Source organism: Nocardia sp. NPDC046763 (assembly GCF_040645495.1).
Classification (GTDB): domain Bacteria; phylum Actinomycetota; class Actinomycetes; order Mycobacteriales; family Mycobacteriaceae; genus Nocardia.
This window is the reverse complement of record NZ_JBEYYI010000009.1, coordinates 115344-299814: the sequence shown is the minus strand read 5'-3', so window position 1 is coordinate 299814 and position 184471 is coordinate 115344. Positions and strand designations below refer to the sequence as shown.

At 67.8% G+C, this 184471-nt stretch carries 158 protein-coding genes and 5 pseudogenes (1 of these 163 running past the window's edge); 93 read left to right on the top strand and 70 right to left on the bottom strand.

The window, feature by feature from the left end; all coding sequences use genetic code 11:
- Positions 1 to 241 precede the first annotated feature (241 nt).
- Positions 242 to 1195 (bottom strand): hypothetical protein, encoded by a 954-nt coding sequence (locus ABZ909_RS17750; protein ID WP_357000529.1) that lies wholly within the window; start codon positions 1193 to 1195, stop codon positions 242 to 244.
- A 150-nt stretch (positions 1196 to 1345) separates the two neighbouring features.
- Here ABZ909_RS17750 and ABZ909_RS17745 point away from each other — a divergent pair.
- Both ABZ909_RS17745 and ABZ909_RS17740 read left to right on the top strand, forming a co-directional pair.
- Positions 1346 to 2089, top strand: a pseudogene (locus ABZ909_RS17745) (hypothetical protein); the annotation flags it as partial.
- 267 nt (positions 2090 to 2356) lie between these two features.
- On the top strand, positions 2357 to 3259 hold the full coding sequence (locus ABZ909_RS17740) for an HAD-IIA family hydrolase (protein ID WP_357000495.1): 903 nt from the start codon (positions 2357 to 2359) through the stop codon (positions 3257 to 3259).
- A 307-nt stretch (positions 3260 to 3566) separates the two neighbouring features.
- Here the strand turns inward: ABZ909_RS17740 and ABZ909_RS17735 are convergent.
- Positions 3567 to 3755: pseudogene (locus tag ABZ909_RS17735) on the bottom strand (SAM-dependent methyltransferase); the annotation flags it as partial.
- A gap of 169 nt (positions 3756 to 3924) precedes the next feature.
- On the opposite strand from ABZ909_RS17735, the gene ABZ909_RS17730 reads away from it, so the two are divergent.
- Genes ABZ909_RS17730 through recN form a run of 4 tightly spaced genes read left to right on the top strand, consistent with a single transcriptional unit; the run spans position 3925 to position 7924 of the window.
- Positions 3925 to 4236: a hypothetical protein gene (locus ABZ909_RS17730; RefSeq protein ID WP_357000492.1), complete on the top strand. Its 312-nt coding sequence runs from the start codon at positions 3925 to 3927 to the stop codon at positions 4234 to 4236.
- Position 4237: 1 nt separating this feature from the next.
- Complete coding sequence (locus ABZ909_RS17725; protein ID WP_357000489.1) at positions 4238 to 5128, top strand: TlyA family RNA methyltransferase; 891 nt, start codon at positions 4238 to 4240, stop codon at positions 5126 to 5128.
- On the top strand, positions 5125 to 6165 hold the full coding sequence (locus ABZ909_RS17720; protein WP_357000487.1) for an NAD kinase: 1041 nt from the start codon (positions 5125 to 5127) through the stop codon (positions 6163 to 6165). The genes ABZ909_RS17725 and ABZ909_RS17720 overlap by 4 nt, the downstream gene beginning before the upstream one ends.
- Complete coding sequence (gene recN, locus ABZ909_RS17715; protein WP_357000484.1) at positions 6143 to 7924, top strand: DNA repair protein RecN; 1782 nt, start codon at positions 6143 to 6145, stop codon at positions 7922 to 7924. Before ABZ909_RS17720 ends, recN begins: the two co-directional genes overlap by 23 nt.
- A 96-nt stretch (positions 7925 to 8020) precedes the next feature.
- On the opposite strand, the gene ABZ909_RS17710 is transcribed toward recN, so the two are convergent.
- Positions 8021 to 8440, bottom strand: coding sequence for an SRPBCC family protein (locus ABZ909_RS17710; RefSeq protein WP_354844850.1), 420 nt, complete (start codon positions 8438 to 8440; stop codon positions 8021 to 8023).
- A 174-nt stretch (positions 8441 to 8614) separates the two neighbouring features.
- Here ABZ909_RS17710 and steA point away from each other — a divergent pair, with 174 nt between their 5' ends.
- The 5 genes from steA (at position 8615) to xerD (ending at position 14405) form a co-directional block, all read left to right on the top strand.
- Positions 8615 to 9826, top strand: a complete 1212-nt coding sequence (steA, locus tag ABZ909_RS17705; protein ID WP_357000481.1) for a putative cytokinetic ring protein SteA — start codon at positions 8615 to 8617, stop codon at positions 9824 to 9826.
- Between the two features lie 6 nt (positions 9827 to 9832).
- Entirely contained in the window at positions 9833 to 10753 is a 921-nt protein-coding gene (locus ABZ909_RS17700; protein WP_357000478.1) for a copper transporter, read from the top strand.
- A gap of 152 nt (positions 10754 to 10905) precedes the next feature.
- Entirely contained in the window at positions 10906 to 12633 is a 1728-nt protein-coding gene (locus ABZ909_RS17695; protein WP_357000475.1) for a CTP synthase, read from the top strand.
- Positions 12634 to 12728: 95 nt separating this feature from the next.
- A complete protein-coding gene (locus ABZ909_RS17690; protein WP_357000472.1) occupies positions 12729 to 13382 on the top strand; it encodes an NUDIX hydrolase in 654 nt (217 codons plus the stop codon).
- Between the two features lie 102 nt (positions 13383 to 13484).
- Positions 13485 to 14405, top strand: coding sequence for a site-specific tyrosine recombinase XerD (xerD, locus tag ABZ909_RS17685; RefSeq protein ID WP_357000469.1), 921 nt, complete (start codon positions 13485 to 13487; stop codon positions 14403 to 14405).
- Between the two features lie 242 nt (positions 14406 to 14647).
- On the opposite strand, the gene ABZ909_RS17680 is transcribed toward xerD, so the two are convergent.
- Positions 14648 to 15220 (bottom strand): TetR/AcrR family transcriptional regulator, encoded by a 573-nt coding sequence (locus ABZ909_RS17680; RefSeq protein WP_357000467.1) that lies wholly within the window; start codon positions 15218 to 15220, stop codon positions 14648 to 14650.
- 251 nt (positions 15221 to 15471) lie between these two features.
- On the opposite strand from ABZ909_RS17680, the gene ABZ909_RS17675 reads away from it, so the two are divergent.
- Positions 15472 to 16116, top strand: a complete 645-nt coding sequence (locus tag ABZ909_RS17675) for a nitroreductase family deazaflavin-dependent oxidoreductase (RefSeq protein ID WP_357000465.1) — start codon at positions 15472 to 15474, stop codon at positions 16114 to 16116.
- A 75-nt stretch (positions 16117 to 16191) separates the two neighbouring features.
- On the opposite strand, the gene der is transcribed toward ABZ909_RS17675, so the two are convergent.
- From der to ABZ909_RS17645, 6 genes are all read right to left on the bottom strand, one after another.
- A complete protein-coding gene (der, locus tag ABZ909_RS17670; protein WP_357000463.1) occupies positions 16192 to 17607 on the bottom strand; it encodes a ribosome biogenesis GTPase Der in 1416 nt (471 codons plus the stop codon).
- Positions 17604 to 18272: a (d)CMP kinase gene (cmk, locus tag ABZ909_RS17665; RefSeq protein WP_357000526.1), complete on the bottom strand. Its 669-nt coding sequence runs from the start codon at positions 18270 to 18272 to the stop codon at positions 17604 to 17606. Before cmk ends, der begins: the two co-directional genes overlap by 4 nt.
- Before the next feature lie 65 nt (positions 18273 to 18337).
- Positions 18338 to 19390 (bottom strand): pseudouridine synthase, encoded by a 1053-nt coding sequence (locus ABZ909_RS17660; protein ID WP_357000524.1) that lies wholly within the window; start codon positions 19388 to 19390, stop codon positions 18338 to 18340.
- 584 nt (positions 19391 to 19974) lie between these two features.
- Entirely contained in the window at positions 19975 to 20793 is an 819-nt protein-coding gene (scpB, locus tag ABZ909_RS17655) for an SMC-Scp complex subunit ScpB (protein WP_357000521.1), read from the bottom strand.
- Positions 20794 to 21017: 224 nt separating this feature from the next.
- A complete protein-coding gene (locus ABZ909_RS17650) occupies positions 21018 to 21824 on the bottom strand; it encodes a segregation/condensation protein A (RefSeq protein ID WP_357000518.1) in 807 nt (268 codons plus the stop codon).
- A 155-nt stretch (positions 21825 to 21979) separates the two neighbouring features.
- Complete coding sequence (locus ABZ909_RS17645) at positions 21980 to 22876, bottom strand: ParA family protein (RefSeq protein WP_357000516.1); 897 nt, start codon at positions 22874 to 22876, stop codon at positions 21980 to 21982.
- Positions 22877 to 23555: 679 nt separating this feature from the next.
- On the opposite strand from ABZ909_RS17645, the gene ABZ909_RS17640 reads away from it, so the two are divergent.
- Positions 23556 to 25826: a bifunctional serine/threonine-protein kinase/ABC transporter substrate-binding protein gene (locus ABZ909_RS17640; protein ID WP_357000461.1), complete on the top strand. Its 2271-nt coding sequence runs from the start codon at positions 23556 to 23558 to the stop codon at positions 25824 to 25826.
- Here the strand turns inward: ABZ909_RS17640 and ABZ909_RS17635 are convergent.
- Positions 25823 to 27085 carry a hypothetical protein gene (locus ABZ909_RS17635; RefSeq protein WP_357000459.1) on the bottom strand — a complete coding sequence of 421 codons (1263 nt, stop codon included), beginning with the start codon at positions 27083 to 27085 and terminating at the stop codon, positions 25823 to 25825. The two genes, ABZ909_RS17640 and ABZ909_RS17635, sit on opposite strands and share 4 nt — an antisense overlap.
- Before the next feature lie 65 nt (positions 27086 to 27150).
- Positions 27151 to 28056 carry a LysR family transcriptional regulator gene (locus ABZ909_RS17630; RefSeq protein ID WP_357000456.1) on the bottom strand — a complete coding sequence of 302 codons (906 nt, stop codon included), beginning with the start codon at positions 28054 to 28056 and terminating at the stop codon, positions 27151 to 27153.
- A gap of 113 nt (positions 28057 to 28169) precedes the next feature.
- On the opposite strand from ABZ909_RS17630, the gene ABZ909_RS17625 reads away from it, so the two are divergent.
- A complete protein-coding gene (locus ABZ909_RS17625; RefSeq protein ID WP_357000453.1) occupies positions 28170 to 29516 on the top strand; it encodes an MFS transporter in 1347 nt (448 codons plus the stop codon).
- Here ABZ909_RS17625 and ABZ909_RS17620 read toward each other — a convergent pair.
- Positions 29482 to 29763 carry a hypothetical protein gene (locus ABZ909_RS17620; RefSeq protein WP_357000451.1) on the bottom strand — a complete coding sequence of 94 codons (282 nt, stop codon included), beginning with the start codon at positions 29761 to 29763 and terminating at the stop codon, positions 29482 to 29484. The two genes, ABZ909_RS17625 and ABZ909_RS17620, sit on opposite strands and share 35 nt — an antisense overlap.
- A 213-nt stretch (positions 29764 to 29976) precedes the next feature.
- Positions 29977 to 30708 (bottom strand): TetR/AcrR family transcriptional regulator, encoded by a 732-nt coding sequence (locus ABZ909_RS17615; protein WP_357000449.1) that lies wholly within the window; start codon positions 30706 to 30708, stop codon positions 29977 to 29979.
- 104 nt (positions 30709 to 30812) lie between these two features.
- Between ABZ909_RS17615 and ABZ909_RS17610 the strand changes: the two genes are divergently transcribed.
- Positions 30813 to 31763, top strand: a complete 951-nt coding sequence (locus tag ABZ909_RS17610; RefSeq protein ID WP_357000446.1) for an ATP-binding cassette domain-containing protein — start codon at positions 30813 to 30815, stop codon at positions 31761 to 31763.
- On the top strand, positions 31763 to 32530 hold the full coding sequence (locus ABZ909_RS17605; protein ID WP_357000443.1) for an ABC transporter permease: 768 nt from the start codon (positions 31763 to 31765) through the stop codon (positions 32528 to 32530). Before ABZ909_RS17610 ends, ABZ909_RS17605 begins: the two co-directional genes overlap by 1 nt.
- Positions 32531 to 32670: 140 nt before the next feature.
- Here ABZ909_RS17605 and ABZ909_RS17600 read toward each other — a convergent pair whose 3' ends face one another.
- Positions 32671 to 32838 carry a hypothetical protein gene (locus ABZ909_RS17600; RefSeq protein ID WP_357000440.1) on the bottom strand — a complete coding sequence of 56 codons (168 nt, stop codon included), beginning with the start codon at positions 32836 to 32838 and terminating at the stop codon, positions 32671 to 32673.
- Positions 32839 to 33234: 396 nt separating this feature from the next.
- On the opposite strand from ABZ909_RS17600, the gene ABZ909_RS17595 reads away from it, so the two are divergent.
- The 7 genes from ABZ909_RS17595 to ABZ909_RS17565 all read left to right on the top strand — a co-directional run bounded on the left by ABZ909_RS17595 (position 33235) and on the right by ABZ909_RS17565 (position 40045).
- The gene (locus tag ABZ909_RS17595; protein WP_357000438.1) at positions 33235 to 34083 is read left to right on the top strand and encodes a lysophospholipid acyltransferase family protein; all 849 of its coding nucleotides are present in this window, start codon (positions 33235 to 33237) and stop codon (positions 34081 to 34083) included.
- Positions 34084 to 34818: 735 nt separating this feature from the next.
- Positions 34819 to 35844 carry a polyprenyl synthetase family protein gene (locus tag ABZ909_RS17590; protein WP_357000435.1) on the top strand — a complete coding sequence of 342 codons (1026 nt, stop codon included), beginning with the start codon at positions 34819 to 34821 and terminating at the stop codon, positions 35842 to 35844.
- Positions 35845 to 35861: 17 nt separating this feature from the next.
- Positions 35862 to 35999 (top strand): hypothetical protein, encoded by a 138-nt coding sequence (locus ABZ909_RS17585; protein ID WP_357000433.1) that lies wholly within the window; start codon positions 35862 to 35864, stop codon positions 35997 to 35999.
- Positions 36000 to 36066: 67 nt separating this feature from the next.
- The gene (locus tag ABZ909_RS17580; RefSeq protein ID WP_357000431.1) at positions 36067 to 37143 is read left to right on the top strand and encodes a polyprenyl synthetase family protein; all 1077 of its coding nucleotides are present in this window, start codon (positions 36067 to 36069) and stop codon (positions 37141 to 37143) included.
- A 176-nt stretch (positions 37144 to 37319) separates the two neighbouring features.
- Positions 37320 to 37889: a hypothetical protein gene (locus ABZ909_RS17575; RefSeq protein ID WP_357000429.1), complete on the top strand. Its 570-nt coding sequence runs from the start codon at positions 37320 to 37322 to the stop codon at positions 37887 to 37889.
- A gap of 88 nt (positions 37890 to 37977) precedes the next feature.
- Positions 37978 to 39087 (top strand): PrsW family intramembrane metalloprotease, encoded by a 1110-nt coding sequence (locus ABZ909_RS17570; RefSeq protein WP_357000427.1) that lies wholly within the window; start codon positions 37978 to 37980, stop codon positions 39085 to 39087.
- A gap of 58 nt (positions 39088 to 39145) precedes the next feature.
- The gene (locus ABZ909_RS17565; RefSeq protein WP_357000425.1) at positions 39146 to 40045 is read left to right on the top strand and encodes a GNAT family N-acetyltransferase; all 900 of its coding nucleotides are present in this window, start codon (positions 39146 to 39148) and stop codon (positions 40043 to 40045) included.
- Positions 40046 to 40108: 63 nt separating this feature from the next.
- Here the strand turns inward: ABZ909_RS17565 and ABZ909_RS17560 are convergent, their stop codons facing one another.
- Positions 40109 to 41128 (bottom strand): alpha/beta hydrolase family protein, encoded by a 1020-nt coding sequence (locus ABZ909_RS17560; RefSeq protein ID WP_357000423.1) that lies wholly within the window; start codon positions 41126 to 41128, stop codon positions 40109 to 40111.
- A 198-nt stretch (positions 41129 to 41326) separates the two neighbouring features.
- Here ABZ909_RS17560 and ABZ909_RS17555 point away from each other — a divergent pair, with 198 nt between their 5' ends.
- From ABZ909_RS17555 to ABZ909_RS17540, 4 genes are all read left to right on the top strand, one after another.
- Positions 41327 to 41776 (top strand): helix-turn-helix transcriptional regulator, encoded by a 450-nt coding sequence (locus tag ABZ909_RS17555; RefSeq protein ID WP_357000421.1) that lies wholly within the window; start codon positions 41327 to 41329, stop codon positions 41774 to 41776.
- A 5-nt stretch (positions 41777 to 41781) separates the two neighbouring features.
- Positions 41782 to 42195, top strand: a complete 414-nt coding sequence (locus tag ABZ909_RS17550) for a VOC family protein (RefSeq protein WP_357000419.1) — start codon at positions 41782 to 41784, stop codon at positions 42193 to 42195.
- A 46-nt stretch (positions 42196 to 42241) separates the two neighbouring features.
- The gene (locus ABZ909_RS17545) at positions 42242 to 44623 is read left to right on the top strand and encodes an excinuclease ABC subunit UvrA (protein WP_357000416.1); all 2382 of its coding nucleotides are present in this window, start codon (positions 42242 to 42244) and stop codon (positions 44621 to 44623) included.
- Between the two features lie 92 nt (positions 44624 to 44715).
- Positions 44716 to 45927: a serine hydrolase domain-containing protein gene (locus ABZ909_RS17540; protein WP_357000414.1), complete on the top strand. Its 1212-nt coding sequence runs from the start codon at positions 44716 to 44718 to the stop codon at positions 45925 to 45927.
- Here ABZ909_RS17540 and trpS read toward each other — a convergent pair.
- Together trpS and ABZ909_RS17530 are read right to left on the bottom strand one after the other, a co-directional pair.
- Positions 45924 to 46976, bottom strand: coding sequence for a tryptophan--tRNA ligase (trpS, locus tag ABZ909_RS17535; RefSeq protein WP_357000412.1), 1053 nt, complete (start codon positions 46974 to 46976; stop codon positions 45924 to 45926). The genes ABZ909_RS17540 and trpS overlap by 4 nt on opposite strands.
- 173 nt (positions 46977 to 47149) lie before the next feature.
- A complete protein-coding gene (locus ABZ909_RS17530; protein WP_357000409.1) occupies positions 47150 to 48454 on the bottom strand; it encodes an MFS transporter in 1305 nt (434 codons plus the stop codon).
- Between the two features lie 224 nt (positions 48455 to 48678).
- On the opposite strand from ABZ909_RS17530, the pseudogene ABZ909_RS17525 reads away from it, so the two are divergent.
- Both ABZ909_RS17525 and car read left to right on the top strand, forming a co-directional pair.
- A pseudogene (locus ABZ909_RS17525) lies at positions 48679 to 48966 on the top strand (hypothetical protein); the annotation flags it as partial.
- A 119-nt stretch (positions 48967 to 49085) separates the two neighbouring features.
- Positions 49086 to 52616 carry a carboxylic acid reductase gene (gene car, locus ABZ909_RS17520; RefSeq protein ID WP_357000407.1) on the top strand — a complete coding sequence of 1177 codons (3531 nt, stop codon included), beginning with the start codon at positions 49086 to 49088 and terminating at the stop codon, positions 52614 to 52616.
- 3 nt (positions 52617 to 52619) lie between these two features.
- Here the strand turns inward: car and ABZ909_RS17515 are convergent, their stop codons facing one another.
- Positions 52620 to 53258, bottom strand: coding sequence for a TetR family transcriptional regulator (locus ABZ909_RS17515; protein ID WP_357000405.1), 639 nt, complete (start codon positions 53256 to 53258; stop codon positions 52620 to 52622).
- 119 nt (positions 53259 to 53377) lie between these two features.
- Between ABZ909_RS17515 and ABZ909_RS17510 the strand changes: the two genes are divergently transcribed.
- Complete coding sequence (locus tag ABZ909_RS17510; RefSeq protein WP_357000402.1) at positions 53378 to 54517, top strand: lipase family protein; 1140 nt, start codon at positions 53378 to 53380, stop codon at positions 54515 to 54517.
- 54 nt (positions 54518 to 54571) lie between these two features.
- On the opposite strand, the gene ABZ909_RS17505 is transcribed toward ABZ909_RS17510, so the two are convergent.
- Both ABZ909_RS17505 and ABZ909_RS17500 read right to left on the bottom strand, forming a co-directional pair.
- Complete coding sequence (locus ABZ909_RS17505) at positions 54572 to 55354, bottom strand: VOC family protein (protein WP_357000400.1); 783 nt, start codon at positions 55352 to 55354, stop codon at positions 54572 to 54574.
- Positions 55355 to 55520: 166 nt separating this feature from the next.
- Positions 55521 to 56312 carry an SDR family oxidoreductase gene (locus ABZ909_RS17500; RefSeq protein ID WP_357000398.1) on the bottom strand — a complete coding sequence of 264 codons (792 nt, stop codon included), beginning with the start codon at positions 56310 to 56312 and terminating at the stop codon, positions 55521 to 55523.
- Between the two features lie 125 nt (positions 56313 to 56437).
- Between ABZ909_RS17500 and ABZ909_RS17495 the strand changes: the two are divergent.
- A pseudogene (locus tag ABZ909_RS17495) lies at positions 56438 to 56629 on the top strand (hypothetical protein); the annotation flags it as partial.
- A 73-nt stretch (positions 56630 to 56702) separates the two neighbouring features.
- Here ABZ909_RS17495 and ABZ909_RS17490 read toward each other — a convergent pair.
- Positions 56703 to 58490, bottom strand: a complete 1788-nt coding sequence (locus tag ABZ909_RS17490) for an ABC transporter ATP-binding protein (RefSeq protein ID WP_357000396.1) — start codon at positions 58488 to 58490, stop codon at positions 56703 to 56705.
- Positions 58491 to 58575: 85 nt separating this feature from the next.
- Between ABZ909_RS17490 and ABZ909_RS17485 the strand changes: the two genes are divergently transcribed.
- The 12 genes from ABZ909_RS17485 (at position 58576) to ABZ909_RS17430 (ending at position 69851) form a co-directional block, all read left to right on the top strand.
- Entirely contained in the window at positions 58576 to 59088 is a 513-nt protein-coding gene (locus ABZ909_RS17485) for a MarR family transcriptional regulator (protein ID WP_357000394.1), read from the top strand.
- A 110-nt stretch (positions 59089 to 59198) separates the two neighbouring features.
- Positions 59199 to 59843, top strand: a complete 645-nt coding sequence (locus tag ABZ909_RS17480; protein WP_357000391.1) for a pentapeptide repeat-containing protein — start codon at positions 59199 to 59201, stop codon at positions 59841 to 59843.
- A 65-nt stretch (positions 59844 to 59908) separates the two neighbouring features.
- Positions 59909 to 62161 (top strand): molybdopterin-dependent oxidoreductase, encoded by a 2253-nt coding sequence (locus tag ABZ909_RS17475; RefSeq protein ID WP_357000389.1) that lies wholly within the window; start codon positions 59909 to 59911, stop codon positions 62159 to 62161.
- Complete coding sequence (locus ABZ909_RS17470; RefSeq protein ID WP_357000387.1) at positions 62158 to 62661, top strand: helix-turn-helix domain-containing protein; 504 nt, start codon at positions 62158 to 62160, stop codon at positions 62659 to 62661. Before ABZ909_RS17475 ends, ABZ909_RS17470 begins: the two co-directional genes overlap by 4 nt.
- 198 nt (positions 62662 to 62859) lie before the next feature.
- Positions 62860 to 63402: a YaeQ family protein gene (locus ABZ909_RS17465; protein ID WP_357000385.1), complete on the top strand. Its 543-nt coding sequence runs from the start codon at positions 62860 to 62862 to the stop codon at positions 63400 to 63402.
- A 187-nt stretch (positions 63403 to 63589) separates the two neighbouring features.
- The gene (locus ABZ909_RS17460; RefSeq protein WP_357000383.1) at positions 63590 to 64288 is read left to right on the top strand and encodes a L,D-transpeptidase family protein; all 699 of its coding nucleotides are present in this window, start codon (positions 63590 to 63592) and stop codon (positions 64286 to 64288) included.
- Between the two features lie 284 nt (positions 64289 to 64572).
- Positions 64573 to 65298, top strand: coding sequence for a response regulator transcription factor (locus tag ABZ909_RS17455; protein ID WP_357000514.1), 726 nt, complete (start codon positions 64573 to 64575; stop codon positions 65296 to 65298).
- Between the two features lie 105 nt (positions 65299 to 65403).
- The gene (gene ectA / locus ABZ909_RS17450; RefSeq protein ID WP_357000380.1) at positions 65404 to 65940 is read left to right on the top strand and encodes a diaminobutyrate acetyltransferase; all 537 of its coding nucleotides are present in this window, start codon (positions 65404 to 65406) and stop codon (positions 65938 to 65940) included.
- Positions 65937 to 67211: a diaminobutyrate--2-oxoglutarate transaminase gene (ectB, locus tag ABZ909_RS17445; protein WP_357000377.1), complete on the top strand. Its 1275-nt coding sequence runs from the start codon at positions 65937 to 65939 to the stop codon at positions 67209 to 67211. Before ectA ends, ectB begins: the two co-directional genes overlap by 4 nt.
- Position 67212: 1 nt before the next feature.
- On the top strand, positions 67213 to 67602 hold the full coding sequence (locus ABZ909_RS17440) for an ectoine synthase (RefSeq protein WP_357000374.1): 390 nt from the start codon (positions 67213 to 67215) through the stop codon (positions 67600 to 67602).
- 9 nt (positions 67603 to 67611) lie between these two features.
- Positions 67612 to 68496, top strand: coding sequence for an ectoine hydroxylase (thpD, locus tag ABZ909_RS17435; protein ID WP_357000371.1), 885 nt, complete (start codon positions 67612 to 67614; stop codon positions 68494 to 68496).
- Positions 68497 to 68771: 275 nt separating this feature from the next.
- Complete coding sequence (locus tag ABZ909_RS17430) at positions 68772 to 69851, top strand: ionic transporter y4hA (protein ID WP_357000511.1); 1080 nt, start codon at positions 68772 to 68774, stop codon at positions 69849 to 69851.
- Between the two features lie 6 nt (positions 69852 to 69857).
- Here ABZ909_RS17430 and ABZ909_RS17425 read toward each other — a convergent pair whose 3' ends face one another.
- Entirely contained in the window at positions 69858 to 70259 is a 402-nt protein-coding gene (locus ABZ909_RS17425; protein ID WP_357000369.1) for a hypothetical protein, read from the bottom strand.
- A 144-nt stretch (positions 70260 to 70403) separates the two neighbouring features.
- Here ABZ909_RS17425 and ABZ909_RS17420 point away from each other — a divergent pair, with 144 nt between their 5' ends.
- The 7 genes from ABZ909_RS17420 (at position 70404) to ABZ909_RS17390 (ending at position 76437) form a co-directional block, all read left to right on the top strand.
- Complete coding sequence (locus ABZ909_RS17420) at positions 70404 to 70559, top strand: hypothetical protein (RefSeq protein WP_357000366.1); 156 nt, start codon at positions 70404 to 70406, stop codon at positions 70557 to 70559.
- A 117-nt stretch (positions 70560 to 70676) separates the two neighbouring features.
- Positions 70677 to 70961, top strand: a complete 285-nt coding sequence (locus ABZ909_RS17415) for a hypothetical protein (protein WP_357000364.1) — start codon at positions 70677 to 70679, stop codon at positions 70959 to 70961.
- 157 nt (positions 70962 to 71118) lie between these two features.
- Positions 71119 to 72480: a cytochrome P450 gene (locus ABZ909_RS17410; RefSeq protein WP_357000361.1), complete on the top strand. Its 1362-nt coding sequence runs from the start codon at positions 71119 to 71121 to the stop codon at positions 72478 to 72480.
- A complete protein-coding gene (locus tag ABZ909_RS17405) occupies positions 72477 to 73379 on the top strand; it encodes an alpha/beta hydrolase (RefSeq protein WP_357000358.1) in 903 nt (300 codons plus the stop codon). The genes ABZ909_RS17410 and ABZ909_RS17405 overlap by 4 nt, the downstream gene beginning before the upstream one ends.
- The gene (locus ABZ909_RS17400) at positions 73363 to 74220 is read left to right on the top strand and encodes an SDR family oxidoreductase (protein WP_357000355.1); all 858 of its coding nucleotides are present in this window, start codon (positions 73363 to 73365) and stop codon (positions 74218 to 74220) included. Before ABZ909_RS17405 ends, ABZ909_RS17400 begins: the two co-directional genes overlap by 17 nt.
- Positions 74217 to 75713 (top strand): NAD(P)/FAD-dependent oxidoreductase, encoded by a 1497-nt coding sequence (locus ABZ909_RS17395; protein WP_357000353.1) that lies wholly within the window; start codon positions 74217 to 74219, stop codon positions 75711 to 75713. The genes ABZ909_RS17400 and ABZ909_RS17395 overlap by 4 nt, the downstream gene beginning before the upstream one ends.
- A 100-nt stretch (positions 75714 to 75813) precedes the next feature.
- Entirely contained in the window at positions 75814 to 76437 is a 624-nt protein-coding gene (locus ABZ909_RS17390; RefSeq protein WP_357000350.1) for a TetR/AcrR family transcriptional regulator, read from the top strand.
- Positions 76438 to 76464: 27 nt separating this feature from the next.
- Here ABZ909_RS17390 and ABZ909_RS17385 read toward each other — a convergent pair whose 3' ends face one another.
- Positions 76465 to 77049, bottom strand: a complete 585-nt coding sequence (locus ABZ909_RS17385; protein WP_357000347.1) for an XRE family transcriptional regulator — start codon at positions 77047 to 77049, stop codon at positions 76465 to 76467.
- 82 nt (positions 77050 to 77131) lie between these two features.
- Between ABZ909_RS17385 and ABZ909_RS17380 the strand changes: the two genes are divergently transcribed.
- From ABZ909_RS17380 to ABZ909_RS17370, 3 genes are all read left to right on the top strand, one after another.
- Positions 77132 to 78097, top strand: a complete 966-nt coding sequence (locus ABZ909_RS17380) for an NAD(P)/FAD-dependent oxidoreductase (protein WP_357000345.1) — start codon at positions 77132 to 77134, stop codon at positions 78095 to 78097.
- A 191-nt stretch (positions 78098 to 78288) separates the two neighbouring features.
- Positions 78289 to 79176, top strand: a complete 888-nt coding sequence (locus ABZ909_RS17375; RefSeq protein ID WP_357000343.1) for an alpha/beta hydrolase — start codon at positions 78289 to 78291, stop codon at positions 79174 to 79176.
- A gap of 319 nt (positions 79177 to 79495) precedes the next feature.
- Entirely contained in the window at positions 79496 to 79777 is a 282-nt protein-coding gene (locus tag ABZ909_RS17370; RefSeq protein WP_357000340.1) for a hypothetical protein, read from the top strand.
- Positions 79778 to 79968: 191 nt separating this feature from the next.
- Here the strand turns inward: ABZ909_RS17370 and ABZ909_RS17365 are convergent, their stop codons facing one another.
- The 5 genes from ABZ909_RS17365 to ABZ909_RS17345 form a co-directional block, all read right to left on the bottom strand.
- Positions 79969 to 80334 carry a hypothetical protein gene (locus ABZ909_RS17365; RefSeq protein WP_357000337.1) on the bottom strand — a complete coding sequence of 122 codons (366 nt, stop codon included), beginning with the start codon at positions 80332 to 80334 and terminating at the stop codon, positions 79969 to 79971.
- A gap of 34 nt (positions 80335 to 80368) precedes the next feature.
- Positions 80369 to 80920 carry a hypothetical protein gene (locus ABZ909_RS17360; protein WP_357000335.1) on the bottom strand — a complete coding sequence of 184 codons (552 nt, stop codon included), beginning with the start codon at positions 80918 to 80920 and terminating at the stop codon, positions 80369 to 80371.
- 225 nt (positions 80921 to 81145) lie between these two features.
- Positions 81146 to 82126, bottom strand: a complete 981-nt coding sequence (locus tag ABZ909_RS17355; protein WP_357000332.1) for an ABC transporter substrate-binding protein — start codon at positions 82124 to 82126, stop codon at positions 81146 to 81148.
- A 28-nt stretch (positions 82127 to 82154) separates the two neighbouring features.
- A complete protein-coding gene (locus ABZ909_RS17350) occupies positions 82155 to 83138 on the bottom strand; it encodes an ABC transporter permease (RefSeq protein WP_357000330.1) in 984 nt (327 codons plus the stop codon).
- A complete protein-coding gene (locus tag ABZ909_RS17345; protein ID WP_357000328.1) occupies positions 83135 to 83899 on the bottom strand; it encodes an ATP-binding cassette domain-containing protein in 765 nt (254 codons plus the stop codon). The genes ABZ909_RS17350 and ABZ909_RS17345 overlap by 4 nt, the downstream gene beginning before the upstream one ends.
- A gap of 112 nt (positions 83900 to 84011) precedes the next feature.
- Between ABZ909_RS17345 and ABZ909_RS17340 the strand changes: the two genes are divergently transcribed.
- A complete protein-coding gene (locus ABZ909_RS17340) occupies positions 84012 to 84545 on the top strand; it encodes a hypothetical protein (protein ID WP_357000326.1) in 534 nt (177 codons plus the stop codon).
- On the opposite strand, the gene ABZ909_RS17335 is transcribed toward ABZ909_RS17340, so the two are convergent.
- The 3 genes from ABZ909_RS17335 to ABZ909_RS17325 all read right to left on the bottom strand — a co-directional run bounded on the left by ABZ909_RS17335 (position 84518) and on the right by ABZ909_RS17325 (position 87861).
- Positions 84518 to 85366: a ParA family protein gene (locus ABZ909_RS17335; RefSeq protein ID WP_357000324.1), complete on the bottom strand. Its 849-nt coding sequence runs from the start codon at positions 85364 to 85366 to the stop codon at positions 84518 to 84520. The genes ABZ909_RS17340 and ABZ909_RS17335 overlap by 28 nt on opposite strands.
- Positions 85367 to 85604: 238 nt before the next feature.
- Entirely contained in the window at positions 85605 to 86672 is a 1068-nt protein-coding gene (locus ABZ909_RS17330) for an alcohol dehydrogenase catalytic domain-containing protein (RefSeq protein ID WP_357000321.1), read from the bottom strand.
- A gap of 4 nt (positions 86673 to 86676) precedes the next feature.
- Positions 86677 to 87861 (bottom strand): LLM class flavin-dependent oxidoreductase, encoded by a 1185-nt coding sequence (locus ABZ909_RS17325; RefSeq protein ID WP_357000318.1) that lies wholly within the window; start codon positions 87859 to 87861, stop codon positions 86677 to 86679.
- A 241-nt stretch (positions 87862 to 88102) separates the two neighbouring features.
- On the opposite strand from ABZ909_RS17325, the gene ABZ909_RS17320 reads away from it, so the two are divergent.
- The 4 genes from ABZ909_RS17320 (at position 88103) to ABZ909_RS17305 (ending at position 91016) form a co-directional block, all read left to right on the top strand.
- Entirely contained in the window at positions 88103 to 88750 is a 648-nt protein-coding gene (locus ABZ909_RS17320) for a TetR/AcrR family transcriptional regulator (protein WP_357000316.1), read from the top strand.
- A 69-nt stretch (positions 88751 to 88819) separates the two neighbouring features.
- A complete protein-coding gene (locus tag ABZ909_RS17315; RefSeq protein ID WP_357000313.1) occupies positions 88820 to 89032 on the top strand; it encodes a hypothetical protein in 213 nt (70 codons plus the stop codon).
- 187 nt (positions 89033 to 89219) lie between these two features.
- Positions 89220 to 89660, top strand: a complete 441-nt coding sequence (locus ABZ909_RS17310; RefSeq protein WP_357000311.1) for a hypothetical protein — start codon at positions 89220 to 89222, stop codon at positions 89658 to 89660.
- A 195-nt stretch (positions 89661 to 89855) separates the two neighbouring features.
- A complete protein-coding gene (locus ABZ909_RS17305) occupies positions 89856 to 91016 on the top strand; it encodes a lipase family protein (protein WP_357000508.1) in 1161 nt (386 codons plus the stop codon).
- A gap of 224 nt (positions 91017 to 91240) precedes the next feature.
- Here the strand turns inward: ABZ909_RS17305 and ABZ909_RS17300 are convergent, their stop codons facing one another.
- The 3 genes from ABZ909_RS17300 to ABZ909_RS17290 form a co-directional block, all read right to left on the bottom strand.
- On the bottom strand, positions 91241 to 91369 hold the full coding sequence (locus ABZ909_RS17300; protein WP_357000309.1) for a hypothetical protein: 129 nt from the start codon (positions 91367 to 91369) through the stop codon (positions 91241 to 91243).
- A complete protein-coding gene (gene ctaD, locus ABZ909_RS17295; protein WP_357000307.1) occupies positions 91366 to 93105 on the bottom strand; it encodes a cytochrome c oxidase subunit I in 1740 nt (579 codons plus the stop codon). Before ctaD ends, ABZ909_RS17300 begins: the two co-directional genes overlap by 4 nt.
- Positions 93106 to 93237: 132 nt before the next feature.
- On the bottom strand, positions 93238 to 94428 hold the full coding sequence (locus tag ABZ909_RS17290; protein WP_357000304.1) for a Rieske 2Fe-2S domain-containing protein: 1191 nt from the start codon (positions 94426 to 94428) through the stop codon (positions 93238 to 93240).
- 209 nt (positions 94429 to 94637) lie between these two features.
- On the opposite strand from ABZ909_RS17290, the gene hsaA reads away from it, so the two are divergent.
- The gene (gene hsaA / locus ABZ909_RS17285) at positions 94638 to 95801 is read left to right on the top strand and encodes a 3-hydroxy-9,10-secoandrosta-1,3,5(10)-triene-9,17-dione monooxygenase oxygenase subunit (protein ID WP_357000302.1); all 1164 of its coding nucleotides are present in this window, start codon (positions 94638 to 94640) and stop codon (positions 95799 to 95801) included.
- 28 nt (positions 95802 to 95829) lie between these two features.
- On the opposite strand, the gene ABZ909_RS17280 is transcribed toward hsaA, so the two are convergent.
- Together ABZ909_RS17280 and ABZ909_RS17275 are read right to left on the bottom strand one after the other, a co-directional pair.
- The gene (locus ABZ909_RS17280) at positions 95830 to 96150 is read right to left on the bottom strand and encodes a multidrug efflux SMR transporter (RefSeq protein WP_357000299.1); all 321 of its coding nucleotides are present in this window, start codon (positions 96148 to 96150) and stop codon (positions 95830 to 95832) included.
- Positions 96151 to 96197: 47 nt separating this feature from the next.
- Positions 96198 to 96566: a multidrug efflux SMR transporter gene (locus ABZ909_RS17275; protein ID WP_357000297.1), complete on the bottom strand. Its 369-nt coding sequence runs from the start codon at positions 96564 to 96566 to the stop codon at positions 96198 to 96200.
- Between the two features lie 131 nt (positions 96567 to 96697).
- Between ABZ909_RS17275 and ABZ909_RS17270 the strand changes: the two genes are divergently transcribed.
- Positions 96698 to 97147 (top strand): MarR family transcriptional regulator, encoded by a 450-nt coding sequence (locus tag ABZ909_RS17270; RefSeq protein ID WP_357000294.1) that lies wholly within the window; start codon positions 96698 to 96700, stop codon positions 97145 to 97147.
- A gap of 24 nt (positions 97148 to 97171) precedes the next feature.
- Here the strand turns inward: ABZ909_RS17270 and ABZ909_RS17265 are convergent, their stop codons facing one another.
- From ABZ909_RS17265 to ABZ909_RS17255, 3 genes are all read right to left on the bottom strand, one after another.
- Positions 97172 to 97546, bottom strand: coding sequence for a VOC family protein (locus ABZ909_RS17265; protein WP_354844602.1), 375 nt, complete (start codon positions 97544 to 97546; stop codon positions 97172 to 97174).
- A 381-nt stretch (positions 97547 to 97927) separates the two neighbouring features.
- On the bottom strand, positions 97928 to 98827 hold the full coding sequence (locus ABZ909_RS17260; RefSeq protein ID WP_357000291.1) for a hypothetical protein: 900 nt from the start codon (positions 98825 to 98827) through the stop codon (positions 97928 to 97930).
- A 15-nt stretch (positions 98828 to 98842) separates the two neighbouring features.
- Complete coding sequence (locus ABZ909_RS17255; protein WP_357000289.1) at positions 98843 to 99718, bottom strand: 3-hydroxyacyl-CoA dehydrogenase NAD-binding domain-containing protein; 876 nt, start codon at positions 99716 to 99718, stop codon at positions 98843 to 98845.
- Between the two features lie 584 nt (positions 99719 to 100302).
- On the opposite strand from ABZ909_RS17255, the gene ABZ909_RS17250 reads away from it, so the two are divergent.
- Positions 100303 to 100533, top strand: a complete 231-nt coding sequence (locus ABZ909_RS17250) for a hypothetical protein (RefSeq protein ID WP_357000286.1) — start codon at positions 100303 to 100305, stop codon at positions 100531 to 100533.
- 208 nt (positions 100534 to 100741) lie between these two features.
- On the top strand, positions 100742 to 101806 hold the full coding sequence (gene bioB / locus ABZ909_RS17245) for a biotin synthase BioB (RefSeq protein WP_357000283.1): 1065 nt from the start codon (positions 100742 to 100744) through the stop codon (positions 101804 to 101806).
- Positions 101807 to 101852: 46 nt separating this feature from the next.
- Here bioB and ABZ909_RS17240 read toward each other — a convergent pair whose 3' ends face one another.
- The 3 genes from ABZ909_RS17240 to ABZ909_RS17230 all read right to left on the bottom strand — a co-directional run bounded on the left by ABZ909_RS17240 (position 101853) and on the right by ABZ909_RS17230 (position 104681).
- Positions 101853 to 103052 (bottom strand): cytochrome P450, encoded by a 1200-nt coding sequence (locus ABZ909_RS17240; protein WP_357000280.1) that lies wholly within the window; start codon positions 103050 to 103052, stop codon positions 101853 to 101855.
- Between the two features lie 83 nt (positions 103053 to 103135).
- Positions 103136 to 103726 carry a TetR family transcriptional regulator gene (locus ABZ909_RS17235; protein WP_357000277.1) on the bottom strand — a complete coding sequence of 197 codons (591 nt, stop codon included), beginning with the start codon at positions 103724 to 103726 and terminating at the stop codon, positions 103136 to 103138.
- 100 nt (positions 103727 to 103826) lie between these two features.
- Positions 103827 to 104681 (bottom strand): hypothetical protein, encoded by an 855-nt coding sequence (locus ABZ909_RS17230; protein WP_357000274.1) that lies wholly within the window; start codon positions 104679 to 104681, stop codon positions 103827 to 103829.
- Between the two features lie 283 nt (positions 104682 to 104964).
- On the opposite strand from ABZ909_RS17230, the gene ABZ909_RS17225 reads away from it, so the two are divergent.
- Positions 104965 to 106110, top strand: a complete 1146-nt coding sequence (locus tag ABZ909_RS17225) for a class I SAM-dependent methyltransferase (RefSeq protein WP_357000271.1) — start codon at positions 104965 to 104967, stop codon at positions 106108 to 106110.
- A gap of 63 nt (positions 106111 to 106173) precedes the next feature.
- Here the strand turns inward: ABZ909_RS17225 and ABZ909_RS17220 are convergent, their stop codons facing one another.
- On the bottom strand, positions 106174 to 106401 hold the full coding sequence (locus ABZ909_RS17220) for a three-helix bundle dimerization domain-containing protein (RefSeq protein ID WP_357000268.1): 228 nt from the start codon (positions 106399 to 106401) through the stop codon (positions 106174 to 106176).
- 275 nt (positions 106402 to 106676) lie between these two features.
- A complete protein-coding gene (locus tag ABZ909_RS17215; RefSeq protein WP_357000265.1) occupies positions 106677 to 107246 on the bottom strand; it encodes a hypothetical protein in 570 nt (189 codons plus the stop codon).
- Positions 107247 to 107431: 185 nt separating this feature from the next.
- Between ABZ909_RS17215 and ABZ909_RS17210 the strand changes: the two genes are divergently transcribed.
- The 3 genes from ABZ909_RS17210 (at position 107432) to ABZ909_RS17200 (ending at position 110484) form a co-directional block, all read left to right on the top strand.
- Positions 107432 to 107755 (top strand): DUF2568 domain-containing protein, encoded by a 324-nt coding sequence (locus ABZ909_RS17210; RefSeq protein WP_357000262.1) that lies wholly within the window; start codon positions 107432 to 107434, stop codon positions 107753 to 107755.
- A 222-nt stretch (positions 107756 to 107977) separates the two neighbouring features.
- Positions 107978 to 109228 (top strand): family 1 glycosylhydrolase, encoded by a 1251-nt coding sequence (locus ABZ909_RS17205; RefSeq protein ID WP_357000505.1) that lies wholly within the window; start codon positions 107978 to 107980, stop codon positions 109226 to 109228.
- Positions 109229 to 109560: 332 nt separating this feature from the next.
- Positions 109561 to 110484, top strand: coding sequence for a universal stress protein (locus ABZ909_RS17200; protein WP_357000259.1), 924 nt, complete (start codon positions 109561 to 109563; stop codon positions 110482 to 110484).
- 66 nt (positions 110485 to 110550) lie between these two features.
- On the opposite strand, the gene ABZ909_RS17195 is transcribed toward ABZ909_RS17200, so the two are convergent.
- The 13 genes from ABZ909_RS17195 to ABZ909_RS17135 all read right to left on the bottom strand — a co-directional run bounded on the left by ABZ909_RS17195 (position 110551) and on the right by ABZ909_RS17135 (position 125174).
- Entirely contained in the window at positions 110551 to 112227 is a 1677-nt protein-coding gene (locus tag ABZ909_RS17195; protein ID WP_357000256.1) for a protein kinase, read from the bottom strand.
- On the bottom strand, positions 112220 to 112972 hold the full coding sequence (locus ABZ909_RS17190) for a protein phosphatase 2C domain-containing protein (protein WP_357000253.1): 753 nt from the start codon (positions 112970 to 112972) through the stop codon (positions 112220 to 112222). The genes ABZ909_RS17195 and ABZ909_RS17190 overlap by 8 nt, the downstream gene beginning before the upstream one ends.
- Complete coding sequence (locus tag ABZ909_RS17185) at positions 112972 to 113436, bottom strand: FHA domain-containing protein (protein ID WP_357000251.1); 465 nt, start codon at positions 113434 to 113436, stop codon at positions 112972 to 112974. Before ABZ909_RS17185 ends, ABZ909_RS17190 begins: the two co-directional genes overlap by 1 nt.
- 21 nt (positions 113437 to 113457) lie before the next feature.
- The gene (locus ABZ909_RS17180; protein WP_357000248.1) at positions 113458 to 114120 is read right to left on the bottom strand and encodes a 4Fe-4S single cluster domain-containing protein; all 663 of its coding nucleotides are present in this window, start codon (positions 114118 to 114120) and stop codon (positions 113458 to 113460) included.
- A complete protein-coding gene (locus ABZ909_RS17175; RefSeq protein WP_357000246.1) occupies positions 114117 to 115955 on the bottom strand; it encodes an AAA family ATPase in 1839 nt (612 codons plus the stop codon). The genes ABZ909_RS17180 and ABZ909_RS17175 overlap by 4 nt, the downstream gene beginning before the upstream one ends.
- The gene (locus ABZ909_RS17170) at positions 115952 to 117094 is read right to left on the bottom strand and encodes a hypothetical protein (RefSeq protein ID WP_357000244.1); all 1143 of its coding nucleotides are present in this window, start codon (positions 117092 to 117094) and stop codon (positions 115952 to 115954) included. Before ABZ909_RS17170 ends, ABZ909_RS17175 begins: the two co-directional genes overlap by 4 nt.
- 3 nt (positions 117095 to 117097) lie before the next feature.
- On the bottom strand, positions 117098 to 117670 hold the full coding sequence (locus tag ABZ909_RS17165; RefSeq protein WP_357000242.1) for a hypothetical protein: 573 nt from the start codon (positions 117668 to 117670) through the stop codon (positions 117098 to 117100).
- A 217-nt stretch (positions 117671 to 117887) separates the two neighbouring features.
- The gene (locus ABZ909_RS17160) at positions 117888 to 119297 is read right to left on the bottom strand and encodes a hypothetical protein (RefSeq protein WP_357000239.1); all 1410 of its coding nucleotides are present in this window, start codon (positions 119295 to 119297) and stop codon (positions 117888 to 117890) included.
- Positions 119294 to 120775: a hypothetical protein gene (locus ABZ909_RS17155; protein WP_357000237.1), complete on the bottom strand. Its 1482-nt coding sequence runs from the start codon at positions 120773 to 120775 to the stop codon at positions 119294 to 119296. Before ABZ909_RS17155 ends, ABZ909_RS17160 begins: the two co-directional genes overlap by 4 nt.
- Complete coding sequence (locus ABZ909_RS17150; protein WP_357000235.1) at positions 120772 to 122088, bottom strand: hypothetical protein; 1317 nt, start codon at positions 122086 to 122088, stop codon at positions 120772 to 120774. Before ABZ909_RS17150 ends, ABZ909_RS17155 begins: the two co-directional genes overlap by 4 nt.
- Positions 122085 to 124688: a tetratricopeptide repeat protein gene (locus tag ABZ909_RS17145; RefSeq protein WP_357000232.1), complete on the bottom strand. Its 2604-nt coding sequence runs from the start codon at positions 124686 to 124688 to the stop codon at positions 122085 to 122087. The genes ABZ909_RS17150 and ABZ909_RS17145 overlap by 4 nt, the downstream gene beginning before the upstream one ends.
- 24 nt (positions 124689 to 124712) lie before the next feature.
- Positions 124713 to 125009, bottom strand: a complete 297-nt coding sequence (locus ABZ909_RS17140; RefSeq protein ID WP_357000230.1) for a hypothetical protein — start codon at positions 125007 to 125009, stop codon at positions 124713 to 124715.
- Between the two features lie 9 nt (positions 125010 to 125018).
- Positions 125019 to 125174, bottom strand: a complete 156-nt coding sequence (locus ABZ909_RS17135) for a hypothetical protein (protein WP_357000227.1) — start codon at positions 125172 to 125174, stop codon at positions 125019 to 125021.
- A gap of 213 nt (positions 125175 to 125387) precedes the next feature.
- Between ABZ909_RS17135 and ABZ909_RS17130 the strand changes: the two genes are divergently transcribed.
- Complete coding sequence (locus ABZ909_RS17130) at positions 125388 to 125765, top strand: hypothetical protein (RefSeq protein ID WP_357000225.1); 378 nt, start codon at positions 125388 to 125390, stop codon at positions 125763 to 125765.
- 9 nt (positions 125766 to 125774) lie between these two features.
- On the opposite strand, the gene ABZ909_RS17125 is transcribed toward ABZ909_RS17130, so the two are convergent.
- Complete coding sequence (locus ABZ909_RS17125) at positions 125775 to 126062, bottom strand: LuxR C-terminal-related transcriptional regulator (protein ID WP_357000222.1); 288 nt, start codon at positions 126060 to 126062, stop codon at positions 125775 to 125777.
- A gap of 180 nt (positions 126063 to 126242) precedes the next feature.
- Between ABZ909_RS17125 and ABZ909_RS17120 the strand changes: the two genes are divergently transcribed.
- Entirely contained in the window at positions 126243 to 127538 is a 1296-nt protein-coding gene (locus ABZ909_RS17120; protein ID WP_357000220.1) for a TetR family transcriptional regulator, read from the top strand.
- A 15-nt stretch (positions 127539 to 127553) separates the two neighbouring features.
- Here ABZ909_RS17120 and ABZ909_RS17115 read toward each other — a convergent pair whose 3' ends face one another.
- The 3 genes from ABZ909_RS17115 to ABZ909_RS17105 form a co-directional block, all read right to left on the bottom strand.
- On the bottom strand, positions 127554 to 128687 hold the full coding sequence (locus ABZ909_RS17115; protein ID WP_357000217.1) for a ThiF family adenylyltransferase: 1134 nt from the start codon (positions 128685 to 128687) through the stop codon (positions 127554 to 127556).
- Positions 128684 to 130114, bottom strand: a complete 1431-nt coding sequence (locus tag ABZ909_RS17110) for a phenylacetate--CoA ligase family protein (protein ID WP_357000215.1) — start codon at positions 130112 to 130114, stop codon at positions 128684 to 128686. Before ABZ909_RS17110 ends, ABZ909_RS17115 begins: the two co-directional genes overlap by 4 nt.
- A gap of 192 nt (positions 130115 to 130306) precedes the next feature.
- Positions 130307 to 131050 carry a response regulator gene (locus tag ABZ909_RS17105; protein ID WP_357000213.1) on the bottom strand — a complete coding sequence of 248 codons (744 nt, stop codon included), beginning with the start codon at positions 131048 to 131050 and terminating at the stop codon, positions 130307 to 130309.
- A gap of 223 nt (positions 131051 to 131273) precedes the next feature.
- Between ABZ909_RS17105 and ABZ909_RS17100 the strand changes: the two genes are divergently transcribed.
- From ABZ909_RS17100 to dmpG, 12 genes and pseudogenes are all read left to right on the top strand, one after another.
- A complete protein-coding gene (locus ABZ909_RS17100) occupies positions 131274 to 131534 on the top strand; it encodes a helix-turn-helix transcriptional regulator (protein ID WP_357000211.1) in 261 nt (86 codons plus the stop codon).
- A 125-nt stretch (positions 131535 to 131659) separates the two neighbouring features.
- Positions 131660 to 132331, top strand: coding sequence for a VWA domain-containing protein (locus tag ABZ909_RS17095; RefSeq protein WP_357000209.1), 672 nt, complete (start codon positions 131660 to 131662; stop codon positions 132329 to 132331).
- Positions 132331 to 133347 (top strand): protein phosphatase 2C domain-containing protein, encoded by a 1017-nt coding sequence (locus ABZ909_RS17090; protein WP_357000207.1) that lies wholly within the window; start codon positions 132331 to 132333, stop codon positions 133345 to 133347. Before ABZ909_RS17095 ends, ABZ909_RS17090 begins: the two co-directional genes overlap by 1 nt.
- Before the next feature lie 11 nt (positions 133348 to 133358).
- The gene (locus tag ABZ909_RS17085; RefSeq protein WP_357000205.1) at positions 133359 to 135248 is read left to right on the top strand and encodes a hypothetical protein; all 1890 of its coding nucleotides are present in this window, start codon (positions 133359 to 133361) and stop codon (positions 135246 to 135248) included.
- Positions 135249 to 135371: 123 nt separating this feature from the next.
- A pseudogene (locus ABZ909_RS17080) lies at positions 135372 to 135591 on the top strand (hypothetical protein); the annotation flags it as partial.
- An 82-nt stretch (positions 135592 to 135673) separates the two neighbouring features.
- Positions 135674 to 137419 (top strand): hydrogenase maturation protein, encoded by a 1746-nt coding sequence (locus ABZ909_RS17075; protein WP_357000203.1) that lies wholly within the window; start codon positions 135674 to 135676, stop codon positions 137417 to 137419.
- A gap of 420 nt (positions 137420 to 137839) precedes the next feature.
- Entirely contained in the window at positions 137840 to 138703 is an 864-nt protein-coding gene (locus ABZ909_RS17070; RefSeq protein ID WP_357000201.1) for an alpha/beta hydrolase, read from the top strand.
- A gap of 2 nt (positions 138704 to 138705) precedes the next feature.
- A complete protein-coding gene (locus ABZ909_RS17065; RefSeq protein WP_357000198.1) occupies positions 138706 to 139734 on the top strand; it encodes a VOC family protein in 1029 nt (342 codons plus the stop codon).
- Positions 139731 to 141518, top strand: a complete 1788-nt coding sequence (locus tag ABZ909_RS17060; protein ID WP_357000196.1) for a bifunctional 3-(3-hydroxy-phenyl)propionate/3-hydroxycinnamic acid hydroxylase — start codon at positions 139731 to 139733, stop codon at positions 141516 to 141518. The genes ABZ909_RS17065 and ABZ909_RS17060 overlap by 4 nt, the downstream gene beginning before the upstream one ends.
- The gene (locus ABZ909_RS17055) at positions 141515 to 142333 is read left to right on the top strand and encodes a fumarylacetoacetate hydrolase family protein (protein WP_357000194.1); all 819 of its coding nucleotides are present in this window, start codon (positions 141515 to 141517) and stop codon (positions 142331 to 142333) included. Before ABZ909_RS17060 ends, ABZ909_RS17055 begins: the two co-directional genes overlap by 4 nt.
- Positions 142330 to 143277, top strand: coding sequence for an acetaldehyde dehydrogenase (acetylating) (locus tag ABZ909_RS17050; protein WP_357000192.1), 948 nt, complete (start codon positions 142330 to 142332; stop codon positions 143275 to 143277). The genes ABZ909_RS17055 and ABZ909_RS17050 overlap by 4 nt, the downstream gene beginning before the upstream one ends.
- Complete coding sequence (dmpG, locus tag ABZ909_RS17045) at positions 143274 to 144287, top strand: 4-hydroxy-2-oxovalerate aldolase (protein WP_357000189.1); 1014 nt, start codon at positions 143274 to 143276, stop codon at positions 144285 to 144287. Before ABZ909_RS17050 ends, dmpG begins: the two co-directional genes overlap by 4 nt.
- A gap of 2 nt (positions 144288 to 144289) precedes the next feature.
- Here the strand turns inward: dmpG and ABZ909_RS17040 are convergent, their stop codons facing one another.
- Positions 144290 to 144937 carry a helix-turn-helix domain-containing protein gene (locus tag ABZ909_RS17040; protein ID WP_357000187.1) on the bottom strand — a complete coding sequence of 216 codons (648 nt, stop codon included), beginning with the start codon at positions 144935 to 144937 and terminating at the stop codon, positions 144290 to 144292.
- A 98-nt stretch (positions 144938 to 145035) separates the two neighbouring features.
- Here ABZ909_RS17040 and ABZ909_RS17035 point away from each other — a divergent pair, with 98 nt between their 5' ends.
- Complete coding sequence (locus tag ABZ909_RS17035) at positions 145036 to 146184, top strand: amidohydrolase family protein (RefSeq protein WP_357000184.1); 1149 nt, start codon at positions 145036 to 145038, stop codon at positions 146182 to 146184.
- 389 nt (positions 146185 to 146573) lie between these two features.
- Positions 146574 to 148841 carry a serine/threonine-protein kinase gene (locus ABZ909_RS17030; protein ID WP_357000181.1) on the top strand — a complete coding sequence of 756 codons (2268 nt, stop codon included), beginning with the start codon at positions 146574 to 146576 and terminating at the stop codon, positions 148839 to 148841.
- Between the two features lie 19 nt (positions 148842 to 148860).
- Here the strand turns inward: ABZ909_RS17030 and ABZ909_RS17025 are convergent, their stop codons facing one another.
- Positions 148861 to 154329, bottom strand: coding sequence for a biotin carboxylase N-terminal domain-containing protein (locus ABZ909_RS17025; protein WP_357000178.1), 5469 nt, complete (start codon positions 154327 to 154329; stop codon positions 148861 to 148863).
- A 275-nt stretch (positions 154330 to 154604) separates the two neighbouring features.
- Here ABZ909_RS17025 and ABZ909_RS17020 point away from each other — a divergent pair, with 275 nt between their 5' ends.
- From ABZ909_RS17020 to ABZ909_RS16985, 8 genes are read left to right on the top strand one after another with little or no spacing between them, the layout of a single operon-like run.
- Positions 154605 to 155003 carry a TcmI family type II polyketide cyclase gene (locus ABZ909_RS17020; protein ID WP_357000175.1) on the top strand — a complete coding sequence of 133 codons (399 nt, stop codon included), beginning with the start codon at positions 154605 to 154607 and terminating at the stop codon, positions 155001 to 155003.
- Positions 155004 to 155261, top strand: a complete 258-nt coding sequence (locus ABZ909_RS17015) for an acyl carrier protein (protein WP_357000172.1) — start codon at positions 155004 to 155006, stop codon at positions 155259 to 155261.
- A complete protein-coding gene (locus tag ABZ909_RS17010) occupies positions 155261 to 156148 on the top strand; it encodes a cupin domain-containing protein (RefSeq protein ID WP_357000169.1) in 888 nt (295 codons plus the stop codon). Before ABZ909_RS17015 ends, ABZ909_RS17010 begins: the two co-directional genes overlap by 1 nt.
- Positions 156145 to 157407: a beta-ketoacyl-[acyl-carrier-protein] synthase family protein gene (locus tag ABZ909_RS17005; RefSeq protein WP_357000167.1), complete on the top strand. Its 1263-nt coding sequence runs from the start codon at positions 156145 to 156147 to the stop codon at positions 157405 to 157407. Before ABZ909_RS17010 ends, ABZ909_RS17005 begins: the two co-directional genes overlap by 4 nt.
- A complete protein-coding gene (locus tag ABZ909_RS17000) occupies positions 157404 to 158654 on the top strand; it encodes a beta-ketoacyl synthase N-terminal-like domain-containing protein (protein ID WP_357000164.1) in 1251 nt (416 codons plus the stop codon). The genes ABZ909_RS17005 and ABZ909_RS17000 overlap by 4 nt, the downstream gene beginning before the upstream one ends.
- Positions 158651 to 159073: an antibiotic biosynthesis monooxygenase family protein gene (locus tag ABZ909_RS16995; protein WP_357000161.1), complete on the top strand. Its 423-nt coding sequence runs from the start codon at positions 158651 to 158653 to the stop codon at positions 159071 to 159073. The genes ABZ909_RS17000 and ABZ909_RS16995 overlap by 4 nt, the downstream gene beginning before the upstream one ends.
- A gap of 5 nt (positions 159074 to 159078) precedes the next feature.
- Positions 159079 to 159999 (top strand): class I SAM-dependent methyltransferase, encoded by a 921-nt coding sequence (locus ABZ909_RS16990; protein ID WP_357000158.1) that lies wholly within the window; start codon positions 159079 to 159081, stop codon positions 159997 to 159999.
- A gap of 47 nt (positions 160000 to 160046) precedes the next feature.
- Positions 160047 to 161762, top strand: coding sequence for an MFS transporter (locus ABZ909_RS16985; protein WP_357000155.1), 1716 nt, complete (start codon positions 160047 to 160049; stop codon positions 161760 to 161762).
- Between the two features lie 83 nt (positions 161763 to 161845).
- On the opposite strand, the gene ABZ909_RS16980 is transcribed toward ABZ909_RS16985, so the two are convergent.
- The 6 genes from ABZ909_RS16980 to ABZ909_RS16955 all read right to left on the bottom strand — a co-directional run bounded on the left by ABZ909_RS16980 (position 161846) and on the right by ABZ909_RS16955 (position 172919).
- Positions 161846 to 164107, bottom strand: coding sequence for an MMPL family transporter (locus ABZ909_RS16980; RefSeq protein ID WP_357000154.1), 2262 nt, complete (start codon positions 164105 to 164107; stop codon positions 161846 to 161848).
- On the bottom strand, positions 164101 to 164859 hold the full coding sequence (locus ABZ909_RS16975; protein WP_357000151.1) for an alpha/beta fold hydrolase: 759 nt from the start codon (positions 164857 to 164859) through the stop codon (positions 164101 to 164103). The genes ABZ909_RS16980 and ABZ909_RS16975 overlap by 7 nt, the downstream gene beginning before the upstream one ends.
- On the bottom strand, positions 164856 to 169103 hold the full coding sequence (locus tag ABZ909_RS16970; protein WP_357000149.1) for an aminotransferase class I/II-fold pyridoxal phosphate-dependent enzyme: 4248 nt from the start codon (positions 169101 to 169103) through the stop codon (positions 164856 to 164858). The genes ABZ909_RS16975 and ABZ909_RS16970 overlap by 4 nt, the downstream gene beginning before the upstream one ends.
- A 221-nt stretch (positions 169104 to 169324) precedes the next feature.
- Entirely contained in the window at positions 169325 to 169606 is a 282-nt protein-coding gene (locus tag ABZ909_RS16965; RefSeq protein WP_357000147.1) for an acyl carrier protein, read from the bottom strand.
- A gap of 33 nt (positions 169607 to 169639) precedes the next feature.
- Positions 169640 to 171385 (bottom strand): fatty acyl-AMP ligase, encoded by a 1746-nt coding sequence (locus ABZ909_RS16960; RefSeq protein ID WP_357000144.1) that lies wholly within the window; start codon positions 171383 to 171385, stop codon positions 169640 to 169642.
- Positions 171386 to 171635: 250 nt separating this feature from the next.
- Entirely contained in the window at positions 171636 to 172919 is a 1284-nt protein-coding gene (locus ABZ909_RS16955; protein ID WP_357000142.1) for a cytochrome P450, read from the bottom strand.
- A 97-nt stretch (positions 172920 to 173016) separates the two neighbouring features.
- Between ABZ909_RS16955 and ABZ909_RS16950 the strand changes: the two genes are divergently transcribed.
- The 3 genes from ABZ909_RS16950 to ABZ909_RS16940 all read left to right on the top strand — a co-directional run.
- Positions 173017 to 174651 (top strand): GMC oxidoreductase, encoded by a 1635-nt coding sequence (locus tag ABZ909_RS16950; RefSeq protein WP_357000140.1) that lies wholly within the window; start codon positions 173017 to 173019, stop codon positions 174649 to 174651.
- 30 nt (positions 174652 to 174681) lie between these two features.
- A complete protein-coding gene (locus ABZ909_RS16945; RefSeq protein ID WP_357000138.1) occupies positions 174682 to 175551 on the top strand; it encodes an SDR family NAD(P)-dependent oxidoreductase in 870 nt (289 codons plus the stop codon).
- 378 nt (positions 175552 to 175929) lie between these two features.
- Positions 175930 to 184471, top strand: the start of a protein-coding gene (locus tag ABZ909_RS16940; protein ID WP_357000135.1) for an amino acid adenylation domain-containing protein. Its footprint extends 8639 nt past the window's final position; the window shows 8542 of its 17181 coding nt (coding positions 1–8542); it begins with the start codon at positions 175930 to 175932; its stop codon lies off the right edge, out of view.

Sequence of the window (184471 nt, the reverse complement as noted above, 5' to 3'; positions counted from 1 at the left end):
CATTCCGAACCCGGAAGCTAAGGCCACCTGCGCCGATGGTACTGCACTCGACAGGGTGTGGGAGAGTAGGACACCGCCGGAACATCCTTCGCGAAAGGGGACCCTCACTGGGTCCCCTTTCGGCGTTTGACCACCCGGTGCCGCGTTGACGCTCGAGAGCGGCGTGATTGAATTCATGGGTAGGTGGGATCGCCCACCGGCCCTCCTCACGCGCTCCAGCGCCGTGGCCGGGTACCGCAGGCTACAAGAACAGAGAGGGATCACCGTGGCGGAGCAGAACGACGGCCGCAAACCCTTCCGCCGCAATAGTGGTGGGACCGGACAGAGCGGCTACGGCCGGCGCGACGAAGGCGAACGCCGCGACCAGGGACGCTCGGCGGGTGGACCGCGCCGCGAGCGCGATGGCGGCCGTGAGGGCGGATTCAACCGTGGCGGTGGCGGATTCAACCGCGGTCGCGACAATGAGCGTGGCGGCTACCGTTCCGAGGGCGACCGCGATCGCGGCGGCTATCGGGGCGAGGGCGGCGGCCGCGGCGGGTCCGAGCGCGAAGGTGGCCGGGGCGGGTACAGCCGCGAAGGCGGATTCAACCGCGGCGAGCGTCGAGAGGGCGGTTTCCAGCGCGGCGGTGATCGTCGTGAGGGCGGCTTCGACCGTGGTGACCGTCGTGAAGGCGGTTTCAATCGCGACCGTCGTGAGGGTGGCTTCGATCGCGGCGGTGATCGTCGTGAGGGCGGGTTCAACCGTGGCGAGCGTCGCGAGGGCGGGTTCAACCGCGGAGAGCGTCGCGAGGGCGGCTTCAAGGGTGGCGATCGTGACGGTGGCTTCAATCGTGGCGACCGTCGCGAAGGTGGCTTCAAGGGTGGCGATCGTGACGGTGGCTTCAATCGCGGCGACCGTCGCGAAGGTGGCTTCAAGGGTGGCGACCGTGACGGTGGCTTCAACCGTGGCGACCGTCGTGAGGGTGGCTTCGACCGTGGTGATCGTCGTGAAGGCGGCTTCAACCGTGGCGACCGTCGTGAAGGCGGATTCAATCGCGACCGTCGTGAGGGTGGCTCCGATCGCGGCGGTGATCGTCGTGAGGGCGGGTTCAACCGTGGCGAGCGCCGCGACGGCGGCTTCAACCGGGGTGACCGTCGTGAGGGTGGCTTCGACCGTGGTGACCGTCGTGAAGGCGGGTTCAACCGTGGCGAACACCGTGGTGGAGGACGGGGATTCGACCGGGACCGTGGGGAGCGGGAGGAGCGGAAGGGCTTCGCGCGCAATGGGTTCGCGGATGAGCGTCCGGAGTACTCCGGGGCGGGGCAGGATGTCGAGCGGGCCGAGAAGGGTGCGGAGAGGTCGTTCGAGGGCGGGGAGCGTCGCCGTGGTGGCGAGGGCGCGCGGGTCAGCGGCGGCCGACCGGGGGAGCGGCGTTCGGGTCGGCCCGATGAGCCGAACCTGCCGGACGACGTGCAGGCCTCCGATCTCGAGCCGGCGGTGCGGCGCGATCTGCTGAGCCTGGACAAGGGCAATGCCGAGTCGGTGGCCCGGCACCTGGTCATGGTGGCGCAGCTGCTGGACGAGGATCCGGAGCTGGCGCTGGAGCACGCGCGCGCCGCCCGGCAGCGGGCCGGCCGCATCGCGGTGGTGCGCGAGACCGCCGGTGTCGCGGCCTATCACGCGGGCGAGTGGGCCGAGGCGCTGTCGGAGCTGCGGACCGCGCGCCGCATGTCCGGTGGCTCGGGTCTACTGGCCGTCATGGCCGACTGCGAGCGTGGTCTGGGTCGTCCCGAGCGCGCCATCGAGCTGGGCCGCAGCGATGAGGCCCGGGCCCTGCAGGGCGACGAGGCCACCGAGCTGCGCATCGTGGTCGCCGGCGCCCGGATGGATCTGGGGCAGTTCGACCAGGCGGTGGTCACCTTGCAGACCGCCGAGCTGGACCCGGCACGCACCGGTTCCGCGGCCGCGCGCCTGTTCTACGCCTATGCCGAGGCCCTGCTGGCCGCCGGTCGCGAAGACGAAGCGCTGACCTGGTTCATGAACGCCGCCTCCGCCGACCTGGACGGCGAGACCGACGCCGAGGATCGCGCCGCCGAACTCTCGGGCGATGGTGACGGCGGCGCGGACTGGACCGCGGCGTTCGACGAGGACGAGGACGAGGACGATGCGGATTCCGCTGCGGCGGAGGAGGATTCCGCCGCCGAGGACACCGCCGCCGAGTCGGAGCCGTCCGAGAAAGCCGAGGATGGTTCCGACAAGCCAGCGGACGGCTCCGAGAACTGAGGACCGGCAAGTGATTTCGACCGTGCGGCCGCGCAACAGCGCAGCCGCACGGTCGTTTTTATTTCTGTGAAGAGTGACGAGAGGGACGGCGTAATGCGACTGCGGGATCGGTTCGAGGCGTTGCTGTTGGATCTGGACGGAACGCTGTTCCGCGGCCACGAGCCGATTCCGGGTGCGTCGGAAGCACTTTCGGCGGGCGATCCGGGACAGCGCCTGATGTACGTCACCAACAATGCGAGCCGCTCGGCCGATGCGGTGGCCTTCCACCTGCGGGAGCTCGGTTTCGACGCCCACGAGGACGAAGTGGTGACCAGCGCGCAGGCGGCCGCGCGGCTGCTGGCGCAGCGGATCGCGCCGGGGTCGACGGTGCTGGTGGTCGGCACCGATGACCTGATGGCCGAGGTTGAGAATGTCGGCCTGCAGGCGGTCCGCCGATTCGACGGCCTGGCGCCGAGCGCTGTGGTGCAGGGCCATTCGATGCAGACCGCGTGGGCGGACCTGGCCGAGGCCGCCTACGCGCTCCGGGCCGGGGCGCTGTGGGTGGCCGCCAATACCGACGCCACGCTCCCCACCGAGCGTGGCCTGGCTCCCGGCAACGGCTCGATGGTCGCGGCGCTCCGGCAGGCGTCGGGCCTGGAGCCGATCGTCGCGGGCAAGCCGTACGCGCCGCTGATGGAGGATGCGCTCGAGCGGGCCGGTACCCGCGACGCCCTGGTGGTCGGCGACCGCCTCGACACCGATATCGACGGCGCGCACGCCACCGGCCTGGAGTCGCTGATGGTGCTCACCGGCGTGAGCACGCTCGAGGATCTGGGCACCCATCCCTCGGATCGCATGCCGACCTACCTCGCCGAATCCCTCGACGCGCTGAATCACCCTGTCGCCGACCTCGATCCGGTCGTGCCGGGCGCCGGAGACATCGCGAAGGAGATCACGGCCCGTCTGGACGCGGCCCCGGGCCGTGCCATCCGGGTCTCCTCGACGCCTCGGGTGTAGTCGAGGACTTGCCGCGGGTCCGGCTTCAGGTCGCGTCGTCGGAGAAGTTGTCCACGGTGACCTCCGCGACCGACAGGTCCGCGGTGAACTGGCCATGCATCGACCAGGACGCGGAATGTCCCACGGGCACTGCCGGGTTCGAGGGTGACCTCGTGCCCGGCGATGCGGAAGGCCACGCCGGAGAAGTTGGCGGCGTGCGGCTCCGCACCATTCTCTTGTGCTGTCATCGATCGGACCATCGCCCGGCGATCGATGACCTCGACAGCTCGTTATTGTTAAGTCTCACACCGGTTTTCGCGCCTCGAGCGGTTGCGGGATGACGGCCGGTCACCCGGTCGAAGGCAGCGCCGGCGAAGGGGAGCGGCGGTTCGTCCGGGTCGGCGACGACAACCGCGCCGCGCGGGGGCAGCAGCCGGGCCCCCTTCGCCGGATCGGGCGGCGACGATTCGGTGGCGACCGTGGTCGGTGGGAAGGTCGGGGCCTCGGCTGTCAGCTTCTCGAGGTCGCTGTCCATTTGCCTCATGCTGTCGGCCGCCCGTGAGCGGTTTTCCGGGACACGCGGGCGAGTGGGGCGGGGCAACGTGGCCGGGGCCGGTCGGCGGGTGGATCGGTAAGCAGTGGGGTACGTGTGTTCGAATGCGAGTTCGGGTAGCGTTGTCGCCACGATGACTATGCCCACGCCTCGCCCGCAGTTTCCCGCGCCGGGATCCCCTATCGGGACGCCGGGGCCCCGTCCCGGGGCGCCGTTGCCCGGGCAGCATCTGCCGGGTGCGAATCAGGAGTTCGCCGACCCGGAGCGGGTCAAGGCGGAGGTCGCCGCGCTGCTGGCCGAATTGTCGGCGGGCGCACCGAATCCGGGCTTCCCGGGCGCGCCTGGTGTGCACTCGGAGGGCACCGATATCGTGCGGCGGGCCAAGATTCTGGAGCAGGCGCACGAGGTGCTGGTTCAGGCCCTGGCCACGGTGGACAAGATCTGAGGTGGCCAGGCGCGCGCGGGTGGACGCGGAACTGGTTCGCCGCGGATTGGCGCGGTCGCGAGAACACGCGGTCGAGCTGATCAACGCGGGCCGCGTCCTGATCAATGGGTCGGTCGCCACCAAGGCGGCGACGGGAGTCCAGGCGGGCACGCCGCTGCTGGTGCGGGAGGAACCCGACGAGGTGCAGTGGGCCTCGCGCGGCGCGCACAAACTGCTGGGCGCGCTCGAGGCGTTCGAGCCGCAGGGCGTTTCCGTCGAGGGCAAGCGGTGCCTGGACGCGGGCGCGTCCACGGGTGGATTCACCGATGTGTTGCTGTCGCGCGGAGCCAAGGAGGTTGTGGCCGCCGATGTCGGATACGGCCAGCTGATCTGGCGGCTGCAGAGCGATGACCGCGTCCGCGTGCACGACCGCACCAATGTGCGGCAGCTGACGCCCGAACTCATCGGCGGCACCGTCGAATTGGTGGTCGCCGACCTGTCGTTCATCTCCCTCGGCCTGGTGCTTCCCGCACTGGCCGCCTGCTGTGCGCCGGGCGCGGATCTGCTGCCCATGGTGAAGCCGCAGTTCGAGGTGGGTAAGGATCGCGTGGGATCCGGTGGTGTGGTGCGGGATCCGGCCCTGCGCGCCGAGGCGGTGCGCGAAGTCGCCGCCGCGGCAGCGAAACTCGGGCTGCGTACGCGTGGCGTGACGGCCAGTCCGCTACCCGGTCCGTCCGGGAATGTCGAGTATTTCCTCTGGTTGCGCAAGGAGACCGGTGCGCCGGAGCGTCCGGAGACCGAGTCCGGTGCGACCGGTGAGGGCGCGGACGTCGGTGGGGGCGCATACGATGCAGACGAGGCGGCGCGTGTGGCGGCGCTGATCGAGCGTGCGGTGCAGGAGGGTCCACAGTGAACGTGGCTAGCCCGGCCAGGGAGGTTCTGCTGGTCGCGCATCCGGGACGGCCGGAGATCACCGATACCGCGCACCGGGTCGCGAAGATCCTGTGCGGGGCCGGGATGAGGCTGCGGGTGCTCGAGGACGAGGCGTACAGCACTCGGTTCGACATCGACGACGACGGTGCGGCCGACGGGTACCCGGTGCGGGTGATGGCGCACGATCTCGACGCGGCGGTGGGCACCGAGATGGTGCTGGCGCTCGGCGGTGACGGGACGTTCCTGCGGGCGGCCGAACTCGCCCGCAGTGCCTCGGTGCCGGTGCTCGGAATCAATCTGGGGCGCATCGGTTTTCTCACCGAGGCCGAGGCCGAGCACCTGGACGAGGCACTGTCCCAGGTGGTGCGGCGCGACTACACCCTCGAGGAGCGGATGACCATCGACGTCACCGTGCGCGTCGACGATGTGGTGGTGGAGCGCGGCTGGGCGCTGAACGAGGCCAGCATCGAGAACGCGGCGCGCATGGGCGTGCTGGAGGTGGTGCTCGAGGTGGACGGCCGGCCGGTGTCGGCCTTCGGCTGCGACGGTGTGCTGATCGCCACGCCGACCGGGTCCACCGCCTACGCCTTCTCTGCTGGCGGGCCGGTGGTGTGGCCGGAACTCGAAGCGCTGCTGGTGATTCCGTCCAATGCGCACGCCCTGTTCGCGCGGCCCCTGGTGACCAGCCCGAATTCGCTGATCGCGGTGGAAACCGTTGCGACAGGCCATGATGCGATCGTTTTCCTCGACGGCCGACGCACCCTCGCACTGCCGCGAGGCGGCCGGGTCGAGACGGTCCGCGGGACCGAACCGGTGCGGTGGGTTCGGCTCGATTCCGCGCCGTTCGCCGATCGGATGGTGCGCAAATTCCAGTTGCCCGTGACAGGCTGGCGTGGCCGCCGGTCTGCGCGGTCAGGCGCGGAGGCGGGAGCGCGCGTAACCACGGAGCGCCCGAGCGCAGGCGAGATCGAAGACCGCCGAACGGAGAGCACGAGTGCTGACAGAGATCAGGATTGACGGGCTGGGCGTAATTTCCACCGCCACCGCACAATTCCACGAGGGTTTGACCGTTCTGACCGGTGAGACCGGTGCGGGCAAGACCATGGTGGTGACGAGCCTGCACTTGCTCAGCGGTGCCCGCGCCGACGCGGGACGGGTGCGCCTCGGGGCGTCGCGGGCCGTGGTGGAGGGCCGGTTCACCGTGGACGAGGTGCACGACGGCGCCCTCGGCGAGGTCGAGGAGGTGCTGGAATCCACCGGCGCCGAACGCGATGACGACGGCAGCATCATCGCCGTCCGCACGGTCGGATCCGACGGCCGCTCCCGCGCCCACCTGGGTGGCCGCAGCGTCCCGGCCGCGGTGCTCGCGGACTTCACCACCCCGCTGCTCACCGTGCACGGGCAGAACGATCAGCTGCGGCTGCAGCGGCCCGACCAGCAGCTGCACGCGCTGGACCAGTTCGCCTCCGATGCGGTGGCGCCGCTGCTGGCCAAGTACCAGAAGGCCCGAAAGGCCTGGCTGGACAAGCGCAATCAGCTGCTCGAGCGGACCGCGCGCAGCCGGGAGCTGGCCCTGGAAGCCGACCATCTGACGCAGTCGCTGGCCGAGATCGACGCCGTCGCACCGGAACCCGGCGAGGACGACCACCTGGTGGCCGAGGTGCGCCGGCTGTCGGATCTGGATTCGCTGCGAGAGGCGGCCTCCACCGCGCACGACGCGCTGGCCGGTCCGGCCGATTCACCGGGTGAGGACGCGGGCGCCCTGGATCTGCTGGGTACCGCGCGCGCCCGCATCGAAGCCTCCGACGATCCGATCCTGACCGCGCTGGCTCCCCGTCTGGGCGAGGCGATTTCGGTGGTGGTGGATCTGACCACCGAGCTCAGCTCCTACCTGTCGGACCTGCCGTCCGATCCGGGCGCGCTGGAGTCCATGCTGACCCGCCAGGCCGAGCTGAAGACGCTGACCCGCAAGTACGCGCCGGATATCGACGGGGTCATCAAGTGGGCCGAGGAGGCGCGTACGCGCCTGGCTTCGCTGGACGTGTCGGAGGAGGCGCTGGCGGCGCTGGCGGCGGATGTCGAGACCGCGGCCGAGAAGGTGCGCGAAACGGCCAAGAAGCTGACCGCGGCCCGTAGCAAGGCCGCGGGGAAGCTGGCGTCGGCCGTGAGCACCGAGCTGGGCGGTCTGGCCATGGGTCGTGCCCGGCTCGAGGTCGGCGTCGGTCCCGTCCTTGCGGGCGTGCAGGATTCGGCCCCGCTGGTCATCGACGGCACGGAATTGCACGCCGGTTCCACCGGTGTGGACGAGGTGGAATTCCGCCTGGCCGCCCACTCCGGCGCGCATCCGCTGCCGCTGAGCAAGAGTGCCTCCGGCGGTGAGCTCTCCCGCATCATGCTCGCCCTGGAGGTGGTTCTCGCCAGCTCCGAACATGGCACCACCATGGTCTTCGACGAGGTCGATGCCGGTGTCGGCGGCCGCGCCGCCGTCGAAATCGGCCGCCGGCTGGCCCGGCTGGCGCGCACCCACCAGGTCATCGTCGTCACCCACCTGCCGCAGGTGGCCGCCTTCGCCGACACCCACCTGGTGGTCGACAAGCTCGACGACGGCAAGGCCGTCAAATCCGGCGTCAAGGCCCTCACTCAGGATGAACGCGTCATCGAACTCGCCCGCATGCTGGCGGGCATGGGCGACACCGAAACCGGCCGCGCTCACGCCTGGGAACTCCTCACCACCGCCGACGCCGAGAAGGTCGGTGCCGCCGTCTCGGGCGAGTAACCGCGCACAGAGACAGAAAACCGGCCGGGCCCGCGAAGGGTCCGGCCGGTTGTGCCGGTACCGCCGCGCCGACTCCGAAGGCGCGGTGGCCGAGCGTTACTTGATCGCTTTGCGCACTCCGCCGATGAGGGCATTGGTGAGGGCGCGGAGGCCGGGCTCGAGGATCTGGGCGGGGACGGGGAGGCTGGGCTCGGACTCCATGGTGTAGACGACCCGGGTGCCGCCCGGCGCGTCGGAGAAGCTGATGGTGCCGACGTGCCGCTTGACCGGGGCGCCCGCGATGACGCGGTAGACCATGCGCTCATTGGGGACGAGCTCGGTGGTCTCCTCGGTCGGGCCGATGCCGGCCAGGCCCAGGTGGTACTGCGCGCCGACGCCGGACGGGCTCCCGATGCCCGGCTTCTTCAGTGAAATCTGAATGGGCAGAAAGGCATTGAGGCTGTCGCGCTCGGTGAAGAGCTTGTAGACGACCTCACGCGGGGCGGGTAGGACGGTATCAACGGTGGTGCTGGCCATGACGGCATTGTCTCCTCTCGTGCCGGTGTCCGGAGCATATCCTTACCGCCCGGTAAGAAGATAGCTGCGAAAGGAACGACAGGATCCGCTCGTTCGGCATCACTGTGACGAATGGTGATCCTGACCGGCGCGCCTCCACCAATGGCTGAGAGTTTGCGGCAATCATCGATCGTTATGAAGATGCTGGCCCTGTTGTCGCGTAACACCGAAACGCTGCCGGGTCTGGCCGGGATGGCCCGGGTGGACCGCAATACCAGGCGTTTGCTCCAGCGCGTGGGGCCTGGCGACGTGGTGGTGCTCGATGAGATGGACCTGGATCGGCTCACTGCCGAACGGCTCGTCGAAGCTCAGGTGGCGGTGGTGGTGAACGCCTCGCCGTCGATCTCCGGGCGATATCCGAACCTTGGTCCGGAAGTGCTGGTGGCCAATGGCATACAGTTGCTGGACGCGGTCAGCTCGGACGTCTTCAAGAAGATCAAGGACGGTGCTCGGGTTCGCGTCGAGGAAGGTGTCGTCTACGCGGACAAGTCGGCGAAGAAGGAACCCGAGGCACTCGTCGAGGGCATCGAGCTCACCGAGGCCGCCATCGTCGAGCGCATGATCGAGGCGCGTAACGGGCTGGCAGACCATCTGGAAGCCTTCTCCGGCAACACCATCGAGTTCATCCGCACCGAATCCTCCTTGCTCATTGATGGAATCGGCGTGCCGGATGTCGAAGTCGACATGAAGAAGCGGCATGTCGTGGTGGTGGCCGACGGTCCCGAGCACATCGACGACCTCAAGCGCATCAAGCCGTTCATCAAGGAGTACGCGCCGATCCTGATCGGTGTCGGCCGGGGCGCGGACACCCTGACCCGCCACGGCTACCGGCCCGACCTCATCGTCGGCGACCCGGAGGAGATCACCGCCACCACGCTGAAGTCCGGCGCGGAGGTGATCCTGCCCGCCGATACCGACGGCCACGCCAAGGGTTTGGAGCGCATCCAGGATCTGGGCATCGGCGCGACCACCTTCCCGTCCTCGGGTGCGCCCGCGGATCTGGCGCTGTTGCTGGCGGATCACCATGGCGCGTCGCTGATCGTTACCGTCGGCGCGGCGGTCTCGCTGGACGACTTCTTCGACCGCGGCCGGCGCGATTCGAATCCGGCGACCTTCCTGACCCGCCTCAAAATGGGCACCAAGCTCATGGACGCGAAAGCCGTTGCCTCGCTGTACCACCACCGGGGCTCCGGCTGGGCGGTCGCGCTGGTGGTGCTCGCGGCGCTGGTGGCCCTGATGGTCGCGCTGCTGGCCACCCACCTGGGTGTCGAGGCGCTGACCTGGACCGCCAACACCTGGCATCGCGGATCGCACTGGGCACAGGGGCTATTGGACCGACACAGGTAGGGACCGATGATTTCGTTTCGCCACCACGCGATTTCGATCGCCGCGGTATTTCTGGCCCTGGCGGTCGGCGTGGTGCTGGGCACCCGCACGCAAGGCAACGGGTTGTTTCCCGGCTCGGGCGACCGGCAGCAGATCGACGATCTGCGTGCCGAGAACGGGCGTCTGAACGAACAGGTGAAGGCGGCCGACGCCTTCCTGTCGGGTTCGGCGGGCAAGCTGCTGGCGGGCGCGCTGGCCAACCGAGCGGTACTCGTCTTCACCACCCCCGACGCCGACAGCGGCGACGCCGACGCCGTCACTGCGGCCCTCACCACCGCGGGCGCCACGGTCACCGGCCGTATCGGCCTGACCGGCGCGTTCACCGACTCCTCCGAGGGCGACCGGCTCCGCACCGCACTGCTGAACGTGGTCCCCGCCGGCGCGCGGCTCGGGGTCGACGCCGTCGATCAGGGCAGCCTCGCGGGCGATCTGCTCGGCCAGGTGCTGCTCGACGATCCGGCCAACGGGCAGCCGCGCGGCACCCAGCAGGAGCGCGGCCTGGCCCTGGAGACACTGCGTGGCGGGGGCTTCCTGAGCTTCGCCGACGTGCAGCCCGCCCAGCTGGCCGTGGTGGTCACCGGCGACGGGGCGCGGGCCGACGAGAACAATCGCGGCACCATCATCGCCCGGTTCGCCGGGGGCCTGCGGTCCCACAGTGCCGGGGTGGTGCTGGCGGGTCGCTACGGGGCCGCCGAGGGGCCGGGAGCGATCGCTGTGACACGGTCCGAGGGCGGACTGTCGACCGTCACGACCGTCGACAATGTCGATCGTGAGATCGGGCGGATCACCACCGTGCTCGGGCTCACCGAGCAGTTGAACGGCGGTACCGGCCGTTACGGCACGGGTTCGAAGGCGACCTCGCTCACAGTCGCGGCCATGCCGCACTGAGCAGAGCGCAGGGCCGTACGGCAGAAAGCCCCGGCCACGTCGATGCCGACACCGGAAAAGTTGACCGCGACACGCAGAATCGAGGCAACCGCGGGCAACCAACATGCGTGGCATGCGATCGGCGTCGCCGATCCGTGTTACCGTGAAGTCCCGTGGGTCAATCACGGATTCCGGCGCGCGCGGCCACGAAACACATCTTCGTCAGCGGTGGCGTCGCCTCTTCACTCGGTAAGGGTCTGACCGCCTCCAGCCTCGGTCAGCTGCTCACTTCACGCGGACTCCGCGTCACGATGCAGAAGCTGGATCCGTACCTGAATGTCGATCCCGGCACCATGAACCCCTTCCAGCACGGTGAGGTGTTCGTGACCGAGGACGGCGCGGAGACGGACCTCGATGTCGGCCACTACGAACGGTTCCTGGATCGCGATCTGTCCGGGGACGCCAATGTCACCACCGGCCAGGTGTACTCGAAGGTGATCGCCAAGGAGCGCCGGGGCGAGTACCTCGGTGACACCGTGCAGGTGATCCCGCACATCACCGATGAGATCAAGAGTCGCATTCTCGCCATGACGGGACCGGACCTGCACGGGCAGGTACCGGATGTGGTGATCACCGAAATCGGTGGCACCGTGGGCGATATCGAGTCGCAGCCGTTCCTCGAGGCGGCGCGGCAGATTCGCCACGAGGTGGGTCGCGACAACTGCTTCTTCCTGCACGTCACGCTGGTGCCCTATCTGGGTCCCTCGGGCGAGCTCAAGACCAAGCCGACCCAGCACTCGGTGGCGGCGCTGCGCAATATCGGTATCCAGCCCGACGCGCTCATCCTGCGCTGCGACCGCGAGGTGCCGCAGCCGCTGAAGAACAAGATCGCGCTCATGTGCGACGTGGATGTGGACGCCTGCATCTCCACGCCGGACGCGCCGTCGATCTACGACATTCCGAAGGTGCTGCACCGGGAAGGCTTGGACGCCTACGTCGTTCGCAAGCTGGGGCTGCCCTTCCGCGACGTGGACTGGACGGTCTGGGGCGATCTGCTGGACCGCGTGCACAACCCGCGTGAAGAGGTCGCTGTCGCGCTGGTCGGCAAGTATGTGGACCTGCCCGATGCCTACCTGTCGGTCACCGAGGCGCTGCGCGCGGGCGGTTTCGCCTCGCGGGCCAAGGTGAACATCCGCTGGGTGCAGTCCGACGAGTGTGAGACCGAGGCGGGTGCGCGGTCGCACCTGGCCGACGTGGACGCCATCCTGATCCCGGGCGGCTTCGGCATTCGCGGCATCGAGGGCAAGGTGGGCGCCATCCGCTACGCCCGCGAACACAAGATTCCGTTGCTGGGCCTGTGCCTGGGTCTGCAGTGCGTGGTCATCGAGGCGGCGCGCTCGGTGGGCATGAAGGACGCCAACTCGGCGGAATTCGAGCCCGACACCAAGTACCCGGTCATCTCGACCATGGCCGACCAGGAGCAGATCGTGGCCGGCGAGGCCGATCTGGGCGGCACCATGCGGCTCGGCGCGTACCCGGCTGTGCTGCAGCAGGATTCGCTGGTCGCGCGGGCATACGGCGAGACCGAGGTCTCCGAGCGGCACCGGCACCGGTACGAGGTCAACAACACCTACCGCGACAAGGTCGCCAAGAGCGGCCTGAAGTTCAGCGGCACCTCCCCGAACGGCCACCTGGTCGAGTTCGTGGAGTACCCGCAGGACAAGCACCCGTTCCTGGTCGCCACCCAGGCGCACCCGGAGCTCAAGTCCCGTCCGACGCGCCCGCACCCGCTGTTCGCGGCGCTGATCTCGGCGGCGCTGGAATACAAGGCCGCCGAACGGCTTCCGGTGGAGATTCCCGACGGGGTGCCCGCCGCGGAGGCCGAGACGGTCTCCAAGTGATCCCCGCCTGACCGGGATTCCACGGCCCGCCCGAGCATTCGACGAGTGCTCGGGCGGTTTCGTTTCTGCCCGGGTATCCGCGCTACGGTTCTGGAATGACCTCCTCGGAACCGGTCCCCGGCACACACGATTTCGATGTCCTGTCCAGTCGCACGGTGTACTCGGGCGCGATCCTGGCGCTGCGGTTGGACCAGGTGGTCATGCCCGGCGGCAAGGTCGCCGAGCGGGAGGTGATCGAGCACCACGCGGCGGTCGCGGTGGCTGCGCTGGACGACAACGACAATCTGGTACTGGTCAACCAGTACCGGCATCCGATCGGACGGCGGCTGCTCGAGCTGCCGGCCGGACTGCTGGACAAGGCGGGCGAGGATCCGCTCGAGGCGGCCCGGCGGGAGCTGGCCGAGGAGACCGGGCTGGCCGCGCGAGAGTGGTCGGTGCTGGTCGATGTGGCGCTCTCGCCCGGGTTCACCGATGAGGCGCTGCGGGTGTATCTGGCGACCGGGCTCTACGAAATCGACCGGCCGGACCCGGAAATGGAGGAGGCCGACCTCCAGATCCTGCGGATGCCGTTGACGGAGGCCGTGCAGGCCGCCCTGGCGGGTGACATCACCAATGCCACCGCGGTGGCCGGGGTGACCGCGCTGATGACGGCCCGGTCCAGCGGGGCTCGGCTGCGGCCCGCCGATGCGCCCTGGCCGGGGATGCCCACCGCCTTCCTGGATCGCAAGGCCCGGGAGGCATTGCGGTAGATCATGATCGGGAAAGGCAGTAGATCCCGATTTGGGAAACTAGTTCGCTTCGCCGGGTTCGGGTCGGGGAGTTCGTCGGTGGCGGCTGCAATGATGTGAGCCGTGCTGAACCGGCAGATCGACGCGTACCTCGACCATTTGGCGGTCGAGCGCGGCGCCGCGCGCAATACGCTCAGCGCCTATCGGCGGGATCTGGGTCGCTACCAGTACTTTTTGACCGAGCGCGGAGTGGAAACGCTTGCCCGCGTGGCCGAATCGGACATTGCCGACTATATGGTGTCGCTGCGGTCGGGGGACGCCGAGCATCCCGCACTGGCGGCCTCGTCGGCGTCGCGGGCGCTGGTCGCCGTCCGCGGGCTGCACCGGTTCGCGACTGCGGAAGGCATCACCGACGCGGATGTGGCGCATCCGGTGAAACCGCCGACACCCGCCCGGAGACTGCCGAAAGCCCTCCCGTACGACCAGGTTTCCCGCCTGCTCGACGCCGCCGGAGGAGACATCGCGGACGGCCCGCGCGGGCTGCGCGACCGGGCACTTCTGGAGTTGCTGTACTCCACGGGCGCCCGCATCTCCGAGATGGTCGGGCTCGATGTGGACGACATCGACACCGCCGAGCGCGCGGTGGTCCTGCGCGGCAAGGGCGGCAAACAGCGCATGGTCCCCATCGGCCGCCCCGCCCTCGCCGCCCTGGACAACTACCTGGTCCGAGGCCGCCCCGCCCTCTCCGTCCGAGGCAAGGGCAACCCCGCCCTCTTCCTCAACCACCGCGGCGGCCGCCTCTCCCGCCAAACCGCCTGGCAGGTCCTGCAATCCGCGGCGGAGCGGGCCGGTATCGCCGCCCAGGTCTCCCCGCACACCCTCCGCCACTCCTTCGCCACGCACCTCCTCGACGGCGGCGCCGACGTCCGAGTCGTCCAGGAACTCCTCGGCCACGCCTCGGTCACCACCACCCAGATCTACACCCTGGTCACCGTCGGCACCCTCCACGAGGTCTGGGCCACCGCCCACCCCCGCGCCCGCTGACTCGGCGAAGGCCGATGTGCGAGCTTCGGCAGGGCCCCGATGATCCGGCCCATGTGTTCGCGCCCAGTGAGCCGGCGGCGCTCGAATATGAAAGCGAATTCGATGATCCGGCTGGTCACCGTCGCCGTCCTCGACGAATTCCGGGCCACCGGCCATTCGTGCGCCCGCGGGCCCACGGAGTGGGGCGCTACATGATTCCGTGGTATTTGGGGCAGCCCCGTTGATCTCGGGGCGGCTGGGGCTCAGAGATGCAGGACCGTGCGGATGATCTGGCGGACTCGGGCGGGGTCGAGTTCCGCGCCCTGCGAGGTGAAGAACAGGTGGTGGATCGAGCCGACCAGGGCGAAGGCGAGGGTGTGGGTGTCCTGGTCGGACGGGAGGCGGCCGGCGGATTGTTCGGCCGACAGGTAGCCGGCGAAGATCTGCTCGCTGGCGCTGAGGGCTGAGTCGGCGGCGATCGCGGTGCCGATACGGGTGGCCAGGGCTGGTCGTGCGGAGATCAACGCGGCTGTCGGGAGGGCGCCTGAGTTGAAGAGGGTGACGGCGGCTTCCGTGAGGTTGTCGAGGACGTCGCCCTGCCCGGCGCGGTCCGGGAGGCTGGACAGTTGGTCGACGGCGCGTTGCACGCGGTCGGCGGCATAGTCGACGAGGAAGCCCTCGAGTCCGTCGAAGTGGTTGTGCAGGATGCCTTTCGCGCACCCGGCCTCATCGGTGATGGCTCGGCTGGTCAGACCGGCGGCGCCATCGCGTACCAGAATGCGGTCCGCGGCGGCGAACAGTTCGGGGCGCAGATCGGGCCGTGGAACGCCACGCATGCTTCGGTCTCCCCTTCCGGTCTCGGATCGACGGATTCGCCGACCGCCCTGGACATCCGGTCAAGTCTATTGGCTCGCGTCCTGACAACGAATCTCGCGGCTCACTACCGGCTACGAGTCTCGTGGCTGGCACCTCGGCGGAATACCTGGCTTCACGCTCGGGAGCGAAGTCTTGCCTACTATGGGCGATCGCCCATAGTATATGGGCAGATGCCCATAGTGGTTCGAGCCTGTTGAGGGAGACGCGATTCATGAACTCCACGAGTAATCTTCACGCCACGGCGGGTTCCCGCAGCCGCGGCATTTCGGCCGTCGGTGGGCTGGGCGCCGTGCTCGTCGCCGTGCACCTGGCGATCGCCGCGTTCGGCGCCGCGGCGCTGTGGGATTGGCTGGGTGGGCTCCTCGCCGGGCTGTTCCTGGTCGCGTTCGCCGCTGTGCATGTACTCGGCGGCGCGCGACTGGGCCACAACCTGGTGGGACGAGCCGTCTCCATGTTGCTGCGATCGGGTGTACGGCTCGGACCGGTCGCGCTACTGACCGTGGCGGGCAGACGATCCGGGCTGCCCAGAACAAATCCGGTGGACGTGTTCGGCGAGGGCAACCGGCGCTGGATCATCGCCACCCATTCCGGCGACGCCCAGTGGGTCCGCAACCTTCGCGCCGCAGGCGGCGCCTCCCTCGGCACCGGCCCCGCCCGCACCGAATTCACCGCCGTCGAACTACCCGCCGACCGCGCCACCCAGATCCTGAAAGACGTTGTCGCCCCACGACTCTCCCGCCCTCTCGGCGGCCTGGTCCTGCGCCGCACGCTCGGTCTGCCCACCCAGCCGTCGGCGGCGGACTTCGCCCGCACGGCCGCCACACACCCCGTCTTCGAAATGACGCCGCTGTCCTAGACTTCGGCGGCAACGAGAAAGCCCGGGTGACGGCTGGTGCCGTCACCCGGGCTTTTCTTCGGCCGAGGCGTGAGGTTACTTCTTGCGGTCGCGCTTTTCGCGGACTCGGACGTTCACGCGGACGGGGGAGCCGTCGAAGTTGAACTCTTCGCGGAGCTTTCGTTCGATGAAGCGGCGGTAGCCGGCCTCGAGGAAGCCCGTGGTGAAGAGGACGAACGTCGGGGGGCGGGTGGAGGCCTGGGTGGCGAACAGGACTCGGGGGAGGCGGCCGCCGCGCATGGGGGGAGGGGTGGCGGCGATGACCTCTTTGAGCCAGTTGTTCAGGCGGCCGGTGGAGATGCGCTTGTCCCAGGAGTCCAGGGCGGTCTCCATGGCGGGGACGAGCTTCTGGACGGCGCGGCCGGTGTGGGCGGAGATGTTGACGCGCTGGGCCCAGCGAACCTGGACCATTTCGCGGTCGATCTCGCGTTCCAGCATTTCCCGGCGGTCCTCGTCGACCAGGTCCCACTTGTTGTAGGCGATGACGAGCGCGCGCCCGGCGTCGGCGACCATGGAGATGACGCGGATGTCCTGCTCGGTGAGTGGCTCCGAGGCGTCGATGAGCATGACCGCCACCTCGGCGGCCTCGATGGCCCCCTTGGTGCGCAGCGAGGCGTAGAACTCGTGGCCCGACGCATTGCCGACCTTGCGGCGCAAGCCCGCGGTGTCGACGAAACGCCAGGTCTTGCCGCCCAATTCGACCAGTGAGTCGACCGGGTCGACGGTGGTGCCCGCGACATTGTGGACGACCGAACGCTCCTCGCCCGCGAGGCGGTTGAGCAGCGACGACTTGCCCACATTCGGCTTGCCGACCAGCGCCACGCGGCGCGGGCCGCCGGTGAGACCCGTTCCTTCACGCGGGGTTTCGGGCATCACCTCCAGAATGCGGTCCAGCAGATCACCGGTGCCGCGACCGTGCGCGGCCGAGACCAGCTGCGGCTCACCGAGACCCATCGACCACAGCTCGGCCGCATCGGCCTCCAGCTTCTCGTTGTCGACCTTGTTGGCCACCAGGATGACCGGGGTCTTGCTGCGGCGCAGCGTCCGCGCCACCGCCTCGTCGGCGGTCGTCGCGCCCACGGTGACATCCACCACCACGACGACCGCGTCGGCCGTCTTCATGGCGACCTCGGCCTGCCGGGCCACCGACTGCTGCAGGCCCTTGGCGTCGGGCTCCCAGCCGCCGGTGTCCTGCACCAGGAAACGGCGTCCGGCCCAGGTGGCCTCGTAGGAGATCCGGTCCCGGGTCACGCCCGGAATGTCCTCCACGACGGCCTCGCGACGACCCAGAATGCGGTTCACCAGGGTCGATTTGCCGACGTTCGGGCGGCCGACGATGGCCACCGTCGGCAGCGGGATGTGCTCGGCGTCCTGCTCGCCCTCGAATTCGGCGATGTCCCAGTCGGATTCGTCCGACCAGATGCCATCACCGGCGAAGGTGTCCTGCGTCACTGCCCGCCTCCCGCCGAAATCCGTTCGGCCACCACGCGATACAGCTCGTCGATGACCTCGTCCTTGTTCAGATCGCTGGTGTCGACCAGCACCGCGTCCTCGGCGGGACGCAGCGGTGACACCTTGCGTGTCGAATCCAGGGTGTCGCGGCGCTGCACATCGGCCAGCACACCCGCGAAATCGTCACCCCGGCCCTCGGCGATGTTCTGCGCGTTGCGCCGCGTGGCGCGGGCCTCGGCCGAGGCGGTCAGATAGATCTTCACATCGGCCTCGGGCAGCACGACGGTGCCGATATCGCGGCCCTCGACCACGATTCGCCCCGCCGCCGCGGTGAGGTCCCGCTGCAAGGCCACCAGCTGCTCGCGCACCTCGGGCACGGCGGACACCGCCGACACCGCCTTGGTCACCGCATTGCCGCGGATCTCGTTCGACACATCCTCGCCGTCGAGCAGGATGACCTCCCGGCTCGGATCGGTGCCGATGGTCAGCGGCAGGTCCTTGACCGCGATCGCGATGGCCGCGGCGTCGTCCAGGTCCACGCCGGTGCGCAGCACGCGCAGTGTCGCCATCCGGTACATGGCACCGGTGTCGAGGTAGCTGGCCTCGAGCCGGGTCGCCAGCAAGCGCGACACGCTCGACTTGCCGGTGCCCGACGGGCCGTCCATGGCGACGACCAACCGCGCCCACCCGGTCAGCGCGCCGGTCGTGTCGATCAGACTTCCCACACCGTTCACAACGACACCGCCTCGTAGAGCTTCCCGATTTCGTCCCGGCCCAGCACACGCAGCGTGCCCGGCCGCTGATCGCCCAGGGCGACCGGTCCAAGGTGGGTGCGCACCAGCGCGGTCACCGGGTGGCCGACCTCGGCCAGCAGACGGCGCACGATGTGCTTGCGGCCCTCGTGCAGCACCACCTTCACCAGCGACTTGCCCTGGCCGACCTCGAGCACCTGGAATCGGTCCACCTTGGCGGGACCGTCCTCCAGCTCGACGCCGTCCTTCAGCAGCTTGCCGACCTCGCGGTTCTTGACCTCGCCGTTGACCGTGGCCAGGTAGGTCTTGGACACCTCGAAGGACGGGTGCATGAGCCGGTGCGCGAGATCGCCGTCATTGGTGAGCAGCAGCAGGCCCTCGGTGTCGGCGTCCAGGCGGCCGACGTGGAACAGCCGCTGCCCGGCCGCGATCCGCTCGGCGACGATGTCGCCCACGCACGGGCGGCCCATCTCGTCGGACATGGTCGACTGCCAGCCCTTGGGCTTGTTCAGCGCCAGGTACACCTGCTCGTCGCGGATCACCACGCGCACGCCGTCCACCCGGACCACCGCGGTCTGCGGATCGATGCGCAGGCCCTGCTCGCGCACGATCTTGCCGTCCACCTCGATGCGGCCGGCCTCGATCATCTCCTCGGCCGCGCGGCGCGAGGCCACCCCGGCCTTCGCGAGGACCTTCTGCAGGCGCTCGCCCTCGCCCCAGGGCAGCTTCTTCGGGCCCTGCGCGTCGGCGTCCACACGCTGGCGGCGCGCTGGCTTGGCATTGCTGATCAGGACCGGAGCCGCGACCTGCTTGACCGGCTTGGCCTTCTTCTTGGCGGGGGTGTTCGGCGAGGTGTGCGGGGCCAGCGGGCTGCCGCCGCCGATCCGGCCGCGGGACGCATTGCGATCCTGGCCGAAACCGGCACGGTCAGAGCCGAATCCGGTGCGCGACTGGCCGCCACGGCTATCGCCGCCGCGCCCGGCGCCACGCGAATCGGAACCCCAGTCGCTGCGAGACTGGTTGCCGCGCACGGAGTTTCCGAACGAGGAACCGCCACGGGAGGACGCGCCACCGCGCGAACCGCCTCCGCCCCACTGGCTTTCGCCGCGCGAGCCGTAACCCTCATCACGCGAGCCGTAACCCTCGCCGCGCGAGCCGTAGCCTTCGCCGCGCGAGCTGTAGCCTTCGCCGCGCGAGCCGGAAGCGCCGCGCGAGCCGTAGGAGCCGCCGCGGGATCCGCCGGAGCGCGAGTCATAGGACCCGCTGCCGCCGCGTCCGCCGCCGTACGAGCCGCTGCCACCGCGCGAGTCGCCTCGGGAATTGCCGCCCCACGAGGGCGAGTCACCGCGCGATCCGCCGCGATTCGCGGAGCCGCCACGGGTGTTCGCGGAGCCGCCACGGGTGTTCGCGGAGCCGCCACGGGTGTTCGCGGCGCCGCCGCGTGAGTTCGCGGGGCCGTCGTAGCCTCCGCCGTACGAGCTGCCGCCGCGCGCGGACCGGTCGTCTCCAGTCCGGCCGCGGGCGGCCCGGGAACCGCCGCGGGGCGGTTCACTGCCACGTTTCCTACGATCCGGTGTGCCATCTCGGCGAGCGGGTGTATTCACGTTGTCCTGTTTCAGTCATCGGTGCCGAGGTCGATATCGGCCACGGCGGGTTTCTTCAGCCTGGTGTACCGGGGGTCGGTGTCCAGGCTCTCGTTGATCTCGTCGATCAGATCGACGCCCGGGAGCAGTGGGGCCAGCGGCGGCAGATCCGCCAGTGACGCAAGTCCGATCCGTTCCAGGAACAGCTCGGTGGTGATGTACAGAGTGCCGTTGGTCTCCGGGTCCGATCCGGCCTCCGCGATCAGGCCCCGCGCCAGCAGAGTCCGGATCACGCCATCCACGTTCACACCGCGCACCGCACTCACGCGTGCTCGGGTAACCGGTTGACGGTACGCGATCACCGCCAGGGTTTCCAAAGCGGCGCGTGTGAGCTTCGACCGTGCGCCGTCCAACAGCATACGTTCCACATAGGGGGCGAATTCCGTCCGCGTGTAGTAACGCCACCCGTCGCCCACGTACCTGAGATCCATGCCACTGCGCCGCGCGGTCAGTTCCGCCGACATCTCCCGCAGCGCGGTCTCCACCCGGATCGGATGATCCCGCAAAGCCGACGCCAGCAACTCCACCGGCGCAGGCGCATCCACCACCAGCAGCATCGCCTCGAGCGCCGCCCGAAACTCGTCCTCCTCGAGCGCCTCCTCGTCCTCGAACTCCTCCGCATCGACGCCCGGCCCCTCCGGCGCCACGACCTCCGCCCCAGGTTGAGTGACTTCAGCCACAGGCTCGGCAGCGCCGGTGATGGACCGGGAGGTATCAGCCACGGACGCCGGGCCGTCGTTCACGGACTCGGGCGCGGCGGCCACGGGCTCCGTGGCGGCGGACTCGAGCATGGTCGCTTCGTCGGTGAGCACCGTAACCTCCGCCGGGGCCTCGACGACCTCGGCCGATGTTTCGACGCTTCCACCGCTGGGCTCGGCGGCATCCGCCCCGGCTGCGCGGGCCTTCGCTGCCGCGGCCGCTTCGGCCACGATCCGTTCGGCCAGGGTCAGTTGGGGCGCGGCCTGGTTGGCGGCGGCCGGGTCCTGCGCGTCGTCACCCAAGTTCTGCACCTCGGTCACCCGTAATCCTCTTCAATCGTCACCGGTTGGGCCGGTTGGTTTTCGAGCTCGCCGATCCAGCTGATGGACAGCGGGCCCAGGGGGTCGGGCTGGTCGAACTCGATGGTCTTGCCCCGGTAGAGCTCGAGCAGGGCGAGGAAGCGGGCCACGATCTGGATCGGCAGTTCGCAGTCGGCGCAGAGTTCATGGAAGGTCGTCCAGCCGCCCGCGCCACGGCTTTTCAGCATCTCCAGCACCAGCGCGGCCTGTTCGGCGATCGAAATCGCATGGGCGTGGATGTGATCCAGCCCCACCCTCGGTTTCGGACGCGGCCGGAACACGGTGGCTGCGACCTCGGCGAACCCCGCGGCGTCCACCCCCAGCGTAACCTCCGGCAACAGCTTCAGATACCGCTCCTCCAGTGACACCGCGCGCGGATAGCGTTGCAGCGCCGCCGCCTCCAGCTCGCCCAGCAGGGCCGCGACCTGTTTGAACGCGCGGTACTGCAACAGTCGCGCGAACAGCAGGTCGCGGGCTTCGAGGAGTTCGAGGTCCTCCTCGTCGGAAACCTCGCCGGAGGGGAGCAGCCGGGCCGCCTTCAGATCCAGCAGGGTGGCCGCGATGAGCAGGAATTCGGTGGTCTGGTCGAGGACCTTGTCCGCGCGCAGCCCTCTTTCTTCCGAGAGCCGGGCGGTGAGCGCCTTGGTGTGGGCGATGAATTCGTCGGTGACCTTGTGCAGCGCGATCTCGGTGACGTCCAGTCGGCGCGAGCTGATCAGCTGCAGCAGCAGGTCGAACGGGCCCTCGAAGTTGGCGAGCTTCAGGTGAAATTTGCCCGGCGCGTCCTGATCGTCCGGTGCTGCAGCATTAACGCCGGAGGCGGCGAGGTCGGCCAGGACCGGCGAGTCCGAATCTCCGGCGGGCAGGGCTGTATCCGCGTCCGCCGGGTCGTGCTCGGACGGTGAATCGAGAGGATCGCTCAACGGCCCGACCGCTGGATGACTTCCCGGGCCATGGCCCGATAGGCTTCCGCGCCACCGGATTTCGGTGCCCAGGTGGTGATGGGCTCACCGGCGACACTGGCGTCGGGGAAGCGGACGGTCCGCGAGATGACGGTGTCGTACACGAGGTCGCCGAACACCTCGACCACGCGCGTCATCACCTGACGTGAATGCAATAGGCGGGCATCGAACATGGTGACCACGATGCCGTACAGGGTCAGTTCCGGATTCAGCCGGTCCCGCACCTTCTCCACGGTGTCGTTGAGCAGGGCCAGGCCGCGCAGCGAGAAGTATTCGCACTCCATGGGAATGATGACGCCGTCGGAGCAGGCCAGGGCGTTCACGGTGAGCAGGCCCAGCGAGGGCTGGCAGTCGATGAGGATGTAGTCGTAGCGGTCGCGCAGCGGCGCGATGGCGCGGCCCAGCGTCTGCTCCCGGCCGACCTCGTTGACGAGCTGAATCTCCGCCGCCGACAGATCGATATTGCTGGGCAGCAGATCCATGCCCTCGACCTTGGTGTTCATCAGCACGTCGTCGACATTGACCTTGCCGGGGCCGACGAGCAGGTTGTGCACGGTGACGTCCAGATCGTGGTGCGCCACACCGAGTCCCGCCGACAGCGCCCCCTGCGGATCCAGGTCGACCAGCAGCACCTTGCGTCCGTATTCCGCCAGCGCCGCACCGAGATTGATGGTCGAGGTGGTCTTGCCGACGCCGCCCTTCTGATTGCACATGGCGACGATCAGGGCAGGTCCGCTGTGATCGGCTTCGTGGGGTTCCGGAATCTCGCGTACCGGGCGTCCGGTGGGGCCGACCTCCTTGCCGTCGGACACCACATCGGGTGCCTCCCACAGTGTTTGCGCGGCGGTTTCGATCCGCTGGCCCGCACCACCGGTAGTCGTCACGTCCGCTGCTCCTTCGACGTTCCTGCCCTTGCTCCATCCACCGACCTGCCGTGGACGAAGCGCCCGGCCACGTGTGCGACCGGGTCCCTCCTAGACGCTACCGCCTGTTCACGCAAGACCAACGCTCGGACACGCACCCTAAACCTGCACTTCAGGGCCGGTAAGGGTGTCCTCGGTCGGACTGGTGTCCGGTCAGGAGCATTCTTCGCTTGTGGGACAGCAGGTTACGGCCTATGCACCAGGACTGCGGGAGATCAGTGGGGGTTTCCTCGAATCCTGTCCGATCCGGCCCACCCGATTCCGCTCCCGCTCAGTCGATCCCTACCGGGTGAACCGCCTCCCCTTCGCCGCCCACACGCCCCGCCCCCGCGGGGTGATCCGCCATCGACCCTGACGGCAGCTGCCCACGATAAGGCCCCGAGCCGCCGAACGCGACACGGCGGCGCGAGCCGACCATGCCCTGGGACCGCCTCCACCTCCACCTCCACCGCTTCGCCGGGCGAGGATGCGGAGGGGCGGCGCGGTTGCGCCGGGCGGCGTCCTCCTTGCCACTTGTCCCGGAGGTCCGGGTGGGGCGGGCCTGTCGATCGGATCTCTTGCGCGGTGTAGCGGGTATGGTTCGGGGGAGGTTGCGGGTGCGAAGGGCCGAATGTTGTTTGCGGGTAAGGAATTCGCCGGGTATTTGATCGAGCGGCGGCTCGGTGGGGGCGGGATGGGGGACGTTTTTCTGGCCCGGCATCCGCGATTGCCTCGGCTGGTGGCGATCAAGCTGCTGGCGCGGGAGTTGGTGTCGCAGCGGGAGACCCGGTTCCGGTTCGAGCGGGAGGCCGAGCTGGTGGCCCGGCTGGATCATCCCAATATCGTTGCGGTGCATGATCGAGGGGTCGAGGACGGGCGGTTGTGGATCGCCATGCAGTACGTGGACGGTGGGGACGCGGCGGCGCTGGACCCGTTCACGCTGCCCGCGCACGACGCGGTCCACATCATCGGCGAGACCGCCAAAGCGCTGGACTACGCCCATTCGATGGGGGTGATCCACCGGGATGTGAAGCCGGCCAATATTCTGCTGACCCGCTCGGTGCCGGGGCAGGATCGGCGGATTCTGCTGACGGACTTCGGGATCGGGCGACTGCGCGACGACTCGGCGCAGATCACCCGGACCGGGATGCTGGCGGCGACGATCACCTACGCGTCGCCGGAGCAGCTGTCGGGGGCCGCGCTCGACCACCGCTCGGATCAGTATTCGCTGGCGTGCACGCTGTTCCGGCTGCTCTCCGGATCGACGCCGTACCAGGCGGAGACCGCGGCGGCGGTCATCGCGGGGCACCTGCAGCATCCGGCGCCGCGGGTCACCGACCGGCGACCGGAGCTGCCCGCCGCCCTCGACGCGGTGCTGGCGCGTGGGCTGGCCAAACGACCGGAGGATCGCTTCGACTCCTGCCGTGCGTTCGCCGACGCTGCGCTGCAGGCCCTGTCGGAGGAGTCCGAGTCCACCGTGCTGCCGCTGCAGGTGGCCGCCGCATCCCCTGTGACGACTCTCTTCGCGAGCGCCCGGGCGACGACGACCGGACCGAGCGGCAGCGTGTCGGCCACCATCACCCTGCCCCCGGCGGGCGAGGCCACCATGCTGGACGAGCCGTCGTCACCTCCGGCTCCGCCGAACCGGAACGGAAGGCGCGGACGCTGGATCGCCGCCGGTGCGGCCGCGCTGGTTGTCGTTATCGCGACGGCGGCCGGAATCGTCTGGGCGACACACGATTCCGGGTCGTCGAAGAACACGCCCCCGGCGAACACCGGCGGCCCGTACGCCGCCGTATACCCGGGTTTCGTGCCGCTCACCCAGATCGACGCTCTCGGTGACAAGGTCGCCTACCCCGTCTCGGTAGAGGACCCCGCGAACGACGGCCGGCTGCCGTGCAAGCCGGTCTCCATCGCTGCCGCAGTGCCCCTGACGGGCGCCGATACCGATGTTGCCCTGGGCCGCACGGTGATCGATGCCGTGAAGCTGGCCGTCGACCAGTTCGTCCAGGGTGGGGGCAAGGCCTGTCCGGTCACCGTCCGGGAGTTCGACACCGCGGGCAGCCAGACGGCGGCGGCGCAGATCGCCGAGAAGATCGCCGCGGACACCTCGATCGTCGCGGTGATCGGTCCCGCCCTGTCCCGCGAAGTGGTCGCGGCAGGCCAGACGTTCGACGCCGCCGGGCTGTCATTTCTCACCCCCGCGGCGACGAATCCGCTACTGGCGCAGTCGGGTTGGTCCGGCTTCTTCCGCGGCCTGGCCAACGACAATGCGGAGGGACCGGCGCTGGGCCGGTATCTGGCGAACACCGCGCGCTTCTCCCGGGTCTGCGTGGTGCGCGATAGCGGCGGCGGCTTCGGCGACTCGCTGGCGGACTCGGTGACCTCGGGGCTGGGCACGGCCGCGCTCGCGGGGTGCGAGGTCAGCATCGACCCGAACGGCGATCCGGGTGACGCCGTGAACACCATCGCCGGCGCGCGCCCGGACGCGGTGTTCTACGCCGGGTACCCGCCGACAGCCGCCTCGCTGCTCACCAAACTGCGGAGTGCCGGTGTCACGGCGACTTTCGTGCTGGGCGACGGCAGCTACGACCCGGGCTTCCGGACCCTCGCGGGTCCGGCGGCCACCGGCACCCTGGTGGCCTGCCAGTGCGGCGCCGCCACCGAACGCTTCGTCGGCGAGTACCGGTCCGCCACCGGTTCCGCCCCGACCGCGTATGCTGCCGAGACCTACGACCTGACCGCGATCGTGTTGCGGGGCATCGTGTCCGGGCACGCGGGCCGCACGGAACTGCGGGCCTACCTGCACGTCTACAACGGCGACGGCATCGCCCACTCGTACGGCTGGGGCGCGACCGGTGAACTCGCCGATCCCCGGATCTGGCTGTACCGGATCTCCTAATCCTGCTCGACCCGCTCGGGCCGCAGGTGTCGCAGCGCGATGACGGCGGCCAGGCATCCGGCCCCGAGGGCGATGGCCATCCAGGCGGCGCGGTCACCCGATCCGACGGCCTGGTTGGGATGCAGCGGGAACGCTTCGCAGCCACGGTATTCCAGCGTGAGCACGGCCGTCGGAATGAACAGCAGGCCGATCGCCAGTACGGTCCCGGCCGTGCCGCGGGGGGTGGCTGCGCCGAAGCTGTACCCGGCCAGCGCGGCGACGGCGCAGCTGCCGATCAGCGCGGTCCACGAATCATTGTGCCGTGTGCCGGGAGCCAGCAGCGCGAACACCCCGAGGGCGACGATCGCGGCCGCGGCGACGACCGGCGCCTGGCGTCGCAGGCCCGCCGCCAGGCCGAGCGCCATGACCGTCAGTATCGGCGCGAGCTTCCAGTGCGCCTGGGCCGCAATGGCGATCGCGCTGCCGGTCGCCGCGAGCGCCACCGCGAGCAGGGTGAGGGTGCCGTCGCGCTCAGGCAGCAGCAGCGCGGCGATCACCGCCGCCGCGAGCACCGCGAGCGTTCCGGCCACGATGACCGCGGTGCCGCTCGTCGCCGTGGTGAACCGCTCCGACACCACGTCGATGGTGGTGACCACCACGGCCGCGGCGAGCACTGGCGCGAACGGCAGGTTCAACGCGGTGGAGTAGGACGACAACCCCGTGCGCGGGGAGAGGGTGAAGCATACGGCCAGCAATCCCATGGTCGGTGCGGTGATCCAGTCCGGCGGCATATCCACGAAGGCGCGTTCGAGCAGCGATTGGGTCCCCTTCGCGGCCGCGACGGTCTCGATGTGGTCGCCCACCGTGACGCCGATGAGCCCCCCGAGCAGGTATCCGATTGCGGGCGGCCGGTATTCGAGCGTCGCCGCCCCGGCCGCGCCGAGCAGTACGCCCGCCGCGATCGAATCGACGAAGTTGGCCGTGGCCAGGCTCGCGGAGGTGGTCACCACCAGGTGGTCGACGACCAGAATCAGAGTCGCGACCGTGGCGGTGCCCCAGGCGGTCCGGGTGCCGAACATGCGCACGCACACCGCGGCCAGCACCGCGACGATCACGCCCGCGGCGGTGGCCCGGGGCACGGTCACGCTCAGCAGCGTCATCTGCAGCGCGGACGAATCGGTGGCGCACCCGGTGTCGACGGGCACGATGAGGGCCAGGCCCGCGATCGCGGCGGCGGCGCACCCGCCTACCGTGTCGAGGGCCGCGCGATACCGCTGCACGGGCGGCTCCCAAGGTCTGAAGCAACAGGTCAGTTACCGTCCAGCCACCGTAACAGCGCGCGCATTCACCGGGGGTGGCGGCGGGCCGCCCAATCGGCGGCGAAATCGCGGAACCGCCGCACCGCCTCCGACGGCGTGGCGGTCGCCGACCAGATCAATCCGACATCGCGGGACGCGCCCGCGTCGGCGATCGGAACGACGGCCAGCCCCGGCGGCATCGGTTCCTCGGCGGGCACCAGTGCGACGCCGAGCCCGGCCGCGACCAGCCCGGAGACCGTCACCAGATCACTGGACTCGAAGACGATGCGCGGCCGGATCCCGGCCGCCGCGCACAGTTCGTCGAAGATCCGCCGCATGCCGAATCCCGGGTGCATGGTGATGAATTCGGCGTCGGCCAGCTCGGTCAGCCGGATCGGCCGCTGCCCGCTCTTGCCGGACGGCGCGGCCAGCCGGTGGTCGGTCGGAACCGCCAGTACCAGCGGCTGATTCAGCAGGGTGTGCCACCCGATGCCGGGCTCGCCGGGCCGCGGCGACACCAGCGCCAGATCGGCCTCGCCATCGAGCACCTGCCGGGTGATGACCTCGGCCGCGCCCTGATACAGCGTGAAGGCGACTCGCCCCCAGCCGCGCCGGAATTCGCCGATCAGCTGCGGGGCCAGCCGGCTGCCGAAGGAATGCAGGAACGACAGCCGGACCACCCCCTTGGCCGGATTGATGCGGTCGGCGACGGCCTGCTCCCCGGCGTGCAGTTCGGCGCGGGCGCGGCGGGCGTGCTCGTAGTAGAGGCGGCCGTACTCGTTGAGCCGAATGCGCTTGCCGTGCCGGTCGAACAGCGGTGTCCCGAGCCGCTTCTCGAGCCGGGCGAGCATGCGCGACAGCGTGGGCTGGGCCAGGTGCAGCCGGTCGGCGGCCGCGCTGACATTCTCCGTTTCGGCGAGTGTCGTGAACCACTCCAGATCTGCGCCGAGCACGCCGCCTCCTCGCTATATGTCGGCAGAGCATGAGCAGCCACATCATCATGCATTTCCGTTCTAAGCGCCATCGTCGCACCCTGGACCCCGCACCCCCGTACCGAGAGGATCCGATGACTACCGTGCAAGGGACGACCAGCACCGCCGCGTCAGGGCCGACCGGAACGGCGATGTCGGGACCGATCAGCGCGGCGACGCCGCGACCGATCAGTGCGGCAGCGCCGGGGCCGATCAGTACCTCTGAGCCGGGGCCGGCCAGTACCGCCGGGCCCGACCAGCCACGGTACGCACACGAGAAGCGGGTCGCCGCAGCCCTTTTCGCGGCCGGGCTGACCACGTTCGCGGCCATGTACTCCACCCAGTCGCTGCTGCCGAGCCTGTCGGCGGCCTTCTCGGTCCCGCCCGCGCACGCGGCCCTGGCCGTCTCATTGACCACGGGTTTTCTTGCGCTGGCCATCATTCCGGCGGGTGCGCTGTCCGCGCGGATCGGCCGCACCAGGGTGATGATCGGATCGGCGGTGGTGGCCTCGGCGCTCGGTCTGCTGCTGCCGCTGTGCCCGACCCTCGACACCCTGCTGGCGGTGCGGGCCGTGCAGGGCGTCGCGCTGGCGGGCGTGCCCGCGGTGGCCATGGCGTACCTGGCCGAGGAGATCGGGGCGGCCGGACTCGGCGCGGCCATGGGCGTCTATATCGCCGGGACCACCATCGGCGGGCTGGCGGGCCGGTTGATTCCCTCGCTTGCCCTCGGGCTGACCTCGTGGCGCTGGGCGGAGCTGGCGGTCTCGCTGGCCGCCGCGGTGTGCACGGTCTGGTTCGCGTGCACCCTGCCGCCCTCGCGCGGATTCGCCGCGCGCCCGGCCGGATTCGGCACCATGGTCGGTGATCTCACGGCGCAGCTGCGGCATCGCGGCCTGGTCGCGCTGTTCGGTCTGGCCTTCCTGCTGATGGGCAGCTTCGTGTCGGTCTACAACTTCCTGGGTTACCGCCTGATCCATCGCCCGTTCGAATTGCCCGCGGCCCTGGCCGGATCGGTGTTCGTGTTGTACCTCGCCGGGACGGTCGCCTCCGCGTACACCGGCAGGCTCGCCGACCGCCGCGGCCACGCGGGGGTCCTCACCGCCGCCGTGGCATTGATGGCCCTCGGAGCGCTGATCACCATCCCCGATCGCCTGACCACGGTGCTGATCGGCATCGTGCTGTTCACCACCGGGTTCTTCGCCGCGCACACCACGGCCAGCGCCTGGGTGGGCACGCTGGCCGAAAATCGCGGCGCGGCATCGTCTCTCTATATGTTCGCGTACTACCTGGGCAGCGCGGTGGTCGGCAGCGCGGCCGGGATCGCCTACGCGGCAGGCGGCTGGGCCGGCCTGATGGCCTGTGTGGCAGCGCTTTTCGGGCTCGCCGCGCTGCTGCTGGTCTCGCTGTTCACGGCTGGTCGACCGGCGCGGGGTCGGCACTGATGTCGGTATCCGTGTCCGCGCATGCCGGATTCGGGCTGTCCTCGGTGACCTCGGTGCACAGCGGCAGCACCGCCGGGGGAGCGGTGTGGACCTCGATGGGCGCGGGTGCGCGCTCGGCCGGACCGGCCACGGCGGGCACCGCAAGGTAGACGAAAGCAGTGGTCAGCCCGGCCAGGACGAGAATCATGGCCCCGGCCGCCAGCGTGGGGAGGACAGTGGCGGAACGCGCCCAGGCGACAACGGCCATGACCCTCACCTCCTCGCAGCGGACGACGATGCGTCTAACTCTCATCGCGTCGTAACGCGAGCCGCCCGCACCGGCCGTGCGGGCCTCATGAGGCCATGGTCGGGTTCGGTGCGGGGCCGGTCAAGCGGTAGCGGGCCCATTTGCACGATGTTTACGCATGGTTGACATGTGTTTATGCGGTTTCCGCTCAGCGCAATCCGGCGGCGACCGGAATCAGACCCCGGTGTGGCTGTCGATGAAGACCTGGTAACCGTCCAGCAACCGATCCAGGGCGAAGCTGAAATCGGCTTCCTCCCAGTTCATGTCGCCGGTGTCGAAGGCGCGGTTGGCGAGGGCGGCACTGACGATGGGGAAGCGCCCGGGGTCGAGCACCGCGGTCAGGATGGCGGTGAAGTCCTGGTCGTGCTCGTCCTGCTGGATGGTGTCGCGCAGGAATCGGGTGCGCCCGATGACATAGATCGAAAGGTTCACCAGCAGTTGCAGTTTGAGCGGTTCGGCGAGGTCGAGACCGGATAGCACGCGCATGCCCGCCTCGAGCCAGGCCATATTGTTCGGGCCCAGCGGGGGCGAGGTCATGGGGATGTCCAGCCACCAGTCGTGGGCGCGGATGGTGTGGAATTCGGCCCAGGCCCAAGCTGCCAGCCCGGCGCGCCAGCCGTCGGCCGGCAGGTCCGGCGTCACGTCGAAGATGCGGTCGTGCAACAGCTCGACGAGGGTGTCCTTGCTGTCGACGTACCGGTAGAGCGACATCGTAGTGAACCCGAGCTCCTTGGCGACCCGGGCCATCGACAGCGCGGCATAGCCTTCGGCGTCGGCGACCCGCACGGCAGTGTCCAGGATCTGATCGAGGCTCAGCCCGCGCTTGGGTCCGCGGCTGCCCGTGTCGTCCAGATCCCACAGCAGCTTGACCGCCTTGGGTAGGACTCTCTCGTCGGGCCCCTTCATCTGACCTCCTGTCGTCGTTTCGCCTCCATCTTGCGCCATCCCAGAAACTGTGTAGCCTATAAACGAAGTGTATGTCATATACAGTTTTTGATCGGAGTCCCTCCATGGCCACATCCAGACCCGAGCCCGCCATCGTGATCACCGGCCTCACCAAATCCTTCGGCGATCAGCCCGTGCTACGCGGCATCGATGTGACCGTGCCGGCCGGCACGGTGTTCGCCCTGCTCGGTCCGAACGGCGCCGGCAAGACCACCGTGGTGCGCATCCTCACCACGCTGAACCGGCCCGATGGGGGGCAGGTGCGGGTGGGCGGCCACGATACGGTGCGCGAACCGGACGCGGTGCGCGCGGCCATCGGCGTCACCGGGCAGTTCGCGGCGGTGGACGAGATCCTCACCGGCGCCGAGAATCTGCGCCTCATGGGGCGGCTGCTGCATCTGGGTTCCAGCGAAACTGGCAGGCGCACAGCACGATTGCTTGAGCAGTTCGATCTCACCGATGCGGCGGGCAAGCGCGCGGGCTCCTATTCCGGCGGTATGCGCCGCCGCCTCGACATCGCCATGGGCCTGATGGGGCGGCCGCGCATCGTCTTCCTCGACGAGCCCACCACCGGCCTGGATCCGCGCAGCCGCCGCGAGCTGTGGCGGGTGATCCGCGGCCTGGTGGCCGACGGCGTGACCATCTTCCTCACCACCCAGTATCTGGAGGAGGCCGACCAATTGGCCGACCGCATAGCGGTTCTCGACGCCGGGCGCATTGCCGCCGAGGGCAGCGCGGCGGAGCTGAAGCGGCTGGCGCCGGGCGGCCACCTGCGACTCGGCTTCGCCGACGAGCACGGCCTGGCGGCGGCCGTGCGGGCCCTGCCCGGGGCGGAACCGGATACCGAGCAGCTGGCGCTGCGGGTGCCCTCGGACGGCAGCGTCGGCGATATCCGCAAGCTGCTCGACCATCTCGACGACCATGCCGTAGCGATCGGCGAATTGGCCATCCACACACCGGATCTCGACGACGTCTTCTTCGCGCTGACCGGTGCCACCGTGAAAGGCGCTGCGTGATGAGCACTCTCGTGCACTCCGTCCAGGACTCCGCCACCATGGTCGGCCGCAATCTGCGCCATACCCTGCGCAGCCCGGACACCATGATCATGACCATCGCGGTGCCGGTGACCATCTTGCTGATGTTCGTCTACGTCTTCGGCGGCGCGATGAATGTCGGCGGCTCCTATATCGACTATGTGGTGCCCGGAATCCTGCTGCTGTGCGCGGGTTTCGGCTCGGGCGCCACGGCGGTGGCGGTGGCCACCGACCTGCACAGCGGCATCGTGGACCGGTTCCGGGCCATGGCGGTCTCCCGCAGCGCGGTCCTGACCGGGCACGTGCTGGAAAGCGTGCTGCGCAATCTGCTCACGACCGCGGTGGTGGTGCTGGTGGCGGTGGCGCTCGGCTTCCGGCCGACCGCGGATCCGCTGCGCTGGCTCGCGGTGGCGGGCATGCTGGCGTGTTTCGTACTGGCGCTGTCCTGGGCGGCCGCCGCTCTGGGCCTGCTGGCCTCCAATCCCGAAGCGGCCAACGGGTTCATGTTCATCTTCATGTTTCTGCCCTACGTCAGCAGCGCGTTCGTACCGACTCACACGCTGCCGAGCTGGCTGCGCGGCTTCGCCCAGCATCAGCCGGTCACCTCGATCGCCGAGACGGTGCGCGGGCTGCTCATGGATACCCCGGTGGGGGACTCCGCACCGACCGCACTGGCCTGGTGTGCGGGCATCGCCCTGGCCGGCTATCTGGGCGCGGGCGCGCTGTTCCGTCGCCGGCCAGCACATTGAGATACGTATACGCCGATATGCGCATCTTGGCATGAAAGTTTCGGTATGTCGGATTCCGGTCTGACGGAACGAGAAAGCAGGGCACCGAGAATCTCGGTGCCCTGCGCCGTCTGCCGTGCACCCGGGATCGCGCGGGCCGCCTAGCGCCGGCGCAGCATCGCGATCAGCACCGCCACCAGAGTGAGCAGCAGGATGGCCGTGCCGATCCAGATCTCGGTGCGGCTGTAGTCCGGAACCTGGTCCGGCACCGAGCCCGTGGCCAGCATGATCGCCTCCAGGTGGCCGGCCGGGCCAGCTATCGTCACCATGATCGGCACATCCTTCCGAATCGTCGTGACCCGAATCGCCCTCGCTGTGGACGTCGTGTCCGCGGCACTCCCGCCATGGTCGATCCGAGCGCGCCGCCGGGCAAGCAACGCCGCGTAAGGATTTCGTCCTGAATCAGATGAATGTTGGGATTCGCACACTTTCTGCCAAGCAAACGCTTGGGTTTGATAACGTCGGTGGGGCAGGAGGACGGTGACGGGCATCTGTCGCAACGCAGCGACGTCCGCACGCTGAACCGGACCGCGCATGCGCGGCCGTCGGAGCTATCAATGGGGATGTGACCCGGGGGCAATTCAATTCGACTCGACGTTGTTCGACGACGTGGGGTGTCGTTGCGTGCCGCCCGTCCCCGGCATAGCAATCGACAGGAATGGCTCATGACCGAAACCAAGGTAATTCCCGACCCGAACCACCCGCTGCTGCCCCTGGCGCGGGCCTACACCGACTACTTCACCCCGACGGTCACCGGGCTGGAGAATCTGCCCGCGTCCGGCCCGGCCCTGGTGATCGGCAACCACTCGTCCATCTACTGGGCCCCCGAGGTGTGGATCACCTTCATGGCCATGCTGGAACGCCGCCCGGACGAGCCCAGCTACGGCGTCGCGCACGACATCCTTTTGCGCGCACCGATTCTCGGCGACAGCCTGCGCCAGTTCGGCGTTATCGCGGCCTCGCGCGAGTCGGCGGCCAAGGGACTCAAGGACGGCGGCGCGGTGATGGTGTACCCCGGTGGCGACTGGGAGGCGTGCCGCCCGTGGACCGATCGCGGCAAGATCGACTTCGCCGAGCGCAAGGGCTTCGTGCGGCTCGCCCTCGAAATGGGTGTCCCGGTGATCCCCGCGGTCGCCAATGGCGGCCACGACTCGATCTTCGTGCTCAGCCGCGGTGAACGCACTGCACGGCTGCTGCAGCTCGACAAGCTGGTGCGCGCCAAGGTGTTTCCGTACACTCTCGGCCTGCCGTTCGGCGTCGCGCCGATCCTGCCGCAGCTGCCGCTGCCCGCCTCCGTGACCGTCAGTTTCCTGCCCGCACTGGACTGGTCGGTCGAGCCGGGCGATCCGGAGGACACCGACCTGGTCGACGAGTACTACACCCGGTCCGTCCGGACCATGCAGATCGAGCTGGACCGGTTGCGCGCAGAGACGCCGAACCCGGTGGCCGCTGGGATCAAGAAGCATGTGGCCGGGCTGCCCGGGCCGCTGAAGGGCCTGGCCGATCTCCTGTAGCCGGACCGCTCTGCTATAGGGGGACAGCAGATTTCGTCGTATGAGCCAGAGGCGGATGCCGGGTGCGAATCTCGACGTCGCACCCGGCATTCGCATCCCGCATCCGGGTGTGTCGGCGACGATGCTGAGCGGTAACGCTTTACCGTCGGCGATGGTGCGTATTACACTTTTCTCGGTTCAGGTCGTATTTCGCTCATTGGCTGAAGACTAACGGGATCGGGCCTGCGCACTCCTGGCGCAGCGCTGAAACGCATTGGCGTACATCATTTTCGACCGCACGGTTTGATCACGGAGCTCGCGGCGACATCGCGGGGGATTCGAATGCGCGCAGGGGGTAGTCGGAACATGGTCGGGGTTACAGGTTTCGGGAGATTTCCTGGGGCGCGAGGCGGCCTGTGTCCCAAGGCTGTTCGCGGCGAAGCCGGGGGCGACTTCCAGCACGACCACCGCGAACTGGAGGCGCGCCACTGAGACCGCCCGGCCCCGAGTCCGGCGCGGGTATCGGACCGCGAGCGACTACGGGCTGCTGTAACCCTGAGCCAATTTCAGCACCGATTCGGCGCGGACCCGCTCTCGTATCAGAAGGAGGTCGAATTCGACGGAGAGCTACACAATTTGGTGGTTGTTCTCGAGCATGCGGCCGAATTTCAGGATTGGCCGCGTTCTCGGTGAGTCGGCGCGCCTACGCCGACCATGTGAGCCGAATTCCGTTCGCACACCGAAAGAAGCGTCTCTATGATTGTGACCGCTCTCGTTCCCCCCGTGCACCGCCCCGCCGACATTCTGGCTCGCGCCCGGACCGTGCTCGAACCGCTACTGCGCGACGCGGTGCTGTCCCTGCCGGAACCCATGCAGCGCATGGCCGGATACCACTTCGGCTGGTGTGACGAGCACGGCGCCGCCACTCACGGCGCCTCCGGCAAGCTGCTGCGGCCCGCACTGGCCACCTCCGCCGCCCTCGCCTGCGACGGCCTCTCCGGCGAGGCCGTCGGCGCGGCCGCCGCGGTCGAGCTGATCCACAATTTCACCCTGCTCCACGACGACGTCATGGACCTCGATGCCGTGCGCCACGGCCGCCCCACCGTGTGGAAGGTCTGGGGCGTTCCGGGCGCGGTGCTGCTCGGCGACGCTCTGCACGCGCTGGCGGTGAATGTCCTTGCGGCGGTGCTGCCCCCGGCCACCGCCATCGCCGCCATCGACCGGCTCGAGACCACGGTCACCGAGATGTGCCGGGGCCAGCACGAGGACTGCCACGCCGGGGCCGCCCAGGCCACCGCCGCCGGGTGGGAGCGCATGGCGATGGGCAAGACCGGAGCCCTGTTCGGCTGCGCGTGCGCGCTCGGCGCGCTCAGCGCGGGTGCGAATGCCGAAACCGTCACCATCTTCGAGTATTTCGGGCGGAACCTCGGGGTGGCGTTCCAGGCCGGCGACGACCTCCTCGGCATCTGGGGCGATCCCGCGCACAGCGGCAAGCCCGCCGGGGATCTGGCCCGGCGCAAACGATCACTGCCGATCGTGCTGGCGCTGGAGTCCGACACCGATGCCGGGCGGGCGCTGAAACGGTTGTTCGATACGACCACCCCGCTCTCCGCCGACGAGATCGACAGCGCCGCAACGCTCGTCGAGCAGGCGGGTGGTCGGCGCGGTACCGAACTTTTGGCGCGGCAGCGCATACGCGCGGCGGTGGCCGCACTGCCGGACCGGCCCGGGTGCGGTGATCTCCGCGCCCTCGCTCAGCTCGTCGACCATCGGAACACGTGACAGAGGAGAGGGTTCCCATGTCTTTCTATGTCGCCGCGACGCGGGGGGAGGGCATCGTGACCGAGAACACCTGTGCCAGTTCGGTACTGGACCGGCTTCCGAAGCAGCGCCGGCGCACAGTGCTGACCGTCGTCGACCCACCTGCCCCCTGGTGACCCAGGTGCATTTTCTGCTCGCCGAAGCAGTCGCCCTCATCGAGAACACCGGATCGGAGGACGCCCTGTGAGTACCCCCACGATCGCCCTGGCGCCGTTGGACCGCACCGCCATGCGGGTGCGGGTCGAGGCCGCGCTCTACGAATTCCTCGGCGACAAGGCCGAATCCGCGGCCACCGCCGGACTGCCCGCCGACGTGGTCGACGCGGTGCGCTCGTTCCTGTTGGCGGGCGGCAAACGGATCCGGCCGCTGTTCTGCGTGCTCGGCTGGTACGCGGGCGGCGGCGGTGAGCTGCCGGACTCCGTGGTGCGGGTGGCCGCCGCGGTCGAACTGTTCCATGCCGCCGTGCTCATCCACGACGACATCATCGACGACAGCGCCACCCGCCGCGACCGGCCCACCGTGCACCGGGCCGTGGCCGAGGGCGCCCGCGGCGACCGCCCGGCCGCCGCCCGCTTCGGCACCCACGCCGCCCTGCTCATCGGCGACTTCGGGCTGGTGTGGTCACAGGAACTGCTGCATACCGCGGGGCTCTCGGCGGCCCAGACCGCCGCTGCCGCACCGATTCTCGACGCCATGCGCACCGAGGTGAACTACGGCCAGTACCTCGATCTGCTCACCACCGGCCGCCCCACCCTCGACCTGGACCGGGCGCTCGAGATCATCCGGTACAAGACCGCGGCCTACACCGTGGAACGGCCGTTGCAACTGGGCGCGGCGCTGGCCGGGGCCGGACCCGAAGTGGCGCGGGCGCTCTCGTCCTACGGGCGGCCGCTCGGCGAGGCGTTCCAGCTCCAGGACGACCTGCTCGGGGTCTACGGCGACCCGGCGCAGACCGGCAAATCCAATAGCGACGACCTCCGCGAGGGTAAGCACACCGTTCTGCTCGCGCTCGCCCTGCGACACGCGAGTCCCGAGCAGCGTGCCCAGCTCGACGCCCTGGTCGGCAATGCCGGACTGGACCCGTGCGGGGCCGAACTCTGTCGTGAGATCCTCAGCGCCACAGCGCGTCCCACGGTGGAACGGATGATCCGCGAGCGCTGGCTGCTCGTGCAGCGGACTCTCGCACACGCCCCGTTCCCGCCCGCCGCGGTGTCCGGGCTGCGCAGCATCGCCGACGCCGTCATCGCGCGCACCTCCTAGCCGCGCTCCCGGTCACACCCCGGGGCCCGCCCGGCGCTGCGACCCCGTTCCCGCCCGGCGGTGTGGTTAACTCGCGGCAAGCGCCGGGCGGGCGACTGCCCGGACCCCGACCCGGGCGTCCGGAACGCATCCCGCCCTCCCCGGCGTTGCCTCAGGGAGCCGAGAGGGTGGAAAGCATGGTGCGCCTTGTGCATTCGGTAGTCCCCGCGATCGGAGCGGTGGGGGCGTTGGCGGTCGCCCTCGTGGTGCCGCCCCTGCTGTCGTCGGCGGTACCGGTCCGCGAGACCGAGGTGGCGGCAGGGACCAGTATCAAGATCACCGCGAGCGGGATCGCCGCCGTGCACGGCGGCGCGAATCCCGCCAACGCCGTTGTCTTCCTGGCGCCCGAGCAGATGCGGCGGCGGGCCACCGGCGACGCATCCATCGCCGTCCTGACCTCCGACAGCGGCGACCAGCGGGTGTCGATGTCGGTGGTCGACGGCATCACCGACTTCGCCACCGCCGCCCCGCGCATGCTGCTACCGCTGCGCGCGGCCGGGGTCACCGCGCGCTTCGACGGGGGAGTGGTGGACGTCGGCGACTTCCACGGGCTCACCTGCGTGCTGCCCGACACGACGGGCGGAGTGTGCGCGGTGGCCAGCAGCGGGGACGTGGGCGTGACCGTCACGGCCACCGGATCCACCCGCGAAGCCGGACTCCGGATGATTGCGGATGTGCTGAACTCGAGCAAGGCGGTCGAGGCGTGAGCGGTCGGGCCCGGAGGAGCCGCTCCACCTCCCCGCGCTTGCGCAGCGTAACCATGGAGGGCTCCGCTCAGGCCGGAAAGGATGCAGCATGAGCTGGTTCCAGCCGCGATCGCTGCTGTTCTGGGTGTACTGCCTGGCCGTGATGGCCGGGCCGCTGCTGTTCGTGCTGCAGGCCGCCGGGCAGGTATGGTTCGCGGGCGCGGCCGCCCTGGCCGCCCTGCCCATCACCGCCTTCACCCTGCTGGTCATCGGGCGAATCCTGTTCGCGCTGGATCCTTTCCGGGCCCGCCGCCACCTGGTCGCCCCCATGGTGATGGGCGCGATCTGGGGCGCCACGGTGTGGACCGGGCTGGCCATGTGGGCCAACGACCACCTCAGCCGCGCCATCACCAACCTGTTCGGCGACTCCTTCGCCGTCAACTGGAGCGCCGCCATCACCGCGCCCATCGACGAGGAGTACATCAAGGCCATCGGCATCGCCGTGGTCGCGCTGCTGTTCCGAGGCCGGCTGACCCGGCCCATGCACGGCCTGCTGCTCGGCGCGGCGGTCGGGCTGGGGGCGCAGATCGCCGAGGACTGCCTCTACAGCACCCAGACCGCACTGTCCTCCCCGCAGGATCCGGCGGTGGACGTGATCCTGGTGGCGGTGCTGCGACTTTTCACCGCACTGACCTCGCACTGGGCCATGTCGGCGCTGGCCGGTGTCGGCATCGTGCTGCTGATCAGCCGCACCGACCGGTCGTGGGCCTGGCGGCTGGGCGTTTTCGCGCTGTTCTACGGGCTGGCCGTCACCATGCACGTCCTCTTCGACGCCCCGCGCCCGCCCGGTCCGGCGCTGTTGTCGACCTACCTGCCCATCCTGATCGACCTGGTCATCTTCGCCGTCGCCTACGCCTGGGTGCTGACCACCGAGCGGCGGTGGTTCCGGGCGCTCATCGCCCGCCCGGCCGCCCGCACTATCGGCGGCGAGGCCGGGCTGGCGCCCCTGCTCACCTATCACCGCCGCCGCAAAGCCCGTGCCGCGCTGCGCCATTCGACCGGATGGTCGCGCACGCAGGCTCTGGCCTACGAGCGCCAGCTGCTGAACCGGGTCACGGATCTGGATTCGGTTGCGCCACAGCAAACTCCGCTACCCCAGGGGTACGGGCCCGGGCCGGGCGGCATCCCCGATGGCGCGGGTGCGGGTTACGGCTGGTAGCGCAATTCTGCGTGCCGGTGACCAGTGCATAGTCAGCTGGACGCTAGCGTGAGTCAGTATGAGTGAGGGTCGGACGCCGCCCATCGAGCCCGGGCAAGAGCGGGTGGGGGAGCTGTTGGAGCGCAGACAGCAAGCGCTGTGCAACTATCTCGACGCGAGCGCTGATATCGCCACCACCCGCATTCGCGCCAATCTGACCGGCTGGCAACGCTGGCTGCAGCAGCTGCCCTGCTCCCCGGTCGCCCGCGCCACCGCCCGCCACGACGCACTGGTCCGCGAGCTGGCCGTGCACGGCGTCGGAGCCGACGACCACCGCTGGGGCGTGCTGTCGGGCGCCTTCGTGCGCAGCCTCGGCACGCCCTTCTGCCTCGAGGACACCCTCGCCGACCTGACCCAGCGCTACGGCGACGATGCCCCGCACTGGGCCCGTCGCCTGCCCGCCCTGGCCCGCGCCATCGAGGAGGCCCGGCCCATGGCCGCGGTCGGTGACGGCGCCGTGGTCGCCGACCTCACCGAGGAGGTGCTGGCCGTCACTCGCACCGCCCCCGACGAGGACGCACGGCAACGGCTGTCCGACCATCTGCCCGGCGTGCTGAGACCGGTGCCCTTCGACATCGAATCCCTGCGTCGCGCCGATCCGCTGGTCGAGGTGGTGTTCGACATCTACGCCGACACCATCAAGCTCGACAACATCACGGTGAATCCGGAACTGCGCGGCACCGGCCTGGGCACCGCCGTCCTGCAGCACCTGTGCCGCGCCGCCGACGCCCACCACCTCTACATCGTCGGCCAGCTGGTGCCGACCTTCCGCGACGACGATTCCGCGGTCCCCATCCTCGCCGCCTGGTGCCGCCACCACGGCTTCACGGTCAACGAACGCCTCGGCGGCCGGATCGCCCGCTCACCGATGAGTGTCCCCGACCCCGCCACCCCGACGGCCAACCCGGACAAGAGGTAGGCTCCCCGGAAAACAGAAGCGCCGCATGCCGATCGACGGCATGCGGCGCTCGCGAACTGTGACTCAGGCGGGAATGCCCATACCCGAGGCCAGCAACGGCCACGAGTCGTGCAGGGCGGTCTCCCAGTACGGCCAGTAGTGGGTGCCCACCGGGTCGAACTGGTAGGTCGCCGGGATACTGATCGAGTCCAGCTTGTCCTTGAGGTTGTGGGTGCAGGCGTTGACGCCGCCCTCGATGATCATGCCCAGCGCCAGGTTGATGTCACCCTGCGGGCCGGGAGCGGACTTGGTGTAGAACTCGACGTCCTTCATCAGCGGGATGCCGCTGCCGCTGGAGATGTAGAGCTGGGTGCCGCGCAGCTTCTCGGCATTGATGACCGGGTCGTTGGCGGCCCACAGCGGGCTGTCGTCGGGACCGTACATGTTCTCGGTCTTGCCGCCCGCCCAGGTCTCCACGGCGAACTTGAGGAACTGCTTGCCCATCGGGTCGGCGATCTGCGCGCACCCGCTGTAGGCGGCCACCGACTTCCACAGACCGGGCTGGGCCTCGGCCAGCTGCAGCACCGACGTGCCGGAGGTGGACAGGCCGGCCAGGGCATTGAGGCCGGTGGAGCCGAGCGCGGCGTCGAGCAGCGGCGGCAGTTCCTGGGTGAAGAAGGTCGTCCACTTGTTGCGCCCGAGCTGCGGGTCGTCCTTGATCCAGTCGGTGTAGTAGCTGCCGCGGCCACCGATCGGCTGGATCACATTGACCTGCTTGTCGGCCAGGAAGCCGAGGGCATTGGTCTGGGCGTTCCAGCTGGCGGTGCCCAGGCCGCCGTCGAGGCCGTTGAGCATGTACAGGTTCGGCGCGGCCTGCGACTCGTCCGCCGGACGCTGCACGTCCACGGGAATGTCCTGGCCCATGGCCGCTGAGTAGACCTTCAGATGCCAGGTCCGTCCATCCTTCTGGATGGAACTGATGGCCGAGGGCTTGTCCGGGTCGGCCGAGCCGGTGCCGGTGGCCAGGGCCACCGACAACGCGGCAGTGAGCGCGACGGCGGCGGTCCGCAGGGCGGTCCTATTACGTAGTGCAGAGAGCTTCATCGAACAGCTGATTCCAGTCCTCGGGCCACGTCGGCCTCATCGTCGATCCGTGCCGGGGCCCCGGCCGATCCGGTTCCCCCGACACGCTATGTCTTGTGTCAAGGCAAAACTGTTACCTGACAAAACGTTTGCAGGGTAGCCCCAAATAGCCGGGTACGCCGTCGCGACAGTATTCGCCCAGCGTGCGACCATCGACTGGTGACCGGCAAACCCGACGAGGAACAGCGTCTGCGCGATCTGGCACGGCTGCGGCGCGTGCGGGACCGCATCGACCGGGAGTACGCGCAGCCGCTGGATGTCGAGGCCCTCGCGCGCGACGCGCACATCTCCGCCGGGCATCTGAGCCGGCAGTTCCGGGCCGCCTACGGCGAATCGGTGTACGCCTACCTGATGACGCGGCGCATCGAACGGGCCATGGCGTTGCTGCGGCGCGGGGATCTGAGCGTCACCGAGATCTGCTTCGCGGTCGGTTGCTCCTCGCTGGGCACCTTCAGCACCCGCTTCACCGAGCTGGTCGGGGTGCCGCCCAGCGTGTACAAGCAGCAGATGGCGGATGCCCCCGAGGGCATGCCCTCCTGCGTCGAGAAGCAGGTGACCCGACCGATCAGGAATCGAGAAGCCCAGGCAAGCGCCCCGCAACTAGCCTGACCGACATGAATATCACTATTTCAGCGAGCTTCCTCCCGCACAATGACGCCGATGCCGCGCTGGCCTTCTACCGCGACGCGCTCGGCTTCGAACTCCGCAAGGATGTCGGCTACAACGGGCTGCGCTGGCTCACGGTCGGCCCCGCCGATCAGCCCGGGACCTCCATCGTGCTGCACCCGCCGGCCGTGGATCCGGGCATCACCGAGGACGAGCGCAAGCTCATCGTGGAGATGATGGCCAAGGGCACCTACGGCGGCATTCTGCTGGCTTCCGCGGACGTCGACGCCGCCTTCGAGAAGCTGCAGGCCAGCGACGCGGTCGAGATCGTCCAGGAGCCGACCGATCAGCCCTACGGTGTGCGTGATTTCGCCGTGCGGGACCCCGCGGGCAATCTGGTTCGTATCCAGCAGGCTTCCTGACCCGCTCTTCCGCCCCACCGGTACGCCAGCACAGATGGAGACACGCATGGCCCCGAGCAAGTCCCCGCAGCCCGCCCTGCCCGCCGCCGACGCCCACGACCTGATCCGGGTGGTCGGCGCGCGGGTGAACAACCTCAAGGACGTCTCCGTCGATCTGCCCAAGCGCCGGCTCACGGTGTTCACGGGCGTATCCGGTTCGGGCAAGAGCTCGCTGGTCTTCGACACCATCGCCGCCGAATCCCAGCGGCTGATCAACGAGACCTACAGCGCCTTCGTGCAGGGGTTCATGCCGACGCTGGCCCGTCCCGAGGTGGACGTGCTCGAGGGCCTGACCACCGCGATCAGCGTGGATCAGCAACGCATGGGCGGGGATCCGCGCTCCACCGTCGGTACCGCCACCGACGCCAATGCCATGCTGCGCATCCTGTTCAGTCGCCTCGGGCAGCCGCATATCGGCTCGCCGCAGGCGTTCTCGTTCAATGTCGCCTCCATCAGCGGTGCGGGCGCGGTGACCGTGGAGAAGGGCGGCAAGCAGGTCAAGGAGCGGCGCAGCTTCTCGGTAACCGGCGGCATGTGCCCGCGTTGTGAGGGTCGCGGCGCGGTCAACGACATCGATCTGACTCAGCTCTACGACGACAGCAAGTCGCTCAACGAGGGCCCGTTCACCATTCCCGGCTACAGCATGGACGGCTGGTACGGGCGGATCTTCATCGGCAGCGGCTACTTCGACCCGGACAAGCCGATCAAGAAGTACAACAAGCGCGAGCTCGCCGACCTGCTCTACCGGGAACCGACCAAGATCAAGGTCGAGGGCATCAACCTGACCTACGAGGGGCTGATCCCCAAGATCCGTAAGTCCATGCTGTCCAAGGACATCGACTCGCTGCAGTCGCACGTGCGCGCGTTCGTCGAGCGCGCGGTCACCTTCCAGATCTGCCCCGACTGCGACGGCACCCGGCTCAGCGAGTTGGCCAGGTCCTCGAAGATCCGCGAGATCAGCATCGCCGACGCCTGCGCCATGCAGATCAGTGATCTGGCCGACTGGGTGCGCGGGCTGGACGAGCCGTCGGTCGCGCCGCTGCTGGAATCGCTGCGGCAGGTGCTGGACTCGTTCGTCGAGATCGGGCTGGGCTATCTGGGCCTGGACCGTGCCTCGGGCACGCTGTCGGGCGGAGAGGCGCAGCGCGTCAAGATGATTCGGCATCTGGGTTCGGCGCTCACCGATGTCACCTATGTCTTCGACGAGCCGACCGTCGGCCTGCACCCGCACGACATCCAGCGCATGAACGATCTGCTGCTGCGATTGCGCGACAAGGGCAATACCGTGCTGGTGGTCGAGCACAAGCCGGAGACCATCACCATCGCCGACCACATCGTGGACATCGGCCCCGCCGCGGGTTCCGGCGGTGGCGAGATCTGCTTCGAGGGCACCGTCGACGGGCTTCGCAGCAGCGGCACCATCACCGGTCGCCACTTCGACGACCGGGCCGCGCTCAAGGACTCGGTCCGGAAGTCGAAGGCGGCGTTGGAGATCCGCGGCGCGACGGCCAACAACCTGCAGAAGGTGGACGTCGACATCCCGCTGGGCGTGCTGGTGGTCATCACCGGTGTCGCGGGCTCGGGCAAGAGTTCGCTGGTGCACGGGTCGATTCCGGCCGGTGACGGTGTGGTGTCCATCGACCAGGGCGCGATCAAGGGTTCGCGGCGCAGCAATCCGGCCACCTACACCGGCCTGCTCGAGCCGATCCGCAAGGCGTTCGCCAAGGCCAATGGCGTGAAACCCGCACTGTTCAGCGCGAATTCGGAGGGCGCGTGCCCGACCTGCAACGGCGCGGGCGTGATCTACACCGACCTGGCCATGATGGCCGGCGTGGCCACCGTCTGTGAGGAGTGCGAGGGCAAGCGTTTCCAGGCGGCGGTGCTCGAATACCAGTTCGGTGGGCGCGATATCAGCGAGGTGCTGGCCATGCCGATCAGCGAGGCCCTCGGGTTCTTCGCGGACGGGGAGGCGAAAATCCCTGCCGCGCACAAGATCCTGCAGCACCTCGACGATGTCGGTCTCGGCTACCTGAGCCTGGGCCAGCCGCTGACCACGCTGTCCGGCGGTGAGCGGCAGCGGCTGAAGCTGGCCACCCACATGGGGGACAAGGGCGGCGTGTACGTGCTCGACGAGCCGACCACCGGTCTGCACCTGGCCGATGTGGAGAACCTGCTCGGATTGCTGGACCGCCTGGTGGATTCCGGCAAATCGGTCATCGTCATCGAGCATCACCAGGCCGTCATGGCACACGCCGACTGGATCGTCGATCTGGGTCCGGGTGCGGGTCACGATGGCGGCCGGATCGTCTTCGAGGGCACCCCCGCCGATCTGGTGGCCGCGCGCGCGACGCTGACCGGTCAGCACCTCGCCGCGTACGTCGGTGCCTGAGAACTGACCCCGAGGGAAAACCCGAACCCCGCCGGGAATATCGGCGGCCGCCGGCGGTTGATCTCGGCTGCCGACGGAAGGGAGCGATTGCGGTGAACGGGTTTTCGGCCGAGGGGCTGAAGAAGGTGAGCGAGGTACTCGACGGGTACGTCGAGCGGGACGAGGTGGCCGGCGCGGTCGCCGCGATCTACCGGCACGGCGAACTGGTGCAGGTGGACACGGCGGGCTGGCGGGATCGGGCGGCCGGGCAGCCGATGCGGCGCGACACCCTCTTCCGCATCGCCTCCATGACCAAGCCGATCACCGCGGTGGCGGCGCTGACCCTGGTGGACGAGGGCCGCATCGCGCTGTCGGATCCGGTGGACGCGTGGCTGCCGGAACTGGCCGGCCGCACCGTCATGCGCGACCCGGACGGCTCGCCCGCGGACGTGGTGCCCGCCGAGCGCCCGATCACGGTGGAGGATCTGCTCACCTATCGGCTGGGCCTGGGCTGGGGCCGCTCCAGCCTCGCACCGCAATTGTTCGCGCTCACCGCCGATCCCATCGCGAGCGCCATCGGCGTCGCGAACGCCGAACGGCTCGCACCGGACGACTGGCTGGCCCGGGTGGGCGAGCTGCCGCTCATCGCGCAGCCCGGTACGGTGTGGCGCTATCACACCGCCTCCGACATCCTCGGCATCCTGATCAGCCGGGTGACCGGGCAACCGCTGGAAGCCGTTCTGCGCGAACGGGTCCTGGTGCCGCTGCGCATGGTGGACACCGGATTCGCGGTGCCCGAATCGAAGCGCGACCGCCTGAGCGTGCTGTACGGCCCCGACCGCACCGAGCTCGACCGGCCTGCCACCACCGCGTGGGGCGAGCCACCGCTGTTCCCCTCCGGCGGCGCGGGCCTGGTGTCCACCGTGGACGATTACGCGCGCTTCGCCCGCATGCTGCTCAATGGCGGTGAGCTGGACGGGGTCCGGATCCTGTCGGCCGAAACGGTTGCCGTGCTGAGCCGGGACCACCTCACCCCCGAACAGCACGCGGCCGCACCCTTCAATCCGCCGCTGGGCCAGGCCATCTGGGCCGATCAAGGATTCGGCTACGGCGTGAAGATGCAGACCGAACCCGGCAGCGGCATACCCAGCGTCGGCACTCTGTCCTGGCCGGGCGGCCTGGGCACCGCCTGGTACGCGGACCCCGAAAAGGATCTGGTGACACTGCTTTTCGTGCAGTCCGCCAATATCATCATCGCCGCCGAGTGGCGCAGCCCGCTCGGCGACGACTTCCTGACCGGGGTCTACGGGGCCCTGGCGGACTAGTACACCGTCCCCATCGCCGAACGCACCTCGTCCAGGGTGCGCTCGGCGATCTCATTGGCGCGCCGATTGCCCTCGCGCACAATGCCGCTCGCGAAATCCGGGTCCGCGGCCAGCTCCATGCGCCGGGCCCGATGACCCGCGAAGAAGTCGTTCACCGCGTCGGTGGCCAGCTTCTTCAGCGCCGCGCCGCCGCCGTCGCCGAGCTTGTCCGCCAGCGTCTGCTCGTCGGTGCCCAGGCACAGTGCGGCCGTGGTGAGCAGCGCCGAGACGCCGGGCCGGGCATCGGGATCGAAAGTGATGCGCCGGTCGGAATCGGTTGCGGTGCGGCGGATGAGCGCGGCGGTCTCATCCGCGGTCATGGACAGCGAGATGGCATTGCCGTAGCTCTTGGACATCTTGCGGCCGTCCAGGCCCGGGATCTCCGGGGTCGAGGTGAGCAGCGCCTGCGGTTCCGGGAACACCCGGCCGTAACGCTCGTTGAACCGCCGCGCGATGACCCGGGTGACCTCCAGGTGCGGTAGCTGGTCCTTGCCCACCGGCACGAGATTTCCCTTGCAGAACAGGATGTCGGCGGCCTGATGCACCGGATAGGTGAGCAGCAGCCCGCTCAGCGCCCGCTCCGAGGCGGCCAGCTCCGCCTTCACCGTCGGATTGCGGTGCAGCTCCGACTCGGTGACCAGACTCAGGAACGGCAGCATGAGCTGATTGAGGGCCGGCACCGAGGAATGGGTGAACACGGTCGCCCGGCTCATGTCGATCCCGGCGGCGGCGTAGTCCAGCACCGCGCTGTAGACGTTCTCGCGGACCTGGCCGAGGCTGTCACGGTCGGTGATGACCTGATAGTCGGCCAGGATCACCCACAGGTCCACGCCGAGTTCCTGCAACCGCACCCGTTCCCGCACGGTGCCGAAGTAATGGCCCAGATGCAGTCTGCCCGTGGGCCGTTCACCGGTGAGGACGCGGAAGCGGCCGGGATGCGCGGCCACCTCGGCGGCCAGTTCGTCGCTGCGCTCGCGGGACGCGGCGAAGGAATCCGAAGGGGTGGTCACCGTACAACTCCTGAAAGTTCATGGGGGCTGCACGAGCTGGGTGTTCCGGTCGGGAATCACGGGCCGCGTACAGCCCGTGGTCATGGTTCATCGGGCTGCTAGTGCAGCCAGCGCCATGCCTGCCGGGTGGGAATCACTTGTCCACCTTAACAAGCCGCGGCCGCTACCGCCGGTCAGGGGTGCGCCGACACCACCCGCGGCATCGGCGCGACCGAGCCGGGGCACGGCGCGGGGCACAGATGCCCGGCCAGCGCGGTGTGCGGACTGCGGTGGCGCAGCGACCCGGCCGCGGCGACCGCCTCCATCGCGATCACGATCAGGCCGTAGCCGTAGGTCGTGGCCGCCAGCCCGAACCGCTGCACGCACAGCCCCGCGATGACCGCCGGCACACTGAGCGACAGGTAGGAGACCACATAGATCGCGGTCACCACCTCTGCCCGCGTCTCGGCGGGTGACAGGCCGGTCAACATGCGCAGCGCGCCCGAGAACGACGGCCCGAAACCGACCCCGGCCACCACACTGGCCGCGAAGAACAGCCACACCGACTCCGTCGCCGCGCCCAGCAGCGCCAGCGAGACCCCGGACATGAGCAGGATCGGCCCGCGCAGCAGGGCCTGATCGATGGTCCAGTCGCGGGCCAGCAGTGCGGTGACCGCCGAGGTGCCCTGCAACGCGACCACCACCAGCCCCCCGGCCAGCGGAGTACCGACGTGAAAGTGCACCTTCATGAGCGCGCCGCCCAGCGCCAGATAGAGCCCGCCCAGCGCCCAGGTGGCCGCGATCGACGGCACCAGGGTCAGGAAGGCCGCCCGGACCTCTTGCGGCACCGACACTTTGGGCTTCAGTGACGCCAGGCCCCGCCCGTCGGGCGCGACCGTCTCCGGAATCAGCAGCACGCCGATGACGATGACGGTGAACGCCACCGCCAGCAGCCAGTACACCAGCCGGGTGGGCGCGGGCGCGTAGGCCACCAGCAGCCCGGAACTGATCGCGCCCACCGCCAGGCCGCCGCCGGCCGCCACATTCGTCATGAGCGCTCCCAGCCGCGATTCCGCGGGCTGTAGATCGATGAGCGTCGCCGTGATCGCACCCGTGGCGAGTCCGGTCGCGATGCCCTGCACGATGCGGGCGGTGAAAAGCCAAGCCACCGACTGCGCTTCGGCGAAGGCCAGTGTCCCGGCCAGCTCCACCAGCACCGCCGCGACGAGCACCGGCCGCCGCCCGACATGGTCGGACAGCGAGCCCGCGAACAGCAGAGTCACCAGCAGCGCAATGGCATTCGCGGCATACACACCCGTCGACACCAGTGACGAGTAGTGCCACATCTGCTGATACACCGGATACATCGGCGACGGGGCCGCCGACGCGAACAGCAGCAGTCCCAGCGCGATCGACAGCAGCCAGAACGCCGCGGAGTTCGATATCCGGTAGCGCGCAGGGGTTTCGACGCGCACGGCGTCGTCGGGAAGGTTCTGCATTGTTCCTCGGGGCGGATCGTGGTGTACGTGCCGTTCGAGTGTGCCCCATCGGGGCACGGGAGTTCGACCCGTCGTGCTGACCGGCCGCGCTGTCGGACCGCCGGCAACCCGATACCAAAGCCCTGCCGGCGAATTCGGCGGTGCGCTCGGCATCGCCGTGCTCGGCAGCATCGGCGGAGAAGTTCCACGACAGCTCCTGTCCGGACCCCACCGAGGGCGAGGGCCTGGTCCTGGCGGTCACCCGGAAGGCCCCACTCGGCTCCACCTTCGGTGACACCGTCACCACCCCGGCCTGGTACCAGGTCTCCAACCCGGACAACGAGCGCCGCATGGCCGAGCGGATGGGCCCGCGCCGGAACGTCGGACTGCCCTCGAGCCACGCCTCGCCGGCCTCGCAGCCGGTCGCCATCGCCGACCTGATCGATGCCGCGGTGACCGAACTGGGCTACCCGGTAGCACGCTGCGGATTCGCGGCGCATCCTGGACTTCGGGGTGCGCTAGGGAGACCTTGACTTTCCCCTCCCGGCCCCTCATGGTGGAAAAGTTAGCAAAGCTAATTGATGGGGAGACAACCTGACGCCCGAACGAGATCTCGTGGCGTCGTGATCGCCGGAGACCAGGGAGGCCATTGATGGTCGAGGACGCCGTTCGGACGGAGCTTACCCAGCGATTCGCGGATCGGCTCGCGCATGCCGAGATCGCGAAGCGGTTCGAGGAACTGATGGTCGACGACCAGGTGCGGGCACTGGTCCCGCTACCCGAGGTCGCGGCCGCGGCGCAGCAGTCCGGGCAGGGGCTGGCCGGTGTGGCGGCGGTGCTCTTCGGCGGATACGCCGACCGGCCCGCCATCGCTGAGCGGGCCACCGAGATCGTGACCGGCGCCGACGGGCGGCGTACCCGGCGGCTGCTGCCCGCGTACCGGACCACGACCTACAGCGAGCTGTGGGTGCGCTCCGGGGACATCGCGGCCGCCTGGCACGCGGACCCGCGAAACCCCCTGCGCGCCGGGGACTTCCTGTGCGTCCTGGGCTTCGCCAGCGGCGACTTCACCGCCGTCGAGCTGGCCGGCATCCGGCTGGGCCTGGTGAGCGTGCCACTGCAATCGAGTTCACCTGCCGCGCAATGGCATTCGATCATCACCGAGACCGGCGCCCGGATGCTGGCGGTGAGCCTGGAGCAGCTCGCGCCCGCGCTCGACTGCGTGCTCGGCGGCACGCCGGTGGAATCGATCGTGGTCTTCGACTTCGAACCCGGCGACGACCACCACGCCGAGACCTACGCCGCCGCACAGCGCCGCATCGCGGAGTCGGGGGCCGCGATCGGACTGGAATCGCTCGCCGCCGTGGCGGAACGGGGCCGGGACCTGCCCGCGGTACCGCTCCACGTGCCCGCCGACGAGGACGAGCTCGCCCTGCTCATCTACACCTCCGGCAGCACCGGGACCCCCAAGGGTGCCATCTACCCGCAGCGCCTGGTGACCGGTATGTGGTTGGGGCCCACGATCATTCCGGCCCCGGTCATCAATTTCTGCTACATGCCCATGAGTCACATCGCCGGGCGGATGGTGCTCAGCGGCACCTTCGCGCGTGGCGGAACCGCGTATTTCGCGGCGGCCAGCGACATGTCGACCCTGTTCGAGGATTTCGGCCTGGCCCGGCCGACCGAGGCGTTCTTCGTCCCACGCGTGTGCGACATGGTGTTCCAGCGCTATCAGAGCGACGTGCAGCGCCGCATCGCCGCGGGTGTATCCGCCGACCAGGCCGACGAGGACGTGAAAGCCGCACTGCGACAGGACTTCCTGGGCGGCCGCCTACTCCGGGTAATGGTCGGCAGCGCGCCGATCTCCGCGGACATGAAGGAGTTCATGAACTCGGTGCTGGGCCAGCCGCTCGTCGACGGCTACGGCTCCACCGAGGCGGGCGGCGGCCTGCTCATCGACAATGAGATCCGCCGGCCGCCGGTCATCGACTACAAGCTGGCCGATGTGCCCGAGCTCGGCTACTTCGCCACCGACAAGCCGTATCCGCGCGGCGAGTTCCTGGTGAAGTCGATGCAGCAGATCCCGGGCTATTTCAAGCGTCCCGAGGTGACCGCCGAGATCTTCGACGAGGACGGCTACTACCGCACCGGCGATATCGTCGCCGAGGTCCGGCCCGACCATCTGGTGTACGTCGACCGCCGCAACAATGTGCTCAAGCTGTCGCAGGGCGAGTTCGTGGCCGTGGCCAAGCTCGAGGCCGTCTTCGCCACCAGCCCGCTCATCGCCCAGATCTTCGTGCACGGGTCCAGCGAGCGCGCGCACCTGCTGGCCGTCATCGTGCCCTCGCCGGCCGCCCTCGCGCTCGAATCCGCCGAGATGACCGCGGCCATCACCGAATCCATGCAGCAGATCGCCAAGGACGCCGAGCTGGAGTCCTACGAGATCCCGCGTGAGTTCCTGATCGAGACCGAGCCCTTCACCCAGGAAAACGGCCTGCTGTCCGGCATCGGAAAGCTGTTGCGGCCCAAGCTCAGGCAGCGCTACGGCGACCGGCTCGAGGAGCTGTATCGCGCGCAGGCGCGGCGGCAGGAGGACGAGCTGCTCGCGCTGCGCCGCGAGGCCGCCGACCGGCCGGTGCTCGAGACGGTGTGCCGGGCCGCCCGCGCCGTCCTCGGCGGCGGCGAGCCGCAGGCGGATGCGCACTTCACCGATCTGGGCGGGGATTCACTGTCGGCGCTGTCGTTCTCGACGCTGCTGCGCGAGATCTTCGATGTCGAGGTGCCGGTCGGCGTGATCGTCAGCCCCGCCAGCGACCTGGCCGGGCTCGCCGCCCGCATCGAGGCCGAACGGTCCGGTGCCGGCGGTCGTCCCACCGCGTCGATCGTGCACGGCGGCAGCGAGATTCGCGCCGCCGACCTCACCCTCGACAAGTTCGTCGACGCGGCGACGCTGGCGGCCGCGCCCGGACTGCCGCTCGCGCCGCAGCCGCCGCGCACGGTGCTGCTCACCGGCGCCAACGGTTACCTCGGCCGGTTCCTGTGCCTGGAATGGCTGCGGCGCCTGGACGACACCGACGGCACCCTCGTCTGCATCATTCGCGGCCGCGACGCCGAATCGGCGCGCCGGCGGCTGGACGAGGTGTTCGACAGCGGCGATCCCGAGCTGTTGCGGCTCTACCGGGAGCTGGCCGGGCGTCGCCTGCGCGTGCTGGCCGGCGACATCGGCGCGCCGAATCTCGGTCTGGATCAAGCAGTTTGGCAGGAGCTCGCCGAGACCGTCGATTTCATCGTGCACCCGGCGGCGCTGGTCAATCACGTGCTGCCCTACGACCAGCTGTTCGGTCCCAACGTGGTCGGCACCGCCGAGGTGATCCGCCTGGCGCTCACCGCGACCCGCAAACCCGTCACCTACCTGTCCACGGTCGGTGTCGCCGATCAGATCGACCCCGCCGTGTTCACCGAGGACGGCGACATCCGCGAGATCAGCGCGGTGCGCACGGTGGGCGACGGGTGCGCCAACGGCTACGGCAACAGCAAGTGGGCCGGTGAGGTGCTGCTGCGCGAGGCGCACGACCTGTGCGGGCTGCCGGTGGCGGTCTTCCGCTCCGACATGATCCTGGCGCACAGCGTGTTCGCCGGGCAGTTCAACCTGCCCGACATGTTCACCCGCCTGCTGCTCAGCGTGCTCGCCACCGGTCTGGCCCCGAAGTCGTTCTACGGCTTGGATTCCGGCGGCGGGCGGCAACGGGCCCACTACGACGGCCTGCCCGCGGACTTCACCGCCGCCGCCATCACCACCCTCGGCGCCCGGGTCACCAGCGGTTTCGAGACCTACGACGTCTTCAACCCCCACGACGACGGCATCTCCCTCGACGAATTCGTGGACTGGCTCATCGAATCCGGTCATCCCATCGACCGCATCGACTCCTACCCCGATTGGGTCGGCCGTTTCGAGACCGCCCTGCGCGCCCTGCCGGAGCACCAGCGCACCCACTCGGTGCTGCCGCTCCTGCACGCCTACCGCCGCCCCGGCCTGCCCATCCCGGGCGCGGCGCTCCCGGCCAAGCGCTTCCAGACGGCCGTGCAGCAGGCGAAGCTCGGTCCGAACGGCGACATCCCGCACCTGACAAGGGAACTCATCGACAAGTACGTGACGGACCTGAGGCTGCGCGGCCTGCTGTAGCCCTCAGTTGCCGCCCGCCGCCGCGGGGATCTCGAGACCGTGCTGTAGCGCGGCGACGGTGCCGTCGAGGATCTCGTAGAGGCGGGTGAGGGACGGATCGGGGCTCGCCACCCACTCGTCGAGCCCCACCCCGAAGGCCGCGAAGCAGGTCGCGGCGGCGAGTTTCGCCCGCAGATCGTCCTCGGCCAGACCGCCGCGGCGGGCGAAACTCCGGGCCAGCGCGTCCCGGCGGCCGAACGTGCCGGTGAAATTCTCCTGGCGCAGTTGTGGATTGGTGATCAGCACCAGCCGCGCCCGCCGGGCGGCGTCGGCCTGGCGGCGGCGCAGCTCGGCCTCGGCATCGTCGAGCAGGAACTCACGCAGCGCGGCCCGCAGCGCGACGAAGACCGCCTCGTGCGGCGGGCGGCGGTCCAGGGCGGCCAGCAGGTAGGACATGACGTCCTCCTCGTGGCTGAAGACCACGGCCGCCTTGGCGGGGAAGTGGCGGTGGAAGGTGCGCCGCGAGACCTGGGCGGCGTCGGCGATCTCCTGCACGGTGGTCTGCTCGAAGCCGCGGCGCTCGAACAGCAGCAGCGCCGCGTCGATCAATTCGTGCCGCACCCTGGCCTTCTCGCGTTCGCGCAACCCGGTCGGTGCCGTCATCCCGCCCTCTCGTGTCGCCGATATCCACCCTGATGTCTCAAAGTGACACTTCACAGGATAGTCTGGCCGAAGTGTCTCACTGTGACACCAAAGCGAGACGATACGAGAGGACTCCTCCGATGACGCGACGCACCGTGATCACCCTGGTCTCGGCGGCCGTGCTGGCCACCGGGCCGCTTGCCGCCACCGCCCAGGCCGACCCGCCCGCCCGGGCCGAGGGCGGGGCCCCGGGCGCCGTCGTCGGCAATGAGGCTCTGGCGCAGAACCTCTGGATCGACGGCGCCGGCTCGGCCCGCAAGCTCACCTACTGGACCCGCGACTCCTCCGATCAGCCCGCCTTGTCCACCGGTGTGGTCTTCACCCCGGCGGGCACACCGCCGGCCGGCGGCTGGCCGGTGCTGTCCTGGGAGCACGGCACCGTCGGCATCGGCGACGACTGCGCGCCCTCGGTGACCGGTCGTTCCGACCGCGACATGGGGTTCCTCGCCACCTGGATGAAGCAGGGCTACGCCATCGTCGCCACCGACTACATCGGCCTGGGCACCCCCGGCGTGCACGCCTACCTCGACGGCCGCGCCGAGGCGCACGCCGCCATCGACATGGTGCGCGCCGCCCGCGCGGTGGACGATTCGCTGGCCCCGAAGTGGGTGGCGATCGGGCAGTCGCAGGGCGGCGGCGCAGCGGTTTTCACCGCCTCGCTCGCGACACGCTATGCGCCCGAACTGGATTACCGCGGCGCGGTGGCGACCGGTCCGGCCTCCAATATCGTCGACGCCGCGACCCTGATCGGGCCGGACACCCCGCCCATCGGGTCCTCGCACATCACCGCCTACGCCACCTACGTGTTCAACGGCCTGAAGGCGGCCCGCCCGGACTTCGACCTCGACAGCTACCTGACCCCGCTGGGCAAACAGCTGGTGACCGACGCCCAGACCCTGTGCTTCACCCCGCTGGCCGATCGCGCCGCCGGTGTGTCGCTGAACCAGCTGGTGTCGCGGCCGCTGGCCGACGGCGATTTCGTGCCCACCGCGCGGTCGGTCATGGACGTGCCGCTGACCGGCTACGACCGGCCGCTGTTCATCGGGCAGGGCACCAATGACACCGATGTCCCCGCACCGCTGACCGCCAAGCTGGTCGCCGACATGGCCGCGGCCGGAACGCATCCCGAGGTGCACGTCTACCCCGGGAAGGACCACAGCGGCGCCATGCTCGCCTCACTGGCCGACAGCGTGCCGTTCGTGGCGCGACTGTTCTCCTGATGCGAAAGGCCGAGTGGCGCAGAGCCACTCGGCCTCGGCGACTGCTGCTCCTGATCAGCCGATGGTGACGGTGGTGTCGATCAGGCCGAAGACCTCGCCCTGCGGACCCGACACGATGCCCATGCGCCCGAAGGGGCTGTCCGAGGGGCCCATCAGTACGGTCGCGCCGAGCTCCTTGGCCTTGTCCAGCGCGCCGTCCGCGCCCGCGACCTGGAACCAGGTCAGCCAGTAGTTGGGGCCGCCGCCGGGCTGGCCGGTGCTGTCGGCCACGCCGCCCATCGGGCGCGCGTCCGCGCCGGCGAAGGTGGAGTACGGCATCTGCTCACTGCCGATCTCGTCGAAGGACCAGCCGAAGACCTGCTTGTAGAACTCCTGCGACGGCGTGTACGCGGTGGTGTGCAGGTCGTTCCAGCAGTACGCGCCGGGCTCGTTGAAGATCCCGGCGCCGGTGTGCGCCTTGGCTTCCCACACGCCGAACGCCGCGCCCCCCGGGTCCGCGCCGACGAACATGCGCCCGACGTCCATCACGTCGAAGGGTGGCATGAACACCATGCCGCCGGCCGCCGTGACCGCGCCCGCGATCGCATCGGCATTCTCGGCGGCGAAGTAGGTGGTCCACACCGAGGGCATGGCGGCCTCACCCATCTTGGGCCCGATACCCGCGGCGGGCTTGCCGTCGAGCATCGCCATCAGATACCCGCCCGCCTCGGGCGGACTGTCGAGCACGTCCCAGCCGAGCAGCTGGGCGTAGAAGTCCCGCGCAGCGGCGGGATCGTCGACCGAACAGTCGACCCAACACGGAGTTCCTTGCGGCCAAACCTTGTCTGTCGTGGGCATACATATCCTCCCGAGAATCGGTCGGTAGCGGCCTGTCGGAGGGCAGGCGCATGGTCAGCTAACCATGCTTCCCGGCATTCCGGTCACGGAATACCGACTGGTCACGAACTCGTGTTGAACATTCCGGGAGCACCCGGGCGTCGACCAGGTCGGCGGCGATTCCGGATCACGGGCGGTACGGGTAGGCGCCGCCGTCGATGACGATGCGCTGGCCGGTGAGATAGCCGGCGGCGGGGGAGACGAGGAAGGCGACGACGTCGGCTACCTCTTCGGGGCGGCAGACATGGCCGAAGGGGGAGGTGGCGTCGAGGTCGGCGGCGTGGCGGTGGATGCCGCCGGACAGGGCTGCGGTGAGGCGGTCGCCCATGTCGGAGGCGACCAGGCCGGGGGCGACGATATTGACGTGGATTCCGTTGGGGGATTCCTCTTTTGCGAGGGTGTGGGCGAGGGCTTCCAGGGCTGCCTTGGCCATGTTGTAGGGGGCGCCGGCCGCACCGAGGGTGTGGGCGGCCACGCTGCTGATCATGATGATGTCGCCGCGTTCGCAGGTGCGCATGCCGGGTAGCACGAGCTTGCTGAGGTGGTGCGGGCCGATGGCCTGAATGCGCAGGAGTCGCTCGACCTCCGCCGGATCGGTGTCCGAGACCGGGCGGCCACGGCTGGCGATGCCGCCATTGTGGACGAGGATGCTGATCGGGCCGAGCTCACTGATCACGCGGTCGACCATGGCGGTCACGGCCACCGGATCGTCGACCGGAGCGTGCACGGCGAGAGCGGTGGCTCCCAGGGAATGCAGTTCGGCCACAGTGTCTTTCGCTGATTGCTCGTGGCGCACCCAGTTGACCGCGACCGCGGCGCCGCGGGCGGCCAGCGCATGACTGATGGCTCGCCCGATACCGCGCCCGCCGCCGGTCACGAGCGCGACGCGTCCCGCCAATTCGCCTGCTGCTGTATTCACCCGGTCAACATATGACACCCGCCACGATTGCGGTCGACAGTGTCGGCCATTACAGTCCGACCGTTGGGTACGCAGCGGTTCCTCAACCACGGGTCGGGATGAAATTCACCAAGATCAGGGGACGAATGCTGGCCACCGACGCGGTCCTGCGGCCTGGACACCGGCTGCGCATCGACGTCTTCGCGTTCGACTTCCCGCGCGGCCTGCCGCTGCGCCCGCTGTTGAACGAGAGCGAGCTGCTGCCCCGGCACATCGACCTCGACCCGAACGCGCCCAGCTGGGTGAACGTCCCTCTCGGCGGAAATATCGGCTGGTAGGGAGAGATCGGCTGGTAGGGAGAGAAAGAGGCCCTGTCGTCAGCGTGGACGACAGGGCCCCTGCTGTCCGGGTTCAGGATTCGAGCGCGCCGACCACGTCGGCCGCGGCCATGACATCGTCGAAAGTGTCGCGGGCCAGCAGATCGGCGTAGAAACCATTGCGCTCCACCAGTTCCCGGTGCGTGCCGCGTTCCACGACGCGGCCCTGATCGAGCACCACGATCTGATCGGCGTCCCGGATCGTGGACAGCCGGTGCGCGATCGTGATGGTGGTGCGATTCGCGGACAGCGCGTCGATCGCCGCCTGCACTTCGCGCTCGGTCCTGGTGTCCAGTGCACTGGTCGCCTCGTCGAGCACCATGATGGGCGGATTGCGCAGGATGGCCCGCGCCACCGCCAGCCGCTGCTTCTCCCCGCCGGAGAACCGATAGCCGCGCTCGCCGACCAGGGTGTCGTACCCGTCGGGCAGGCTCATGATGTGGTCGTGGATCTGCGCGGCCCGGGCCGCGGCATGCAATTCCTCCTCTGTCGCATCGGGTTTCGCGAAACGCAGGTTGGCGGCGACCGAGGAGTGGAACAGGTAGGTCTCCTGCGACACCACGCCCACCGCCGCGGACAGGTCGGCGAAGGACAGCTCTCGCACATCCACGCCGTCGACGGTGATCCGTCCGGATGTCACGTCGTACAGGCGCGCCACCAGATACCCGAGAGTCGTCTTCCCCGAGCCGGTTTCGCCGACGATTGCCAGACTCGACCCGGCGGGGACCTCGATATCGATGTCGCTCAGCACGTTCCGGTCCGCGTCGTAGGCGAAACCCACGCGCTCGAACCGCACCGCGCCCGTCACCTGCTCGGGCAGGGGTGTGGGCTGCTCGGGTTCCTCGATGTCCGGTCGCAGATCCAGGTATTCGAAGATCCGCCCGAACAGCGCCAGCGAGCTCTGGATTTCGACGCCGGTCGACAGCAGCATGACGGTCGGCCGCAGCAGGCCGCTCTGCAGCGTGGTGAATGCGACCAGTGTGCCGATCGACACCAGGGGATGCCCCTGGGCCACGGTCATGCCCGCCGCCCAGTAGATGACCGCCGGCATGGCCGCCATCACGATCGAGATGGTCGACTGCCGCCACCGCCCGGCCATGCTGGAGCGGATCTCCAGATCCACCAGCCCCCGCGATTCCCGGGTGAAATCCTCGACCAGCGCGGGTGAGCGACCCATGGTGCGCGACAACAGGATTCCGCTCACCGACAGCGATTCCTCCACGATCGCCGACATGCCCGCCAGCTTGCGCTGCTTCTCCGCGGTGATGCGCCGGCGCTCGGAGCCGACCCGGCGGCTGATCCACACGAACAGCGGCAGCATGACCAGCGAGACCAGCGTGAGTCGCCAGTCCAGCGCGAACATGGCGATGACCGCCGCGACGACGGAGGTGAAGTTGGAGACCAGCGAGGTGATGGTCGATGTGACCGTGGATTGCATGCCGCCGATGTCATTGGCGATTCGCGACTGCACCTCGCCGGTGCGGGTGGTGGTGAAGAAGGACAGCGGCATGGACTGCAGCCGTGCGTAGACGGCCGACCGCAGATCGTGCATGACGTCCTGGCCGACCGCGGTCGAGATATAGGTCTGGAAGACGCCGAACACGCTGTTCAGCGCGGCGACCGCGATCATGCCCACGGCCAGCAGGGTCAGCAGTCCGGTGCGGCCGTGCGGCAGGGCGTTGTCGATGATGCCGCGCAGCAGGAACGGGGAAGCCAGACCGGCCAGCGAGGCCAAACCCACCAGGGCCGCGACCAGGGCCAAGCGCCCGCGATATGGATGAAAGAGCCGGACGATCCGGCGAAGTTCAGGTTGTGAAGCCATCAGCGCCTCCTTTCGCAGGGAGTCACGCGCTATAACTGAGTTTGGCTCATAATTGTTCCGAGGACAATGAGTTATGCTCTGAATCATGTCGAGCAGCCCTGTAGACGAGCCGCGCGCGACCGGTGAGAGGCATGTCGCCCCCGATGATGACCTCGCCGAACTCTTCCTGCGCACGACCAAACGGCTGCGCCGCACGCAGTCGGCGCGGCTGTCCCCGCTCGGCCTCACCCCGGCCCAGGCCCGCGCGCTGCGCATCATCGGCCGCGCCGACGAGTACGGCGACGAACCGCTGCGCATGTCCGCCCTCGCCGATCTCCTCGGCATCGTGCCCCGCTCGGCCACGACGGTGGTCGACGCGCTGGTCGCCGCCGGACTGGTCGCCCGCGAGCCGGATCCGGCCAACCGCCGTGCCACCCTGGTGACCCCGACCGCTGCGGGCCGCCGGGTACTGGCTCGGATGTCGGACGCTCGCCGCGACGCCGCCGAAGAGATCTTCGCTGCCCTCTCGCCCGGCCAGCGCCGCACCCTGCGCGAGCTCCTCGCCACATTGGCAGCCGACGACTGCACGTCGCCGACCCCGCGAACCGGCCCGGAGTAGCAGAGCCGAAGGTCGGTCGGTCTCGCGGATGGGGGCGGGGCTGTCGTGGGCCTCGAGTACGGTCGGGAGGGCGTTGTGCCGATCCGATCTCCACCCGGTAAGGAGCCGATATGCCACGGGAGCTGGCCGAGCTGCCTTTCGCGCGTTTCCTGGAACCCCAGGAGACGCTGCTCGATGAGGGCGCTTACGACTGTGCCCATTTCGACGGCCTCTCACTCGACGACCCGCAGCTGCGCGGCGTCACCTTCACCGAATGCGCCATCTCGGCCACCACGGTGACCGGTGGTTTCTTCCGGTACTCGAGGTTCAACGATGTCTGGCTGGGCAGCACCCGCTGGATTCGGACCGATTTGTCCGAAACCAATTGGATGGATGTGGAATTCGTGCTCGCGGCCATGTCGGGGGTGGAGGCGTTCGGGTCGGCGCTGCGGCGCGTGAGCTTCCACAACTGCAAGTTCGATTCGGTGAATCTGCGTGGTGCGGTGCTCACCGATGTCTCGTTCGTGGACTGCGTCCTGCGGGACGTGGATATCAGCGAGGCGAAGCTGACCTCGGTGACCTTCCCCGGCTCGGAGATCTCCGGGCTGTCGCTGCGCAATGCCGAGTTGAAGAAGGTCGACCTGCGTGAGGCCCGGTCGATCGGCATCTCCGGTGGGGTCGAATCGCTGTCGGGTGCGCTGGTCACCAATACGCAGCTGCTCGAGCTGGCCCCGGTCTTCGCCCACGCCTTCGGAATCGTGGTCAAGGATCTCTAGATGGAAGCGGCCAAGGATCCGCGAGTTGGTAGCGCTAGTGAACTGACTCGGGTTACGCTCCTCACATGACGGAGTGGCGGCCTACGGCGTGCATCCTGTGCGAGTGCAATTGCGGCATCCAGGTGCTGCTCGGGCCGGACGGCCGGTCCTTCGAGAAGATCCGCGGCGACAAGCTGCATCCGGCGTCGGCGGGCTACACCTGCAACAAGGCCCTGCAGCTGGACCGCTACCAGAACGGGCGCACCGGTCGGCTGACCTCGCCGCTGCGTCGGCGCGCGGACGGCAGCTTCGAGGAAATTGATTGGGAGACCGCGATTTCCGAGGTGTCGGCCAAACTGCTGGAGGTCGGGCACCACTTCGGCGGCGAGTCGATCTTCTATTACGGCGGCGGCGGGCAGGGCAATCACCTGGGCGGCGCGTACGCCCCGGCGACCATGGCCGCGTTCGGCATGAAGTACCGGTCCAGCGCGCTGGCGCAGGAGAAGACCGGTGACTTCTGGGTGGGCGCGCGGATGACCGGCTACCCGATGCGCGCGGATGTCGAGCATGCCGAGGTGGCGTTCTTCATCGGCAAGAATCCGTATCAGTCGCACGGGTTTCCGCGGGCGCGCACGGTGCTGAAGGAGATCGCCAAGGACCCGGCGCGGTCGATGATCGTGCTCGACCCGGTGCGCACCGAAACCGCCGAGCTGGCGGACTTCCACCTGCAGCTGCGGCCGGGCACCGACGTGTACCTGCTGACGGCCATGGCCGCGATCCTGGTGCGCGACAACCTGATCGACGAGGAATGGCTGGCCGAGCACACCAGCGGCCTGCACGCCGTACTCCCGGTGCTGCGGGCGGTGCCGATCGAAAAGTATTGCGCCATCGCCGATGTCGACCCGGACCTGGTGACCGCCGCGACGCACCGGCTGGCCCGCGCGAGCTCGGTCGCCGCGCTCGAGGACCTGGGCGTGCAGATGAACCGGTACTCGACCGTGGTCAGCTATGTCGAGAAGCTGGTCTGGCTGCTCACCGGCAATGTCGGAAAGCCGGGCACCCAATACGCTTTCACCGGCCTGACCAATCTCGGCCACGACCGCGGACATCCGGCGGGGGAGGGCCCCAAGAGCCCGGTGGCCGGCGCGCAGATCGTGAGTGGTCTGGTGCCGTGCAATGTGATCAGCGAGGAGATCCTCACCGATCACCCGGCGCGCTACCGGGCCATGTTCATCGAGAGCGCGAATCCGGCGCACTCCCTGGCGGATTCGGCCCGCATGCGCGAGGCGCTGAAGGCGCTGGAACTGGTGGTCGTCATCGACGTCGCCATGACCGAGACCGCGCGCCTGGCCGACTATGTGCTGCCCGCACCCACCCAGTTCGAGAAGTACGAGGCCACGTTCTTCAATTTCGACTTCCCGCGCAATATCTTCCACCTGCGGCACCCGGTGCTGCCCGCGCCCGAGGGCGTGCTGCCCGAGCCCGAGATCCACGCCCGTCTGGTCGAGGCTGCGGGCATGCTGAGCGAGGCGGACTACGCGCCGCTGCGGGCCGCGCTCGCACAGGGGCGGGAGGCGTTCGCCATGGCGTTCCTGGGGATCCTCGGCGATCCGGCGCGATCGAAACTCGCTCCCGTGCTGCTGTATCGGACGCTGGGGGAGACGCTGCCCGACGGTGCGGCCTCGGCGGCACTGCTGTGGGCGGCGGCCTACAACATGGTGCGCAAGTTCCCGGCCAGCGTCGAACGTGCCGGGTACGGAACGGGTCTGGAGGCGGGAGAGCGGCTGTTCGAGGCGATCCTGACGGGCGAGCACGGCATCGTGATCTCCGAGGACGATTACGCCGAGACCTGGAACCGGGTGCGCGACAAGGTGATCCGGCTGGAGATTCCGGAGCTGCTGGAGGTGATCGCCACCCTGCCCGTGCCGACGGAGAACGACAGCGCGGACTGGCCGTTCATCCTCTCGGCCGGTGAGCGCCGGGCCTTCACGGCCAACACCATCTTCCGCGACCCGGCCTGGCGCAAGCGTGATGCGGCGGGCACCCTGCGAATCAGCACCGGCGATGCCGAGCGGCTCGGGCTCTCCGCGGGCGACCTGGTCCAGGTGACGACCCGCCGCGGCACCGCACAGGTTCCGGTCGAGCCCACCGACCGCATGCGCCCGGGGCACCTGTCGCTGCCCAACGGTTTCGGCCTCTCGGTCGCCGCCCCGGACGGCACCTCGGTCACCACCGGCACCGCCCCGAACGAGCTGACCTCCTTCGACGACCGCGACGAATGGGTCGGCACCCCCTGGCACAAGTACGTCCCCGCCCGCCTGGATACCGTGACCGCATGAAACGAACGAGTTTCGCGGACTGGCCGTGCACCGTCGCCCGCACCGTCGACCTGCTGGGCGACTGGTGGACGCCGCTCATCCTCCGCGAAGCTTTCTACGGCGCCAAGCGTTTCGATGATTTCGAATCCACCCTCGGCCTCAGCCGTAATATCCTCACCCAGCGTTTGAACCGATTGGTGGAAGCGGGACTGCTGACCAAGGTTCCGTATCAGGAGCGGCCGGTTCGCCACGAATACCGGCTGACCGATCAGGGGCGCGATTTCTTTCCTGTCATCGCGGCCATGATGGCCTGGGGGGATCGGTACCTGGCTCCGGAATCCGGGGAACCGGTGGTTCTGCACCACACTGCGTGCGACCACAACACGCACGCCGAGGTGGTGTGCTCGCATTGCCGGGAGCCGTTGCGGCACGAGGATATTTCCGCTCGGCTGGGGCCGGGGTTTCCGGCTCGGCTTCGGAATACGGCCTTGGCGACCGGTCGTTTTGGTGAGGATAGCTGAAAATCCTTGTATCAGAATGGAATTCGCGGCCAACGGGTAATGGGGTCGCGGTAGAATTAGCGCATGGGGATCAAGGAGGAGGCGACAAGAATTCGACTCGCTCGTCTGCTGTGGGTCGAGTCCGGTCGTCGGTTCGTCGTGGGTGGAATCTGAACCGGTTGCCGGCTGGGGTGGGGTGGGCCTTAGGCTGCAGGGACTATGGCCCTGAACGCGACTCTCTACAACGTGAATGTGCATTTGGCTGATGTGGATCGGGGGGTCTACGAGGAGTTGGAGTTGCGGGTTGCGCGGCATCCCTCCGAGACCGGCGAGTACATGTTGACTCGGATCCTGGGCTACTGCTTGGAGTATGAAGAGGGCATCGCGTTCAGTGACGGTGGAGTCTCTTCCACCGACGAGCCACCCGTGCTCATCCGCGACCTCACCGGTCGCCTCACCGCCTGGATCGACGTCGGCGCCCCGGACGCCGACCGTATCCACCGCGCCAGCAAGCTGGCCGACCGCGTAGCCATCTACACCCACCGAGACCCCGCCAAGGTCCTCGCCCAACTAACCGGCAAACGCATCCACCAGGCCGACCAAATCCCCCTCTACTCCTTCGCCCGCCCCTTCGTCGACGCCGCCACCGCCCTCCTCGACCGTCGCAACACCCTCACCCTCTCGATCACCGACCGTCACCTCTACCTGGACCTGAATGGCACCTCCCTCTCAACCCCCATCGAAGAACACCCCCTCACCTAACCCCTGCAGACCGACCTCCGAAGAGCCGAGCGACCCGAATTCCACCCGCACCCCCTGAGCGGTGCGGATTCGATCCACTGCAGCCGGACGGTGCGGACTTCCGGCTTCCCTGCGCACGCCGGCAGGGCGCGAGCAACCGGGCTTCAGGTGACCCGAGCACCCCACCTCGGGCAAACTGGCAACCACGATGTCTCGAACCCGCCCCCGCTCAGCGATCGCAGCCCTGGCCGTCATAGCCCTGGCCGCCGTCGGCTGCGCCCAGAAGCACCCGGAGCCGCGGGTGGAACAGCCCACGTACACCGGCCCGGCCAATCAGCTCATCACTGTCACCGCCGATTCCCCCACCGCCACCACAGCCACCCTCACCGCCTGGGATCGCGATGGCACACGATGGGTTCGAGCGATAGGCCCCCTGCGCGCCGACGTAGGCGCGCAAGGCATCGGCGCCACCAGCGAATCGGCCACCCGTTCCCCGGCCGGAATCTGGACGCTGACAGAAGCTTTCGGCATCTCTCCCAGCAACGGCACCAGACTCCCGTATCGCCGAGTGACACCATCGGATTGGTGGGTCTCCGACACCAGGTCACCCTTCTATAACACCCACTACTCCTGCGCTCCCGGCACTTGCCCGTTCGATGAATCCGCCGGTGAGGACCTGGGTACGGCCGGTCCCGCCTACGACCACGCTGTAGTCATCGACTACAACCGCTCCCCGGTCGTCCCCGGCGCGGGTTCGGCTTACTTCCTCCATGTCGGAGACGGCACCCCGACCGCAGGCTGCGTAGCCCTTCCAGGCGCGGATCTGGACCGCGTGATGCGCTGGCTCGACCCCGCCCAGGGCCCGGTTATCGACATCGAGGTCCAGGATCGCCCGGCGAACTCCTGAACCGGCGAAAACTTCTGTGCAGGTTCTCACAATGTCGCAAATGCGACCGAAGTGGCTTTGACGTGCGCAAATGCCGACGCCCGGCGGTGTCATTCGGTATTTACCAGCCTGAACGGTAGCAATCGGAGTGATGTGCATCAGCTATCGGCTCGCATACCTGGGATGGCCGGATGTTTCGTTCAACTAAGGTTCGGGTATTCGACCTTGTCGAACGCGATCACCGCAGCTCGGTGATTGTCCGCTGGACGTGTTCGGGGCGTCCTTCGGACGAAAGGATATGGATGATGGGCGCGAGCCTGATGATCGTGGGGGACGACTACCGGGTCCGCAGCGCCCTGCGGGCGGCGATGGAAGGGGAGGGCTACGAGGTCGCCGAGGCAGGCGCGGCCGAGGTGGCCCTGGAGCGGCTGCGCAATCACGGCGCGCCGGATGTGATGATCGTGGACCTGCTGGTGGGCGAGATGGACGCCTTCACCTGTATTCGCGAGGTGCGGCGCGCGCACGAGGTGCCGATCATGGTGGTCAGTGCCAGCGCGGACACCCATGATGTGGTCGCGGCGCTGGAAGCGGGGGCCGATGACTTCGTGACCAAGCCGTTCGAGCTCAAGGAGATCAGCGCGCGCATGCGGGCGCTGCGGCGGCGGCCGCACCTGGGCGGGCTGCCGGAGGATCCGGCGGCCGAGCCACCGGTGGAGATCGTCCTGGACGCCGATGATGCTGCGCCGCTGGTGCTTTCGCCCGATGGCGGCGTGGTGCGCCGGGGTGAGGAGCAAATTCCGTTGACCATCACCGAGTTTCGCCTGCTGTGCGAACTCGCCGCCAATCCCGGCCGGGTGCTCAGTCGCACCCTGCTGCTCGAACGAGCCTGGGACGAAGGCTTCTTCGGTGACGAGCGGCTGGTCGACGTCCATGTCCGCCGGCTGCGCACGAAGATCGAGACGGACCCGTCGGAGCCGCGCATCGTGGTGACCGTGCGCGGCCTCGGCTATCGCCTCGATATGCCGCGATGAGCGTATTCGCGGGTGCGCGAGGCTCGCGGAGTCATGGGATCGTCATGAGATCGCAATGAGTTCGCATGGAAGACCTCAAAACTTCGCCGTCAGGCTGAAGTGGTCATGCAAATTCCAATCAGCAAATTTGACGCGATATCCCAGCAAACCATCCAGCTCCGGGAGCCCGTGCTCGGCGACGGCGCACAAATGTGGCGTATTGCGGAGGACTCCCGGGTCCTCGACACCAACTCCAGCTATGCCTATCTACTGTGGTGCCGGGATTTCCCGGATACCTCGATCGTCGCTGAAATAGACGGCGAGATAGCCGGATTCGTCATCGGCTACACCAGGCCCGCGTGGCCGCGCATCCTGTTCGTCTGGCAGGTGGCGGTCGATCAGCCTCACCGTGGGCACGGCCTGGGCGTGGACATGCTCGACGCGCTGCTGGAAAGTGCCGCGGCGCGCGGAGTCACGCAGCTCGAGACCACCATCGCCCCCGACAATCCGGCCTCGGTCGCCATGTTCGCCTCGCTGGCCCGCCGCCGTGGCGCGGCCCTGACCCGCACCACGTTGTTCACGGCGGATCAGTTTCCCGGCGGGCATCAGCCCGAGGACCTCTACCGCATCACACCGGTCACCACTCAGGAGGAATGGCGATGACTAGCCCCGATATGACGGTTTTCGCGGATCTCGAGTCGAATGTGCGCGGCTACTGCCGCTCCTGGCCGACGGTCTTCGACACCGCGTCAGGCGCCTGGCTCCGCGACGAGTCCGGCCGGGAGTATCTGGATTTCTTCGCCGGAGCGGGCGCACTCAATTACGGCCACAACAACCCCGTGCTGAAGCAGTCGCTGCTCGAGTACATCGCGGGTGACGGTCTCACCCACGGGCTCGACATGTCCACCGTCGCCAAGCGTGATCTGCTGCAGTCGCTGCGCGACCGGATCCTGAAGCCGCGCGGCCTGGACTACAAGGTGCAGTTCCCCGGACCCACCGGCGCGAACGCGGTGGAGGCCGCGCTCAAGCTGGCCCGCAAGGCGACCGGCCGTACGGAGATTCTCAACTTCACCAACGCTTTTCACGGTATGACGCTGGGCGCGCTGTCGGTCACCGGCAATGCCGCCAAGCGGGCGGGTGCGGGTGTGCCGCTGCAGCACGCCACCTCGATGCCCTTCGACGGGTATCTGTCCGGCGGGGAGGATGATTCGTTCGAATGGATGGAGCGCGTCCTCGACGATGCCTCCTCCGGTCTGGACAGCCCGGCCGCCGTGATCGTCGAAACCGTCCAGGGTGAGGGCGGAGTCAATCTCGCGAGTGTGCAGTGGCTGCGCAAGCTGGCCGGATTGTGTTCCGCCCGTGAGATTCTGCTGATCGTCGACGACGTGCAGATGGGCTGCGGCCGCACCGGACCGTTCTTCTCCTTCGAAATGGCCGGTATCACACCGGATATCGTCACGCTGTCCAAGTCCATCGGCGGCTACGGCCTGCCGATGGCGCTGGTGCTGTTCAAGCCGGAACTGGACCTGTGGAAGCCGGGCGAGCACAACGGCACCTTCCGTGGAAACAACCCGGCCTTCGTCACCGCCCGTGCGGCGCTGGAGCATTACTGGGCCGACGATGTCCTGGAGACCGCCACCCGGGCCAAGGGCGAGCGCATCGACCGTGCCCTGACGGGCATGTCCGCGGCCTTCGACGGTGTCGGTGCGCGCGGGCGTGGTCTGGTGCACGGCCTGGTCTTCGACGACGCCTCGCAGGCGGAGAAGGTGTGTGCCGTCGCCTTCCAGCGCGGGCTGCTGGTGGAGACCTCCGGTCCCGAGGACGAAGTGGTGAAACTGCTTCCGCCGCTGACCATTACCGATTGCGAGCTCGATCACGGCCTGGAGCTGCTGGCAGCCTCACTGGATACCGTCTGCGGCGGGCGGGGGCGCTGACATGATCGTGCGCACCACGGCCGAGATCACCGGCACCGATCGGGATGTCGCGGGCCCGGGCTGGCGCAGCAAGCGCATCGTGCTCGGCGGCGACCGGGTCGGGTTCTCGTTCCACGAGACCACCATCGACGCCGAGACCGTCCACGAGTTCCACTACCGGCACCACATCGAGGCCGTCTGGCTGGTCGAGGGCGAGGGCACCCTGGTCGATCTCGATCACGGCACCACCTACGAGCTGGGCCCCGGCTCGATGTACCTGCTGAACGGCCACGAACGGCACCGCCTCTTCGCCCGCACCCGGATGCGCATGCTCTGCGTGTTCAATCCGCCGGTGACCGGGCAGGAGGTGCACGACGAGAACGGTGTGTACCCGCTCGTCGCCGTCGACTAGGAGCTTCGAATGACTGTGTCCGACAACGGAAGAATCGATCGCTATCGCACCCGCACGGTGGTGGGCACCCCGCCGATCGAGCGTGACGACCCGACGGTGTGGGGCGAGATCGGCAGCCCCGCCCTCGCCGATTTCGACGACAACGGCTACGCCGTCGTCGACAGCCTGCTCGATCCGTACGAGGTCGGTGAGGTGTCGGCCGAAATCCAGCGGCTGACCGGCGATCCCGACCTCGTGCTGGACGAGCGCGTGATCATCGAGCGCGCGTCGCACCGGGTGCGCTCCCTGTTCGAGGTGCACCGGCTCAGCGCCATGATCGCGGATCTGGTGCGCGAGGACCGGATTGCCGGTCTGGCGCGCGAGATTCTCGGCTCCGAGGTCTATCTGCACCAGACCCGGGTGAACTACATGCCCGGCTTCACCGGCGCCGGCTTCTACTGGCACTCCGACTTCGAGACCTGGCACGCCGAGGACGGTATGCCGACGCCGCGCGCGGTGAGCCTGTCCATCGCGCTGTCCGACAACTACCCGTTCAACGGCAGCCTCATGGTCATGCCGGGCTCGCATCGCACCTTCGTCCCCTGTCAGGGTGAGACGCCTGCCGACCATCATCGGGTTTCCCTGCGCGGTCAGGAGATCGGCGTCCCGTCACAGGCGGTCATCACGGATCTGGCTGGGAAGCACGGCATTACGCAGTTCACCGGGCGGGCGGGATCGGCGCTGCTGTTCGACTCCAATCTCATGCACGGGTCGGCGGGCAATATCACTCCGTTCCCGCGCTCGAATCTGTTCCTGGTGTTCAACAGTGTCGAGAACACGCTGCTCGATCCCTATGCCGCGCCGCACCCGCGGCCGGAGTACCTCGCGAGCCGGGACTTCACACCCCTGGTGTGATCGGGGGTTCGGTTCGTATGCCGATGTCGTTCCATATGGTTGCGATCACATAATTCGCGGATATTCTGCCTGAGCTGGCGATATGTGCGAGCTGACCACGCTCGATGGAACGACAATGGTTCATCGTGATTGTGGAATGTTGCATAGTACCTCTATGGTTTGACGTGAGTCGAACATCGCGCACGTGCCGGGCGACCGGCGCGTGCCCGGTCGATTCGGCTGCGTCCGAGGGATTTCCGCGCTCGTCGAATCCCGTGACCACTGAGGAACCCTTGCTGCTGGACAAGATTCGCTGGACCGTAATCGTTCCCCTGCTCGCAGTGGTGATGCTCGCCGCGGTGTGGGGCCGGGAATTGTCGCTGCTGGCCGACATCCCGATATTCGCTCTCCTGCTGGCGGCGGTACTGGCCGCGGTGCATCACGCCGAGGTTGTCGCGCATCGCGTCGGCGAGCCGTTCGGCGCGCTGGTGCTGGCCATCGCGGTGACCGTCATCGAGGTCGGACTCATTCTGACGCTGATGGTTTCGGCCGGGGACAAGGCCGCGCCGCTGGCCCGCGACACCGTGTTCGCAGCGGTCATGATCACCTGCAATGGCATCTTCGGGATGGCGTTGCTGGTGGGGGCGCTGCGGCGGCGGGTCGCGGTCTTCAATGCGGAGGGCACGGGTGCGGCACTGGCCACGGTGGCGACCCTGGCCACGCTGAGCCTGGTGCTGCCGACCTTCACGACCAGTGAACCCGGGCCGCACTTCTCGCCCGCCCAGCTGGCCTTCGCTGCCGTCGCCTCACTGGTGCTCTACGGCTGCTTCATCGCCGTGCAGACCGTGCGGCACAAAGAGGATTTCCTCCCGGTGGAACCGGGGACCGGCGACGAGGACGAGCACGCGGAGCGGCCGAGTGCGCGGCGCGCGTGGACCAGCGGCGGGCTGCTGATCGCAGCCCTGGTCGGCGTGGTCGGTCTGGCGAAGGCGGTGTCTCCGGCCATCGAATCCGGTGTCGACGCAGCGGGTCTGCCGCGTTCCGCGGTCGGCGTGGTGATCGCGCTGCTGGTCCTGTTGCCCGAGGCACTGGCCGCGCTGCGTGCCGCGCGAGGCGGACGGGTGCAGGTAAGTCTGAACCTGGCGCTGGGCTCGGCCATGGCCAGCATCGGCCTCACGATCCCGGCCATCGCGGTCGCCTCGATCTGGCTGGACACCCCGCTGCTGCTCGGCCTGGGCGCGACCGAAATGGTGCTGCTGGCAATAACAGTGGTCGTCGGCATGCTCACCGTGGTGCCCGGTCGTGCCACCCTGTTGCAGGGCACGGTCCACCTCTCGCTCTTCGCGGCGTTCGGCTTTCTCGCGGTCGCGCCGTAGGAACGCCTACTCCGCCGGCCCCTCGCCGACCTTGCGCCGGAACCGCCGGCTGCGGCGCTCCTCGCTGTCCGCCGCCTGCTCACCCTCGGGCGCTCGCCGCCGCACGGCCCGCCGCTCCCGCTCCACGGCCTCCTCCAGCAACTGCAACATGGGCACCTCGGCAAGGGCGTCCTTCGTTGCAGCATGATCGACATCGCTGCGCGTGATCAGCCCGGCCGCGATCAACCCTTCCACCGGATTCACCCCGTAGGCGCGCGCGAGTTCGATCACCGTATCCGCCACCGGCGGATCCGACTCCTCCAAATGCCGCTTGATTCTGGGCCCATTGCTGTCCAGCTTCTCCGCAATGGCCCGGGTACTGGCCCCCCGGGTCACCGCCCGCTTCCAAGCATCGAACGCTTGCCTCATCGCATCACCCTCGGCTCGATCGGCCCGCATGCCAAACCCCGAGCCTATCGAACTCGGTCGATTACGTTCAATCGCGCAACACTAGCGTTTCACCCAAGATCATGACCGCCGACTGTCCGATAGTCCTGTCGGGGGGAGTGGCGGGTGGCACGGTGGGGTGACGCGGGTGGGTGTCCGGGGTTTCTACCTTCGGCGGCCGCGAATCGAGCCTCCCTGCACAGCGGCGCGCTGCGCTTGCGGCAGGCGTTCGGTGACCGCGCCTGGATGGTGGCGGTCGACGGCGGCGGGCACGGCGTGTAAGGGAGTGACGATGGCGAAGTCCGGATCCGAACCCGCGGCGCAACATTGACGCGATCAATACGGCGACTCGCCGATGTGCGCGTGTGGAACTCGGGCAGGCGGGCCTAGTATGCCCGCATGACGGTCGGCACTGACCTGCCCAAACCCGATGCCCTCTTCGATCTCGACGTCTGGCTACATCGTTGGCCGGCCAGTGTGTACGCCACCGAATTGCATTACGGCGTACTGGTTTTCACCGGCTGCGACCAGTTCGATGAACGTGACGTGGAGATCGCTCGGCGGACATATCCGGGGCGGCGCATCCTCATCGACGACACCGGCAGGCTCCAGGTGCATCCGGCGGGGGAGGGCCCGCCGATCTCGATCTTCGATCCCGCTCACCCGTTGCGGGCGGCGCTGTAGTCATCCGCTGCGGCCGGCGTTCGGGTCGTTACGCCGACCGGACTTGCCGAGGGCTGCCACGCGGCCCTCTCCCGTCCGGAACGTGACCCTTGCCACAGTCGGTACAGGCGCGTACCGTGCTGATGGTACGCAGATGTACCAGGCTGGGAGATGGCGCATGACCACAGTGACACTGCCCGACGGACCAACCACGCCGGCCTTCGTGCAGGGCATCGAGATCCTGGCCGGGCGCACCCGGGCCTGGCGTCGCCTGCATCAGCGCTATGGATCGGCGTTCATGGTCGCGATGCCCCGCTTCGGGCCCACGCTGGTGCTGTCGGAACCAACCGAGGTCAAGGCGCTGTTCACCACGCACACCGATCTTGTGGACAATATCGACGCCAACCTCGGCCAATTCCTCGGCCCCGGTTCGCTTTTCGCGCTGCGCGGGGAGGAGCACCGCAAGGAGCGCAAGCTGCTCACCCCGCCGTTCCACGGGCGGCGGCTGGCGGTCTACGAATCGCTCATCGAGGAGGAGGCCGTCCGGGAGATGGCCGGCTGGCCTTCGGGGCGCGAGTTCGCGACCATGGACTCGATGATGCGGATCACCCTGAACGTGATCCTGCGCGCCGTCTTCGGCGCGGAAGGCGCGGAATTCGACCAGCTGCGGACGTTGCTCCCGAAACTGGTGCTGGTCGGGTCGGCGCTGGCGGCACTTCCGGTGCCGCGCAGGCTGTTCGGGCGCTTCGGGCCGTGGGCGCGGTTCGCCGCCTACCGCGCGCAGTACGACGAGATCGTCGGACGGCTCATCCGGCGCGCGGCCGCCGATCCGGAGCTGAGCGAGCGTGACGATGTGCTGGCCATGCTGCTGCAGGCCCGCTACGACGACGGTTCGGCCATGACACACAGCGAGATCGCCGACGAACTGCTCACCCTGCTCACCGCCGGGCACGAGACCACCGCCACCTCGCTGGCCTGGACCGTCGAGCGGCTGCGGCGGCATCCGGACATCCTGCGCCGCCTGGTCGAGGAGAACGACGCGGGCGGGTCCGCGCTGCGCGAGGCGACACTGCTGGAGACCCAGCGGGTACGGCCGGTCATCGACGCCACCGCGCGCAAGGTGCGGACGGACTCACTGCAACTGGGCCGGTGGACGCTGGCGCGCGGGCAGCACGTGATGGTGAGCATCCGGCTCATGCACGACAATCCGGAATTGTTCACCAACCCACGGGATTTCGATCCGGATCGGTTCGTCGGTGCACGGCCGGGGACCTTCAGCTGGATTCCGTTCGGCGGCGGCGCGCGCCGGTGTATCGGGGCGGCCTTCGCCACCATGGAAATGAACGTGGTGCTGCGGGTGCTGTTGCGGGACTTCACACTGGAGACCACCGACGCGCCCGACGAGCGCGCGCACTTCCGCGGTGTCGCACTGGTTCCGGCGAAGAAGGGGCAGGCCGTCGTGTATCGGCGGGCGCCACGGCCGCCGGTGGCCGAGGCCGCCGAAACCGGTGCGGAGCGTGGCGCTGAGGTGACCGCGTGAGCGAGCGGGTGGCCGAGGTCGGGCGGGGGATCGCCCTCACCTACGAGCGGGAGGGATCGGGCGTGCCGCTGCTGCTGATCGCCGGGCTCGGGCAGCAGAAACACGAATGGCACGATGGGCTGATCGCGCAGCTGGTGGTGCGCGGATACGACGTGGTGCGGTTCGACAATCGTGATGTGGGGACCTCCACGCATGCCGGGTTCCGGCCGCCGGGCGGGCTCGCGATGGCCCGCAAGCGCTGGGACCCACAGCAATACGATCTCGGGGACATGGCCGTCGACACGGTCGGGCTGCTCGACACCCTCGGCTGGCGGTCCGCGCACCTGGTCGGCATGTCGATGGGCGGGATGATCGCGCAGACCGTCGCGGCCCGCTATCCGGATCGGGCGTCCTCGCTGACGTCGATCTTCTCGACCACCGGTGCGGCGCGCGTGGGGCGGCCCACACTGTCCACCTGGGCGCGCATGTTCCGCAAGCCCGCCGGTACCCGCGAGGAGCACCTGGTCCGCGCGGTCGGCATGTACCGGCACATCGGCTCGGCGGGATATCCGTTCGACGAGGCCAGGATTCGCGCCATCGCCGGGACCACCTGGGACCGCGATCCGCGCCCGGCGGCGGGCGTGGGACGCCAGTTCGCCGGAATCATGAAGTCGGGCGACCGGACCGCCGAGGTGCGGACGATCACCGCGCCGACCCTCGTCCTGCACGGCGACCGCGACCGCATGGTGAATCCGACCGGAGGCAAGGTCACCGCCGCGGCGATTCCGGGCGCGCGCCTGCACACCCTCCCCGGCATGGGCCACGATCTGCCCGCCGCCCTCTGGCCGACTTTCGCCGACCTCATCGACTCGCACATCCGCACCGCCGAATCCAGGAGCTCCGATGCCCCGAACCTCTAGGCCGCTGTCCAGCCACCCGGTCATGATCACCGGTGCGGCCTCCGGAATCGGGCGGGGACTGGCCCAATTGCTGTCTCGCCGTGGGTCGCCGGTGGCCATCGCCGATATCGACATCGAGGGACTGAAGCAGACGGCGGCATCCCTCAGTGGGCCGGTGCTGACCCGCGTGCTGGATGTGCGCGACGCGGCCGATCAGCTGGCCTTCGCCGACGAGGTGCGCGAGTGGCTGCCCGCGCCCTTGGCTGCGGTGTTCAACAATGCCGGGGTGGCGGTGTCCTCCTCGGTGCTCGACAGCGTGCCCGCGGACGACGAATGGTTGCGGCAGATCAACTTCGACGGGGTGGTGAACGGGACGCGCGCGTTCCTGCCCATCCTGGTCGAGCAGGGCAGCGGCGCCATCGTCAATACCTCCAGCGTGTACGGGCTGGCGGGGATGCCCTATCAGAGTGCTTACTGCGCAGCGAAATTCGCGGTGCGCGGGTTCACCGACGCACTGCGGCAGGAACTTCGGGGCACGGGCGTCTCGGCGGTGACCGTGCATCCCGGCGGCATCCGGACCAATATCGCCCGCAACGGCCGGGTGCGCAAGGATCCCGAGGGCAGGGGCCGTACTCACGAGCAGATGGCCGCCGAATTCGAGGCCATGACCATGACCACGCCGGAGCAGGCGGCCGAAATCATCTGCCGCGGAGTCGAACGCGGCAAGGCGCGCATTCTCGTCGGACCCGACGCCTACCTGTTCGACACGCTGGCACGGGTGACCCCGACGCACTATTTCGACGTGCTGTCGGTCGTGATGGGCCTGGTGCGCGCCCGGGCCGCGAAGGGAGCGAAGCAATGACCGAACACGTGGACGTGCTGATCGTCGGGGCCGGACTGTCGGGCATCGGGGCGGCACATCATCTCCAGGACGCGTTCCCGGGACGCAGCTACGCCATTCTCGAGGCGCGCGAGGCCATGGGCGGGACCTGGGATCTGTTCCGGTATCCCGGGGTGCGGTCGGACTCGGATATGCACACCCTGGGGTATCGGTTCCGGCCGTGGGTGGCGGCGGAGGCCATCGCGGACGGGCCCGCCATTCTCGGCTACATTCGCCAGACGGCCGCCGACGCGGGGATCGATCGGCGAATTCGCTACGGGCACCGGGTGACCGGGGCCTCGTGGTCGACGGAGGAGGCGCGCTGGACCGTCGGGTTCGAACACGACGGGATGACCTCGACCATCACCTGCGACTTCCTCTACCTGTGCAGTGGCTACTACCGCTACGACGAGGGCTACACCCCCGAGTTCGCCGGAATCGACGACTTCCGCGGGCAGATCGTGCACCCGCAGCACTGGCCCGCCGAACTCGATTACGCCGGAAAGCGTGTCGTGGTGATCGGCAGCGGGGCGACCGCGGTCACGCTGGTGCCGGCCATGGCCGAGAACGCGGGGCACGTGACCATGCTGCAGCGGTCGCCGACCTACATCATGTCCGCGCCCAGCGTGGACGCCATCGCCACCAAGCTGCGCGGATGGTTCGGGACGCGGCGGGCCTACGCCATCACCCGGTGGAAGAACGTCGCCATCGGCACGCTGATCTATCAGCTCAGCCAGCGGCGGCCGCAGATGATGCGCAAGTTCTTCCGGGACCTGACCATCAAGCAGCTGCCCGAGGGCTACGACGTCGACACGCATTTCAACCCGGCCTACAACCCGTGGGATCAGCGGCTGTGCCTGGTCCCGGACGGGGACCTGTTCCGCGCCATCCGCGACGGGCGGGCCTCGGTGGTGACCGATCGCATCGAGCGTTTCACCGCGGACGGGGTGAAGCTGGAATCCGGGGAGGAGCTGTCTGCCGACATCGTGGTGACCGCCACCGGGCTGGACCTGCTGGCCCTCGGCGGCATCGGGCTCACCGTCGACGGGCGCGAGATCCAGCCGCCGGACACCATGGCCTACAAGGGCATGATGCTCAGCGGCGTGCCCAACTTCGCCTTCACCATCGGCTACACCAACGCGTCCTGGACGCTCAAGGCCGACCTGGTCGCGGAGTTCGTGTGCCGGTTGTTGCGGCACATGGACATTCACGGGTACGCCCAGGCCACGCCGTGGCCGGATCCGGCGGTGACCACCGCGCCGCTGATGGACTTCCAGGCCGGGTACGTGCTGCGGTCCATGGACCGCTTCCCCAAGGCCGGATCTCGGGCGCCGTGGCGGCTGGGCATGAACTACGCCCAGGATGTGATCACCCTGCGGCACGGGCGAATCGAGGACGGCACCATCCGCTTCGGCCGCCGCCCGGCTCACACCTCCGCCGCGGCCGAACGCGGTCCCGAACAGGTCACCGCCTGACTGGGTGTCAGTGACACCGCCGCCTGACCGGGCGCGAGCGATACCGCCGCGAACACACCGACACGCCGTGATGCTCGCCGAGATCGGAGAAACTACGCTGATGCTCGTGACACGCGTCGACACCGCCGACAGCGCCGAACCCGCCACCGACTCCGGGTTCCGGCGGCGACTGCTGGATGCCATGGCCGACGCGGTCCGCGAGCGCGGCTACCGGGATACCACCGTGGCCGATGTGGTCCGCCTCGCGCGGACCTCCCGGCGGACCTTCTACGAGCACTTCGCCGACAAGCAGGACTGCTTCGTGGCCATGCTCGCCGAACGCAACAACGACACCGTCCAGCAGATCTACGCGGCCGTGGACCCGACCGCGCCTTGGGATACCCAGATCCATCAGGCGATCGAGGCGTGGATCGGAGCCTCGCGCGACGACACCTGCATCACCCTGGCCTGGATCCGCGACACCCCGGCGCTCGGGGAGCGGGCGCGGCAACTGCACCGGGACGCCGCGGAATCGTTCATCACGCTGATCCAGGACCTCACCGCCACAGCGGGATTCCAGGCGGCCGGACTGCATCCGTCGACGCGGCAGATGGCGACGATTCTCTACGGCGGGTTCCGGGAGCTCATCGCCTCCACCGTGGAGGACGGGCGCGACATCACCGAAATCATCGATGTGGCAGTCGAAACCGCGCTCGCGCTGGTCGGGCCGCGGTATCAGGGATAGCCGTCGGTCTCTCCTGGGGCGGGCCCGTCAGTCTCCCTTGGGGCGGGCACGGAAGTGGGCCCGCTCGCCCTGTTTGCCGAAGAGACTGAGGAATTCGACCGGTTCGTCGTCGGCCGCGCCGAACCAGTGCGGCTCCCGGGTATCGAATTCGGCGGCCTCGCCCGGGTGCAGGATCAGGTCGTGCGCGCCAAGGATCATCCGGAGCCGGCCGTTGAGGACGTAGAGCCACTCGTAGCCCTCGTGGGTCTGCGGATTGGGTTCGGTGCGACCGGATTTCGGGCCCAGCACGATCTTGAAGGCCTGGATGCCGCCGACGCGGCGGGTCAGCGGCAGCATCTGCATGCCGCCACGGTTGATCGGGCGCATGTGCACGCGCGGGTCGCCGGTGAGCGGGGCGTTCACCAGTTCGTCGAGGGTGACGTTGTGGGCGCGGGCCAGGGGGAGCAGTTGCTCCAGGGTGGGGCGTCGCGCGCCGGACTCCAACCGGGACAGCGTGCTCACCGAGATGCCCGTCTCGTCGGACAGCTCGGCCAGTGTGGTCTCGCGCTGTTTGCGCAGCTCACGCAGCCTCGGTCCCACCCCTTCCAGAGCTCTGTCGATATCCTCGGTCATGACTTCAGTTTGCCATATCGGCAAACAAGGTTGCCAGGATTGCGATATGGCCAGCATGGTCGTAGGCAGGAGGTGGTCATCAATGACCGATCAGCTGAACAGCAGCTATGACGTGGTGGTGGTCGGCGGCGGCGCGGCCGGACTGAACGGGGCGCTCATGCTCGCCCGAGCGCGGCGCGCGGTGGTCGTGATCGACGCGGGCAGCCCGCGCAATGCGCCTGCGGACGGGGTGCACGGATTGTTCGCCCGCGAAGGCGTGCCGCCGGCAGAACTGCTGGCGCGGGGGCGCGAAGAGGTGCGCGGCTATGGCGGACAGGTGATTCCGGGTGAGGTGACCGGAATCGTCAGGGACGGTGAGGAATTCGTCGTCACCCTGGCCAACGGGCAGTCTGTGCGTGCCCGCCGGCTGCTGGTGACCTCCGGCCTGGTCGACGAACTCCCCGATATCCCGGGCCTGCGCGAGCGCTGGGGCCACGATGTCATCCACTGCCCGTACTGCCACGGCTGGGAGGTCCGGGACCGCCCGATCGGCGTCCTCGGCCTGGGCCCCATGGGAATTCACCTCGCCCTCCTCTTCCGCCAGTGGAGCGGCGACGTCGTCTACTTCGCCCACACCAACACCCCTCCCACCGAGGAGGAGTCGGAACAGCTGGCGGCCAGAGGAATTCGCGTCGTCACCGGTGAGGTCACCGCCGTGGAGATCGCGGCCGACCGAATCTCCGGCGTCCGCCTGGCCGACGGCGCCATCGTCCCCCGTGAGGTCCTGGCCGCCCCCACCCGCATGGTCGCCCGCACCGCCTTCCTTGCCGATCTCGGCCTGACACCCACCTCGCACCCCAGCGGCGCAGGCGAATACATCCCCGCCGACCCCACCGGCCGCACCGAAATCCCCGGCGTCTGGGCCGCGGGCAACGTCACCGACATCTCCGCCCAGGTAGGGAACTCCGCTGCCGCCGGTGCCATGGCCGGTGCCCACATCAACGCCGACCTGGTAACCGAAGAAACCCGTCTGGCAGTGGAAGCTCACCGCGCCCTGGCCACCGCCTGACCATCCGGCCGGACCGGCCCACGCCGGTCCGGCGCCAGCCCACACCCACCCGCACTCATGCCCAACCCCACCTCCATCATTGCCCGACTGAAATCCGAACAGGCGCGACTCCTCGGCGAACAATCTGCATGGACAGTGCAATTTGTTAGGGTGAAGGCGAACCGACGGCTGTCGGCCACAGGAGGGTAGAGATGGCGGATCTGACCCCACGCGTCGCGGCCTGGCAGCGATCGGGCACCTTCGAACAGGTCGGACGCCACCGGATCTTCGTCCGTGAACGAGAAGGCTCCCCGGACCTGCCGCCGTTGGTGCTCCTGCACGGCTACCCGTCCAGCTCCTACGACTGGCGGGACGCCTTCGACTCGATCGACGGCCACCGCCTGCTCACCTTCGACTTCCTCGGCTTCGGACTGTCCGACAAGCCACGAGATATGCAGTACTCGTTGCGAATTCAAGCCGATATCGCAGAGGAACTCGCGCAGCGGTACGTGGGTGAACCCGTCGTCATGGTGTCCCACGACATGGGCAGCTCGGTCGCCACCGAACTCCTCGCCCGCGACATCGATGGAACATTGTCGTTCACGCTGAAATCGGCTCTGCTGTTCAATGCGAGCCTGGTCCGCGAACAGGCCAGCCTGCTGCTCGGACAGAAACTCCTGCTGAGCCGGCTCGGCCCGCTCGTCACCCGAGCGACGAGCGAATTCTACTTCCGTCGCTCGTTCGGCAGTATCTTCTCCGCGGCGCATCCCCTCACCGCTGAGGAGGCAGCCGACCAGTGGTCTTTGCTGTCCCACAACGACGGTCATCGCATGCTCGACAAACTCATCTACTACAACCACGAACGCGTCACACCCCCGACTTCCACGCGCTGGCACAACGCAATACGCACCTGGCTGGGCGCGCTGGAACTCGGCTGGGCGGATCTGGATCCCATCTGCACCGAGGCGGTACTGCAAGCAGTTCTGAACCTCAGGCCGAACACGCCGGTAACTCGACTGCCGGGTCTGGGCCACTACCCCCAAATAGAAGACCCCAAGCCCGTATACGAACTCATCCAGCGACACGCGTCGCAAAGCTGAGCGAGCTTCTCGGACCGGTCGGTGGGAGCCCACTTCAGCGTGATGCGCTCGGCTGCCACAAATTACGGGTGAGTGCGTGAACCAGCCGGTCGAGCCATATCTGGCTCAACCGTTCTGATCACGCACTGCGCCTTCGGATTTGGCAAGAAAATGCTGCCCGGCGGCCGAAGGTGCGAGATGCGACCGGTTTCTGGCGTTCGGCACTACGGCGCGGGGCGGGGTTCGTTCGGCTGTCCCGACAGGGTGATCAGCGGCTGAACGAGATATTTGCAGGCCACTAACGGGTCTGGACGGTCTGCAGGGTCTAACGTTGATCGTTATGTCGAGCAGGGACATTGTGGTGACGGTGGGTGAGGATGATTGGCTCACGTTGCGCAATGCGGCGGATTGCGCGGGGATGAGCGTGGAGGCTTACGTGTCGTGGGGCGTGCGGGTTCTGGCATTGCAGGCCCGGCCCGGCGGCGTGAAACAGGGTGGGCGCACGGGTAGTCCGCGGGCGGGCAGACGCGCCGCCGAGCTCCCGGACGAATCGGAATCGGCCGTGTGGACGGAAACCTTCACCCAGCGCTTGTCGCATCGTGTCGAGCGCCAAAAGGACTGATTCGCGCCGGCCGCCGAGCTCGGCGAAGCTCAACGCCGACACCGCGTCCGCCAACGCACGCAACGGCGAATCCGCCGGACAGGATGTGACCGCGTCCCCGGGGGTTCGCGCACTCGAGGTGCGGGTGGGCCACCGAAAATGAAACCGCCTCGGATCATTTCGGTCCGAGGCGGCCATCGTCGTGTCCAGGGTCAGCCGGGGATCTGCGCGCCGATTGCCGAGCCCACGCCCGCGCCGACACTTGCGCCGATGACGCCACCAGCGACTCCGCCGATGCCCGCGCCGATGACCGTGGTGACGGGGCACACTGGCACGACCACTGCACAGCCGATCGCGCCGCCCGCGACCACGCCGATCGCGGCACCGGCGACGGCGCCGACGACAGCACCGACCTGCCCTCCGGGAATCGCCTGGGTTTGTCCTGCGGCGACAGGCTCGACGGGAGCGATGATGGGCTGTGGCGCTGGATCAGGGGTGGTTGCGGCCGAGGCGATTCCGGCACCGGCGCCGGTGAGGGCCGCGGCGATGACGGTGGTGGCGGCGATCTTTCGGAACATGATGGTTTCTCCTGGGGTGTGCAGGCGACGCAATTCAGAACGCCAGCTGCAGTTTCGTTCCCGGTTGGGATGTGTCGCTGCTGAACCAGAGGCTGATCAGCTGAGCGGTCCCATATTGGCCGGTGACGTTACGGTTGGCGAAGGCATCGATCCAGATCGTCTGCTGCTGGCCCGGATTCAGTACATCGGTGTGGCCGGTGTTCGTACCGACCACTTCGCTGCCTACCGAGTATTGCACTTCCCGTTGAGCGATACCGGTAAAGTCGTCCGACGTGTTCTCAACCAGCACTTGACTTCCCGTGACATCACGTGGCTCGGGCGCGATCTCCTGGAGGAGCGCGATCGTGAACGGCAGGCGACCTACTTTGTTCTTATGAGTATCGGGGACCGGCTGAATCGGTGTCGCCGTCGTCCTCGTCGTGGCTGGAACGTGCGCTGCGGAGGATGCTGCTGCTGGTTTCGAGTCGCTGCTGCTGCAGCCGATCGCCATGACCACTGCGGCGGTGGCCGCGATCAAGACAGCTCGGGGAAGGTGCAGGACGGTGGTGCCGCCAGTGGCGGTTGCGGCGATCCTGAGCAAACGCATATGCGCGATACCTATATGGAGTGAACGGAATTCAGCGAGTTGAGGGATCGATCATCGAGCAGCTTGACAGCAAAATGCCTCGACCGGCCACCGGCCGAGGCACTTTCGGCGTTTCAGGCCGTACCTCGAGCCGGATCCACGGCTTTCCAGTAGCCGGAGGGGTTGCCCGGTGTGCGGAGTGACGTTTCAGTGGGCATTCGCGCGGGTGAATCTCTTCGCCGCCGATTAGCACTTGCTCTTGTAGAAGTGCTGGTCGTTGGTGGACATGGTGTCGGCGGTAATGGCGATCATGTCGGTTTGGATTTTGCGGGTGACCGGCTTGCCCTGGAGGGCGGCGTCGGCTTGGTCTACGCCCTGTTTGCCTATGTCGGAGGGGTTTTGGGCGATCAGGGCTTGGACGGTGCCGTCCTTCAGGTCTTGGACCTGTTTGGGGCTGGCGTCGAAGCCTACGACTTTGACCTGGCCGAGTTTGCCGGCGTTGCGGAGGCCGGTGGCTGCGCCTTCGGCGGAACTGAGGTTGGTGGCGAAGATGCCGGCCAGGTCGGGGTGGGCGGCGAGGGTGGCGGTGACGATGGAGGCGGCCTGGGCGGCTTCGTTGTTGTTGTACTGCACGCCCAGTGACGACATGCCCGGGTGGTTCTGTTCGAGTTCGTCCTCGAAGCCCTGAGCGCGCTGGTCGGTGGTGGAGGTGCCGGCCTTGGTGTTGATCACGAGCACGGATCCCTTGTCGCCCACCAGTTTCGCGAGGGTGACCGCGGCCAGTCGCCCGCCCTTCACATTGTCGGAGGAGATGGAGGACAGGGCGATGGAGGTGTCCTCGAGCGCGGTGTCCACCTCGATGACCTTGATACCCGCGTCCTTGGCCTGCTTGATCGGGCTGGCCATGGCCTGGGCGTGCGTGGGTGCGATGAGGATCGCGCCGGGTTTGTTGGCGATGACGCCGGTGACGATCGGCGTCTGCAGCGAGGCATCGAATTGGGTGGGGGCCTGGGTGTCCAGGGAGTACCCGAGTTTCTTCGCCTCGTCCTGGGCGCCGCACTGCATCGAGATGTAGAAGGGCTCGTTCGCGACGCCGGGAATGAGCACCAGCTTCTTCGCGTCGGCCTTGCCCGAATTGCTCACCGAGCCACCGCATCCCGCCAGTAGTCCGGCCACCGCCACCACTACGCCGGCCATTACGGCCGCCCGTCCACCGGTCCTCATCATCAGGCCCTCACCTTCGAACTGCGTTGTGTTATTTCCGGTCCCGGGACCGCCTGCGGATCTGGTCGAACCACACGGCCGCCACGAGCACGACGCTCACCGCAATGGGCTGCCAGAACACCGGCACCCCCGCGATGACGAAGCCCTTGCGCAAAACCGACGGGATGAACACCCCGATCACGGTGCCCAGCACCGACCCCACCCCGCCGAACAGACTGGTCCCGCCGATGACCACCCCCGCGATGGCATCGAGATTGTCGGTGCCATGGCCTGCGATCGTGGTGGTCCCGAAATACGCGAGATTCATGAAACCGGCCAGGCCCGAGAGCATTCCGGCCATGAGATATACCAGGATCAGATGCCGCGTGACCCCGATCCCGGCCCGCCGCGCGGCCTCCGCGCTGGACCCGATCGCAAAGGTGTACCGGCCGAACCGAGTGGTGTGCAACAGCCAGGCGCCGACCGTCGTCACCGCGACCGCCACCAGTACCAGATCCGGAATCCCGCCCAGCATGGTGCCGAAACCCAGTGAGTCACGCAGCTTCCCGGGAACCGTGCGGGTATCGACCCCGCCGGTGATCAACTGTGCCGCACCCAGCGCTGCCCCGAACGACCCCAGCGTCACGATCAATGGCGGAATCTTGGCCTTGGCCACCAGAATTCCGTTCACCAGTCCCCAGAGCGCCCCGCCCGCCAGCGATATCACCAGCCCGAGCAGAATGATGCCCCAGCCCGCGTGTGTCGCGTCCTCGCCGGGGCTGAGCCACTCCATGGTCTTGGCCGCCAGCACACCGGAGAAGATCAGCACCATCCCCACCGACAGATCGATGCCCGCGGTGACGATCACGAATGTCATTCCGATCGACAGCACCAGCAGTACCGACGTCTCGATCAGCAAGGTCTGCAGCGTGAATCGCGTCGGAAAGGCGTCCGGCCGCACGATGCTGAACGCGGCGTACAGCACGACCAGCACACACCCGATCCAGAACGTGCCGGTCCCGGCCAGCCGCCTCATGACTCGTCCTCCGTCGTCAGCGCGCCGGTCATGGCTCCCACCAACTGCTCCAGCGTGGCATCGGCGGCCGTGAAGCGGGCGACCCGCTTCCCCAGCCGCAACACCTCGATACGGTCGGCGACAGCCAGCACCTCGGGCATATTGTGGCTGATCAGCACCACCCCAATGCCTTGATCGCGCACGCGGCGAATGACATCCAGCACCCGCTCCCGCTGTACCACGCCCAGCGCCGCGGTCGGCTCGTCCATGAAGACGACCCGGCTGGCCCACATCACCGCCCGCGCCACCGCGACCGTCTGCCGCTGCCCGCCCGACAGCGACCCGATCGGCACATCCGCACTGGGCAGCACGACACCGAGTCGTTGAAAGTGCTCGGCCGCTTGCGTTCTCATCGCCTTGCGATCGAGCATCCCGAGCCGCCCGGGCAGCCCTTTGCGGAGCAACTCACGCCCGAGGAAGAGATTGGCGGAGGGATCGAGATCGGGGGCCACGGCCAGATCCTGGTAGACCGTCTCCACCCCGAGCCGTCGCGCCGCGGTCGGCGACGCCATCCGAACGGGCTTGCCGTCCAGCAAGATCCGCCCGCTGTCGGGCTGTTCGGCCCCCGAAAGGCATTTCACCAGTGTGGATTTCCCAGCGCCATTGTCGCCGATCAGTGCCACTACTTCGCCCGCACCGACCTGAAAACCGGCCCCGCGCAATGCCTCCACGCCGCCATACCGCTTCTGAAGCCCTTCGGCTTCCAATACCACGGCTGGCATCGGCGATCACCCCGGCGACATCGACTGAGCGGACGTCCGGTCCGCTCACCGAGCGTACTGATGATCTCGTCGCGTCGGGGCGGATATGGAAAACACCGCTATCGTGGGATCGGTGACCCGCCTTGGATTCCGCGCATTGAAGGTGCTCCCCGCTGCGGTGCTGTGCGCGCTGGCCGTCGGCTGTGCCCAGACTCCGCACACCGCGCACTCCTCCGAGAAGGCACGCCCTGTGCCGACCGGTTCACTCGACACGCTGGGCACGACTTCGGAGGCGGCCACTACCACCCCCGCGCCGGTGACCACCACGGCGCCGCCGCAATCAGCCCCCGCCCAGCCCGCTTTCACCGAGGGCGACGCCCGCTACACGGTCCGCCGCTATCTGGCCCGCTGGATCGGGCAGCCGCTCCAGTCCGATGACACCGAGGGCAGGTACCCCCTCGTCTGCGCGGGCTCGACCCTGGCCAACAACCCCGGAAGGCTCACCGGCACAACAGCCTTCGACGCCGACCGGATGACCGCCCGAACCGGCGACGCGGGCGCGGCCGTGACCGTCCCGGTGACGAATTCCTCCGCCGTCACTACCGTGCTCACCTTCACCCTGCACGCCGCGGCCCAGGGCTACTGCATCGTGGACATCGCGAGCTGACCCATCGGCCGCCCCGAACGCTTCAGGAACTCCCGCGCCAACTCTCGATATTGTTCCGCACCACGGGATTTCGGTGCCCACGTGGTGAGTGGCTCACCCGCGATGGTGGAGTCCGGGAACCGGACCGTCCGCGAGATCGCCGTGTCGTACAGCTCCGCCCCGAACGTCTCCGCCACCCGGTCCCGCACCTGCCGGCAGTGCAGCAGCCGCGGATCGAACATGGTGACCACGATGCCCGACAGCTCGAGCCGCGGATTGAGCCGTTCGCGCACCTTCTCCATGGTGTCGTTGAGCAGCGCCAGCCCGCGCAGCGAGAAGTACTCGCACTCCATGGGAATGATGACCCCGTCCGCGCAGGCGAGCGCGTTCACGGTGAGCAGGCTCAGCGATGGCTGGCAGTCGATGAGGATGTAGTCGTAGCGATCCCGGATCGGATCGAGCACCCGGCGCATCGAATGCTCTCGGCCCACCTCGTTGACGAGCTGGATCTCCGCCGCCGACAGATCGATATTGCTGGGCAGCAGATGGAGGTTGGTGACGCGGGTTTTGATCAGCACATCGTCGATCGGCGGCGCCGACCGCCCCAGCAGGTCGTAGACGGTGAGTTCGAGATCGTGGTGCGCGACGCCCAGGGCGGCCGACAGCGCCCCCTGCGGATCGAGATCCACCAGCAGCACGCGCAGCCCGCACTCGGCAAGCGCGGCACCCAGATTGACCGTCGAGGTGGTCTTCCCGACGCCGCCCTTCTGATTGCACAGCGCGATCACCTGGGCTTCGCCTCCGGTCGCCCCGGCCTCCTCAACAGCAGTGTTTGCCGACATTTCGCCAGCCTAGCCTGTCACGTGGCGGATCGGTCGGACCCGCTCCGGAGTCCTTTCGCAGGTCGGCAAGTGCGACGATCTACCAGTGATTTTCACCGTTCGGGCGATGAACCAGCATGTCGGACAACGGTGGAGCCCGACACATGCTGGTCATTAGCCCAATAGTGATGTGGCGGGCCGCCGGGGTATAGCCACGCCACCCGCCACACCGAACCCGGATGAACCGGGCATATCACCTTCAGTGATCCGGTAGCACCAGGATCTTCACGTGCTCTTCCGGATTCCGCAGCGCCGTGAAGGCATCCGCCACCCCGTCCAGCCCGACCCGCCCGGTGATCAGCGCCTCTGCGTCGATCGCCCCGGACGCCAGCCGTTCCAGCGTGATGTCGTAGGCGTTCTCGTACGGCCCGTGCCCGAAATTGACTGCGATCCGCCGGAACTGCCCGACCACCGGAATGATCGTCTCGTCCGCGAACGGCGCCGCCAGCACCTGGATCCGCGAGTTGAACGGCATGGTCCGCATGAGCGTGCCGATAATCCCTGCGCGCCCGCTGCATTCATAGGCGATGAGAATGCCGGTACCAGACTGGCCCACCACGCTGTCGCCCTGCGCGACCGCCGTCATCCACGCCTCGATCGGATCCTGCTCGTTCGGATCCACCACGATGTCCGCGCCGACGGCCCGCGCGAGCTCCCGCCGCTTGGGTGAGGGTTCCGAGGCCACCACCAGCCGCGCCCCGTGCGCCTTGGCCGCGATGATCGCGCCCAGCCCGATGGTGCCGCACCCGATGACCAGCGCCGAATCCTCGGCGGTGAGACCGGATTGCTGCACGTGCATCTCACCGACGTGCAGCGGCTCGGCCAGCGTCGCGTGTTCGAGCGACAGCCCCTCGGGCACGTGCCGCACCCAGAACGCGTCCACCACGATGCTTTCGCCGAACGCCCCGTGATAGTCGTTCGAGTACCCGATGATCGTCGGAATGCCGGTCGCCGCCTCGGTCGCGAGCCCGATCCCCGCGACGCGGTCGCCGACCGCGAAATCCGTGACCCCGGAACCGATTTCGGTGACGGTCCCGGCGTACTCGTGCCCGAGCACGACCGGTCGCTCGGTGTCGAAGGTGGCCAGCGGATACCCGCTGTCCGCCGCCACCTGCACGAACCGGCACGGATCCTTCGACATGGACAGGTCGCTGCCGCAGATGCCGCACGCGGCCACAGCGATCCGCAATTGCCCCGGACCCAGCGCGGGCGGCTCGGCCACCTCGGCGGGGGAGAACTGCCCGTTCAGAAACTGTGTGGCGCGCATGGGATCACGCTCCCGTCGCGGCGGTCTCGCCGTAGTAGTCGGTGTGTGCCTTGGTGATCGCGGTGACCAGCTGCCCGATCAGCAGCTCCCGGTTGTCCTGCGCGTACTGCAGGCTGTCCTCGCGGCGGCGGTTGCGATTCTTGAAGTGCGGGATCACCTCCGAGGCGAACAGCTCGTAGCTGCGCTTGGTGTCCTCCCAGCTCGCCATGTCCACGTGCAGGACCAGCATGGTGCCGAACCCGCCGGTCTTCTCGATGAGCTTCTCGATGCGGGCGATCGCCTCGTCCGGCGTGCCGATGATGGCCTGCCCGAATTCGCCGAGGTTGTCATTGCGCCACTGATCGATGATGCCCTTGGGAGTGTCCGCCCACGCGGGCTGCTCGCCGGTCTGCCGGTTCACGTACGCGGCCATCGAGCCGATGCGGCGGCTTACCGCGCGCTCGGCGTCGGCGCGGGTCTCGGCCAGGAAGATCGGATTGACCAGCCGCCACCGCGACCGGTCCGCGGTGTGCCCGTGCTCGGCGCACACCTTCTCGTAAACACCCCAATTGCGGTCCAGCACTTCGAAACCCATGGGGGAGCTGGCCGCCAGCGACAGCAGCGACAACCCGTGCGTGCCGGCGAGCACCGAGCCGTTGGGAGATATGGTCGAGGCGGTGGCGACCTCGATGCCGGCCGGATCGTAGGTCGGCAGCTGGGCGCGGGCGTCGCGCAGGGTGAACCAGTCGGTGGTCATGTTCACCACCTCGCCGCGCAGCAGTGCGAGGATGGCCTCGAGCGCCTTGCCCTGGCGGCGACGCTGATCCGACGGGTTGATGCCCATCATGTGGGCGTCGAGCGGAATCTTGCCGGGGCCGGTGCCGAAGATCAGGCGGCCGCGGGTCTGCAGGTCCAGCTGGGTGATGCGGTCGACGGTGACCAGCGGATGGTGATACGGCAGCGACACCACGCCGGTGCCGAAGCGCAGCCGCTCGGTGCGTTCGGCGGCGGCGGCGATGAAAACGTCGGGCGCGGGCACGATTTCGGCGCCGGTCGAGTGGTGCTCGCCCATCCACGCCTCGTCGAAGCCGAGGTGGTCGAGGTGTTCCATGAGATCGATGTCGCGACGCAGCTGCAGGGCCGGGTCGGCGTCGAGGGGGTGATACGGGGCCAGGAATGCCCCGAATTTCATCGATTCAGCGGTCCACACGGATGGATCTCCTTCACCCAGTGCCCCGGGCTTCGTCGCCCGGTGCGGTTCCCCGAGTAAACATGGATCAAATGATCCATAAGTTGTGCTGTCCCGGTGAGCGGGCATGATTCGAAAACGCAGGTAGCTAAGCTGATTCAACGTCGATAATGCGCGCTGTGCTGTGCCGAAATCGGACTTTCGAACCAGTTCCGCGCCCCGCGATACCGACCCTGCCCCTCCGATGTGCCAAGCTCATGCCGTGACCGTCCCGATGCAGAACCGCCAGGGCAATGCGACCCGTACCCGGCTGGTGAAAACCGCCGAGCGCCTGTTCGCCGCCCACGGTGTGGACGCGGTCTCGGTGCGCGCGGTGAACGCCGCCGCCGGCCTCGGCCCCTCCTCGGTCAACTACCACTTCGGCACGAAGGACGACCTGATCGCCGCCGTGCTGCTTGATCTCGGCGCGACCGTCCGCGACCGCATTCGCGCCAATGCCGATGTGCTCGCCGCCCGCGCCGAGCCGCCCACCGCCGAGACCCTGGTCCGCGCGGTCACCGAGCCCTATCGAGACCTGCTGCTACAGCACCGGACCCGCGGCATGCGCTGGATCAAGATCGTCACTCAGCTCTCCCTGCACTCCCATCCCGCCCTCACCGCCGCCGAGCAGGACCTCCCCGATCAGCTGCACGTCCAGCTCCGCCGCGCCTTCCCGCAATCGGATCCCAGCCGCCTGGAGGCCCGCTGGGCGATCTCGCTCATGGGTTTCCTGCAAGCCCTGAGTCGCGCGGACGAATGGCATCCCGGCGCCACCCCACCGCCCGCTGAGGAGCTGGCCGCCCTCTACGAGGACCAGGTCGTCTTCCTCATCGGCGGCCTCGACCGTTTGCTGGGCGGAACCGGCCGCTGAATCGCCGGTGACGCACAGGTGGACGAAACATGACATACTTCGCCCACTCCAGCTCGAAGGCGGTTGCCGATGCCCGAAGATCCCGAACTCGCCCAGGCCCGTGTCCTGGCCCGAGAGCTCCAGAGCCACGCCGACATGCTGACCCGCGAGCTGCAATACGTCTCGCGCCCCGAAGCCCAGACCCGCGCCCAGGCCGACCTGACCGCAGTCCACCGACAGCTCGACGGCCTGCGTCGCCGCTTCCCGGAAGTCGCCGACGCACCGGACACCCTCGCCAGCTGAGCTCCGATTCGGCGGTTCCGCAACCCGATCGGGTGCGTGAGGGGCGGGAGCCGGGGCCCACTCGTTGCAGTAGTGCCTGCAGCGCATTGCGCTCCGCGGTCGAGAGTTCCGCGAAGGATTCCGCCGGGACACTGTCGGCGATCGCGTTTCCGGCTGCGAGTGTTCGTCGTCCCTCGGCGGTCGAACGGTGCTCGATGAGGCGGCCGCGGCCTGGGGTGCGTTCGATGAGCCCGCGTGCAGATCCGGGGGTGAGTCGACGCCGGGCGCGCTGGCGGCCGAACTGGGTTTGACCAGTGGCGGCGTCATGACGATGCGGGATCGGCTCGCCCAGTTCGGTCATGTCAGCCGGGAGCCGGGACCGGGCGACCGGCGCAAGGTGCTGGTCCGCATCACGTCGGCGACCATGGCCCGGGCCTGGGAGATATACGGGCCCATCGCCGAGGAGGGTGTGGCCGAGATGCCGGGCTCGTCGGCCACGGAGCTGCGCACTGTCCTCGACTTCCGCGCCTGCAACCGCGAACTCCAGCAACGCCACCGCGAGGCGAATCTCGGCCCTGCCCAAGGCGGTTCGGGGTCAGAACTGACAGTTCGTGCCGGAATTGTCCGAATAGCTGGACGCTCAGGTTAGTTAGCTATAGCGTCACTGCACGATTCGCGAAAGGCTTGCTGAAGCATGCTCTTCCGGTTCACAGGCTCGGCTGTGCCGAATGCCAATCCATTGCTTTATTGGTCGATCGTTCTTTCGCGCGCGGTCGGGAGCGAGATGAGAACGGCTGAAGTGTGAGGGACGTCGTTGTTCGCAGTGTCCGTCAGGGCTGTGGTCCTGGCTCTGAGCATCCTGACCGCGGGGGCGGTAGGCGCCGCCCCCGTGTCGGCTCAACCCCTGTATCCCACGCAGGATCCCGATCCGTTCTACGGTCCGCCGGCCGATCTGGGTGCGCTCGCGCCCGGCGACGTGGTCCGGACGCGGAAGATCGATACCGGGCTGTACGTGGGCACCGAGGGCTGGCAGGTGGCCTTCCGCAGCACCAACTCCCAGGGGCAGCCGATCCTCGGCATGACCACTGTGCTGCTCCCGGCGGGGGTGTCGAACCCGCCGCTGGTGTCGTATCAGGCGCTCATCAATTCCCTGGGCGCGCAATGTAATCCGTCGCGCTCGCTGTTCAACGGCGAGCTCCAGGACGGCGTGGGCGCCATGCTGCCGATCGGGCGCGGCTGGGCCATTTCGCTGCCCGACTATCTGGGGCCGAATGTCGCCTACGGCGCGGCCAAGCTCAGCGGCATGGTGACCCTGGACAGCGTGAAGGCGGTCCGCAAGGCCACCGAACTGGGACTCGGGAAGTCGCCCGTCGCGCTGGCCGGGTATTCCGGCGGCGGTATGGCGACCGCCTGGGCCGCTGCCCTGCAACCGGAGTACGCGCCGGACCTGAAGCTCGATGCCGTTGTGGCCGGAGGCATTCCGGCCGATCTGGAGCAGATGGCGCTCTCGCTGGGCTTCGAGCCGCATCCGGGCTTCGGCCTGGCCTTCGCGGCGGCCATGGGTCTGGAGCGCGAATACCCGAACCGCCTGCCGATCTCGGATCAGCTCAATGAGAACGGTCTCTGGTTCCGCGAATTCACCCACGACGCCTGCCGTCGCTTCCTGCTGTTCCACGGCGCCTTCCGCAACGCCGACCAGATGGCTGCGTCCAAGAGCCTGATGGACAGTCCGGAGGCGCACGCGGTGCTGCGGGAGAACAGCCTGCGCTACTTCCCGGGCACGCCGGCGGTCCCGACCTACTTCTGGCAGGGGCGGTTCGACACGCTCACCTTCTTCGATCCGGTCGCCGAGGTCGCCGACCGGTACTGCAAGGCCGGTGTGCCGCTGGTGTTCCGGCCCTTCGATATCGCCGAGCACATGACCACGGCCGTCGCCGGATTCGCCGACGCGTGGAACTATGTGGAATCACGGTTCCGCGGGGATCCGGTCCCGGTGAGCTGCTGATAGCTGCGTGATCGCGCAGCGGATGAGCGGCGTACCGACTTTCGAACTGTCGCGGTGCCGGTGCTCGATCCGCCCAGTCGGCCCTGGCGCCGAGCGCGGCCGGGCGGCGCTGAATCCGCAAGCGGGAAGCTCGCGAAAAGGCCGATGAGGCCGCGCGGACGGGGGCGCGGCCTCATCGAAGTGCGAACGGCTGCGAGGGGATTCAGCGTTCGCACGATCGGGGGTCAGAGACTCTGGGCGAGGTTGGTCAGCAGGATCACGCCGCCGATCAGCGTCAATCCGGTCAGCAGGACCAGGACGCCATGGGGCAGGCGGGGAATCCGGAAGGTCGAGAGTTGCTGGGGCCTGGTCATTTCGCCTCCACGGGAGCGGTCTCGGTGACGTGGTGGGCGGTCGCGCCCCAGCCGACGTGGGCCTCGGCCCGCATGCGGTCGACCATGTGCGGGTAGTGGAGTTCGAACGCGGGGCGTTCGGAGCGGATGCGCGGCAGCTCGTAGAAGTTGTGCCGTGGCGGCGGGCAGGAGGTCGCCCATTCCAGCGAGTTGCCGTAGCCCCACGGGTCGTCCACGGTGACCACCTCGCCGTAGCGGTAGGACTTGAAGACGTTCCAGATGAACGGCAGCATCGACGCGCCCAGGATGAACGATCCGATGGTGGAAACGGTGTTCAGCGCGGTGAAGCCGTCGCTGGGCAGGTAGTCGGCGTAGCGCCGCGGCATGCCCATGTTGCCGAGCCAGTGCTGGGCCAGGAAGGTCAGGTGGAAGCCGAAGAACGTGGTCCAGAAGTGCCACTTTGCGAGGCGTTCGTCGAGCATGCGGCCGGTGATCTTGGGGAACCAGAAGTAGATGCCCGCGAAGGTGGCGAACACGACCGTGCCGAAGAGCGTGTAGTGGAAGTGGGCGACGACGAAATAGGTGTCGCTGATGTGGAAGTCGAGTGGTGGCGAGGCGAGCAGCACACCGGTGAGCCCGCCGAAGAGGAATGTCACCAGGAAGCCCAGCGAGAACAGCATCGGGCTCTCGAAGGTCAGCTGCCCCTTCCACAGGGTGCCGATCCAGTTGAAGAACTTCACGCCGGTCGGGACCGCGATGAGGAAGGTCATGAACGAGAAGTACGGCAGCAGAACGGCTCCCGTGGCGTACATGTGGTGCGCCCACACCGCGATGGACAGCGCCGCGATGCCCAGGGTCGCGTACACCATGCCGGTGTAGCCGAAGATCGGCTTGCGGCTGAACACCGGGAAGATCTCGGACACGATGCCGAAGAACGGCAGCGCGATCACGTACACCTCGGGGTGTCCGAAGTACCAGAACAGGTGCTGGAACAGCATGGTTCCGCCGCTGGCCGGATCGTAGATGTGCCCGCCCAGGTGCCGGTCGTAGTACAGGGCCAGGGCGGCTGCGGTCAGTAGCGGGAACACCAGCAGGATGAGGAAACTCGCGACGACGACGTTCCAGGTGAAGATGGGAAGCCGGAACATGGTCATGCCCGGGCAGCGCAGGCAGACGACGGTGGTGAGCATATTGACCGCGCCCAGGATGGTGCCCAGGCCCGAAACACCCACGCCGATGATCCACATATCCGCGCCGACGCCGGGGGAATGGATGATGTCCGACAGCGGGGTGTAAGCGGTCCAGCCGAAATCGGCCGCGCCGCCGGGGGTGACGAAGCCGGCGGTCGCCAGCGTCGCACCGAACACGTAGAACCAGTAGCTGAGGGCATTCAACCGCGGAAACGCGACATCGGGCGCGCCGATCTGCAAGGGCAGCAGGATATTCGCGAATCCGAAGATGATGGCGGTCGCGTAGAACAGCAGCATGATCGTGCCGTGCATGGTGAACAGCTGGTTGAACTGTTCCGGCGACAGGAACTGCATGCCCGGCTGCGCCAGTTCCGCGCGCATGATCAACGCCATCAGCCCGGCGATCATGAAGAACGCCATCGAGGTCACCAGATACATCTGCCCCAGTACCTTGGGGTCGGTCGTGGTGACCATCTTGTAGAGGAACGACCCCTTTGGTGCGTGCCGCACGGGATGGGGTCGCGTGATCTCGGGTACCGGCGGGGTTTTCGGGGAAAGGGCGGTCACCCTGCGGACGGTAGTGAGCCGCGGGGTTGCCAGTGAATCCCTGCGGGCCGGGCCGATGACCTTCGCCGAGCGATCGAGGACCTTGGGCCGTGCCGCCGGTGACCTTCGAACCAAGATCGTCCTCGATCTGGGCTAGGGCGCCGTGGCCGTGGTCACACCGCGCCGGCGCAGGTTCTCGGCGACCTCGAGCTCCCAGACCTCGTTGGCCCGCGAGGTGTCGACTTCGAATTCGAAGCGCCGCACCGATTTCGGGTCGACGTCGGCGACGTCGACGTAGAACTGCTCGTACCAGCGGCGTAGCTGGTAGACCGGGCCGTCCTCGTCGCAGAGCAGTGGGTTCTCGATCTTGGACTTGTGCTTCCAGATCTCCACGTCCTGCAGGAAGCCCTCGCCGATGCCCTCGGTCATCCTGTCCGCCAGGCGGTTCGCGGTGTCCGCCGGTACGCCCGTGGGTCTCTCCAGCGTGATGCCGTACTGCAGGACGAAGGAGTCCTGGGTGACCGGGTAATGACAGTTGACCAGGACGCTGCGGACCTCGAAACCGCCGTAGACATTGAGCAGTGGATTGATCATGTAGGCGGGTCCGAAGTACGAGGCCTCCGATTTCAGCAGCGTGTCTCCGCGATACTTGGTCGCCATGCCGACGTCCGGGCGGCCCTTGGTCTCGAGGTACTGGGTCGCGACATGGCCCTCGAAGACGTTCTTGAAAAAGGTTGGGAACGCGTAGTGGATGTAGAAGAAGTGGGCCATGTCCACGATGTTGTCGATGATCTCGCGGCAGTTGGAGCCCTCGATGAGGATCGAGCGCCAGGTCCACGGGGTCCAGTCGGCGGAAAGTGTTGCCGCGGGGTTGCCTTCGGCGTCGGTGTAGGGTCCCCGGATGGTCGGGATGGTGACCTCGCCCGGCGGCGGGTTGCCCTCGTGGTCGTGCCAGACGAACAGCTGGCCGTTGCGCTCGAGCGTGGTCCACGCGCGGGTGCGGGCCAGCGGGGGCACGCGCCGTGCGTAGGGAATGCCGGTGCACTTGCCGTCGCCGTCCCAGCGCCAGTCGTGGAACGGGCAGGCGATCCGGCCGTCCTTGACGGTGCCCGTCGACAGGTCGCCGCCGAGGTGGCGGCAGTAGGCGTCCAGCACTCGCAGTTCGCCGGTATCGTCGGCCCAGACGGCCAGCTTGGTGCCGAAGGCATTGACCGAGTGGGGTTTCCCGTCCCGGAACGCGTCCGCCAGGCCCAGGCAGTGCCAGCCGCGGGCATAGCGGGTGGGCATCGTGCCCACGTCGATGTCCCGGATCTTTCTGCCGAACCCGCGTGACGTCGTCGCCATCACACCCTCCTAGGTCTAGAACCAGTTTCAGAACTGTGTCAGCTTCCGATTGATGAGGGCCTCCCGAAAATGGTCGAAAGACTCTTCTTTTAGGGATTTCCGTCCGCTTGTCGCGGACCCCGGACTGCTCGATAGTGACTGGAACGTGTTCTAGATTTGTGGCGGACGGTATGAGATCGCCACCCGACCGGTCAGGAGAACCCGGCGAGATGACCCGTGAAATCACCGAGCGTGTGGAGGCTTTGCTGCCGACCCTGCGCGAGCGCGCCCAGTGGACCGAGACGCTGCGGCGCATTCCCGACGAGTCCATCGAGGACCTGCGGGAGGCGGGATTCTTCACCCTGATGCAGCCGCGGCAATGGGGCGGATGCGCCGCCGATCCGGTGCTCTTCTATGACACCGTGCGCACCCTGGCGAGCGCCTGCGGATCCACCGGCTGGGTGGCGGGGATCCTGGGGATTCACAACTGGCATCTCGCGCTGTTCGATCAGCGTGCGCAGGAAGATGTCTGGGGCCACGACATCGACGCGCGGATCGCCTCGTCGTACGCGCCGATGGGCGCGGGCGCCGTGGTGGACGGCGGCTATCTGGTGAGTGGTTCGTGGGCGTGGTCCTCCGGTGTGGACCATGCCGACTGGGTCTTCGTCGGCGGGCCGGTGCTGGCGAACGGCAAGCCGGTCGATTTCGGCTCCTTCCTCATCCCGCGCAGCGACTACTCCGTCGACGATGTGTGGAACGTGGTCGGTCTGCGTGGCACCGGATCCAATACGGTTGTCGTCGAGAACGTCTTCGTCCCTCGGCACCGCTTCCTGAGTTTCGGCGTCATGAACTCGCTGACATCGCCCGGGCTGCAGCGGAATTCGGAGCCGGTCTACAAAATGCCCTGGGGGACGATCCATCCCACCACCATCGCCACGCCGATCGTCGGCATCGCCTATGGCGCCTACGCGGCCCATGTGGAGCATCAGGGCCGGCGGATCCGGGCCGCGTATGCCGGCGAGCGCGCCAAGGACGACCCCTTCGGCAAGATCCGCATCGCCGAATCCGCCAGCGATATCGATGCCGCGTGGCGGCAGTTGTCCGGCAATGTCGCCGACGAATACGCTCGGCTCCGGGACGGCGGGGAGGTCCCGTTCGCCCTGCGCGCCCGCGCCCGCCGCGACCAGGTCCGCGCCACCGCTCGCGCCGTCGCCGCCATCGACCGGCTCTTCGAGGCCGCCGGGGCCGGCGCCCTCGCCGACGACACGCCGCTGCAACGCTGCTGGCGCGATGCCCATGCCGGACGCGTCCACGCGGCCAACGACCCGGAACGTGCCTACGTCATGTACGGGAACCACGCCTTCGGTCTCCCGGTGGGGGACACCATGGTGTAGTCGGATCGGGTCGGCGGCGGGTTCCGGATCAGGCCCCGCCCGCCAGGCGAAGGACCACAGCGCCCGCGATGATCGAGGCGAAGGCTGCGACCTTGGGAGCAGTGATCTTCTCCTGGTAGATGAGCGCACCGAGCACGACGGTGCCGATGGAGCCGATACCGGTCCAGATGGTGTAGCCGACACCGACATCCAGCGTGCGCAACGCCAGGCTGAGTGTGTAGATGCCGCCCGCGGCGGCGGCCAGGGCGAAGACCGACGGCCACAGGCGGGTGAAGCCCTTGGTGGCATTGGTGCCGAGTGCGAAGGCGACCTCGAAGACGGCGGCGATGAGCAGATAGACCCACGGCATGACGGGAACTCCTCGAAAACTGGTGAGCTGGAACGTGAGACGGGCGGTCAGGCGGCCGTGCCGACGTGGTCCGCGGATTGCTCGCCGGACTTCGCGGTGAGCTTGTCGGCGATCTTCAAGCCGAGCACGCCGCCGATGATCAGCACGAACGCGACCACCTTCGCCGGGGTGAACGCCTCGCCGAATACCACGGAACCGAAGATGACGGTGCCGACCGAACCGATTCCGGTCCACACCGTGTAGCCGACCCCCACATCGAGGGTTTTCAGCGCCAGGCTGAGAAAGAAGATGCCGCCCCCGGCCGCGGCGGCGGTCAGCAGCGACGGGCCCAGCACGGTGAATCCGTGCGTGGCATTGGTCGCCAGCGCGAAGACGATCTCGAACACCGACGCGACGAGCAGATAGACCCAGGCCATGGGAATCGCACTCCTTGATTCTGTTGTTGCATGTATATGCAAGTATCTTCAGCGAGAAGAGCATGCATGTACAAGTAAGCTGGTGTCAACCCGGTACCGGCCGGCCAACTGTCAGTGCGAGGAGTTGATCGATGTCATCGCAGGCCGAAGCCGCGAAAATCAGTGCGGACGCGCGGCTTTGGAATCGCATGCTGATCCTGCACGGCCAGGTCGAGAACCGGCTCGCGACCGCCTTGCAGCGCCGCCACGGACTGGGTCTCTCGGAATACCGTGCACTGAGCTTTCTGGATCAGGCCCCCGACAGTGAACTGCGCATGCAGGAACTGGCCGACAAGCTCGGCCTGAACCAGAGTTCCGTCACCCGCCTGGTCGGCCGCCTCAACGCCGCCGACTTCACCTACCGCGATCTGTGCCCCGACGACAAGCGCGGCGTCTACACCGTTCTCGCCGACCCGGGACGCACCCGCTACCGCGAAGCCCGCGCCACCTACGAGCAGACCCTCGGCGCGGCCCTCGACGAGATCGCCGCCGCCGACCCCGCCATCGCCGCCATCCTGGCCACCGCCCGCGCCGGCGCCTGATCGCCGCGGTGGGGCCCGCCGCCGTCAGCTCGCGACGGATTCGACCTTGGCCGTATCGAATTCGACGTATTCGATACGTGCGCCGCCGGGGTGCCGCACCGTCAGATTGCGGCCGGTGGGAACGTCGTTCGGGCCGTCGAGGATGTCGCCGCCGAGGGTGGTGACGATCGTGAGCACCTCGTCCAGGTCGTCCACGATCGCGGTGGCGTGCGTTTCCCGGTAGGGGGCAAGGGCTTCCGGGGTTCCGGCGATGAGCAGGTAGGCACCGATGCCGGCCAGTTCCAGCTCGCGGTAGGCGAAGCGGAGTCGGGGCTGCTCACCGGTGAGCGCGGTGAACGTGGGCAATGCGGCGTCCAGATCGTCGACGTAGACGCGGGCCAGGGTGCTGAGGACCGTCACTGCAATCTCATTTCGATATTTCCGAATCAACGAAACGAACGTAAGCTGGTGCCCCGGTCATGTCAACCGAACGAGGAACCCGATGCCGCCGCTGACCCAGCCGAATACCGCGGACCTGAACCTGGTGACGGTGCTGCACGCCCTGGGGGACCCGGCCCGGATGGAACTGGTCCGCCTGATGGCCGTCCACGGCGAAATATCCTGCAGCCCCGACCATCTCGTGATCCCGAGATCGACCCTGTCGAACCATTGGCGCACCCTGCGCGAGGCCGGCCTCACCGTCACCCGCGTCGACGGCAAGGCCCGCTACATGACTCTGCGCCGGGCCGACATCGACGAACGATTCCCCGGCGTTCTCGACGCGGTGCTGGGATCCCTCGTTCAGAGGTCCGCCAGGGCCAGCCCGGTGAGTGCGCCACCGGGTCGGGCGAGGACGGTGTCGAGGCCGTCGTCGAGGTCGACCAGGCGGATCGAGCCGCCGAGATCGCTGACGTAGAAACGAGATTCGTCGACGGCGACCACGCCGATGGCCTCGCGGTAACCGCTCGACAGGATGGTGACCGGACCGGGGACCGGGTCGACGGAGGCGCGGTTGAGGGTATTGCCCGCAGGTTCCGCGCCGCGATCGGTCCACAGCAGGTTCCCGTCGCCGGACAGTTCCAGGTCGATCGGTTCGGGGAGATCGTGCCAGAGCACCTCGATATCGGTGCGGGCCGCGGGTGAGGTGCCGGTGGGGAGATCGAGCGGTGCGCGGAAGATGCGGCCTTCACCGGCCTTCGGTGCGCCCTTCTGGGTCCAGTAGAGGTGGCGGCGGTCGAGGTCCACGCAGATGCCGACCGGCCAATTCCGGGACTGCACGGCGTCTTCGGAGCCTTCGCCGGTGACCACCAGTGGGTGCAGCTCGCCCCCGGCGAGATCGCAGGTGAGGACCTGCATGCCCTCGCGGTCGCACCAGTACAGGTGGCCGGTGGCGAAATCGGCGGTGAGCTGCTTGCCGGTGGTGAATGCGCCGGGCGGGACGATCACCGTGCGATTGCCGCCGTCGAGGTCGGCGCGTTCGAGCATGCCGGTCCGGTGGAAGAACACGGGTTCCGTACCGGGCGTGGGCCGTATGTCGGGTGTGCCCATGCTGGTCCAGTACACGTGCCCGCGAGCCTGATCGACCGCGACGCCGTCGGGGTAGGCGTCCAACCCGGTGATCAGGGTGCGCACGTCACCCCCGTCGAGCGAGATCGCGTGCATGGCACGGGCTTTGAGGTCGAGCGCGAGCAGATGTTTCATCGCGGCCTCCTGCGGTCAGTGCCGATTCGGGTCGGGGTAGTCGTCGTAGAAGCCGGCACCGGATTTCACGCCCAGCTTGCCGTCGGCGATATAGCGCTTCAGCAGCATGCGCGGGCCCTCGGGCAGATGCGGATTCTCCTGGGCGTAATGCTCTTCGATATCGAGCACCACATCGAGGCCGACGCTGTCCATCATCCGGAACGGTCCCGCCTCGCTGCCGAAATTCAGCTTGAACATGGCATCGACGTCCTGCGGGGTCGAGACGCCCTCGTAGACGACCTCGAGCGATTCACGTTTCAGCGCCGCCCAGATCCGATTGAAGATGAAGCCGGTGCTCTCCTTATGACACAGGAAAGGGCGCAGACCGTATTCGGGGAAGGTCGACATGACGAAGTCGATGATCTCCGGCGCGGTATCGCCATCGGACATCACATCGAGCGTCGTCGACGCGGGCGGCATGTAGAAATGGGTGTTGAGCATACGGTCGCGTGTCGAAAGTCCCTCGGTGAACAGCCTGCTCGCATACGACGACGAATTCGACGAGACGACCGCATCGGCCGCGCACAGTCCGTCGAGCTGACCGAAGATCGACTTCTTGAGGTCGAGCCGCTCCGGCACCGCCTCCACCACCAGCCACGCCTCCGCCACCGCATCGGCCAGGTCCGGCACATAACTCACGATCCCGGGCGTGCCGCCATCGATGTGGGCTGCCACCGTGGGCAATTCACCCGTCGCGTACCCGACCGCCTGCGTCCCCTGCGTCCCGTTCGGATCGGTGATGTGGACGGTGCCGCCCTGCGTGGCGAACATCAGCGCAATGCGCCGACCCAGGGTTCCCGCGCCGATCACTGCCACCGGTCGGGTGCGATAGTCATTCGGTATCGCGGCCATTCCCCGCTCCTTCGATGAAAGATCCGAGCTGTGGATTCGCGTTATCGATCGCTATCACCGTAGCGGGGCCTACTCCTCTCCCGGGGTAGCGGCTGCACCGTCGGCGCGGTGGGCGGGTATGGACTCGGTGGTGGTCCAGCGGGCGGACATGGTTCGGGCTCGGAGCGCTCGCCGGGTCCATGGCTTCGGCACCAGTCCACGGAGGCATGCAATGCGATGCTCGGCTTCGATTGAGCTGCTTTTCTCGGTACTGGCAGTCGGTGATCCGCCGGAAGTCGGGGATTCCCAAGCGCTGCAACAGGGGAGGGTGGTCAGGATGTCGCGGGTGGCGGCGTATTCCCCGCCGAGAGGTTGGGCGAGTTCGGCTAGGTGGGGGTGCCAGTGCCGGCCGACATACGTCCTGGTGGAATTGACGATTTCCTTTCGCCTTTCGATCGTGTTCTTACGGAACTGCCACCTGGCGTAGCGGTTTGGCATGGAATGTCATCCTATCTCCCGATGAATCGCTTTACTTCTCCTATAATTTGGTATTACGTTCAGATTCCTATGAGGCCACGCCAGGTGGCTGGAAAAGGAGAATTAGGTTGAACGGCAAGATCCTTGATTGCGTTCTCGTCGCCGTGGTCGTCGTCGCTTTCTTCGCCTTCGCGATCGTCGACCCCGGCATCGGCAACCTGCTGGTTGCCTGGTTCGGCGCGGTCGCGCTGGGCTACTACAACGTCTATGTCCGGCACGACCCGAAACTGGTGGCGGCCGCCAGCGGTAGCGGCCGAGCCGTGAATCACTCGGCGACCCTGCGGCCCGCCTGGCGCTGAGACGGTCCGGTATCACGTCGAGAACGAACCGGCGAGCGGGTCCGGGCTGGGCGACCAGGACCGAACCGCACCCGCGGCGCAAGCCCCTTCCCCGGTGCTGTCGGTGGATCCGGAGTCGATGACGAGCAGCTGGATTGTTGGGTATCACAAAAGGCCACGTCAACCCAATACTTGAACGGTGTTCAAGCTCGAGGTAGATTGCCGTGGCATGACTGATGGATTGTTGAACCTGTTGGTGGACAAGGCGTTACACCGAACCGTCCCGACCCGGGCGGAGGCGCTGGCGTTGCTGAGCGGCGCGGAACCGCTCATCGACGTCGTGGCGGCGGGCTCGCGGGTGCGACACGAATTCTTCGGCGCGCGTGTCAAACTCAACACGATCGTGAATATGAAGAGCGGCCTGTGTCCGGAGGACTGCGGGTACTGCTCGCAGCGGCTGGGCTCGGCATCCGGTGTGCTGAAGTACTCCTGGATCACGCCCGAGCAGGCCGCGCGGGTCGCCGGGCAGGCGATTGCGGGCGGGGCCAAGCGAGTGTGCCTGGTCGCCAGCGGGCGCGGGCCCGGCGAACGGGATCTGACCAGGATCGAGCAGACCATTGCCGCCATCACGGCCGACCATCCGCAGACGGAGATCTGCGTGTGCCTGGGCCTGCTGGGGGAGGGGCAGGCCGAGCGGCTCGCGGCGGCCGGGGCTCACGCCTACAGCCACAACCTCAACACTTCCGAGGCGCGCTACGCCGACATCTGCAGTACGCACACCTTCGACGATCGCGTCGACACCGTTCTACGTGCGAGCGCGGCCGGGCTGTCGCCTTGTTCCGGAGCGATTTTCGGCATGGGGGAGTCGGACGAGGACATAGTCGAGCTGGCCTTCGCGCTACGGGCGCTGGACCCGGACTCGGTGCCGGTCAACTTCCTGATCCCGTTCGATGGAACGCCGCTGGCGGGACAGTGGGAGCTGACGCCCGACCGCTGCCTGCGCATCCTCGCGTTGTTCCGCTTCTTCTTCCCCGATGTGGAGGTGCGGCTGGCCGGTGGCCGCGAGCTCCACCTGCGCGGCCTGCAACCGCTGGCACTGCACCTCGCCAATTCGATCTTTCTGGGCGACTACCTCACCAGCGAGGGGCAGCCCGGAGCCGACGACCGGCAGATGATCACCGATGCCGGATTCACCATCGAGGGTGCGCAGGAGCAGACCCTGCCGCCGGCGCGCCACGACCTGGTCGCGGTGCGCAAACGCGGTGCGGGGACTGATCTTCCGGCGAACGCGTAGGGTGTGCCGTGGGCGGCTCGCCGAATGGGCCGCCCACGGCCGGGTGCTACCAGGCGACCGGAAGTGCTTTCGGGCCGCGCAGCAGCATGCCCGTCTTCCACTCCACCTCGTCGGCGGGCACCGCCAGGCGCAGGTTCGGGAAACGGCGCAGCAGGGCGGTCAGGGTCACGTGCAGTTCGAGGCGGGCCAGTTGCGCGCCCACGCAGTGATGGAAGCCGTGTCCGAAGGTCAAGTGCGAGTTGTGATGTCGCGTCAGGTCCATGGTGTCCGGATCCGGGAAGACCGTCTCGTCGCGGTTCGCGATCGCCAGATCCACGAACACCGCCTCGCCCGCGCGAATGAGCGTGCCCGACAGTTCGACATCCTCGACGGCGATCCGCGGGAACGCGCCGCCATTGCCGACCTGGATGTAGCGGAGCAGCTCCTCGATGGCGGCCGGGACGAGATCGGGATCGTCCCGGAGCCGGTCCCATTCGGCCTCTGCCAGTAGGACATAGACGAAATTGGCGATCTGATTGGCCGTGGTCTCGTGACCGGCGACCAGCAGGGTGAGGCCGAGCGTGATCAGTTCGTCCTCGCTGAGCCGGTCATCGTTGTCGCGGGCCGCCACGAGCGCGCCGAGCAGATCATCGGCGGGGTGGGCGCGGCGTTCGGCGATCTGCTCGGTCAGGTATCCGGCGACGGCGGCGAACGCGGCCACCCGCTCCTCGTCGGTGACGGCGGTCGTGGACATGATCGCGTCGGAGAAGTCGCGGAAGCGATGCTGGTCCTGCGGTGGGACACCGAGCATTTCGCAGATGACGGTAACCGGCACCGGGAGCGCCAGTGCCTCCACCAGGTCGGCGGGGGAGCCGGCCGTTGCCATGGCCGTCAGCATGTCCTCGACGATCTCCTCGGCGCGTGGGCGCAGCTCCTGCACGCGACGGGTGGTGAACGCGGTCATGGTCAGCTTGCGGAGCCGGGTCAGCTCCGGCGGGTCCATGCTGGTTGGAATGTTCGGCATGGCCGGTGTCTCGCGGACCCGCGGCACATCCTCGCGGCCGACCGTGACGGCGCGGCTGAACCGTGGATCGCTGAGCACCGAGCGCACGTCCGCGTAGCGGGTGACGAGCCAGGCCTCGCCGCCGTAGGGCAGCTGGACGCGGGAAATCGGTTCCTCGCGTAGCAGTTTCATCGCCGTCGGATGCGGATCGAGCCGGACCGGATCGCCGAACGGATAGTGGCGGCCTTCGGTAGGTGTGCTCACGCGAAACTCCTTCTGATGTAAGCAAATGCTTACAGCGGTCGATCGTAGGAGTGCGTCACCCGGCCGTCAACGCTCGATTTCGGTTATGACGGAGGGAAATTCGTACTCACCCGGTCCAGCAGGACGCGTGCCGAACGCAGGACGTGATCGGCGACAACGGCCGGATCGGCGCTCGCCAGCGGCTCCCAGTGGTAGACCGATCGCAGCAGACCGATCCCCAGTAGCCAGGCCAGTACCAGATCGGCCCGCAACTCGGCGTCCGGGCCGTCGCCGAGTTCGGTCAGCGCCCGCACGTATCTTTCGTCCAGCTCTCGCCGGATCACCGACACGCCGCTGGCATGCCCGCTGGACCGCAGTGCGGCCTGTAGCCACAGTTGTTGATCCGCCGCAGTATTCAGCATTCCGGCCAGCAGCCGGCCGAGCAGCTCGTCCGCGGGACCTTCCGACAGCACCCGATGTCCACGATCCGCTACGACCGCTCGGAACAGCTCGTCCTTGTTCCCGAAGTACCGGAACAGCAGCGCCTGATTCGCTCCGGCCCGCGCCGCGATCTCCCGCACGGTCGTGCCCTCGAAGCCCTTCTCGGCGAACACCTCCCGCGCCGAGGCCAGCAGGGCCGAACGGGTGGCATCGGCATCCTTGTGCCGTCCGCTCGTTTTGCTCCCGGTACCCATTCGTCCTCCGATGTCGCTTCGCCGACACGCGGCTCGTAGGCCGTCGGCTCCTGCCGCGACCATAGACTCGGCAGCGACGGAAGTGCCGGGCTAGCGCCTCTCACCCTTCGCGTCGGAGACCACCGGCGATGCGCTTCGAGTCGACGGCGGCTACGTCCACTCGATCCTGCTGGGGCCCGGTGAGGGTGCGGATTCCGTTGTAGCTATAGGTGATTCCCGCGATCAGCACGACCAGCAGGACGGCCGTGGTGCCCCAGGTGCCGAAGCCGAGCCCGCCCTTCTCATGCGATTTGGACAGCAGGTCGCCCACGGTCGCGCCCAGCGGGCGGGTGAGGATGAAGGCGAGCCAGAACAGCAGCACGCCGGAGATCCGGGTCAGGTAGTGGGCGGCGAGCAGGGCGGCCATGACGGCGGCGATGAGCAGCGCGCCCCCGCCGTAGCCGAGGCCGGAGCTGTCGGAGAGGTAGTCGCCCAGGGAGGTACCCAGCGTGTTGGACAGCAGAATGGCCGCCCAGTACAGCAATTCGCCACGCGTGCTGGTGATTCCGGTGACGTCATAGGTCTGGCCGCTGAGCTTCCAGATTGCGAAGACGACGGCCAGGCCAGTGATCAGGACGGCCGCGCCCGCGCCGTAGCCCAGGCCGCCGTCGGTGGAGGTGCCCGAACCGGGTCCGCGATTGAGGAAATCGGAGATGGTGGTGCCGGCCGTGCTGGTCGCGGCGATCACGGTCCAGTACAGGGCGGGATGGAAGCGGCGGGCCCGCAACTGGGCGGCCAGGCTGACGGCGAAGATGCCGAGGAACAGCATCGAGGCCGCCGCGTAGCCGAGGTGCAGGGTCTGGGCGAGCAGGTCGCCACCGGTTTCGCCGAGCGTGGTCGCCGCGATCTTCAGCACCCAGAACAGGGCGGTCACCTGGGGGAGCTTGTAGTTCGTGTGCGATTGCGCCGCGGGCATGCGGATCCCTTTCGAGCGGTCGGTTACCGGACACGGGGGAGTCTGCCCGGGAGTCGCTGAGAAGGCGCTGAGACACGTCCATCCGAGCGTGTGCGAATATTGGGACGGACATCTGACGGAGGGAGTGACCGTGGGCATGGGAATGGTGCTGGGCGACAACCGCTCCTGCGCTTCGTTGCGGGAACGGTCCGAATCGCCCTCGTACTGACGGAAAGTCGCTCTCCGGACTCCTGCCTCGAAGCGTCGCCGGCCCCAGGCACCTTCGTTTCCGCAGGAGTTCGTCATGTCCACCCTCAGCTGGACCGAGAATCGATCGGTCTACACCGCCCACTGGCATTCCGAGAACGGGGCTCCGGCCCCCGCCCGCATCGTCGTCGCCGACGACCGCATGACCGCGCAGACCGCCCACCGGCTCGCGCGGGCGGGCACGGGCCTGGTGTGGCGCGGGGATTTTCACAATGCTCGCCAGTTGCTGCGAGCCCTCGACCGTCGTCTGCGGCGAGCCGCGCGACCGGTTGGGCGCGAAAGCGGTCCGGCAGCGGTGTTCCATCAGCAGCGTGCCGCGCAGGCCGAGCGCGCCGAGATGCTGGGCAGGCTGCTGATCGTGCTCGAACCCGGTTACTTTCTCGGGCTACGGCGCGCGCCCGATGTTCGGTCCGCGTGCGAACACGCTTACGCGGCGGTGCGCCCGAATCGCCCAGATATCCAGCGAATGTGCGTGTCGCTGACCGAGCTGCTCGGGGTGCTCAGCGCCTATCAGTGGCATCGGAAAGGCGTCGAGATTCCCGCACTGGGGGCGCGCATCCATCCTGACTACGGTGTGTTCTCCCCGGTTCGCGGCGAATATGTCGATCTCCTCGCCGGCGTGCCGTTTCCGGCGAATGCGCAGCGGCCCTGCGTATTCGATCTCGGCACCGGGACTGGCGTGCTGGCCGCGGTCCTGGCCCGGCGCGGTGCGCGGGTGACGGCCACCGATATCAATCCTCGCGCGGTGGCCTGTGCCGAGGCGAACCTGAACCGCCTCGGCCTCACCGGCCTGGTTCGGGTCGGGGAGGCCGATCTGTGGCCCGAGGGTCGCGCGGACCTGGTCGTCTGCAATCCGCCCTGGCTGCCCGCGCACCCGACCTCAGCGCTGGAGCTCGGCATCTACGACCCCGGATCGACTGTGCTGCACCGCTTCCTGGACGGGTTGCGCCACCACCTGGCCCCGCACGGTGAGGGCTGGCTGATCCTCTCCGACCTCGCCGAACGCCTCGAATTGCGAAGCCGGGACGAGCTGCGTGCCCGCATCGCCGCCTCCGGGCTGCGCGTGGCAGCCCGGTACGACACACATCCGCGGCATCCGCGAGCGTCGGACAGCAGCGATCCTCTGTACGAGGCCCGGCGGGGTGAGGTCACCTCATTGTGGCGACTGGTGCCAAACGACTGACCGGTCCGAGCGGTGGTGCCGGCTCCCCCCTACCGGAGCCGGCACCACGGCTGAACAAACCTGCTACCCGTCGACCCGCACGGCCGAGCTGTAAAACACCCGACGGCTCAACTGCCGCTCGGCAATCCGCTCCACCAGCAGCGGAATGAACTCCCGAACCCGGTGCCCCTCGAAATCCCGATGAATACCCCGAACCACCTCTCCGACGACCCGAGCCGTCAAATCAGGAAATCGATTGGACAGCCGCGCGGCAAGATCGCTCATCTGCTGTTCTTCATCGGATTCCGTCATACCGTGAGTTCGCCTCCATCACCAGCGTTCAGCGCCGCCACCCGTCCCGCACCAGCGGATGACCGGCAAAGTGGACAACGGTCCGGGGTGCATTCACCCCGGACCGTGCCCCTCGAGTGTTGCGGCAAAGAACGGGCTTTTCGCCCCGGAACCGCTTTCTGGCACATTTCGTCGGGCACTAGGCACACCAGGTCCTTACTGCTTGCGGATGAGCAAGGCAAATGAAATTTCATTTGCAACAACGTCATTCGAAGCCGGTATCGGCACAGCCAGAGCTATCGGGGGGAAAGCGGTCGGTCTCGTTCGCGAACCTCGGCCAAGTGCTCGCGCGGAGTCCATTCGTTGAGCCATGCGGGGACCGGAAGGCTCGGTGCCGCCACACCGAGGTCGTCACGGGCGGCGGTCGCGAACTCCTTACGCAGGTGATAGGCGTCCCGGTTGATCAGTAGCCAATCGTCCGGATCGGTCAGCTTGCCCTGCGCGAACCATTCGAAAGTCCATGTGTACCTGTTGAGTTCGTCGCCGATCGCAACGGCGGTCGGGCTTCCCAGCAGCTGCACTTCCTGCCATCGCTGAATGCGGTCACGCTCCAGCTCGGCGAGCCGAGTGATGTTCTCTTCCAGCGGCGGAGCCTCGGGATCCGTGTCGCCTCTCCGTAATCTGACCAATTGGCCGGCCACGGAGTGCATCTTCCTGGTGACGATCAGATACTCCGAGTAGACCTGCAGCCTGCGCTCATCCCACCGCGCGGCCTGCGTACGGTTCCATTTGGATCGTTCGTTGACATACGACGCGAGGAACGTGATCCCACCACCGATGACGACACCGCTCAGCGTGCCGAGCAACTGAGAAAGCACGACCAAATCCTATCCATCACAACGGATTCTGTGGGGATGACGGCTGGTCGCGTGCCCTTGGCGCGTTCGGTCACCTATTCGGCGTGAATTGTCCACCGGGCGGGCGGTGGCTGCTCGTAGGACCGGCGGGTGTCCTCGGTCGACACGGGGATGTGAATGATGAGGATTGTCGGATGTCGTTGAACCCGTTCATGCCCGCCGTGCGATTTCTGCTCGAGCTGACCGCGGTGGTGTCGTCCGGAATTCTGGGGTGGCGCGGGTTCGATGCGTCGCGGCGGTTTGTCCTGGTGTTGGTTCTGCCGATCGTGGTGGCGGCGGTGTGGGGGATGTTTGCCGCGCCAGAGGATCCGAGTCGGAACGGGGAAGTGACGGTTGTTGTGCCCGGCGTTGTCAGGCTTGTGATCGAAGTGCTCGTGCCGGGTGGCGGGGCGGTCGCGCTGTGGGGTGCGGGGCCGTCGATAGCGGCGCTCGTGTCCGCGGTCGTCTTGGTGTTGTAGCAGGTCTTCGCGTATGACCGAGTCGGCTGGCTGATCGCTCATCGAGTGGAGCGCTCGTCGTGACCGGTCCGACGGTCGTGTGACCTTCGGGGATGCTGGATCGGAACCGGGGGTTCGATCCGGTCAGAGTGCCCCGAGACCGGTTCTCCGGGAGGTAATCTCGATGCGATGGGACAACGTGCACTGTTCACACTGGCAGGTATCGTTCTCACCGCTTGGTGCATGGTCGCCACGCCCGGCAGGGTTGCCGCCGACCCGGGGCTACCGCCGGTGGGTGGCAATTTCCTCTGGGGAGTGTCCAGTTCCGGGTTTCAGAGTGAAGGCTCTGCGCCGGACAGCAATTGGAGCCGTTACACGGGATCCGGTCGGGCCGAGGACTACCGCAATTCGGTCGACTTCTTTCATCGCTACGATGAGGATATCCAGCACGCGACCGATCTCGGGGTCGGTGTCTACCGGATCAGCGTGGAATGGGCGCGGGTGCAACCGAATCCCGGCGAATGGGATTTCTCCTTCTATGACAGCATGATCGCGCGGATTCGCGCGGCCGGAATCCGGCCGATGATCACCCTGGACCACTGGGTGTTCCCGGGCTGGGAGGTCGATCGCGGCGGTTGGCGCAATCCGGGCATGGTCGATGACTGGCTCACCGACGCCCGCGCGGTCGTGGACCGCTACGCGCACTTCGATCCGCTGTGGGTCACGTTCAACGAGCCGCTCGCCTATGCCGGAAAAGAGCAGCAGATCGGCGATCTCGGCGCACTCGATGTCGCGCCCATGATCGATCGGATGGTCGCCGCGCATCGCGCGATCTACGACTACATCCACCTCCGGCAGCCCGATGCGATGGTGACGAGCAATATCGCCTTCTCGGCCATCGGCACGGCACAGGCCGATGCGTCCTTCGTCGACCGGGTCGCCGACAAACTCGACTACATCGGAATCGACTACTACTACGGCGGATCCCTGACCAATCCACCGAATGTGGCTGCCCTGCTGACCAATCAGCCCTCGAGCCTCGTCCTCGAACCCGACGGCATCTACTACGTCCTGCGCCGATACGCGCAGAAGTTTCCGGGCCGCCCCCTCTACATCGTCGAGAACGGCATGCCCTCCGACAACGGCTCACCCACCACCGACGGCATGACCCGCGAGGACGACCTCCGCGACACCGTCTACTGGGTCCAGCGCGCCAAGGCCGACGGCATCAACGTCATCGGCTACAACTACTGGAGCATCACCGACAACTACGAATGGGGCAGCTACTCACCACGTTTCGGCCTCTACACCGTCGACGTCACCACAGACCCCACCCTCACCCGCCGCCCCACCGCCGCGGTCCCCGCCTACCGCGACATCACCACCTCCGGCGGCGTCCCCGCCAACTACCTCCCCACCCGGCCCCCGGCCCTCTGCTCCATCCAGGACCTCCCCTCCAGCTGCCTCGATCCGGTCACCGTCCCGGGCCGCTGACCCACGCCCTCGACTGACACTTGTGGAGCGCCGGGAGCGCCAGCAGTCACCGACTGTTGGGTTTCGGCCCTGTGCCGCACTCACTGCGGGTCGGCCACCGTGCCCGGGCATGGAGACGTGCCACTCATCGATTCGTACCAGCCACGGACATCCGCCGACGAGCTGACGTGTATACGCCCGGCAGCGCGATTCGCGGTCGAACGGCCCCGCCCTGACATTTGCCGCGATCGCCCTGACGATTCCGGGTTGGGGTGATGGGCGGTGCTATGTTCGGAATTTGCGAGACCCACTGGTTCTGCTCGGTTCACGGCATCCCAGGAGGTGGGCAAGTCATGAGTTCCCCGAAGTCGCGCGATCCGCACTCGATATCCACCGCACCGATCGTGGTCGGTGCCGATGATTCACCGGCCGCGCTGTCGGCCGTGCGCTGGGCCGCGGAGACCGCGGCGGCGCGCAGGCGCGAACTGTTGATCGCGCACGGCACGAACGTGAATGTGATCGTGGGGGTGATGGGCACATTTTCGAGTGTGAATTCCGAAGTCGAGCAATCGATTCAGGCTTTCGGCGCCGACCTGGTGGCACAGGCCCGAGAGGTCGCCGAAAAGGCCGCGCCCGCCGTGGCAGTGCGCACCGAGGTCTCCCCGCAGCATCCGGCGAGGATGTTGATCGACCTCTCGGCCACCGCCCATATGACGGTGCTCGGCGGTCCGGCCGAACGCCGGGGCCTGAACCGGATCGGTTCCATCCTGGTCTCGGTGGCGAGCCAGGCGGCCGGATCGGCGGTCGTGGTGCGCGACGACGACGCCGGATGGGTGGACCGCCGCACGGCGCCGGTCGTGGTCGGCGTCGACGGCAGCCCGGTCAGCGACGCGGCGGTCGGCGCCGCGTTCTACGAGGCGTCCGTGCGCAACGCGCGGCTCGTGGCTGTGCACGCGTGGAGCGACCTGTACCTGGCTCGGTACTCGGGATTCATCGATACCTCCATCGAGGCCGCGCAAGCGACCGAGGCGGAGCGGGCATTGCTGGTGGAACGGCTGGCGGGGTGGCAGGAGAAGTACCCCGACGTCCAGGTCACCCGTGACATCCACCTCGCCGATCCGGTCGAGCACCTGCTGACCTGGTCCGAGCGGGCCCAACTGGTGGTTGTCGGCAGCCGCGGCCGGGGCGGGTTCGTCGGCATGCTGCTCGGCTCGACCAGCAATGCGCTCGTCCAGCGCGCGAACTGCCCGGTCATGGTGGTTCACCCGGAGTCGTGAACCGGCAGGTGGGCTAGACGGTGTGGTGGTGTTTCGGATACCGGCACCTCGGCGGATGGAAGACGATCAGAGGCGGGCCTCGCTGCGGAGTGCCGAAAACCACTGGATTTCGTTGGCGAGGGCGAGGTTCGGGTCGGTCAGGCGGCGGCGAACGCCGGTGACGTACGCGTCGGCGACGGCTTCGTCGCCGGCGGACAGGAGTAGGGCGTAACGGATCACGTAGGTCCGGTGCGGGGAGCGACGGCGGATGTCGAAACCGTATTGCAGGCCCAGGTCTTCGGCATGCTGGACGATGTCGTGCCAGTTGCTGTCGATCATCGTGAAGGCGGATCGGTTTTCGCCGGTGAGGCTGCCCAGGAGTTGGCTCTCGAACAGATTGCCGACGATGTCGGTGGCATCGGAATCGGTTGCGAGGGTGCGGAGGTCGGCTGTCGAGCCGATGGCGTGGCCACGGTAGGCGAGGGGGGCGGCGGGGGCGAGTTTGGCGGTGAAATAGGCGGCGAGTTCTTCCGGGCCCCAGCCATCGCCGTAGGACTTCAGCTCCGAATAGGAAGCGCCGGTGCGGATGTCGTCGGTCAGCCAGTTGAGCAGGGCGGCGCGGCCCCTCCCGGTGAGCGCGCGGGCGGCCGCCTCGGGATGGTTCGACATCGCTTCCCCGAGTCCGGCGCTGTCGTGGAAGGAGCCGACGCCGGGCAGGGCGAATGGAGACGCCGCACGGTGCGCGGTGGCCGGTTCCGGTGGGGCGGTCCGAATGGGAGCGGGGCGGTGCACCATCGGCGACTTGCCCGCCATCCAGTCGTCGACTTCACCGAATCCCCAGCGCAGCTGAGGGTCTCGGGTCAGCAACCCGGAGAGCAGATTCGTCCAGCGTGCACGCTGCGGTGCGGGCATCGGCCCACTGTCGATCGCGGCCAGGGAGATGTCGCGGGTATTGATCTCGCCATCGATATTGCTGTCGGCCAGCGGCCTGCCCTGCGGGTCCTCGAAGTAGCCGTGGCCGATCAGCACGCGGTACATCACCATCCCGACGCTCCACCAGTCGTCTTCGAGCCGCCACCGCTGTGGCGCACCGGGCGCGCTGTACCCGGCGGTTCCCGCATGCGCGATATTGGTGACCTTGGTGCGGCCGGCCAGATCCACCACGAGCCCGAAATCGGCGAACACCAATTTCAGTGGAGCATCGGCTCGCACCAGCACATTGCCGGGATTGACATCGCCGTGCACGAGCGTCGTGCCACCTGGATGCTGAATGGCATGCAGTTTCGTGGCCAGCTGCCGCAGGATGTCGAGAGCGAATTCATGGGAACAGCCAGCGGCGTGGCGGCCCCGCAGAAAGCTGTCGAGCGACCCGAATCGGCAATACTCCATGACCTCGTAATGAATATCCATATCGCTGCCGCGCTCGAAGACCCGCACGGAGTTCTCGTCGCGGAAACTGTCCCGGTACTCCGGGGAATCGAGGTCGATCCGGTATCGCGGAGCGCGATGGAACAGCTTGATGGCGTACTCATCACCGTTTGTGGCCCGGCACAACCAGACGATGGCCTCACCACCGCTGCCGAGCTTCTTCGCCACGGTGAATCGCGGCGCGAGCGCGGGCGGTAGCGGCTGGTAGCGATCGTGCGCAACGCCGTCGACGCGCGTCTGCGGCGCGGGCGCACCGGATCCGGGTCGGTCGATTCGCGTCCGGGGCGCCGGACGTCGATCGGAATCCCCGGTGTCCACGCGTGTTTGCTCAGCCATCATCGTTTCCTTCGTCGGGGTGGGACATGATCTGCACGACGGTCACGTTGTCGCCACCGCCGCCCGCCAGCGCCAGATCGCGGAGGAGGGCGGGGAGATCGGCCGGCCCCGCCCGCATGATCCGCTCGATGGACTCGGGCTCGGCGTAGTCGTCGAGTCCGTCTGTGCACAACAGGATTCCGGGACCGGCGGGGACGCAGCATTCGAAGAAGGCCGGCTCCAGGTTCGCGCGCCGTCCGCCGCCGAGCGCCTGCCGCAGCAGATTCGACCCGGCCGCACGGTGATCCAGCGACAGTTGCGCCAGGTAGGGTCCTTCGAGCCGATATGCCCGTGAATCGCCCACATTGAATATCAGCGCGGTTCCATCGGGAAAGACAGTCACACCCACGACGGTGCAGCCCATTGCGCGCAACTCCGGTCGCGTCTCGCCGAGATCGTTGATCCGATCCGAAATCCTTTGCAGTAGTGTGCCTATCGCTGCCCTCGTCGGGGTGGAGTCGGTCATGGTCGCCACTGATCCCGGGGCAGTGAGCATTTCGCATGCCAGCCGACTGGCCGTCGCGCCGCCGGCGTGCCCGCCCAGGCCGTCGCAGACCACGACGGTGGTGGGTTCGACGATCTCCAATTCGGTGGTGGTGATCGTCGGCGTGTCGCCTTGCAGTGACCATCCGCCCCAGCCGAGCGCGTCCTCGTTGTGCTCGCGCTGCAGGCCGCGGTGGGTCATCGCGGCGATCCGGATCCGCATCAGGGCCCCCATTCGATGGTGATGGGCACGTCCGCGGCCAGCCGGAGGGTGTCGGAGCGGCCGATCGCATGCTCGATGTTCTCCGGGATCCGAACGTCATTGATGAACGTGCCGTTGGTCGAGGTGTCGGTGATGTACAGGCGTTCGCCGTCGTAGCGCAGCTCGCCGTGGAATCGTGAGACGTTGGTATACGGCTCGAAAACGACTGCGGCGGGAAAGTCTTCGTGCCGGCCGAGACCGAGTGTCTGCCCGGTGCGGATGCGCAGCCGGGCCCCGGATTCCACGACGAGTTCGACACCGGAGTCGAGTGCGCGGGCGACCTCGGGTTCGACCGGCGGCGGCGCCGGTGCCTCGAACAGGTTGTGGCCGCAGTTCCGGCATTGCAGGGTACGCGGAACGCGCTCGTGACAATTGGCGCACTCGACCTCGTTCCCGGCTCCGCGCGGGGCGCTCGATTCCGACACAGCGCGATACTCCTGTTCTGCTCACGACAACCATGAGGCGTCGCGCACGTCGATGCCGCGTGTGCTCAGCGCGGCCGCCAGCTCACTCATGGCCCCGGGCAAGGGAATTCCCACCAGCCGAATGGATTCATCGTCGACGTGGACGCCGAGCCTGCGGCGTTGCTCGGTATAGGTCGTCCGCATCGCCTGGTCCCCGTAACGTCGCCGGCCGCGATCGGTCAGGACATGGACTCGCTGATTGGATGAGCCGCGCAATGCGTCGTTCCCGGCACGGGCCGCGATGAACGGCTCGCTCACCAGGGCGTCGACCAGCCCGGTCAGCCAGTCGAATTGCTCGCGCAACCATCGCATCGGGCGACCGGAGTACAGCAGGATGTCCAGCGGTGCAGCGTGTTCGGTTTGGCGGATGCCCTCCAGCAACGCCCGCAGTGCCTGCGGCTGGTCGGTCGGTTCGCCACCGGAGATGGTCACCCCGTCCATAGGCCCATCGATCTGCTCGAGCCAGGCCAGTACCTGGCCGACATCGCACCGCCTGGTCTCGTCGGCGGGCCAGGTATCGCGGGCCAGACAACCTCGGCAGCCGATCGTGCAGCCCTGGAACCACACACCCGCACGCACCCCGTATCCGAGGTTGTGCAGCGGATAGTGCAAGCGCGACAACAACATCGGGACCGGCGGGGTCATCCGAGCACCGCCGTCCAGCCGACGGTGGACTCCTCGAGCCGCGTGACGGTCACGGCGTCGGTCTCGGCCGGTAGTTCGAACAGTGCCCGTGCCAGCGGGTTGACCAGCAGCGACTCGATGGCGGCGGCCACCCCGCCGCCCCCGAAGTCGAGCCGGGTGAGCGCGACGTCGAGCAGTTGTTTGTGCACGGTGTCGTCGACGGCCACCGTGATCCCGGTCGTGGCCCGGACCCGCGCAACGACATTGGCCACGAACATCGGAACCAGGTCCGCCGCGGTGTCTTCGGAGATGAAGTCGAACACCACCACGTCCTCGCCGATGCGGCGCAACAGTTCCGGACGGCCGATGTCCTTGGTGAAGAACTCCGCCACCGCCGCCCGGATCGTCGATTCGACCGTGGCGTAGGGCGTTCCGCGGGCAACCACCGGCACCCGCCCGCCAGTGGAGTCGGTGCGATACACGCCCAGATTGGAGGTGAAAACGATCAGTGTCTCGGAGAAGTACACCGTCGATCCGCTGCCGTCGGTGAGCCGGCCGTCGCCCAGGATCTGCAGGAACTTGTCCAGAATACGCGGCGCTGCCTTCTCGATCTCGTCGAAGAGAATCAGGCGGAACGGCTGTTGCCGCACTGCGTTCGTCAGCTCGCCTCCGGCGCTGTGCCCGGAGTATCCCGGCGGCGCGCCGATCAGCCGGGCTTCGGTGTGCTCGGCGGAGAACTCGCTCATATCGAACCGCACGAACGCGTCCGCTCGCCCGAACACCAATTCCGCGATGGCCTTGGCCAATTCGGTCTTGCCCACCCCGGTGGGTCCGGCGAAGAACAGGACGCCCTGCGGGCGGGTGCCGGTGCCGGCGGTGTGGGCGCCGGTGAGACCCATGGCCGAGCGGATCAGGATGTCGACCGATTTGCGGATCGCTATCGGCTGGCCGAGCACCTTCGTGCCCAGCGACCGCGCCCCCGACCGAATGCGCTGCCGCAGCGCGGGATCCTGCCAGGGGTTGTCGGGAATGCCGACCCGGAAGGTGCGGATGGCGTCGTCGACGCGTTCGGCCGGAATGCGGCGATCGATCGCCAGCCGATTGACCTCGGTGATCGAGCGCAGGGTCAGTCCGCCGGTCTGCGCCGCATAACGGTCGACCAGGGCATGAAACCCCGCCGAATCCTCCTCGGGCGCTTCGGGCAGCGACGAAATCAGCAGCGAGACAAGGGCGCGCCGCTGCGACATGCCCGGCGCGGGAATCGAAACCACCCGGGCGAGCTGTCCGCCGACCATCCAGTGCGGCAGATCGTTCTCCTGATCCAGCAGCCAGAACACCGTGTTGTACAGCCAAGTCCGGTGCGGCCCGGGGACATTGCGACGCGGTGCGGTAGCCATCAGGCGCTCGGCCACGACCAGCACGCGGTGCAGCTCGGCACCGGCGAAGTCGGCGGCGGGCACCAGGCGCGAGGCCGAGTCGATGATCAGGCAGCATGGCCGTTCGGAGTGCACGACCTCGTTCAGCACCCGTGGCAGCAAACGCAGCGTATCGGGAGACACCCCCGCATTGCCGGGGCACGCTGCCCGGACGATCGCGGCCGCGACTCCGTCGTGGTCCATGGTCACGCGTGCACCGTCCACGGGATCGACCGTGATCACCGAACGATGGCCGGCCTCGGCGAGCACGACGCGCAGCGCCTCGGGCACGGTCAGCAGGGGGCCGGAGGTGTCGTCTGCACCGGGTAACAGCACGAGATCCCGCAGGGCGCCGGTCAGCATGATCTGGGGGTTCGCGGCGAGGGCCGCGTCGATTTCGCGAAGCCACGACGGCAGTGTGGCGGTGAATCCGGATGTCATGCGTCGGCACTCCGTTCGCGCAGGGACTTTCGTGCCATGCGTCCGGCCTGGGTGGACGACTCGGCGCCGAGCTCGCCGGTAGCGAGCATCTCGACTCGCGCCAGCCCGGGGCCCGATTGCCGCAGTCGCTCGGGCAGCACGCCGCGGGCGCGCAGGCTGTCCGCCAGCCTGCTCAGGTCCGTGCAGACCGCGGCCTCCTCGGTCGCGGCGGTGGGTGCGGCACCGGTTCGCACGGTGCGGATATCGATCTCGCCGTCGACGATTCGGGCGCGCACGCCCACCGTCCCCGAACCCGGCGCGGTCAGCACGATCGAGCCCGCGGTGTCCATGGCGACGGGCGTCGCCGTGTAGCCCAGCTCGGCCAGCGCCTCGTACACCGCGGTCAGCACGAAACGGCGTTCGCGGGTGGCGGATTCCATGGCGGACCGTGTGTCGAGGAGTGCGCGGGCTCGCTCGAGTTCCGCTGTGGCGTCGCCCCGGCGGGCGAGGGTGGCGGCGGCATTGTCGAGCATCGTGGTAACGACGCCGCGATCGTTCAGTTCGATTGCGCTGTCGCGGAGTTCGGCGAGCAGCTCCTGGTTGCCGCGGAGGCGGCGGGTCGCGGCATTGGCCGCGGCGATGCACGTGTCGAGTTCGCTCAGCAGCAATTCGGCCCGCACGGGGTCGTCCGAGCGGCACACCGCGATACCGGCCTGTTCCAGGTCGGCCGACGGTTCGAGCATCGTCGCCAGCAGGCGCTGGACCCGGGCGGTCCGACGCTGCCGCCGATCGACCGAGGTAGTGTGGGCCGCCGGCGCGGGCTGCTGCCCAGTCGCGGTGGCCGCGTTCTCCCGCCGCGCGAGAGCGGTCAATGTCGCGGTCAGTTCGCGATCGACCTGCTGGGCGCGCCGTCGAATCTGTGCCGCCCGAATGGCCGGTTCTGCTGCCGCGAGCATGGCTTCCAACCGGGTACACGCCGCCTCGATCTCGGCCGAGGTCGCCTGGGCGGCGACGGCGATCTCGAGCTCGGGAAGACCGGCAGCCACGCAGCGCTGCGATACCCGGCGTGCGCGTGCGGACACTCGTCGCAGCCGCTGCTGCGCCTGTTCGCGCAGCACTGTTTCGGATACGACCCGGTAGCGGATTCCGGCGCTGCTCATCGGCTATAAGCCCTGCCGCAGCTGGCGCACTATCCCGTACCCGGCATGGCCTAATACCGCGAATATCGAGGGCAGCCACCATATTCCGGGTCCGGTGCTATGCCCGATCTGAAAGACGAACACAATAATGCCCAGTGCGAAACCCCATCTCGCGGAGGGTGATTCGAGTTCGCTCCCCTCGGGGTAGGGGAATCGAAACGCCAGTATCGTGAGCGCGGCGACCGCGAGCAGCAGGGTCACCGCGATGAACAGCCACAGCGACCCGAAATCGCCGAACGTCACCGTGCGTACGTTGGCGGCCCAGAACCAGACGGTGTGCGCGATACCGTCGCCGAAAGCCGCCGCCATCGCCCAGAACGCCGCCGCGCCGAACGCGGTCACGACCGCTGTGACGGCCAGCCGGCCGGATCGGGTCAGGATGCGCCGCCGCCGCTGCTCCTCGTTCCGCTGCTGGGTCCTGACCAGCTCCTCGGCTTCGATTCGGCGACGTTCCCGGGCGTCGACCGCCGCATCCTGGGCGGTGTCGAGGGCCGCGTCCACCAGCAGCACCAGGGCCAGCATCCGATTCGAGAGCATGGCCGGGCTATCCGTGGATCGCAGGGGCGGGAGGTTCGGACGCCCCGCCGTGATCGGCTCGGGCAGTGGGAAAACGGTACACAGTGGTGCCTTTCCGCGGCTTCGGTCGGTCGGAGCGGACGCGTTGCCGTCGATTCTCCTGCTCCGCGTCCGGCAACGGCAGTCGTGCGATCGAACGACACCGGGTAGCGGAAGCCGCATCGGCGACGGGTCTCGGTCAGCCGCGGCGTGCGGGCGCGAGTGTGGTGGTGAGGGCCGCCCAGAGCAGCGGCGAATACGCGACATCACCGGTCTCGCGCCAGGCACGCAGTTGCCCGCGCTGCCAATCGGTCAGCGCGGCGACCGGATCCGCGCCCCGATGGGCGTCGTCGACCTGCAGGGCGAGCCGCGTGGTCGGCCGCGTGCCGGCCGGTGCCGCGGCATACGCGCGGAAAGCCGCATCGGTGGGCAGCACCCACCGCGTCGTTGTCACCAGCTCGGCTCCCGCGTCCAGCGCGGCCATGATCAGTCCGAAGGTCTCTGCGGAGCGGAAGTCGACCCCGCCCTCACACGCGATGATCGCGACTCGCGTGGGCATCGGCCAGATCTCATGGCCATACTGAGATCCGTTCGCGCCGTAGCGTGCCCAGACCCGGGGATCCTCGGTCTGTTTCGTTCCCAGCAGGAAGTCCAGTGCGCACAGCGGCAGATGAGCCCCGTACGGCGTGGTGGATCCCGCCTCGGTCCGCGTCCACGCCGCGGCCATTCCCCAGGCGCTGTCCTCGGCTCCGGCGGGCCCGGTGACATCGTTGAGATGTATTGCCGCCGAGCCGGGTTCGTTCGGCACCGCCGACACATGGCCGAAATAGAAGAATCGGGAGCAGCCCCGCGACAGCGCCGCGGCGAGCTGAACCCGGGTGACTTCGCCTTGGAAAGGGGTGAGAGCGGCGCGCTGGCCGGACCCCCGCGCCGCTCGATCCCTGCGTGCCGTGCGATCGCGCGGTTGCACACGGCTCCGAATCTCGTCGAGCACACCGAGATCCGCGGCTTCGGTGTAGACATTGGCGAGCCGGTGGCGTGCGCTCGCGGGCAGGATCGGGTCGATGACGTGCACGGCGGGCAGGTGACGCACCCGCTCCCATGGCACCGGTGATCGGCTGCGCGCGACATACAGCGTCGCGGGCGGATCGTGGGTGACCACGGCGATATCGAGCAGTCGCCGGTCGTCGTCCACGGCCAGCAGCTCCCAGGGCACCTGGGCCAGACGCGGACTCGGGGTGATCCGTATCCGGGTGCTACCGGCGGTCCCGCGCGCGGCCAGCTCGGCGCGCAGCTCGGGCGGCAGCACGGCGTGGGCGAGCAGGGACGCCAACTCGGCTTCGCCGGACGGAGAGGCGAAGGCGGCGCTCGTCAGCGCGCGGCGCGCCGCGGCCCGATCGGATTCCACGCCACCGGATTCCGTGCCGTCCACCTGCTGCGGATGCGGCAGCGCCCGCCGAAGCCCGGCGAGCGCGATGTCGAGCCGTTGCGGGTCCAGCCGTCTGACATGCGCGGTGGGCGTGCCGTCCAGCCAGGTCCACGACAGATAGGTGTCACCGGCGTCGGCGGCCCGCACCAGCAGTTCGCTGTCCGGCGCCGGCGCGCTCATGGCCGTTCTCCTTCGTCGGTTTCCACCGGAATCTGTTCGGCGAGTAGCGGTTCCATGCCGGATGGGGTGTGTGTGGCGGGGCCTTCGAGAACCAGCAGGTAGCGGTCGATGGCGTCCACGCGCGCATCGAGCCGCGCGGCGAGCTCCGCGTCAGCGGCCGAGACGCGTTCGGCCAACGCGTCCAGCCGCTCGGCGGCCGTGGCCGCGAGGGAACCGGCGCGTACGAGCATGCCCCGGGCGCGCAGCCGGAGCTGCTCCCGCAGGTCGGCGGAGGAGCGGGGACCGGTGGTCGCCGCCGCGACGACGGCTGCCCGATGCGAGATCCAGGCATCGATCATCAGACGATCGACCCCGCGCAGTGCGCGGCCTGTCGGATCGCTGCGGATGAGCGCCGGCCCCAGGTCGGCGGAGTAGAGGCCGAAGACCGGAGTCAGGTCCGTGGGCCGGTGAAATTGCAGTTGGCCGACCAGGATTCGGTTCTCCGGGCGCATCGCGGCCGTTGCCAGCAGCCGGCCGTCCCGGCCGTCGGCGGCGTAGGCCCGCAGGGTGTGCGCTTCGCGGCAGAGCGGGTCGACGTCCGCGGCGAGCCGTACGTGGATGTCCACGGATTCCTCGTTCCCGGCGCCGGAAACGGTCCCGGGGACGACTCGGATCTCACGCTCGCGCGCACCGGCCCAGCGCAGGATTCGGGGAGGAACGGCCGGCAGGTCCAGCTCCTCGTCGATGCCGGGCGGCCAGGAGCCGATGCCCGCATCGCCGCCGAGATTGAACGCGAGCTCCGAATCATCGGCGTCAGCAAGCGATTCGAGCATCTCGCGCAGTAGTTCCGCGTCATCGGCGGCCTGTGCGACGGTGAGCCGCTCGGCGATCGCGGCGATGTCGGTGCCCAGGTCGATGTCCGCGGCTGCCGCCGCGCAGCGGCGGGCCACCTCGGTCAGGGTGGTAGCAGCCGCACCGGTGATCCGGCCGTCCAGCCAGGCCGTGGCGAGTTCGTCGAGCACCGGTACGGCCCAGCCCAGGGTGGCGGTCGCCAGCGCGGTATCACCGACGCCCTGATCGGCGGTGGCCGCGTCGAGCAGCAGCGCCCCCTCGTGTAGCGGCGCCGGAAACCGTTGCGTGACAGCGGTAACGAGGGCACGCCGAACCCATGAGGGTTGTAGCCGCAGCGGGTCGCCCGCTGGTCGCGCGGCTCCCGAGCGCGCGGTGTCGATCAGCGTCGTGACATCCTCGGTGCACGCTGTGAGGAGGGGTGCGGGGTCCGCGTCGCCGGCGATATTCCACCCGAGCACCATGGCCGGGTCGGCGGCGTCCACCGTGACCGAAACTCCGGGTCCGATGGGGACCGGGACTTCGGCGACCGCGGCGGCCGACGCGGAGCGCCACACCAGGTCCGGGCGGTCGCGACGCAATCCGATGCCGCCTATGCGCAGTGGTCGCGCGCCGCGTCCGTGTTCGGTGGGGCCGGGCGGTTCACTCATGGCCGATACCCCGCTCGTTCGGCCGCCCACCGCATGATGTGCAGGACGAGGTCGGTGGCGGCGATGGGATCCATGGCCATCGCGTGCTCGGGGCGACCGTGCGCCCACGCCTCGGCACACCATCGGGTCAGCAGTTCGACATCGTCGATCAGCAGCATGGCCTCCAGCGGTGGCAGCCCGAGCAGCCGTAGCGACAGGTCGTATTCCGCCGCCCTTCCCAGCCCGAGCGGGGCCTCGGCCCGGTGCCGGGTCAGCGACTCGCGCAATTCGGCGAGCAGCTCGTGGGCCGCGGTGTCGTCGGTGTTCTGGGCCTGGATCTCCGCGATATCCGCGCTCGGTGTCACGTGCCCGCCGCCGCGACGCGTCAGCCAGCCCAGCCTCGCGTAGAACATCCGGCGCGCGTCGTCGTCGGTCATCGCGCAGCCGCGGCGGATCGAGCGCGTCAGGGCGCGATGCGTCCGCTCCCGAGCCTCCCCGAGGTGTTCTGATCGCCGTTCGAGATGTTCGGGTGCATGCCGGCCCGCCCGGGTGTACTGCCGGATTTCGGTTGCCACGTCCTGGTTGTCGGTGTCGGCGAACCTCAGCAGCTCGTCGGCGCGCGCGGCCGCGGCCGGCTCTGTCGGCAGATCGTCGCCGTACTCCGCGAGGAGCCGGTCGGCGGTGTCGACGAGCCGATCCAGCAACGGCGCCACGGCGTCGAGCGGGAGTCCACACCGGCCGGCGAGGGCGACGTGATCGCGGTCGAGCATCCGGACCTGATCCAGTACACCGTCGGCGAAGGCCAGCATCGCCGATTTTCGGTGCGCACCACGGTGTTTCACGGTATCCGCCGCGATATCGGATACGAAGGACAGCGCGATCGGCTCGGCTTCGAGCACTCCGGGTTCCTGCGCGGAGCCGCGCAGCAGACGGTGATGGACCGCCGTGCACGCGGTCGAACGTGCTTGCTCACGAAAGGGATCTCGCAATCGGTGCGGAATCCCGGCGGGACGCAGCGCCCATGTCTGGTAATAGTAGGCCACCACGTACCGCGCCAACGGATCGGCGAAGTCGCGGTACAGCTCTGCGACGCGGCGCCACCCGGCGAGTTCCAGGGCAGGCGGTGCGCCCGCGCACGTGGTCGCCGCCACGCCATAGCGCCGCGCGACCCAGGACGGTTTCGAAAGATCCAGAGACCAGGCATTGACCTGGTGGGCCAGGCATTTGCGATCGGTCGGCGACCGCTGTGCCGATGTGCTCACCCAGGCGCCGACGAAGGCGCGGCGCGTGGACGTCTGTTCCGATTCCGGCTCGGCCGCACGTGTTTCCGTCACCACACCGTCACCTCGCCGGGGCGGTCTATCGGCATGTACCGGCTATCGGCGGCGCACAGATGCGATGCGAGTGCCACATGCCCGTCCGGCATGCGCAGGGTCGGCGACGGCCGCATGGGCAGCATAGCGCCGGAGATCAGCGCCACGGCGCCGCTGGCCTGTGGTGCCGGCGGTTCGCGATCCCCGCTGGTCTCGCCGGGATCTGCGTCCGATGCAGCCAAGGCGGCCAGGGTCACTTGGAGATCGCCCTGAGCGACGGTCGAATGATGCTCCGCCACATGGGTTCCCGAGTTGATCGCGGTCTCCACCAGATCGGCCAGCAGGGCTGTGTCCCCGAGCCGGTGCGCCCAGTCGAACACCGCGGATTGTGCCTCCGCGTGCAGTGTTTCCCAAGAGATCCGGGAGCGGGCGTCGGCGAACCCGAAGCGCTGGGCGTCGAGGAACAGCATCGCGGGCACCCCGTGATCGAGGGCGGCACGAAGGTGCTGCGGGTCGCCCGGTTCGGCGGTCGAGACCGCCACCAGGAGGTCGCATTTCGCCATCGCCACCACCATTCCCAGATCGGCGTAGATCTGCCGCGCCCGGGTGAGGTGGGTGGTTACCGTCGAACGACCCAGAAGCATGTCGGCGCACCCGAGATTCAGCAGACCCATCGCTCGATACATGCGGTAGCCGGGGTCGGCTCCGAGCACGTCGATCGCTGAGGTCATCAGCGCCGAACCAGTGGCGAAATCGGATTGCATCATGATGGCAGTGCCGAGATTCAGGCGGGTGACGGCGGCTTGGAACGGCAACCCCGAGCGCAGCAGCGCCGCTTCGGCGGATCGGAATGCCTCGGCGGCGAGTGGATACCGTTTGGCTCTCAGATGCATTCCGCCGATGAGGTGCTCGGTCATGGCGCCGTACCGGTTCGCGGACGCCCCTTCGAGCCTGGCGCGTCCGCGTTGTATCGCCGCGTCGGCCTCCGTGAACCGCCCCGTCTCGTAGTACACCATTCCCAGATGCAGATCAGCGGTCGCGATCTGGGTACTCAGGCCCAGCAGACTGTAGGCGTCGCGGGCCTGCTTCAAGGTTGTCTCGGCGGCGGCGTATCGGTTCTGCAGAAACTGTGCTATGCCGAGGAATTCCGTGCATTGCGCGGCCATGGCCCATTCCTGCTGCTGTTCGGCATGCCGGCGAGCCTGTTCCAGCAGCGTAGCCGCCTCGGGCAGGTGGGCCCCGCTGTTGAGGATCAGTCTGGCTTCCTCGAACCGGCACTGGCGCACCTCGTCGAGCGCTCCGGCCGCGGTCGCGAACCGCTGGGCCACGGCGAGCGTGGCCCGCGCCTCCGCGATGTGACCGCGAAATCCTTGCAGGAGGGCGGTATAGCGCAGGCACTGCGCGTATCGAGGATCGTGCCGATGCTGATCGAACACCGCGGTCGCGGTCCGCAGCAACGCGTCGGCCGCGGTATACCGGTCCTGGGCGATGTGAACGGTTGCCAGGTGCAGATCGCATTCGGCCGCCTCGAGCGCCTTGTCGTGGCTCGAGAAGTATTGCCGCGCCCCCTCGTATTCGGCGGCGGCCTCCGGCAATCGGCCGACGTTGTTCAGTACGTGGCCGAGTGCGAGCCGGCTGCCGGCCCAGAGTTCGGGTTCTCCCGCGGCCCGCAATTCCTCCGCGGCGGTCATACACGACGAGATCGCGGCATCGTGCCGTCCGGCCCGCAGCTGGAGTTCGCCTGCGCGCCAATACATCGCCGCCGCCTTCGGGTGGTCGCCGGCCGCCGCGTAGCCGGAACCGGCGGCGGTCAGCGCGGCGAGACCGTCGGCCGTCCGGCCGTCGGCCAGATACCGATCGGCGAGTTCCTCGTCGCAATTCGCGGCACCGGCAGCATTCCCCTCGGCTGCTGCCAGCGCCTTTGCGTGGACGAACTCGCTCTCGGCGGTGGCGGTGTCGCCCAGCTCCGTGCTCGCCAGGCCGAGGACGTAGGAGCATCGCGCGCTGCTCTCCGTATCGCCCGCGCGCTCGAAAAGGTCTCGGGCGGCGCGGTGTTCGTCCAGGATGAGCCGGGCGTCGCCGAGTTCGACGGCCGCGTCCCCGCACGACTCCCGGCACTCGGCGGCATCGAGGACCCGATCGACGTCCAGATACCGCTCGGCAGCGCGGCGCAGGACGGGGATGGCCTCGTCGTACCGTTCGACGGCCAGCAGCGCGTCACCGAGGACCTCATGGATTTCGGCTTGTTCCTCCATGTCGCCGAGCAGCTCCAATCCCGCTGCGGCGCGGTGCAGGTAGGGCACGGCTTCGGCGGGGCGGTCGAGCAGGGCGAGGCCCCGGCCGGCCATTTCGGCGCAGGCGACGGGCAACTCCGTCGGCGGGGCATCGGCGAGCAGATCCGCCGCCCGGCGGTATGCGCTCGCGGCCTCGTCGATCGCGTCCGTCCTCGCGTGGGCGGCCCCGATCCAGTACAGGCACTCGGCTCGCGCCTCGATGCGGTCCGGGCCTTCGCATTCGGCCAGCGCCGCATCGAGCAGCGTGAGCGCCGCGGCCACGGCCCCGTCTTCGATGAGGGCCAGCGCGTCCAGGAAAAGGGCGCTCGGCCACGGGAATTCGCTCATGCTCTCCCCTGATGACGCATGCTGTCAGCGATAGCGTTCGTCGCGTTCGGCAGCGGCGCGGAAATAGTCCATTCTGGCGCGGGCCTCATCGCGCGCGAGGATGTGATGGGGGTGGCGGCACAATTCCGGATTGCGCAGGCTCGGAATCGCCAGCCACAGCGGCCAGAGCAGAACGATCGGAAGGGCGGGCGCGGCGTCCATGCCACCGTTGATTATCTTGATCCCGATGCCGTGCCGGCGCGGATACAAGACCTTGGCGACGGCGACACCGATGACGTCATAGACGATGATGACGAGAATTCCCGCGATGAAGGGGTCCATGGGAATTCATCACTTCTTCCAGAAGCCGCCGTGCGTGTTGCACACCAGGCCGGTGCCCTTGCAGGCCGAGCAGTGCAGGCGTCCGCCCAGTCCGCTGCTGCCGCCGCGCCCTCTGCACGACTGGCACTCGTTGAGATGTTTGAAGCATTTCTCGCATTGACTCATTGCCGGTGATCCTTTCTGGATTCGAACCGATATCGATGAATAGCGAAAACGATACGGTCGAGCCGGATTTCGCAGTATCCGCCGAACAGATGAATGAACGGCCCATCCATCGACCGGCGGACGGCATCCGGCGTTGTCGGTCGAATCGCCGACTCCCGTCTCCGGCCCGGCCGGCGCAGACTGGAGCCCGTGGGGCACCACGAGGCGTGCGAGGTGAGCGTTCCGGTCGGTCGGCTCGGCTCGCTCATCGACGCTGTGCACGAGGTGGTGTGGCGGACCGGCCGGAGATCCGGCCCGAAGTGGCGGTACGGCAACGTGATCGGCATCGACCGCCCGCGACTGCGAGATCTCGATCCGGCCGCCGCGCGTTCACGCTACGGCGACCGCGGCCGGGTCGTGGTCGCACTGGCCGTGGTGGTCCAGGATCAGGTCGTCGTCCATGTCGTCTTCGTGCTCGCCGCCGGCGACGCGACGGCGCATTTCGCCGGTGCCGGGCGCGGTGCGGCAGCGGACCGCGCGGCCTCGCTGGCCGGCTTCCTCGCCCGCGCTACACGCACGGTGCTGTCGGCCGCCGGCATCGACTCGCGGTAAAACGCCGATTCACAACTCCCCGAGGGTGATCCAGCCGTCCTGGAGCGATCGTGCCACCAGCTGGGCCTTGGTATGAGCCGGCCGCCCCACCGCGTCATACTTCTCTCGTATTCGGAAAAGATGGGTGTTCACCGTGCTCAGCGCGATGCCGAGCACCGTCCGCACCTCTTCCTTGGAATCACAGCGAATCCACGCCAGCAGGACTTCCCGCTCGCGAAGGCTCAGCTTCGGAACCACCGTCGCGCGCGGTGCGCTGCCGATGGATTCGACCGGGAGCGAAATGTCGGTGTTCGTCATGGCGGAAGGTCCTGTATCTTTCCGAGTTTCATGTGGACCGGCAGCGGGGCTCGGTGCTGTCCATCCAATTCGCCTGTGCGCCCGAGGTCACTGTCGATTCGCGGACCGAACCGTCGCGGATGAGAGCATTCGCTCTCACCGGCGCGTAACGGCAGCGGTCCGGCGCTCGATCTGAAAGCCATGCCGCGCAGCGACGATCGACTGATCCGGCAGCTGGTAGCCGCCGGTGTCGAACTTCTGACCGAGCATCCCGGCCACATCCTCGAGCGTGGGCTACAGGTCGATGAGGCCATCCTTCGAGCCGGGGTGTCGCACGCGACCTTCTACCGGAGGTTCGGGACCAAGCAGAAGTTTCTCGCGGAGGTCAAGGCGCGGCTGCTCGACGAACCCGATGAACCCGCGGTACCCGGCGAACCCGCAAGGGCGGCGACGGCCACCCGTGCCGAGGTCCGGACCGCGCTCGCCGATGCGGGCGGCGATCGCCGAGCGGCGATGCGTGCCCTGGTGACAAGACATTTCGGTCATGCCCACGACGCGCGGGTGGCGACCCGGCTGATGCTCGCCGCGGTCTTCGCCACCACCAGCCCTCCGGCCGCCCGCGGGATGCGCGCGCACTACGCCCGGCGCGAAGAGGCCCTGATCGCGGGCTTGGAGGAGCTGACGGGCAGCGGCGGCCTCATGTTCCGCAAACCTTTCACCGCCGCGAAGTTCGCCGCGGCCGCGACCGCCGTGGTCGACGGATTCCGTGTTCGCGGGCGCTTGGGCAGCGACTCCGTCTCGGCGCGACTGCTCGCCGACACGCTGCTCGCGCTGGTGAACGCCGCCGTCGATACCGGCGAACTGCACGAGCACATCGACGATGTGCTGACCGGATTCGATTCCGCCCCGGGACGATCCGCCCGGCTGGTCCAGGATCCGCGCCCGGCACTGCTCGCAGCCGCGCGCACGGAGTTCGCCGAACGAGGGTATTTCGCGGCGCAACTGGCGGGCATCGCGGCCCGGGCGGACATTCCGGTGGACGTGACGCAGCGGCTGTTTCCCACCAAGACCCATCTCATCGTGGCCGGCCTGCGGCCAGGTTTCGCTGCGCTGGCGCAGTCGATCGAGGACGAGCAGGTCATCGGACTTCCCGAGCTGGATATCCTGACCAACCATCTGACACGCTGCGCGACCCTCGTAGCGACCGAATCCGCATTGACGGACGCGCTCATCATGGTGGTCACTCACGACACCGTGGCCGCCCCGGCCGGAACGATGTCGATCCGGGAGGAATTGAATTTCCCGCGGCTGGTGGTCCCCGTGATCGAACGGGGCCAGCGCGACGGCATCTTCGTGGATTCCCTGTCCGCCATCGACATCGCCTCGACCCTCACCAATACGCTGCTACTGCGCTGCTTCACCCACCGCGCCGACTCACCGCAGACGAATGCGGCCGTGGTCGGCCGCATTCTCCTGGCGGGCCTGTGCGTGCGCTGACTCGGCGCGGGGCTTTCAGTGCGGCGGCGCCATCAGGGCGGTGAACTCTGCCTCGGACAGCTCGTTCCACCGATCCGAACGCCGCGCCGCCGCACCGAGTATTGCCGCGTCCAGATCCAGACGGTAACGGCCGGACGGCAATTCGGCCCCCGTGACCAGCAGCCTGGCTGCCAGTGCCCCGAACGCGCCGGCGGCCGTCGCGGCGGTACCCAGCTGTGGCCACGACGGCAGGCTCTGTCCGACCTGGGTGAGCGAGAACCGCGTGCGCGGGGTCACCTCGGGCCCCACGATGAGATTCGCCAGCCGTGCGCGGGTGCGCGGGTCCGACAGTCGCGCCGCGGTCGTCTCGCCCAGATCGCCTGCGCGGCCGTGGAACAACGGGTACTCGGCATCGAGGTCGTAGCGCTCGATGTCGAGGATCACGTTGTCCCCGTGGTCGGTGACCATCAGCACGGGTATCCGTGCCCGGCGGGCGCGCAGCCGGATGTCCACCTTCATGGCGAAGTCGTCCATCTCCTCCAGCAGTACCGCCAGCGGTTCGCGGTCCGGGCCGGTGCCGAGGAACCGCGGCGCGGATTCGGGCGAGTATCCTTCCGCCACGGCGGTGATCTCGGTGTACGGATCGAGTTCGAGCGTGCGTCGTTGCGCCAGTTCGAGTTTGGTCACGCCCAGGTCGCACACCGATGCGGGGAGCCGGTTGAGATTGGTCGGCCCCAGTACGTCGGTATCCGCGAGCCGGAATCGGCCGGCGCCGGTCAGCGCGCACGCGGACAGCACTGACGCGCCGATGCTCAGACCGGCGATACCGATCAGCGCACCGGTCCACACCGTCTGCTCGTCACGATCGATCAGGTATCGGTTGCGCGCGCTGCGCAACCACCGGAAGTAGTGGCTCTCCGGCAGTTTCACCACGGTCCGCCGCCACGGATAGACGATGTAGCGGCTCATGCGATCGCGAATATCCGGTGGCCACGCCGTGGCGGCGTAGCGGTCGGGGTCGAGTCCCCGCCCGCACGCCGACGGTCGATCCAACGTCGCGAGCTCCGGCAGGGCGGTGACCCAGCCGTCGACGAACCGGTAGCCGGACTCCGGTGCGAGGACTGCCGCGATGATGTCGGCGTCGACGGCGGGATCGAGGATGCTGATCATCGGTTTCCTCCCGTCCAGCGGTGCTTGGTCTCGAAACGGAAATCGGTGCTGCGGAAGGGATGCAGCGAGATCACCGGCTCGGCTCGATCGCCGAGCATCTCCCGCAGCCGGCGATACTCGGTGCTGGTGTGCTCGAGCCCGGTCAGGACGACCGCGCGCAGCAGCTCCCGGTCGGCGGCGTCCGGATTCACCCCGGGACGCAATTCGATACGCAGCGTGAGTGTCTGGGCATGATCCTCGGCAATGACGGTGTCCAGCACGAACTTTCCGCTCACGACTACGGCCAGGCGCGGGTCGGTGAGCGCCGCGCGGATACCATCCGGATACAGTTTGACGGCATAGAACGTGGTGGCGATGTCGGGGCGGCGGCGCACCGTCACGAAGCCGCAACCGGCCGCGGACGTGGTCACCGGCAGCTGGTAGCCGCACTCGCGCAGCGCATCCTCGACCGCCACGGCGGTGAGCACCTCGCCCACGTCGCCGATGCGATACCGAACCAGAGGTAGGACGTTGTCGACGGTGAACAACAACCGGCCCTGGTCGTCGGACTCGAAATAGCGGTACTCGGGGTCGTGCTCGACGAAGGTTGGCGGGACGGGGTCATCGCCGAACAACTTGCGGTACAGGGTCGCATCGGTGGCCGCGAGGCGGCGCACCGCGATCGAAGTGGCGGTCTCGTGGCCCAGGATGCCCGCCTCGGCGGCGCCGTAGATCGAGCGGATATCGCCGGGACGACCCGGTTTGCCGAGCCGATCCAGCAGATGATCACGGAATTCCTCGCTGATGCTCTCGCCCGCGAGTACGAGCTTGACATCCTGGCCGAGCACCTCGGCACCGGCGCGGTCGAGCACGTCCTTGGCGAAGGGCGGATAGGCGGCGAGCACGACCTGGTCGTAGTACGGTCCGAGCGCGGCGATATCGCGCAGGATGGCGTCGGCGTCACCCCCGGGCGGGATCACCGACAACCGGGCGCCGCGCTCGTGCAGACCGACACCGGCGGCGAAGGTGAGCACACCTCCGATCCAGTCGCCCATGGCGAACCCGACGACCAGCAAGGTGGATCGGGTGTCGGCCCCGAAGCCGGACCGCAGGATTCGTGAGTACAGGGTCGTGGCCTCGGCGCCCGAGCGGCGGGCCCGCGGCCAATAGGTCGGGCTCCCCGACGATCCGGAACTGGTCGACCACGTCGCGGCCCGCGTGATCTGGCCTTGCCACAACAGCTCGTGCAGAACGTGGCGGCGCAGGTAGTTGTCCTTGTCGATGGGTGGTATCCGGGCGAAATCCGCCGCGGTGTGAATCGCCTCGGGGTCGATTCCGTTGGCGGCGAGGAATTTCCCGTAGGCCGGTATCTGTTGAGCGGCCCGGAGCGCGAGGTCCCGGGCACGGATGAATCCCCGGCCTTCGAGCGGGGGAGTGGGTGCAGACATCGCTGCGGTCCTTTCGTGCAGCGAGACTGGTTGTCTCGACTGCACCCGCACCAATCCCCCGGTACCGCTGCGGATCCGGCTCATACCCGGGGATCGGCACAGCAGTGGGACCGACCGGTCCCGGAGTTGCGTGGCAGCGGACGCGCACGATTCGAAATATCAAGTGGCGCAACGATGTTGCGAATTGCCTGATTAGGCGTAGGGGTGCACGACATCGCCATTGCCGTGGCGGCGGCACCAGCTGACGATGTAGCGCATGTGCAGCCCGCACCAGCGGGCGACCACCGGCAGCGTCATCGGCTGCAGCGGATCGTGTTCGGCCCGTTCGCGAATGATCGGCCCGAGGTAGTGGTTGGTCACCTTGCTCGCGGTGTTGGCGCCGACACCGGCCACACCGGCGAGCGAGGCGAGATCGACGGCGCGGCCCGACGCGATCGCACCGGCCAGGCGCGCCGCGGTCGCACCCCGTCGGCCCTCGAACAATTCACACAGCGGGCGCGGATGGGTGGGCCCGGTCGGCGGCTCCCGGCGACCGTGTGCGACGGATCGGATGGCGGCCAGCAACGGATCGAGACCGGTCGATTTCTGGTACACGTAGGCGACTTCCGGGTGGCGCCGCGCCTCCTCCAGATGTTCGCGCTCCATGCTGTGCCCCTGAGCCGCCAGGATCACCGGCGCCACCCGGTCGGCCTCGTGCATCAGGCGCAGCACGTCGAGGCCGTCGAACGACAGCTCGACCGCGAGTTCCGGGCGGTTCCACACCAGATCGGTGAGGACGACGTCGAAGCGGACGTTGTTCATGATGGAGCGCCGAACGTCGTCCTTGCTTATCGCGATGGCCACGGTGGCCCCCGGGAACAGTTCCCCGAAGACCGGTTCCACGACCTTGCCCAGCGGCGACGCCACCAGAATGCGGTAGCCCATCGTCGTGGTCATCACTGCCACCCCCCAATCGAGCAAGATGTTGCCGACGCACCGCCACACGGGCGGGTTTCCTGCCGGGTATCGCGGCAGATATGTGATTTGCCCGGCTGTTTCCCGCCGGCCTGCCGAGGATCGTGGATCACAGCGGTGGCGTGGATACCACGACACCGAGACCGAGAGATCATCCGTTCGCCGCCGCCGGGCTGTCGGCGCACGGTCCGTCGAAGGAGCACCGATGTCTGTGCCACTGGACTACACACCACCACATGTTCGTCCGGCCCTGAGTCCGCGCGAAGTACAGGTGCTGCTCGCGTGGCTGCGCTGTGACTCGAAAGAGGCTGCCGCGCAAGAGCTGTACCTGTCGGTAGCGACGGTCAGCACCCACATCGCGCGAATTCGCGCCAAATACGCGGCAGCCGATCGCAGCGCCGCCACCAAGGCCGCATTGTTCGCACGGGCCGTGCAGGACGAGATCATCGACCTGGATGAATGGTGAGGCGGCACTGCGGTCCCCGAATTCGATTGCTGCCATTGCGGTCCGCATCCATTCTGCAACCGAATGTTCCCCGGCGCATGTGATCAGCCGATCAACCGACATGCCAGAAGAAAGTTGGTCACCTTATGACCGAGCCGAAAGCAACAATCCTTCCGGTCTATTTTGTGGCGGATGAGTCCTATTCGATGGCCGACGACATCGGGGACCTGAATTCCGGACTGACGAGTCTGCTCGACGCGCTGCACCTGGCGTCGATGGCCGCGGCAAAGGTCCGATTCTGCGTCATCGGATTCTCCGACACCGCGGTGTGCCACCTGGAGCCGACCGACCTGCGCAACCTCGACGATATGCCGCGGCTCACCGCGCGCGGTTCGACGTCGTTCGCCGCGGCGTTCGCCACCCTCACCGCCCGGATCCCGGCCGACATCGCGCGGCTGAAATCCGATGGCTACCTGGTGAACCGGCCCGCAGTCTTCTTCCTCACCGACGGCGCCCCGAACTCCGGGGACCCGTGGCAGGCCGAGCGCGCCCGTCTGACCGAATTCGCCGCCCGCCCGAATATCCTCGCCTTCGGCATCGGCCAGGCGAACGCGGACGTGATCAGACAGGTCGCGACGAGCCCGCAGTACGCCTTCATCACCGCGGCGGGCACCGACACCGGGGTGGCGATCTCGACGTTCATCACCGCACTGACCCAGTCGGTGATCAACTCCGGCCAGGCTCTGTCCTCGGGCCAGGCGTCGCTGCAGATCCAGAAGCCGGACAACTTCCTGTCGCTGGCCGTGGACACCGTCTGATGTGGTCGAAAGCGAAGCGGGACAGGGGGACTCCCAGCCTGCGCGAACCCGAGGCCCAGTCGCCGAACCCGGCCGTGGATGTCGTACCCCGCACGAACCTGGTACCCCGCGCGGACCCGCCGGAGTCGATGGGGTGGCTGTCGAGCCGGCCGATCATCGTCGGCGATCCGACACCGGAATTCGAGCCCAGCGCGGTCAGCAACGGGTACCGGCGCACGCCGTACCGGCCCGACACCGTGATCGACGGCTGGTCGCACGGCGGATTCACGATTCGGGCCGCCTCGCTGCGCGGACATCTGCACCGATACAACGGCGCGCCCCGGCAGGACGACCTCGCGATCACGGTCCCGGGTGACCGCGGCCGACTGGCGATCGCGGTCGCGGACGGGGTCTCGGCGGCCCGCCACTCGCACATCGGCTCGACCGCGGCCGTACGCTATGCCACCCAGTGGCTGGAATCCGAGGCCACCGGTGAACTTTCGGACATCGCCTGGCGGTCATTGTTCGAGAACACTGCCTGGACGCTCATCGAACACGCCGCTACCGTGCTGTCGACACCGGACACGGACGCAGCACAGGCCGAGCTGGCACTCGCGACAACCCTGACATGCGTTGTGTGCGAAGCGAACAACGACGGCACGTTGTCGGCCGTGATCGCCGGCGTGGGTGATTCCGGGGCATGGTTGCTGTCGGATGGCGTTTTCCACCCGGTCTGGGGCGGCAAGGAGCCGACCGACGCCGGACTGACGTCCTCGGCCGTGAGCGGGCTGCCCCGCGTGCCCGATGACATCCGGCCGGTGGAACTCGTCATCTGGCCGGGCGACGTATTACTGGTCGGGACAGACGGTTTCGGCGACCCGCTCGGCGGCGGCACGGGGGTGGTCGGCGGGTTGTTCCGCGACACGCTCGCCCACCGGGTGCCCGCGCCGATCGAGTTCGCCCATGTCCTCGACTTCTCCCGCGAGACCTTCGACGACGATCGCACGCTCGTGGCCGTCTGGCCCAGCGGGGGGTAGGAGAAACAGCGATGGTGCAGCAGCGGTTGAAGCGGTCCGCCCTGGGCGCGTTGCAGAAATTGGCCGAGGGCGGCCAAGGAGTGGTGTACCACGCGCCACGGGCGCGTATGCAGTACGCGACTTCGATGGTTTACAAGGAGTACAAGCCGACCGTGCTGCCGACGGTGGACGTCGCGGCCTTGGAGGCAATGCCCGACTACCTCGAATCGCTGTCCTTCTCAGAGGGATTCGATCTGCTGTCGCGGGCGGCATGGCCGTGCCGGCTGGTCGAGGAGGACGCCTCGGGCACCGTGATCGGATTCGTGATGCCGGCAATCCCGGGCAAGTTCTTCATCGACATGACCGTCTCCTCCGGGGTGACATCGACCACGGCGCAGTTTCAGCATCTGCTCAACGACGACAGCGTTCTCACGCGGCGTGGAATCGCGTTGACCGACCGGAACCGATACGAACTGCTGATCCAGACCGCCGAGTCGCTGTCGGTCCTGCACCGGCAGCGCATCGCGATCGGCGACATGTCGCCGATGAACCTGCTGTTCTCACTGCGACCGGACCCACAGGTCTACCTCATCGACTGCGACGCAATGCGATTGGGGGATCGCACGGTCACCGCGCAGGTCGAGACTCCGGATTGGGAAGTCCGGGCGGTCAATTCCGGCGAGGACCTCGCCACTCCGGAATCCGACGCGTACAAACTCGGATTGCTGGCCCTGCGCTTGCTCGCCGGTGACCAGAGCATTCGCGATCCGGATCGGCTCCCGCCGTTCGTACCGGCCCCGGTCCGCGCTCTGGTCGGCGCGGCGCTGTCGGCAACGCCTAAGGCCCGGCCCGCGCCCGCAGACTGGCTCGCCACATTGGCCGATGCCGCTCGGACCGCGTCGACACACCGGCCGCGGCTGTCGGCACCGCGTCCGCCGGCGGCCCCGGCACCCCGGCAATCACCAGCGGTGCAACCGATCCCAGCGATTCCGTCCCGTCCGGCGCTGTCGACGCGACGGCGGGGGCCGGCGGCGCTGGCGGTCGCCGCCGTGCTCTTGGTCGCGGGGATACTGCTGTTCAACCACAGCACAGGCCGGACCTCCGGTCCCGCACTCGCCGGCTCCCGGCCGGTGACCACGTGCTCCCTGCCGCCGAAGATCTCCGTCACACGTGCTGCAGCCGTGGGGGATTCGCTGGAGATCAGCGTGAATGCCGTCGCCGCGTGCCCCGGGGGCGATGTGCTGTCGTCGAGCCGGACCAGACTGACCGTCTCGACCTCCGCCGGCACCGTGGCGTCGGGCATCTTCGACCTGTCGGTCTCGCCCATCGTCCTGCCGCCGACGCCGAGCACCGCCCAGCAGGTATTCCGATTCCCGGCCGGCCAATTCTGGCGGCCCGCGGACACCCTGTCCATCACAACCGATTTGGCGGTGTCGGTCGAGCAGGCGGGAAGCCAGGGCGCGGCGGGCATGACGAGCGCGACGGTGGGCGGTGTGGTGACGGCCGCACCATCGACATCCGATGCCGGCTACACCGAGGCGATGAGCCTGGCGGGACTGCAAGCCACTGCCGGGGCGGACCAGTCCGTCATCCTGCGGGACCTGGCGGATCGCTGGGTGCCGCAGTTGAGTTCGAAGAAACTCGACCTCCTTGCCGAGGGAATCACCTGGCACCACACCGATATCCTCGCCGAGCATCTCCGATTGCGTCAGCGCTATCCGAATGCGCGGCTGCTGTGGTCGGGCACATGGTCGACCTTCAGCTACCCGGACTACTGGATCACCATTGCCGGAGTCGCCTTCCCGACCTCCGACGGCGCGATCCAATGGTGCGCCGCCAACGGATTCGACCGCGACCACTGCTACGCCAAACTGATCAGCACCACCCACCCGGTCGACGGCAGCACCCGCTATCAATCGTGAAGGGCGAGAAGCAGTTGCAGTGCAAATGCACCTGCTATCGATCTCACGTCTCGGTCACAATCAGCTCGAGAGAAATCGAGTCGAAGCCGCAACTGTTGACGATCCTCGCCCGGTTTCGCGGGCACGCAAGTGGAACCGTTCGGCGCAGTCCTCGGACTGGTCGGCGCCAGCCAATTCGCGGCACAGTACTGGCTGGAAGCTGATCGCCCGGTCTCCAAGGGGGGATGCGGTCGATGCTGTAGTCGCGCTGTGCTGGGGTGGTCTGTCGTCTGTGCCGCGCCGGCCGGTCCCTGATGGGCAAGGTGTTGATTCATATGTTCCCGAGTGGCGGGCGCATCCGTAGCACACTCCGTCCCATAGGGTGCTGCTGATGGGTAGGAGCACCTGAGAGACATTTCTCTGTTCGTCATTGTTTCGAATTTCCGGTGGGTATCGGTTTGTGCCGCTACGAGATCAGCCCTTTAAGGAAACCAATGCGAATCCTGCTTCTCGCAAGCGTATTCAACAGCCTCACGCAGCGTATGCACGCGGAATTGCGGCAGCGGGGGCACTGCGTGGGGGTCGAACTGGCGCTCGGCGACGAGTCGCTACGGGCAGGCGTAGCGCGATTCCGGCCCGAATTGATCCTTGCACCGATGCTGACAGTCGCTGTGCCAGAAGATATTTGGTCGGAGAACACAGTGCTGATCGTGCATCCGGGTCCGAAGGGTGACCGAGGTCCGTCGGCGCTGGACTGGGCGATCAGTTCCGGTGCCACCGAGTGGGGCGTCACCGTTCTGCAGGCTGTCGCGGAAATGGACGCGGGTCCGATCTGGGCCTCGGAGTCGTTTGTGATGCGGCTCTGTGGGAAAGGTGAGTTGTACCGTACCGAGGTCGCCGATGCAGCGATGTGCGCGGTTTTGCGGGCGGTTGACCAATTCGAGCAGGGGGGCTTCGAGCCCGAACCGCTCGACTACGACCGTCCCGATGTCCACGGACGGCAGCGGCCGTATCACGCGCAGGAGTTTCGACGTATCGATTGGTCCAGCGACAGCACGGAAATGGTGCTGCGCAAGCTGCGCGCGGCCGACTCCCGACCCGGCGTGCTGGACGAGCTGTACGGGCGTCAGTACTTCGTGCACGGCGGGCATCGCGAGGATCGACTGCGCGGGGCGCCAGGCGCCGTTCTCGCTACTCGGGATGGTGCGATCTGCCGAGCCACCGTGGACGGCGCGGTCTGGCTGCCGCAGTTGCGCAGCCGCCGGATGCCCGGCGGCCCAGCGACTTTCAAACTGCCCGCCACTGCGGTGATGGACCGCGAGCTCTTGGCCGGAGTGCCGGACCTTCCCATTTCGGCAGCCGAGGCCGCAACCCGCGATACCTGGTCGGAGCTGCGGTACTACGAACTCGGGAACGTCGGCCATCTCGAATTCTCTTTTGCCGGTGGAGCAATGAGCACGGATCAGTGCCGGCGGCTACTGGACACGTATCGGCAGGCGTGCGCTCGACCGACAACCGTGCTCGTGCTGGGGCCGGCGCGCGACTTCTTCTCCACCGGCATCCACCTCAACGTGATCGAGGCCGCCGGCGACCCCGCCGACGAGTCCTGGCGCAATATCAACGCCATCGACGACCTGGTCGAGGCGATTCTCACGACCACGGACAAATTGGTGATCTCGGCGTTGGCCGGGAACGCGGCTGCGGGTGGAGTGATGCTGGCACTGGCCGCTGACGAGGTTTGGTGCCGGGAGGCCACCGTGCTCAACCCGCATTACCGGCTGATGGGTTTGTACGGGTCCGAGTATTGGACCTACACGTTGCCACGCCGGGTCGGTACACAGCAGGCCGATCGCCTGATGCGGGAAGCGCTGCCGGTTGGTGCACGTGCCGCCGAGGCTCTCGGCCTGGTGGATCTTGTCGTTCCAGGAGATGTCGGAGAGTTTCGCGCCTGGGTGAGGCGAGAGGCCGCCATATTGTCGGCGGCCGGGTCTGCCACAGCGGGTCGACTGCTCGCGAAGAAGCATTGCCGCGCAGTGGACGAGGCGGCAAAGCCCTTGGCGGCGTATCGATCCGAGGAACTCGGCCGGATGCGTCAACACTTCTACGGTGCGGGCGAACCCTATCACCGGCTCCGCCACGACTTCGTGACGAACGTTCGCCCCTCGGCCACTCCCGCCCACATTCTCGGATAACTCACGCAAACGGAGCAGACCTGATGGTTATCGATCATTTCAGGTACGGGTGGGGTATCCCAGCGGTCGCCTACCTCATGTTGGTCAGCGGATTCGTGCTCGGCCCGCGCTGCGTGTCGCAAATGACCTCGCCGTCGCTCGCTTTCGTCGGCGAACGCGGCGCTCGTGCCGACTCCAGGTCGCGCACATTGGTCTGGTAGTGGCCCACCCGCCTTCTCCTGGATCCGGTCACGGTCGGCAGTGATATGACCGAATGATCGTACTTGATGATCTGGTCATAGTCATGGCAGTGTTGCCGGGACTGCCGGGTGTGGATGTATCTGTCGGAATCCACCACTTCTGACGCTCTTATCAGAATCGCCTTGACAAGGGATGTAATCGCAACTGATGATTTGATCAACATTGGTTCTGGAGGTGGAGATGACAAGCATCGACAAGGGCGTCGGCACCGGGCGGACGGTCCGGGTGGGGGGACGGCAGATCTACTTCGACGAGGCCGGTTCCGGGTCCGCGGCGGTGCTGCTGCATGGTGGCGGGCCCGGGGCGTCCGGGTTGTCGAACTACTCGCGCAATATCGAGGCGCTGGCGCAGCGGTTCCATGTCATCGTGCCGGACATGCCCGGATACGGGCGGTCGTCGAAGTGGATCGACCCGGCCGACCCGTTCGGTGATCTCGCGCAGGCGGTGGGCGGGTTGCTCGACGAGCTCGGCATCGCCTCCGCGCATCTGATCGGCAACTCTTATGGCGGCGCCGCGGCACTGCGGCTGGCCATGGACCGCCCGGAGAAGGTGAACCGGCTGATCCTCATGGGGCCCGGTGGTGTGGGCACCACGCGTGCGCTGCCTACCGCCGGACTTCAGCAGCTGCTGAACTACTACACGGGCAGTGGCCCGAGCCGGGAGAAGCTCACCCGCTTCATTCGCGAATACCTGGTGTTCGACGGTGATTCGGTGCCCGAGGAGCTCATCGAGGCGCGTTATCAGGCCAGCCTCGATCCGGCTGTGGTGGCGAATCCGCCGTTGCGGCGGCCGTCGGGGCCGCTGGCGCTGCGCACGCTGTTGCGCATGGATTTCACGCGCGACTCGCGCCTGCGCAAGGTCGAACAGCCGACGCTGGTGGTCTGGGGGACCGATGACAAGGTGAACCGGCCGGAGGGCGGTCGCATGCTGGTCGACGCCATGCCCAACTGCGACCTGTACCTGGCGGCCAACACCGGCCACTGGGTGCAGTGGGAGCGCGCGGACCTGTTCAACACACTGGCCACCGCTTTTCTGGAGGCGTAGCAGTGAGCGAGTTCCTGCGTCCCGATACGGACGGCTCGGTCTTCGGTGCGGTGCATCTGGGATATATTGTCGTGCAATCGAATCGGCAGGCCGATTGGCGGCGCTTCGGCGCCGACGCGATCGGGATGCACGTCGACGCCCTCGATAGCGCCGGTCTGCGCTTCCGCCTCGATGACCACACCTGTCGCTTCCTCGTCCAGCGTGGTCCCGCCGAGGACGTGACCGCACTCGGCTGGCAGATCGATGATCACGAGACCTTCGATCGCATCATCGCCCGGATCGCCGATCGCGGCGTGCCGATCGCCGAGGGCGCCGCCGAAGAGGCGCTCCTGCGCGGAGTGGAGCGGTTGTGGCGCTTCGCCGGGCCTAAAGGCCTGGTGCAGGAGATCTTCACGGCGCCGGTGACCACCCCCGAGCCGTTGCGGATGCTCAGCTCCGGCTGGGTGACCGGTGAAGCCGGTATGGGGCACGTCGCGATCGTCTCGCGGGAGCCCGAGGCGTTGCGCGGCTATTACGAGACCGTTTTCGACTCCCGGTTGTCGGATTACATCGACGAGACCGTTTCCGGGCTGAAGATGAAGATCCGTTTCCTGCGGGTCAACGAGCGCCACCACTCGATTGCCATCGCCAATCTGCGTGGCGTGAAGGTCGATCCGATCCGGACCCGGGTGCAGCACATCAATATTCAGTCCCTGACGTTGGACGACATGCTCGCCTCCTTCCAGCGGGTGGAGGATCTGGGCTTCCGGATGGCGTGGTCGGTCGGCCAGCACACCAACGATCGGCAGCTGTCGTACTACAGCGTGACTCCGTCGGGCTTCGAACTCGAGGTCGGCTGGAACCCGATCATCATCGGCCCGGAGCTCGAATCCACCTGGGAGCCGACGACTTACCAGGGCATCAGCAGGTGGGGACACACCCCGGTGGGGGAGACGGTGCTGGACAGGTTCGGCCAGTTCCGCCAGGCGCTGCGGACCGTGCGCACACCGGAGATCACCGTGCCGGAACTGGCAGGAGGACGCATCCGATGAACACCGACTACGACGTGGTGGTCGTGGGCCTCGGCCCGAGCGGCCTGACCCTGGCCAATCTGCTCGGCCGGCGTGGAGTCAGCGTGCTCGTCCTGGAACGCGAGCCCGAGTACTACGGCCTCGCGCGGGCGGTCTATACCGACGACGAAGGCATGCGAATCTTCCAAACAGCCGGTGCCGCAGACGAACTCGCGGCAGACATGAATGTCGACTCCGCCGTGCAGTGGGTGCGCGCCGATGGCCGGGTGCTGATCCAGTTCCAGCAGACCGAACGCCGGTTGGGCTGGCCGGTGGTGAACTTCCTGTACCAGCCGTACCTGGAGAACACCCTCGAACGCGCACTGGAGCGGTACCCGCACGTGACGGTGCGCCGCGGCCGGGAAGTCGTCGACTTCAGCCAGAACGCGGACACGGTCACCGTGGTACACGCCGAGTGCCACGGCACCGATTACGGCAAGCATGTGCCGAGCAGCGATCCGGACACGGCCGAGCGGGTGCGCGCGAAGTTCCTGGTCGGCTGCGACGGGGGCCGCAGTGTGGTGCGTACCAAACTGGGAATCGACATGACCGGCACCAGCTTCCCGGAACGCTGGCTGGTCGTGGACTTGAAGGCCCGCGACGGCGTGGACGCCTTCCGGCATCTGCCGTACTTCGATTTCGTCTGTGATCCCGAGCTGCCGATCGTGTCCTGTCCGCAGCCGGATGGGCACCACCGATTCGAGTTCATGCTCAACGACGCGCAGACGAAGGAGGAGATGGAGGACGACGAGACCGTCCGCCGCCACCTCGAACGCTTCGTGAACCCGGACGAGGTCGAGGTGCTGCGCAAGCTGGTGTACACCTTCAACGCGGTCATCGCCGACCGCTGGCGCGTCGGGCGGATCCTGATCGCGGGTGACGCCGCGCACATGACCCCGCAGTTCATCGGCCAGGGCATGAATTCCGGGGTGCGCGATGCCGACAACCTGTCGTGGAAGTTGACCGCGATCATCAAATACGGTGCGAGCCAATCGATTCTGGACAGTTACGAATCCGAGCGCCGCCCGCACGCCAAGGCCATGATCGATCTGTCGGTGTTCAACAAGGCGCTGGTGTCCGTGGACAACAAGCTGGTCGCGGCGGCCCGGGACCTCGCGCTGACCACCGCATTGCGGGTGCCGGGGCTGAGCGGATGGATTCGGGAGGCGAAAATGCGGCCGGCGCCGCGCTTCCGCCGCGACGCCTACCTCGGCCTGCCACGCCGCGGATGGCGTGGAGTCGAAGGCGGACTGGCCCCGCAGCCGGAGATCCGGACGTACGACGGACACCACCGTCGTTTCGATGATGTGCTGGGCCTGGGCTTTTCGGTGATCGGTTACGGCGTCGACCCGCGTGCCGGACTCGGCGCGGACGACCTGGCGGCGTTGCGCGCGCTGGGTGCCCGGTTCGTCACCCTCTATCCGCTCGGCGGTCGACCACAGGGCAAGCCCGGCGATGGCCGCAATGCGGGTGCCGACTACGTCGATGTCGAGGACCACACGGGGGCACTGGCTCGCTTCTTCGCCAAGGCGGGCATCGGCATCGGCGGGCTGCTCCTGCTCCGCCCGGACCGGTATGTCTTCGGCGGCGCGGACCCCGGCCGCGGCGGTGCGCTGATCGCCGAATTGTTCAGTCAACTCGGGGTTTCCGTGCCGAGTCCGCTCGAGGCTGTCGCACCCGCAGAACACGATCGGACCGCGGCCGACCCGGCCCCATCCGATGCGGAGTCCGCGGCTACCGAACCCCACTTCGAGGAGGCCATGTGACCGCCATCGTGACTGATTCGCCCGCAGTGCGCGCCGCCGCCGAACGACTGGCCGTCGCTGCGCGCCTCGGTACTCCGAGCGCCCCGGTGCGCGATCTCATCGGCCCCGACGATGTCACGCTGGCCTACGCGGTCCAGCGCCTCGGGGTCGACGAGCGGGTGGCCGCGGGCGCGCGGATCGTGGGCCGCAAGATCGGACTCACGTCCCCGGCGGTGCAGCAGCAGCTCGGCGTCGACCAGCCGGATTTCGGTGTGCTGCTCGGCGACATGGATGTCACCGAAACGGCGGCCGCGCAACGGCCCCGGCTGTTGCAGCCCAAGGTGGAGGCCGAGCTCGCCTTCGTGCTGGACGCCGACCTGGACGCCGACCTGCTGGACGCGACCAGCGTGCGCGACGCGGTCGACTACGCGGTCGCCGCGATCGAGATCGTCGACAGCCGCATCGCCGGCTGGGACATCAGCTTCGCCGACACGGTCGCCGACAATGCCTCCAGCGGCTGGTTCGTGCTCGGCTCCGAGCGGCTGTCGCTCACCGAGTTCGAGCCGCGCGAGATCGCCATGAACATGGCGATCAACGGTGAGATCGTCTCCACGGGAACGGGTTCGGCCTGCCTCGGGGATCCGCTCGAGGCCCTGGCCTGGCTGGCCCGCGCCGCCCGCGACTTCGGCGAGCCGCTGCGGGCCGGGGAGATCGTGCTCTCCGGCGCGCTCGGACCGATGGCGCCGCTGCGTCCGGGCGCCCGGGTGCGCTCCGAACTGTTCAGTGGCGCAAGGACACTCGGCGCCGTCGAATTCGCTCTGGAGGAGGAACAATGAGTCACCGGACGAAAGTAGCCGTCATCGGCTCGGGCAATATCGGCACCGATCTGATGATCAAGGTACTGCGCCACTCCGACACGCTGGACATGGCGGCCATAGTCGGTATCGATCCCGCCTCCGACGGTCTGGCCCGCGCGGACCGGCTGGGCGTACCCACGACGGCCAAGGGCGTCGAAGGACTCATCGCCATGCCGCACTTCGACGAGATCGAGATCGTTTTCGACGCTACGTCCGCCGGTGCGCATCGCGCCAACGCCGCCGCGCTCGAACCGTACGGCAAGCGGCTGATCGACCTGACTCCGGCCGCCATCGGCCCGTTCGTCGTTCCCGCGGTCAATATCGACCAGCACTTGGACGCGCCCAACGTGAACATGGTGACCTGCGGGGGACAGGCCACGATTCCGATCGTCGCCGCCATCGCCCGCGTCACCGAGGTGCCCTATGCCGAGATCGTCGCGTCCATCGCCTCGAAGTCGGCGGGTCCCGGTACTCGCGCCAATATCGACGAGTTCACCGAGACCACCTCGCACGCCATCGAAGTCGTCGGCGGGGCGACCGGCGGGCGGGCCATCATCGTCCTCAATCCGGCCGAACCGCCGCTGATCATGCGCGACACCGTGCTGGCGCTGATCGGCGACCCCGATCCGGGAACCCATGTGGCCGTGCGGGATTCGATCGAGCGGATGATCGCCGATGTCGCCGCGTACGTGCCGGGCTACCGGCTGAAGCAGGCCGTGCAGATCACGCCGGTCGGCCCGGGGGCGCCGCTGCACACTCTGGTCGGTGACGCCGTTGTCACCCACCAGGTTTCGGTTTTCCTCGAAGTCGAAGGCGCCGCACACTATTTGCCCGCCTATGCCGGAAACCTCGACATCATGACCTCGGCCGCCGTGCGCGTCGCCGAACGCGTCGCCGCCACCACCCGGGAGAGTGTCCGATGACAGAAGTTTTCCTCCAGGACGTGACGCTGCGGGATGGCATGCATGCCCTGCGGCACCGCATCACGCCGAAAACCGTCGCCGCCGTCGCGGCGGCGCTGGACGCCGCCGGTGTCGACGCCGTGGAGGTCGCGCACGGCGACGGGCTGCACGGCGGCAGCCTGACCTACGGTCCCGGCAGTAACACCGACTGGGAGTGGCTGGCGGCGGCGGCCGGTGCGCTCACCCGCGCCCGGCTCACCACGCTGCTGCTGCCCGGTATCGGCACCATCGACGATCTGCGCCGCGCCTACGACCTCGGCGTGCGCTCGGTACGGGTGGCCACCCACTGCACCGAGGCCGATATCGCGGCCCAGCACATCGCCTACGCCCGCGATCTGGGCATGGACGTGTCCGGCTTCCTGATGATGAGCCATATGAACACCCCGGCCGGCCTCGCCGCCCAAGCCAAGCTCATGGAATCGTATGGCGCGCACTGTGTTTACGTCACCGACTCCGGTGGCAGGCTCACCATGAGCGGGGTCCGTGACCGCGTGCGGGCCTATCGCGACGTGCTGGAGACCGCCACCGAGATCGGCATCCACGCGCACCAGAATCTCTCGCTGTCCGTTGCCAGCAGCGTGGTTGCGGTGGAAGAAGGCGCGATACGCGTCGACGCGTCGCTGGCGGGTCTCGGTGCGGGAGCGGGCAATACGCCGCTGGAGGCGTTCGCGGCCGTCGCCGAGCTCAGCGGCTGGAAACACCGGGCCGAGCTGAACCGGCTGACCGACGCGGCGGACGACCTGATCCGCCCGCTGCTGGACCGGCCGGTGCAGGTCGATCGCGAGACGCTCACCCTGGGCTACGCTGGCGTGTACTCGAGCTTCCTGCGGCATGCCGAAAAGGCTTCCGCCACTTATGGAGTCGATGTCCGTGACCTGCTGACCGAGGCCGGTCGCCGTGGCCTGGTGGGCGGGCAGGAGGACATGATCGTCGATATCGCCCTCGACCTGATCGGCGGCCGGGCGGGGTGACCTCAGGATTCCGGCAGCTGCGGCAGCTGCGGCAGCGGACTGCTGGTGAGCTTCTGCGCGGCGCGCTTGTTCATGCCGAACATGCGCAGCATGTGAAAGGTCATCTCGTCGGTGCGCGCGTCGGCGTCGGCGTCCGGCTGGGCGTCCAGCAGCTGCAGCAGGCCCAGCAGGGCACCGCCGGCGGCCATGATCGCCATATCCGCATCCATCGGCTCGAAGCGGCCCGCCTCCTGCGCGGCGAGAATATCGCGGCGGGCGCGCGGGGCCAGGCCCTCGTCGTGCAGCAGGATCGACATGCCGGAATGCAGGATCACCCTCACCATTTCCGGCATCTGCCGCTGCAGACGCCCGGTCATCCGGAAGCTGACCGCGAACACCTCGGCCGGGTCGTCGTAGAGCTCCACGATGCGGTCACGCAGTTCGGCGTAGACCTGCAGGGCCGAGCGCACCGCCTCGTCGAAGAGCTGCTCCTTGGAGTCGAAGTGGTTGTAGAAGGATCCGAAACCGACATCGGCCGCGTCGGTGATCTCTTGAATGCTGACCGCGGATCGCCCCTCCGACAAGAACTTCCGTGCTGCGCCGAGCAACGCGTTACGGGTGCGCTCGCGCCGCCGGTCGATGCGATTTCGAGTGACAGGTTCGGCTGCCATGGTCTCACTTCCGGTCGAAAACCTTACGCGAATCATATCTGACAAATCCATCAGACACGATTTCGCCCTCCCAACCGCTGTCCCCAATTCAGAAGGCGATGAACGAAGTGCGCGAATCCTTCCCACGGCCGCCGGCGACGATGAATCGCCGCCGGGTTCTGGGCGGCGTTGTCGCGGGTACGCTCGGCGCCGCGGCAACCGCTGCGGCCGTGCCGATCGACCTGGCGGTTCCTGCCCGCGCCCAGCAGCCCGCGCCGACCGGCGCCTACCGCATCGATCTGCATGCGCACTTCCTGCCGCCGGATTACCGCGCCGCACTGCTCGAGCACGGTCACCTCACCATCGGTGGCTACCCGACGCCCGACTGGTCGCCGGAAGCCGCGATCGCGTTCATGGACTACTACGGCATTCAGGCGCAGGCGCTTTCGGTGTCCGACCCGGGCGTATCGTTCCTGTCCGGCAGGGCAGCCGCCGACATGGCCCGCTACTGCAACACCTATGCGGCAGGGCTTTTCAAATCCGACCCGAGCCGTTTCGGCGCGTTCGCGGTACTACCGATGCCCGACATCCCTGCCGCCATCGAGGAGGCGATCTACGCCTTGGACGACCTTCACCTGGATGGGGTCATCCTGCTGTCGGCCTACGACGGCGTCTATCTCGGCGACCCGCGATTCGAACCGCTGATGCTCGCGCTCGAACAGCGCCGCGCCTATGTCTTCGTCCATCCCGCGGCCATCCCCGGCACCGCCAAACCCGCGCTGCCGCTGCCGGATTTCCTCGAGGAATTCACCTTCGACACCACCCGCGCCGCCACCATGATGATGCTGACCGGGGTGACCCAGCGGTACCCGAATATTCGCTTCCAACTCGCCCACGCCGGTGGAACCTTGCCCTTCCTGTCCTGGCGGGTCGGTGTGGCCTCGGAAACCGTGGTGGGCCAGATGTGGCCGCAGGGCTGGCCGAAGCCCTCGCTGCTCGATGTCGCAGGACAGATCTCGAACTTCTACTACGACACGGCGCTGAGCGGTTCCGCGGCGGCCATGTCGAGCGTGCTCGCGGTCACCGCTCGCGAACACATCGTCTTCGGCTCCGATTGGCCCTTCAGTGCCATGACACTCCCGCAATCGGGGACCCACGATCCTGCTCCGGGGCTGAGCGATATCTTCGATACCGATCAGCGCATGGAGGTCGAACGGCTCAACCCGCTACGACAGCTTCCCCGGCTCGCACAGGCAGTGGACGGGTGACCCGTAGCTTCGGCTCGCACTGCGAGGCGAGCCGGAATATTTCGCCGACCGTGAATCGTCCCTGAAGGAGGAGAAATCGTGGGACACGGGAACCGCATCGACACCCATCAACACCTCGTGCCGCCGAAATACGCGGACTTGCTGCACGCCAGGGGAATTCGTCCCGGCGGCATCGATCTGCGGCCATCGACCGCGGTAACGCGGAGGCGTTGTTCCCCCGGCTGAAGGCTCGAGGGCCTCTCGTACCGGTGTGTGCTGAATGGTTGCGCGATACGCTTTGAAGGTGCCGGTGAGGGTGGATGGCACCAGAGCCGTGTCGGATATTTCGGTTTGGTTGTCGAGCGTCGCGTCGGGCCACACCTCGGGGATTCATGTTTCGGGGTATCGATGTGGTGCATGAGTCCCTCGAGGATCGGATCATCGATCCGGCCGAACTGAGCCGTACGGCGCTGGCAGCGGCCGTGGCCCGGTTTTCGCAGGCGTGGGCGGCGTCCGGGTGCCCTCCCGACCTGGCGGCGTACCTGCCCGCGGCGGATACCGACCGGCGCGCGGTGCTGGTGGAACTGATCAAGGTCGACCTCGAGAACCGCTGGGTTCGGCACCACTTTCCCAAGCGCCTCGCCGAATATTGCGAGCAGTACGCCGAACTGCGGAGCGGCCCACCCCCTGCGGACCTGGTCTACGAGGAATACCACGCCCTGCGTCGCGGCTCGCAGCCGGTTGCGGGGGAGGAGTCGACGGAAGCCGGGGCTACCGAGCCCGCGGCCACGGAGATCGGTGGGCCTCCTGCCCGGCTGGACACCACCGAATATCGCAGCACGATGATTGCCCGCCCGAGCGCGCAGGTCGCTCTTGGGGCCATCAATCCGGGTGACCGGGTCGGGGACTTCGACCTGCTGACGATGATCGGGGAGGGCGCGTTCGCCCGCGTGTATCTCGCGCGGCAGCGCTCGATGCAGCGGCTGGTCGCGGTCAAGATTTCGCACAACCACGGCACCGAGCCGGAAACCCTCGCCCAGTTGGATCACGAATACATCGTGCGGATCTTCGACCAGCGACTGATCGCCGACGGCGAGCTCAAGCTGCTCTACATGCAGTACCTGCCGGGCGGCACGCTGCTCGACGTCCGGAATCGACTGCGATCGACTCCGGTGCAGGCGCGCAGCGGGCAGGTGCTGCTCGATGCTATAGACGGGGTACTCGAGGACAAGGGGGAGGTTCGTCCTGCCGATACGGCGATGCGGGCCCGGATCGCCGCGATGACGTGGCCGGAAACGGTCGCCTGGCTGGGTCGCGGACTCGCCGACGCGCTCGGGCACGCCGCCGAACGCGGGGTGTTGCATCGCGACATCAAACCGGCGAACGTGCTGCTGAGCGCCGACGGCATACCCAAGCTCGCCGACTTCAATGTCAGCTTCAGTCAACACATCCGGGGCACCAGTCCCCTCGCGTACTTCGGCGGATCGCTGGCCTACATGTCGCCCGAGCAGCTCGAAGCGTGCCATCCGGAGCTACCGAGGACGGCCGGCGACCTCGATACGCGCAGCGACATCTACGCGCTGGCCGTCATGCTGTGGGCGCTGCTCACCGGACGCGTCCCGTTCGCGGACGAGGAGTTCGCCGGCATGTCGGAGACGTCGCTGGGCCGCATGCTCGAACTGCGCCGCCGGCCCATCGATCCGCGATACCTGTCCGACGTTCCCTCCGATTGCCCTGCGGCGCTGCGGCAGGTGCTGCTCACCTGCCTGTCGCCGGACCGCGAGCACCGCTACGGCAGCGGATCGGAATTGGCTGTGCAGCTCGATCTGTGCCTCGACGCCCGGGCCCGTGACCTCGTCTATCCGCCGGAGAACAGTTGGCGGGCACGGCTTTCGCCTCACTACGTCCCGATCCTGTGGCTTATCGCGTTGGTCGCCGACGGCCTGGCGGCGGGCTACCTGTACGGGGAGACCATGCAGTTCGGCAGCGGACTCTTGACCGGTGCCACCCGCTCGGAGCTCTTACGGTTCACGAACATCTTCCACCTGATCGCCTGGCCTCTGGCCGTCGTGAGCTGGTTCTACATATGTCGGCATCTGATCGCGGTGCCCCGCGGCCTGCGCAAGGGCAGACGCTACGACGAGGCGATGCTGGCCCGGGTCCGGTCGTTCACCCTGCTCTGGGCCGACTTCGACGTGATGTTCACCCTGGTGTTCTGGACGATCGGCGCGGGGGTGTTCGTGGCCCTGCTCGGCACGGTGGTCCGGCTTCCGCCGCGGCTGCTGGTGCATTCGGCGGAGTTCGTGCTGGTGTGTGGCGCCTTCGCGGTTTCCTACACGTTCTTCGTGCAGGCGTTCTACATCGTCCGTTGCGTGTACCCGATCTATTTGCGCTATGGCCATACGACGGCTCGCGATTCCGCCCACCTGCGAGCACTGCACCGCAGAAGCACGGTCTACCTCGGCATCGCGGCATCGGTGCCCCTGGTCGCCGTGGTTACCGGATTGAGCTACCTCGGGCAGGACGAGCGTGCGCGCATCATGAATTCGGTGCTGTGGTTGTGCGTGATCACCGGGCTCGCGTTCGTGGCCACATACTGGCTGTTCCGAAAGTTGGAGGCCGATCTGCGGGCCCTCGAGCGGGTCGTCGAGAAGCGATCGGGCGTCGAGGTCGCATGACAACCCCCGGCGCGGGACGCTAGGAGGCCACTGCGCCGGCCATGCCGCGCTCGATCGCCGCGACGATCTGCGGGCGGAGCGCGGCCGCGGGGATGATCGAGTGCACGGAACCGACCTCGCGGGCGCGCGCGATGGTGTGGATCGCCTCGAACTCGGCGGCGACCTCGCCCAGCTTGTCCGACCGCACCGCGGCCTGCCGAGCGGCCAATTCGAGTCGCAGCCGGGCCCTTTCGGCACCGTCCGCGGCGATCCGGTGCTCGAGCTCGCGCACTTCCGAGTCCGCGGCAGTGCGGTTGTTCACCTCGCGAGAGAACACGACCGCGGCCGCGGGTGCGCCGCCGATCACGGAGGCGAACGAGCCTTCGACCGCGAGCACCTCCATGTTGTCGTTGAGCGCGCCGGAGAAGACCACGAACGCTCCGCCGTGGTAGCGCGAGATGACGCAGAACACGATCGGGCCGTCGAAATTGACGACCGCGCGCCCGATTTCGGCACCGTATTCGAGTTGGATATTGCGCAGTGATTCGGGGGAGCCGTCGAAACCGGAGAGGTTCGCCAGAATCACCACCGGCCGGTTGCCGCTGGCGGCGTTGATCGCGCGGGCCGTCTTCTTCGACGACTGGGGGAAGAGGGTTCCCGAGGTCCAGGTGTCCGGGCCGTCGGCCGGGACCCAGCCCTTGCGCTGGATCGTGCGAGATTCGAAGCCCACCACGGTCACCGGGTAGCCGGCCAGATGGGCGTCGAACACCACCGAGGTGTCGGCACCGGCCATGTCCGCCCACCGCTCCAGCACCGTGTGGTCCTGGTCGACCACCGACCGCATCACCGTGCGAATATCGAACGGCTTCTTGCGCTCCGGGTTCTGCTCGGCGGAGAAGATGTCGCCGACCACGCTGAAGTCGCTGGACCGGTGCACATGCGGGTAGCTGCGCACGTCGCGGTCGACCGGATCGGTGGTGACCGCCCGACGCGGGAAACGTTCGCCCGGAGCGACATACGCGTGCTCGTAGTGCGCGAACAGAATGTCGCAGGCGGCCGTCAGGTTCGGCGCCCAGTACTGCGCCTCGCCGTTCGGGCCCATCACCCGGTCGTAGCCGCCGATGCCGAAGTTGTCCTCGGCCGAGACACCGCCGGAATAGTCCAGCGACTGCTTGCCGGTGAGCACCATCGCGCTGTCCGGAGTCATCACCAGAATGCCCTTGGTGTGCGCCAGCATGGTCGCCTCGGCGTTCCAGTACGGCTGGGCGCCCACATTGATGCCCGCGACGATGATGTTGATCTCGCCGCCGCCCTGGGTGAAGGTGATGATCCGGCGCAGCGCGCGCGACACCCAGTCCATGTTCTCGGTGCCGCTGTCCATCGAGATGGTGGCGCCGGAGGACAGCGCGAACCATTCCACCGGCACGCCAAGGCCTTCCGCGAGATCGATCGCGGCGACCACGCGTGCGCATTCGTTCCCGGCGACGGTGCCCAGCGCCTTGGTCGGGTCACCGAACAGGGCGATACGGGTCATGCCCTCGGGATAGCGGTCGGTGATCGTGGTCACCTTCCCCACGATCATGCCGGCCGTGTTGTGGCCGTACGGGCGGTCCACCGGCACCAGCTTTCCGGACGAGTCGATGTCGAGTTCGGTGAAGCTGCCGTGACCGCGGGTCAGCTGCGGAATCAGTTCATACGGATAGACGGTGCCGCGAGCCCTGGCGCGCTGCACCAGCTGGGCGTACTCGTCGAGAGGACGCAGCGGATCGGTGGGCGGCTCGGTGATCGCGAAACTGATCTCGTCGCTCGAATGATACGAGAAGCGAAGCGCCACATCGCGAATCGTGTCGTCGGGGCCCGTCGAGAGGCGGCCGATGATGGTGATCTCCTCCAGTCCGGCGCCGAGAGTCAGCGGCGCGATGGTGTGCGCGATCACCTCGATGCGGTCGGCCGGGATGTCCATCACCGGCCAGACGAACAGCGCAATCCGGTTGTGGTCCAACCGCTTCGGCTCACGCTGCGTCTGCGCCCGGCGGATGCCGTCGAGGCACGCCGCGATCTTGCGCTCGATCGCCGGGACGGTCACGATCTCACCGTTCTCGTCACGCTGTGCGGAGAAGTCGCGTACCTCGGCGAGTGCGATGAACCGCTCGTCGGCCGGATTGTCCTTGGCGACAGAGTGATACAGATAGATGCCGGACGGCGCGGGCAGACGGGTGCCGTTGAAGTTCTTCAACCGCCACAGGTCCAAACGCTGGCCGGTGAGCGGATGCATGTCGCGGATGATGGGGTCCTCGGCGAGCCCGGATGCCGTGTGGCGGAAAGTGACGTGCCGGACGTCGGCAGTGTCGCCGTCCAGCACCGCCACCGAGATACGCCGCCAGGTGCCGGACTGCGGATGCGCTTCCAGTTCGGTGCGCAGCGCCGCCGATAGCTCGTCCCCGTCGGCGGGCGCATCGTGCCACGAGATGTACACGTCGACAACCAGATTCGGCACATTCGGCCCCGCCACGTCGGCCACGACGTCGAGTGTGGCCGCCAGATCGGCATGCTCGGCCACCGTGGAGACCAGGTGCAGACGCTCCCCGGCGAGCTCGAACGTGCCGGTGACCAGGTGCCGGCCCGAGCGGTCGAACGCCTTCACGTCGTCGAGGGCGTGGATCCGGTAGTACTGCCGGGTGATCACCTCGAGCAGCGGGTTCGGATCCGACATGTATTGTCCCAGTAGGCCGGTCAACGGTTCCGGGGCGTCGACCATGGCCGCGACGCGCCGCGCGTAGAAGGAGGCGCCGGGCCGCCGGGCCAGGTAGGCGAGGCTACCGCGCACCTTGTCGTACACATCCTCGCGGGCCGCGCGGATCACCGGCTCGTCGAATACCCGGAAGCGCAGGGTGCGTGCCACATCGCCGATCAGCGGGTAACGCAACTGCGTGGCCAGGATGAGACGGTCGAGCACCTCCCTGAGCTCGGGCACCTCGGCGGTGCGCTCGTCGGCATTGGCCAGCCAGCGCTCGAGTTCCCCGGCGATCACCGGTACCTGGTTGTCCATCCGTTGCAGGGCGAGGAACAGGCGATAGACCGCCTCCTCCAGTTCGGGCGTGCGGTCGAGCGAGGTCACATCGTAGTGGCGCAGCGCACGAGAAAGCCTGGCGCGGAAGGACTCCGGCAATCCCTGCACATCCACGTCGAGTGACTGCAGGAACGAGTGGAAGTGTTCGCGCGGGCTGTGCACGGGGTCGGCCACCTCGCTCTCGCCGATGGTCGGGCGGTTGCGGGACAGCTCGCAGACGTCGGCGAAGGTGGTCAGGATCGCGAGTTCCGCCTGGGTCAGCTCCGGGTCGTCCTCCGACAGCTCGTTGCGCAGCTCGTTGTATTCCTCGAGCAGCGTGCGGGCCCGGGCGGCGCTGACGTCGTAACCCGTGAGCAGGGTGCTCATGGCGTCGAGCCGCGCGAAGGCCTCGGAGCGGGCGTCGCCGCGGATCTGCTCGAGCGGCTCGAACTCCACGCGGCGGGTCTCGGCGACGTTCGCGACGGCGTCGCCGGTATCGATGGTGTCCACCCGCAGCAGCGGCGCACCGGCATCCACCTGCGAGTTCACCACGGCGTTGAGCTCTCGGACCCGGCCCGGACCGGGCGCGCGGACCGCGGTCTCCATCTTCATGGATTCCAGCACCACCAGGGTGGCGCCGGCCTCGACCTCGTCGCCGACGGCGACGGGAACCGCGACCACGACGGCGGGCGCGGGTGCCCGCACGATGCCGGCCTCGTCCTGGCTGATCTGGTGGCCGACGCCGTCCACCTCGACCAGGTAGCCGGTGGGCCCGGCCACGGAGACGACATGGTGGCGGCGGTGAGCGATCGCGTAGCGGCTTTCGAAGGCGCTCAGCCGATCGACGACGACCTCCAGGTCACCGGAGTCGCCGCTCACCTGGTAGCGCCGCGGGCCCACCTGGCCGACCACCAGCGAGTAGGGATGGTTGCGATAGGACAGCTCCACCGTCCGCCCGATGGCGTGCCTGGCCCGCGGGCGGCCGCCGCGTGCGGAGGAGAGGAACGCGGCACGCTCGTGCGCTTCCTCGGTGTCGTAGGTGTCGATGGCGGCGGCCAGCAGCGCGACATCGGCGACCGCGGTCGGGCCGTCCGCGGTGCCGGCGCCGGTGCGATCCAGCCAGCCGGTGTCGGCCTCGCCGGAGATCAACTCGGGGCGGTTCAGCAGGTCCAGCAGGAACGACTTGGTGGTGGTGCCACCCTCGACGACGACCGTGGTCTCGCGCAGCCCGGTGCGCAGCCGGGCGAGCGCCTCGTCGCGGTCGCGGCCCCACGCGATCACCTTGGCCACCATCGAGTCGTAGTCCGGCGGGATCACGTCGCCTTCGGCGATGCCGGTGTCCACCCGCAGGCCCGAACCCAGCGGGAACCTGAGCAGTTGCAGCCGGCCGGGCGCCGGAGCGAAACCGTTGTCGGCGTCCTCGGCATTGAGCCGGGCCTCGATCGCGTGGCCGAATTCCGTCGGGCAGTCGCCGTCGAGCGCGCCACCGGACGCCACGTGGATCTGCAGCTTGACCAGGTCGAGGCCGGTGGTGGCCTCGGTGATCGGGTGCTCGACCTGAAGGCGGGTGTTCACCTCGAGGAAGGTGAATCGCTGCTGGTCGGGCTGGTAGAGGTATTCGACGGTGGCGGCGCCGCAGTAGCCGGCCGCCTTCACCAGGTCGGCGGACACCTTGCGCAGGTGATCGGCCTCGTCCTTGGTCACCACCGGGGACAAGGATTCCTCGATCACCTTCTGGTTCTTGCGCTGGATGGAACAGTCCCGCACGCCGGGCGCCCACACCGTGCCGTGGCTGTCCGCGATCACCTGGACCTCGATGTGGCGGGCGCCGGTGACCAGGCGTTCCAGGAACACGACGGGGTCGCCGAAGGAGCGTTCGGCCTCGCGCTGGGTGCGCTCGAGCGCGAGATCCAGTTCGTCCTCGGAGTACACCTTGCGGATGCCGCGGCCGCCGCCGCCCGAGCGGGACTTGACGATCAGCGGGTAGCCGATGGCGTGTGCGTGCCGGCGGGCGTCGGCGCCGGTGTCGACCGGGCCACCTGACCAGGGGGCGACGGGCACCCCGACCTTCTCGGCCAGCAGTTTGGCCTCGATCTTGTCGCCGAGCAGGCGCATGGCGTGCGAGGACGGACCGATGAAGGTGAGGCCGAGATCGCTGACGAGATCGGCGAACACCGGGTCCTCGGCCACGAAGCCCCAGCCCACCCAGACGGCGTCGGCCCCGGACTCGATCAACGCGCGCTCGAGCTCGGCGTGATCGAGGTAGGGGTTGGTGACGCCGTTGCGCCGCAGGGTGACGCTCTCGTCGGCTTGACGGACGAACAGCGCGCGCCGCTCGGCATGGGTGTGCAGGGCGATGGTGCGGATCCCGTGGTTGTACTCCGCATTGAGCTCGCGGACAGCCCGGATCAGACGCACGGCCGGCTCGCCTCTATTGACTATGGCAATCCGCTGGATCATTTCTGCGTCCATTCTCGTGTCGGCGAATCGCGTCGTCGGCATTCATTGTTAACACCGCTTCGACGGTGTGCCGCGCAACGGCACCGAGAGAGTCATCAAAAAGTGTCCCACCGTTGGACACCACCTTAGGTGTCGATCATCTTCACCCTGGGGACGAGCCAGAGTGCCTCGAGGGTGATGGATACCGACCGGTCTCAACTCGTAGATTCGTTGTACCAGGAAAAGACCGGTATCGGGATCCACGTTCCCCTGAAAGTTCAAGTAGGAGAAGGCCGATGGTAATTCAACATCGTTCGCTGATCGTCGCTCGAATAGTTCCGGACGCTGTTACCCGCGTAGCCGAGATCTTCGCCGAATCCGACGCGACGGATTTGCCGATGCTCGCAGGCGTCACCCGGCGCGAGCTCTACGCCCTGGGTGACCTGTATGTGCACCTGCTGGAGACCGAGCAACCCGGTGCCAACGCCATCGGTGCAGCTCAGCAGCATCCGGAGTTCGCCCGTGTGAGTTCCCGTCTGGGTGAATTCATTTCGCCCTACCTCGCGAACTGGCAATCCCCAGCGGATGCCCGCGCTCGCATGTTCTACCAGTGGACGCCGCAGGCCGGTCCGACGCTGGAAATCCCGAACCGATCGGCTTCGGGTACCGACACACAATGGAAGGCAGAGAAATAAATGTCCGACGCATTCACCATCGAAACCCTGCGCGCGATCCTGGACGAGCACGTCGGGGTCGACATCAGCCCGCACGAGTTGCAGAAGGCAGAGACGCTGACAATGGAAGAACTCGGCGTAGATTCACTGGCGGTCTTCGAGATTCAGGGCGTTGTGGAACACGACTTCGACGTCAGGTTGCCCGCTGAGCTCCTCGAGATGACCGGTGGTGAAGTGGTTCGGTACGTCGAGCTCGCAATTGTCGAGGAGGTCGCGTGATGTCCGGGCACACAGAAAACACGATCCTCATCGACGCGCCCCTCGAAGTGGTGTGGGATTCGACCAACAACGTGCGGTCCTGGCCGGATCTGTTCTCCGAATATGCCGCCGTCGATGTTCTCGCCGAGCAGGACCACACCGTCCGATTCCGGCTCACGATGCACCCGGACGAGGCGGGGCGAGTGTGGAGCTGGGTCAGCGAGCGCACCGTCGATCCCGTCAACCGGACCGTCGACGCCCATCGGGTGGAGACCGGACCGTTCGAGTACATGCGCATCCACTGGCACTATGCCGAGTCCGGATCGGGCACCCGAATGACCTGGGTCCAGGACTTTCACATGCGACCGGGCGCACCGCTCGACGACGCCGGCATGACCGACCGCATCAACACCAACAGCGTGATCCAGATGCAGCTCATCAAGGAGAAGGTCGAACAGCGCCATGCCGCCGCGGCCGAGACGACCGCGACGCCGAGCATCCAGCCGGGCCGCGTCGATGTCTCCGACCTGCCCGCCGACCGCCGCCGCGGCGGCGAAATCAGGACCGTGCTGAGCCCGAAAACCGTTGGTAGCACGTCCGGATTCACCGGCGTCGCCACTCTGGAACCGGGTGAGCGCATCGCCGAGCACTACCACCCGTATTCGGAGGAGTTCCTGTATTGCGTTCAGGGCGACATCACCGTCGACCTCGACGACGAGGAGTGGTCGCTGGCAACGGGGCAGGGACTGTTCGTACCGATCGGTGTCCGGCACCGGTTGCGCAATACCGGGACCGAGACCGCGAACATCGTCTTCCATCTCGGACCGCTCGCCCCGCGACCCGAACTCGGTCACGTGGACACGGAACTGTCGGCGGCTGCGCCCGGCGCCGCGGAGAGAGCGCGATGACCCGGGTCGCGGTCACGGGGGTTGGCGTCGTCGCTCCGGGCGGGATCGGACGCAGGTCGTTCTGGGACTGTCTGTCGTCCGGGCGAACCGCGACCCGCCGGATCGGTTCCTTCGATCCGACCGGGTTCCGCTCCCAGGTGGCGGCGGAATGCGATTTCGATCCGCAGGCATCCGGGTTGTCGCCCCGGCAGGTGCGCCGCTTCGATCGGATGACCCAGTTCGCTCTCGTGGCCGCCCGCGAGGCGTTCGAGGACAGCGGTCTGGAGCTGTCCGACGTCGCGCGTGACATGTTCGGGGTGTCGCTCGGCTCCGCGGTCGGCGCGACCATCACCCTGGAGAACGACTACGTGGTCGCCAGTGACGGTGGCCGGGATTGGCTGGTCGACGAGGGCTCCGTACAGCCCTACCTGTATCAGGCCCTCGTCCCCAGCAGCATGGCCGCCGAGGTGTCGGCCGACTTCGAATTGCACGGTCCGGCAAGGGTTGTCTCGACGGGCTGCACATCCGGGATCGACTCGATCGGTCACGCGCTGCACATGATCGAGGACGGTGACGCCGATTTCGTCCTCGCGGGCGCTTCGGAAGCACCGATCTCACCGATCTCCGTCGCGGCGTTCGACGCGATCCGGGCGACCACCGATGACAACGACGATCCCGCGCACGCCTCGCGGCCCTTCGATCTGACGCGGGCCGGTTTCGTGCTCGGGGAAGGTGCGGCGGTGCTCATGTTGGAGAAGCTCGACCACGCCCTGGCTCGAGGCGCCCACATCTATTGCGAGATCGGCGGATACGCCTCGCGCTGCAATGGCTACCACATGACCGGACTCCGCCCGGACGGGCTGGAGATGAGCATGGCCATCTCGGATGCGATGGACCAGGCCCGGCTCGATCCCGGCGCGCTCGGCTACATCAGTGCCCACGGCTCGGGCACGAAGCAGAACGACCGTCATGAGACGGCCGCTTACAAGAAGGCGCTCGGCGCCGCCGCGTACGAGATTCCGATCAGCTCGATCAAGTCGATGGTCGGGCACTCGCTCGGCGCGATCGGTTCCATCGAGCTGGCGGCCTGCGCGTTGGCAATGGATACCGGGGTGATCCCGCCGACCGCGAACTGGAGTACCCGAGACCCGGAGTGCGATCTGGACTATGTCCCGAACACCGCCCGCAACGTCACCGTCGATGCGGCGTTGTCGGTGGGCAGTGGGTTCGGTGGTTTCCAGTCCGCGATGGTCTTCACCCGTCCGGAGGAGTTGCGATGAACCGTCGTGCAGTAATCACCGGGATCGGTGTGATCGCCCCGAGCGGCAACTCGGCGAGTGAACACTGGAAAACCGTTGTGGCAGGCGAGAATCGGATCGCACCGATCACTCACTTCGACGCCTCCGCGTATTCGACCACACTGGCCGGCGAGGTCCGCGACTTCGTGCCGGAGGAGTACGTGGACCGCCGTCTGATCGTGCAGACCGATCGGTGGACGTGGATGTCGCTGGCGGCGACAGCACAGGCCTTGTCGGATGCGGAGCTCGATCCGGCCGGGCTGGATCCGTACCGGATGTCGGTCGCACTGGCGAGCTCGTCGGGGGGCAACGAATTCGGCCAGCGGGAGCTGCAGCGGCTGTGGTCCGGACCGAAACGCACTGTCGGCGCGTATCAATCGGTCGCCTGGTTCTATGCGGCGAGCGTTGGGCAGACCTCGATTCTGCATCAGATGAAGGGGCCGTCGAATGTGCTCGTCGCCGAAGCGGCGGGCGGCCTGGACAGCCTCGGCTATGCGGCTCGCATGATCGGTCGCGGAGCCGACGTGGTCCTGGCCGGCGGCACCGAGGCGCCACTCGGCCCCTACGCGCTCACCTGCATGCAGTGCAGCGGATGGCTGAGCCGGCAGCAGGATCCGGCACGCGGATATCTGCCTTTCGACGCCGATGCCGCCGGATATGTCCCCGGCGAGGGTGGCGCCATCTTCGTGGTCGAAGAAGAGCAGCACGCCCTGCGGCGCGGCGCACCGTACGTGTACGCCGAGGTCGCCGGGTACGCCGCCACCCACGACGGCCGTACCTCCCGCCCCCGGGGCGACGTGACCGGCGAGCAGCCCTCGAAATACCTTGCCGCTGCGCTGAATCGAGCACTGGAACGGGCACAGACCTCGCCAGAGCAGACAGATGTCCTGTTCGCCGACGCGGTCGGCGTGCCGGCTGCCGACCGGGCCGAAGCCGAGGCGATCCGCACCGTCTTCCCCGACGGGGTACCCGTCACCGGTCAGAAAGGGCTGTTGGGCAGGGCGGTCCACGGCAGCTCCGCGCTCGACGTCGCAACCGCCGTGCTGGCCATGCGGGAACAGACCCTGCCCGCGTTCGGGGCGTTGCCCAACCCGGCCCCGGGGTGCGAACTCGATTTCATCGCCGCGCCGCAGCGGGCGGCCGTCGACGTCGCCGCCGTCGCCGCACGCGGATACGACGGCTTCAACAGTGCGCTGATTCTGCGCCGACCCGAAGGAGTCTCACAGTGAACGACAACGAGAGCACCGGACGCACCCGCCTCGGGCCCGGTCGGGTCGTCTTCCTGATCACCGTGCCACTGGAACGGCAAGACGATTTCCTCGCCGCCTACGAGCAGATCCGCCACCTCGTCGCCGAGGGCGTTCCCGGTCATATCGCCGACCAGGTCTGCCGATCGGCGGAGGACCCCGAGCAATGGTTGATCACGAGCGAGTGGCAGGACCTCCAGGACTTCTACGACTGGGAAGCCACGCCGGAACACCGCACGCTCGTCCGGCCGATGCGTGAATGTTTCACCGCCGCACGGTCATCGAAGTTCACCATCGTTGCGGCCACGACCGCCGCAACCTTCGAGAACCGCCGGTCGGAGCTGACCGGTTCACCCCATCCCCACCGAAACACCAACCCGGCAATGGCCGGAGAAAAGTGATCATCATGCGCAACGACACAGACTCCTGGGACATCAAGACGAGCGTCGGCGCCACCGCGCTGTTCGTCGCGGCAGCACGCGGCCTGGCGGCGCAGCACCCACAGGCCCTCGCCGTCGACCCGTTCGCAGAAGTCTTCTGCCGCGCCGCGGGCGACGAATGGGCCGCGTTGTTCACCGCCGATCCCGAGCAGACGAAGAACCATCCCCTGCGCGCGCCCGGTTTCGGACCGCTGTTCCAGGACTTCCAAGCCGCACGCACCCGGTACTTCGACGACTATCTGCGCGCCGCCGCCGACGCCGGAGTGCGTCAAGTCGTCATCCTCGCCGCCGGTCTCGACTCCCGCGCCTACCGCCTGGCCTGGCCGGACGACACGGTCATCTACGAACTCGACCGCTCGCAGGTTCTCGATTTCAAACGCGACGTGCTCGCCGACGCCGGGGCGCAGACCACCGCCGAACGCCACGAAGTCGCCGTCGATCTTCGCGAAGACTGGGCAAACGCACTGCGCGACAACGGCTTCGATCCGTCGATACCAACGGCGTGGCTGGTCGAGGGCCTCGTCATCTACCTCACCCCCGACGCCCAGAATCAGCTGTTCGAGACCCTGAACGCGCTCTCGGCCCCCGGCAGCTGGCTCGGCATCGAAGAAATGGCCACGATCGACTCCGGCGTCTACGCCGAAATGACCACTCCCTCCAACGATCCCGACAGCTACGACCAGGGTGGTGGCGCGCGTTGGGCCGGCCTCATCTACAACGAGGGCAAAACCCAAGCGGTGCAATGGTTCCTGCCGCATGGCTGGAGCGGTGCAGCGACCGGACTGGTCGACTACCTGACATCCCACGGCCGTGCCGTGCCCGCTGTGAAGGGGCCGGTGGGGCATTTCAACCCGTCCCTGATGAGTCTCGCCACCGTACGGAAGTAACCGACCTGGCAACGCCGCAAAGCCCGGCAGGAAGGCAGGGTGCCGACGTGCAGCACGACCGCGACGAAGCGGATTCACCCGAGCGCGACCACTCGGCACACATGCCGCCGGACCGCAGACGCTGGATCGCGCTCGTCGTGGTCCTCGTCGCGGGGTTCATGGACCTGCTGGACGCCACCATCGTCAATGTCGCGGTGCCGAGCATCCAGCGCGACCTCGGGGCGCAGTATGCACAACTCGAATGGATCGTCGCGGGATACGTGCTGGCGTTCGCGGCAGTCCTCATCACCGGTGGCAGGCTCGGCGATATCTACGGCCGCCGCCGGTTGTTCCTGACCGGCGTCGCCGGATTCACCATCGCCTCGGCGCTGTGCGGCATCGCCGTCAGTCCGGGCATGCTCATCGTCTCGCGGTTTCTCCAAGGCGGAACCGCGGGACTGATGGTGCCGCAGATCCTCGCGATCATCCACGTCACCTTCCCGCTCGAGGAGCGCGGCAAGGTGTTCGGCATGTTCGGCGCCGTGGTCGGATCGGCGGCGGTGGTCGGGCCGACCGTCGGTGGTGTCCTCGTCGACTGGAATGTGTTCGGCCTCCAGTGGCGGCCGATCTTTCTGGTCAACGTCCCGGTCGGTATCGCAGCCTTCGCGGCGGCCCTGTTCGTGGTGCGCGAATCGAAATCCGCGACCGCTCCGAAGCTCGATCTCGTTGGCGCCACGCTCGCCACCGCCGCGATCGCGATGCTGGTGTACCCGCTCACGGAGGGACGCCGATACGGGTGGCCGGCATGGACTTTCGCGATGATGGCGGGCGCGGTCGCGATGCTCGCGGTCCTCGTCCGCTACGAGAACCGGCGTGCTCGGACGATCGGTTCACCGCTGATCGTGCTCGGACTGTTTCGGCGGCGGTCGTTCTCGATCGGCAGCGTGCTCTGGTTGATCTTCTGGATCGCGCTCGGTGGATTCTTCCTCGTCTGGACGCTCTACATGCAGATCGGCCTCGGCTGGTCGCCGCTGCGGGCCGGTCTGACCTCCGGCGTGTTCGCCGTCGGCGCTGCGGCGGCGGCAGGCATTTCCGTGGAGGTGCTCGTACCGCGGTACGGGCGCCGAGTGCTGATGGCGGGAGCACTGCTCAATGCGGCGGGCTTCGCCGCCTACGTGTGGGCGGCGTGGCACTATGGCCCCGCGATCACCTCGTGGCAAATGATTGCGCCGCTGGCCATTTCGGGACTGGGCTTCGGCCTGGTCGTCTCGCCGACCATCGACTTCGTGCTGGCGGAGGTCCCCAGGGACGATGCCGGTTCGGCGTCCGGTCTGCTGAACACCGCTCAGCAGCTCGGCATCGCCCTCGGTGTCGCACTCGCCGGCGTGGTCTTCTTCGCTCAGCTCGACAGCGGTTCCGGCCGCAGCGTCGATGTGGTCGCACCCCATGTGCGCACCGAACTCGCCGCGGCCGGCCTGAACACACAGGCGCAGGCGCAGATCATCCCCGGCTTCCGGGCGTGCGTGCAGGACAGATCGGCCGCCACCAACCCCGCCGAGACTCCGCCGAGCTGCCAGGCCATCCAGGGCCGATCCGCTCAGCCCGGAAGGCCCGATCCCGTCACCGAAATCCTCAGCGACGCAGGCAAAAAGGCCAATGCCGAGAACTTCTCCCGCACGTTCGGGCTCACGCTGTGGTGGGGTGTAGGAATTCTCGCCGTCGTCTTCGCGGGATTCTTCGCGGTCCCTCGCCGCGCAGAACATCACGATCCGAACGATCGCTGACCATCGAACGTCCTGGTGGCAGTGGGCTCGTCAGGAGTGTGGCCGCACGACCTCTGCCAACCGGGCGCCGCGCGAAGCGTTGATCATCCCGCCAGTTGTTCTGCGATCGAACCTGTCACTGTATCGGCGCTCGACGAACTGTGGTCGCCGGCGATCGGTTCGACAACCACCGGTGTCAGCACCGGTCGGCTCGGGACCGTCGAGGATTCCTTGAATCCGATGCGGGTGTGCAGCCGGCGCAACGGTTTTGGCGCCCACCAGTTCAGGTCGCCGGCTATCCGCATGAAGGCCGGCACCAGCACGCCGCGGATCAAGGTGGCGTCGACGAGGACGGCCAGTGCGGTGCCGATACCGAACATCCGCATGAACGACAGGCCGGTCGCGAACGACAGCAGTGTCACGGTGAGCAGGGCCGCCGCGCTGCTGACGATGCGGCCGACGCGGCCGAGGCCCTCGATGGTGGCGGCTGTGGTGTCCGCGCCGGCGTCGTGTGCCTCCTTGATGCGCCCTAGCAGAAAGATCTCGTAGTCCACCGAGAGGCTGAACGCGATGCAGCACAGCAGCACCACCATGGCAATGTTGAGCGGTGCCGGGGTGAAGCCGAGCAGCCCGGCCAGGTGACCGTCCTGGAACACCCAGACCATGGCGCCCAGCACGGCCGAGAGCATGAAGATGTTCAGTACCAGCGCCTTGATGGGCACCACGATGCTCCCGGTGAACAGGAACAGCAACACCAGTGTCGCGGCCGCCATGATCGCCAGCGCCGGTGCGAGCCGAGAGGTGATGGCCGCGCGGCTGTCGATCAGCGACGCCGTCGGCCCGCCCACCGAATGGTCCCCCGGTAGTGCGCGAATCGCGCGCACCAAAGCCTGCGAAGCGGGGCTCTGGATGCTTGTCGATGGCTGTACCTCTACGAATCCGGTTGTACCAGAAAGGAATCGGGTTGCAGTCGGCCCGGGTGCGGGCACCAGTACTCCACCCTCGTACCGGCCGAAGACGCCATCGACGTGGAGGACGCCGTCCATGGTCGAGATCTGCCGGGCGAGCGGTTCGAGCGCTTGCGGGTCGTGATCGGACAGCACGGTCACGGCGTCGGACATGTCCGTCGGATAGTCGTTGCGGATCGATGTCGTGACCTGCCGGGCCGCGGAGTCGGCGGGCAGCGCCCGCTCGTCCGAGGTCGCGAACTGTGCGTGCGCGAACGGGATTCCCATGAGGAGCAGCAGCGCCATGACTCCGAGCGCGGCCCGCAGCGGCCGGCGCGTGACGGCCATCGCGGTGCGCCGCCAGAATCGCGACGGCTGCGCGAGCCGATCCCGGCGGCGGCGCAATGCCAGGGCATCGACGCGGGACCCGAGCAGGCTCATCAGGGCCGGCAGCACGATGACCGCGGCCAGCGCGGCCAGCAGCACCACCACGATGGCGGCGATACCGACCGACCGCAGGAAAGAGGTTGGAAACACCAGCATTCCGGCCATGGCGACGGTGACGGTGGCCGCGCTGAAGAGGATCGTGCGCCCGGCCGTCGTGACAGCTTCCACGACAGCCTGTTCCGGCTCGTGACCGCGTTGTCGCTCCTCACGGAATCTCGACACCGTCAGCAGGCCGAAATCGATTGCGAGCCCGAGACCGAAGGCGGTGGCGACGGTCAGCGCATACACCGACACCTCGGTGACATGGGCCAGCCAGAAGAGCACCCCGGTGGTGGACACGATCGAGACGACGCCCACCGACAGCGGCAGCAGCGCGGCCATCACACCGCCGAACACCACGATCAGCAGGAGCAGAGTCGCGGGCAGTGCGATCGATTCGGAGACGACCAGATCGCGGTGCACCCGACTCTCGATGTCATTGGTCAGGCCGAGCTTGCCACCGGCCCGCACCTCGATCACGGGGTCATGGGCGGGCAGGTCGTCGACGATTCGCTGGGTGATCCGGGCCGCCGCTTCCGGGCTGCCGTTCGGGTGCAGCAACACCAATCCGGAACGACCGTCCGCGCTGCGCAGCTCCGGCGTCCCGGTGGACCAGTACGAGCCCACGACCGCCACGTCCGGTTCGGCAGCGATCTGCTGCGTCAATCGCTGTGCGGCCGTTGCCACTTCGGGGCTGCCGACATCGCCGTCGCGCGCGGTCACCTGCAGGATCAGATCGGGGGAGCCGCCGAACCGGGTGTCGAGGACATCCTGGACATGGACGGACTCCGAGTGCGGATCGTCGAATCCGCCGACCTTCAGATGCTGGGACACCCCGGCCCCCATCAGGCCCGCGAGCACGAGGACGACGGTGGTGAGGGCGAGGACCAGCCGGGGGTGTGCGACGGTGGCGGTGGCGAGGCGTCTCAACATGGCAGCCTCGCTTCGGATCGGGTGTATCGGCGCAGCAGTTGCCGTAGGTGCCGGAACAGAAGTTCCTTCTGTTCGGTGAGGTAGAAGTGATCGCCGGGAAGAATCCGCACGTCGTGGAGGTCGGTGGTGCACCCCACCCAGGCGGCCAGATCGAGTTCGCCGGCCAGCGGATCGGCGTTGCCCCCGAAGACGTGGATCGGGCACGGCAACGGTGGCTCGGCGTCCCGGTGGTCGCTCGCGCAGAGGCGCAGGTCGTCACGGATCGTCGCGAGCAGATCGCCCAGTAGCGCAGGAAATTCGAGCAGTTCTGCGGGCAGCCCGCCGAGGTCGGTGAGCAGCCGGATCAGTGTCGCGTCGTCGAGCGCGTCGGTCAGCGCCGACGCCATCGGCAGTGGGGGAGCGGCGCACCCGGACAGCAGCAGCGCCCGAGGAGAAGTGCGCCTCCCGTGATGGCGGCGGCAGGCCAATCGGTAGGCGATGAGGGCGCCCATGCTGTGCCCGAAGAACAGGTGCGGTTCGGTGAGGAACCCGTCCAGCTGGTCGTCGAGCTCCGCGAGCAGTGCCTCGATGTCGGTGAAGCGGGCCTCCCCGGCGCGGTGCTCGCGGCCGGGGAGCAGCACCGGCCACACCGTCGCGTGCGGGTGCAGCGCGCGCTGCCATCCGTGGAACAGCGCGGTGCCGCCGCCGGCGTGGTGGAAACAGAACAATCTCAGGCCCTGCTCGTCGGCGGGCCGAATCAGGTAGCGGGTCATCGCAACGCGGCCAGTTCCTCCGTCAGCACCCGCACCGTGTGCCGGATCTGCTCCTCGGTGTGGCACACCGTGACGAAGAACCGCAGCCGGGCCAGGTTCTCGGGCACGGCCGGATACAGGATCGGATTGACGTTGATTCCGCGCCGCAGCAACGCATTCGACAATGCCAGCGTCTGCATCGAATCACCGACGATGCACGGGATCACGGGCGTGGCGAAACTGTCGCCGGTGTTCATGCCGGCATTCCTGGCCAATTGCAGGAACAGCTCCGACCGGGTCCGTAGCTGTTCGAGCAGTACGGGCCGGGCCCGCAGCTGCCGAATCGCCGCCAGCGATGCCGCGGCGTTGGGCGGGGTGATGCCGACGCTGTATATGAATCCGGGGGTGGTGTATTTGAGGAAACGAATGAGTTCGCGGCTGCCCGCCACGTACCCACCGCACCCGGCGAGCGCCTTCGACATGGTGCCCGACCACAGCTCCACATCGGCACGGTCGACGCCGGAATGCTCGCCGATGCCGGCGCCGGTCGCACCGAGCACCCCGATGCTGTGCGCCTCGTCGATCATGAGCAGCGCGCGGTGCTTCTTCTTCACCGCGATGAGCGCGGGTAGATCCGGGATGTCACCGTCCTGGCTGTACACGCCCTCGATCACGATGAGCACTCGGCGGTACTGATGCCGAATGTCGGTCAGCATTCGGTCTAGTGCGTCGTGGTCGTTGTGCGGGAACGGCCGCCGGGTGGCGCCGGAGAGCTTGCAGCCCTGCAGAATACTGTCGTGCGCCAGGCTGTCGTGCACGATCAGGTCGCCCTCCCCGACGATGTGCCCGATCACCGTCACATTGGTGGCGTGGCCGCTGACCATCGCGAGCGCATCCTCGGTGCCCAGCAGGGTGGCGAGTTCCCGCTCGAGTTCGGCGTGAATCGGTTTCTCGCCGGAGAGCAGCCGACTGGCCGAGCACGAGCTGCCGTACCGCGCGACCGCATCCTGGACCGCCGACACGACGGCGGGATGTCCCGACAGGCCGAGGTAGTTGTAGCTGGAGAAGTTCAGCACCTCACGGCCTTCGATCACCGACGTGTCCCGGGTGACCCCGTCGTTGACGAGGAAGTAGGGGTTGGACATGCCCAGGGACTCGGCCAGCGCGATGCGCTCCGAGATCGCCTGGACCTCGGGAAAATCCGCGATGCGATGCTGGGGTTCGACGGCCGGTCGTGGTTCGGCGACGGGTTCGGGGAGGTATTGCTCTCCGCGGTGACGCGCGACGAGTGCGACCACATCGCCGAGAGTTGTTGCGGGGGTGTACCAATTCGGTTCGACGACAAGTCCCGGGAACTTCCTGGCGAGGCCGCCGAACAGATCCGCGATCATGATCGAGTCGAATCCCAGGTCGTCGCCCAGGGTTTGGATGGTACTCACCCGGTGTGCCGGAAACCCGCTGACCCGAGCGACTTCGGCGCGGACCGCCGCGGAAATGTCGCGACCCTGCTCCGCGGTGATGGGCTGCGTCCGCATTTCCGGTGTGGACGACGTGTTCCGGGCCGCGGCCGCGAGGACGGCGGCCTGCTCCCGGAAGAGCTCGATCAGGTGATCCATGGTGGCTTCCGTGGTGTGTCCGGTTGTCGGAGTGGGTGTTTCGGTGCTGGGTGCGGGGGCGTCGACCTGGGTCCAGAAGCGGTGGGTGGTGGCGAACTCGTAGCCGCCGATGCGGTGCCGCACCCGGGCGGCGGGCTCGTAGAGGACGTCCCAGTCCGGGTTCAGACCGTCGCGATACAGTGCCGCGACCGTCGAGGCGAGCTCGTTCCCGGTCGCATCCGGCCCGGGGCAGGGCACCTGGATCGGCAGGTCGAGCTCGGCGTGAGCGCGGCCGACCAGCGGGGCCAGCGTGCGCCGGGGACCGACTTCCACGAGGTGGGTGGGCTCGGCCCGCAGCGCGGCTGCCGTGGCATCGGCGAACCGCACCGTGGCCTCGACGTGTTCCACCCAGTAGGCGGCGTCCATCGGCTCGTCGGCGTCGAGCAGGCGTCCGCGCACGGTCGAATAGATCGGGATTTCGGGGTGGCGGTAGTGGCATTCGCCCGCCACCTCGGCGAAGGCGTCGAGCATCGGCTGCATCAGCGGCGAGTGGAATCCGTGCGAGACGGTGAGCGGGCGGGCGGTGATCCCGAGGTCGGTGAGCACCGCGCCGATCCGTCCGATGCCATCCGCGGCGCCGGACAGCACCAGTTCCCGCGGGCCGTTCACCGCGGCCACCGCGACACGGGGCTCGGGTGCGATCAGCTCGGCCAGTTCGGAGGTCGTGCCGCGGACCGCGAGCATCGTTCCACCGTCGGGCAGCTGCTGCATGAGCCGGCCGCGGGCGCAGATCAGCCGGCACGCGTCATCCAGGTCGAAGACTCCGGCGACCGCGGCGACCGCGTATTCGCCGACGCTGTGGCCGAGCAGCCACGCCGGCTCGATGCCGAGGTCGGTGAGCACCCGGGCCAGTGCGAACTCGACCGCGAAGATCGCCGGCTGGGCGAACTCGGTCCGGTGCACGAGTTCGCTTCCGCCGAGCAGTAGTTCGGCCACCGAGCGGTGCAGGTGCGGCGCCAGCTGTGCGTCCACCTCCGCGAGCGCCCGCCGGTAGGCGTGACTGTGCTCGTGCAGCGCGCGCGACATACCGGGATACTGCGAGCCCTGGCCGGTGAACAGCCAGCCGATCGACAATGGCTGCGCGACACCGGAATCGGGCGCCGTGCCCGAGGCGAACGCCCGCAGCGCCGACACCGCCTCCGCCCGGTCACCGACCGCGAAAGCCAGCCGATGCCGACCGGAGGACTTCACGAGATTGCTCGACCAGCACAGTCGACTCAGGGCGGCGGGATCGTGGTCGATGTGCTCGGCGAGCCGGGCGGCGTTGCGCCGCAGGCCATCCCGATCGTTCGAGGAGACGGTGAGCACGCCGCCGCCGTCGGTCGCCGGTGGAATCCTGGTCGCGGGAGCGCCGGCCAGCAGCATGTGCGCATTGGTCCCGCCCATACCGAAGCTGCTGACGGCGCCGTGAATCGGGCCGTCCGGCAACGGCATCGGCTCGTGCAGCAGTCGCAGGCCGTGCCGGGCCAGCCGCAGCCGCGGATTCTCGTCGGCGGCGAACCTGGTGGGCGGGACGACGCGGTGACGCAGGCTGAGCGCCACCTTGATCAGGCCCGCGATGCCGGCCGCGCCCTCGGTGTGGCCGAGGTTGCCCTTGATCGACCCGATCGCGCACGGCTGCGCCCGCTCGACCGCGTGCACCGCGCCCAGCGCCTTGGCCTCGATCATGTCGCCGAGAACCGTTCCCGTGCCGTGCGCTTCGACGAAGGCGACCTGCTCCGGGAGCACGCCGGCCCGCCGGTACGCCTCGGCGATCACCTGTTGCTGTGCCCAGCGATTGGGCGCGGTGATGCCGTTGCTGCGCCCGTCGTTGTTCACCGCGCTGCCCTTGATCACCGCGTGGATCGGCAGACCCTCGGCCAGGGCGTCGGCGAGCCGTCGCAGCACCACCACCGCGACACCCTCTCCGCGGCCGATGCCGTCGGCCTTGCCGCTGAACGGCTTGCACCGCCCGTCCGGGGCCGAGAGTCCGGCCTGGGTGTAGAAGACGTTGAGCGCGGGTGTGACGGCGATGTTCACCCCGGCGGCGAGGGCCTGGCCGCATTCCCCCGCCGACAGCGCCACACACGCCTGGTGCACCGCGACCAGCGAGGACGAGCAGGCGGTGTCGATGGCCAGACTCGGGCCCTTCAGGTCCAGCTGATAGGAGATCCGATTCGCGGTCATGAAATAGCCGTTGCCCGAACCCATTTGGGGCGTGATACGCGCGTGGTCGCGCATGTGCACGGTCGCCCACTCGTTGGCCATGACGCCGACGAAGACACCGGTATCGGTCCCGGACTGGCGGCGGGGGTCGAGGGTGGCGTCCTCGAACGCCCGCCACGCGGCCTGCAGCAGTAGCCGCTGCTGCGGATCCATCGCCTGCGCCTCGCGCGGAGCGATGCCGAAGAACTCGTGGTCGAATGCGTCGGCATCGGAAAGGAATCCGCCGCTGCGGTTGTTGACCGATCCCGGTCCGCCCGCCGGATCGTGGAATTCGCCTGCCCGCCAGCGCTGTTCGGGCACCTCGGTGACGGCGTCCGCGCCGGCCATCAGCAACTCCCACAACGCTTCGGCATTCGGCGCCTGCGGGAACCGGCAGTCGAGGCCGACGATCGCGATATCGGTCATGCTGTGTCCATTGCGCATGTGCGGTGGCTCTGCGTGGTTACGCTGCGCTGCCGCCTCCGAGCCTTGACCGCTCATGCTGTGTCCGTCAGGCATGTGCGGCGGCTCTGCGTGGTTACGCTGCGCTACCGCCTCCGAGCCTTGACCGCTCATGCTGTGTCCATCGGGCATGTGCGGCGGCTCTGCGTGGTTACGCTGCGCTACCGCCTCCGAGCCTTGACCGCTCATGCCGCCGACTCACGGTGCAGGGCGGCCTCGTTCGCGATGAATCCGGCCAGTTCGGCGATCGTCGGATAGTCGAACACGACGGTGGCGTCGAGCTCGAGATCCCACTCGTCCTCGACCTCGCCGCAGAGGCTCACCGCGGACACGGAGTCCAGGCCGAGTTCGGCCAGCGGCAGCCTGATATCGACGCTGTACTCGGGCTGGTCCAGATAGCCGGCGACCCGCTCGACCAGCCACTCGATGATCGACGCTGCCTCGCCGGCAGCCGTGCGCGTGTGCATTGTGGTGATCCCCTTACGGTTTCGGCTGTCGGATCAGCCGAGGGTGGTCGGCACGCGGGTGCGCATCCGCTGGACGGACGGTTCGATCTGTTCGTGCAGCACCGAACCGATCGTGTTGTCGAAGAAGGCCGCTCGCATGGAGCCGCGCTGTACCTTGCCGCTGGTCGTGCGGTGCACGCTGCGGTGCTCCACCAGCACCACATTCGGCGCCGGCAGCTCGAACACCGCGGCCACGGTGGCGCGGATGCGGGTTGCCAGTTCGGCGGGGGTCGATTCGCCCAATGCGGTGGTCCGCACGCCCTGGATCACCAGCAACCGCTCCTGCCGGCCGGTTTCGACGGCCAGTGCGACTCCCAGCGAGTCGGCGAGCGCCGGATGCTCCGCGCGGACGGCTTCCTCGATGTCGTGGGGGTACAGATTGCGGCCGTTGACGATGATCAGGTCCTTCAGCCGGCCGGTCACGAAGAGCTCGCCGTCATGGATCGCGCCGAGGTCGCCGGTGCGCAGGTAGGGTCCCTGCCCGGCGAGACGGGCACCGAACTTCTCGCGAGTTTCGTCCGGCCGGTTCCAATAGCCTTGTGCCACACTGTCTCCGGCGAGCCAGATCTCGCCGACCCGACCATCGGGCAGCGCCTGCAGCGTATGCGGATCCACGATCCGGATCTCCATTCCCGCTACTGCTCGCCCGGTACCGACGAGGCCGGTTCCGTGCTCGGCCGGTACCAGCCGGTGACCTTCCAGCTGGGCTGGATCGACGGTCAGATACTCGAGCGGACGCCCGTGCGGGCTGATGGACCCGATCAGCGTCGCCTCGGCCATGCCGTAGCCGGGGGCGAAGACGTCGGCGGCGAATCCCGCCGGGCCGAGCCGCTCGATCACCGCCTCGAGGGTCCGTGGCCGGATCGGCTCGGCACCGACGAGGGCCGCCCGCAGCGACGACAGGTCGAGCCCCGCCAGCTGCGCGTCGCTCACGCGCCGCGCGATCAGGTCGTAGGCGAAGTTCGGCGCGACAGTGGCGTGGGCGCGGTAGCGGTGGATGGCCTCCAGCAGGGTCACCGGTCGCTTGAGGAACGTCATCGGTGACATGAACACCAGGTTCGCGCCGTTGTACATCGGCTGCAGCAGCATGCCGATCAATCCCATGTCGTGGAAGTGCGGCAGCCATCCGACCGTGTCGTCGGTATCGGTGGCGTCGAGGACCGCGCTGGTGGCGGCCGCGTTGTGCACGAGATTGCGGTGGGTGACCACCACGCCCTTGGGCTCACTGGTGGAACCGGAGGTGTACTGCAGGAATGCGACTGTGTCAGCGTCGATTTCGGGCAGCGCCCAGGCCTCCGGATCACCGAGCTCGGCGGTGTCGGTCGCGGCGACCGACACCGGCACGCCCGCCTCCCGGGCCCAGGTGGTGAGCGGATCCCGGAATTCACCGGTCGTCAGCACCAGACCGGTCCCGGTGTCCGCGAATATCCCCGCAACCCGCTGCATGCTGCGCGCATCGTGCGGAACCGGGGCAGGCACGGCGATCACTCCCGCATACAGGCAGCCGAGAAAGGCCCGCAGGAATTCGAGTCCGGGCGGATACAGCAGCAGCACCGGCCGGTCGGCCTCCGGGCGTCGCGACAGCCAGACCGCCATCGCCCGGGCATCGTGGTCGAGTTCGCGATAGCTCGCCGACTGCTCGATCAATTCGCGGCCCTGTTCACGGAGATACGTGTAGCGCCGGGTGTCGCCGTAAGTAGCGGCCTGACCGCGAATATGCGTGACGAAGGTGGACTGCATTCGTGAACTCCCGGGCTCTGATTCGTGTACCAGGTGCGACAGATTTGCTGGGCATTTGTCTTTGCTGGGCATTTGTCGCGCTGCTTGGAAAAGAATCATCAGGCCCGGCGCTTGCGCCGAATAGCCACCAAAGGTGGAGATCACCTTCACCCCCTGGGGCTGCATTCCCGCTGGAGGGGTCCCTGCCGCACATCCCGAACCGCCGGCAGCGGCGGCAGGCCGGCGATCGAATCGTGCCGGTCAGCGGTGGCTAGTCGGCGGATATCTTGGCGGGCATGGAACGGTAGGCGTGCAGGTTTCGCAGGGGATGCGGGATCGGTGGGCCGTCCAGGCGCAGATCCGGGTACCGCTCGAAAAGGGCTCGTAGTGCGATGGCGCCTTCCAGCCGCGCGAGGCGGGCTCCCAGGCAGCCGTGTATCCCGCTGCCGAACGCGAGGTGTTCCGCGGCGTTGTCCCTGGTGACAGTGAATCGCTGGGGATCGGGGAAGACCGTGGGATCGTGGTTGGCTCCGGCCAATGACAGCAGGACCAGGGAACCCGATTTGATGCGCTGATGATCGATATCGACGTCACAGTTCGCGACCCGGCCGGTCATCCGCACGGGACCGTCGTAGCGCAGGATTTCCTCGACTGCGTTCCGCCACAGCTCCGGCTGATCGGCCAGCAGTTCCAGCTGGTCCGGATGGCTTGTCAGCAGGGCGATTCCGTTGCCGAGCATGTTCACCGTCGTCAAGAATCCGGCGTCCAGTAGCAGGGCTGCATTGGCCACCTGCTCGCGGCGGGTGAATTCGTCAGTTGCCACCAGCATGCTGAGCACGTCATCTCGCGGCTCGGCGGCAAGCCTGTCCAGGTGCTGGTCGAAATACTCTTTGACCTCCGCCAGGCCCTCGAGGGCGTCGCGGTAGGTGGTCCAGGCCAGGCCTCGTTCGAGCAGCGGCGCACCCGAGTCTCCCCATTTCAGCAGGGTCGAATGCATGTCGGGCGGCAGCCCGAGAATTTCGGCGATGATCGTGACGGGCATCTGCGCGGAGAAGTCGCCGATCAGATCGGGTCGAGGATTCGATTCCAGGCGGTCGATCAGGTCATCGGCCACTTCGGCGACTCGCTCCTCCAGCGTCGCGATCGCCTTCGGGCCGAATGCGTGCCCGACCATGCGTCGGTACCGGGTGTGATCCGGCGGATCGGTCACCAGCATCGAGGGCGGTTCCCCGAGGTTGGGGAGGCCCGGATCGGTCTTGGCCAGCATCCAGCGGATCGGCTTCGGCAGGGCTGGATGGCTGGGCGAGACCACGCCGAAGCGCCGGTCCCGGAGGATGAGTCGGCAGATTTCGTAATCCGCGGTGATGTACACCCCCGACATCCGGGGAATCCGGCCCCGCCGCCGGATCTCCTCGATATACGGCGATGAGCCGAGCAGGCCGTCCGGATAGAGGGCGAGATTCCCCAGCGGCTCACCTCTACGCGCCGACCACCGGAGGTAGGTCCGCAGGAAGCCGTGCATGAGCAGCCACCGAGTCCATGTGCGAGTCAACATTTGTCACCTCTCACTCCCGACCGCTCCCTATGATAGTGATTCGCTATGGGCTGCTGGGGGTGATGGAGTGACGTTCGGATCAGGCGAGGGGCCCACCATGGACAGGCGCTGTTTCGTCAAGGGCGTCGGCGCGGCTGCGGCGATGCTGGGCCTTGCGGGCGTCGGCGCGGCCACGTCTGTCGCGCGGGCCGACAATTTCGGCGAGAGCCCGAAGACGCCGATCTATCGCACTCTGGTGCCGGAGATCTTCGCACCCCTGCCGGATCCCGCCGATCATGTACCCGCGATCGTCGTCGGATCAGGGTTCGGGGCGTCGGTCACCGCGCTGCGCCTGGCACAGTCCGGGATCGACGTCGCAGTGCTCGAGCGTGGATCGCGCTGGCCGAATGATCCGTGGCGCAACATCTTCGCCGTCGACACGATTCCGGATGGCCGCGGCTTCTGGCATCGCACCACCTTCACCGGGGCGAACAGGATCCGGGTGGCTGTCGATCCGTTCGGCGGGGTCCTCGATGTTCGCAGCTATCCGGGCATCGATGTGTGGCGCGCGGCGTGTGTAGGCGGTGGCTCGGTCGTGTGCACCGGGGTGATGATCGAGCCGGAGCAGCGGTTCTTCGATCAGGTGTTCGGCGGCGTTGTCGACTATCGCGAGATGCATGACGTCTACTACCCCAGGGTCCGAAAGATGTTGCAGCCCAGCCCGATACCGGACGACATCTACAACTCCTGCGCGTTCACGCACTCCCGAGCCTGGGACGAACAGGTCCGCGCGGCCGGATATACGCCGCAGCCCATCGACGGCGCCTGGAGGTGGGACGTCGTCCGCGATGAGCTGGCCGGGCGATCGATGGCGTCCGCGACGGTGGGCTGTTCGAACCTCGGCAATTCCAACGGCGCGAAGTTCGATCTGAACCAGAACTATCTGCGCTGTGCCGAGGACACCGGCCGCGCCGGGATCTACCCGGGCCATCGCGTGGACACCATCGCCGAGGAGCCGGGAGCGCCGGGTCGCTATGCGGTCGCCGTGACCAAACTCGCCCCGACCGGGGAGGTGCTCCGCAGCCGGACGCTGACCTGCGACATGCTGTTCCTGGCCGCAGGGTCCCTCGGCACCTCCGAGCTGTTGGTGCGCGCGCAGGCGACCGGCACGCTGCCGAACCTGAACGAGTACATCGGCGATGGCTGGGGCAGCAATGGCGACGTCGCCCTGGCCCGGCCCCTCACCGCGCTCGACGTGGGCACGCAGGGCGCGCCCTCCGCGAGCCGGATTTTGGACGAAGAGGGCACCCCCGTGGCGCTGGAGAGCTGGTTCATCCCCGGCACGTCGCCGCTCGACATCGGCCTGCTCGGATCGCTGGGCCTCGTGCTCGACGACACCCGCGGCCGGTTCGTCTGCGACCCGGCCGATGGGCGCGTGGACCTGCTGTGGCCACCCGACGGCGCCGCCGGTTATCTCGCGCGAGCACGCGAAGTCAACGGCACCATGATCGGTAGCGATCAGCCATTTGCTCGATCGGGACTGGATGCGGACGCGTCGTTCACCGCCCATCCCTTGGGCGGCGCAGTGATCGGACGCGCGACAGACGAGTACGGCCGGGTGTGTGGCTACCGGAACCTCTATGTGATGGACGGGGCGGCGGTGCCCGGTAGCACCGGAACGGTGAACCCTTCGTTGACGATCAGCGCGCTGGCCGAGCGCAATATCGAACAGATCATCGATTCTGGCGGGTAGTGGAGCAGTCCGGCGATACAGTCGAGAGCTGTGGACGAGACTCCGGTCGCACACCGTCGGCGGTCGCTCGCCGAACGGGTGGCGATCCGGCTGCTGTACCCGACATTTCGGCCCACCGAGGAGTCCTTACGGGAGGCCGTCGCCGGCAAGGTGGTACTGGTGACCGGGGCCTCGCACGGTATCGGCAAGGCCAGTGCGCGGAAGCTGGCCGCGGCGGGGGCGGTGGTGCTGCTGGTGGCGCGTTCCCGGCCCGAATTGGAGCGGCTGGCCGCCGATATCACGGCCGCCGGCGGCGCAGCCCACGCCTACCCGACCGACCTGACCGACCCGGACGCCGTCGACCGGCTCGGCCGGACGCTGCTGGCCGAGTACGGGCACATCGATGTGGTGATCAGCAACGCGGGAAAGTCGATTCGGCGCCCCATCGCCGAGTCCTACGACCGCTTCCACGATTTCACCCGCACCATCGACATCAACTATCTCGGCCCGGTGCGGCTGCTGCTGACTCTGCTGCCCGATATGCGCGCACGCGGGCAGGGACACATCGTGAACGTCTCCACCTGGGGCGTGCTCATGCCGCCGAGTCCGCGCTGGTCGGCCTACGGTGCCTCGAAAGCGGCCTTCGACGTCTGGCTGCGCAGCGTCGCCGCCGAAATCGCCGGTGACGATGTCACCACCACCTCGGTCTACATGCCACTGGTCCACACCAGAATGAGCGCGCCGACCGACTTCGGCCGGATGCCCGGCCTGACCGTCGACGAAGCGTCCGACCTCGTCACGCACGCCGTCACCGCCAAACCCCGCGACGTCGCGCCTTGGTGGGCAGTCCGGGTCCAAGCCTGGTCCGCGGTCCACCGCGACCAGGTCCAGCGCTTCATGGAACACCGGTTCGACCGCTGAAGAGCGGACCGGGCTTGTGGGCCGGGCCGGCGTGTCGTCCCCATCACTTTTCGGCGTCATTCTCATGGCAAATGTATAGGCATTGCATCGCACCGGATAATTTCGAAGGCCGATCGATGCAAATACGGAAATAAGGAGAGATTCGGTCGTCGAATCGAAGGCGAGAATTCACTGAATCGTTGCTGTTCAACCATGGTCATGTTCGTGGTGAAGTCTTCGGGGAATAGCCAGCGCACTGCGCATCTTCTTTGTGGATATGGAAACCATCCCAGCGTGCGGCGGTGTACACGAACGTATCGTCCGGCTTATACTGACCGCGGTCGGGGTTTGCAGTAAATAAGGCGCGAATGAAGCGCGGTCCAGGGTTAGAGGGAAGTAATGACTGCACCGCGACCGCAGCCCGACCCTGGCCGAGGATCGAGCGGAAATGCCGAGCCGGGCGCGTCATCCACACAGTTGATACCGCTGTCTGCCGGGCAGCAGGGGTTGTGGCTGGCGCAGAAATTGAGTCCGGATGTGCCGATCTCCGAGGCGCAGTATGTCGAGTTCCATGGCGACCTCGACGTCGAGCTGCTGCGTGAGGCGGCGATTCGAGCCGGCCACGAGTTCCAGTCCGGGTATCTGCGCCTGGTCGAGACCGACGGTGAGGCGTACCAGCGGTACGACCCGTCGCTGAACATGACGGGACCGGTGATCGATGTCCGTGGTGCATCGGATCCCGTCGCAGCCGGCTTCGAATGGATGCGCAGGGAGTACACGGCGCCGCTGGATATGACCCGGGACCTGTTGGTCGCAACGGCGATTGTGCAGGTGGGGGATAGGCATTATCTGCTGTACTGCCGGAGTCATCACGTCGCACTGGACGGCTACGGCGCGATGATGATCGTGAACCGGATTGCGGAGCTGTATACGGCGGCTGTGCAGGGCCACGCCGCAGACCCCAACCGGCCGGCGGACATCCGCGCCCTCTACGAGGCCGACCGCAGCTACCGGGAGTCGAAGCGGTTCACCGACGACCAGGCCTATTGGGTGAGCCGACTCACCGGCGTCGGCGAGGAATCCAGCCTGGCCGCCGGGCAGGCGCCCGCGTGCGCGGACAGTGTTGTCGCAATCACCGAACTGTCGGCGGCGACGATGGGGCGGATCGAACATTCGGCGAAAGTGGTGGGGGCGAGCCCGGCCGCGGTGGTGATCGCCGCCTTCGGCTGTTACCTGGGCCGGAAGACCGGCCGCGACGAGGTCCTGGTCAACATTCCCGTGTCGGGTCGCACGACCGCCGTGCTGCGGCGATCCGCGGGGGTGTTCGTCAACGTGGCACCGCTTCCGATCGTCCTCGATCCACGGGACACTGTCGGGACGCTGGCGCTGCGGGTGCAGTCCGATCTGGTGGGCGTGTTGCGGCACCAGCGGTGCGGCCTCCCCGACATTCGCGCCGCCACCGGGACCCGTGGCGCAGCGCGCCGCTTCGCGGGCCCCGTCGTGAATGTCATGCTCTTCGACCAGAAGCTCCAACTCGGGTCGGTGACCGGCGAATTCCATATCCTCAGCTCCGGTCCGGTCGAGGATGTGCTCGTCGACGTGTATCGGACCGGGGATCCGCCGCGGACGATCCTCCAGTTCTTGGCCAATCCCAACCTCTACACCGACCTCGAACTGTCGGCGCACTCCACCGGATTCGCGGAGTTCATCGACGAATTCGCCGCCGCCGCATCGGACACCGAGCTCGGGCAGGTCCACCCCGGCAGCGCCGCCGAAAGCGCCGGGATCCGCCGCCGCCGCGAGAACCTGGCGTTCTGGCGGGACACCCTTGCGGATCTTCCCGAGGAGCTTCGTCTGCCGTTCGATAGGCCGCGGTCGGCGGTGATGTCGAATCGTGCTGCGACTGTGGATTTTCCGCTGGATGCGGGGTTGGTTCGCGGGTTGGAGGATTGTGCGCGGCGGCATGATTCCTCGTTGTTCACGGTGGTTCATGGTGCGTTGGCGGTGTTGCTCGCGCGGATGAGTGGCGGCACCGATATTCCGGTCGGCACGGCGGTCGACGGTGTGAGCGGGATGTTCGCAAACACCTTGGTGCTGCGGACCGAGATCGATCCGGGGGAGTCGTTCGCCGATCTGCTCGGCCGGGTGCGGCAGGTCGATCTGGACGCATTCGATCATGCCGATGTCCCGTTCGAACAAGTGGTGGACCGGCTATCCAGGTGGCGACACCCCTTGGGTCAAGTGACGCTGGCATTCCGGAACGCGGAACCTGCCGAACCGGGACTACTCGACCTCGAACTGTCGGAGGTCGGCCTCTCCAGCGAAATAGTCTGCTCCGACCTGCAATTCGTCCTGTCGGCAGACCACGGTGGCGACATGACCGCCGCGGTCACCTTTGTCACGGACCTGTTCGATGCCGCGACGATCGATGCCTTGACACGTCGGTGGATCCGGATTCTGGAGTCCGTGGTGGCCGATCCGACGGTTCCGGTCGGAGCGATCGATGTGCTCGAGCCCACGGAGCGAGCCGATCTGCTGGCGCATCACGGTGCGCCCGCGGCGGCGCCGATCACCCTGCCCGAGCTGCTGGCTACCGCGGTTGCGGTGGATCCTGATGCGGCGGCGATCGTGTCCGGCGGCCGGGAGTTGAGTTACCGGGAGGTGGACGAGCGTTCGAATCGGTGGGCTCGGCAGCTGATCGAGCGGGGTATCGGTCCGGAGGATGTTGTCGCGATCGGTATCCCGCGTTCTGCGGATTCGGTGCTGGCGGTGTGGGCGGTTGCCAAGTCGGGGGCTGCCTTCCTGCCGATCGATCCGGCCTATCCGGTCGAACGCGTCGCCCATATGGTGACCGATTCGAGGGCCGCGGTCGGCCTGACCGTGGCGCCCGCCCGCGCGCGGCTACCCGACGAGATCGATTGGCTGACAGCGGATTACCTCGATGAGGGCGATGATCGGCCGGTCACCGACGGTGATCGGGTGCGTCCGTTGCGTGTCGACGATATCGCCTATGTCCTCTATACCTCCGGATCGACCGGGCTGCCCAAGGGCGTCGCGGTCACCCATCGAGGACTGAACAACTGCGCCATCACGCACCGGGATGCCATCAGCATCGGAAACCGATCTCGCATAATGCATCTGGCTTCACCAAGCTTCGATGTCTCGGTCCTGGAACTGCTGTTGTCGCTGTGCTCGGGCGCGACGATGGTTGTCGCACCCGGCGACAGCTTCGGCGGCGACGAACTCGCCGAACTCCTCGACCGCGAACACGTCAGCCACGCGTGTATTTCACCCTCGGCACTGTCGACCATCGACCACACCCGTTGGCCATTACCGGATTTGGGGCATCTGATCGTCGGTGGCGAAGGCATCGGCACCGAGTTGGTCGAACGGTGGAGTGGTGATCGCGAACTGTTCAACGAATATGGGCCCACCGAGACCACGATCGCGGTCACACTGACCGCTCTGGCGGCAAGGGAGCTGGTCACTATCGGCCATCCGATCCGCGGCGTTTCGACATGGATCCTCGACCAGCGATTGCAGCCTGTGCCCGTCGGTGTGGCGGGTGAGTTGTATATCGCCGGTGACCTATTGGCTCGTGGATATTACCGCCGGGCGGGGTTGACGGCGGAGCGGTTCGTGGCGTGTCCGTGGTTGCCGGGCGAGCGTATGTATCGGACCGGTGATGTGGTCCGGTGGTCGCCCGATGGCGCGATCCAGCATCTCGGCCGGTCCGATTTCCAGGTCAAGATTCGTGGTCTTCGCATCGAGCTCGGTGAGATCGATTCCGTGCTCGCGGGTCACCCGGCTGTCGGTTACGCCGCCACGATCGGCCATCGCGCCGCTTCGGGGGGTCAGTCGCTGGTCTCGTATGTTGTTGCCGCACCGGGGCATTCGATCGATCCCGCACTTCTGGCGGAGTATGTCGCCGATCGTGTGCCCTCGTATATGGTTCCGTCCTCGATCATGGCGCTGGACCGGATCCCATTGACGCCCACAGGCAAACTCGATCGTAAGGCGCTGCCCGAACCGGTGTTCGCCGGCAACAAACCGTACCGGGCACCAAGAACACCGATCGAGCATCTCATCGCCGAGACCTTCGCCGGCGTGCTCCACCTCGACACCATCGGTATCGACGACTCCTTCTTCGCCCTCGGCGCAGACAGCTTGGTCGCGACCCGAGTCGCAGCGCGCCTAGGGGCCGCGCTGAATATCGAAGTTCCGGTGCGGCTGTTGTTCGATGCGGCCACGACCGCGGAACTGGCCACCCGTATGGAGCAGGTGGCGCTGTCGGGGCGGCGAGCGCGCCCACCATTGATCGCCGGTCCGCGCCCCGATCTCGTGCCGTTGGCGCCGGCGCAACAACGAATGTGGTTCTTCAACCAGTACGACACCGCCTCCGGGGCATACAACATGCCGATCGCCCTGCGGCTGCGTGGCGAATTGAACGTCGATGCCCTGCGGCTGGCCCTGATCGACGTGCTGGCCAGACACGAATCGTTGCGAACGCGGTACCCGGATCACGACGGAATGCTGATCCAGGTCATCGAATCCGTCGACCACGTGGACCGCGAACCCACTCTGGCGACGGTCTCATTCAGCGAACTCGTCCCGGCGATAACCGAATTCGTGACCGAAGGCTTCGACGTGAGCACCCGGGTGCCGGTGCGCGCCCGGCTGTTCCGCGTGACCGATACGGAGGAATCGGAACACGTGCTGGCCGTCGTGGTGCATCACATTGCCGCGGACGGCTTCTCCATGGCGCCACTGGCTCGTGACGTGACGACCGCGTATGCCGCCCGGATCCGCGGTGCGGCCCCGTCGTGGACACCGCTGCCTGTCCAGTACGCGGACTATGCCCTGTGGCAGCGAGCGACCCTCGGCTCGCCGGACGAACCGGAATCGCTGTGCGCCCAGCAGATTCGATTTTGGACGGACGCATTGGACGGAGTTCCCGACGAGCTCGATCTGCCGTTCGACAGGCCGCGTCCGGCGGTGATGTCGAATCGAGGCGCGACGGCGACTTTCCGGTTGGGTGCGGGGTTGGTTCGAGCATTGGAAGATGCTGCACGGCAGCATAATTCTTCGTTGTTCATGGTGATTCATACTGCGCTGGCGGTATTGCTCGCCCGGATGAGCGGGTCCGCCGATATTCCGGTCGGTACGCCGGTCGCGGGGCGTGGTGCGGCGGCGCTCGACGATATGGTCGGGATGTTCGTCAATACGTTGGTGTTGCGGACCGAGATCGATCCGGGGGAGTCGTTCGCCGATGTGCTCGGCCGGGTGCGGCGGGTCGATCTGGATGCGTTCGACCATGCCGATGTCCCGTTCGAACAACTGGTGGACCAGCTGGTTACGCATCGATCCCAGGCGCGCCATCCGCTGTTCCAGGTGATGCTGGCATTCCAGAACCTGGAACCGGTGAAGCTGGAACTGCCCGATCTCGAACTGTCGGTGGTCGACCTCCCCAACAACGTTTCCCGCTTCGACCTGCAATTCATACTCTCGCAGGACCACGACAGCGGCGACATGACCGTCGCGGTCACCTATGCCACGGATTTGTTCGATGCCGCGACGGTCGATTCTCTTGCCCGTCGGTGGATCCGGATTCTGGAGTCGATGGCCGCCGATCCGACGGTTCCGGTCGGGGCGATCGACGTGCTCGAGCCTGCCGAACGAGCCGATCTGCTGACCCGCCGCGGTGCTGTTGCTGCGGCACCGATGACGCTGCCGGATCTGCTGACCATGGCGGCTGCGCAGGATCCCGACGCGTCAGCGATCGTATTCGCGGGGCGGCGGGTGAGCTATCGAGAGTTGGATGAGCGTTCGAATCGGTTGGCGCGATTGCTCATTCGGCGGGGTATCGGCCCGGAGGACACAGTCGCCATCGGGATGCCGCGTTCCCCGGACTCGGTGCTGACGGTATGGGCGATTGCGAAATCGGGAGCGGCTTTCCTGCCGATCGATCCCGGTCATCCCAGGGAACGCACCATGCACATGATGACCGATTCGGGGGCGGTCATGGGTGTGACCGTGCCGTCCGTGCGCGCCCAGTTACCCGACGAGATCGACTGGTTGACACCGGACGACCTCGATCGCGCCGACAATGTCGAAGTAGCCGACGATCGGCCCATCACCGACAGCGAACGGATACGTCCCCTGCGTATCGACGACATCGCCTACGTCATCTACACCTCCGGATCGACCGGACTACCCAAGGGCGTCGCGGTCACGCATCGAGGCCTGTACAACTGCGCCGCCGAGCACCGGGATGCCCTGAGCATCGAATCCGATTCTCGTACACTGCATATGGCTTCACCGAGCTTCGACGTGTCGGTATTGGAATTGCTGTTACCGCTGGGTGCCGGCGCCACCATGGTCATCGCGCCCAGCGATATCCACGGCGGTGACGAACTCGCCGACCTGATCGCCCGCGAACGGGTCAGCCATGTCCTCATGACACCGTCCACGCTGTCGACCATCGACCACACCCGTTGGTCCCTACCAGAGTTGACACACCTGATCGTCGGCGGCGAGGACTACGGCACCGAAGTGGTTCAGCGCTGGGGTGACAGCCGCGCCATGTTCAACGAATACGGGCCTACCGAAACGACCATTGCCGCGACACTGAGCGCGCCGTTGGTGGTGGGTGATGTGGTGACGATCGGTGGTCCGATTCGTGGCGTGTCGGAATGGATTCTGGATCAGCGGTTGCAGCCCGTGCCGGTCGGTGTGGCGGGTGAGTTGTATATCGCCGGTGGTCTGTTGGCTCGTGGGTACCGCGGTCGGGCAGGTACGACCGCGGAGCGCTTCGTCGCGTGTCCCTGGATGCCGGGTGAGCGGATGTATCGGACCGGGGATGTGGCTCGGTGGGCGGCCGACGGGGCGGTCGAGCACCTGGGTCGTTCGGATTTCCAGGTGAAGATTCGGGGTCTGCGTATCGAGCTGGGGGAGATCGATTCGGCGCTGGCGGCTCACGAGGCTGTGGGCCATGCGGTGACCGTTGGTCGTCGCAGTGATTCCGGGGCTCAGTCGTTGGTTTCGTATGTTGTTGCGGCACCGGGTTGTTCGATCGATTCGGCGGTGTTGACCGAGTATCTGGCTGATCGGTTGCCGTCCTATATGGTTCCGGCATCGATCATGGCGTTGGATCGTATTCCGTTGACGCCGATGGGGAAGCTGGATCGTAAGGCGTTGCCGAAGCCGGTGTTCGCTGGAGACAAGCCATTCCGGGCGCCCCGGACGTCGACCGAGCAGACTATTGCCCGGTGTTTCGCGGATATTCTGGGTGCCGAAACCATCGGTATCGACGACTCCTTCTTCGCCCTCGGCGGAGACAGCATCATGTCGATCCAGCTGGTGACTCGGGCCAGAGCAGCAGGCGTGGTGTTCTCCCCCCGCGACGTGTTCGAGCGCAAAACCGTCGCCGGACTCGCCCAGGTCGCCATCCACGAGGGCGCTGCGGCGACATCCCTTCCGGCGGAACCTGCCGGCGCAGGCGTGGGCCCGCTACCACTGACACCGATCATGCGCGAGTTGCTCGAGCGGGCGGGGTCGGCGTGCCGCCGCTACTCGCAGGCGATGATGCTGCGTCTGCCGGCGGGGATCGACCGAGGGCAGCTGGCCGATGCCGTGCAGGCGGTACTCGATCGGCACGACATGTTGCGTGCACGACTGACCCCGGCCACCGACGGGCAGTGGATGTGGGAGGTGCTGCCGGCCGGAACGATTCGCGCCGACGACGTTCTCGTGCGGGTGCCGATGGAAACGGGGCGCGTCGAGTTCCTTGCGTTGGCGGCAGCCGAGCTGGATGCCGCCGCGGACCGGCTCGATCCGGGAGCCGGGATCGTGACGCAAGTGGTCTGGTTCGACCCGGCGAGCACCGCGGAGCCGGGCACGGTGCTGGTGGTGGTGCATCGTTCGGCGATCGATCGCGGCTCCTGGCGGGTGCTGGTGCCCGATCTCATGGCCGCCTGGGCGCGGACCTCCTCCGGCGAGCGACCCGATCCGGCCCCGACCGGGACGTCGATGCGCAGCTGGGCGCACGGGCTGGTCGAGGCGGCCCAACGCCCGGAGCGCGCCGCCGAACTCGCACTGTGGCAAACGATGACCGCCGGGGACGATCCGATGATCGGATCACGGCCCCTCGACCCCGCGATCGATGTGGTCGCGACCGCCCGCACGGTCCGGGTCGAGGTCGACCCCGAAGTGACCGAGGCACTGCTGACCAGGGTGCCCGCGGCTTTCCACGGCAGTGTGGACGACGGGCTGCTGGCCGCCTTGGCGGTGGCGATCGCGAGGTGGCGGCGCGAGCACGAGACAGCGGCTGCCGCGGGCCCATCCGCGGACATGACGATCCGTCTCGAAGGGGACGGCCGCGCGGACGGCGTTGTCCCGGGCTCGGATCCGACGCGCACGGTCGGCTGGTTCGCCACGAGTTTCCCGATGCGCCTGGATCTTTCGGGCATCGATCTCGACGACGCGTGCGCGGGCGGGCCGGCGCTGGGGGCGGCGGTCAAGTCCGTCAAGGAACAGCTCCGCGCCATCCCGGACCACGGGATCGGCTACGGCCTGCTGCGGTATCTCGACGGGGACGCCGGACCGATCCTCGCCACTGCGCCGCCGCAGATCGCGTTCAACTACCTTGGCGCCGAAGCGATTCCGGCAGCCGGATGGGTGCCGGTGGATGTCGGGGATGCGTCGGGTGCGGCAGAGCTCGCCGGCGCACAGCAGCCGGATATGCCGGTGCCCGCGGTGCTCGACATCAATGCCCTCGTCGTGGACGACGCGAACGGGCCACGGCTGCAAGCGATCTGGTCGTATCCCACGGGGGTGCTCACCGCCGATGCGGTGCGCGAGGTGGCGGAGTCGTGGCGTTCGGTACTGACCGCGTTGGCGACGCATGTTCGCCGTGCCGGGAGCGGGGGGCGAACGCCGTCGG

Excerpts from the sequence above, each read along its gene's own strand:
- ABZ909_RS17740 (WP_357000495.1), top strand. The coding sequence starts at position 2,357 with ATGCGACTGCGGGATCGGTTCGAGGCGTTGCTGTTGGATCTGGACGGA.
- ABZ909_RS17730 (WP_357000492.1), top strand. The coding sequence starts at position 3,925 with ATGACTATGCCCACGCCTCGCCCGCAGTTTCCCGCGCCGGGATCCCCT.
- ABZ909_RS17710 (WP_354844850.1), bottom strand. The coding sequence starts at position 8,440 with ATGGCCAGCACCACCGTTGATACCGTCCTACCCGCCCCGCGTGAGGTC.
- steA (WP_357000481.1), top strand. The coding sequence starts at position 8,615 with ATGAAGATGCTGGCCCTGTTGTCGCGTAACACCGAAACGCTGCCGGGT.
- ABZ909_RS17700 (WP_357000478.1), top strand. The coding sequence starts at position 9,833 with ATGATTTCGTTTCGCCACCACGCGATTTCGATCGCCGCGGTATTTCTG.
- ABZ909_RS17690 (WP_357000472.1), top strand. The coding sequence starts at position 12,729 with ATGACCTCCTCGGAACCGGTCCCCGGCACACACGATTTCGATGTCCTG.
- ABZ909_RS17680 (WP_357000467.1), bottom strand. The coding sequence starts at position 15,220 with ATGCGTGGCGTTCCACGGCCCGATCTGCGCCCCGAACTGTTCGCCGCC.
- ABZ909_RS17675 (WP_357000465.1), top strand. The coding sequence starts at position 15,472 with ATGAACTCCACGAGTAATCTTCACGCCACGGCGGGTTCCCGCAGCCGC.
- cmk (WP_357000526.1), bottom strand. The coding sequence starts at position 18,272 with ATGGACGGCCCGTCGGGCACCGGCAAGTCGAGCGTGTCGCGCTTGCTG.
- scpB (WP_357000521.1), bottom strand. The coding sequence starts at position 20,793 with ATGCTCGAGTCCGCCGCCACGGAGCCCGTGGCCGCCGCGCCCGAGTCC.
- ABZ909_RS17640 (WP_357000461.1), top strand. The coding sequence starts at position 23,556 with ATGTTGTTTGCGGGTAAGGAATTCGCCGGGTATTTGATCGAGCGGCGG.
- ABZ909_RS17625 (WP_357000453.1), top strand. The coding sequence starts at position 28,170 with ATGACTACCGTGCAAGGGACGACCAGCACCGCCGCGTCAGGGCCGACC.
- ABZ909_RS17620 (WP_357000451.1), bottom strand. The coding sequence starts at position 29,763 with ATGGCCGTTGTCGCCTGGGCGCGTTCCGCCACTGTCCTCCCCACGCTG.
- ABZ909_RS17615 (WP_357000449.1), bottom strand. The coding sequence starts at position 30,708 with ATGAAGGGGCCCGACGAGAGAGTCCTACCCAAGGCGGTCAAGCTGCTG.
- ABZ909_RS17610 (WP_357000446.1), top strand. The coding sequence starts at position 30,813 with ATGGCCACATCCAGACCCGAGCCCGCCATCGTGATCACCGGCCTCACC.
- ABZ909_RS17605 (WP_357000443.1), top strand. The coding sequence starts at position 31,763 with ATGAGCACTCTCGTGCACTCCGTCCAGGACTCCGCCACCATGGTCGGC.
- ABZ909_RS17600 (WP_357000440.1), bottom strand. The coding sequence starts at position 32,838 with ATGGTGACGATAGCTGGCCCGGCCGGCCACCTGGAGGCGATCATGCTG.
- ABZ909_RS17595 (WP_357000438.1), top strand. The coding sequence starts at position 33,235 with ATGACCGAAACCAAGGTAATTCCCGACCCGAACCACCCGCTGCTGCCC.
- ABZ909_RS17590 (WP_357000435.1), top strand. The coding sequence starts at position 34,819 with ATGATTGTGACCGCTCTCGTTCCCCCCGTGCACCGCCCCGCCGACATT.
- ABZ909_RS17585 (WP_357000433.1), top strand. The coding sequence starts at position 35,862 with ATGTCTTTCTATGTCGCCGCGACGCGGGGGGAGGGCATCGTGACCGAG.
- ABZ909_RS17575 (WP_357000429.1), top strand. The coding sequence starts at position 37,320 with ATGGTGCGCCTTGTGCATTCGGTAGTCCCCGCGATCGGAGCGGTGGGG.
- ABZ909_RS17570 (WP_357000427.1), top strand. The coding sequence starts at position 37,978 with ATGAGCTGGTTCCAGCCGCGATCGCTGCTGTTCTGGGTGTACTGCCTG.
- ABZ909_RS17565 (WP_357000425.1), top strand. The coding sequence starts at position 39,146 with ATGAGTGAGGGTCGGACGCCGCCCATCGAGCCCGGGCAAGAGCGGGTG.
- ABZ909_RS17560 (WP_357000423.1), bottom strand. The coding sequence starts at position 41,128 with ATGAAGCTCTCTGCACTACGTAATAGGACCGCCCTGCGGACCGCCGCC.
- ABZ909_RS17550 (WP_357000419.1), top strand. The coding sequence starts at position 41,782 with ATGAATATCACTATTTCAGCGAGCTTCCTCCCGCACAATGACGCCGAT.
- ABZ909_RS17545 (WP_357000416.1), top strand. The coding sequence starts at position 42,242 with ATGGCCCCGAGCAAGTCCCCGCAGCCCGCCCTGCCCGCCGCCGACGCC.
- ABZ909_RS17530 (WP_357000409.1), bottom strand. The coding sequence starts at position 48,454 with ATGCAGAACCTTCCCGACGACGCCGTGCGCGTCGAAACCCCTGCGCGC.
- car (WP_357000407.1), top strand. The coding sequence starts at position 49,086 with ATGGTCGAGGACGCCGTTCGGACGGAGCTTACCCAGCGATTCGCGGAT.
- ABZ909_RS17515 (WP_357000405.1), bottom strand. The coding sequence starts at position 53,258 with ATGACGGCACCGACCGGGTTGCGCGAACGCGAGAAGGCCAGGGTGCGG.
- ABZ909_RS17510 (WP_357000402.1), top strand. The coding sequence starts at position 53,378 with ATGACGCGACGCACCGTGATCACCCTGGTCTCGGCGGCCGTGCTGGCC.
- ABZ909_RS17505 (WP_357000400.1), bottom strand. The coding sequence starts at position 55,354 with ATGCCCACGACAGACAAGGTTTGGCCGCAAGGAACTCCGTGTTGGGTC.
- ABZ909_RS17490 (WP_357000396.1), bottom strand. The coding sequence starts at position 58,490 with ATGGCTTCACAACCTGAACTTCGCCGGATCGTCCGGCTCTTTCATCCA.
- ABZ909_RS17485 (WP_357000394.1), top strand. The coding sequence starts at position 58,576 with ATGTCGAGCAGCCCTGTAGACGAGCCGCGCGCGACCGGTGAGAGGCAT.
- ABZ909_RS17480 (WP_357000391.1), top strand. The coding sequence starts at position 59,199 with ATGCCACGGGAGCTGGCCGAGCTGCCTTTCGCGCGTTTCCTGGAACCC.
- ABZ909_RS17475 (WP_357000389.1), top strand. The coding sequence starts at position 59,909 with ATGACGGAGTGGCGGCCTACGGCGTGCATCCTGTGCGAGTGCAATTGC.
- ABZ909_RS17470 (WP_357000387.1), top strand. The coding sequence starts at position 62,158 with ATGAAACGAACGAGTTTCGCGGACTGGCCGTGCACCGTCGCCCGCACC.
- ABZ909_RS17465 (WP_357000385.1), top strand. The coding sequence starts at position 62,860 with ATGGCCCTGAACGCGACTCTCTACAACGTGAATGTGCATTTGGCTGAT.
- ABZ909_RS17460 (WP_357000383.1), top strand. The coding sequence starts at position 63,590 with ATGTCTCGAACCCGCCCCCGCTCAGCGATCGCAGCCCTGGCCGTCATA.
- ABZ909_RS17455 (WP_357000514.1), top strand. The coding sequence starts at position 64,573 with ATGGGCGCGAGCCTGATGATCGTGGGGGACGACTACCGGGTCCGCAGC.
- ectA (WP_357000380.1), top strand. The coding sequence starts at position 65,404 with ATGCAAATTCCAATCAGCAAATTTGACGCGATATCCCAGCAAACCATC.
- ectB (WP_357000377.1), top strand. The coding sequence starts at position 65,937 with ATGACTAGCCCCGATATGACGGTTTTCGCGGATCTCGAGTCGAATGTG.
- ABZ909_RS17440 (WP_357000374.1), top strand. The coding sequence starts at position 67,213 with ATGATCGTGCGCACCACGGCCGAGATCACCGGCACCGATCGGGATGTC.
- thpD (WP_357000371.1), top strand. The coding sequence starts at position 67,612 with ATGACTGTGTCCGACAACGGAAGAATCGATCGCTATCGCACCCGCACG.
- ABZ909_RS17425 (WP_357000369.1), bottom strand. The coding sequence starts at position 70,259 with ATGAGGCAAGCGTTCGATGCTTGGAAGCGGGCGGTGACCCGGGGGGCC.
- ABZ909_RS17415 (WP_357000364.1), top strand. The coding sequence starts at position 70,677 with ATGACGGTCGGCACTGACCTGCCCAAACCCGATGCCCTCTTCGATCTC.
- ABZ909_RS17410 (WP_357000361.1), top strand. The coding sequence starts at position 71,119 with ATGACCACAGTGACACTGCCCGACGGACCAACCACGCCGGCCTTCGTG.
- ABZ909_RS17400 (WP_357000355.1), top strand. The coding sequence starts at position 73,363 with ATGCCCCGAACCTCTAGGCCGCTGTCCAGCCACCCGGTCATGATCACC.
- ABZ909_RS17395 (WP_357000353.1), top strand. The coding sequence starts at position 74,217 with ATGACCGAACACGTGGACGTGCTGATCGTCGGGGCCGGACTGTCGGGC.
- ABZ909_RS17390 (WP_357000350.1), top strand. The coding sequence starts at position 75,814 with ATGCTCGTGACACGCGTCGACACCGCCGACAGCGCCGAACCCGCCACC.
- ABZ909_RS17385 (WP_357000347.1), bottom strand. The coding sequence starts at position 77,049 with ATGACCGAGGATATCGACAGAGCTCTGGAAGGGGTGGGACCGAGGCTG.
- ABZ909_RS17380 (WP_357000345.1), top strand. The coding sequence starts at position 77,132 with ATGACCGATCAGCTGAACAGCAGCTATGACGTGGTGGTGGTCGGCGGC.
- ABZ909_RS17375 (WP_357000343.1), top strand. The coding sequence starts at position 78,289 with ATGGCGGATCTGACCCCACGCGTCGCGGCCTGGCAGCGATCGGGCACC.
- ABZ909_RS17370 (WP_357000340.1), top strand. The coding sequence starts at position 79,496 with ATGTCGAGCAGGGACATTGTGGTGACGGTGGGTGAGGATGATTGGCTC.
- ABZ909_RS17365 (WP_357000337.1), bottom strand. The coding sequence starts at position 80,334 with ATGTTCCGAAAGATCGCCGCCACCACCGTCATCGCCGCGGCCCTCACC.
- ABZ909_RS17360 (WP_357000335.1), bottom strand. The coding sequence starts at position 80,920 with ATGCGTTTGCTCAGGATCGCCGCAACCGCCACTGGCGGCACCACCGTC.
- ABZ909_RS17355 (WP_357000332.1), bottom strand. The coding sequence starts at position 82,126 with ATGATGAGGACCGGTGGACGGGCGGCCGTAATGGCCGGCGTAGTGGTG.
- ABZ909_RS17350 (WP_357000330.1), bottom strand. The coding sequence starts at position 83,138 with ATGAGGCGGCTGGCCGGGACCGGCACGTTCTGGATCGGGTGTGTGCTG.
- ABZ909_RS17345 (WP_357000328.1), bottom strand. The coding sequence starts at position 83,899 with ATGCCAGCCGTGGTATTGGAAGCCGAAGGGCTTCAGAAGCGGTATGGC.
- ABZ909_RS17335 (WP_357000324.1), bottom strand. The coding sequence starts at position 85,366 with ATGTCGGCAAACACTGCTGTTGAGGAGGCCGGGGCGACCGGAGGCGAA.
- ABZ909_RS17330 (WP_357000321.1), bottom strand. The coding sequence starts at position 86,672 with ATGCGCGCCACACAGTTTCTGAACGGGCAGTTCTCCCCCGCCGAGGTG.
- ABZ909_RS17315 (WP_357000313.1), top strand. The coding sequence starts at position 88,820 with ATGCCCGAAGATCCCGAACTCGCCCAGGCCCGTGTCCTGGCCCGAGAG.
- ABZ909_RS17300 (WP_357000309.1), bottom strand. The coding sequence starts at position 91,369 with ATGACCAGGCCCCAGCAACTCTCGACCTTCCGGATTCCCCGCCTGCCC.
- ABZ909_RS17290 (WP_357000304.1), bottom strand. The coding sequence starts at position 94,428 with ATGGCGACGACGTCACGCGGGTTCGGCAGAAAGATCCGGGACATCGAC.
- hsaA (WP_357000302.1), top strand. The coding sequence starts at position 94,638 with ATGACCCGTGAAATCACCGAGCGTGTGGAGGCTTTGCTGCCGACCCTG.
- ABZ909_RS17280 (WP_357000299.1), bottom strand. The coding sequence starts at position 96,150 with ATGCCGTGGGTCTATCTGCTCATCGCCGCCGTCTTCGAGGTCGCCTTC.
- ABZ909_RS17275 (WP_357000297.1), bottom strand. The coding sequence starts at position 96,566 with ATGGCCTGGGTCTATCTGCTCGTCGCGTCGGTGTTCGAGATCGTCTTC.
- ABZ909_RS17270 (WP_357000294.1), top strand. The coding sequence starts at position 96,698 with ATGTCATCGCAGGCCGAAGCCGCGAAAATCAGTGCGGACGCGCGGCTT.
- ABZ909_RS17260 (WP_357000291.1), bottom strand. The coding sequence starts at position 98,827 with ATGAAACATCTGCTCGCGCTCGACCTCAAAGCCCGTGCCATGCACGCG.
- ABZ909_RS17255 (WP_357000289.1), bottom strand. The coding sequence starts at position 99,718 with ATGGCCGCGATACCGAATGACTATCGCACCCGACCGGTGGCAGTGATC.
- bioB (WP_357000283.1), top strand. The coding sequence starts at position 100,742 with ATGACTGATGGATTGTTGAACCTGTTGGTGGACAAGGCGTTACACCGA.
- ABZ909_RS17235 (WP_357000277.1), bottom strand. The coding sequence starts at position 103,726 with ATGGGTACCGGGAGCAAAACGAGCGGACGGCACAAGGATGCCGATGCC.
- ABZ909_RS17230 (WP_357000274.1), bottom strand. The coding sequence starts at position 104,681 with ATGCCCGCGGCGCAATCGCACACGAACTACAAGCTCCCCCAGGTGACC.
- ABZ909_RS17225 (WP_357000271.1), top strand. The coding sequence starts at position 104,965 with ATGTCCACCCTCAGCTGGACCGAGAATCGATCGGTCTACACCGCCCAC.
- ABZ909_RS17220 (WP_357000268.1), bottom strand. The coding sequence starts at position 106,401 with ATGACGGAATCCGATGAAGAACAGCAGATGAGCGATCTTGCCGCGCGG.
- ABZ909_RS17210 (WP_357000262.1), top strand. The coding sequence starts at position 107,432 with ATGTCGTTGAACCCGTTCATGCCCGCCGTGCGATTTCTGCTCGAGCTG.
- ABZ909_RS17205 (WP_357000505.1), top strand. The coding sequence starts at position 107,978 with ATGGTCGCCACGCCCGGCAGGGTTGCCGCCGACCCGGGGCTACCGCCG.
- ABZ909_RS17200 (WP_357000259.1), top strand. The coding sequence starts at position 109,561 with ATGAGTTCCCCGAAGTCGCGCGATCCGCACTCGATATCCACCGCACCG.
- ABZ909_RS17195 (WP_357000256.1), bottom strand. The coding sequence starts at position 112,227 with ATGGCTGAGCAAACACGCGTGGACACCGGGGATTCCGATCGACGTCCG.
- ABZ909_RS17190 (WP_357000253.1), bottom strand. The coding sequence starts at position 112,972 with ATGCGGATCCGGATCGCCGCGATGACCCACCGCGGCCTGCAGCGCGAG.
- ABZ909_RS17180 (WP_357000248.1), bottom strand. The coding sequence starts at position 114,120 with ATGACCCCGCCGGTCCCGATGTTGTTGTCGCGCTTGCACTATCCGCTG.
- ABZ909_RS17175 (WP_357000246.1), bottom strand. The coding sequence starts at position 115,955 with ATGACATCCGGATTCACCGCCACACTGCCGTCGTGGCTTCGCGAAATC.
- ABZ909_RS17170 (WP_357000244.1), bottom strand. The coding sequence starts at position 117,094 with ATGAGCAGCGCCGGAATCCGCTACCGGGTCGTATCCGAAACAGTGCTG.
- ABZ909_RS17165 (WP_357000242.1), bottom strand. The coding sequence starts at position 117,670 with ATGCTCTCGAATCGGATGCTGGCCCTGGTGCTGCTGGTGGACGCGGCC.
- ABZ909_RS17160 (WP_357000239.1), bottom strand. The coding sequence starts at position 119,297 with ATGAGCGCGCCGGCGCCGGACAGCGAACTGCTGGTGCGGGCCGCCGAC.
- ABZ909_RS17155 (WP_357000237.1), bottom strand. The coding sequence starts at position 120,775 with ATGAGTGAACCGCCCGGCCCCACCGAACACGGACGCGGCGCGCGACCA.
- ABZ909_RS17145 (WP_357000232.1), bottom strand. The coding sequence starts at position 124,688 with ATGAGCGAATTCCCGTGGCCGAGCGCCCTTTTCCTGGACGCGCTGGCC.
- ABZ909_RS17140 (WP_357000230.1), bottom strand. The coding sequence starts at position 125,009 with ATGGACCCCTTCATCGCGGGAATTCTCGTCATCATCGTCTATGACGTC.
- ABZ909_RS17135 (WP_357000227.1), bottom strand. The coding sequence starts at position 125,174 with ATGAGTCAATGCGAGAAATGCTTCAAACATCTCAACGAGTGCCAGTCG.
- ABZ909_RS17125 (WP_357000222.1), bottom strand. The coding sequence starts at position 126,062 with ATGACGAACACCGACATTTCGCTCCCGGTCGAATCCATCGGCAGCGCA.
- ABZ909_RS17120 (WP_357000220.1), top strand. The coding sequence starts at position 126,243 with ATGCCGCGCAGCGACGATCGACTGATCCGGCAGCTGGTAGCCGCCGGT.
- ABZ909_RS17115 (WP_357000217.1), bottom strand. The coding sequence starts at position 128,687 with ATGATCAGCATCCTCGATCCCGCCGTCGACGCCGACATCATCGCGGCA.
- ABZ909_RS17110 (WP_357000215.1), bottom strand. The coding sequence starts at position 130,114 with ATGTCTGCACCCACTCCCCCGCTCGAAGGCCGGGGATTCATCCGTGCC.
- ABZ909_RS17105 (WP_357000213.1), bottom strand. The coding sequence starts at position 131,050 with ATGACCACGACGATGGGCTACCGCATTCTGGTGGCGTCGCCGCTGGGC.
- ABZ909_RS17100 (WP_357000211.1), top strand. The coding sequence starts at position 131,274 with ATGTCTGTGCCACTGGACTACACACCACCACATGTTCGTCCGGCCCTG.
- ABZ909_RS17095 (WP_357000209.1), top strand. The coding sequence starts at position 131,660 with ATGACCGAGCCGAAAGCAACAATCCTTCCGGTCTATTTTGTGGCGGAT.
- ABZ909_RS17090 (WP_357000207.1), top strand. The coding sequence starts at position 132,331 with ATGTGGTCGAAAGCGAAGCGGGACAGGGGGACTCCCAGCCTGCGCGAA.
- ABZ909_RS17085 (WP_357000205.1), top strand. The coding sequence starts at position 133,359 with ATGGTGCAGCAGCGGTTGAAGCGGTCCGCCCTGGGCGCGTTGCAGAAA.
- ABZ909_RS17070 (WP_357000201.1), top strand. The coding sequence starts at position 137,840 with ATGACAAGCATCGACAAGGGCGTCGGCACCGGGCGGACGGTCCGGGTG.
- ABZ909_RS17060 (WP_357000196.1), top strand. The coding sequence starts at position 139,731 with ATGAACACCGACTACGACGTGGTGGTCGTGGGCCTCGGCCCGAGCGGC.
- ABZ909_RS17050 (WP_357000192.1), top strand. The coding sequence starts at position 142,330 with ATGAGTCACCGGACGAAAGTAGCCGTCATCGGCTCGGGCAATATCGGC.
- dmpG (WP_357000189.1), top strand. The coding sequence starts at position 143,274 with ATGACAGAAGTTTTCCTCCAGGACGTGACGCTGCGGGATGGCATGCAT.
- ABZ909_RS17040 (WP_357000187.1), bottom strand. The coding sequence starts at position 144,937 with ATGGCAGCCGAACCTGTCACTCGAAATCGCATCGACCGGCGGCGCGAG.
- ABZ909_RS17035 (WP_357000184.1), top strand. The coding sequence starts at position 145,036 with ATGAACGAAGTGCGCGAATCCTTCCCACGGCCGCCGGCGACGATGAAT.
- ABZ909_RS17025 (WP_357000178.1), bottom strand. The coding sequence starts at position 154,329 with ATGATCCAGCGGATTGCCATAGTCAATAGAGGCGAGCCGGCCGTGCGT.
- ABZ909_RS17020 (WP_357000175.1), top strand. The coding sequence starts at position 154,605 with ATGGTAATTCAACATCGTTCGCTGATCGTCGCTCGAATAGTTCCGGAC.
- ABZ909_RS17015 (WP_357000172.1), top strand. The coding sequence starts at position 155,004 with ATGTCCGACGCATTCACCATCGAAACCCTGCGCGCGATCCTGGACGAG.
- ABZ909_RS17010 (WP_357000169.1), top strand. The coding sequence starts at position 155,261 with ATGTCCGGGCACACAGAAAACACGATCCTCATCGACGCGCCCCTCGAA.
- ABZ909_RS17005 (WP_357000167.1), top strand. The coding sequence starts at position 156,145 with ATGACCCGGGTCGCGGTCACGGGGGTTGGCGTCGTCGCTCCGGGCGGG.
- ABZ909_RS17000 (WP_357000164.1), top strand. The coding sequence starts at position 157,404 with ATGAACCGTCGTGCAGTAATCACCGGGATCGGTGTGATCGCCCCGAGC.
- ABZ909_RS16990 (WP_357000158.1), top strand. The coding sequence starts at position 159,079 with ATGCGCAACGACACAGACTCCTGGGACATCAAGACGAGCGTCGGCGCC.
- ABZ909_RS16980 (WP_357000154.1), bottom strand. The coding sequence starts at position 164,107 with ATGTTGAGACGCCTCGCCACCGCCACCGTCGCACACCCCCGGCTGGTC.
- ABZ909_RS16975 (WP_357000151.1), bottom strand. The coding sequence starts at position 164,859 with ATGACCCGCTACCTGATTCGGCCCGCCGACGAGCAGGGCCTGAGATTG.
- ABZ909_RS16970 (WP_357000149.1), bottom strand. The coding sequence starts at position 169,103 with ATGACCGATATCGCGATCGTCGGCCTCGACTGCCGGTTCCCGCAGGCG.
- ABZ909_RS16965 (WP_357000147.1), bottom strand. The coding sequence starts at position 169,606 with ATGCACACGCGCACGGCTGCCGGCGAGGCAGCGTCGATCATCGAGTGG.
- ABZ909_RS16960 (WP_357000144.1), bottom strand. The coding sequence starts at position 171,385 with ATGCAGTCCACCTTCGTCACGCATATTCGCGGTCAGGCCGCTACTTAC.
- ABZ909_RS16955 (WP_357000142.1), bottom strand. The coding sequence starts at position 172,919 with ATGTTGACTCGCACATGGACTCGGTGGCTGCTCATGCACGGCTTCCTG.
- ABZ909_RS16950 (WP_357000140.1), top strand. The coding sequence starts at position 173,017 with ATGGACAGGCGCTGTTTCGTCAAGGGCGTCGGCGCGGCTGCGGCGATG.